The sequence below is a fragment of the Bacillus sp. FJAT-45350 genome (assembly GCF_002335805.1).
In the GTDB taxonomy this organism is placed as follows: Bacteria; Bacillota; Bacilli; order Bacillales; family NISU01; genus FJAT-45350.
On record NZ_NISU01000001.1, the window covers coordinates 2,966,639 to 3,197,324 of the forward strand.

Annotated in this window: 226 protein-coding genes, 22 tRNA genes, 7 rRNA genes and 4 pseudogenes (1 of these 259 only partly in view); 44 read left to right on the forward strand and 215 right to left on the reverse strand. The window is 37.0% G+C overall.

All coding sequences use genetic code 11. The features are described from left to right. The 10 genes from CD003_RS14920 to CD003_RS14960 form a co-directional block, all read right to left on the reverse strand. Positions 1-2,033: the 5' portion of a transglutaminase TgpA family protein gene (locus CD003_RS14920; RefSeq protein ID WP_096201847.1), read on the reverse strand. 118 nt of this gene lie to the left of the window's left edge; the window shows 2,033 of its 2,151 coding nt (coding positions 1-2,033); it begins with the start codon at positions 2,031-2,033; the stop codon falls past the left edge of the window. Between the two features lie 26 nt (positions 2,034-2,059). Then, entirely contained in the window at positions 2,060-3,265 is a 1,206-nt protein-coding gene (locus CD003_RS14925; protein WP_096201848.1) for a DUF58 domain-containing protein, read from the reverse strand. Continuing rightward, positions 3,262-4,221 carry an AAA family ATPase gene (locus CD003_RS14930; RefSeq protein WP_096201849.1) on the reverse strand — a complete coding sequence of 320 codons (960 nt, stop codon included), beginning with the start codon at positions 4,219-4,221 and terminating at the stop codon, positions 3,262-3,264. Before CD003_RS14930 ends, CD003_RS14925 begins: the two co-directional genes overlap by 4 nt. A gap of 287 nt (positions 4,222-4,508) precedes the next feature. Continuing rightward, positions 4,509-4,631 (reverse strand): hypothetical protein, encoded by a 123-nt coding sequence (locus tag CD003_RS22345; protein ID WP_257008325.1) that lies wholly within the window; start codon positions 4,629-4,631, stop codon positions 4,509-4,511. Between the two features lie 220 nt (positions 4,632-4,851). After that, positions 4,852-5,112, reverse strand: a complete 261-nt coding sequence (locus CD003_RS22350; RefSeq protein WP_257008326.1) for a hypothetical protein — start codon at positions 5,110-5,112, stop codon at positions 4,852-4,854. A gap of 129 nt (positions 5,113-5,241) precedes the next feature. Continuing rightward, positions 5,242-6,669, reverse strand: coding sequence for a LysM peptidoglycan-binding domain-containing protein (locus CD003_RS14935; RefSeq protein ID WP_257008327.1), 1,428 nt, complete (start codon positions 6,667-6,669; stop codon positions 5,242-5,244). 1,346 nt (positions 6,670-8,015) lie between these two features. Continuing rightward, on the reverse strand, positions 8,016-8,585 hold the full coding sequence (locus CD003_RS14945; protein ID WP_096201850.1) for an SF0329 family protein: 570 nt from the start codon (positions 8,583-8,585) through the stop codon (positions 8,016-8,018). A gap of 623 nt (positions 8,586-9,208) precedes the next feature. After that, on the reverse strand, positions 9,209-10,291 hold the full coding sequence (locus tag CD003_RS14950) for a hypothetical protein (protein WP_096201851.1): 1,083 nt from the start codon (positions 10,289-10,291) through the stop codon (positions 9,209-9,211). Then, entirely contained in the window at positions 10,275-11,663 is a 1,389-nt protein-coding gene (locus CD003_RS14955) for a hypothetical protein (protein WP_096201852.1), read from the reverse strand. The genes CD003_RS14950 and CD003_RS14955 overlap by 17 nt, the downstream gene beginning before the upstream one ends. Next, positions 11,656-12,126: a hypothetical protein gene (locus CD003_RS14960; RefSeq protein WP_096201853.1), complete on the reverse strand. Its 471-nt coding sequence runs from the start codon at positions 12,124-12,126 to the stop codon at positions 11,656-11,658. Before CD003_RS14960 ends, CD003_RS14955 begins: the two co-directional genes overlap by 8 nt. Positions 12,127-12,294: 168 nt before the next feature. On the opposite strand from CD003_RS14960, the gene CD003_RS14965 reads away from it, so the two are divergent. Together CD003_RS14965 and CD003_RS14970 are read left to right on the forward strand one after the other, a co-directional pair. Then, the gene (locus CD003_RS14965) at positions 12,295-13,878 is read left to right on the forward strand and encodes an McrB family protein (protein ID WP_096201854.1); all 1,584 of its coding nucleotides are present in this window, start codon (positions 12,295-12,297) and stop codon (positions 13,876-13,878) included. Continuing rightward, a complete protein-coding gene (locus CD003_RS14970; protein ID WP_096201855.1) occupies positions 13,875-15,119 on the forward strand; it encodes a 5-methylcytosine restriction system specificity protein McrC in 1,245 nt (414 codons plus the stop codon). Before CD003_RS14965 ends, CD003_RS14970 begins: the two co-directional genes overlap by 4 nt. Before the next feature lie 29 nt (positions 15,120-15,148). Here the strand turns inward: CD003_RS14970 and CD003_RS14975 are convergent, their stop codons facing one another. From CD003_RS14975 to CD003_RS14990, 4 genes and pseudogenes are all read right to left on the reverse strand, one after another. After that, positions 15,149-16,231 (reverse strand): DNA cytosine methyltransferase, encoded by a 1,083-nt coding sequence (locus tag CD003_RS14975; protein ID WP_218838253.1) that lies wholly within the window; start codon positions 16,229-16,231, stop codon positions 15,149-15,151. Positions 16,232-16,300: 69 nt separating this feature from the next. Continuing rightward, entirely contained in the window at positions 16,301-16,666 is a 366-nt protein-coding gene (locus CD003_RS14980) for a MazG nucleotide pyrophosphohydrolase domain-containing protein (RefSeq protein WP_096201857.1), read from the reverse strand. Positions 16,667-16,784: 118 nt separating this feature from the next. After that, positions 16,785-17,906, reverse strand: coding sequence for a site-specific integrase (locus tag CD003_RS14985; RefSeq protein WP_096201858.1), 1,122 nt, complete (start codon positions 17,904-17,906; stop codon positions 16,785-16,787). Between the two features lie 275 nt (positions 17,907-18,181). After that, positions 18,182-18,699: pseudogene (locus tag CD003_RS14990) on the reverse strand (JAB domain-containing protein). A gap of 197 nt (positions 18,700-18,896) precedes the next feature. Between CD003_RS14990 and CD003_RS14995 the strand changes: the two are divergent. From CD003_RS14995 to CD003_RS15015, 5 genes are all read left to right on the forward strand, one after another. After that, on the forward strand, positions 18,897-19,940 hold the full coding sequence (locus CD003_RS14995; protein WP_096201859.1) for a hypothetical protein: 1,044 nt from the start codon (positions 18,897-18,899) through the stop codon (positions 19,938-19,940). A gap of 937 nt (positions 19,941-20,877) precedes the next feature. Then, a complete protein-coding gene (locus CD003_RS15000; RefSeq protein ID WP_096201860.1) occupies positions 20,878-21,291 on the forward strand; it encodes a DUF2538 family protein in 414 nt (137 codons plus the stop codon). Beyond that, positions 21,288-21,779 carry a hypothetical protein gene (locus CD003_RS15005; RefSeq protein WP_096201861.1) on the forward strand — a complete coding sequence of 164 codons (492 nt, stop codon included), beginning with the start codon at positions 21,288-21,290 and terminating at the stop codon, positions 21,777-21,779. The genes CD003_RS15000 and CD003_RS15005 overlap by 4 nt, the downstream gene beginning before the upstream one ends. A 393-nt stretch (positions 21,780-22,172) precedes the next feature. Continuing rightward, positions 22,173-22,601: a recombinase family protein gene (locus tag CD003_RS15010; protein WP_096201862.1), complete on the forward strand. Its 429-nt coding sequence runs from the start codon at positions 22,173-22,175 to the stop codon at positions 22,599-22,601. Continuing rightward, a complete protein-coding gene (locus CD003_RS15015) occupies positions 22,579-23,745 on the forward strand; it encodes a recombinase family protein (protein WP_096201863.1) in 1,167 nt (388 codons plus the stop codon). Before CD003_RS15010 ends, CD003_RS15015 begins: the two co-directional genes overlap by 23 nt. A gap of 301 nt (positions 23,746-24,046) precedes the next feature. On the opposite strand, the gene CD003_RS22355 is transcribed toward CD003_RS15015, so the two are convergent. The 3 genes from CD003_RS22355 to CD003_RS21955 form a co-directional block, all read right to left on the reverse strand. Continuing rightward, positions 24,047-24,556 carry a winged helix-turn-helix transcriptional regulator gene (locus tag CD003_RS22355; protein WP_257008328.1) on the reverse strand — a complete coding sequence of 170 codons (510 nt, stop codon included), beginning with the start codon at positions 24,554-24,556 and terminating at the stop codon, positions 24,047-24,049. Beyond that, a complete protein-coding gene (locus CD003_RS22360; protein WP_257008329.1) occupies positions 24,504-25,010 on the reverse strand; it encodes an ATP-binding protein in 507 nt (168 codons plus the stop codon). Before CD003_RS22360 ends, CD003_RS22355 begins: the two co-directional genes overlap by 53 nt. 76 nt (positions 25,011-25,086) lie before the next feature. Further along, positions 25,087-25,254, reverse strand: coding sequence for a hypothetical protein (locus CD003_RS21955; RefSeq protein WP_179295364.1), 168 nt, complete (start codon positions 25,252-25,254; stop codon positions 25,087-25,089). Positions 25,255-25,433: 179 nt separating this feature from the next. Here CD003_RS21955 and CD003_RS15025 point away from each other — a divergent pair, with 179 nt between their 5' ends. Next, positions 25,434-25,724: a hypothetical protein gene (locus tag CD003_RS15025; protein WP_096201864.1), complete on the forward strand. Its 291-nt coding sequence runs from the start codon at positions 25,434-25,436 to the stop codon at positions 25,722-25,724. 894 nt (positions 25,725-26,618) lie between these two features. On the opposite strand, the gene CD003_RS15030 is transcribed toward CD003_RS15025, so the two are convergent. The 4 genes from CD003_RS15030 to CD003_RS15045 form a co-directional block, all read right to left on the reverse strand. Continuing rightward, positions 26,619-28,502, reverse strand: a complete 1,884-nt coding sequence (locus CD003_RS15030; RefSeq protein WP_096201865.1) for an ABC transporter permease — start codon at positions 28,500-28,502, stop codon at positions 26,619-26,621. Beyond that, positions 28,477-29,241 carry an ABC transporter ATP-binding protein gene (locus CD003_RS15035; protein ID WP_096201866.1) on the reverse strand — a complete coding sequence of 255 codons (765 nt, stop codon included), beginning with the start codon at positions 29,239-29,241 and terminating at the stop codon, positions 28,477-28,479. Before CD003_RS15035 ends, CD003_RS15030 begins: the two co-directional genes overlap by 26 nt. Before the next feature lie 81 nt (positions 29,242-29,322). After that, on the reverse strand, positions 29,323-30,324 hold the full coding sequence (locus tag CD003_RS15040; protein ID WP_096201867.1) for a sensor histidine kinase: 1,002 nt from the start codon (positions 30,322-30,324) through the stop codon (positions 29,323-29,325). Beyond that, positions 30,324-31,025, reverse strand: a complete 702-nt coding sequence (locus CD003_RS15045; protein ID WP_096201868.1) for a response regulator transcription factor — start codon at positions 31,023-31,025, stop codon at positions 30,324-30,326. Before CD003_RS15045 ends, CD003_RS15040 begins: the two co-directional genes overlap by 1 nt. 152 nt (positions 31,026-31,177) lie before the next feature. Here CD003_RS15045 and CD003_RS15050 point away from each other — a divergent pair, with 152 nt between their 5' ends. Continuing rightward, positions 31,178-31,390, forward strand: coding sequence for a tyrosine-type recombinase/integrase (locus CD003_RS15050; protein WP_096201869.1), 213 nt, complete (start codon positions 31,178-31,180; stop codon positions 31,388-31,390). A 235-nt stretch (positions 31,391-31,625) separates the two neighbouring features. Here the strand turns inward: CD003_RS15050 and CD003_RS15055 are convergent, their stop codons facing one another. From CD003_RS15055 to CD003_RS15070, 4 genes are all read right to left on the reverse strand, one after another. Further along, positions 31,626-34,136, reverse strand: coding sequence for an ATP-binding protein (locus CD003_RS15055; RefSeq protein ID WP_373558576.1), 2,511 nt, complete (start codon positions 34,134-34,136; stop codon positions 31,626-31,628). A gap of 142 nt (positions 34,137-34,278) precedes the next feature. Next, positions 34,279-34,965: a M23 family metallopeptidase gene (locus CD003_RS15060; RefSeq protein WP_096201870.1), complete on the reverse strand. Its 687-nt coding sequence runs from the start codon at positions 34,963-34,965 to the stop codon at positions 34,279-34,281. A gap of 12 nt (positions 34,966-34,977) precedes the next feature. Next, on the reverse strand, positions 34,978-35,331 hold the full coding sequence (locus CD003_RS15065) for a glycosyltransferase (RefSeq protein WP_096201871.1): 354 nt from the start codon (positions 35,329-35,331) through the stop codon (positions 34,978-34,980). A 217-nt stretch (positions 35,332-35,548) separates the two neighbouring features. Further along, a complete protein-coding gene (locus CD003_RS15070; RefSeq protein WP_096201872.1) occupies positions 35,549-35,857 on the reverse strand; it encodes a hypothetical protein in 309 nt (102 codons plus the stop codon). A 191-nt stretch (positions 35,858-36,048) separates the two neighbouring features. Here CD003_RS15070 and CD003_RS15075 point away from each other — a divergent pair, with 191 nt between their 5' ends. Further along, positions 36,049-36,282 (forward strand): helix-turn-helix transcriptional regulator, encoded by a 234-nt coding sequence (locus CD003_RS15075; RefSeq protein WP_096201873.1) that lies wholly within the window; start codon positions 36,049-36,051, stop codon positions 36,280-36,282. 633 nt (positions 36,283-36,915) lie between these two features. Continuing rightward, positions 36,916-38,052, forward strand: a complete 1,137-nt coding sequence (locus CD003_RS15080; protein ID WP_096201874.1) for a replication-relaxation family protein — start codon at positions 36,916-36,918, stop codon at positions 38,050-38,052. A gap of 15 nt (positions 38,053-38,067) precedes the next feature. Here the strand turns inward: CD003_RS15080 and CD003_RS15085 are convergent, their stop codons facing one another. Continuing rightward, positions 38,068-38,298: a hypothetical protein gene (locus tag CD003_RS15085; protein WP_096201875.1), complete on the reverse strand. Its 231-nt coding sequence runs from the start codon at positions 38,296-38,298 to the stop codon at positions 38,068-38,070. A gap of 115 nt (positions 38,299-38,413) precedes the next feature. Between CD003_RS15085 and CD003_RS15090 the strand changes: the two genes are divergently transcribed. The 3 genes from CD003_RS15090 (at position 38,414) to CD003_RS15100 (ending at position 40,367) form a co-directional block, all read left to right on the forward strand. Then, a complete protein-coding gene (locus CD003_RS15090) occupies positions 38,414-38,761 on the forward strand; it encodes a hypothetical protein (RefSeq protein WP_096201876.1) in 348 nt (115 codons plus the stop codon). Positions 38,762-38,856: 95 nt separating this feature from the next. Beyond that, positions 38,857-39,297 (forward strand): Panacea domain-containing protein, encoded by a 441-nt coding sequence (locus tag CD003_RS15095; protein WP_096201877.1) that lies wholly within the window; start codon positions 38,857-38,859, stop codon positions 39,295-39,297. Then, positions 39,294-40,367, forward strand: coding sequence for a hypothetical protein (locus tag CD003_RS15100; protein ID WP_096201878.1), 1,074 nt, complete (start codon positions 39,294-39,296; stop codon positions 40,365-40,367). Before CD003_RS15095 ends, CD003_RS15100 begins: the two co-directional genes overlap by 4 nt. Before the next feature lie 192 nt (positions 40,368-40,559). Here CD003_RS15100 and CD003_RS15105 read toward each other — a convergent pair whose 3' ends face one another. The 52 genes from CD003_RS15105 to CD003_RS15350 all read right to left on the reverse strand — a co-directional run bounded on the left by CD003_RS15105 (position 40,560) and on the right by CD003_RS15350 (position 75,373). Further along, positions 40,560-41,291, reverse strand: a complete 732-nt coding sequence (locus tag CD003_RS15105) for an N-acetylmuramoyl-L-alanine amidase (RefSeq protein WP_096201879.1) — start codon at positions 41,289-41,291, stop codon at positions 40,560-40,562. Next, positions 41,291-41,797, reverse strand: a complete 507-nt coding sequence (locus CD003_RS15110) for a phage holin family protein (RefSeq protein ID WP_096201880.1) — start codon at positions 41,795-41,797, stop codon at positions 41,291-41,293. Before CD003_RS15110 ends, CD003_RS15105 begins: the two co-directional genes overlap by 1 nt. A gap of 45 nt (positions 41,798-41,842) precedes the next feature. Further along, positions 41,843-42,838 (reverse strand): site-specific tyrosine recombinase/integron integrase, encoded by a 996-nt coding sequence (xerA, locus tag CD003_RS15115; protein ID WP_096201881.1) that lies wholly within the window; start codon positions 42,836-42,838, stop codon positions 41,843-41,845. 289 nt (positions 42,839-43,127) lie between these two features. Then, positions 43,128-44,216 (reverse strand): peptidase G2 autoproteolytic cleavage domain-containing protein, encoded by a 1,089-nt coding sequence (locus CD003_RS15120; RefSeq protein WP_096201882.1) that lies wholly within the window; start codon positions 44,214-44,216, stop codon positions 43,128-43,130. Next, a complete protein-coding gene (locus tag CD003_RS15125; protein ID WP_096201883.1) occupies positions 44,213-44,500 on the reverse strand; it encodes a hypothetical protein in 288 nt (95 codons plus the stop codon). The genes CD003_RS15120 and CD003_RS15125 overlap by 4 nt, the downstream gene beginning before the upstream one ends. Continuing rightward, positions 44,497-45,069, reverse strand: a complete 573-nt coding sequence (locus CD003_RS15130) for a putative phage tail protein (RefSeq protein WP_096201884.1) — start codon at positions 45,067-45,069, stop codon at positions 44,497-44,499. Before CD003_RS15130 ends, CD003_RS15125 begins: the two co-directional genes overlap by 4 nt. After that, the gene (locus CD003_RS15135; RefSeq protein WP_096201885.1) at positions 45,062-46,528 is read right to left on the reverse strand and encodes a baseplate J/gp47 family protein; all 1,467 of its coding nucleotides are present in this window, start codon (positions 46,526-46,528) and stop codon (positions 45,062-45,064) included. The genes CD003_RS15130 and CD003_RS15135 overlap by 8 nt, the downstream gene beginning before the upstream one ends. Continuing rightward, a complete protein-coding gene (locus tag CD003_RS15140; RefSeq protein ID WP_096201886.1) occupies positions 46,518-46,982 on the reverse strand; it encodes a DUF2634 domain-containing protein in 465 nt (154 codons plus the stop codon). The genes CD003_RS15135 and CD003_RS15140 overlap by 11 nt, the downstream gene beginning before the upstream one ends. Then, positions 46,982-47,239: a hypothetical protein gene (locus CD003_RS15145; RefSeq protein WP_096201887.1), complete on the reverse strand. Its 258-nt coding sequence runs from the start codon at positions 47,237-47,239 to the stop codon at positions 46,982-46,984. The genes CD003_RS15140 and CD003_RS15145 overlap by 1 nt, the downstream gene beginning before the upstream one ends. Further along, positions 47,239-48,231 (reverse strand): XkdQ/YqbQ family protein, encoded by a 993-nt coding sequence (locus CD003_RS15150; RefSeq protein ID WP_096201888.1) that lies wholly within the window; start codon positions 48,229-48,231, stop codon positions 47,239-47,241. The genes CD003_RS15145 and CD003_RS15150 overlap by 1 nt, the downstream gene beginning before the upstream one ends. A gap of 12 nt (positions 48,232-48,243) precedes the next feature. Further along, positions 48,244-48,867 carry a LysM peptidoglycan-binding domain-containing protein gene (locus CD003_RS15155; RefSeq protein WP_096201889.1) on the reverse strand — a complete coding sequence of 208 codons (624 nt, stop codon included), beginning with the start codon at positions 48,865-48,867 and terminating at the stop codon, positions 48,244-48,246. 11 nt (positions 48,868-48,878) lie between these two features. Further along, positions 48,879-51,848 (reverse strand): hypothetical protein, encoded by a 2,970-nt coding sequence (locus CD003_RS15160; RefSeq protein ID WP_096201890.1) that lies wholly within the window; start codon positions 51,846-51,848, stop codon positions 48,879-48,881. A gap of 6 nt (positions 51,849-51,854) precedes the next feature. Then, a complete protein-coding gene (locus CD003_RS21960; protein ID WP_096201891.1) occupies positions 51,855-52,049 on the reverse strand; it encodes a hypothetical protein in 195 nt (64 codons plus the stop codon). Beyond that, complete coding sequence (locus tag CD003_RS15170) at positions 52,049-52,525, reverse strand: phage tail assembly chaperone (RefSeq protein WP_096201892.1); 477 nt, start codon at positions 52,523-52,525, stop codon at positions 52,049-52,051. Before CD003_RS15170 ends, CD003_RS21960 begins: the two co-directional genes overlap by 1 nt. 28 nt (positions 52,526-52,553) lie before the next feature. Beyond that, a complete protein-coding gene (locus tag CD003_RS15175; protein ID WP_096201893.1) occupies positions 52,554-53,000 on the reverse strand; it encodes an endoglucanase in 447 nt (148 codons plus the stop codon). A 20-nt stretch (positions 53,001-53,020) separates the two neighbouring features. Further along, positions 53,021-54,370 (reverse strand): phage tail sheath subtilisin-like domain-containing protein, encoded by a 1,350-nt coding sequence (locus CD003_RS15180; RefSeq protein WP_096201894.1) that lies wholly within the window; start codon positions 54,368-54,370, stop codon positions 53,021-53,023. After that, a complete protein-coding gene (locus tag CD003_RS15185; protein ID WP_096201895.1) occupies positions 54,371-54,601 on the reverse strand; it encodes an oligoribonuclease in 231 nt (76 codons plus the stop codon). Next, positions 54,598-55,410: a hypothetical protein gene (locus CD003_RS15190; protein ID WP_096201896.1), complete on the reverse strand. Its 813-nt coding sequence runs from the start codon at positions 55,408-55,410 to the stop codon at positions 54,598-54,600. Before CD003_RS15190 ends, CD003_RS15185 begins: the two co-directional genes overlap by 4 nt. A 3-nt stretch (positions 55,411-55,413) precedes the next feature. Continuing rightward, on the reverse strand, positions 55,414-55,824 hold the full coding sequence (locus CD003_RS15195; RefSeq protein WP_096201897.1) for a hypothetical protein: 411 nt from the start codon (positions 55,822-55,824) through the stop codon (positions 55,414-55,416). Beyond that, on the reverse strand, positions 55,825-56,202 hold the full coding sequence (locus tag CD003_RS15200; RefSeq protein WP_096201898.1) for a hypothetical protein: 378 nt from the start codon (positions 56,200-56,202) through the stop codon (positions 55,825-55,827). Next, entirely contained in the window at positions 56,203-56,538 is a 336-nt protein-coding gene (locus CD003_RS15205) for a hypothetical protein (protein ID WP_096201899.1), read from the reverse strand. Between the two features lie 2 nt (positions 56,539-56,540). After that, positions 56,541-57,602 (reverse strand): hypothetical protein, encoded by a 1,062-nt coding sequence (locus CD003_RS15210; protein ID WP_096201900.1) that lies wholly within the window; start codon positions 57,600-57,602, stop codon positions 56,541-56,543. Between the two features lie 13 nt (positions 57,603-57,615). Continuing rightward, the gene (locus CD003_RS15215; RefSeq protein WP_096201901.1) at positions 57,616-58,023 is read right to left on the reverse strand and encodes a DUF2190 family protein; all 408 of its coding nucleotides are present in this window, start codon (positions 58,021-58,023) and stop codon (positions 57,616-57,618) included. A 15-nt stretch (positions 58,024-58,038) separates the two neighbouring features. Beyond that, positions 58,039-59,181, reverse strand: a complete 1,143-nt coding sequence (locus CD003_RS15220) for a hypothetical protein (protein WP_096201902.1) — start codon at positions 59,179-59,181, stop codon at positions 58,039-58,041. Between the two features lie 20 nt (positions 59,182-59,201). Beyond that, entirely contained in the window at positions 59,202-60,191 is a 990-nt protein-coding gene (locus CD003_RS15225) for a hypothetical protein (protein ID WP_096201903.1), read from the reverse strand. A gap of 5 nt (positions 60,192-60,196) precedes the next feature. Continuing rightward, the gene (locus CD003_RS15230) at positions 60,197-61,696 is read right to left on the reverse strand and encodes a phage portal protein (protein WP_096201904.1); all 1,500 of its coding nucleotides are present in this window, start codon (positions 61,694-61,696) and stop codon (positions 60,197-60,199) included. After that, positions 61,689-63,017 carry a PBSX family phage terminase large subunit gene (locus tag CD003_RS15235; RefSeq protein WP_096201905.1) on the reverse strand — a complete coding sequence of 443 codons (1,329 nt, stop codon included), beginning with the start codon at positions 63,015-63,017 and terminating at the stop codon, positions 61,689-61,691. The genes CD003_RS15230 and CD003_RS15235 overlap by 8 nt, the downstream gene beginning before the upstream one ends. Next, entirely contained in the window at positions 62,995-63,912 is a 918-nt protein-coding gene (locus CD003_RS15240) for a terminase small subunit (RefSeq protein WP_096201906.1), read from the reverse strand. The genes CD003_RS15235 and CD003_RS15240 overlap by 23 nt, the downstream gene beginning before the upstream one ends. Before the next feature lie 374 nt (positions 63,913-64,286). Further along, positions 64,287-65,660, reverse strand: a complete 1,374-nt coding sequence (locus CD003_RS15245; RefSeq protein WP_096201907.1) for a hypothetical protein — start codon at positions 65,658-65,660, stop codon at positions 64,287-64,289. Between the two features lie 67 nt (positions 65,661-65,727). After that, the gene (locus CD003_RS15250; protein ID WP_096201908.1) at positions 65,728-66,210 is read right to left on the reverse strand and encodes a sigma factor-like helix-turn-helix DNA-binding protein; all 483 of its coding nucleotides are present in this window, start codon (positions 66,208-66,210) and stop codon (positions 65,728-65,730) included. Positions 66,211-66,302: 92 nt separating this feature from the next. Further along, entirely contained in the window at positions 66,303-66,509 is a 207-nt protein-coding gene (locus tag CD003_RS15255) for a hypothetical protein (protein ID WP_096201909.1), read from the reverse strand. Between the two features lie 206 nt (positions 66,510-66,715). Next, entirely contained in the window at positions 66,716-66,946 is a 231-nt protein-coding gene (locus CD003_RS15260) for a hypothetical protein (protein WP_096201910.1), read from the reverse strand. 30 nt (positions 66,947-66,976) lie between these two features. Further along, entirely contained in the window at positions 66,977-67,354 is a 378-nt protein-coding gene (locus CD003_RS15265; protein WP_218838254.1) for a DUF3797 domain-containing protein, read from the reverse strand. A gap of 39 nt (positions 67,355-67,393) precedes the next feature. After that, complete coding sequence (locus CD003_RS21965) at positions 67,394-67,555, reverse strand: hypothetical protein (protein ID WP_179295568.1); 162 nt, start codon at positions 67,553-67,555, stop codon at positions 67,394-67,396. Between the two features lie 27 nt (positions 67,556-67,582). Continuing rightward, positions 67,583-67,939: a DUF1064 domain-containing protein gene (locus tag CD003_RS15270; protein WP_096201912.1), complete on the reverse strand. Its 357-nt coding sequence runs from the start codon at positions 67,937-67,939 to the stop codon at positions 67,583-67,585. A gap of 116 nt (positions 67,940-68,055) precedes the next feature. Then, on the reverse strand, positions 68,056-68,283 hold the full coding sequence (locus CD003_RS15275) for a DUF6011 domain-containing protein (protein ID WP_096201913.1): 228 nt from the start codon (positions 68,281-68,283) through the stop codon (positions 68,056-68,058). Between the two features lie 12 nt (positions 68,284-68,295). Then, positions 68,296-68,589, reverse strand: coding sequence for a hypothetical protein (locus CD003_RS15280; protein ID WP_096201914.1), 294 nt, complete (start codon positions 68,587-68,589; stop codon positions 68,296-68,298). Next, positions 68,586-68,771 (reverse strand): Fur-regulated basic protein FbpA, encoded by a 186-nt coding sequence (locus CD003_RS15285; RefSeq protein WP_096201915.1) that lies wholly within the window; start codon positions 68,769-68,771, stop codon positions 68,586-68,588. The genes CD003_RS15280 and CD003_RS15285 overlap by 4 nt, the downstream gene beginning before the upstream one ends. Before the next feature lie 110 nt (positions 68,772-68,881). Beyond that, a complete protein-coding gene (locus tag CD003_RS15290) occupies positions 68,882-69,205 on the reverse strand; it encodes a hypothetical protein (RefSeq protein WP_096201916.1) in 324 nt (107 codons plus the stop codon). Positions 69,206-69,235: 30 nt separating this feature from the next. Then, a complete protein-coding gene (locus CD003_RS15295) occupies positions 69,236-69,751 on the reverse strand; it encodes a replicative helicase loader/inhibitor (RefSeq protein WP_096201917.1) in 516 nt (171 codons plus the stop codon). Further along, complete coding sequence (locus CD003_RS15300; protein WP_096201918.1) at positions 69,748-70,683, reverse strand: DUF4373 domain-containing protein; 936 nt, start codon at positions 70,681-70,683, stop codon at positions 69,748-69,750. Before CD003_RS15300 ends, CD003_RS15295 begins: the two co-directional genes overlap by 4 nt. Positions 70,684-70,715: 32 nt before the next feature. Then, positions 70,716-70,910, reverse strand: coding sequence for a hypothetical protein (locus tag CD003_RS15305; protein WP_096201919.1), 195 nt, complete (start codon positions 70,908-70,910; stop codon positions 70,716-70,718). Beyond that, a complete protein-coding gene (locus tag CD003_RS15310; protein ID WP_096201920.1) occupies positions 70,907-71,815 on the reverse strand; it encodes a hypothetical protein in 909 nt (302 codons plus the stop codon). The genes CD003_RS15305 and CD003_RS15310 overlap by 4 nt, the downstream gene beginning before the upstream one ends. Next, positions 71,815-72,390 (reverse strand): host-nuclease inhibitor Gam family protein, encoded by a 576-nt coding sequence (locus CD003_RS15315; protein WP_096201921.1) that lies wholly within the window; start codon positions 72,388-72,390, stop codon positions 71,815-71,817. The genes CD003_RS15310 and CD003_RS15315 overlap by 1 nt, the downstream gene beginning before the upstream one ends. Positions 72,391-72,507: 117 nt before the next feature. Then, positions 72,508-72,711, reverse strand: a complete 204-nt coding sequence (locus CD003_RS15320) for a hypothetical protein (RefSeq protein WP_096201922.1) — start codon at positions 72,709-72,711, stop codon at positions 72,508-72,510. Positions 72,712-73,082: 371 nt separating this feature from the next. Next, a complete protein-coding gene (locus CD003_RS15325) occupies positions 73,083-73,487 on the reverse strand; it encodes a hypothetical protein (protein ID WP_096201923.1) in 405 nt (134 codons plus the stop codon). Next, positions 73,484-73,780 carry a hypothetical protein gene (locus CD003_RS15330; RefSeq protein WP_096201924.1) on the reverse strand — a complete coding sequence of 99 codons (297 nt, stop codon included), beginning with the start codon at positions 73,778-73,780 and terminating at the stop codon, positions 73,484-73,486. Before CD003_RS15330 ends, CD003_RS15325 begins: the two co-directional genes overlap by 4 nt. Beyond that, positions 73,750-74,034, reverse strand: a complete 285-nt coding sequence (locus CD003_RS15335; protein WP_257008331.1) for a helix-turn-helix domain-containing protein — start codon at positions 74,032-74,034, stop codon at positions 73,750-73,752. Before CD003_RS15335 ends, CD003_RS15330 begins: the two co-directional genes overlap by 31 nt. 101 nt (positions 74,035-74,135) lie before the next feature. Next, a complete protein-coding gene (locus CD003_RS15340) occupies positions 74,136-74,441 on the reverse strand; it encodes a hypothetical protein (protein ID WP_096201925.1) in 306 nt (101 codons plus the stop codon). A gap of 221 nt (positions 74,442-74,662) precedes the next feature. Next, entirely contained in the window at positions 74,663-74,929 is a 267-nt protein-coding gene (locus CD003_RS15345; RefSeq protein WP_096201927.1) for a helix-turn-helix transcriptional regulator, read from the reverse strand. Positions 74,930-74,948: 19 nt separating this feature from the next. Next, positions 74,949-75,104 (reverse strand): hypothetical protein, encoded by a 156-nt coding sequence (locus tag CD003_RS21970; protein ID WP_179295569.1) that lies wholly within the window; start codon positions 75,102-75,104, stop codon positions 74,949-74,951. 14 nt (positions 75,105-75,118) lie between these two features. Continuing rightward, positions 75,119-75,373, reverse strand: a complete 255-nt coding sequence (locus tag CD003_RS15350; RefSeq protein WP_096201928.1) for a transcriptional regulator — start codon at positions 75,371-75,373, stop codon at positions 75,119-75,121. 170 nt (positions 75,374-75,543) lie between these two features. Between CD003_RS15350 and CD003_RS15355 the strand changes: the two genes are divergently transcribed. From CD003_RS15355 to CD003_RS15375, 5 genes are all read left to right on the forward strand, one after another. Beyond that, positions 75,544-75,996, forward strand: a complete 453-nt coding sequence (locus tag CD003_RS15355; protein WP_096201929.1) for a hypothetical protein — start codon at positions 75,544-75,546, stop codon at positions 75,994-75,996. Between the two features lie 12 nt (positions 75,997-76,008). Beyond that, entirely contained in the window at positions 76,009-76,656 is a 648-nt protein-coding gene (locus tag CD003_RS15360) for an ImmA/IrrE family metallo-endopeptidase (protein WP_096201930.1), read from the forward strand. A gap of 135 nt (positions 76,657-76,791) precedes the next feature. Further along, entirely contained in the window at positions 76,792-77,496 is a 705-nt protein-coding gene (locus tag CD003_RS15365; protein ID WP_096201931.1) for a hypothetical protein, read from the forward strand. 69 nt (positions 77,497-77,565) lie between these two features. Further along, positions 77,566-78,378, forward strand: coding sequence for a hypothetical protein (locus CD003_RS15370; RefSeq protein ID WP_096201932.1), 813 nt, complete (start codon positions 77,566-77,568; stop codon positions 78,376-78,378). A gap of 91 nt (positions 78,379-78,469) precedes the next feature. Beyond that, entirely contained in the window at positions 78,470-79,681 is a 1,212-nt protein-coding gene (locus tag CD003_RS15375; protein WP_096201933.1) for a tyrosine-type recombinase/integrase, read from the forward strand. A gap of 79 nt (positions 79,682-79,760) precedes the next feature. On the opposite strand, the gene groL is transcribed toward CD003_RS15375, so the two are convergent. Next, positions 79,761-81,398 carry a chaperonin GroEL gene (gene groL / locus CD003_RS15380; RefSeq protein ID WP_096201934.1) on the reverse strand — a complete coding sequence of 546 codons (1,638 nt, stop codon included), beginning with the start codon at positions 81,396-81,398 and terminating at the stop codon, positions 79,761-79,763. A gap of 41 nt (positions 81,399-81,439) precedes the next feature. Continuing rightward, entirely contained in the window at positions 81,440-81,724 is a 285-nt protein-coding gene (gene groES / locus CD003_RS15385) for a co-chaperone GroES (protein ID WP_096201937.1), read from the reverse strand. Positions 81,725-82,190: 466 nt separating this feature from the next. On the opposite strand from groES, the gene CD003_RS15390 reads away from it, so the two are divergent. After that, complete coding sequence (locus CD003_RS15390; RefSeq protein ID WP_096201939.1) at positions 82,191-82,907, forward strand: CPBP family intramembrane glutamic endopeptidase; 717 nt, start codon at positions 82,191-82,193, stop codon at positions 82,905-82,907. Then, the gene (locus CD003_RS15395) at positions 82,904-83,104 is read left to right on the forward strand and encodes a YdiK family protein (protein WP_096201940.1); all 201 of its coding nucleotides are present in this window, start codon (positions 82,904-82,906) and stop codon (positions 83,102-83,104) included. The genes CD003_RS15390 and CD003_RS15395 overlap by 4 nt, the downstream gene beginning before the upstream one ends. Positions 83,105-83,177: 73 nt before the next feature. Here the strand turns inward: CD003_RS15395 and CD003_RS15400 are convergent, their stop codons facing one another. The 6 genes from CD003_RS15400 to CD003_RS15425 form a co-directional block, all read right to left on the reverse strand. After that, the gene (locus CD003_RS15400; protein WP_096201942.1) at positions 83,178-84,593 is read right to left on the reverse strand and encodes an MDR family MFS transporter; all 1,416 of its coding nucleotides are present in this window, start codon (positions 84,591-84,593) and stop codon (positions 83,178-83,180) included. Positions 84,594-84,767: 174 nt separating this feature from the next. Then, positions 84,768-85,283: a DoxX family protein gene (locus CD003_RS15405; RefSeq protein WP_096201943.1), complete on the reverse strand. Its 516-nt coding sequence runs from the start codon at positions 85,281-85,283 to the stop codon at positions 84,768-84,770. A 173-nt stretch (positions 85,284-85,456) separates the two neighbouring features. Next, a complete protein-coding gene (locus tag CD003_RS15410) occupies positions 85,457-86,746 on the reverse strand; it encodes an MFS transporter (protein ID WP_096201945.1) in 1,290 nt (429 codons plus the stop codon). A gap of 19 nt (positions 86,747-86,765) precedes the next feature. Next, complete coding sequence (locus CD003_RS15415; RefSeq protein ID WP_373558577.1) at positions 86,766-88,109, reverse strand: methyl-accepting chemotaxis protein; 1,344 nt, start codon at positions 88,107-88,109, stop codon at positions 86,766-86,768. Positions 88,110-88,507: 398 nt separating this feature from the next. After that, complete coding sequence (paaI, locus tag CD003_RS15420; protein WP_096201948.1) at positions 88,508-88,903, reverse strand: hydroxyphenylacetyl-CoA thioesterase PaaI; 396 nt, start codon at positions 88,901-88,903, stop codon at positions 88,508-88,510. 205 nt (positions 88,904-89,108) lie between these two features. Next, entirely contained in the window at positions 89,109-90,074 is a 966-nt protein-coding gene (locus tag CD003_RS15425; RefSeq protein WP_096201949.1) for an NAD(P)H-dependent flavin oxidoreductase, read from the reverse strand. Positions 90,075-90,138: 64 nt separating this feature from the next. On the opposite strand from CD003_RS15425, the gene CD003_RS15430 reads away from it, so the two are divergent. After that, a complete protein-coding gene (locus CD003_RS15430; protein WP_096201950.1) occupies positions 90,139-90,660 on the forward strand; it encodes a gamma carbonic anhydrase family protein in 522 nt (173 codons plus the stop codon). 75 nt (positions 90,661-90,735) lie between these two features. Here the strand turns inward: CD003_RS15430 and paaX are convergent, their stop codons facing one another. The 12 genes from paaX to paaA all read right to left on the reverse strand — a co-directional run bounded on the left by paaX (position 90,736) and on the right by paaA (position 101,263). Then, positions 90,736-91,605, reverse strand: coding sequence for a phenylacetic acid degradation operon negative regulatory protein PaaX (gene paaX, locus CD003_RS15435; RefSeq protein ID WP_096202368.1), 870 nt, complete (start codon positions 91,603-91,605; stop codon positions 90,736-90,738). A 252-nt stretch (positions 91,606-91,857) separates the two neighbouring features. After that, on the reverse strand, positions 91,858-92,634 hold the full coding sequence (locus CD003_RS15440; RefSeq protein WP_096201951.1) for an enoyl-CoA hydratase-related protein: 777 nt from the start codon (positions 92,632-92,634) through the stop codon (positions 91,858-91,860). Between the two features lie 141 nt (positions 92,635-92,775). Next, positions 92,776-93,978 carry an acetyl-CoA C-acyltransferase gene (locus CD003_RS15445; RefSeq protein ID WP_096201952.1) on the reverse strand — a complete coding sequence of 401 codons (1,203 nt, stop codon included), beginning with the start codon at positions 93,976-93,978 and terminating at the stop codon, positions 92,776-92,778. A gap of 28 nt (positions 93,979-94,006) precedes the next feature. Next, complete coding sequence (locus tag CD003_RS15450) at positions 94,007-94,858, reverse strand: 3-hydroxyacyl-CoA dehydrogenase (protein ID WP_096201954.1); 852 nt, start codon at positions 94,856-94,858, stop codon at positions 94,007-94,009. 134 nt (positions 94,859-94,992) lie between these two features. Next, entirely contained in the window at positions 94,993-96,516 is a 1,524-nt protein-coding gene (locus CD003_RS15455) for an aldehyde dehydrogenase family protein (RefSeq protein ID WP_096201955.1), read from the reverse strand. Between the two features lie 42 nt (positions 96,517-96,558). Beyond that, on the reverse strand, positions 96,559-97,332 hold the full coding sequence (locus tag CD003_RS15460; RefSeq protein WP_096201957.1) for an enoyl-CoA hydratase-related protein: 774 nt from the start codon (positions 97,330-97,332) through the stop codon (positions 96,559-96,561). A gap of 16 nt (positions 97,333-97,348) precedes the next feature. Then, positions 97,349-98,125, reverse strand: a complete 777-nt coding sequence (locus tag CD003_RS15465) for an enoyl-CoA hydratase-related protein (protein ID WP_096201958.1) — start codon at positions 98,123-98,125, stop codon at positions 97,349-97,351. Continuing rightward, the gene (locus CD003_RS15470) at positions 98,118-98,423 is read right to left on the reverse strand and encodes an EthD family reductase (RefSeq protein ID WP_096201959.1); all 306 of its coding nucleotides are present in this window, start codon (positions 98,421-98,423) and stop codon (positions 98,118-98,120) included. Before CD003_RS15470 ends, CD003_RS15465 begins: the two co-directional genes overlap by 8 nt. Before the next feature lie 97 nt (positions 98,424-98,520). After that, a complete protein-coding gene (paaD, locus tag CD003_RS15475) occupies positions 98,521-99,027 on the reverse strand; it encodes a 1,2-phenylacetyl-CoA epoxidase subunit PaaD (RefSeq protein ID WP_096201960.1) in 507 nt (168 codons plus the stop codon). A gap of 55 nt (positions 99,028-99,082) precedes the next feature. Then, positions 99,083-99,901 carry a 1,2-phenylacetyl-CoA epoxidase subunit PaaC gene (gene paaC, locus CD003_RS15480; RefSeq protein WP_096201961.1) on the reverse strand — a complete coding sequence of 273 codons (819 nt, stop codon included), beginning with the start codon at positions 99,899-99,901 and terminating at the stop codon, positions 99,083-99,085. Continuing rightward, positions 99,898-100,254, reverse strand: a complete 357-nt coding sequence (gene paaB / locus CD003_RS15485) for a 1,2-phenylacetyl-CoA epoxidase subunit PaaB (protein WP_096201962.1) — start codon at positions 100,252-100,254, stop codon at positions 99,898-99,900. Before paaB ends, paaC begins: the two co-directional genes overlap by 4 nt. Before the next feature lie 31 nt (positions 100,255-100,285). Then, complete coding sequence (paaA, locus tag CD003_RS15490) at positions 100,286-101,263, reverse strand: 1,2-phenylacetyl-CoA epoxidase subunit PaaA (protein ID WP_096201964.1); 978 nt, start codon at positions 101,261-101,263, stop codon at positions 100,286-100,288. A 573-nt stretch (positions 101,264-101,836) separates the two neighbouring features. Between paaA and paaK the strand changes: the two genes are divergently transcribed. Next, positions 101,837-103,171: a phenylacetate--CoA ligase PaaK gene (gene paaK, locus CD003_RS15495; protein ID WP_096201965.1), complete on the forward strand. Its 1,335-nt coding sequence runs from the start codon at positions 101,837-101,839 to the stop codon at positions 103,169-103,171. A gap of 182 nt (positions 103,172-103,353) precedes the next feature. Here the strand turns inward: paaK and tatC are convergent, their stop codons facing one another. The 3 genes from tatC to CD003_RS15510 all read right to left on the reverse strand — a co-directional run bounded on the left by tatC (position 103,354) and on the right by CD003_RS15510 (position 105,053). Beyond that, positions 103,354-104,151, reverse strand: coding sequence for a twin-arginine translocase subunit TatC (tatC, locus tag CD003_RS15500; protein ID WP_096201967.1), 798 nt, complete (start codon positions 104,149-104,151; stop codon positions 103,354-103,356). A gap of 17 nt (positions 104,152-104,168) precedes the next feature. Further along, positions 104,169-104,348, reverse strand: coding sequence for a twin-arginine translocase TatA/TatE family subunit (locus CD003_RS15505; RefSeq protein WP_096201968.1), 180 nt, complete (start codon positions 104,346-104,348; stop codon positions 104,169-104,171). A 69-nt stretch (positions 104,349-104,417) separates the two neighbouring features. Beyond that, the gene (locus tag CD003_RS15510) at positions 104,418-105,053 is read right to left on the reverse strand and encodes a redox-sensing transcriptional repressor Rex (protein WP_096201969.1); all 636 of its coding nucleotides are present in this window, start codon (positions 105,051-105,053) and stop codon (positions 104,418-104,420) included. A gap of 271 nt (positions 105,054-105,324) precedes the next feature. On the opposite strand from CD003_RS15510, the gene CD003_RS15515 reads away from it, so the two are divergent. Further along, the gene (locus CD003_RS15515; RefSeq protein ID WP_096201970.1) at positions 105,325-107,259 is read left to right on the forward strand and encodes an ABC-F family ATP-binding cassette domain-containing protein; all 1,935 of its coding nucleotides are present in this window, start codon (positions 105,325-105,327) and stop codon (positions 107,257-107,259) included. Between the two features lie 35 nt (positions 107,260-107,294). Here the strand turns inward: CD003_RS15515 and CD003_RS15520 are convergent, their stop codons facing one another. The 24 genes from CD003_RS15520 to CD003_RS15635 all read right to left on the reverse strand — a co-directional run bounded on the left by CD003_RS15520 (position 107,295) and on the right by CD003_RS15635 (position 123,375). Further along, positions 107,295-109,445, reverse strand: coding sequence for a hypothetical protein (locus tag CD003_RS15520; RefSeq protein ID WP_096201972.1), 2,151 nt, complete (start codon positions 109,443-109,445; stop codon positions 107,295-107,297). Between the two features lie 275 nt (positions 109,446-109,720). After that, positions 109,721-110,731 (reverse strand): tRNA (adenosine(37)-N6)-threonylcarbamoyltransferase complex transferase subunit TsaD, encoded by a 1,011-nt coding sequence (gene tsaD, locus CD003_RS15525; RefSeq protein ID WP_096201973.1) that lies wholly within the window; start codon positions 110,729-110,731, stop codon positions 109,721-109,723. Continuing rightward, a complete protein-coding gene (gene rimI / locus CD003_RS15530) occupies positions 110,700-111,179 on the reverse strand; it encodes a ribosomal protein S18-alanine N-acetyltransferase (protein ID WP_096201974.1) in 480 nt (159 codons plus the stop codon). The genes tsaD and rimI overlap by 32 nt, the downstream gene beginning before the upstream one ends. After that, complete coding sequence (gene tsaB, locus CD003_RS15535) at positions 111,172-111,885, reverse strand: tRNA (adenosine(37)-N6)-threonylcarbamoyltransferase complex dimerization subunit type 1 TsaB (RefSeq protein ID WP_096201975.1); 714 nt, start codon at positions 111,883-111,885, stop codon at positions 111,172-111,174. Before tsaB ends, rimI begins: the two co-directional genes overlap by 8 nt. Further along, complete coding sequence (gene tsaE, locus CD003_RS15540) at positions 111,882-112,337, reverse strand: tRNA (adenosine(37)-N6)-threonylcarbamoyltransferase complex ATPase subunit type 1 TsaE (protein ID WP_096201977.1); 456 nt, start codon at positions 112,335-112,337, stop codon at positions 111,882-111,884. Before tsaE ends, tsaB begins: the two co-directional genes overlap by 4 nt. 17 nt (positions 112,338-112,354) lie before the next feature. Continuing rightward, on the reverse strand, positions 112,355-113,341 hold the full coding sequence (gene thiL / locus CD003_RS15545) for a thiamine-phosphate kinase (protein WP_096201978.1): 987 nt from the start codon (positions 113,339-113,341) through the stop codon (positions 112,355-112,357). Positions 113,342-113,514: 173 nt separating this feature from the next. Further along, positions 113,515-113,591 (reverse strand) — tRNA-Met (locus CD003_RS15550). A 220-nt stretch (positions 113,592-113,811) separates the two neighbouring features. Then, positions 113,812-113,927, reverse strand: a 5S ribosomal RNA gene (gene rrf / locus CD003_RS15555). 98 nt (positions 113,928-114,025) lie between these two features. Continuing rightward, positions 114,026-115,165, reverse strand: coding sequence for a trans-sulfuration enzyme family protein (locus CD003_RS15560; RefSeq protein WP_096201980.1), 1,140 nt, complete (start codon positions 115,163-115,165; stop codon positions 114,026-114,028). A 158-nt stretch (positions 115,166-115,323) separates the two neighbouring features. Beyond that, the gene (locus tag CD003_RS15565) at positions 115,324-116,460 is read right to left on the reverse strand and encodes an MFS transporter (protein ID WP_096201981.1); all 1,137 of its coding nucleotides are present in this window, start codon (positions 116,458-116,460) and stop codon (positions 115,324-115,326) included. 64 nt (positions 116,461-116,524) lie between these two features. Continuing rightward, positions 116,525-116,640, reverse strand: a 5S ribosomal RNA gene (gene rrf, locus CD003_RS15570). A gap of 76 nt (positions 116,641-116,716) precedes the next feature. Continuing rightward, a 23S ribosomal RNA gene (locus tag CD003_RS15575) occupies positions 116,717-119,656 on the reverse strand. 350 nt (positions 119,657-120,006) lie between these two features. After that, positions 120,007-121,558, reverse strand: a 16S ribosomal RNA gene (locus CD003_RS15580). The 16S, 23S and 5S rRNA genes sit together here with 10 tRNA genes alongside, the layout of an rRNA operon. A gap of 202 nt (positions 121,559-121,760) precedes the next feature. Beyond that, positions 121,761-121,837 (reverse strand) — tRNA-Ile (locus CD003_RS15585). Between the two features lie 88 nt (positions 121,838-121,925). Further along, a tRNA-Gly gene (locus CD003_RS15590) sits at positions 121,926-121,999 on the reverse strand. 9 nt (positions 122,000-122,008) lie between these two features. Further along, positions 122,009-122,085: transfer RNA gene (locus tag CD003_RS15595), tRNA-Pro, on the reverse strand. A gap of 55 nt (positions 122,086-122,140) precedes the next feature. After that, positions 122,141-122,226 (reverse strand) — tRNA-Leu (locus tag CD003_RS15600). A 13-nt stretch (positions 122,227-122,239) separates the two neighbouring features. Then, positions 122,240-122,324 (reverse strand) — tRNA-Leu (locus tag CD003_RS15605). Positions 122,325-122,332: 8 nt separating this feature from the next. After that, a tRNA-Asp gene (locus CD003_RS15610) sits at positions 122,333-122,409 on the reverse strand. Between the two features lie 11 nt (positions 122,410-122,420). Then, positions 122,421-122,496 (reverse strand) — tRNA-Val (locus tag CD003_RS15615). Between the two features lie 3 nt (positions 122,497-122,499). After that, positions 122,500-122,574, reverse strand: a tRNA-Glu gene (locus CD003_RS15620). Positions 122,575-122,589: 15 nt separating this feature from the next. After that, a tRNA-Ser gene (locus tag CD003_RS15625) sits at positions 122,590-122,680 on the reverse strand. Positions 122,681-122,683: 3 nt separating this feature from the next. Then, positions 122,684-122,758: transfer RNA gene (locus CD003_RS15630), tRNA-Asn, on the reverse strand. 164 nt (positions 122,759-122,922) lie between these two features. After that, entirely contained in the window at positions 122,923-123,375 is a 453-nt protein-coding gene (locus CD003_RS15635; protein ID WP_096201982.1) for a SprT family protein, read from the reverse strand. A 142-nt stretch (positions 123,376-123,517) separates the two neighbouring features. On the opposite strand from CD003_RS15635, the gene cmpA reads away from it, so the two are divergent. Further along, positions 123,518-123,646 (forward strand): cortex morphogenetic protein CmpA, encoded by a 129-nt coding sequence (cmpA, locus tag CD003_RS15640; protein ID WP_096201984.1) that lies wholly within the window; start codon positions 123,518-123,520, stop codon positions 123,644-123,646. 143 nt (positions 123,647-123,789) lie between these two features. Here the strand turns inward: cmpA and CD003_RS15645 are convergent, their stop codons facing one another. From CD003_RS15645 to acpS, 15 genes are all read right to left on the reverse strand, one after another. Beyond that, positions 123,790-125,979, reverse strand: a complete 2,190-nt coding sequence (locus tag CD003_RS15645; RefSeq protein ID WP_096201985.1) for a Tex family protein — start codon at positions 125,977-125,979, stop codon at positions 123,790-123,792. Between the two features lie 258 nt (positions 125,980-126,237). Then, positions 126,238-126,837 carry a PP2C family serine/threonine-protein phosphatase gene (locus tag CD003_RS15650; RefSeq protein ID WP_096201986.1) on the reverse strand — a complete coding sequence of 200 codons (600 nt, stop codon included), beginning with the start codon at positions 126,835-126,837 and terminating at the stop codon, positions 126,238-126,240. Next, on the reverse strand, positions 126,838-127,620 hold the full coding sequence (sigB, locus tag CD003_RS15655; RefSeq protein WP_096201987.1) for an RNA polymerase sigma factor SigB: 783 nt from the start codon (positions 127,618-127,620) through the stop codon (positions 126,838-126,840). It abuts the gene before it with no gap. Next, positions 127,580-128,068, reverse strand: coding sequence for an anti-sigma B factor RsbW (rsbW, locus tag CD003_RS15660; RefSeq protein WP_096201988.1), 489 nt, complete (start codon positions 128,066-128,068; stop codon positions 127,580-127,582). Before rsbW ends, sigB begins: the two co-directional genes overlap by 41 nt. Beyond that, on the reverse strand, positions 128,065-128,397 hold the full coding sequence (locus tag CD003_RS15665; RefSeq protein WP_096201989.1) for an STAS domain-containing protein: 333 nt from the start codon (positions 128,395-128,397) through the stop codon (positions 128,065-128,067). The genes rsbW and CD003_RS15665 overlap by 4 nt, the downstream gene beginning before the upstream one ends. Before the next feature lie 69 nt (positions 128,398-128,466). Beyond that, positions 128,467-129,480, reverse strand: coding sequence for a PP2C family protein-serine/threonine phosphatase (locus CD003_RS15670; protein ID WP_096201990.1), 1,014 nt, complete (start codon positions 129,478-129,480; stop codon positions 128,467-128,469). A gap of 13 nt (positions 129,481-129,493) precedes the next feature. Next, complete coding sequence (locus CD003_RS15675; protein ID WP_096201991.1) at positions 129,494-129,907, reverse strand: anti-sigma regulatory factor; 414 nt, start codon at positions 129,905-129,907, stop codon at positions 129,494-129,496. A 2-nt stretch (positions 129,908-129,909) separates the two neighbouring features. Further along, positions 129,910-130,266, reverse strand: coding sequence for an STAS domain-containing protein (locus CD003_RS15680; RefSeq protein WP_096201993.1), 357 nt, complete (start codon positions 130,264-130,266; stop codon positions 129,910-129,912). A 20-nt stretch (positions 130,267-130,286) separates the two neighbouring features. After that, positions 130,287-131,105 (reverse strand): RsbT co-antagonist protein RsbRA, encoded by an 819-nt coding sequence (locus CD003_RS15685; protein ID WP_096201994.1) that lies wholly within the window; start codon positions 131,103-131,105, stop codon positions 130,287-130,289. 215 nt (positions 131,106-131,320) lie between these two features. Further along, positions 131,321-131,671: a type II toxin-antitoxin system PemK/MazF family toxin gene (locus CD003_RS15690; protein ID WP_096201995.1), complete on the reverse strand. Its 351-nt coding sequence runs from the start codon at positions 131,669-131,671 to the stop codon at positions 131,321-131,323. A 3-nt stretch (positions 131,672-131,674) separates the two neighbouring features. After that, positions 131,675-131,926: a CopG family ribbon-helix-helix protein gene (locus CD003_RS15695; RefSeq protein ID WP_179295595.1), complete on the reverse strand. Its 252-nt coding sequence runs from the start codon at positions 131,924-131,926 to the stop codon at positions 131,675-131,677. 310 nt (positions 131,927-132,236) lie between these two features. Then, positions 132,237-133,409 carry an alanine racemase gene (alr, locus tag CD003_RS15700; protein ID WP_096201997.1) on the reverse strand — a complete coding sequence of 391 codons (1,173 nt, stop codon included), beginning with the start codon at positions 133,407-133,409 and terminating at the stop codon, positions 132,237-132,239. Between the two features lie 310 nt (positions 133,410-133,719). Next, positions 133,720-134,733 (reverse strand): LolA family protein, encoded by a 1,014-nt coding sequence (locus CD003_RS15705; protein ID WP_096201998.1) that lies wholly within the window; start codon positions 134,731-134,733, stop codon positions 133,720-133,722. A gap of 69 nt (positions 134,734-134,802) precedes the next feature. Then, positions 134,803-136,338 carry an NAD(P)H-hydrate dehydratase gene (locus CD003_RS15710; protein WP_257008333.1) on the reverse strand — a complete coding sequence of 512 codons (1,536 nt, stop codon included), beginning with the start codon at positions 136,336-136,338 and terminating at the stop codon, positions 134,803-134,805. A gap of 54 nt (positions 136,339-136,392) precedes the next feature. Then, on the reverse strand, positions 136,393-136,752 hold the full coding sequence (gene acpS / locus CD003_RS15715) for a holo-ACP synthase (RefSeq protein ID WP_096202000.1): 360 nt from the start codon (positions 136,750-136,752) through the stop codon (positions 136,393-136,395). 229 nt (positions 136,753-136,981) lie between these two features. Between acpS and CD003_RS15720 the strand changes: the two genes are divergently transcribed. Continuing rightward, positions 136,982-137,737, forward strand: coding sequence for a rhomboid family intramembrane serine protease (locus tag CD003_RS15720; RefSeq protein WP_096202002.1), 756 nt, complete (start codon positions 136,982-136,984; stop codon positions 137,735-137,737). Positions 137,738-137,793: 56 nt separating this feature from the next. Here the strand turns inward: CD003_RS15720 and CD003_RS15725 are convergent, their stop codons facing one another. From CD003_RS15725 to CD003_RS15755, 7 genes are all read right to left on the reverse strand, one after another. Continuing rightward, complete coding sequence (locus CD003_RS15725) at positions 137,794-138,681, reverse strand: metal ABC transporter permease (protein WP_096202003.1); 888 nt, start codon at positions 138,679-138,681, stop codon at positions 137,794-137,796. After that, the gene (locus tag CD003_RS15730) at positions 138,681-139,439 is read right to left on the reverse strand and encodes a metal ABC transporter ATP-binding protein (protein WP_096202004.1); all 759 of its coding nucleotides are present in this window, start codon (positions 139,437-139,439) and stop codon (positions 138,681-138,683) included. The genes CD003_RS15725 and CD003_RS15730 overlap by 1 nt, the downstream gene beginning before the upstream one ends. A gap of 64 nt (positions 139,440-139,503) precedes the next feature. Then, positions 139,504-140,463: a metal ABC transporter substrate-binding protein gene (locus CD003_RS15735; protein ID WP_096202005.1), complete on the reverse strand. Its 960-nt coding sequence runs from the start codon at positions 140,461-140,463 to the stop codon at positions 139,504-139,506. Between the two features lie 381 nt (positions 140,464-140,844). Further along, complete coding sequence (locus CD003_RS15740; protein WP_096202007.1) at positions 140,845-141,525, reverse strand: hypothetical protein; 681 nt, start codon at positions 141,523-141,525, stop codon at positions 140,845-140,847. A 16-nt stretch (positions 141,526-141,541) separates the two neighbouring features. Then, positions 141,542-141,874: a DUF2325 domain-containing protein gene (locus CD003_RS15745; RefSeq protein WP_096202008.1), complete on the reverse strand. Its 333-nt coding sequence runs from the start codon at positions 141,872-141,874 to the stop codon at positions 141,542-141,544. Between the two features lie 283 nt (positions 141,875-142,157). Beyond that, entirely contained in the window at positions 142,158-143,606 is a 1,449-nt protein-coding gene (locus CD003_RS15750) for an IS1182 family transposase (protein WP_142302866.1), read from the reverse strand. Positions 143,607-143,754: 148 nt separating this feature from the next. After that, the gene (locus CD003_RS15755; protein ID WP_179295571.1) at positions 143,755-145,032 is read right to left on the reverse strand and encodes an ATP-binding protein; all 1,278 of its coding nucleotides are present in this window, start codon (positions 145,030-145,032) and stop codon (positions 143,755-143,757) included. A 645-nt stretch (positions 145,033-145,677) separates the two neighbouring features. On the opposite strand from CD003_RS15755, the gene CD003_RS15760 reads away from it, so the two are divergent. Further along, on the forward strand, positions 145,678-146,913 hold the full coding sequence (locus tag CD003_RS15760) for an IS110 family transposase (protein WP_096202010.1): 1,236 nt from the start codon (positions 145,678-145,680) through the stop codon (positions 146,911-146,913). Between the two features lie 73 nt (positions 146,914-146,986). Here CD003_RS15760 and CD003_RS15765 read toward each other — a convergent pair whose 3' ends face one another. The 9 genes from CD003_RS15765 to CD003_RS15805 form a co-directional block, all read right to left on the reverse strand. Continuing rightward, complete coding sequence (locus tag CD003_RS15765) at positions 146,987-147,319, reverse strand: hypothetical protein (protein ID WP_096202011.1); 333 nt, start codon at positions 147,317-147,319, stop codon at positions 146,987-146,989. A gap of 12 nt (positions 147,320-147,331) precedes the next feature. After that, positions 147,332-148,120, reverse strand: a complete 789-nt coding sequence (gene modA, locus CD003_RS15770; RefSeq protein WP_096202012.1) for a molybdate ABC transporter substrate-binding protein — start codon at positions 148,118-148,120, stop codon at positions 147,332-147,334. 193 nt (positions 148,121-148,313) lie between these two features. Beyond that, entirely contained in the window at positions 148,314-149,999 is a 1,686-nt protein-coding gene (locus CD003_RS15775) for an ABC transporter permease (RefSeq protein ID WP_096202013.1), read from the reverse strand. A gap of 34 nt (positions 150,000-150,033) precedes the next feature. After that, a complete protein-coding gene (locus CD003_RS15780) occupies positions 150,034-151,170 on the reverse strand; it encodes an extracellular solute-binding protein (RefSeq protein WP_096202014.1) in 1,137 nt (378 codons plus the stop codon). A 269-nt stretch (positions 151,171-151,439) separates the two neighbouring features. After that, positions 151,440-152,495: an ABC transporter ATP-binding protein gene (locus tag CD003_RS15785; RefSeq protein ID WP_096202016.1), complete on the reverse strand. Its 1,056-nt coding sequence runs from the start codon at positions 152,493-152,495 to the stop codon at positions 151,440-151,442. A gap of 134 nt (positions 152,496-152,629) precedes the next feature. Beyond that, a complete protein-coding gene (locus CD003_RS15790; RefSeq protein ID WP_096202017.1) occupies positions 152,630-153,787 on the reverse strand; it encodes a Ger(x)C family spore germination protein in 1,158 nt (385 codons plus the stop codon). After that, positions 153,777-154,877, reverse strand: a complete 1,101-nt coding sequence (locus CD003_RS15795) for a GerAB/ArcD/ProY family transporter (protein WP_096202019.1) — start codon at positions 154,875-154,877, stop codon at positions 153,777-153,779. Before CD003_RS15795 ends, CD003_RS15790 begins: the two co-directional genes overlap by 11 nt. After that, the gene (locus tag CD003_RS15800; RefSeq protein WP_142302879.1) at positions 154,874-156,397 is read right to left on the reverse strand and encodes a spore germination protein; all 1,524 of its coding nucleotides are present in this window, start codon (positions 156,395-156,397) and stop codon (positions 154,874-154,876) included. The genes CD003_RS15795 and CD003_RS15800 overlap by 4 nt, the downstream gene beginning before the upstream one ends. Positions 156,398-156,555: 158 nt before the next feature. Then, on the reverse strand, positions 156,556-156,816 hold the full coding sequence (locus CD003_RS15805; protein ID WP_096202369.1) for a metal-sensitive transcriptional regulator: 261 nt from the start codon (positions 156,814-156,816) through the stop codon (positions 156,556-156,558). Between the two features lie 271 nt (positions 156,817-157,087). Between CD003_RS15805 and CD003_RS15810 the strand changes: the two genes are divergently transcribed. Then, a complete protein-coding gene (locus tag CD003_RS15810; protein WP_096202021.1) occupies positions 157,088-157,684 on the forward strand; it encodes a YitT family protein in 597 nt (198 codons plus the stop codon). Between the two features lie 115 nt (positions 157,685-157,799). Here CD003_RS15810 and CD003_RS15815 read toward each other — a convergent pair whose 3' ends face one another. Together CD003_RS15815 and sigX are read right to left on the reverse strand one after the other, a co-directional pair. Next, complete coding sequence (locus CD003_RS15815; protein WP_096202022.1) at positions 157,800-158,963, reverse strand: GerMN domain-containing protein; 1,164 nt, start codon at positions 158,961-158,963, stop codon at positions 157,800-157,802. Then, positions 158,960-159,499 carry an RNA polymerase sigma factor SigX gene (gene sigX / locus CD003_RS15820; protein WP_096202024.1) on the reverse strand — a complete coding sequence of 180 codons (540 nt, stop codon included), beginning with the start codon at positions 159,497-159,499 and terminating at the stop codon, positions 158,960-158,962. Before sigX ends, CD003_RS15815 begins: the two co-directional genes overlap by 4 nt. Positions 159,500-159,850: 351 nt before the next feature. Between sigX and CD003_RS15825 the strand changes: the two genes are divergently transcribed. Beyond that, the gene (locus tag CD003_RS15825; protein ID WP_096202025.1) at positions 159,851-160,294 is read left to right on the forward strand and encodes a 3D domain-containing protein; all 444 of its coding nucleotides are present in this window, start codon (positions 159,851-159,853) and stop codon (positions 160,292-160,294) included. Positions 160,295-160,319: 25 nt separating this feature from the next. On the opposite strand, the gene CD003_RS15830 is transcribed toward CD003_RS15825, so the two are convergent. From CD003_RS15830 to CD003_RS15845, 4 genes are all read right to left on the reverse strand, one after another. Next, positions 160,320-160,526, reverse strand: a complete 207-nt coding sequence (locus CD003_RS15830) for a helix-turn-helix domain-containing protein (RefSeq protein ID WP_096202027.1) — start codon at positions 160,524-160,526, stop codon at positions 160,320-160,322. 312 nt (positions 160,527-160,838) lie between these two features. Then, the gene (locus CD003_RS15835; protein WP_096202028.1) at positions 160,839-162,089 is read right to left on the reverse strand and encodes a hemolysin family protein; all 1,251 of its coding nucleotides are present in this window, start codon (positions 162,087-162,089) and stop codon (positions 160,839-160,841) included. 233 nt (positions 162,090-162,322) lie between these two features. After that, positions 162,323-162,466, reverse strand: a complete 144-nt coding sequence (locus tag CD003_RS15840) for a BH0509 family protein (RefSeq protein WP_096202030.1) — start codon at positions 162,464-162,466, stop codon at positions 162,323-162,325. A 195-nt stretch (positions 162,467-162,661) separates the two neighbouring features. After that, a complete protein-coding gene (locus tag CD003_RS15845; protein WP_096202031.1) occupies positions 162,662-163,081 on the reverse strand; it encodes a universal stress protein in 420 nt (139 codons plus the stop codon). A gap of 931 nt (positions 163,082-164,012) precedes the next feature. On the opposite strand from CD003_RS15845, the gene CD003_RS15850 reads away from it, so the two are divergent. Beyond that, entirely contained in the window at positions 164,013-164,609 is a 597-nt protein-coding gene (locus CD003_RS15850) for a DedA family protein (RefSeq protein ID WP_096202032.1), read from the forward strand. Positions 164,610-164,650: 41 nt separating this feature from the next. Here CD003_RS15850 and CD003_RS15855 read toward each other — a convergent pair whose 3' ends face one another. From CD003_RS15855 to CD003_RS15865, 3 genes are all read right to left on the reverse strand, one after another. Further along, entirely contained in the window at positions 164,651-165,679 is a 1,029-nt protein-coding gene (locus CD003_RS15855; RefSeq protein WP_096202034.1) for a potassium channel family protein, read from the reverse strand. 156 nt (positions 165,680-165,835) lie between these two features. Further along, positions 165,836-166,255 (reverse strand): universal stress protein, encoded by a 420-nt coding sequence (locus tag CD003_RS15860; RefSeq protein WP_096202035.1) that lies wholly within the window; start codon positions 166,253-166,255, stop codon positions 165,836-165,838. Between the two features lie 246 nt (positions 166,256-166,501). Next, entirely contained in the window at positions 166,502-167,956 is a 1,455-nt protein-coding gene (locus tag CD003_RS15865; protein ID WP_096202036.1) for a SulP family inorganic anion transporter, read from the reverse strand. Positions 167,957-168,252: 296 nt separating this feature from the next. Between CD003_RS15865 and CD003_RS22365 the strand changes: the two genes are divergently transcribed. After that, positions 168,253-168,387 carry a hypothetical protein gene (locus CD003_RS22365; protein ID WP_257008334.1) on the forward strand — a complete coding sequence of 45 codons (135 nt, stop codon included), beginning with the start codon at positions 168,253-168,255 and terminating at the stop codon, positions 168,385-168,387. 42 nt (positions 168,388-168,429) lie between these two features. Here the strand turns inward: CD003_RS22365 and CD003_RS15870 are convergent, their stop codons facing one another. Further along, complete coding sequence (locus tag CD003_RS15870; protein ID WP_257008335.1) at positions 168,430-169,329, reverse strand: EamA family transporter; 900 nt, start codon at positions 169,327-169,329, stop codon at positions 168,430-168,432. 203 nt (positions 169,330-169,532) lie between these two features. Between CD003_RS15870 and CD003_RS15875 the strand changes: the two genes are divergently transcribed. Together CD003_RS15875 and CD003_RS15880 are read left to right on the forward strand one after the other, a co-directional pair. After that, on the forward strand, positions 169,533-170,150 hold the full coding sequence (locus CD003_RS15875) for a class I SAM-dependent methyltransferase (protein WP_096202037.1): 618 nt from the start codon (positions 169,533-169,535) through the stop codon (positions 170,148-170,150). A 255-nt stretch (positions 170,151-170,405) separates the two neighbouring features. Then, entirely contained in the window at positions 170,406-170,696 is a 291-nt protein-coding gene (locus CD003_RS15880) for an SAV0927 family protein (RefSeq protein WP_096202038.1), read from the forward strand. A gap of 233 nt (positions 170,697-170,929) precedes the next feature. Here CD003_RS15880 and CD003_RS15885 read toward each other — a convergent pair whose 3' ends face one another. Continuing rightward, complete coding sequence (locus CD003_RS15885) at positions 170,930-172,087, reverse strand: M14 family zinc carboxypeptidase (RefSeq protein ID WP_218838255.1); 1,158 nt, start codon at positions 172,085-172,087, stop codon at positions 170,930-170,932. A gap of 469 nt (positions 172,088-172,556) precedes the next feature. On the opposite strand from CD003_RS15885, the gene CD003_RS15890 reads away from it, so the two are divergent. The 4 genes from CD003_RS15890 (at position 172,557) to CD003_RS15905 (ending at position 176,552) form a co-directional block, all read left to right on the forward strand. Next, on the forward strand, positions 172,557-174,005 hold the full coding sequence (locus tag CD003_RS15890; protein WP_096202039.1) for a SulP family inorganic anion transporter: 1,449 nt from the start codon (positions 172,557-172,559) through the stop codon (positions 174,003-174,005). A gap of 15 nt (positions 174,006-174,020) precedes the next feature. Next, positions 174,021-174,434, forward strand: a complete 414-nt coding sequence (locus tag CD003_RS15895; protein WP_096202041.1) for a universal stress protein — start codon at positions 174,021-174,023, stop codon at positions 174,432-174,434. 301 nt (positions 174,435-174,735) lie between these two features. After that, positions 174,736-175,191: a DinB family protein gene (locus CD003_RS15900; protein ID WP_179295572.1), complete on the forward strand. Its 456-nt coding sequence runs from the start codon at positions 174,736-174,738 to the stop codon at positions 175,189-175,191. 161 nt (positions 175,192-175,352) lie between these two features. Further along, entirely contained in the window at positions 175,353-176,552 is a 1,200-nt protein-coding gene (locus tag CD003_RS15905; RefSeq protein WP_096202044.1) for an iron-containing alcohol dehydrogenase, read from the forward strand. Between the two features lie 11 nt (positions 176,553-176,563). On the opposite strand, the gene CD003_RS15910 is transcribed toward CD003_RS15905, so the two are convergent. The 3 genes from CD003_RS15910 to CD003_RS15920 all read right to left on the reverse strand — a co-directional run bounded on the left by CD003_RS15910 (position 176,564) and on the right by CD003_RS15920 (position 179,104). Continuing rightward, positions 176,564-176,770, reverse strand: a complete 207-nt coding sequence (locus CD003_RS15910; RefSeq protein WP_096202045.1) for a hypothetical protein — start codon at positions 176,768-176,770, stop codon at positions 176,564-176,566. A gap of 122 nt (positions 176,771-176,892) precedes the next feature. Continuing rightward, the gene (locus CD003_RS15915) at positions 176,893-178,011 is read right to left on the reverse strand and encodes a WG repeat-containing protein (RefSeq protein WP_096202047.1); all 1,119 of its coding nucleotides are present in this window, start codon (positions 178,009-178,011) and stop codon (positions 176,893-176,895) included. Between the two features lie 190 nt (positions 178,012-178,201). Beyond that, positions 178,202-179,104 (reverse strand): LysM peptidoglycan-binding domain-containing protein, encoded by a 903-nt coding sequence (locus CD003_RS15920; protein ID WP_096202048.1) that lies wholly within the window; start codon positions 179,102-179,104, stop codon positions 178,202-178,204. A gap of 355 nt (positions 179,105-179,459) precedes the next feature. Between CD003_RS15920 and CD003_RS15925 the strand changes: the two genes are divergently transcribed. Both CD003_RS15925 and CD003_RS15930 read left to right on the forward strand, forming a co-directional pair. Beyond that, on the forward strand, positions 179,460-180,443 hold the full coding sequence (locus CD003_RS15925) for an MBL fold metallo-hydrolase (RefSeq protein ID WP_096202050.1): 984 nt from the start codon (positions 179,460-179,462) through the stop codon (positions 180,441-180,443). A 24-nt stretch (positions 180,444-180,467) separates the two neighbouring features. Beyond that, positions 180,468-180,845 (forward strand): hotdog domain-containing protein, encoded by a 378-nt coding sequence (locus tag CD003_RS15930; RefSeq protein ID WP_096202051.1) that lies wholly within the window; start codon positions 180,468-180,470, stop codon positions 180,843-180,845. A gap of 816 nt (positions 180,846-181,661) precedes the next feature. Here the strand turns inward: CD003_RS15930 and CD003_RS15940 are convergent. The 6 genes and pseudogenes from CD003_RS15940 to CD003_RS15965 all read right to left on the reverse strand — a co-directional run bounded on the left by CD003_RS15940 (position 181,662) and on the right by CD003_RS15965 (position 190,225). Next, positions 181,662-182,592: pseudogene (locus tag CD003_RS15940) on the reverse strand (IS110 family transposase). Between the two features lie 336 nt (positions 182,593-182,928). Beyond that, positions 182,929-184,812, reverse strand: a complete 1,884-nt coding sequence (locus CD003_RS15945) for a TnsD family Tn7-like transposition protein (protein WP_179295573.1) — start codon at positions 184,810-184,812, stop codon at positions 182,929-182,931. Further along, positions 184,781-186,490 carry an ATP-binding protein gene (locus tag CD003_RS15950; RefSeq protein ID WP_096202054.1) on the reverse strand — a complete coding sequence of 570 codons (1,710 nt, stop codon included), beginning with the start codon at positions 186,488-186,490 and terminating at the stop codon, positions 184,781-184,783. Before CD003_RS15950 ends, CD003_RS15945 begins: the two co-directional genes overlap by 32 nt. After that, the gene (locus tag CD003_RS15955) at positions 186,468-188,639 is read right to left on the reverse strand and encodes a Mu transposase C-terminal domain-containing protein (RefSeq protein ID WP_096202055.1); all 2,172 of its coding nucleotides are present in this window, start codon (positions 188,637-188,639) and stop codon (positions 186,468-186,470) included. Before CD003_RS15955 ends, CD003_RS15950 begins: the two co-directional genes overlap by 23 nt. 15 nt (positions 188,640-188,654) lie before the next feature. Beyond that, on the reverse strand, positions 188,655-189,461 hold the full coding sequence (locus tag CD003_RS15960; protein ID WP_257008336.1) for a TnsA endonuclease N-terminal domain-containing protein: 807 nt from the start codon (positions 189,459-189,461) through the stop codon (positions 188,655-188,657). A gap of 290 nt (positions 189,462-189,751) precedes the next feature. Continuing rightward, positions 189,752-190,225 carry a hypothetical protein gene (locus CD003_RS15965; RefSeq protein ID WP_096202057.1) on the reverse strand — a complete coding sequence of 158 codons (474 nt, stop codon included), beginning with the start codon at positions 190,223-190,225 and terminating at the stop codon, positions 189,752-189,754. 215 nt (positions 190,226-190,440) lie between these two features. Here CD003_RS15965 and CD003_RS15970 point away from each other — a divergent pair, with 215 nt between their 5' ends. Further along, complete coding sequence (locus CD003_RS15970; RefSeq protein WP_096202059.1) at positions 190,441-193,014, forward strand: AAA family ATPase; 2,574 nt, start codon at positions 190,441-190,443, stop codon at positions 193,012-193,014. 169 nt (positions 193,015-193,183) lie between these two features. On the opposite strand, the gene CD003_RS15975 is transcribed toward CD003_RS15970, so the two are convergent. The 26 genes from CD003_RS15975 to CD003_RS16100 form a co-directional block, all read right to left on the reverse strand. Next, entirely contained in the window at positions 193,184-193,996 is an 813-nt protein-coding gene (locus CD003_RS15975) for a permease prefix domain 1-containing protein (protein WP_096202060.1), read from the reverse strand. After that, complete coding sequence (locus tag CD003_RS15980) at positions 193,980-194,333, reverse strand: PadR family transcriptional regulator (protein ID WP_096202061.1); 354 nt, start codon at positions 194,331-194,333, stop codon at positions 193,980-193,982. Before CD003_RS15980 ends, CD003_RS15975 begins: the two co-directional genes overlap by 17 nt. A 281-nt stretch (positions 194,334-194,614) precedes the next feature. Further along, positions 194,615-195,010, reverse strand: coding sequence for a DUF4030 domain-containing protein (locus tag CD003_RS15985; RefSeq protein WP_096202062.1), 396 nt, complete (start codon positions 195,008-195,010; stop codon positions 194,615-194,617). A gap of 131 nt (positions 195,011-195,141) precedes the next feature. Continuing rightward, a complete protein-coding gene (locus tag CD003_RS15990; RefSeq protein WP_096202063.1) occupies positions 195,142-196,602 on the reverse strand; it encodes an IS1182 family transposase in 1,461 nt (486 codons plus the stop codon). 307 nt (positions 196,603-196,909) lie between these two features. Next, the gene (locus CD003_RS15995) at positions 196,910-197,185 is read right to left on the reverse strand and encodes a hypothetical protein (RefSeq protein ID WP_071310846.1); all 276 of its coding nucleotides are present in this window, start codon (positions 197,183-197,185) and stop codon (positions 196,910-196,912) included. Between the two features lie 820 nt (positions 197,186-198,005). Next, complete coding sequence (glmS, locus tag CD003_RS16000; RefSeq protein ID WP_096202064.1) at positions 198,006-199,808, reverse strand: glutamine--fructose-6-phosphate transaminase (isomerizing); 1,803 nt, start codon at positions 199,806-199,808, stop codon at positions 198,006-198,008. 556 nt (positions 199,809-200,364) lie between these two features. Next, on the reverse strand, positions 200,365-201,714 hold the full coding sequence (glmM, locus tag CD003_RS16005) for a phosphoglucosamine mutase (RefSeq protein ID WP_096202065.1): 1,350 nt from the start codon (positions 201,712-201,714) through the stop codon (positions 200,365-200,367). 50 nt (positions 201,715-201,764) lie between these two features. Then, complete coding sequence (locus tag CD003_RS16010) at positions 201,765-203,006, reverse strand: CdaR family protein (RefSeq protein WP_096202066.1); 1,242 nt, start codon at positions 203,004-203,006, stop codon at positions 201,765-201,767. Next, positions 202,999-203,820, reverse strand: coding sequence for a diadenylate cyclase CdaA (gene cdaA / locus CD003_RS16015; protein ID WP_096202067.1), 822 nt, complete (start codon positions 203,818-203,820; stop codon positions 202,999-203,001). The genes CD003_RS16010 and cdaA overlap by 8 nt, the downstream gene beginning before the upstream one ends. A gap of 154 nt (positions 203,821-203,974) precedes the next feature. After that, on the reverse strand, positions 203,975-204,613 hold the full coding sequence (locus tag CD003_RS16020; RefSeq protein WP_096202373.1) for an anti-sigma factor family protein: 639 nt from the start codon (positions 204,611-204,613) through the stop codon (positions 203,975-203,977). An 18-nt stretch (positions 204,614-204,631) separates the two neighbouring features. Next, a complete protein-coding gene (gene sigW / locus CD003_RS16025) occupies positions 204,632-205,195 on the reverse strand; it encodes an RNA polymerase sigma factor SigW (protein WP_096202068.1) in 564 nt (187 codons plus the stop codon). Positions 205,196-205,463: 268 nt separating this feature from the next. After that, positions 205,464-205,539: transfer RNA gene (locus tag CD003_RS16030), tRNA-Ala, on the reverse strand. A gap of 9 nt (positions 205,540-205,548) precedes the next feature. Next, positions 205,549-205,622: transfer RNA gene (locus CD003_RS16035), tRNA-Gly, on the reverse strand. A gap of 63 nt (positions 205,623-205,685) precedes the next feature. Beyond that, positions 205,686-205,760: transfer RNA gene (locus tag CD003_RS16040), tRNA-Gly, on the reverse strand. Positions 205,761-205,770: 10 nt separating this feature from the next. After that, positions 205,771-205,846, reverse strand: a tRNA-Lys gene (locus tag CD003_RS16045). A 182-nt stretch (positions 205,847-206,028) separates the two neighbouring features. Next, a tRNA-Gln gene (locus CD003_RS16050) sits at positions 206,029-206,103 on the reverse strand. Between the two features lie 17 nt (positions 206,104-206,120). After that, positions 206,121-206,204 (reverse strand) — tRNA-Tyr (locus tag CD003_RS16055). A gap of 59 nt (positions 206,205-206,263) precedes the next feature. Further along, positions 206,264-206,339: transfer RNA gene (locus CD003_RS16060), tRNA-Thr, on the reverse strand. Between the two features lie 6 nt (positions 206,340-206,345). After that, positions 206,346-206,421: transfer RNA gene (locus CD003_RS16065), tRNA-Val, on the reverse strand. Positions 206,422-206,424: 3 nt separating this feature from the next. After that, a tRNA-Glu gene (locus CD003_RS16070) sits at positions 206,425-206,499 on the reverse strand. Between the two features lie 158 nt (positions 206,500-206,657). After that, positions 206,658-206,733, reverse strand: a tRNA-Thr gene (locus CD003_RS16075). Between the two features lies 1 nt (position 206,734). Beyond that, a tRNA-Asn gene (locus CD003_RS16080) sits at positions 206,735-206,809 on the reverse strand. Between the two features lie 48 nt (positions 206,810-206,857). Continuing rightward, positions 206,858-206,973: ribosomal RNA gene (gene rrf / locus CD003_RS16085) — 5S ribosomal RNA — on the reverse strand. Positions 206,974-207,126: 153 nt separating this feature from the next. Further along, positions 207,127-210,066, reverse strand: a 23S ribosomal RNA gene (locus tag CD003_RS16090). Positions 210,067-210,416: 350 nt separating this feature from the next. Next, positions 210,417-211,968: ribosomal RNA gene (locus CD003_RS16095) — 16S ribosomal RNA — on the reverse strand. Between the two features lie 288 nt (positions 211,969-212,256). Further along, positions 212,257-212,484, reverse strand: coding sequence for a hypothetical protein (locus tag CD003_RS16100; RefSeq protein WP_096202069.1), 228 nt, complete (start codon positions 212,482-212,484; stop codon positions 212,257-212,259). Positions 212,485-212,657: 173 nt separating this feature from the next. Here CD003_RS16100 and pdaB point away from each other — a divergent pair, with 173 nt between their 5' ends. Further along, positions 212,658-213,416 carry a polysaccharide deacetylase family sporulation protein PdaB gene (gene pdaB / locus CD003_RS16105; RefSeq protein ID WP_096202071.1) on the forward strand — a complete coding sequence of 253 codons (759 nt, stop codon included), beginning with the start codon at positions 212,658-212,660 and terminating at the stop codon, positions 213,414-213,416. Positions 213,417-213,476: 60 nt separating this feature from the next. On the opposite strand, the gene CD003_RS16110 is transcribed toward pdaB, so the two are convergent. Then, positions 213,477-214,082, reverse strand: a complete 606-nt coding sequence (locus tag CD003_RS16110; protein ID WP_096202072.1) for a KinB-signaling pathway activation protein — start codon at positions 214,080-214,082, stop codon at positions 213,477-213,479. A 145-nt stretch (positions 214,083-214,227) separates the two neighbouring features. Between CD003_RS16110 and gerD the strand changes: the two genes are divergently transcribed. Next, complete coding sequence (gene gerD, locus CD003_RS16115; RefSeq protein WP_096202073.1) at positions 214,228-214,872, forward strand: spore germination lipoprotein GerD; 645 nt, start codon at positions 214,228-214,230, stop codon at positions 214,870-214,872. Positions 214,873-214,927: 55 nt separating this feature from the next. Here gerD and CD003_RS16120 read toward each other — a convergent pair whose 3' ends face one another. From CD003_RS16120 to CD003_RS16165, 9 genes and pseudogenes are all read right to left on the reverse strand, one after another. Further along, a complete protein-coding gene (locus CD003_RS16120; RefSeq protein ID WP_096202075.1) occupies positions 214,928-215,977 on the reverse strand; it encodes an Mrp/NBP35 family ATP-binding protein in 1,050 nt (349 codons plus the stop codon). Positions 215,978-216,051: 74 nt separating this feature from the next. Further along, positions 216,052-216,771: an N-acetylmuramoyl-L-alanine amidase CwlD gene (gene cwlD, locus CD003_RS16125; RefSeq protein WP_096202076.1), complete on the reverse strand. Its 720-nt coding sequence runs from the start codon at positions 216,769-216,771 to the stop codon at positions 216,052-216,054. Positions 216,772-216,901: 130 nt separating this feature from the next. Next, complete coding sequence (locus tag CD003_RS16130; RefSeq protein ID WP_096202078.1) at positions 216,902-217,339, reverse strand: DUF2521 family protein; 438 nt, start codon at positions 217,337-217,339, stop codon at positions 216,902-216,904. A gap of 362 nt (positions 217,340-217,701) precedes the next feature. Then, positions 217,702-219,063, reverse strand: a complete 1,362-nt coding sequence (gene ltrA, locus CD003_RS16135; protein WP_373558544.1) for a group II intron reverse transcriptase/maturase — start codon at positions 219,061-219,063, stop codon at positions 217,702-217,704. A 465-nt stretch (positions 219,064-219,528) separates the two neighbouring features. Then, a pseudogene (gene rpsI / locus CD003_RS21535) lies at positions 219,529-219,594 on the reverse strand (30S ribosomal protein S9); the annotation flags it as partial. Positions 219,595-219,752: 158 nt separating this feature from the next. Further along, positions 219,753-220,775: a putative phage abortive infection protein gene (locus CD003_RS16145; protein ID WP_096202081.1), complete on the reverse strand. Its 1,023-nt coding sequence runs from the start codon at positions 220,773-220,775 to the stop codon at positions 219,753-219,755. A 329-nt stretch (positions 220,776-221,104) separates the two neighbouring features. Continuing rightward, positions 221,105-222,124, reverse strand: coding sequence for a hypothetical protein (locus CD003_RS16155; protein WP_096202084.1), 1,020 nt, complete (start codon positions 222,122-222,124; stop codon positions 221,105-221,107). 232 nt (positions 222,125-222,356) lie between these two features. Further along, positions 222,357-227,000, reverse strand: coding sequence for a DEAD/DEAH box helicase (locus CD003_RS16160; RefSeq protein ID WP_096202375.1), 4,644 nt, complete (start codon positions 226,998-227,000; stop codon positions 222,357-222,359). Positions 227,001-227,083: 83 nt separating this feature from the next. Then, complete coding sequence (locus CD003_RS16165) at positions 227,084-228,217, reverse strand: tyrosine-type recombinase/integrase (protein ID WP_306453963.1); 1,134 nt, start codon at positions 228,215-228,217, stop codon at positions 227,084-227,086. Between the two features lie 318 nt (positions 228,218-228,535). Here CD003_RS16165 and CD003_RS21975 point away from each other — a divergent pair, with 318 nt between their 5' ends. After that, a complete protein-coding gene (locus tag CD003_RS21975) occupies positions 228,536-228,676 on the forward strand; it encodes a hypothetical protein (RefSeq protein ID WP_179295574.1) in 141 nt (46 codons plus the stop codon). A gap of 114 nt (positions 228,677-228,790) precedes the next feature. Continuing rightward, on the forward strand, positions 228,791-229,225 hold the full coding sequence (locus CD003_RS16170) for a GNAT family N-acetyltransferase (RefSeq protein ID WP_096202085.1): 435 nt from the start codon (positions 228,791-228,793) through the stop codon (positions 229,223-229,225). A gap of 105 nt (positions 229,226-229,330) precedes the next feature. Here CD003_RS16170 and CD003_RS16175 read toward each other — a convergent pair whose 3' ends face one another. The 3 genes and pseudogenes from CD003_RS16175 to CD003_RS16185 all read right to left on the reverse strand — a co-directional run. Further along, positions 229,331-229,885, reverse strand: coding sequence for a hypothetical protein (locus CD003_RS16175; RefSeq protein WP_096202087.1), 555 nt, complete (start codon positions 229,883-229,885; stop codon positions 229,331-229,333). Next, positions 229,882-230,109 carry a hypothetical protein gene (locus CD003_RS16180; protein WP_096202088.1) on the reverse strand — a complete coding sequence of 76 codons (228 nt, stop codon included), beginning with the start codon at positions 230,107-230,109 and terminating at the stop codon, positions 229,882-229,884. Before CD003_RS16180 ends, CD003_RS16175 begins: the two co-directional genes overlap by 4 nt. A 130-nt stretch (positions 230,110-230,239) precedes the next feature. Beyond that, positions 230,240-230,635, reverse strand: a pseudogene (locus tag CD003_RS16185) (ATP-binding protein); the annotation flags it as partial. Positions 230,636-230,686: the final 51 nt, after the last annotated feature.

Genomic DNA, 230,686 nt, shown 5'->3' on the forward strand with positions numbered 1-230,686 from the left:
TCCGATGATGAAAACTTCTCATCTACTCGTCGTGCATACTCTCGTAACGTCTCTTGCTTTTCCTTCTTCACACCACGAAGACGAAGAAACCAAAGGAGACCTTCATAAGCATGTTGGAACGCTTCTTGCCCATTACTGCGTCCAAACCGTGTAAGGATATAACGTACAATCAATCGTTTTCTCTGCCATAGAAGCACACTTAGTAGAGCTATTACTGCAAAGGCACTCATAATCTTTGCACCTGAAGAGAACCAATTTACGAGCGCTATTCCTAAACCTTCATTTTCATTCCTATCCTCTTCAAACTGTGCCATCGCCTCTTCAGCTTCAGGCTGCTCTCTTTCTCCTCTTTCAAATTCTTCTCTTTCAGAATCAAACTCAGGAAGGTCAACGGAAAAGTCAAAGCTATGAGTAAACCCTCTCGTAGGCTCAAAAGGTACCCAACCAACTTCAGGGAAATATACCTCTACCCACGAATGGGCGTTTTCATTTGTTACTTCATATACATTTAAACCATCATCTAATCGCTGTATTCTGTCACCTTGAGTAAATCCTTTTACCCACCGAGTCGGAATCCCTTGTGTTCGAAGCAGTACTGCCATTGATGTAGAGAAATTATCACAATAACCACGTCTAGTTTCAAATAAAAATTGATCTACATAGTCTTCATCACCAGTTGGTACTGGAATATTTGTTGTTTCATATGTGTATCCAGACCTAGAGAAATATCTCTCGACCGCCTTTACCTTGTCATACCGATTAGATTCTGAACTAACAATTTCTTCAGCTAGATCAAAAACTCTTTCTGGTAATTCCTCAGGAAGCTGTAAGTAGTGTTCTTGGATTTCGAATGGATCTACTCCATCTAACTCCCTTAGCATCGTAATTGAGAACTCTGGATAATCGATTTCTAATTCATAGTTACTTAACATTCTTGAGCCACCAGAATAGAACGTGTTTCCTTTCCCAGTATGAAAATCAACTGCAACACGTGCTTCAGCTCCATAGGAATTAAGGTGTAAGAGCTCACCAGGATAAAATACGTGAGAAAATCCTCTCCCTTGTGCCATTTCAACAGATACTACTGCTCGCTCTAACGTAATATTCCCCTCATAATGGAAGCTTCTTTCCATATACTCTTCTGGGGTCGTTACTTCCCAACCCTTGCCTGTATAATGATTCTTGGATTCACCACGCCAATAATACCCTTTTTCAGCTACTGCATAAAACACAGGGGTGTCATCATTTATAAAACCTCCACCTAGCTGCTCATCATTGTTACCATAACCAATTCGTTGCGTTCGTGTCAGTGGAATGCTACCTTCAGAAGGAATGCCTAACGACGCTTTGACAAACGGAACAGGGTCATCCCATTGTGGCTCCATTTTAGGCGAAAGATAACCAATTGAACCTGCAACTAAAATGACTAGCAGTAACAGAGATGCAAATCGTATTGGTAGGTAGCTTGAATAGGTCGCTAACTTTTCCTTATCAATCATTCGATACATTGTCACCAAGCCCAACAGTAGAAAGCCTATGACAAATGTTCTAATAATCGCAAACGTCGCATCATATTCCGTAAATGTATCCATGACCGTAATATATATAATTGTAAACAATAAGAAAAATAGAATTCTCTTAGCCTGTACAGTCCAGAAATAGAGTAAATAACTCATCACAGCTAGAAGAATTAAAAAGAGTAAGCTTCTGAACATAAATGTTAAGCCCATCCAATACCCAATCGACATCATTTCTATGTTATAGACCAGGTCTGATATAAAGAAACCAAACCATTCTCTAGACATAAAGCTTTGCTCAAAGAAGAGAATATGAAGGCCGTATAAAGTAACAATGACCTTACCTATAAGCGAAAGCCACCAAGGAACCTGGAGAAATGTGATTAAAAAGAAAAAAGACGCAAAAAGCATAAATACGTGTATATATCCTGTATCTGTCACTTCAGGTAAGGGCATAAGCCACTCCATTAACAATAAATAGCTTAACCCGTAAAGAAATAGATTCCTCGCAGTCATTGTACTTGTTATCCCTCCCTTCTATTTCATATCATTGATTGATTGAATTCTTCGTTCGGAAACTGAAACACTCTTACTCTATTACGTCTTAGGCTGTCGAGCCTTTCGCGTTCTTCTGTTGATAGTTCACTTTCAGCTTGCGTCCAACAAACTCTCACATCCGATGATATACGAAGTGATTGAACTAGACTTACAAATTCTTCTGACAATGTTGTTGTAATCAGGACAATCATCTCACCTTGTGGTACTGCATTTCGATAGCGCTCTAACTCAAAGTAAGACTCATCTTCCATCTCTGCTAATGCTAGCTTTCGATACATACTATAATAGTTATCAAGCTGCTTCTCACACGGTATAACAGAGGGTGCTGAACGATAATCAACAAATCCTAAAGAAACAGACTTTGTATAAAAATAATTTACAAATGAAGCAGCAAGCTCAACCGCCCGTTCATAAGCATCTATATCCGGCACCCTAACAAAAGAATAGAGTCCTAGGAAAAAACGAGTCTCTTGAAATGTTTCAAATTCCTTTGTCATTAGTGACGAACTTCTTGCTGACTGCTTCCAATCTATACTAGAAAGTCTGTCACCGGGAACATATCTTCTAACACCAGCAATCGATAGCTCTTCATCCATAGACTGTGAAAGAGAGATACTCGTTCCTTCTCCTCCTTGACGTCTCGTACGGACCTTCCATTCACCAATATCTCGAAGACGAGGGTAAACAAGAATAGAGGAATGAACTTTTAACCTCGTGCTCTTTTGAAAGAAACCGAACAAATCTCCTAACGTTAATTCAACTTCATTAAATTCATGTTTCCCTCTAGGTAAATTACTTATTGGATATTGAAAGGACAACTCATTTTTGAAAGACAAAAAGAACAACGCACCTGAACCTATCGTATTTGAATCTAGTAACGAATTTGGCACAGTATCACGTATCCGTACATAAAAAAACGGATGTATTGAACGTTTCTTTATTGTGATCGTTACCTCTGTAGAATCAGCTGCATAGAGATCTTGCTTTGAGAACGTCCTTTCCACAACAATCCCTCGAAAGGAAAATAAAATTGCCACAATCGTTAACGCAGATACAACAAGAACACTATAAAATAAAAACCAACTAACAAATCCTCCCTGAAACATTGCATAGGCAAATAATGCACCATTAATTAAAAGTAAAAGAAAGGACTTAAATAAAGAAAGAAAAGGAGAAAGGACCCTCTTCATCTTGTCATAGCTTCTTTCCTTGTTGTTGGCACTGTTACTCGTTCAAGTAATTCAATGATTATCTGCTCAGCTGTCATCCGACTCATGCTAATATCTGTTTTTAATACAAGACGATGAGCTAATGTAAACGGCGCTAAATACTTCACATCATCCGGTATCACATATTCTCTTTCTTGAATAAACGCATACGCTTGAGCCGCCTTCATTAGCGCAATCGAACCACGAGGACTCACTCCTAAACGTACATACTCTTCTGCTCGAGTTGCTCTGACCAATTGAATAATGTAAGACTTTACTTTCTCATCAACATAAACACTCTTCACTTGCCTTTTCATTTCTAATAAGTCTTCAGGAGTTAATACTGACGAAAGCTCATCTATTGGATGACTATTTTCTATTCTGTTTAAAACTTCTAATTCTTCTTCCTCTGTCGGATAACCCATTTTTAATTTAAATAAAAATCGATCAAGCTGAGCTTCTGGAAGTGGATATGTTCCTGCATATTCAATCGGATTTTGAGTTGCCATGACAAAAAAGGGATTAGACAGCTTTTTCGTGTCCCCGTCTACGGTAACATTCCCTTCCTCTAACGCTTCCAGGAGAGCGGACTGAGTTTTTGGTGATGTTCGGTTGATTTCATCCGCAAGAACAACATTCGCCATAATTGGACCCGGCCTAAACTCAAATAACCCGGTTTTCTGATTATATATCGATACACCCGTTACATCGGACGGTAGTAAATCTGGTGTAAACTGAATACGTTTAAAGTCCGCTCCAAGTGTTTTTGCAATTGATTTGACCATGACTGTTTTCCCGACACCTGGTACATCCTCTAATAAAATATGACCACCTGCAAGCATCGCAACAAAGCTCAACTCGACCTCTTGGCGCTTACCAACAACAACTTTCTCAATATTATTTATCGCACCTTGCACTTTCGCACTCATATCCTCCATCTTAAAACCTCCATCTCCAAGGGATTCCCCTAACCACTATGCTAGTAAAATAAACTTTACGACGACTATATTACATTGATCATAACACGATTTTAGCCAACTTCTATCATCATTCATTTCCAATTTTACTAGAATTAAAGCTCCGGCGCCTCCTAAAAGCATAAAAAATCCAAGATTAAGAGAAAAAGGGATTATTGCCCCCCCTACTAAAATTCCATCATGTGTTTTAGATTCAATTAAAAAAGAAAGGGTGCAAGAAGAAAAGTTCTTCTTGCACCCTCAAATTATTACTCCCAATGCACCTCATAAGCTACATACATAACTCCTTCATACATGAAGAATGCTGGTGTAACAACTCCAACTTGTAGTGGTGGCAATTGTGGTCCATGCTCAGTTACTGTAACATCCACTTCAACTGCTTCAGTTAATTCAGCAAACTTTACCAGTATTGTTGATTCATCAATACCAGTTACATTCTCAATAGTAATGGAAAACCTCTATAAACACATACACTCCACTTAGCTTGATTAGTGACTGCAGATAGATGGTGTAGCGTTGTGTTGATTACCTTTTGACAAATACATTTACTCACGACTTTAAATTACGTAAGTTAACTAAGCATTTTACCCCCTACAACAAAAAAGTAAGAGTCGTGCTTATTTCAGATATATGGTTCTGGTCTGCCCATAAGATAAGGTAATTGTAAGTTGTTCCATCTATTTGAATAGTTGTAGGGTACTGAACGATTAAAGCAGCTTGACCACGCATTTCAAGAGGTTGGTCTTCAAAAGGAAAAATCAAACATGCTTCTTGTTTTTCAATTTGTGTGTTAAAGATGCGTGGTTCTGTACCGTATGGTAAGAGTTGGTGGAATGCTTCATTCTGGCACACAATATTAATTGTTTCATCTGAAAAAATCGCTGCAATCTGAAAGAAACCATCCGGACCTTCGTATCTTTCTTCAGTTACTCTTTGCCAATGTGAAGGATATTGAAACCTGACATTATAGGTCGTATTGGTTTAGGTCATTTTCAACGGAGAAACTACCATAGGTGACCATTGCAAAGTCGTAATCAATACTCCTTCAATTAATCGAATCGGAACAGGATGGTTTACATCCATTACCCGCATTTCGCTTGCTGCTCCCTCGTAGTTACACCCCGAAAGATAGGCAATTTTTTTGCCATCTGGTGACCATGTAACAGGAGTGGCAAAGCAATCCGAGATTGCCCTTGTTCGATCGTTTTCTCCATGCCTTCCCGTTGTTCTGATCAGTGAAAAATATCCGATGTCTTCATATGCAGTCGCACTATAAGCAATTGTCGATGAATCAGGAGACCATACTGGAAAATAGTTTTTTCCAAGCGGTCCTCCGCTCACTTCAAATACGTTACCAGTTGAAATTTCTACAGTAAAAATAATTGAGATACTTACACCAGGAGTTGTATACAATGCATACGATCCATTTGGAGAAAGTCGAACATGATTAAGTGCTCCCGCTATATTTTTGGTAATTTGCCGCTTACCTGTTCCATCCGTTCGAATCCGGAAAAGCTGACTGATTCCTGATGCATCTAGAGCTTGAAAAAGCAATTCAACACCGCTCTGACACCATTGGACATCGGTTGCACTCGGCTGGTTTATTCTCTCAACTTTATGTGTAATAACATTGTACAAAATAATGTCATCTTGCTTCGGATACACGATTTTTTTACTATTAGGTGACCAATGTAAATAAACTCCTAACCCATCTTCGAACTGATCAATACGGGAAACTGCACCTTCAGCTACTTGAACGACATAGAGAATACCATCTTTCCCAACAAAAGCGATTCTGCTACTGTCAGGTGACCAATAAGGAACCGAAAATGATTCCCCTAAGCCTGTTGTAAGTTGTACATTCACACTATTACTAGGATTATATAACCATATATCATAATCTCCCCCACGATTGGATGTATAGGCAATCAATCCTTGATCCCCAGTGGGAGCATAAGGAATGATAAGCCTCATCCCCGGAAATAAATCATAGGAAGGAAGCCTATTTACCTGCCTAATTAGCTCAAAATTGCTGTGTCCCCCTGTCATTACGTTAAAGCGTCTTCCAATTTGAAAAAGCGTGTCACCTGGTTGAACAACATAGTAAGGAACACCAGGCGGAACTTTTAACAGCTGCCCGACTTGGATCACATAAGGAGGAAGAAGCCTATTTGCTTCGAAAATAATAGCTAGAGGAACTCCGAAATATTGTGCAATTTTAAAAACCGTATCTCCAGGTCTTACACGTATAACATCAACACCAGGAGGAACAGAAAGCTGTTGCCCTACATAAATCATATAAGGGGGACCAAGGTTGTTTGCGGCAATAAGAGACTCAACTGAAAGCTCCCATCGCTTCGCAATCAGATACAGCGAATCACTGGGAAGGACTTTGTAAAAAAGTTGCATCACTTAACCCTCCATTAAATTAATTTATCTACTCAATACTAAATTTGATATAAAGTGAGACAGCTTTTTCGATGAAACCTATCACCTAAAGTATCCAGAAATGTGAAACTTCAATTTGTGGGGGGTTATTCATCCTGACTAATTGTTAGTTGAACCAATCGGGCTGTTAGCGTCCTTTATATCCCACCTAAACATCTTTGTTTTACTTCATGTTTTGAAGTGAGAGTCTTAACAGACGGTCGCGGCAATACCCGCCAGTTTATCCCCCCGACTTTACAACATATCCATGTCCCCCCTCCTCCTGCCTATATGCTATTCACCTAAGTTGTCAAAGATTCAACAAAGTAGTTTTCATTGTTAATTCAGAATGTATTTTTTCTTTCTTGTTTACCATTCCTGCTTTGTTACTTCATTAAGAAATTGTGCAATCCCTTTTGTTAATCCGTAGAGCCAAGATGAATACTTCTAGCCTTATTTCTTATTCATTAATCCCTTAAAGTTAAGGGAGGATAGAAGTTTCAGTTCTTTTGATAAATTAAAAGGTGTTAAAAAACAATAAATGGCGACTAGTTAGGGTTGAAAACTCTTAAAACTCTGGATTATTGGGGAGTTGCGTAGGATTATTGTCATCAGCATCCATCAAACAAATCTCATAGTTGAATGTTTGATGGATGCTATTTTCCTCTACTTCTAATACATTTACGGGTCGGTACTCATAAGATAATCAAATTACGAAGAATGTATATCTATATGTAACACAAGAAATGAAAAAAGAAGCTTCTCAAAAGTTCAGTGAACTTTTGAGAAGCCTCCGTTAAAATCCTCAATGTAAGCTGCCCGTAAGCTTTGAGTGTGTAATATCGTTAACGAGAGGTGCAAAAGGTGTGGTAAATCAACGCTTTGAATGTTTTTGGTTGTAACATCTTTAACGGGGATTTACCGTTTTTTATGGAATTGCGTTAGCAAAATGTTAGCATCTATTCACACAATCCTACTGTGATGCTTGTAGGTCACAAAGGTATTAAATGATGTAATCTTGTTAACCTAACTAAAACTACATCTTGAGTTCTACATTTACTTTTATAAAAAGCTCTAGAGTTCTTCATCCTGAGTTAAACACTGGTTTTCTCAAGTTTATTACTCTAATTGCTAGCTCAGTAAGCACAATAATAAATGTGTAAATTCTCTTGGGTTGGACACGAGGGAAGTCAATAAGTAATGAAAGGTTTTCAGGAGATGGGAAGGGTTCCATTCTTCTGATAATCAGCCCATGGAATAACTAAATTCTACACGGCGATATATTTTTTTTTACAATAAGTAATGTTCTTGTGTTAAGTTATTTATTATCATAACGTACTAAGTCGTAGTTCATAAAAATACTGCACAGCTGGATGCTTTAACTTCATCTCCTCATTCATGTTTAAAATTCGTTTTTTTCCAACCCGTCTATCCACCAAAGCTAGTATATTTAATAGGATATCATTGCTCTTTATGCTTTCCTCTATAGGAGTGGATAAGAACTTATTAGCTACAACGGTAAAGTTTGATTTACTTAATGATGACTGTGCTGACAAAATCTCCTTTGCATATTCTGATAATTTTCTACTCCTTGCAATAACTAGTAGACGATCCTCTGGTACTATCCCCTTGGTTCCTTTTCTCACCACTTCAATTTCCTCATTATTGATAGGGAGTTGAATACCTGAATCATTCTTAATTTCTAGCTCTGTCTGATACCATCTGATTAAGGTAGTTATATCACTCATATTGAGTACATTCTTTTTATCAACCGCAATATAACAAATTCCTGCTTTATCAGGTAAATAACGGTAGCTGGTTGCACGATATTCAACCCTTCCATATAACGCAGGACAAAGGAAACTCTCCAGATTTTGCTTCAATTTGCTCCAGACCATGTAATTCTCCTTAATTCATATTATAAATATTTATTGAGGCAGTCGTTCTAATATCCATAATACAATAACCAACACATCGAACATACTAAATAAAACCTACAGTCAACTAAGATAAGAAAATACTAACAACAAAAAACCACTCCCTTTAAAAACGAGGCCGCTGCCTCTTTTCAAAAGCGCGCTATGAGTGGTTTTCTCATAGCAAGCGTGCAACGTGCGGAGCCATTACCACTTCTCGAATCGTCTAGATTGGACTTTTTCAGTGGGCTCTTTAAAAACGAAGATGGTTTTTGCTATTGAAATAAACTATCCAGATGAATAGAGTGTAATATCGTTAACGAGAGGTGCAAGAATCGCGGTAAATCAACATTTTGGATATTCCTGTCTGTAATATCTTTAACGGCGATTTACCGTTTTTTATGGGAAACCGTTAGCAATTTAAAGTAAATACTACAGTGGTTCGAGCACTCCACATGTGTAGAGTGTGTAATATTGAAAAATCGTGACTGAAAAGGATGTAGTAGTGTTCACCGCTAATCCACATTCCTCCTTTTGAAGTTATTTATGGGATATATAAAATTAACACAAATTAAATTACGAACAAATTATAGTTGTTACGGTATTCACTTAACTTTAATTTTCCATTTAAAACTAAACATTCGTATCATTGGTACTATCACCCAAACAATGATACCAAACAATGAGATAATCATAATTATAGAAATAATGGTTTTTATTAATAAATTATCAATATTAAAAGCTAAAATAATTATATTAATAGGTGTAACAATTACAGTTAAAATTGTTAAAATTAACCTAAACATACTTTGAGTGTTCCTAAAAAAATTGGCTTCATTTAAAAAAATAAATCTTCTATATTCTAAGACCTTATTTTCTAATTTATTTTTCAGTATATTTATTTCCTTTTTTACATTTTCTGAATAATGAATTCTCCCTTCCTTTAATGAAATGATCTCAAGGTTACTATCGTATCTAATAATTAATAGTGAACAATCATCAATTGAAAAGCTTTCTACTTCAAAATTATCTATTCGTAAAAGTTTTTTTATTAATCTATTTTCTTCTAGAGTAATGTCACGACTATTAAATTTTTCTTTAATATAATTCTTTATGCTATTAAAAACCTGACTTACATCACCACTTTTTAAATCATTCAAAAATAAGAACTTTATTCTTTCATCAAATGTTAATTTATCAAACTCATTATTTAGATAAGAACAAAACATTAAAAAATTATTATTGTCATTTACTAAATCCAGCCAAAAAATATTAAACTCAAAAGTATATAACTTACAAAAATGGATTATATTACTTTCCTTTGTTTCAGGATGAGGATCAAAGTTAATTTCAAAATATATAGAGACTGTTTCACTTTCCTTTTTTATAAAATGAAGCAGCTTATCTTTTTCCTTAAATTCACAATAAAAACCAATCTGGTTAGACCGAAATAATTTGTTAAGTTCTTTCACAAATAAACTGATCCACGTATAAGTGTTTATTGTAAAAACATCTCCATTTATATGAACGATCCCATCTTCAATTAATTCATGTAAATACCTTGTTGAATCAGGATATGGTGTAGAACTCTCAAAATGATCTCTATTAAAAACTATTTTCCCGTTATTATTAACTTTATATATTTCTAAAATATCAGATAAAACCTTAAATTTATACGCTAATATCATTTGGAATCATTCCTGCACTTTTTATTAATCGATCGATCTGTTCAAGAAATTTTTCTAGCGAGTTTTTATTTTCCCCATACAAATGTAATAGCCTTTTTAATAAATCTATAATACTATCCTTATCATAATTACAAATTTTTGAAAGAGTTTCTATGACCGTTGGATCTAAATCAAAAGCAAGCTCTGACTCTATTTGACTTGCAAGTTTAATATTTCTTATTAAACAAAAGTAAAAAGAATTTTCTAGAACATCAACAAATACACCTGTTTCATCATTACAAACATCATTAAGACATTCCCTAAGATTTTTATAACATGTTTTTAGTAAATTTTCTGTTCCTGCAAATGTAGAAATTAAACTTCCATTTGCCTTTGTTATAAGATCTTTCTTAAAGTTAAAATTTAAATAATCATATTTCAATAAATCAGTTAGCTGATAAATAAAGTCATTGATATCCTGTGGTAATAATGTCTTAGCTCTTGAGATAAGTTTTCCATTAAAGCCATCTATCATTAAGACCTTGTTTTCCACTTCAGAAATTGTCACTTTAACATGAGAAATCTGATGTCTTTCATATAATTGTTTTAGTTCATTTTGTGCAATAGTATCCTTTATATCAGTTGGATTAAGAATGTCAACACCGACTTGGTACATTCCATCAATATTAAATTTCAATTTGGATGGTATCGAACCTTCTACCAATAATAGACTTCTTAATGATTGGTCTTTAAGTTTAGTTGGCTTTACTTCCCCTCTTGTGACAAGGATACACTCTAATACTTTTTTCACAAATAGTTCCTTTTGTGAATTTGTATGTGTGAAATTAGAGTAATTTGTTACTAATGCAATATTACATTCTAAAAAAATCCTAATTTCTGTATTTAAACTTATTTCATTTTTATTTCCTTTAAAAAAATCAGGTCTCTGACTTGAGAATTTGACATCAATTATTGGTTGTTTTTTTACTGTACTGAAAATGTTATAACTTATTTTAAGACCCTCTACCCCAAACTCATTAACATCTCTTCTTAACATTGACAATTTTTGATTTATTGTATCAGAGTTATTCATATCACCAATAAATTGGTATAGAATAGCATTAAAATCAAACATCGGCTTAGGTCTGGTTAAAAAGAGAGTTTTTATTTGATCATTAAACTCCTTTTTAATGTCTCCTTCCAGGTCTTCACTAAGCTTATAGAAAAAATTAGGGAATTCCTCATTATTTCGCGGTCTTGTATTTACTAAACGTTTTCCTAGAGCATATATATATAGTTGATTGTACATTTCTTCTGAAAGGTGATTCAGCATTTCCCATATAGTAAATACTCCATGTCTTGTAAAAAACATCTTCTGCTCTAATTTACTCATCAGTTAAATCATCCTCAATTAACATATGGTTTACGTATTCAGTTGCCCTCTGAATATTTGAAACCTTATTCTTAGAATAGAGTTTTTCAATTATATTTTGCAATTCATTTACTGTTATATTCATTGCATCTGAATTACTTAACAGATTACTAGTCGCTTCTTTGACAATATCTTGATTAATTCTTTTTCTTCCTTTATCCTTTAAAATTTCGACAATTTCGTATGAGAAAACCGCTGTTATTAATTTGTAATAATCTTGTATAGCTTTATAACCCTCTTCTGCAAAACTTATTTCAATTTCTTCTTCCCTACCAATATCTTTTATAAATGCTTTTACCCTTTTACCATATAGTAAATAATCTAAAGACTCGTTCCCCTCATAATCCTCCTCCTCGTTGTTACTACCACTTTCATCTCTAACATTTTCATTTACACCGTTGTTTTCTTCTTTTACTTCCTCCACTTAAAATCCACCTTTTTACTTAATTTATTTTATTGGTATTGTATCAAATATTTACATATTTTTCATTTTTATAGTGAAACTTCTTATTGTGAACTCATTGTTAATTCACTTCCAATAATTTATAATTACTAGTAAATATATCCTATTAAAGTAAAAGAGTGATAAAGAATGAGTTATTTTCTATCAACAAAAACCATCAAACATGCGTACAATGACCTTACTAATGTAGAAATTAAAAATCCAAGTGTATTATTTTCCTTTCTTATTCTAAAAGGGTGTAAATTTAATAGTTTGACTTTAGAACCGCTCGAAAACATTCCTAATTTAGGTGTAGATTTGACTAAAAGATTGAGTTGGCTTTTCGGACCAAAAGAAAAGCATACAGAAAAGTCAAATTTTATAAATCCATTTAGTATGACTGAGTGGGGAACGAACCCAAAGGAATCAATGGAAAAATGGGTTAGAACAAGATTAAAAAATAATATTATTGGTGGTGCTACTACTTGGAGAAATGTTATTCGGGAGGATTTAAAAGCTGCTCAAATAAAGTTTACATATGATTATTTGGATGAAGTTAAAACACTTACAGAGATTCATGAGAATAAAATTAACTTAATCGCACTAATAGTATGGTCAAACCGATTTACAGAGTTCGAAAGAAAAGTTACTTTTGGGGAACTTTCACAAGAATTCTTAAAAACCTTTAACATAAGTGAACAAGAATTTAGTGCCTTTTTCCACACAAATAACAATATTGAATTGGAATTTCAAGAGGATCCGCATGATGCTAAAGAAATTAGGGCTCTGATTGGTGAACCAGAATCACAAGAGGAATGGATTAACGTTCAATTAGTAACTGAAGAACAATCTATATATGCAAGGAGATTTGAAATGGAAAAAGCAAACACTAATCATACTTCAAATGAACAAATTGAAAAATTACTAAATCGCTACTATCAAGTAATCTTAAGTGGACCACCTGGTACTTCAAAGTCATTTATTAGTTCTGCACTTGGTGAGGAATTCAACTCAGTGACAAAAATTCAATTTCACCCTCAATATTCTTATCAACAGTTTGTCGGTGGTTATATCGTGGAAAAAAGTGAAGTTAATTACAAAAAAGGTATTTTATTAAATTTAATCGATGATATTAAATCCAAGCCAGAAGGTGAAAAACACCTTTTAATTATTGACGAAATAAATAGAGCAAACTTAAGTCAAGTCTTTGGAGAAGTAATCCAATGTTTAGACAGAGGCTATACAACACAAATACTTGTCGAAGGTGAAATGAGTGATATCTCGTTACCAAAAAATTTGTTTATTCTTGGAACAATGAACTCATCTGATAGAACAATAGGTTCAATTGATCATGCCCTAAGAAGAAGATTTATAAACGTATATTGCCCACCTAACCCCAAGGTATTACTTGATCTTTGTATCCCAGAAGAAGGAATAAATGTTCATGATTTATTAGAAAAAATAAATGATAATTTATTAAAAACACATAAAAATCGTGAATTAGTTATTGGTCATGCTTTATTTTTAGATGAAAATGTTAAAAAAGAGGATAATAAATATCATTGGGATTTGGAATCACTTGAACTTTTGTTCAATTTTAAAGTCCTCCCTATGGTTGAGGAATACTGTTACGGAAACTTTTCTCAAATTAAATCTGTACTTGGTGATGAACTCCCATCAAGATTAAGTGGTAGCGATTTCGAGAACGCAATCAAGGAATACACTTACAAATGAAAAAATTATCAATTAAAGAGAATACTTCGCTAACTCTTGAAGATAAGCATGTTGAGATTATCGATGAAATAATTACTAATAACCCTGAACTGCCAATTAAGCTTAATAACAACGTCTTATCATTTAATGACTATACTGTTGGTATTATAAAGATAGGCGATATTCTTATAGAAATAAATTCTAGAAATGATGCAATATCTATGAATTCAATATTCGAAATGTATTCTTTCATCAATTCAAATCATGTAGATCCATTAGATCAGACAATCGGTTTCGACATGGAGAATTCTTTTGAGCTTACATCAATTACAAATTATTTTCATAAATTATGTTACTCACTATTAGCACAAGGATTAACAGGTACCTTTAGTAAGAGAAAAGAATACTCAAATATAATTAAAGGAAATATTGTCTTTGAAGAGTACATTAGCCAAGAAGTTCCATATAAAGGGGTTAGTATTATCAGTGAGGAATATACAATAAATTCCACACAAAACCAAATAATAAAAGCTGCTTTACGTAAATTAAAAGAATCAGAGCAATCTGAGGATTTAGTCATTAAACTCAACCAATTATTAAGAGAATTTGAATTTGTCGATGACAGAGTATTTAATTATTATGAATTAGAAGATCTTGAAGCCACTTTTATAACTTTTTACTCTTCAAACAATTATTATCCCATGGTTTTAGAAACATCAATTAAAATTCTTAAGGATTTAAAGACATCTTACAGTAACGGAAAAATAGAATGGTACTCTTTCTTAGTAAATTCGAACGATACTTTTGAAAAATATGTCCGAAAATTGCTCAGCCTTGGACTTGAAGAAGAAATAACCAAGTGGAAAGACCCCAAAGTTTTTGCAGCCATCAATGCTAATCAAGAGATTGGATTAAAGAGTTACTCACCTGATGTTTTAATTGATTATAACGAAACTTACGGAGTAAGTAGGGCTGTACTTGATGTTAAGAATAAGTTTTTCGATCCAAGAAAACAAAACACAGCAGAATTAATTAGTTCTAGTGATCTTTACCAAATTATTTTTTATTGTAGGAAATTAAAAACGAATGTTGGTGGTGTCATTTACCCCACTAATGAAAATTATCCTCCTTGTAAAATAGACATAAATGACGAAGGTGACCCTTTAATTTTTCTTATTTCTATTAATATGACAGATAGTTTTGAGAACAGGTTTAATAAATTAAATAATGAAATTAAAGAATTTATTTTATTGAACACATAGGGGTGCTACAAAAGTAGCACCCCTATGATTTAAATTAATTGTAATTGTTCCTCCTTCGAGGCACGGATGTTCAGTTCATGATGATAAATCATTTTTTCTATTATTGCTTGTACAACTGGTACAGTTACCGCATTCCCTAATTGTTTCTTCGCCTGTGCATTAGAGACATTAAATTCAAACCATTCGGGGAATCCTTGCAATTTTTTACACTCTTCAACGGATAATTTCCTTTTCAGGTCCCATAGCTTTGGTTCTCTTGTTGCAATTATAGAAGGAGCAACACTATCTAGACTACTATAATACGCTTCTTGGATCTGCGTTTTTGCTTTGTCCCCAATATGAAACCTTAGTGTCTTATCAGGTTTGAGGAATGAATAAACACCATGTTTACCCTTCTTTGTATGTGGAGCATATTTGGAACTATCATGTTGAATTCTTTTTTCGTCAGACACTTTCATTTGCTCAAAATGATAATCAATACGATCACTTTCAAATTTAGTTAATTTTAATGAATCATCTTCATTATTAACATCAACTATATCCCTTAAAATTGTCCCACCCTTTAATCCCTGTGGAAATTCAAAGTGGATATTATTCTTAAAGCCCACACAAAACCATCTTTGTCGATATTGTGGTACGCCAAAATTATAACTATCTAAAATATCCCAATAAATTGTATAACCTAGTTGTTCTAAAGTATCTTCAATGGTTTTTAAGGTTTCTCCACTTTTATGTGATTTTAAGCCCTTAACATTTTCCAATAAAAACATTTTAGGTTTTTTCTCGTTAAGTATTCTTACAATATCGAAAAATAAGGTTCCTCGGATTTTGTCCTCAAATCCTTCTAACCTCCCTGAATAACTAAAAGGTTGACAGGGAAAGCCTCCAGCTAAGATATCAAAATCAGGTAAATCCTTAGCTTCAAACTTTGTAATATCTCCACTTGGCTTATCTCCAAAGTTGTGTTCATAAACCTGACATGCAAATTTATCAATTTCAGATGAGAATACACACTCTAATTTATTATTTTGTATATTTTCAAACGCTGCCCTGAAGCCACCTATTCCAGCAAATAAATCTATAAATTTATATTCACTACTTTGCTTATTCATATTAATCACCTTCATTAAAGTATTATATCTGCCGTGAAAATGAAAAATAATACGGAACGAAATATTTGCTTAAGTATCCTTATTTACTCTATTCTTCACTTCATCCATTTTAGCATAAAAGCTATCTTCTAAATCAATTTCAAAGTAATTCGCAAATTTAACCAAATAAGCAAAGCAATCTGCTATTTCTTTTCCGATATTTTCCTTATGTTTTTCTTTCGCCTTCATAAAAGCAATTTCTACACTCTCGTTCTCACTATTCTTTTTAACAATATTAAAAATTGCTCTAAATTCTTCAGCAACTTCACTAACTTCGGTGGTGAGTAACATATAATTATTTAATAAGGAGGCTTTTGCTTCGTCATAATTATTGTTCCTTATTTCCCAATTCATCTCTTTTTGATATTTCTTAAGAAATTCCTGCATCTCTTTCATAAAATTTACACCTCAAGTAATAATATCTATTATTTTACCATAAATCTTACTAATTATTTTTTTGTAAGATAGTTATTCTTACAAAAAATAGTTACTCTAAGATATTACTATTATAGTATTAAAAATGATAGTCAGCATAATAGCGAACAACATCAATCCTGCCATGCCCCAAATCAACTGAAGTAAGCCATAGGCATAGTTCTTTATGAGTTAATCGACGCTTAGTACGGATTTCAGATTTAACCTTAGCTCGTATATTTTTAATTGTAGTATTAAATTTTACCTTTAAATAAGGATCTAAATTGATTTTAGCGGCAACTTCCTGTTTTAATTGATGTTTGGTCATATTACAGTAATTGTCCATTTGATATTGTGCATAAGCTTTTCTAGCTGAATGTGAAGTATATTTTTTTCCACCTCGATCAACATTAGCATTTAAAGCTGCTTTTCTTATATTTTCTTCAACAAGCTTTTTTGAATGTCTAATAGATTTATCCTGCTGATAAGTATTTTTCACTTGAAAAACAGGTGCTCCCTCCTTCTTGCCCATTACCTGGTTTTCTAGCATACATATTGTATCTTTATGTTTAGTCGTTACAAATCGAACAAGCCCTCCTTTTCCTTTAATACGAACCAGTAGAGATCCATCATCCAAATATGTTAAATCTGATTTCTTTAATGATATCGCTTCCGTTATACGTGCTCCTAAATACCTCTGTGTTTGATGAATTTTTGAGATAACATCTGTGTTTGGTGAACGAAGTTTCAAAATTTCACTTTGTACCTTTGCATAGTCTGAATGCGATGCTTTTAAAGTTTTGGAATCTATACTCTTTCTAAATATCCCTGCTGCCGTTATCCTTTTTAAAATCTCTCTTTTATCACCTACTTTGACATTTCCCCTAAAAACACCCGTTACTTTGGATGCTTCATAAAAAGAATGAAGTGCATGAGCAAATCTACGCATTGTATAAGCTGAAACAGTCGGATCATTACATTTATATTCTTTAATTTGTTTATCTATAAAATCATACGCATACCTTGGTTTCGCCCGTGCTATATCGTAAACTCCATGTTCACGATATAAATAATTTGCATATGCTTGGACAACATTTCTATATGTTTCAACCGTACGGTCAGCCAGTTGTTTTTTTCTATGATGATTACCAAAAGTTAAACCCTGTTCTTTTACTTTGTCGAAAACTTTGTCTATTTTAGCTTTACTTTTATCTATACTCACTCTTACCACCTCCTAAAAACCGCGTTAAAAAGAAAGCTTTTTGCATATCCCTACTAGGGATGGTTCAGTCCGACTTTTCCTTTGAAAAAATCCGACTGAACCTCCCTGTCATTCTCACACCCAAAAATCTCCCATTCGTAAGACTTATTTTCTTCCTATTAAGCTTTAGCTTAATAGATTTAAATTTATTGCTTACTCATATTTCGACAGCCAGAATCCTAATTTCTGACCCTAACGCCCTTGCGTTAGAATTAATAATGGACTGCACTTTAGCTTTAGATCCGTGACAGTGGTCGGATCAGATGTGAAAATTGATAAATATAGCCTTTTTCCTTCATACTAAAATATTTGCCATCATCACCAACAATTACATGATCAAGCAATTCTATCCCTAATAGCTTTCCAGAGTCCTTAATTCTTTCGGTCACGTTAACATCTTCTTTAGATGCTATTGGATCGCCACTTGGATGATTATGCCCCAAGATAATGCTGGCACTGTTAGCCAAAATAGCCGCTTTAAAAACTTCCCTTGGACTACTATCGCGGAATTTAGACTACCGATAGAAACTGTATTAATAGCTGTTACTTTGTTCTTCGTATCCAAACAAATAAGTACAAAATGTTCCCTGTCTTCTTTTCCTATAAACTCCTCTAGAAGTCGTACTGCTGATGTTGGATCTGTTATTTTGTTCGTGTTATAAGGAAATGTCTTTTCTTTCAACATTTGAATCTTTACAACACTTAACCTTCTTTTTCTTACTGTCCTTTTTTCTTCAACTTGTGGTTGTTGCATATTTTGCAACCTCCTTCTCGTTTTTATTGTCGTATATGTTACTAGTTCGCACTAGTTTCGTTGTCGCAATGCTCGCACATATTTGCGACAGGTTTTAAATCCTTCAGATAATAACACCTATTTAAAAAATGTGTGAAAAAAATCCACTTTTTTTAAATTATGGTATAGGTTCCTTGTTATATCTGGAGGTGACTAATTTGAAACAAATGAAACAACAGCTCTTAAGAGCAAAAAATATTCCTGAATTCAAAATTGTAATTAAAGAAATCGATGAAGATGTAGTTTTAAATAAAGAATTTAAGGAGGGGAGTTTAAAACCTTACATAAAAACTGGAGTTAGATTACATGAAAATACAATTGAGTTACCCATTTGGGATGATGAAAATTTATTTAAAGAATTCATTCCTCCTTGGGGATTTCATAAATTTTGTGATTTTCAAAAGAGTGAATTCGGTTTAGGTCTCATTCACATTCAATTTCGATATGGGAAGAAAATTAGAAAAAAGAGTGATTACAGGTTTAGGGAAGAAAAGGATGTCGAAAAAATTGATTTTTATTTTTTATATGACTTTCATAAGGAACATTATTTGGAGGTGAAGCCTGAAAATAGCGAAGAATGGCAAAGGAGAGTATCAGAAATGGAAGTGATAGAAAATCAAACTTTTACATTTGTTTGGGATTATCTTGTTAATAAAAGATCTACCTTTATTGAGAACAATGAAAAATTTAAAAAGAGTAACAGAAAAACATACTTAGACATAAAAAATCATTTATTGCTACTGGAGGTATTTTTGGAGGATACTTGGTTATATTTTGATTTACTATTTATTGTTTATGGAGATTTAACACAAGAAGAACATTTTTATTTGGAACAAGCAATTAGACGGCAAAAAAAGCTTATAACGAACAGCATTGATTATATTCAGCAATTTAATGATGATCAATTATTTGACGCATATGATGACTATGCTAATAGAAAGGATAATAAATCAGCATTCGGTATTATTTCAGAGACCTTTTTTATGATTGATACCCTACTTAAAGCTAGAAAAGAGAAAATAGAAAGTGATGAATGGTTTGTTTATAACCCTACACAAGGTTTTTTACATATGGATAAGAAAAGTAAGAAACTCTATCCTAATTTTGCTGAAGTAGAAAGAAGACGCTCTCTTTATCAACAGGCAGCAAATTCTGAATCAGAAAAAACACTTCATATTGAAATATTTAATAGGCAAAAATAATCGGTTGACAATAATACAATTCCAATTACAATACTCTCGACGGATGACTAATAAAAACGAAGAAATAACCTCTTTTTAAAAGTTCGGGGCTAGTTTTAAGCTAGTCCCCTTGATAACCTCACCCTTCATCTATCGATAAAAAAGAAGTGACACCCGCTAATTATATATTGAAGGACACTAACGCCCTTCGGTTGTTGGCGACAAAAAACTGGTTGCAAAACTTTTTGCAACCAGTTTTTCGTCGAAAATTTTTTTGAAAACAATAAAAGGGTTTTCTAAAAAGAATAAAAATAATATTACACGCAATTAAATATCACTGGCAGAGAGCCTCAATTAGTTATGGCAGGCATGACTAATTGGAAAAAAGACGTATCAATTTGTGGCAGTTCCCCGTCTAACTACACCACGCCTAACCAGCGTGAGCGTCCGTTAGATGGGTGATCTATTTCTCAGATTTATACCGTCCCTGTGCTTTTTAGCAGTAGGTCGAAAGTGTACCTTGTGGTGAGGTGGTTGGTAAAGCAGGACCTGAGCGACTTGTCCCCAATGTTTAATTGGCAGTACAGCACTTTTGATGTGAGTGAATACGGTGGCTCCGTCACGCAATGTATTCTTAAGCTATTCCTACCCTTTTTAGGGGGTAGTCCGCTCGCTCCCCCAGTTTCAACCACCCGCAATGATAGCTGTTAACCCTAAAACCTTTAAACATCTCAAAAAAAGTTTTTGGTAATTTAATCTAGTAATCAGATTTATCTAAAAATAGAAACGCTGATTTATCAATAACCATAAAATTATTATTTTAATAATATATAAACATTATTAACCAATTTATGCTTGATATTATTATTTCAATAATTTTAAAAATTACGGAAACAACTTACAATAACAACTGTTGAGTCATGACCAACTAAATTCATTATATTTGGAGGTTCTGCTAGTGTACTTTACAAACCAAAGTCACCAAAACACCTTTAACAACCTATTGCTACAATTCCCAATTGCAATAAATGATGGGCAGTATCAAGTAGCTTGTTACGTAAGTTCTCTTCCAGAAATCTACAATAAAATTAGTGGAGTTGTTGGGACATCTACACCTTTTGATTGGTATTGGCAATACTTGAATGACCTTAAAGATATCCATTTATCTAGCGGTTATGATTTGATTGCTAAAGCTGGATTACACATTTTTAACGGTTTTAACGGCTTTAATAAGAATGACAAATTAATAAGTGATCCATTTTCTCTTTACGATGCAATCAATACATGGGGTGACGAATTATATAAGGTATTTCTTCAGTCTTTGGAGATTGGTTCAGGACGAATGTTATATCATGGGGAGGTTTTAAAATGAAACCTGAATTACCAGACATCAATATTATGCTATTAGAGACAAATGACCTTGCTTTTGATTTTGACAATGCCAGCTTGCCAAAGCCTGTTCTAAGAGATTGGGACGAAGTTTTAATTAGCTATGCTTATGTTTTGCAAGAGGAACAGAAACTCTACCAGATTATGATGTATTCTTTTGACCTATCAAAAGAAACACTAGATGTTTCAATACTTGATAATGAGTGCTTCGAATTGTTCTTAATGCTTTCTGAAAGTGAGGAAGAAGTCCTAATTCACCAAATGGTGTTAATTGGTCATCAAAAGATGCTGAAAGCAGCTGGTTGGAAAAACTCCAATTTAATAAAGAAAATGTCCAACCAAAAAAATGTTGATGCCATGACTTATTATAAAAGGTTAATTAAACAATCCCATGTTATACGCTCAATGCAACAATGTTTCGAAATTGATCTCTCTAAAGTTAATGTAAAAAAGCTACGACTAAATTATTAAGCTTTTTGCTTAATCCACTTACATTAACTTTACCTACTGTGTATAGCTAATAAATATATCTCTTTGGTAAATGTGCCGTTTACCAAAGAGATACTTTAGGTATGCTTATACTTCCATACACTTAAAGTATAGCATATCCCTTACTTTTTCTTATACCAGAGATTATTGAGATTTATAACTTCTCTTTAAACAACATGAACAACATGAACAACATCAAGATAGTGGGAGAAATTATGACTATTAAACGAGTATTCAGCACTGAAAACGATAAAAGTATAAATGATGTTTTCCAAGATGCAATACGAGAAAACATTGACGATCTAATAAAAAATTTGTACGATCCTAATAAGGTGAATACTGCTACATCTCGCGAAACTGAAAGGAAGATAAAAAATGAGATGTAGTTCTATGAATTTAATAGCAGGTCTAAGGTATGCTCCATACTGCCGAGTAAGTACCACTCAAGACAGTCAAAAAGACAGCCTTGATAATCAGGTTTCGTTCTTTATTAACTTTATAAAGGAAAATAACGGTGTTTTAGTTAATATTTATGCTGACCATGGTAAAACTGGCACTAGCCTTGTTAAAAGAGAAGAGATAAAAAAACTTAGGAAAGCTGCCGAACAAAAGCTATTTGATGTAGTCCCAATAAAATCAATTACTAGATGGGCTAGGGACACGGTTGATTCAATCACTTTGGTAAGGGATCTTAAAAGCTACAATGTTCGAGTAATATCAATCGAAGATGGATATGATTCATTCGACGATCCAGGGGAGATGAAATTAACTATACTATCCCATGCTAGCTCAGCAAGAAAGTGATAACATTTCAAGAAATGTTAGCTTTGGTATCAGAGAAAAAGCCCGAAATGGTATCTTTCATGGTACACCTCCCTACGGTTATAGTAAGGAAAAAGGAAAATTAATTCCAAAATATCCTGAAGCTCAAATCGTTAAAGATATTTATGACTTATACCTTAAGAAAGGTTGGGGCAGACAAAGGATAGCAAACCACTTAACAGAAAAACTAATTCCTACACCTCGTTCTGTATTAGAAGCAAAAAATGCAGGAAACACATGGCATGATTCAACAATTAAAATCATTCTTACAAATCAACATTATGTAGGAGATCTAGTTCAAGGTAAATCAAAAACAGACCCTTCTGATAAAGCATACAGTCAACGACATGGCTACAAAAAGCGAAAGGTCATGAATAAAGAAGAATATATTGTTGCTCCTGGAACACATACTGCTCTAATCAGCCGTGAAGAGTTTCAAGAAGTACAAGCAAGGATGCAAAAAAAGGCAAAGATCCGTTTTCGCGGAAGAGGAAATAAAACTTTATTTGCTAGATTAGCTTATTGTGCTGATTGCGGTGCAGGAATGAATTTTAAAAAAGATAGAAATGCCTATGTATGTGGAACCTATCAAAAAAGAGGTAATGCTGTTTGCCCTTCACATTGGATTAAGTTTAATGTCTTAAAAGAAAAGGTTTTATCTGATATTAAAGAGTTAGCGGAGAATTCCATTGATACACACTCTCTCCAATTCCTTATTCAAAAACATTCTGGGAATAAGGACGAAGACCTAAAAGGAAAACTAGCTGAAACTGAAAAAGCCTTCAAGCAACTTGAAAATGAAAAAATCCAGTTGGTACGAGCGTTAACACGAGAAACTATTGATGAAAATACATCTAAAATCCAACAACAAGTAATTGAAAGTGAACTTTACATTGTTAAAGAAAAGAAGTTTGAAATTGAAAAGTTGTTATTCCAACAAAAAGATGCTGAATCGAATTTGATATCTTTTCAAAATGAAGTTAAAAAATTTGTTCAGTTACAAATGTCTGACGAAGAAATGCTTCGCCAGACACTTCACAAGCTGATAAACAAAATTGTAGTAGCCAAAGATGGAAGCATCACCATCCATTACAACTTTAAAAAACCATTATCAATGGGGGCTTAATTGTCCCCATCTTTTAAGGTCATCAATAATACACACTCCACATGTGTTGAGTGCGGTATATCAATGTTCTGTTAAATTCTGTCTGTAACATCTTTAACGAGGTTGTACTATTTTTTACTTGATTGCGTTAGCAAAATGTTAGCAACGCTTATTGGTCAAAGAACTGTAAAAGATGTTAAGATTCTTTATGTAATTAATTTTTTGTCCTTATTTGTCCTTATTTTGTCCCTATTTTTCCTAATGGTACTTTGTTCATTAAGTAGTTAACTCCAATAATGTCCCCTTTTGTGTCCCTATTTTATTAAGGAGAATAAATATATTTGGTTCCAGCTCCCTTTCCAACAATCTTAACACTGTCTGGTTCCATTTCTTTTACCAAACGTTGTACTTGCTTTTGGTTCATCCCCGTTAATTGCCTTATTTCCTTATTAGTTAAACTTCGATCTGTTTTTAGTATAGATAATATGCGAATTTTGACTGCTTCCTTATCCAAAATTTGCTGACGTTCATATTGCAATTCACCTTTTAATAATTTATATGCACTTCGTGAAAGAGTAAAGTACCTCCCTTTACCACGTCCGATTGATTCTAATAAATTAAAATCATTTTGCATCTTACTAAGTAATTCACGTGCTTGCTCCATACTCCTTTGAGCAACTTCTGCTGCTATTGACGTATCAATTTCTTCATGTCTAATTAAATATTGCAATATAAGCAGATGGTCAACATCAATGTGATTTTTTTCTTGTGCCATATGATTAATTAAGTTTTTGAAATCCTTGTTTAATGGAGAAGATATAAAGGTAAGCAATGTTACTACCAACTTCTCTATATATCGGTGGTTCTTTCCCCTCAATCAATAGCGAACGGAATATCCTTGAAACACCCAGGTTTGAACGGTTGACTAATTTTAATCTATCTAACAAATCCATTAAGTGATTATTCCTCGCTACTGGAGGATGGTGGAGAATATTTTTAGGTGTAATACCACCAACAAACTCTCCTGGATTAGTTAGTATTAGCTTATCATTATATTGCTTCAACATAATAGTTCCATTCATTCGATAATCCCTATGACCAAACGCATTAAGCAAAGCTTCTCTTAAAGCAATTGTTGGATATGTACTAAACTCTGGATGCACAAGTCCAGATTCTACAGTAACCATTGGATTATCGACAGCTATATACCGTTCCAATTCATACAGTGCTACTGGTATAGCATGAGTTCCGTCATCTCGATGAGAATAATCAGTATCACTAATCATCTTTCTAAACGACCATTTGTATTGTGGAATATATTTTGAAATAGCTTCAGGCTTTCCAACAAGTAGTAGGGAGCCTTTAGTAAGAAAGTTTTCCTTTAACGCTCCGATAGACCTCATTAGATGCAAGACTATAAGATGTATGAGGACCTTGTGCTTTATAGAGATTCTTTTTTAATTGTATATTTTCTTTTTTTAGTCTATCAATCTCTTTTAAAGCAGACCTGAGCTGTTCTTGAATATCCATAAGGCTACTCCAATCGTTAATAACTTTAACTCTAGTTTAGCCAAGAAACCTTTTATTTAACAGTCTAATCCTTCATAATAATTTTACTAAGTATAGTTTATGCATAAGGCAGCAATAGAATAATTTTAGTAGCGAGAGTACTAAAAGAGTTGAAATTCTTATAAGGGAGAGTGTTTATTGTGGGTAAGGAAAAGAAGAAAAAGTGCATTGTTGAGGAAACAGAAGACTTCGGCATCTGTGTTTTATATTGTAAAGACTGTAATTATACATTTGAGATAGATTGGGAAACAATTTTTGCAATACAAGAATGTACTCATGGATATGTAGGATTTCATCTAGATGATGTAATGATTGAATGCCCTAAATGTCATAAGTTCATTTCAAATAGTACCAATGATGACCATCATCTTACAGATACAAAAAAACCAAAACGAAATATAACAATAGAAGATAATGAGTTGCCTTTTTAGAATGTTCATCTACAATAATTGGTATATAAATGGAGCCATATGATCACCATTAGCTTAAACTTTGTCACTTAGTTGGTCAAGATATCCAAGTAACATTATTAATTGGTCATTTGTATATCCCATTCTTAATCCCGCTGTTTCTTTTAATTAAATAGTAACATCAATACTTTATATCCTCGTTCACTTTACCTTTGGAAATACTTAGATGGACTGTAAAAATCTTAAAGGTCATACAACGAAAAAAGAAGCTTCCCACAAGTTGGATAAACTAATGAGAAGCCTCTTTTATATACCTAATGTTAGCATTTTGTTAGCAAATCACTACAAAACCCTTATATATCAAGGGTTTTAGCGGTCATCACATCATGCCGCCCCTAAGGTGAGAGTGTGTAATATCTTTAACATAAGGGAAGTAGGGTGCGTTATTTCAAGGTTCTTCTAAATTTTCACTGTAACATCTTTAACTTTATTTTATTGTTTTTCACTGGATTGCGTTAGCAAAATGTTACCAATTTTTAATACGGGTGAGTTGATGGAGAAACGGACGAAGTACGTTCCATGTTTTTGGGGTGAAGTGTAACGGGGACAATCGTTAGTTTTTCGTGTGGCATAGAAATGCACTACCTTTACTTGATACATGTATCGTACCAGGAGGTGCTTCGTGTTTATATACGTTATTTGAATGGGGGCTGACTGAGTACTCCTAAAATATATAAAGAGAGACACTTTTATAGAAGAAATAAAAAAAGCGCCTCACAAGTTCAATGAACTCATGAGGCGCCCCCAGTTGGACAATCTCCTCTACAACAGGCTCTAGCCTTATTGTTAAATGACTTATCAAGTTTATCTTTTACACACTCTCTTGCAATACAATTAACACTAAAGCTACGCTCCTTAAAAGACTACTTTTCTTACTTGATTCACATAAAAATATCGGACAAACAAGAAGTAAATCACTTGAATAAAAGCAAAGCTTCCTAACACTAAAGAAGATTCTACTGTTAAATTATAGCCAAAAAAACGGGATAAAGCGGTAAGTGCAACTGCACCATGAACTAATGCAACGACAATTGGTGAGAAGAACAGAATGGCAATTTGTCTATTCATTACTTTCTGCAGCTCAGATTGTGTTAAGCCAATTCTAGCAATAGCCTGGAATTTGCGCTTTTCTTCATCCAAATCCGTAAATAATCGAAAATAGAGAAAGCTACCGGCGGAAACAAAGAAAACAATCCCGATAAACAAACCAATAAATAAGATCGGTCCGTATGCTTTGTTAATTTCATAAAGTGTATAATCAATGATAGACGTCTTATACTGTAGATTGCCACCTAAGCTATTTAATTCTCTTCCTGCTTCAATTAATTGATCCGTTTGCCCTTCTTCTGCATTCCATACGATACTATGGTCTATTCTTACTGGTGAGCCAAGTTGCTCGAACGTCTTGTCATTAACAACATAATATCCATTCATTGCTGGTAATACATTTGATTCTACGACCTTAGTAGGCTGAAGTTCTTGTCCGTCTTTCAATTCCAGTAACGCATCACTAGCTCTAAGCCCCTCGTTCATCATGACACCACTCTGTTCGACCACGATGACCTCATCTTCCGCAAGATGTAACTCCTCGTCACCAATAAATGCAGCAAAACGATTGTACTCTGAAGCGCTTGCGACCATGACCGTTCGTTCTGCTATCTCAAAATAGGACATCTCAATCGATGCCATCTTGGCATCGATATTTTCCTTCTGCAAGATATCATTAATTCTGTTCGTATCATCCTCAATCATTGCTTCTGTGTCATCTAGATACGGGCTATACGTAATTGAATAGGGAAAATCTTTTGCTCCTTGCGTCAGGATCGATTGAAATCCATACAATGTACCAATTGCACTAAAAGCAACCGTTGAAATAATTGCAACCATAAAAAATGTCCTTGCGTTATCCTTCAATCGAAACGACAAGTCAGAAAACAAGAGCATATTTGTTTTACGCCAAAAGATCGACGGATTACTTTTTAAATGACGAATGATGTACACACTTAACTGGGTAAATAAGAGATACGTTCCAAGTGTTACAACTAAAATAACCGGGATCATCGCATAAACAACATGAACTCCCTCAACCATCGAAGCAATACTATATCCCGAGATCAGTAGTAGTGCTGCTAGTATCGACAGAATCATAGATGCTTTTGGTTCTCCTTTAGACTGTTTATCTCCTTTAATTAAATCAACCAGCTTATTCGTACGGAGAACAAACGAAACAAATAAGGATATACAGAAAAATAAAAATAGAAAGCTAATAAGCGTCAGAACAATCGCTAGTGTTGGAAAGTAAAAATCCAGTGTTTCACTAATAATTAACACGTTTTCAGCAATTAACAGAATCGCTTTTGTAAAAATTAAGCCAGCCACAATTCCACTGACTGTCGCATAAAACCCAATTAAGATATTTTCCAGGAATACCATTAGACGAATTTGTCTATTGGATGCACCTAGCATAATTAACAAACCAAACTCTTTTTTTCTTGACTGTAAAAAGGCGCTCATAGAGTAGAGGATAAAAAAGAAAGAAAACACATAAATGATCCCTCCAGCAACCCCCATTCCAAATAGTGCATTCTGATTAATTGAACCTTCCGAGAATGCCGGGTGGAATGCAAAAATGGCAAAAGTGAAAAATACCATCACCGTAAACATGCTACTCAGGAAGTAGGCAATATACAGTCGTTTATTGCGCAATACATTATTAAACGCGAACTGACGAAAAGTCATTGCCGTCGCCTCCCATCAAGGAAAGCATATCAATGATTTTATGGAAAAATGCTTTCCTACTCTCCCCACGATGAATTTCAGAGTGGAGCTTCCCATCTCGGATAAAAATGACTCGGTCCGAATAGCTTGCTGCCTGTGGGTCATGGGTTACCATTAGCAGGCTTGTTTTTTCCTGCTTATTAATGGCTTCAAGCATAGCCATTACATCCTTTGATGCTTTCGAGTCTAGGTTTCCAGTAGGTTCATCAGCTAACAGTAGTTTAGGTTGATGAATCATCGCCCTAGCAATGGCTACACGCTGAGCCTGACCTCCTGATATTTCGTACGTGCGTTTAGTCATAATTGAAGAAATACCGAGACTCTCCGCAATTTTAATTGCTTTATCCTTCATTTCTTTTACACCGATACCATCTAGTGTCAGTGGTAATACAATATTTTCTTCGACAGTCAATGTATGCAGTAGATTGAAATCTTGAAATATAAAACCTAGTTCCGTTCGACGGAATTTGGCTAACGCATTTTTCTTCAGCTTATGTGGATTTTCCCCTTCAATTTCAACTTGTCCGGTAGTCGGTGCGTCATTGGTGGATATTATATTTAATAGTGTTGTTTTTCCACTACCGGATGGACCCATAATGGTAACAAATTCACCTGTTTCTATTTCTAGACTAACATCAGTAAGCGCGCGGTAGGCCACTTTTCCTTCGTATATCTTACTTACATTGGTAATTTTAATCATAATCAATCTCCTCTGCTACGTTATAACAGAAGTATAGCCGAAGGGTTCAGTCTTAAACTATCGATTATGCTTTCACTACTCTTACATCGATGTAAGGTTTTGCGTCGTTGAAAAAATAATTCGGATCGCTGTCCCTTCACCGACCTCTGATTCAAGTTCTATCCCGTGCTCTAGCTTGTCAGCGACTTCTTTTACAAAGTAAAGCCCCATCCCTGTGGACTCCCGGTAATTCCGTCCATTTTCACCAGTATAAAATTTAGTGAAGATCCGCTTTTTGTCAACTGTAGGAATACCTATTCCAAAGTCCTTCACTTCAAGGATTGCTTCCCCTTCCCTTTCATATACAGATAAGAGAAGATGCTTTGCTTTTCCAGTAGAGTATTTCACAGCGTTTTGAACGAGCTGTGTTAATAGGAAGAAAAGCCACTTTTCATCAGTCACTACTGTTATACCTGACCTTTGTTCCTGTAATTGTGGATATACTTCATGACGTATGTAAAAACGTTTGTTTTCTTGATTCACTTCATGGATTAGCTTGGAAAGGAGGACTGGCTTAATCTGAAAGTCTTCTTTAATCGTACGAAGTCTCGCCATATAGAGTACCGTACTTAAGCCATCTTTCATCCGTTCTGTTTCCTCACGAACGCTCGATGATTCCGGTTCGTCTAACGTTTGTGCTGTTAATTCAATCACAGTAAGAGGTGTCTTCATATGATGAACCCAGCGATCCATAAATAATAAATGCTCATCCTGTCGACCCTCAGCTTTTTGGAGTTCATCCTGATACAAACGATACTGCTTAACAAGTAACCAATCTAGCGCTTCAGATATTGGCGCTTGTCCTGTCACCTCGAGGGATTCCTCCAATGTTTCGATCGGGTCTTGTAACCTTTGATAGAATTCTTTTCTACTAGAGTACCGATAGATGAGATATACGGTTAACAAGACGCAGGATAGAAAGATAGCGTAGAACATGACACCTGTGCCACGATAGCCATCTAGCCATAATAGAATAGGAACCATCACGCATTGAATGAGCTGAAGCACAATAAGACTAACATGCTCCCGGAGAAATAGTTTCATTATTTCTCTTCCTTCCATGTCATATTTAGACGATATCCCGCACCTCTAACCGTTTCCACCGCATTTTCGATACCTAACGCTAAAAACTTATTACGAACCCGAGCAACATTAACATTTAACGTATTTTCATCGACAATGGTTTGATCATCCCAAAGCCTCTCCAACAAATCCTGTCTACTCGCAACGCGAGGATGACGCTCGAGCAATGTTTCAACAATGTCAGTTTCTTTTTTTGTCAGTGCCGTCACATCATGTTTATATCGAAGTTCTAACCGCTCTGGATAAAAGCGCAGGTCCCCTTGAATATGCACTCTTTCTTCATGTTTGCTTGCATATTCCCCGTATGCACGGCGCATGTGACTTCGGATTTTAGCCATAACAATATCTGGATGAAATGGCTTCGTAATAAAATCATCCGCGCCATTTTCTAATGCCATGACTTGATCCATCTCACCCGTTCGAGCGGAAATGAATATGATCGGACAGATAGATTCTTTCCTAATTTGCCTACACCAATAATACCCATCATAACTAGGTAAATTGATATCTAGTAATAGTAGATGAGGCTGTATATCACGAAATATCTCCAATATCCTTTCAAAGTCTTTTATAACAGTGACTTCGTATCCATATTTTGTTATATAGGAAGATAAGAATCCTGCAATTTTTATATCATCTTCAACAAGCATGATATTCTCCATATTTGGTTTCTCCTAATCATGTTTAATGTAATTTTAATGTATCATATATACTTCCATAAATACCATTTTAATCTTCCAGGCTCAATCTCCCTTAATGACATCAAAATAGGGAAATTTGTTGCACGTAATAAACCACCTCATGCTTCGAGAGGTTGACTGCTTTAAATCATGAACTTTGTCCGCACTCCCTCCAACACACACAGACATCTATTTTAACCGAACTTGGCTTTGAGTTAATAGAAATTATGGATCTATTAGGTCATACCAAAGATGAAACAACTGTAAATGTGTATCTACATGTAACAAACGGAAAGAAAAAAGAGACCCCTAACAAGTTCAGTGAACTTATTAGGGGCCTCCGTTAAACAAATGTTAAACTTCAGTCTTGGTCTTCTTATAAACACTAGAGCCTCAAAGGGTTTGGGGCGTTTATTACATCATGCCGCCCATAATTTATTTGCTTTCTTCCTCTTTCATTACCTTTCGAAAACTTCATTTTTATTAACCTTTTAACCTTTATATAAATATTCACTTTCGTATGTTTTCGTTTCTTTATCTTCACTAGTGAGATTTACGTGAGATTTTATAAACCTCACACAATTAGTTGGCTTCCTCATATTGTTGTATCTCCTCCCACCTCCTGCCAAACATTTGAGCATGTCGCTTTGTTAAAAATGAATTATCATACCTTAGTTCATTTGATATTGGCGGAGACATATGAACCATAAAAGGAGCCAATGATTCTTTTGTATTTAGAATACAAATTGCATAATGCTTTGGTGTTTGGATTGCTTGCTCTAATGTGAACGTAGGCTCTAAGCGTTCCTTTACTCTTTCGAAGGTTTTTTTATGATCGTTTGCGAATAAGAATTGATTCACACCGCCAGCTGTTAAATTTTCCTGTAAATAATCAGGTAACTTGTTCCAGTGGTGAAAGGCAAAGATAGATCCTAACCGTTCCTTCCTCCCTTCTGTTGCTATTCTTCCCATTAACTGAGCCAAACCTCGAGTTTCTACTTGCTCTGGTTCATTAAAGACCATGAAGCAACCATGCTTTTCTTTGTCCGCATCACTCATTAAGAAACGTGTCATTAATACTTTGAGTGTTACCCAGTGAGCTAATACTTTACTAGCAGAACCAATTTTACGCTTTGGCATACGAATAATGATCACTTTTCCCTCTCTCATCCATTTTTCAAAATTAACTTCTTCTTTTGGGGGCTGCGCAAAAATATCATAAAGGTTATCGTCGCCAAAAAACATATTTAATCTATTTATAATTGGATCGGCTTTATTACTTAAATCTTCATTTGTTCCCCAGTTAATCAACTCGCTTGCCAACCGAAGGTTACCCTCTTTTTGTAACTGCTCGATACGTTCAAACCGATAGTCTTCATCCTCTATAATTCGTTTGATGTTCTGCAACGATCCACCAGAGGCTTTGCTTGCTTCCATTAAATATTTTTGAGAACGCGCTAAACCTTCCAACTCCATAAAGCCTATCATTTCAGTTGCGAACACTGACGCTCCTTTTCTTCCTATTTTATTTATTACCTCAGTCAGATCCATTGGTATTATGTGATCCTCGTTCGATAAGTCTAAGTCTATTATCTTTTCTGGCGGAAGTAAGTCTCTTATGCCATCAGCCATGCCTTTAGGACCTTCTTGGCATATCCAGTCAGGAATAACGAATGAAATGTTATGGTTCATCGACCCTTCATAAACAAAATTTTGTATCGTATTATCCTTACCGCTACCTTGTTTACCTATGAATGTGTAACCAGAGTAAAAGCTATCTTTATCTTTAGTAGGGATATATACCGGAATCTCTCGGTCTTTTAGCTCTGCGCCTCCAATTTTCAATCCACTAGACTTGGTGACAGCACTAGGTATGTCCGTTTCAACTCTTCTCTTACTGTTTAACGCTTCTTCATAACGACGTTGAATCTCTGCTGTCGGCATTTGCAACGCTAATTTGCTCATTTCCTCAGTTGATATTAGGTTAACATTAGCATCATACCTTGTTTTCTTAGTTAAATTTAAAGTGTTAAGTTCTCTAATCACTTCTACCCTACGTCCGTTAAAATTAATTTTCACACCGTGCAGTTCATTATTTTCTGCAAGTTCTCCAAATGATGAACTTAAAGTCTCACTTATTGTATCCCTAGTGAGTTTATCTGTGCTATGAGACGCAACCCTAATACGGCTCTTGAATACAGGTTGATTAAACTTTTCGTTTGTAGCTGTAGTAGTCTTTCTTGCATTAATTTCATCCTCAAGTGAATAAGGACTCTCCACCATTTTCTTTTTATCAAAATCTTTATCACTTTTAAAAAACACATTACTGATTGCTTGAAATGCATCAACCAACAAACTATTTATTTCGTTTACAATGCCACCTATCGCTGTTTTTCCCGTAGCTGCAAATTTACGTCCATTAAGCGTTGCGCGTTGTGGCACTTTCCCTTTACCCATCTTTTCAGCAGCCCAACTAGCATTCCTTACCCACTTTTGGCGATTCTCTGCTTCGTTACATACTGATAACCGGGCAATATCACCTTCAAACTGTAACTCGTCAAGAGTATTCATAATAGAAGAGATAGGGGTTTTCTGTTCTGTAGAATTTGTATTCATGCTAAATATGTCATGCTTTAAATAGCGCATCTCTTGAACAATAGTATTATCTTCTGGAACGAACAAATCACTAATAGTAGCTTCAGTTATTGTTACTGCCATTTTATTTTCAATTTTACGCTTCAACTTCTGCGCTTGGAACTCACTTGTCGAAATATAAAATTCTACTTTCCTTTCCCCTTTGTACATTTTAAAAACAACGTCAAACCAAAACACATCTTTCTCTCTGTAAGTTAACTTATACCCGTCCCTTTCCAAACGTGCTCCAGGCTTCTCATACATTTCATACATCTTGTAGATAGCTCTCCATAATCGCTTAGTGTTATTGCTAACGTTACTATGTGGTGTGACCCGATAAACGACCATTTTGTTTTTTTCAACCTCGAAAAAGTCTGACCACTTAATCGAATTTGTTTTTGTAAACAATCTTTTGAATTTATCGCTTAACTTATCTTTTGCTGGAACAACGTCAATAATTAAAGCTGGCTTATTCGCTCTACTCTGTACAGGATAATGATATGGTTTTTCTATAATCTCTGGACGTTGTTCTGATCTAACAGTTGGTAAATTATTTTGTTTAATAATGATGAAGTTTGGTTTTTCCAAGCTAAGCCCTCCTTTATACTCCAATTAGGATGCTAAGACCGATAATCCATGTAGCAAAATATATCGCTAATGGTTTAATCATTCCGCCCTTTCCTAACATCGAACCCAAGATAATACAAATACCCGTAAATACCGCTCCATACCCCAAGAAATCAGGTAAATAAAAAATAAACCAGTTCCAAGTATTAGCGGTAATAGTTGCTACTCCTTCTATTAATGGTTTTACTATTACTTCCAATTGCCAACCTATTACGCTATCAGCCAAGTCATTGTACTTCTCTAATATAATTGACCCTATGCTTGTTGTATCAATATTACCGCTAATAGCTGCTAACCCCTCCGCATAAGCAGTAGGGTCAATATATTCACCATCAGGCATTTGCAAACTAAAATGTAGATGAGGACCAGTACTATTACCTGTATTACCGCTAAGACCGATAATATCGAGTTCCTCCAATTTTTGTCCCTGCTCTACAGCTATCTCACTCATATGCCCATATACTGCCCTGGTACCATCATCGAGTCTTAAGACAACACCTTTTCCTGCACTTTGTGCTCCGTAATCGAATACTTTTTCAACGGTTGCATTAGCTATACTTCTTAATTTGGTTCCCTCAGGCATAGCTAAATCTATTCCGTTGTGTACACCTCTTCTAACCTCGCTCATCTCTCCAAATGCACTGCTTAATCTAAATTTCAAAGTCCTCCCTCCCTAAATTGCTTTTAGAAAATCACGAATATCAACAGCGTGGCGAGCTAATATATAACCACAACTAACCCCGATTAATATTTCAAGAGCTTTTGTTCTATGACCTAACCCCCATGCGGCACCACTAAAGATAATTACTAAAACGACTCCTGCATCGAACATATTCATAATAGCCCCATGCACATTCCCAAATGTTCCATCCACAACAGATGCTAGCGCCAATTTTGGTACTAAGAGAATGGAACCAACAACAGAAGAACTCAATATTTTCGCTTCAAGACTGATTGTCTTCGGGCTTTCTTTCCAACTTCCACTCATAAATTCGCTAATCGTTCCTATCGTTTGAATTTTACCCACGACGTGACGCCTCCTTTTATTTTTTGATAATTGATATACATAAAGTAAGCGCTAGATAGGTGACCAAATTAAATTTCTCTAAAATATTGCTTTCGTTCCTAAAATTACGGATAAATTCAATCTAATTGAGCAAACTACCTGTAATGAAGTTATTGGGAGGTGTAAAACATGCTTTTTACAACTGCGGTGATTGTCGGTTTTGCAATAGGAACAGGAGTTAATTTCTTGGTTGGTTGATAAATAATCGTGGCGCTACTTTAGACTTTTGACTATCGCGGCGCTTTTTTAATTCTTCAATCTTACTGGTCGGTTGAACCGGCTCTGTTTCTACAAAGAACGGATCCAATTTAGTTGTTCCCTCCGCTCCTTTACCTTTGTTTACACTCTGCTTCCTTTTAATTTCCTCATCAATAAGCTTTTTAACAAATGTACTAAATGCTTTTCTTCCCACAAGCTTTAGCCTCTCCTGGTCTTTAGGGTTATTTTTGTTAAATGAAACAGGTCGGACCCATTTATTTTCCGACATTACCACCACTCCTTTAAGTCGATTAGTAAATGGTATTAGCGGTATTTCTTGAATATGCACGTACAATTAAACAAATAGTTGATTTTATTTATATTTGGTTGTTTTATAAACCAAACACATTATTAAGTAAATAAATAGGACTGCTACTCCAAATATCGAATATATAAGTAAACGGAAAAAGGAGCGGTCTTATGAAAGTGGAGATAAGAAGTAATATTGGTTGGATTATTAAAAAGGCGGGGTATGAACAAAAAGAAATTGCAACACTAATGGGAGTTACACCACAATATATAAGCGCTTTTTCAACAGGAAAGAAATACCCACGAGTGGAGCAGATGGCGAAGTTAGTCTTGATACTCAGGAGACGGATAAAAGATATAACTTTGGAGGACCTGTATTCTTATGAAGAGGTTGAAGAAGAGTAATAGCGGTAATATCAAAATGCCATAAAAAAAGACCGAACGGAAAGTACCGAACGGTCTTTTTTAGTAGTCAACGCTTTTAGCAGCTCGCTACACAGCGCTTTGCTATAGCGTATGCGCACAGTTCCTAATTTATGCATGATTTAACTTGGAAAAATTATGGTGTAATGATATTCTAATAGGAGAACGCTAACAAAGCGTAAATCCAAAAATTTTTAAGAGTAAATTTATTAATTTTCTAAGCGACCAATTATTAGGCGAGCCCCATGCGGGACGAGTGGTTTTTATCTAAAAATTAGCAAACTGTACCTAGGTGTAGTCTGTCTAAAAATAGAAATGACTTCAGATTTTGGAGAGGTCTTATTAAAAAGCGAGCTGCTATATGTAGGTTGCTTTTTTTGCGTCCAATTTTAGCTAAGTATAGGAGCTATGTATACCAACCTAAGAGGAAAAAAGCTATACATAAGTGCTATACATAGTCGTTGTATAGCACTTATGTATAGGAACTATGTATATTTTTACACGTTGTAACCGTTGCCCTGTCGCTATTTTCACGTTTTTGATTCACTGGTGTTTGTAGACCGCAACTTAATAGCACCTCCCCCGACTTAATTTAATTTGAAAGGAAGATGTCATATGACTGACGTTTGGAATGGTCAATTAATTAGATTAAAGCAAGTTCAAATATTAATATTTTTGTATTATGTAAGAGGAGCAACTAACGACCAGATTCGTAGATACCTATACTCACACTGCACATCTAAAAGAGCCACTCAACTAGCTAATACCTCTAAATTTATTAGTGGATTAAAAAAGATGGGTTTTATTAATTCGGCATCTTGCCACCCCTATAACAAAGGTGAGATGAATTATTTAACGGCAAAGGCAATTGAATATTTGTTGGAGTCTGAAAAGATTATGGTAAGTGCTCCTGAATCTAATGATTCTCAGTTAGGATTCGATATAGATGGAGTACACGGTACTTTCGAATACAGCATGTTAAAACCACCACTTCAATTTATTGAACATCATATTATGACTGTAGACTTTTATTTGAAATACGTTCGTAATACGAGCTTTAGACATAACCTTTATTGTGTGAGGAGTTATAAATATGTAGATATAGAAGGTAATTATTCGAAGAATGGTAAGTTAAAGCCTGATGGAGAAATTTTGAATAACACCGGTTCTCTAATTGCTCTTGAAGTTGATACTGGTTCCGAGCGTTATAAAGACTTAGTAAAAAAATTTGAAAACTATAAAAGGTATTTTGATTACTGCGTTGAGAACGATATTAAAGTACCTTACATTGCTATTTTGTTCTATACAAAACGATTTGAAGATAATTTACCATTAGAAGAGGATAAACGTTATCAAACCATTTTAAAAGCTGCTGTTGAAGGATTAAAATACTACTGCCATGAGGTAGTTATAATGCTTAAATTCAAGGATAGTTATTTAAAGAATTTAATGCAGGAGAAAAAAGAATTGCTAAATAATCTAGGGATCTCCATTCCTTCAAAAACTAATCCTATTGAAGAAAAAATGCAACGGAAACAAGAAGAGGAAAAACGAAAGGAAGAAGAACGTCGTAGAGAAGAGGAGCGAATAAAGAAGGCTGCTGAAAAGAGGAAGATAGAAGAGGAACGTAAGCGTCAATTAGAAATCAAGAAAGAGAAAGAACGACAAATGCACCTTCAAGCAGAGAGACAACGTTTATTGGAGGAGGAAGAGAAAAAGAAAAAAGGACTTTTCGGTAAATTTTTCGGATAAGTAATAGCCCTAGCTTTATGAGCTGGGGCTATTACTCTTTAATACTCTCATAGTACGCGGTTTACTCTCGACCCAATCTAGGTATCCTTTTCTACGTAACTGCTCCATATGGCCATGAACTGTACTTGAAGAACGTAAACCAGCCAGCTCTCCTACTTCTCTTGTAGATGGGGCATAATTATGTTCTCTAATGAATTCTGTGATAACTAATAATATATCCGTTTGTCGTTTAGTTAATTTTTTCATGACCTTCACCCTTTACTCTTTTTTACAATTATAAACGAACATACATTCTAATTCAATGTTGAAAACGAACATATATTCTTATAAAATGGAAGGACGTTAATAAAGGAGTGGTAAGATGCCTTATCTTAGTGAAGAAGAAACTGAATTGGTACGTTCTTTCATTCTATTGCCATATGCGAAGAAGAATCTTGAAAAGGATTTGACAACAATTAGTGGTTCTAAGGCATTTAAAATTACATCGCCTTATGAATCGATTATTAATGACGCAATCAAAAAAATTAGCGTACAGCTGCAACAAGTAAAACGTGAAATGCATAAGAACGGAATCAAAGTTGTAGAGAAGGAACGTGAAGAGATGTTTGTTACATATAGTTGGTTTTGCCGAGGTTACCAGGGTGAAATGAAATATATTACACATAACATTAGGAATCAGGTTGAACAGATTATGTCGGAGTATCTATAGATCAGTTACTTTTTGTTCAGAACTATTATCAACTTACTCTATATTTATGTTAGAGAATATTAAATACTGTTATAATCTTCTTAGGGGGGATTGAAATGGCAAGTATGGAGGAACTATATAATCATATTATTGATATTGCAAATAAAAACAATCTTACTGTAACTAATTTACAAATACAAAAGGTAATGTTTTTTTCATTAGGTATGCATATTAGACTTAATAATGGAGTAGACGACCTAGCAGAAAGGACATATAATATACCTTTTGAAAAATGGCGATATGGACCTGTTGTTGAATCAATTTATTATCAACTAAACTACTTTAAGGACAAACCAATTAAACTAGATGGAACATACAGTCATGAATATAGTGAATGGGATAATATTATTGTGCAATTATTAAATATTAATGTCTTTGAATTGGTAAGGCTTTCTCATAAGTTTCCTTCATGGGCTAACTATGAGGATGACATTAACAACCGAAGGTTTGTTGAAAGTTACACTATCGATGAGATTGCAGAGGATTTTATGCAATGAGTGGAAGAATTACAGAGGAAAATTTTCTAAACAGTTTTGAAGAGTTAATTAAATATTTTTCTAATAGTCCAATCAAAAATACTAATAACCAATTCAACACAACTAAAGAATTTTTAAATCAATTTTCTGGAGACGTAATGTTAGTCAATATGGTTGAAACCTCAGCGACATCTGAAGCTATTATTCCTAATGAAAAAACGACTCAAAAATTTACGGACTTTGTTCGTTTAATTGAAAGAACAGAGTTTAATAATGGTTTAATTCCTTACGACAAAATTACTGAATGTGTATTTGTACACACACCACAAGAAATGCTTTATATATTTACAAGTGATTTACGGCAACATGGTGACAGTTATTTTTCTATTACCGCCGAGGTAGAGAGTGATAGTGATAGTGAAAGTGATTATGATAAGAATAAGAAAGCTTTTTACAAGATTATCAGGCACATAGATTTAGCTCTAATTCAAAAACATAATTTTGCGAACCTTAAGCTCAGGGATATGGATAAACTAAAAAAAGAGAATGATGAATTAAGTCGGCTGTATACAGCTCTTAAGAAGGAAGCTGAAACCCAATATAAAAACATGTTAACGCAATTTATTTCTATATTAGGTATATTTGCTGCAATATTAATGGGTGCGTTTGGAGCTATACAAGGTTTCACCAGTTTGTTTTCCAATGCAGATAAATTATCATTAGGAAAGATACTAATTATTAGTTCTATTGGGGCTTCATCGGTGATATTAATATTATTTCTTCTACTTAATGCTATTGCAAAATTAACAGACCGAAGCCTTTCTAGCTGTAATAAAAATAATGCCCCTATATTAGAAAAGCACCCGACTTTGGGAATATCCTATGGTATTTTGATACTCATTTCTTTAATCGGCGCAACTCTAGAACTTAGTAATGTACACCTTCAAGTTGCTTGGCAGGGATTATGGTGGCTATTACCTATATTTTGGTTAATTTATATGATAATCGCACTTTTTAATAGAGATGCACTTTTCTTCATCCATCAAAAAAAAGTGAAAAGGTATAATTTTATAGTGGACCGTATAGATTAGTCTTTTAAATAAACTCCTCACCTTTAAGGTGGGGAGTTTATTATTTTATGAATGATGTAGCATGTTATTGAATGAACCTTAATAATTCCCTGAATTTTCTCGTTGGTAGTTTGTCACTCTACACTAATTTACGCTTTGCTATCTCAACCGCTACAGCACCATATAATATTCAGACAAGCTATTAAAATATATTTATTGCTTCATGTTATATATAACTTGAGCCATTTGAGCTCTTGTCATTGGTTCATTTGGTGCAAAAGTACCGTCTGCCTTACCTCGCATTATTCCTTCCTTCTTCACGTGTTCAATTGCCTTTTCAGCCCAATGTCCTTTTGGCACGTCTGGGAACGGTCCTGGTTGATTCATAGAAGTTACCACCTTTCTTTTTAATCCATAGATTTTAATAATACCTTCCACATGACCTTGTGCGATTCTATCCAAAAAGTCAGAACGTTTTAGCAGTGTTGCGTCCCTAGCATTATCTATAAAACCATTTTCAGTTAGGATTGCTGGCATACGAGTTAATCTTAATACTGCAAAATTAGCAGACTTTTTTCCACGATTATTAAACTCTGGCACTTGCTTAGTAATCTCGGCATGCATAACATTTTGATGAGAGATAGATTGAGCCGAAGCACTGGTGTGACTGAAATCTTCATATCCATTGGCTTGACCATTGAAAGCATTTAAATGGGCTGATAGAAAATAATCAGCTCCCCAGCGATTAGCTATTGCTGCTCTTTCAGCTAATTCAACAAATATATCTGAAGAACGAGTAAGAAGTGTCTGTACACCTTCATACTTCTTTAATTTTTCGTCAATTCGTTTAATAATATCTAATGCAACTTCTTTCTCTTGTAACCCATGACCTATAGCACCTGAATCATTACCACCATGTCCAGCATCTAAACAAATTTTAACCATTACTCCTCACCCTTTTCATATAATAATTCATCTCTTTCTTGTTTACGTTTTAAAGCTCTCGCAGTTTTATGCTTTATCTCATTTTCAGCCCACTCTAGAACCATTTCAAATATACCTATAGGCAACCAACTTGCCCAACCTGAACGTACAGAATTTGCTACAGCACTTCTCCCAATGTGGATTAATAAGCCAAACGAAAATACACCGAAGAATATTCCCGGTGTACCTAGTAATCTATCAATCAAATTCCCTACAACTGGGACCATCAATATAAAAAGCGACCGTCCCACACCTTTTATTCCATATTCGCTTGCGTATGAACCATCTTTATCACTTGCACTAACGCCAGCAATCCAATCCATGATGAGCAAAAACGCAATCAAAAATGCAACGATGAACCTCGCCTCCCCTTCACCGTAAAGGAAATGAAACATAGGTACTACAATACCTCCGATTGAGGCGAACCAATAACTTTGAATACTATTAAGTGCAGTGCTTTTCGGCAATTTATTTGCCTCCCTTCCAAAATAAAAAGAGCCCCGAAGGACTCTCTATAGAACTAAGTATTTTTTGTGTTGCTCACGTTTCTTTTCATCTGATAGTACAGCATACCCCTGAGTTGTAGAAGGATCGCTGTGACCTAGTAAATGTTGCACTCCTACGATATCTGCACCATTATTAAGCATAAGGGTTGCAAATGTATGTCTCAGAACGTGCGGGCTTACTTTCTTTTTAACTTCTGATTGCTCAGCGATAATACTGATTTCACGTTGTATTGCCCGATTAGACAATCGCCTAAAGGGCTTTCTTAATGTAATAAATAGAGCTGGAATATCATCAGTTCTACTATTTAAGTATTTTTTAAGATGATGAAGCGCTTTAAAAGATAGAAATACTTCACGTTCCTTGCTACCTTTTCCAAAAACCTTAAAACTCATTGATTGAAAGTTAATATCCTCAATATTCAGTGCAGATACTTCGGATAAACGGCAACCTGTAGCGTATAGGACTTCAACAAACGCCCTCTGACGGACAGTCATGCAAGCCTCACGCAACATTTCAAGTTCTTCAACACTTAATGCTTTCGGAATTCTTTTTTCTTTTTTGGGAGGCTTTAGCTTCGCTGTAGGGTCTCGTTGTAAAAATTCTTCTGCCGTTAACCATCCGAAAAATGATTTTAGGACTGATAGTTTCTTAGAGATTGAGGTCATTTTTAGGTGATGGAACTCCGCTAAATGTCCTCTGATGTCTGCTGCTGATATCTCGTCAGTTCGCTTTTTGACTTTATCAGCAAAGATACGTAAGTCTCTTCCATAGCCGTCTAGTGTCGATTCGGCTGCCCCTTCTAATTTTTTAGAAGCAAGAAAAATTGATATTTTCTCGGTTAAATCAGGATGTACTTCATCGACTTGAGGTTTGGTCACATGGTATTTAGCTACAACCTGTGATAATCGACTTTTTACCTCTTCGACGTTAATTGGTACCAGCTCCGATATGTAGCCAGTCACTTCCGAAATCAACATTTCATTAGCGCTTTGCGTATTCATTTGTATCTCCTCCGATGGAAAGGAATATTACGCTTTATGGAGAACCTACAACAAAAAGAAGTAGGTACGCCCATCGGTGCGTTGACGGTTAGATGATCAGTCCAACCTACCTACTTCCAAGTTAACATAACATTTTACAACCCGCAAATCAATACACGAACATTTGTTTTAAACGGTCATTTAAGCATAAAAAAATACACCTCCTACATTAGTGGTGTTTGAATAAATATACCTTTTTAACTTTTGAGTACCGCTCACAAGTTACTGCACATAATCAGGCTATCTTACATTACTTTAATAAACAAAATCCGATTTTGTAACCTTTTTCACTGTCATATTCCTGAGTAATTTTCATTACACAAATATTTGTTGGTTCTATTGCCTTTTGACCAACACCGTTTGACCAGGCTTTTACATAATCACCTACCTCAACATTCTCTGCAAGTCTTACATAGACCTGCCCTAAGAGTCCTACTACTGTCCACTCATCAGGTCTATCTTTTCGAGATGTTTGCTCTAATTCAGGATTCCAATTGGGATTTTCTTTTGGCACTTCAATTAGAGGTCTATCCTTTTCGGTTTCACCTTCTTTTAATTCATAATCTGTATCTGGAACAGTTTCATAAACAAAAGCGCCCCATTCATCACGTTCCCAACGCTTATCCCATGAAAAAGGTGTATCACCTAAAATAACACCTGCGATTGCTGATGTGACACCAATTACTTGCTCCCCTTCATTTGCAGGTCTTACACCGTATCCATCTATAGTTTGTAATAACCCGTATTCCTGTTCTTCACCTGTCAAGTTAGGAAATAGCTCCGCAAAGTCAGTGAAAGAGTGACCACTCGAAATAGTTCCACTATGCTGAATATTTCCAGTAATGCTAAATAAGTGCCACTTTCTGTTTGATGTTAGTCTACTGCCACTTAGACTATATCCACCTGCTATCGAATATTGCTCACTGTTTACAGTTTGTCTACTTGCAGTAACATGTGAATTTAGAGCAGTTGCGTTAGATTCCCATGATGATGTGGACATAGATTGGTTTCCTGTAACTTCACAATCTAATGACGCAGCCGTTTGGCTTCTTGGTGCTGTGGCTCTGCTATCTTGACTAGCTGTAATTACCCTTGAGTTTGGTGTAGTAATCTTTGTTGTATCTGACGCATGTGACACCATTCCTTGTGTCTTGTAAATATCGCTATCTGATACATGTTTATTTCTAATGGTGTTTGTTGATGTTGGTTGCACTTCATCTTCCTTATGCGTAGTAACTTTTTTATGAGCATCTGCTATACCTTGTTCCCACCTGTTCATATCTTGCTCCGTAACAGGGTCTTCACCTTTCCAATCTAATTTGGGCTCAAATTGACTCACGTACTCTCACCCTCCCTTACTTCTATCTCAAATTTGAATTCTAATACTTCTTCGCTAGGTACATTTATATCTGATTGTTTTTTTTGAATACTTTTCCCTGCGTTGTCTCTTAACTCTAGTGATTCAATCCGAGTAACACCGGATATATTACCCGTCTTCAAAAAAAAGGCGGTATTCTCAACTTTTTTTGAAAGAATAGAAACCTCTTGTCCATTTAGTAGTACCTTTTCCGTCCTGTCAGAAATATCTTGAGCTACTTGTTGTAAATACATTGGATCAATCATAGTACCACATCCCTACTTGATTTAAGCACTGGCATTCCTACATAAAATTCATCTACAGTTACATATTTTTTTCGCGTTAGGACTACTCGATCACTAACCATAATCATTGACGAAGTGGAAGGAACCACTCTTAGTTCATTTGTAGAGGGAATGACATCTTTAGCTTCTTTTATCAGCTGTTCTAACGATAAAATGTGACCTAAGGGTAAAATTGCATATAGAATTTTTTCTTTTGTATCACGTTTTAAGCTTGCGGTTTTCTTTGAAAGAAATCTATTAAATATACCTTTTAATTGATGTGGATTTAAACCATGAGTACTTTTGGCTACAAGGATTCTCCTTCTACGAGTGGCATAGATATCGCCAGGAGATGGCTTTAAATCGTACTCTTCCTCCCACAATGGTAATCCCCAAGTTGCCGTCTCAACATTCAATTGATTAAAGATATCCTCAAAAACCACTTCTAGTACGTCTAACTTCTTACCTGTCCCCGCAAAGACCATTTCCATTAACTTATTTCTGTGAAAAGGAGAGATGAGAGAAAAGAGGTCTTCTTTTGCTTTACTCACTTAGTATCACCTCTATTTTAGGTATTTGTTGAGTATCAATAATGATGTTTTCAGATTCGCCATTAAGAAGCAGCTGTTCGTAATCAGTAACTCCACCGACGTTTGAGAGTATACCTCCAATAACTGTTCTAACAATTTTCGTTTCCTCATTTTTTATAAGTTCCGATAAGTAATCATCAAGACCTTTAGAAAATTCACTTATAGCTTTCTCAATTGAAATCCCACTCAGTTGAACTGTAGCAGTAATTATTAAAGAGCTAGTTTCTGCTCGTTCAATAAAAACACGATGATCCACAGGCGCTACACCATCATGTTCTTCATCATCAAAGACAGATTGAATATATTCCAATCTAAAATACACTTCTGTTTCTAAGAGAGGCTCTATTTTAACTTGATTATTTTCTTTGCTGTCAGCCACAAAGTAAAATACCATTTCTCTTTCTTGTACATCATTAACGTTCAATATATACGTTGCTTCTTCCTCTGAAAGTAAAGAGGACTTTAAAATTTTGTCTTCTGAGTCTGTAAAATAAATTTTAATAATGTCGCCCGTTGCATCCTCATCTTCAATACGGACACTAGCTTTTACAAACCAATATCCCTCTTCATTTATTGTAAGAGGAATTGAAATATCTGTATCCAACTTCACTTCCGGGTCATTAATGTTAATCTTATACCCTGGTGCAATATAGTCCTGAACTCTATTAAGTAACGATCTATCAGCGGGATTTCCTTCATTATCAACAATAGCAATTGAAACTGTACCTCTTCCATATTTACGTCTTTTGACTATTGCCCTTCCGACACCATCAACTTCGTTTGCCCACGAGCGATATTGAGCATCATTACCACTTGTCAAACGTTCTCTCGCACGTTGAAGATGACGTTCCAAATATGCCTCATCTGATTCTTCATTAACTCCACCAGTAGCAGCTTCAATATTGGTAAGTGAGGTTACACCAGTAATGGGAGTTACTAACACCTCAATAGTATTTGCTGGTACGTTGCCATTTGTTCCTATTTCCACTGCTTCTAACGGAACAAACGTCTCCTTTGTTTCACCTATAACAGTTGTTTCAGTAACGCGAAATTCAACTGCTTCACGATTTTCATCTTCTAATGTGGAGACTATATTTCCTACTGAAAACGTTGTTCCTTGTCTACCAGTAACAAACAATGAAACCGTAGAGCGCTCGCCTCTTCTTTTTTCCGTACCGCTTTCTAGTAATTTCATTTCTAAATAAGGACCGTACGAAGTCATAGCAAAAGCTCTAAGTAATATCTCATTGGCGGTTTGTTGTAACGCCTCTGACAACTTTACGGCAATAGGTGAGGCAATATTAAAAGCAAACTCCCCTTGTTCTTTCCCATAAGAATCAGGAAAGTAGCTTAAAATATCTTCTAATAAAGACTCATATGCCCATTCCTCTAAAAATGGAGGTAACTCTTTAAGAGGCAATCAAACCACCTCCATATCTAAGATTAAGAGGAACATTTCCGTAAATGGTTTCCACTATAAACTTAACAAGTACTTGATCACCCATAACTTCAAATTCGAAAGACCCCACCGAAGTGGTTCGTGAATCTATCATTAAAGCTTCCGTTACACGCCTCTCAATTTCACTTTTCTTAATATCATTATCTAATTCACTTCTCATTAAATCTTCTATTTCCACACCGAAATTTTCATCATAAGCTAAATACTTACCTTTCTCTGTACGAACACAAGCATATGCCCACTGAGCATATGCTTGTAAATCCGAAACCGTTACTATACGACCTGTGGGATCTGTTACAAATTCACCTGTTTCAAAGTCACGCCTTGGAACTTGTAATGATATATCATATATAGCTTCTTGGGATTCTAAAGCTTCATTCAATTCATCAGGTAACTCGAAAGCTGGATATAACATTAATTAAAACCTCCTATCACCATGTAGGAACCGCTGGGTGTGGGGATGCAAAATACTCTTTTCCCGGAAGTAATGAATACATGTTCAAGTACTTGGTATTCATGCTTAGGGATAGGCTCTGGAAAGCTGTCTAATAATAGAGAACCACTAGTTGTAATAGTGCCAAACTCGCTAATTAACTTTTGCTGGGATTGCTCTGTTCGTTCATTTATTTCACGTGCAAATAAGCTACCTATTTTGTTTGTCCATTCTCCCATCATTTCGCCACCTTTAACTGAACAGTCATTTGCAAGGTCCCAATATCCCTAGATACGCTAGAAACCATAAATTTCCCAAGTAATGTACCCACTTCAACTTCAATAACATCACCTTTTCTTAAAAAGGGAATGTCCGGACCGTAAATCGACCTTGTTATGTTTGGTTGTCCATTTTCCTGCAATATCTCAGCTGCTTTTTCTTGTGCTTCTTTTCTACCCTCTACACCAAACACAACATCTTGAATAACACCAAAGTTAATACGTCCGTCTTGTTCATAGACAATTTGTGAAGGGGTATTTTCTTTGGATGTACCATAGACCTTTACACGAGTAATAATATTTTCTATATTGTGTTCATCTTCGCTCTTTTCCGCATAATATCTATCTAGCTTATAAACAATAGTGTTACTACCCTCTCTAACTATGTTAAGTTGCCCTTTTTCATCTCGAACAAAAAAACGTGGAGAACCACGCTTTTTAGCTTCCTTTATTCGTTCGGAAAAAATTTTTCCTATTTTATCACCCTTATAAATTTTAAATTCTAATGCACGGTGGGGACCATCTATTCTACCAATGGGTATTCCCCACTTCCTTGCTAATTTACTAATTGTCTCAGCAACGGTTTCGCTACTAGAAATCTGTACTTGGTCCTTTGATTGTTGGAGAGGAAATAAAGCATCATAGCATATCGCAGTAAAAGACGATCCTTCTTCTGTTGTAAAACCATATCTATATATAGAGCCTCGCCATACTTCTTGCCAACTACCTCCAGTAGTCGCTTCTACAATCATTCTATGTGCTAAATAACATAACTGATTTAAGTACTTGTCCCCTACCAGGATATTCTTAACGGTTAGTATCAAACGAGCAGATAACTCATCCTCCATATCCTCATATTTTGCTTCAAGAATTACATCAGTAATGTTAAGTCTTCTACCATCAGGAGGGATTAATATAAACCGGTACTTTGTATGTTCGACTCTAAAGGACATCTAATCCACCCCCTACGGTATTTTAAGCACTTGTCCTGGAAAGATTCTGTCAGGGTTATCTATTTTATCTCTATTAGCTTGAAATATATCTCTGTACTTACTACCATCTTTATAATAATCTTGTGCAATTCTCCAAAGAGTGTCTCCACTTTTTACAGTATGAGTTCTCGGCTTACTATTTTGTGTAGGAGATGCTGCTGTAGATACTTTTCCGTCTGATCCTATGGATGTAATAACTAGTTGCCGATACTCACCTAAAGCTAATGTGTACCTATAATCGCCATAGCCTCCTTCAATTGGAGCATCAAATTTCTCGATATAAACAGGTAAATTTATTTTTGTGTCGGGAATTATCAATCGTAATGGTTTGTTTTCCTTATTCCATGTTCTGAACACCTCAACAACCTCTTGTGCATTCTTTTCAACAATCACTGGCAACTGTCTACTTGGTCCAGGTAACAACCCATATAATATTACTTTTTCTGGGTTACGTCCCCTAGGCATATCAAAAGCTCCACCGTAAATTGTTGTAAAGGACATAGTCCTAGCCCCAAAATGAAAATCAATCTTTTCAGGAGGGATAGGCAATGTAACAGCTGTAGTTGTATTTTGTAATAATAAAGTAACTTTTAACAACTCTATTCCTCCTAATTTGTTGTGTTTGCAAAGAATTCTCGTAAAGATTGATAGATTTCTTTTGATACAGGTTCAACAATTTGTTTTGCTAGTGACTCTAGGTCTTTTGCTTGGTTAATTCCACTTCCATCAACAGCAACACTCACAGTAACTGGCATAGAGCCAATCATTACTCCGCCAAAACCACTATTAGACCCCATGCTGCCCATAGAGCCTACTAAACCACCGTCTGCATAAGGTTTAACACCTAACTTTGACCCTACTTGTTCATATAAATCCATCGCACGGCTTCTTCTACTACTTGAAAGTGGGATAATCGCTTCTGGACCCGCTTCGCCGACAAGGCCTAAATGCGGACGGTTAATAAATCCTCCGTTTGCATAAGCTTTAGCAGATTCTCTTCCGCTTCCAAAGCCACTTGTTACGCGATTCCATATAGACGATCCCCAATTCTTGGCACTGCCTATGATTCCTTCTATATAACCAGGAATGCCGCCTATCCAAGTAACTACTGAATCATAAGCATTTTTTGCATTACCCGAAATTTCATTGTAGATATCTGTCCACCAAGCTCCTACTTGACCAGGTAAACCAGACCACCACTCATCTATACCAGTGACCGTATCACTTACATACTGTCCAACCTCACCTGGTACCTGTGACATCCATTCCATTGTATTGTCATACAGACCACCAAAATATTCAGTAGCCTTATCAGGAAGTTGGGAAAGTCTTTCTGAAGAATAACCAATCATGTAGCCTAGAACCTCAGGTACACTTTCTCCCATTTCATTCAGTTTCTCTAGAGCGCTATCCTTGGCATCAGTGAACCCAGTTACTACCGTATCTTTGAATCCTGATAGGTCAACATCTCCTATCCAGTCGTAAACGACCTCTCCTAATTTGCTTCCACCAAGACCACCAAGAGCACCACCAAGAGCACCACCAACAATACCACCTATGGCAGTTCCCACTCCCGGTACCACACTTCCGATTGCTGCACCACCAGCAGCACCTGCCATAAAGCCACCCCAACCACCAGCAGAACTAGCTATCATTGCACCACGGTCTTCTTCTTCTGCATTTGCAATATTCATAACATCCATTCCAATAGCTAAGGGTCTAGCAAGTCTACCAAGTGTGCCAAGCGCTCCACCAGCAACAATTCCACTAGCAGGAGGACCACCTTTATCTCTTCCAAATGGATTTAATCTCTGGTACCATGGGGTTCTTCTTGCAGAACGTGGTCCTGTTGGTTCATCATTAGATCCCCAACTTCCTAATGAACGCTGATACCAAGGTATTTGTTGTGATTGCCTATGTTCTTGCCTTCTTGAAGTATTACTTCTTCTTGTCGGAGTAGGTTCGACAGGCGCTCGTCGTCCATCTCTTACTCTAGTATCTCGTCGTTCTTGTTGCTGTTTCCTTCGGTTATCTTTTCTTGAAGTGTGACGATTCCATCCTGTTTTGCCTAAATCCCAACCACCTTTAAATAACTTTCCTAATGGTCCTAATAATTTAAAAGCCCCACCTAATAAAACACTTTGAAATAATATAGAGGCAATATTCCCTCCTGCACTTTTTTCTAAGCTTGGTAAAGTGTCAAGCCATACATCTCTTAAACCCCTAGCTATCTTACCGCCTTCAAGTTCACCTAGAAACCCTTCTACAAAAGATTTCCCTGCAATAACACCAGCATTTGCATAATCGCTACCATCATCAGCTACCCCTAATGCGCCCAGAATAACACCGTTTAGTGTATTCCCAATTTTAGAACCTGTGTTTCCCATGAAAGATGAAACAATGTCTTCACCGTCATCATTCCACCACTCTTTAAATACCTCATCTAATTTATTAAAGGTGAATTGAACTTTGCCGCCAAAATCTAACTCCATAAACTCTTCATTTTCTAAAAAGTTGTCTTGAACAAAACCGATTGACAACTCTATACCGTCAATAAGCCTTCCGCTGTGCTTGGCTGCGAAGTCTTCAACATCTTGCCCAAGCGAGGCAATAAGCTCCTTATTTTCACCCCGCCATTGTCTAAACCTTGTAAGCATTGGACCAAATGTTCTTTCCAAACCTTGTCCCCAACGATAGACAAATGTTTCATTGAAAAAAGAGCGCACACCTAAAAATAAGTTACTTAGGTTGGCACTCATCTTTTCCATTAGACCATTAAACCCTGAAAGCTCCTCTTCTACTAGTGGCCATATGTCAGTAATATCTTTACCACTATCCGCCAATTCTTCTAATCTAGCACGAGCGGAACCATCAATAGCACCCATTTCTTGTAGTCGAGAAGTCATCATTCCTATAGGATTACCTGAATCCATTGCATCATACAAACGCCCCATCCAAATGGCCACGTCAGTAAATTCATGTTGAGTACCAGCAGCAATATCCCCAACCATTTCGAGTCCTTTACCAGTGGAAAGAGCCCCTTTTGTAAATACCTCTAAAATTCGAGAAGACTCAAAGATTTCATCTCTAGTAAAAGGTGTGTTGCCGGCGAAAGTAACAAGCTCGTCCATTCTATTTTTTGCCGCTTCTGCACTTCCTAACATAACCTCAAATGCAGTAGTTATATTTTGCCTATCAGCAACCATCTTTAAAGGAATAATGACTCCACCCGCGACTCCACCTGCCATCCCTAACATTCCTAGTGTGGATGTAGCAGCGCGAGCAATCCCTCGAATAGGTCTAGTCGCTAAATCAACTGCTCTTACAGTGATGTTGTAACCTCTACTTACAACACGATTGGCATAATTACCCACTGAATTTATAGTCCTAGATGCTCTATCAACCGCTGATATGGTCATTTGCCATCGAGAGTTTTGTAATCTTTGCATTCTTCTTTCCGTACGTGTAGCAGTATTCTCAAACTCTGATACACGCCTTTGAGCTCGTCCTATACCGTCGGAATACTGGTCATTTACAGTGATGGGTATTTCTATACGATATACTTCCTCTTTAGACAACCCTCATCACCCCTTTTTAAAAAGACTTGCTAATGCAGCTGCTTGATTAGCTGGACCTTTCATCATTTCTTCTTTATGCTTCCATGCAGCTGCAAGTGCAAATGCTTTACGTCCTTCTGTTTCATTTAAAATTTCATCGGGCCACTTTCCGTTCGTCATAAAAATAATACGCAGAAGGTCAGTTACCCCTCCTGCGTCCATTAGTTTTTTACTTCTTCAGTATAATTGACAACTCCGACACCTGATAGTTCATCAATTAGTGTAATTAAAGCGTCTTTTTCTCCTGCTAATAACACTTTTTCAATAACCTCATGCCCTGTTAAGACGTTTAGTCGTTCCCACAACTTTTTGTTATCCCATATCTTTTTACGATCCTCTGGAATGGTTGCATGATAGATTGTCAGGTTATTCCCTTTTACTGTATCTACTTCTTCGACAAACTTACGGCCATTTTTCCCGTTACTATACTTAATTGATGCTTTCTTACATTTATCGTACACAGAATCGTCTATACCCATTACAGTAAAAGAGAAAAGTACTTTCCCTTTGCGAGAAATCTCTACTTTTCGTGTGTTCGATTTTTTCTGTTCATGAGCCTCTAATATACCAGCCAGAAGCTCATCTTCATTTTCTAGCAATTCTTCTCTTTCTTCCTGTGTAACCTCATTCTTACTCATAATTCATTCCTCCTACATTTATAATTGATTAAGAAGCTCTCCCGCGTAGCACACCAGTAAAGTTTAATACTGCATCAGGTTGCCCTTTTTTAAGCCCATTATTAATTTTCGCTAATAGAGTCGCATCTTTAATAACCGTTTCTGTAAACGTCAATGTAATTGTGTAGCTCATTGGTATAGACCACGTAATCTTTTCTCCCGCTGGATTATAATCACTATTTGTGACATTGATTTGTGCATGCCAAGTATTTACTTCTGCTAGGAAGTTACCATCTCCATCGTAAAGTTCCCCATCATAACCTCTCATGATATTTCGGGGGTCCAGCTCTCCGTTATCGACTTGTTCTTGAAGGTCTAAAGGCATATTCACTCTCCAAGACCATTGTCGATTAATGACTTCCCCCGGCTGAACATTGGCAATATCAATGGAACCGTCTGGTACACACTGTCTAAATATATAACGACCGTCTGACATATAAATCCCTCTCTTTCAAACTAGTATCTGAATCCAAAGTCTAAGTAGAAGCGTTCAATACTATCTAAATCTATTAAGTTATCGAACTTAAACCATGCACTATCTCCCTCTGGTGGATTTTTGGGGTCAATTATTAGCGCTCCACTTACACCCGGCATACGTTCTATGATTTCATTTACAATAGTAATTACATGTTGCCTTCCGTCTTCATCGTTATCAAAATCTCCTGCTCTTGGATCTAATGTAAGCACAACGCGGTCTATCAGTTCGAAGCGTGTACGAGTACGGCGGATTTTTTTCCATCCTTCATCTTCAATTTCTGCAAGGGATACTTTTGTATTTATACCATAATCAATTTGAGCAAGACCTTGCCTTGATACTGAGAATACTAACATCCCAGACTTAGTAGCCTCGTTGTATTGTGGTGATGTTAACTCTCCTACTACACCCACGCTTCCTTGAATTACATGACGTGTCATGCTTCGTGTATGAGGACCTGATATTGTTTCTCCCATCACACGCGCTATTGCTTCAGCTCCTTCAACTTCCCTTTCATCAGCAGTTAGGAATCCGTTTCCGACATAGACCATGGCAAAATCATTAAATGATTTTGCATTTTGTGCACGAGTTTCAAAATCAATATCTGACTTTTCGCCAACGAAACCAATAATACGGCTGCCTTCATTCAATCGACGATTTACATAAGCCTGTAAACTCATATGAACTTGCATATCTGTTGTATCTGTACAAATTCCATCAAAGAATTTTGTATCTAAGGTTGGAAATGTATCAGCGTAATCAGAAGCAGTCATAGTAGGGTCAGAACCATCTGTGAACTCCTTATTTAATACAATATCTACTTCTCCTGATGTAAATTCTCCGCTTGGTACTAATAAATAGTTACTTTGTTCGTTAATAGCATCGGCTAATGCTTGTTTTTCATTATCGCCTGAGAATGTTACTTTATCTATTTGCTTTTGTCCTTCAAATAAAAGTAGCTCTTTTTCTGTCCCATCTAATGACTCCCGAACAGTAACATTGAATTTACGTGACGTAGGATACTTGGTTTCGATTGTTACACCAGAAAGGTCAACTGTTGCTACCGTTCCACCATTACCTCCACGAACTGCATAAATGACTCTTGCACCACCAGTAAATATTTGTTTTATGATTTCATTATCTCCAAGCTTGGTCATAGTTTCGGGAGTAATGGTAGTAACATCATTTACTTTCCCCCAAGTAGCTCTTAAAACGCTTGCAGCTAAACCTACTGTCCCTGTCGCTAAACTTGTGCCACCAGCATTATGCCAAGTGACATATGTTCCTGGTCTCGGTTTTTGTTCGCCTAGTACAAATAATTGTCCAGCCATCTATTTCACCTTCTTCTTTTTGAAATTTTCAAGTGCTTCTTTTACTTCTACTTTTGTAAATTCAGTTTTCTCAAGACCATGTAATGCACCTGCTAACACTTCTACACCAACACCAAATGCACTAGGCGTAGCCAAAATTTCCTGTTTACTGTATGCTGGTTCCTGAGTTTTTTTTTCTTGCGAGTACTTACTTTCTTCTTTAGACTGTTCCTCCGACTTTTTGTTCGTCATGTTAACCCTCCTTCAAAGCCAAAATGATTTATTTTTTCTACAAATTCTTTTGTTTTTATGACACCGAAACGAACAGATAAAGTAATTTGACCAGCACGAAAAGGATCTGCCGAACTATCAGCAGAAACTCCTAAGAATTCTAATGTCGATTTGTCTTCTAGGGCTGTTCTTTTATCAATCGCTAATTGTTGCACAACATCTTTTATTAGCTGTGTCCTCTTGTATGTGTCAGCCATTATTAAATGACCATGGATTCTCACATTAAGCCATACTCCCCAATTCATAGGTTCGCTTGATGTGATACTCCCAAAACGCCAATAAAGCGCTGGATAAGCATCTGATGGTTGCCACCCTTCCGAATGTATCTGCAAGTCAGAAAAACGTCTTGTCGTCCAATTCTGTAAAGCTGAGATAGGGTCAGGGTCTGTTGTCTTGGCGTTTAACCATGCTAAAGAAAATACTTGAAACCGTAACCCTCTGGTAAGTACCTTTAAGGAGTCATCAATGGTATCTTCCCCATTGGTTCCTAGATATTCGATGTAGTGACTCTCACCATTTACTTCGAAAAAACGTTTATTCAATAATTTGATTGTTTTACGTGCTTCGATATCTAGTAACTGAAATGTTTCTTGTTTTACACAAGGCCATATTTCAATAATTGTTGTGAAATTCGCATAAGGATCACCTGCATCTTGAGCACCTTTTTGAACAACAAGATACGGTTTTTTTAATTGAGGACCAGCTGCAGCAGGTTCGTATACTCTTTCGAATCCTCCGTCTATTAAACGTTGCCTTATTTCAGTCCTCATAAATTACTTCCTCCAATACTCGCGCATATTACGTTTAATCGTGGGCCAATAGGAATCAGTAGTGGGTCGTATGATAGGACGTGCTCGCATCCCGGGATGAAGAATATTTACCTTACCAAAGACCGTTGCTCTGTATGGTCTATTAAAAGGTCCATGAATACCCGTACCATCCTCTAAAAAAGCACCATAATGCTTTCCGTGGGCTAGATATATAGATGCTCCAAAGGGTCTTAACTCTCCACCACCATGAAGGGCACCTCTTGCACCAGAACTTGCATTCCTGTCTTTCCAAGGCGCACTTTTCTTTGCCATACCCTCCATGTTTTTACCTAAGTTGTCAGCTAAGAGTACAAGTCCTGCTTTTTTTCGGTTGATGTTATCGAGAGTTTGTTGTCCTAATGAACCTCTTCTCATCTAACTCACCCTTTCTAACTCACACTGGTACCCTACAACCTCACCCATCATGAGCTGAGGAGTGACAGACCTAATTTGAAAGTGCATCCCCTTCCAATCGAATTTATATAATACATTTTTGTCAGATTGTAAGTTTGCTTGATAGTCAGCTAATAGACCGTAATGTGTTGCAGACTGTTTTTGTCCAATTTCTTTTGTTTCTAGTTGAACACGAGGTGTATCACTTTGATAAATACGAGCAATTAAACCGAATTCACTTTCAATAGTTTGAAAATAACCACCTGCATCAACCTTTTCTTCCATATGCACATGAATTTGAGCAGGGTTTTGTGAAATAGAAAAAGCGACGTGTTTACGCCGCATCTCTATCATATTCATTTACATCACCTCTGGTCGTTGCACTTTTAACATAAAACCAGATGATGAAACATCTACATCCCCACCAGCTAATTCTTTATAATGTGCTACCATTTTTAAGGCGTGGTCTAACCGATCTTTAAGAGGTGTTAAATCATACTTTTCTTGGCCGGTGCTATAAGACTCTATTTCACCTTGTAGTAATCCAGCACGAATAGTCCATACTTTAGAAGCAGTTGCATAAACTGACGAGGACTCTTCTAGAATCTCTCCTAATTCCTCATTATCAAATAAAGTTGCATCAACATCATTAACGTACTTCCTTAGTCGTTTGATGTGCTTCTCCTCATATTCCATTCTTATTCACCCGGCAGTGTGATTTCTTGGATATTTTCATCAACTGCCGCAAAGACTCCACGCCAGAAATCTCCAACTACTTGAGCCTCAACGAGACGTGTTAAATCACCAATTGTTGAGTTGATTTGTAACTCTTGTTTAATTAGTTCTTTAAAGCCACGCTTTGGTCTGATTAGGTAACATTTACCTTGAGCTACACCTGGGTATTGATAAGACTTCTTACCAACAGATGCTTCCCATCCGTCGTAATAAATTACATCTGTAATCCCATCTACACCACGATAAGGAGTAGCTTGAATTGTTAATGAAGCCATCCCCTCCTCGATTTGCTCACGGTCAGCTTCAGAAGCAAGAAGAACTGTTCCTGGGCGTTTAGCTGTACGCGTATCACTCAATGCTTTTCGTAACGTAGCTCGAGTTGATAAGGTCATGTGAGCACCATCCGAGTTATCGAGAGTCTTTCCTAACTCATTAACATATACGGCAGCGGTCTTATTCGCTGCTTTATATGAGTGCTTGATAATAGGCGCAAAGTGTAGGTGGTTTTTTAAAGCGTTATGTGCTTCACCGAATGCACGGTTAAGTAATTCAAGATTAAATGTCTGATTAAACATTTGAATTTCTTTCGTATACTCAAATCCGGCAGTATAACCTTTGATATATGCAATAGGTCCTTGCTCTGCTTGTAAGGATCCAAACTTTACTTCTTCACCCTCAATATGCTCAAAGAAAATGACAGAGCCATACTGCGCCCACTTTGCTTCAAACTCCTTTGGAAAGTTTGAGTCTTGAATTCTCTCATAAATTGGCTGGTAAAGAGTCGGTACTTGTTCTTTTCCTAACTCAACATCAAGCACTACTTTTCTCATAAACTCTTTACGAGTAGTAGAGTTAGTCATCATTTCACCAATCGGCTTTGCTAACTCGAGGGTTTCAAGACCACCATTTTCAATCTTCTTATCAACAAAGTCCATTTCTCCGTTAATCACAAAAGGGACCTGTTCACTAACCGTTTGTTTGCGACGTTCTTCTAATTTAGCTTCTCTGCTATGAATACGTGCCATCTATTACCCCTCCTTATACTTGTGGTCCAAGAATGAACCAAATCACATTATTTGAATCCTTACCTTGAGTTACACGACCTACACGACGATATTCATCTTCTCCACTGGAATCTGTTTCAGTAAATCTACTTGTTGATGCATTCCAGTAAATAGGAGCTCCTGGAGTGAATTCCTGAGTCGTACTTATTTGGCTTGTTTCATACTCTGCCTGCTCAATAGTAAGTACCACTTCAGCAGTTTCTCCTTCACCTGTCTTCACACTTTCAGTTGCAGCTCCAAAAAAGCCGCCTAACAAATAAAAGCGTTGAGCTTCAATTTCCGAGTTTTCCGGAACTGTTACTCTAACGCTTTTACCATCACTAATTTTTGCTCTAGTTACTTGGTACGTAGTACTTGGAAAAGGTTGTCCTTTGTATGGCATTGTTTATTCGCCTCCTTAAATTGTTGCACGGCGTGTACGAACTGCCGTTGCACTTTGATTTTGTTGTTGAACATTACCTACTCCAGCAGGAGGGTCAGTATGATATTTGCTAACCATATCCGCTACAACAGGGTCTTTCATAAAACTGTCCATCTCACCAGATAATTGCTCTTTGGTCATATCCGGCTGCAACTTTTCACGATGATATGACCATAAACGACCAATAGCGGTTTTTTCGTCACTCATATCTTTACGGACAGCATCAGATTTAACATTTTCAATCATCATTTCACCGACTACTTTTTCAAACTCAGCCGATTCAGCTACTTTAATTGCTTCCGCTGCTTTTTTAGCTGCTTCCACAACAGACATTTCACCGGATACTCCTAATGTCTCTTTCACTTGTTTTAACTCAGTTGCCACCGAATTAGTTTGTTGTAACCAAGAAGAATCAATCTCACCTGCTATTTGTTCCACACTTAATCCCATTTCACCCGCAATCATAGGCATTGTAATTTGTTTATTTGCCATCATTTTACCTAACTCTCTTAACAATTCATCTGGATTCATTTTCTTTACACCTCCGTTTTTTTCTGGACCTTCTCCATCTGTATCCCACATTTCACCTGACATAGCAACAATCGATGTTTTCATACCAGCACGGTCAAGCGGGGTCCAATCAATCGACATTCCATCATAATCCACTACCTGTGTTTCGCCATTAGCTTGTTGTAATTTTGGTCGTCCAAAGATAGATACTTGCTTAACACGACCACTACGGATCCAACGCTTTAAATCTTTTTGTGTAGCATCCACTACACCACGAAAAAATGCTATCTCTCCATCCATCTTCGCACCAATCCAGTGAGTTGCAGGGGGCAAAAACTGTGTACTCACTTCCTCAGCCTTTTGATGACCAAGAAATCCTGCTAATGTTGATGTATTGACTTTATCAACAATAGAACGAAGGGATTCAGGTGTGTAGTACCACCCCCTAGTAGATTTTGAAGCAGGAACAGAGACGACCACTTCTAACGGATCATCATCACCTTTTTTCAATTCATCAAGATTAACTCCTGGAGCAAGTTGAATATCTTCTACTGTTACTTGGTTATCCATTTCTCCGTATAGCATCATATATCTTGGCTTATGCTTCATCCTTTCCACCTCCTTTCAAATTAAGCTGCTAGATAAACATCTTGGTACCATTGCTCAAGCTCTCGATCACTTTGTGGATTCTGCTGCCATTTGAGTAGTCGGTCAACAAAATCCTCAGGACTTTCATGCACAGGAATTAAAGTACATAAACAATTTGGGTGTGGAGGATATAAAGGAACCTCATCAACACGATAAATACCCCTACCTAAACCGCTGTCCTTATTAGCGTGAACATCGCATATATCGTAAACAGGATGGGATGGAGATAACATCCACTGTATACCTCTAGCAGAAGGGCTTGTCCTAGCAGCTCCAAGTACTCCTTCACCAAATGCAGCCGTTGTTTCAGTTCTTGCTAACCTTAATGCTTCATAAGCTAAATCTTTTGGCGGTTTAATCCTTTCAAATAGTTGCGGAAAATTTTGAACGGATGTTGCTTGCCCCTCTCGAATATATTGTTGAAGCGCTTGAGCTGTCTTTATTGGACTTTCACCTGATACAACTGCTTCTCTCAATATATTCCTGATATGGTCGCCAGCGTTTTCTGTTGTTTTCCATATGCGGTCTGACAGGTACATCCCTTTGTGATTTCTTGCCCACATAGCCCTTACTGCATCTTGATTTACACGAACTATTGCTCTTTCGTATGGGGCGACGTCTAATCTAGCGCCCTTTAACCCCTGTATTGTGATTTTACGAGTCGTATGTGAACCCGCTTGAACTGATAATCTAAGAAACCTATCAGTTCTGTCGGTAAATTCCTCACCTAATAATCTCAGCTCTCTACTAAGCTGTTGCTCGACTCTTTCTAGATGGCGATAGGAAAGTGTAGAACTACCTCTCCTTTCAATTTCTTCAAGTGTTTTTGCAATATTATCAATCACTTTAAGGTATAGAGCTCTTAATTCAGGGTCTTGAGCAAGTCTTAACTCGATATATAACTTCCTAGCTTCCAAAACATAGTCTCTATATGGACCAGCAGCAGCTATAATTTTTTCTAATTCATCCATTCAAGTCACCTACTCAGCAACTCATCGATTTTATTTTTCTGTTCCTCTAGAAACTGCGAATCTTCTAACCTCATAAGCATAAGCTTTGTTTTCATTAGTTTATCTTTTTCGCTTCCGTTCCCATCCTCGTTTTCTTCATAACTACCCATGGTGTCAATGTATTGTGACAAGAAGTCTACTGCTGCTTCAATACTAATTAATCCCGCGTTTAATCCTTGGACTAGAGCTCTAACTACTGTTTCAATTTCATCAGCAAGCTCTTTAGAATCACGCGGATCCACTTCATCCCATTCCAATTCAGTAGCATAGGTTGAAAATCTCATATTTTCTCCATGAGATTTCATGGCAAGAACAATACGTGCCATACGTTGCCATGGTTCTGCAAACTGTTCCCTCTTTCGTTGTACCTTACGTACCAGAATAGGCATTTGCTCTTTTACCGAAGAAAAAGACGAAGGGGTGTGAACACCAAATGCAAATTCAGGCGTTTCAGAAGTGTCTACAATGCAATAAAAAAGCAACTGGAGTAACAGCTTAGCGTCACCAGTTGCACTTCTAACTTCTATAAATTCAACATCTTCTTCACTTCCAACAAAGATAAGTTCCCTACCCTCTAGGTTAATTGCCCCACCTTCTTTGGCAAACTTAACAGGGTCATTAACGCCGAAATTATTAAGGAGAAACGCTCTAACGTCTTTTACCTTTAATTTCATCTTTGGAGTGCTATGCATCTTAGAGCCTGTAATAGCGTGGTGCATAACATCATGATAAGCCTTTAAAAAGGGTTCGATTGACTCCATTTCACTCTTGCCGAACTTTTCATGCTCATCTGATTCATTTTTAAAGTGAACTATGGGTATAAAATCCCATGGTGTAATTATCTCACCTAATTGTAAATCCTCTGGGTATTCTCCTTCCGCTTCTACCTTTCTCAAACCAGCTCGTATCTTTTGAGTTAAGGTGTAGCGCTTCTTATTTTCACGCTCATCTTCCCACTCATGTTCCGATTGCAGAATATATTCTGTAGGATCACCTGTTATTGGGTCTAATACAATATCCTTTACCATGTCAGGCGGAAGAATGTTATAAACTATTCGCTCTTGGTCTTCTGGATATAGCGTTCTGTCTGCTGCTCTTTCCCTAGTTAACCAAACATAACAATCTCCGTCTCTTAGGGCATTCCTTTCACTCCTCAACATTCGTGAGCGGTTTCTCTCTACGAAGGATTGAAGTTCCTCCTCGACTAACTCGTCCTTACTACGAAAAGTAGGAACACCAATAAAAGAGGTGGCAGTGTTCACAACTGGTTTAACAAAGCCTGCGCCCAGCTTATATTCATCATTAGTATTGTCATATAAACTTCTAGCTAACTTATAGTCTACTTTACTTGAATCTAATGAGTAGGGATTTGACCACGTACCAACAATATTCCAACCTAAGAGGTTAGTAACGCGATTACGTAGCTTAGACATTTCTCCTACAAATGTTTTATACCACTTAGCCATATACTCTCACCCCCCTTAACAATGAAGCTGCATCTCCACTTACTTTTAATCCTGAATCTGATTCCAAAGTATAAATGCCATATCTCTCAGCATCCATAGCATGATCATTTTGCTTTACTGGTTTATCTTCCCCACGTTCAGCAGCTTTTTCATCCCAAACATATGAAAAACGCTCCCTAAGTAGGTTCTTACAATCTCTATGGGTATAATTTCTCCCCTCTGCTATTGTAGAGGCAACTGTCCGAATACCATCAAGTACATCGTTCTTTGCTTCAAGGACTCTTAGTATTCCGCCATCTCTTATTTCGGTAATAAAAGAAGCAGCTGATGGATCTATAATCACTTTATCAGTGTAACCCTGGCAGAACTCTACTAAATCTTTGTAATACTGACTATCAGTTTTTTGGCTTCCTGTTGCTCGACCATCATAATAGTATTCTTTCAAATTGTAGTAGATTCTCTGCCCTTCCTCACTATAAAGAATCCCTTGCAAAATAAATGCCGTAGGGTTCTTAGTACCGTAATCAATCGTTACCTGATATTCTTTAATTTGCTGTGGCCATTCGTCAATGACATGCTCATCCTCGAGGAACATGTCATATATAACGCCCTCCGCCATAACCCACAGACCTAGAATATACCTTTTGAAGAACACTCCTTTGTACAAGCGGTAGTACCTATCAATGGTTTCCTTCTCTAAAGAAAGATTGTCCTTCATGGTAAAATGTAAGTGTAATGCTCTCTTTTCCTTAAGGTTATCTAGCCATTCAAGCTTAAACCAATGAAATGGTCCAGAGGGGTTGCAGTTAAACCAATACTTTGAACCTGAAACTGAACACCGCGCAGTCGCTTGGTCTACAAAGGATTTAGGCATTAAAGCCACTTCATCAAAAAACATACCAGCTAATGTAATACCTTGAATTAAATCCTGACTACTTTCATCCTTACCACCAAATACATAAAAATAATTAATTCGACTTCCTTTACTAATTGTCAGGTAGTTATCTGCTCGATGGTCTTTTATCTTATAACCACGCGCTTTCAACATTCTTTTTAAAGGTGTGATAACATTACGTCTTAGCGCACCAATTGTTTTGCCTGACATACCTAAATTTTCTTCGTGAAAAGTGTCCATTCCCCAAAGGACATATGATAACGACATTACCACTGTCTTACCCGCACGAACACTGCCGTCACAAATAACTGCATCGTAATGATTGACAGGCGATCTAGGACGCCACCAAGTTAGGACTTGAATCTGCTTCTTGGAGAAAGGCTTGAATTTAAAAGGAGCAGGTTTACGTTTCTTGACAGTCGTCATCGTCCCACACCTCTTCTAGCTTGCCATCTAATGCTTCAATAAAACCATCATCTTCATACTCTTCATCGTCACCCATTACCTTAGCTTTATCCAATGCAAGCTTTTCTTTAGAAATTTCTAGCTTTTCATTCTCAATTTTACGTTTGAACTCATCTGGAAACAGGTCGAAATATTGAGCCAATTTATCGAGAGCTTTCATTTTATCTGCTAACTTAACAGATATACCATCTTTTCCTTGCTTAACCTCAGTAATGATTGTTCCATCAACTTCAACCGATTCCTTAAACTCAACATAACTTACTTCTTCTGTTAGCACATTCCCATCCTCATCCTTGACGGGTCCGTACATGCCTATAACTGGTTGCTCACGCTTCCCAAATGTAGCAAAGTCAGTTATATCAGCAAGGGCTATGTCAATGTACTTTTGGAGTATGAACTGAGCGTCCAACATTATACCCTTTGCTTGTTCTTCTTTTAGGCAGTCGATTTCGCCTCTTACCTTAGTATTCCTAAGTAAATTACTTCCGTTAACCATAGCAGTAGAATACGCACAATCATACGCTTTTCGATAAGCCTTAGTAGCGTTGAAATACTTAATGTAATACATACAAAAAAGCCTTTGCTTATCGGTAAGGTCATTACCTTGCAAAGACTCGTCAACTTCTATTGGTCTTGTCTCTTTTTTGGAGGGTGATTCACTTTTAGTAACGTTACCTTTTGATTTAGTAACGTTACCATTCAATTGCTGCTCCCATTTATCTTGATTCTTCCACTTTCTAATCTGCGAATCCGAACAACCTAATTCACTAGCGATGTCTTTTAATTTTTTTTTGCCATTGCTTTTTAGCCATATCTGTTTGGCTTCGTCTCTTCTTGGGTCTCGAGGTCTAGCCATGCTACATAATCACCCACCCCCATATTTTGGTTTGTGTTACTTCGGAGTAAAAATGATTAACAAACCTACTTTACCTATCATAAATTATCTTATATTACAGTAAAGGAGGCCTAAAATGAAAAAGATACCAAAAAAATACCCACTACACATTCATTTGTCACTTAGCACGTGTACAATATGTGTGGATATTTTTCAGGTGATTTTAATAACTGTTTCTCTTTATTGACCTGCTTCTCGCAGGTCTTTTTTTATATTCTATTCCTTTATAGGTTGTTCGTTTACAACTTTGTAAGAAAAGTTGTAAAACATGTAATTAGTTATTTTGATGTCACTGTATCTTTCTTACTAATAGGTGGCACTCGTACGACAAAAAATCATTTGATTACCTGTTCCATTTCATAAGCTGCTCTTTTTGCCTCTTTAAACATCTTGAATTCTTTTTTATCTAGAATTTTTATAGCGTCAGTAAGATTTATTGTAAAAAGACTGTCTATATCTTGGTACGCTAGGATTTTATTTTGGTCAACAAAGTCCCTTAGATCATATAAATAATACGAATCCGTCTTTCTATAATAAATAATTAGTTCACTTTCACTGTGCGATGTAAATACAATTTTTACTTCTTTTTTTCTTAACTTTTGTTTAAGTCTGTCAGTTAAAATCTCATAACTTACTGAATCATTGACTTTCGATTCAGTTAATAAATAGTTTCTATTTAGTTGTTCTATAGGCTCTTCTCCAAAGATCACCATTCCTACTTCTTGCATAAACTGCTGGTAACCTATGCTTAATTTCACCCTATGTAAAGGTTCTACCGTGAAAACCAACTTGTTTGTATCAAAGTCCATCCCCTTTATTATTGTTCGTTTTTTTTCTAATGCCTTATTTAATAATGGCATAATAAATTCAACAAAATTATTTTCCGTGATTCTAGGTGCCGACTTTGATGTTATGTTTCCATTGTCGTCCTCAATCATTCTCAAAGCTACAGAGTTCCTAGTACGTTTTAAATGGTTTATAATATCCCTAGTAGCTATAAATGGTTTATCCTTATGCCTCTTCACGTAACTTCTTAATTTTATCTCCAGTTCTTCTTTTCTCTTAAAGTTATTACAAATTTCTTCCGCGCAATCAATTTTGATTTTATTATCTATATATTGGTTATACAAATTGGTAGTATCTACTTTTAGTTGATTGTATGACTTTGTTATTTCTCTGGGTATATAAATATCTTGTTCTTCTATAAATTTATCCCACTTTACGATTTTATCATGTACATTTGGGATTAAATAGTTTAACTTTATTCTTCTATGCACTTTTGTAGCATTACGTTTTAATTCTGCAACTGATTCTGGAAGTTGGAAACCCTCCTTTACAAAATCTTCAATACAATCACTTCCAACGTTTAACCTTTTTCCATTTACTCTATTTTTTATATAAAAAATATATCTATTACCTGTACCACAAAGCGAGCATTTAATGTCTGTGTTCCCTAAGCCTTTATCCTCGACTACCTTTTGTTTATCTGCTTGCCACTCCTTGATAGCTTCTTTTATTACTGATTTTACGGCTGTCCTGAAAAAGATTTGTTGTTCTGTGGGTAAAGAATCGATTAATCCATTCGTGATTCTTTTATTTTTTGTTAGGAGTTCTCTATAGTCCTTATAAAGCTCATCTTTAAAAACCTCACTATTTAATAACAATACTCTCTCTCTTTTGTTTAAGAACTGTTTATTGGATACAGACATTTGCTCCCCCCTAAGTATTTATACTATTTATTATACATAGAAATTTTTGATAATTAAACAAGAAGCCTCATCCCACAAAAGAGAAGAGGCTACATGAAATTTGTTCTGCAATTTTCCTTTCTGCGCGCTCAACAGTTGTTTGAACTGTGCTCTTAGAAACAACTAACATGCTGGCAATCCGTTCATATGAAATCATCTGCCCCCTCGACATCACATACATCTCTTTTTCCCTAGTTGTCAGTACAGATAGGGCATCCTCTATTCGCATTTTGTCAAAATCCGTTATGACATCTTCTTTTTCTTCTTGTTCTACACTTCGATAAAAATTTTGCATCAACAAAGGATCAAGTGCCTTCTCCCTTTGATATGCAGCTAACCTTTCAACACCTCGCGTGTTCCCAGGCCGTCTCCCTGTTTTCATCCATTCTAATGAGTACTCTAAGTCACTCGCCATTGAAGATAAGTATGTTTTGTCCTCTTCAGAAGCATTCTGATATGCAGTTCTAATCTTTTTTAAAGATTGCTTATAACTCATAATTAAATCATCCAAAGAAACCGCCTCCATATATTTATCTCAATAGAAAAAAGAGCACCAACAGACACATATATATGTGTTACTGCTAGTGCCCTCGGTTGTTCCGACTAGGCTTGTGTAAGTTGTGTTGTTATCCTATAAGAGGGCTTACCCACTTTATAATTTTGACATGGTAATTCTAACGAACCGAAAGCTGGCAATGGGAGCATGAATACCTTCCCGCCTTGCACGATATATACTTTCCCATTATCTTTAGAATCTATTTCTGCCATCTTCTCTGCATTGGTGGGAATTTCTTTTGTTTCAACAATCACCTTAATCCCTCCCGGATATGGTATAATAATCTTGTCTATGTTATTAGCCGTCCGAGAGGGCGGCTTTTTTTATTTGTCTTTTAAATATTCTTCTCGAATCACTTGTTTTTGCCATTCAATTTGCTCCTGTTGCTCTTTCTCAGATGATGTTTGTTTCTGGTCCATTGTTTACACCACCTTGCTTCGTTAAATGTTCGTAATGTGCATTAACGATTTTTAACCTCTCGTTCCCCATCCCATTGTTTTTTAGGAAACTTTCCATGCCATTTACCCCAGCCAGTTTTACTTCCATCTTTCCATTCAACTGGAGCACACTCTGAGCAAAGCGCTTTCCCTACTAATGAATCATCTTTAAAATCACTTTGTTTCCTGCCCCAATAATGACCTAGAGTGGTATTTTCAACACAATTACACTTGTCACAAACGAATACGCCCATCCAATATCCCCCTTATACTCGGAATGTTCATTACCATATACTTGCTTCTTTTACTTCTTTAGCCCATTTTCGCCCTTCTTTTGTATTTAGCCATTGTTCAATTTTCTTACCTTGAGTAACACGGCTAACTCCTGCTTTTTCTTTTAATTCATTCAGAGGTAAATATTTATGTCTATTATCTATCTTTACCTCGTACACACCATCTGTTTTTCCTTTTCTTTTAGTAGTCATGTAAGCCATGCACTTAATTCTTTTATCTTCAATTACTTTCCACCCGCATTTACACGAACGTTCAAAAACGTTATCCTCGATAATTAATGCACCTTCGCCATTCCCTACTTTGTCACTACCACACTCAGGACAAGTATTATACTTTCTCATCAATTCCATTGAATCATTTATGTTCACTTCTTCCTCCCCTTTCATATGTTGCGCTTCATGTGTCGACTATGCATCAACTTCACAGTGTATTGCTTTAATATTCTCTAGTTGGTTTATAGGTAACGACTTGAGAAACTTTGTGTACGCCACATACTTGTGCTGTCCTTTAACGATTTTTTCTTTTCTCTTGCCAGAATCATAAACGATTTCCATTTTGTAAGTGTTCACTGCTATTGAACCTCCTTTATCAAAAGCCTACACCTCGATAATCTTTAATTCTGGAAACTTATACTCAAACAATTTCTTCTTGAGCAAGTACTCTTTGGTCTTCTTGCCTTTCACATCAACTATCTCCACACGCCCATCTGAATACGTTACTCTAAAATCAGCAACATATTTTATCGCTCGAATCGTTTTTCCGTTCTTCTTGTATGTAGGTTGTAATTCGAACGTGGGTTGTAACTCTATTGCAGTCACTTCCCCTGCCATTTTCCGTAGTTTTAGCTCAGCGTAATAATGAGCTTCCTTTTTGCTATCAAACCTATGCCCATCTAACACCACTTTTTTATTCCCGTATTTATTTTGTCTATAGAGCTGTTTTTGTCGCTGCATTAATCGTTGCTCTCTTTTAATCTTTTAAAATTAATCATCTTCTTATCCTTCCTGAGCACTATTACGGCTATAGAAAGAAACCAAACGCCATTGCAAAAATAACTAAACCAATTCAATTAACTCACTACCTTTTCCCAACGCTTTTCTACTTGTTTGCGATAAAGATCTTTGTATTGCTCAAACTCTGTTAGCACAGGACCGTTCTGTAACAAATAAATTAAACTAGGTTCCTCCTGCTCTTTCGCCCAACATATTTGCCCATAACCTCTAGAGATACTTTCCTTATCCCTAAGTTGTCTCCCGCACCTGCTACACCTCACAACTTCTGATTTTTCAGTACTCATTTTTACCCCCAATCAAAATAGCGATATTTGCTCAAACGACCCTTGAACAATCTCTTCGGATGGCGGTACTGTTTCAAACTCCTCACATGTTTTTATCTGACTCTCATCCAACTCTCGAATGTTATCAAAACAATTCGCCTTGTAGCATCCCCAAAATGCCCCCTGTTGCCCCGTTTTGATTTCATAGACATAAAAGTGTGTACCTCTGCCAGATATGTCTCTTAGTAGGTATTCTGTGCCTCTCACTATAGGATTCACTCCGCTAGTAACTAGGGATGTCCCAATATAGGTCTTTCCTTGATTCACTTGAGTGCACCCCCTTTATGTTTCTTGTTAACCCAACGCATCTCATTTTCTAGCTCTGATAAAGTAAGTTCATACAACTGCCGACCATCCGCTAATTTGGTATGTCCATTACTAATTAACTCTTGGATAATTCGGTCTTTTTCAGATTCAACCGCGTACCTCAAATGATTAACTTTCTCCATAATTCACTTCCACTCCATTACGTTGACTAACTTCCAACCTAGCAAAATTAAATAAAATGAACGTCGGTACCGCTTTACTTCTCTCCCGCCTTTTCGGTAAATGTACATTTTCATTCTTTACACTCCCAGTATTCAAAAAGAAGTTGCTGTATATTAACTTTAGGTTTCATAAACCCTTTTGCTCTTCTTACTCTGTCAAACAGGAGTAAGAATATCTCGTCCGGATCACAATCGAATTTCTCTGCTATCTCATAGATGTGGTCCCCTTTACCCCACATCTTTTCAAACGCTCTCACTTCCTTAATTGACCAATCTTGCTTCAAGTCCTCGTTCACAAAGTAGGTTTCGCCTGCGGAACGGGGCATGTGATTACGTTCCAATTCCCGTTCCACTCGGCGAATATCGTTGACCTGTTTATGAGTCAGTGCCTTCATCCAATCTCACCTTTTCAGCTGCATTCACCTTTAATTTTCTAACATTTTCATACCACTCGATAATCCTTCAATCACTTCACGCAACTGTGTCGGCAATGCGCTCATTTCTTTTTTGCGCTTACTTTGTGTCTCCCACGCCATACGAAATTGTGCTCTTAAAATATCTGGCTCCTCATTCAAGCAAAGTTCTCTCCAGGTAAACCTTTTTACCATCTCTGCTACATCAGGCGGTAACGACTCCATCGCTTTCGCTTCTTGGTAAAAACCATATCTACGAATAGCTTGTACAACTAATCCCCAAGCTTCAATGGCATCGAGTGTTCTTGGTGTGGTCAGTTGTGACGCAGCTTCTCTTATCTCTGCTAGCGTCGGGAAAAACTTCGATGTTGATAACACCTTGATAATTGCTTTCTCGGCGACGTTATACGGTATGTCAGAGAGAGATTTTTCCCACAAAACCGCCGTAGGCTTTAGGTCTCTTTCTTGCATACTAGGGAAATTTGCGGTAGCTAAAGCTAGTAGATTCATAATCTCTTTTCTGTTCATGTGGAACCCTCCTCTGCCCAATCTTGTAAACTTTGAAAAGCTCTAGGCTTTTTTTGTTTTTGCTGAAAAGATACTACTTTTTCTTTCTGGTCCTTAATTTCTAGAACTAGTCTGTCAAACTGGTCTCTTAATTTATTTATCGAAAGTATGTTTTTTCTCCAAAAGGTATGGTCTTGCACCCAATCTATTAAATACGTGATTTGGTCTTCTGTCCTTGTATCTCTTTCCATCATCAAACGAACATCGTCAGCCCATTTTTGTAAGTTAGGCTTTTTGTGCTCAGGGTTATTCTTTAGGATATTTTGATAGAGTCGATTGGCAAGTTGAAAGTGAACAGAGTCTTCGTCGTAAATTTTAGATTTGCGACATGATGTTTTAATATCTCTTTTACTTTCCTTTCCTTTACTTTCCTTTACTTTACTTTGTGTACTTTGGATATCAGAAACCTCATTTGCATCTTCATTTCCGATATCAGAAACTGTATTAGAACCACTATTGCCGTTATCAATACGTCGTCCGTTAAGGTCAACTAGCTCAATATTCTTTTTTTCTGGTAGGTCAACTAACAAATACTCCTGTACAATTTCTACGTTCACTCTTTTGTATACAGCGCTAATATAATGATTCTGTATCCTTTTAGAAGTAAGTACGCTGTATTTCTCGTACAACTCTTTGTTAAATATCCCCCACTTGATGCAGTCGTAAATTACAGTTGTTACTAAGTTTCTGTCAGAAGAAACTTTGTTGCTGAACAATATCTGTTGTTTTTCATCCCACTCATGGTAGTATCCATGAGAGTATATTTTTTGAAACATCTTAATCAAAATTGCAAATCCTTCTAATCCATGTTCGGCTTCTATTAACTCAACCTCATCACTCATTACTACGTCTAACGCAAAATAATCTAGCCCATTTTTTTGAGGTCTAGCCACACCACCTCGCCCCCTTTTAACTTTTCAGTAATTCAACTATCCTTATTTAATCGAGCACAAATTGCTTTCATACCTTTTATTTTTACTAGGCGATAGCCAGGGGCCACTCTGCTTACGTAGCCCTCGACATATCCCTTAAATAATTGACCTCGATTCTCGTATCCCTCAGTCATCCATACATAACAGTAAGGTATAGTAATCTCATATGGCGGTTTCGTCCGGCTCATTTGCCTTCATCCGAGTTGTTAAAAGGTAAATCATCATCAGAAATATCAATCGTTTTCCCTTCACCTTGGAATGGATCGCTTGTCTGAGCTTGTCCACCAATCATTGCTTTAAGTTCCTCTCCCTCCGTCTGGTTGAAGAGAGATATCATGTCACTAGCTTGTTGCTTTGTTAAATCATTCATGGAGTCAACATTATGCAGTTTCTTTGCTAATGCCTTTACTTGGTCGCTATCTAACCCTTTACGCTTACCTCCACCGTAAATGGCTTTGATTTGAGGATCTGTTACTGCACCTGCCATATTCCCTGAGCTTCCATTATTATTTGAATAGTTACTATTACGGTTATTGTTATACTGTCTTTGCCCCTGAGAAGGATTCTGTTGACCGTTTAAATCCATATCTTCAATATCTTGAGTAAATAACCCTGATGCCCCTGTAGCTTGAAGAGTGGCTCCTACAAGAGCTCTCTTGATAGCCATTTTTTGAAGGGTATTTACTAACATATAAGGGTCTTGATTCTTATAACGCTTTTCCTTACTGTTAGCGGACCCCTCACATTCTGACAAAACCACTTCTACACCATTTTCTAACGTTCTGTGCACGGTAGCTTTGTAATTAAAGTAGAAAAACCCGTTATCCCAGTCCTTCACTTGTTCAACAGCCGTAATGCGGTGCCCTAGACTATAAAATCTAAGTAAATTCTCTGCCCCCGGTTTTAATAACGAGGGCTTAGGTGTACCAGGTACGACACCGTAATCAACATCTTTTACTAGTACTTGTTTTGTAATCTCTTTTAAAGAGCGATATGCTTCTAATGCCTGTTCAGGAGTTACTTGTACTTTTGCAATGTAACTTTGTTGTTCAACCGGTTGTAATGAACTAATTTGCTGTTGTGGTAGACTCATTACTCCACCTCCACTTTAAATGAAATGGTTTCCGGCTTTACCTTCACTCCTGGTACCTCTTGACCGTTCTCATCCACGATAACTTTTACTCCATCACGTTCTATAATTTGTAGTTCTTTCTTAAAGTCGCCCCAATTGGCTTCTTCTTTGATGTATTCTGTTAACCCAGCAGATTTGATATGTTCAAGTAGCTTATGTTTGTCACTAGCTTCTGGTGCTTCTTTAGATGACCTTGCCTTTGACTTCCCGTATGGCGTAGCAATGGTTTTTTGTTTTGGATTCTCTTCTAGTTGCTTTTGGTGATACTCATGAATTAGAAATGTAAAAAAATCCATGCTACCTTGAATACCTTTTAACTCCGATTCCTCCCAAGCAGTTATACGCTCCATCTCTGCTTGTGCTAACTTTTGAATTTCTTTCTTCTGAGCTTCAATTGCTGATATCTTACGGAACGCCCAATTTAACTGATCTAAGCTTTCGATTTTAAATCGTTCCTTTATCTCGCTCGCTTGTTCCTGGTCAGTAAAATCGATTGCTTCAATCTCCTGCATTTCTGCTTGTTGAAGTGGGTTCATTATTAACTTCCTCCCTGTTTCCATTTGATATTTTTAGAGAAATCACATATACTTTTATTAACTAATTTTATTATGTGAATTTCTAAAACCTTATGTGCTGCTAACACATGAGGTTTTTTATTTGTCTTCACTTCGATAAATGACCATAATAGTTGATTCATATTCCAACACTCCCTCTTTCAAGTCCCCAGAAAACGAAGCGGATGCCAACTTAATATCTACTATTTCAAGGTCTCCATTTTCTGTTAGCCATTCATTTACTTCTTCCTGAGAGTAACAAAGCTGAATACGTATACATCCGGCTACTTCTTCATGTGTCATATTGTTTGTTCACCCCCTTAGCGAGTAGGTTCATAGGCTCCCGTTGAGCGCATTAGACTTCACTGGTAGTTTTGCATTGGCTGTTCTACCAAACAGCGCATCAACTTATTGTGGTGCTAGTAGTTTCACCGTTCAGGGCACGACTGCCAAAGGGATAGATAAGGTCGAGAATATTTGATAGGGGGATTCTCTAATTTGTCGTGCCCTCAACATCAAAACTACTTTTTTAATATCTTGTGCAGCTGCACCGTTCGAACCGTGACTATCTAGGAGGAGGGGTGTTTCAACTCCTTTTTGATAATTTGTCACGGTCCGAACGGCAGAGCTGAGTAAGCTCTTGCCTTAGGATGGATGGAGATGTTACAATACTTCTAGATAACGATTGCTCTTTTTTGAGCTTCAGCATCAACTGGTGAGACAGTTGGTGTATTTTTTTTGACTTTAGGTCCATATGTTTTTTGAAATGCTATCCTCTTCATATCAATTGAAATAGCTAAGTTATACATTATTTTTCTTTCTACTCTTTTGATTTGAGAACCATATTTTTTATGAAGTGTATAGCCTTTATGTCTAAGTGCTCTAGATATGTGTTTCATACCTTGTCCATCCAGTTCTACCTTTTCTCTATGTTTAAGCACTTTGATGTAATCAAGCTCTAACTGCCTTCTTTTACCTTCTTCGTTTAAGTAAAACAGCTCCCGTAAGTAAAATCTCATTGAATCAATAATCAGTTCTACTTCTGCTCTATTTAATCTTTTAAGTGGTTTTGCTTTCATAGCACTGTACTCCCCTCTATTACATAAGTTACGGTAAATCCATCTTTCGCAATCTCTTTTGCTTGCCTTTCTAACTGTCTAACCTTTCGTTCGTGGTGTACTCTCTTAGCCTCCAAATCTTTTAGTTCTCGTATTGCCTTATGTGCCTCAGATTCATATTGGTCAGCCCTGTAATACTCCTTATCGAGGGTACAAGCTAATGCTGTGGACCTCATATGGATAACATGTTTGTGTAACCTATTAGCTAAAGCTTTGTCTGAATTTAGAACGTAAAACTCATTACCATTTGCCATACTACAAACCCTCCTAAAATATGCATAAGTCCTTGTGCAACAGTTGCTACATCCACGTTACAAAAGAAGGCAATAATCATATCTTTAGCACATGTTGTCTCTGCCCATTGCTTGACAGTATATATATCCGGTATCTTCTGATTTCTTTCTAATTTACTAACTGTGCTCTGAGTTGTATTTAACTCGTAAGCAAGTTCCTCTTGGCTATACCCCGCCTTTTTCCTCATAGCTTTTAAAACGCCACCGAATTCCAATCTCCTCTCACCTCCTTTATGAAATATTCCAATTCGGAATATTACTCCAAAATCGAATAGAGGCAGTATTTCCTAATAGTTAAAATATAGATAAACACCCACTAACCAATGACCCTATAAGGATGTTTTAAACTTATTCCATCAGTGTTCTTATTAACCCATTCAAAGAACTTTTTCGTGGGTACCCTAGGATGACCTAACTCCCTAATAACGGGGAAGTCTGCTCGATTGAAAAGTTCATTACACTTGGTTGGCCCAATATCAACTAACTCCATGAATTGCTGACGAGTCATTAACGGTGGTAACTGCTTTTCTTGTAACTCATGAAGCAGAAGCGGAAAAAGCTGCTTTGTTATTTCACTAACAATCATCTTTACTTCGTCTTCGGTAAACGTTGTGATCGGCATCTTAGATTTCACCTCCTAAAATCATGTATTTAGTTCGCTCACCCTAACTATCATTATAAAAAAATGAGTTTTTCCAATTTTGATTTCGCCAGTTTTCTTGATTACTAAAAAGTGAGGTAGTTTAATATAATTCTTGTTTTTTCATTTCTTGAAGTTTCATGCAGTTATTCTTAATAACTGGTTATTGGAAATTTTTCAAACTATCCTTGTCAAGCGTTTTTTTATAAATCAGGGAATAGAATTTCAAAAGGAAGGTGAAATTCTTCCTCTAATGCTAGAGCTACTTCGAAACTTGGTTTGATTCGCCCGTTTTCTAAGGCTGAGATATACGCTGTAGAGAAGCCTACTAGTTTTCCTAGTTCGCTTTGCTTCAATTTCCTTTTTTTTCGCTCAAAGATTAATCGTTCACGTCTTGCACCTTTAACATTGGCAAATTCGTGACACGGAGTTTTTACTTTCTTTTTTCGCCTTTTCTTAAGTGCAGGCATCTTTGTTTTCACCTCCTAGTTAATCTAAACCCATTTTCTCTAGCCAATCGGTAAGTTCTTGTGCTGCTGACTCCTTGGTGTACGTCTCATCATTTAGCAACTGATAAGCTACATGTAGAACGAAATACCTTACTGTAGCTTCGAAAAGTTCGTTGTACATTTTCAAGTCATTCATGTTGTCAGCTCCTTTTAGGCTGGTGTTTTAGGTTTTTTGTTGTTTGCATGTAACGGTTTGTCTAAAAAAATATAATCATTAAAATTGATTTGGTGGTGGTTACAGTAAATCATAAACTTGCCTAAGAACTTCGGACCGGCATTACTATCTGTGTTCATTACTCTATGAAGTTGGGCTACATCAACACCTAACTGACGGGCAAATTCTCTATAGTTTCCTCCAGACATTTTTTTCATTAGCTTTCTAGTTTTTTCTTTATTTAGGTACAAGGTTATTCACTCCTTTCTGTTACATGCAATCAATGTTGTTTACAGTTAATACTTTATCACCTTCATTACATCCAGTCAACACTTTTTACTATTTTTTTCTTATCGGTGTTGATTGTGGTCAATGATACTGATTATACTTGGATTAATCAAAGCTTGGGGGAGTAATTACAATGAGTAAGTTTAACAAAGAATTATTTGCTGAGCTCCTAAAAAAAGCACAGGGTAAGCGCTCTTTAAACAATTACGCTAGACAATCCGGGGTTACTTCAGCACATATATCACGGTTGCTCAGATGTTTGTTAGATACTGCACCTAATCCATCTACAATTAAGAAACTAGCTAACGCTGCACAAAACGATATTTCTTATACAGATTTAATGGAAGCCGCTGGTTATATTGATGAAGTTCATGATACGAATTCTAGTCCAGTAATATCAGTTGCCGGGAAAAATTTGGACTTATCAGACGAAGAGTTGCAAATATTAAAGGAAATCAAGAAACACCCTATTATGTTTAACGACCTCTCTACTGACCCCGAAAAGAAAGTGAAGCAACTTATAAAAATATGGAAATTAGCAAAAGCAATGGAAGATGATACAGATGAAGAAGTATTAGATGACTAGGATGATGATGTGATGAAGATGAAAAATTTTATGCTTGAACATCCACTTTATGACAATGCATATAAATTAGCAAAGCAAGTACACTCTAACTTTAATTTCAACGCTCCTTATCAAATTGATATTGAATACATATGTAGTAGATACGGTATGAGTATTAAAGAACTTCCCCCGTCAGAAGTCTCCACAGGCTTATCTATAGCCTCTAAAAATAATCGAAAGGGAACAATTTTCATTAATAGAGAACTAGTTGGAAAACGCCGTAAGGAAATTCTCGCTGAAGAGTTTTGCCATATATACTCTCAGCATACTAATCAATTGTCAGCCGATAGTGGTTATATAGATAAGTTAGAAGAGTATGCAAGGCGTATGTCAGCTCATCTATTAATACCTGACTGCATGCTTTCAAATGTTGAAGTATATGAAGGTGGAGAGGATTATATCATTGTTTCCGAAATAGCCGACCACTTTGATGTTACTGAAGAATTTGCTCATTATAGGCTTACACTCGAGTTTCAACGCGGACTATTATTTAGCCTATCTCCAGAATTTACGCTATTGCCTATTAAACTACTTTATAAAGAGCGTATCGAAGAATTAGATGCTATGCCTATAAATCATGATAAGTATGAAGAACTTGAACATGTATTTATAAAGTATTAATTTCATAGATAAAGGTTTACAAATAACCACTACAGGCGACGCATTATAAAAAGTCGTTTTTATTTTAATTACATATGCAAAATTATCTATTTTTGTATATGTTTTATATAAAAATTAATATATTAGGGGGAAATTATGAAAAAATTTTTATTAGCATCTTTGCTTTCTGTTATTTTTGTTTCTGGTTGTGGCGATTCTGAGAATGTTACTACTGAAGAAAAGACAGATATTGAAACTACTGACATTTCTAATGAGGTTGAAGCAACAATAGCTGACGAGGTTGAAGTTGCAGAACCTGAAAATACTGGAGACAATACTGAGCCAATTGAAGTAACTAATGAAAAAGCTGAACAAACTAACGGCTCAAGCATTAGTTCTTCAGATTTAATAGACGAGATAAACTTCTTAGCCGATCATGAGAGTCAAGGTGGATTATCAATCACCTCTGAAGGTAAACAATTTATTCAAGATAATTTTAATTATTTTATAGATACCAATAATTTTAAAGAAGAGATTAAGAGTACTGCTAATATAGTTGATGTTAGAGAACTAAATAAGAATGCTAGGCCTTATTTATCTCAACTTCTTTCTTACAGTGGCTATGTTGTAGATATAAAAGAACACCACTATGAAGATGACGGTGTTACACTTACATATGCTTTAATTTCAGATGATAATCTAAATTACTACACATTGTACATGTTTGATTCAGCTGAGGGTATTTATGAAGAAGATTATGTTACTTTTTACGGTCTACCTTTTGGTGGATATTCATTCCCTAACATAAGTGGTGGGCATACTAACTCTCAATTTTTTCTAGCTTCAATAATTGAAAAATAAAAAAGCCCCTTCCTGGGGTTTTCTTTTTAATAATAAATTTAATAAACAAATACATTGGAGTTATTAATTTTGGATAATATCATTAGAGTTGCCATACCTGTAGTAATTGCTCTTATTTCATTAATTCTTTTCAAACCTAATGTCCTTACCTTCATTACTTCAACTAGAAGCGAACGTCTTTTATTAAATAAAGAGTTAAGACAACTATACTACTTTTTAGCGTTTATTAGTGTTTTTATAATTATGCCAGTAATTTTTGTTTATACACAGCATTTTAACCAATCTGGTATCTATGAATTTGCACTCAATAATACTCAGTTCTTAGCAGTATCAATTATTGTTGGGTTCCTTAGCTCACTAGGACTTTATCTCTCTCTAGACTTTTTTTTAGAAAACAAAAAAATCGTTTTATTCAAGGTTATTTTTTTAATAGTGCATATAATTTACTTGTCAATTCTCTGTTTCTTATTTGCTGGGGCACTTATTGAGGTTTTTCATTATACCGAACTTACAGAAGCGATTACAGATGGAGTGTTTTTATTGCTCTTTTATTTTGCTTCGTTACTTCCTCTTTTTGCTCTTTGCAAAAGGCTATTCCACCAAGATATACACGTTATTATTAAACTCTCAAATGGGCAAATCATAAAAAATGCATATTTATTACACCCTACATACGGAAACAGAATTGTCATAGGTGAGTACCCTATTCCAGATATGTGCGAACACTTAATGGTAATACCAAATAAGAAAATAGTACATATACAGTTTTTTATTTCAACTGAAATAAGACCAAAAAGTTTAGTAAAAAAAGAAAAATCTCCTATCATAATTACAAAGAGTAAACATTCAACAAGAAAAAGAATCATAAAAAATAACAAATAGCCTTTTATAGGCTTTTCTTTTTCCTTAACAAGCGAACTAACATTCTATTATATATGTATCACTAGACTAAAATTATGAAAGGGGCAAGTTTATGTATTGCAAGAAAGTAAAAACCAAAAGCGGTGAGTCGCGTTGGGAATGTGTTGCCGATGGTCCTCGTGACCCAGCTACCGGGAAACGAAAACAAATTACAAGACGTGCTAAAACACAAAAAGAAGCTAAGAAGCGCGTTGAAGATGCTCTTCGTTCTCTAGAAGATTACCAAATTGATGAGCAGTTAGGAAAAAAGATTCTCTTTGAAGAAGTTGCAAGAGTGTGGCTAGAAACGTACTCCTTAACAGGCGTGAAACGTAGTACCATTCGTATACGCGAGAAAGAAATTAAAATATTAAACCGTTACATCGCTAAAATACCAATCAGTTTAGTTACACCAGCTAAATATCAAAAACTTATCAACGAGATAGCTCCTCAGTATGCAAGAACGACTGTACAAGGCGTAAACACTACTGCTGTTATGATATTCAAGCATGCTATAAAAGATAAGCTAATTAAGGATAATCCTGCAAATGATGTTGTAATCCCTAAAAAGAGAAAGACAGTAGAAGAAATCGAAAATGATAGTATTGAAGAAAAGTACTTAGAGAGCTTTGAATTAGAAGAATTCTTACAAGCAGTTCGTGCGCATGGTCTTGACCTGGACCTTGAACGTTTTTACCTTCTCGCGTTCTCAGGAATGCGTTCCGGTGAATTATGCGCATTGAAATGGACCGACCTTAACTTTAACACAAATGAAATTAGAATTACTAAAACCCTTTATAACGAAAATAACAATATGAAGACATACGAGCTTACTCCACCAAAAACAGAAGGCTCTATTCGTACAATTGAAATTGAAAAAGAAATTATCGACCTACTCCACTCTCATTACAAAAGACAAACAAAGATGAATATGAAATACCGTCATGAGATTGAAGAATATCATGACAGCAACTTTATCTTTTGTCGGACAAATGGTTATCCTTTTATTCAAAAGACGATCATTCAAAGAATGCAACGTCTCCTAGAAAGGACCAGCATTGAAAAACATGCTACTCCTCATATCTTTCGTCATACACATATTAGTATGCTCACAGAGGCTGGAGTTGACCTTCCTACCATCATGGAACGAGTTGGACATGAGGATATTAAGACAACGATGAAGATTTACACACATGTAACAAATAAAATGAAAAAGGACGCTTCTGATAAAGTGAGAACTTTATACCAAAACGCCCTTTCAGATATAAATTTAAAAATTATGTGAGAAGTATGTGAGGTTTTTCTGAAAAACAACCTCACATCACTCACTAAACCTTGACACATCAGGGTTTATAGAGCATGAATTACATCATGCCGCCCATTCCACCCATGCCGCCCATGCCGCCCATATCAGGCATGCCGCCGCCGCCTTCTTCAGGCTTATCAGCGATTACAGCTTCTGTTGTTAAGAACATAGCAGATACGCTTGCTGCGTGTTGAAGAGCTGAACGAGTAACTTTAGTTGGGTCAACGATACCAGTTTCAACCATGTTTACCCACTCGCCAGTTGCCGCGTTGAATCCACGACCTACTTCTTCGCCTTTTAAGCGCTCAACAATAACTGATCCTTCAAGACCTGCATTGTGTGCGATTTGACGTACTGGCTCTTCAAGAGCGCGAAGAACGATGTTCACACCAGTAGCTTCGTCTCCGTCAGCTTGAACTGCTTGAACTGCTTTGATTACGTTAATTAGAGCAGTACCACCACCAGCTACGATACCTTCTTCAACTGCTGCACGAGTTGAGTTAAGAGCATCTTCAATACGTAGCTTACGTTCTTTCATTTCTGTTTCAGTTGCAGCACCAACTTTAAGAACTGCTACACCACCAGATAATTTTGCAAGACGTTCTTGTAATTTTTCTCTATCGAACTCAGAAGTTGTTTCTTCAACTTGAGCTTTGATTTGGTTAACGCGAGCTGCGATTTTATCAGACTCACCAACACCTTCAACGATTGTTGTGTTTTCTTTTGTAACAACAACTTTAGAAGCGCGTCCTAATTGAGTGATATCAGCTGACTTAAGGTCAAGACCTAAATCTTCAGTGATAACTTCACCACCAGTTAAGATAGCGATATCTTCTAACATTGCTTTACGACGGTCACCGAATCCAGGAGCTTTAACAGCAACTGCATTAAATGTACCACGAAGTTTGTTCACTACTAATGTTGCTAGTGCTTCACCTTCAACATCTTCAGCAATGATTAAGATCGGCTTACCTTGTTGTACTACTTGCTCAAGAACAGGTAATACTTCTTGGATGCTTCCGATTTTCTTGTCAGTGATAAGGATGTAAGGGTTATCTAGAACTGCTTCCATCTTATCAGAGTCAGTTACCATGTATGGAGATGCATATCCACGGTCGAATTGCATACCTTCTACAACTTCTAACTCAGTTGAGAATCCTTTTGATTCTTCGATAGTAATAACGCCATCGTTTCCAACGCGTTCCATCGCTTCAGCAATGATTCTACCTACTTCTTCGTCTGCAGAAGAAATTGAAGCAACCTGTGCGATTGACTCTTTACCTTCAATTGGCTTAGAAATGTTTGCTAACTCAGCAACAGCTGCTTTAGTTGCCTTTTCGATACCTTTGCGAATAACCATAGGGTTTGCACCAGAAGTAACGTTCTTTAAGCCTTCACGAATCATCGCTTGAGCTAGAACCGTTGCAGTAGTTGTTCCGTCCCCAGCAATATCATTAGTTTTGCTAGCAACTTCTGCTACTAATTTAGCACCCATGTTTTCGAATGCATCTTCTAATTCGATTTCTTTTGCAATTGTTACACCGTCATTAGTAATTAACGGAGAACCGAATTTCTTTTCTAATACAACATTACGTCCTTTTGGTCCTAATGTTACTTTAACTGCATCAGCTAACGCGTCTACACCACGTAGCATTGAACGACGAGCTTCTTCACTAAATTTAATATCTTTAGCCATAATATCTCAACCTCCTGGATTTATATATCGTTTACGTATAATTAACCGATGATTGCTAGTACATCAGTTTCGCGCAGAATTAAATATTCTTTACCTTCGAACTTGACTTCTGTTCCAGCATATTTCGAGAAGATTACAGTATCACCATCATTCACTTCAAGAGCTACACGCTCACCATTTTCTGTTACACGGCCAGTTCCAACTGCAACAACTTTACCTTCTTGAGGCTTTTCTTTCGCAGAATCAGGAAGAACAATCCCACTTGCTGTTTTTTCTTCAGTCTCAACTAACTCAATTACAATACGATCACCTAATGGTTTTAACATGGAAAACAACCTCCTTATATTGTGTTAATCAGCCATTTCCTGTTTATGTAAAAGTTATGTAAAGTAGGAAATGATGCTTCAGTTTCTTTGTTAGCACTCAACCGACTCGAGTGCTAACACAATTATTATAATAATCAACTCATTTTCTTTTTGCAAGTCTTTTGAAAGATTTTTTTCAAAAAAAATTACCTTCTATATAATAGCCAAGTAATGCTTGTCTCAAACTACTTTATTCACTTATGTCTTTTATATGATTAAGATATTTCCTTGTATTTATTAACATTCTCAGTAGCTAATCTACATATGGTCTTTCCTTCTGATTTTTTCACGACCTATGTTACAATATATAGATGGATAAAATCTTTACTAGTACATGTACAATCTTTTACATACACTAACACTAATACATAGAAAAAATAGCTCAACGAGACACTTCTACTATATTTATTAAAAAGGGGAATTTATTTTGACAAAACGATATTGGTGGATACTAGTTGTTTATATTCTCACACAATTTTCTGCATTGTTGGGCATACCTCTTCTACATTCCTTAGGTGTACCATTAGAACAGATTCCTGGTTTATGGCTAAGCATTAGTTTTACAATTGGACTTATTATTATTTTAATATTACTGAAGCCTGATATTGTAAATCGTCGTGAAAACCGTAGCAGAGTAAGTAGATCACAAGCAGCCTTCTGGGCAATTATCGGTATTTTTATGGCATTTACTGCACAGTACGTTGCAATTGCAATTGAAATGTACGTACTAGGGATTGAACCCGGGTCAGAGAACACTGAACAAATCGTCCAATATGCTAAAGCTACTCCGATGTTCATCTTTGTCCTTGCGGTAATTGGTCCAATTCTTGAAGAAATTGTGTTCCGTCTTATTATTTTTGGGGCACTCTATAAACGATATAATTTCTGGATTGCAGCTTCAATTAGTTCTTTAATATTTGCTGCTGTTCATTGGGATTTTACTCATATCATAATCTATGCTGCAGTCGGCTTTACATTTGCTTACCTATATGTAAAAACACAACGAATTATTGTACCTATCATTGCTCACGTAGCAGTAAATACATTTGTCGCTATGGTTAACGTTGTATTTGGGGAACGACTCGAAGAACTTCAAAAGCAACTTGAGCAAATACAAGGATTTATCGGAGGATTTCTACTATGAGAACATCACCTACCTTTATGGGTGTCACGTATATTTTGATTGGAATCATGTTCGTCTATTTAGCGATTCAAAATGTCCGAGTAGCTTCTTGGAACTTATGGACATTTCTGTTTATCGCACTTGCTGCCATTGATATTATGGTCGGGGTTCGCTTTTTCAGAATGCGAAAAGCAATTAACGAAAAGAAAAATAAGTAACGTAAAGAGGTTTCTCCCAACTTGTAGGAGAAACCTCTTTTTTTGACTTAATTTTATTTAATCAAACGTTTAATTAAGCTGTTTTTGTTGTTTCTACAGGCTCTTTCTCCTTTTTACCAAGTAAATATCCAGCAGGAACTGCGATTGCCGTTAAGATAGCTACAAGTAAAAATCCTTCATTAATCGCCTGTAGGTTGGCAGCTTCAACCGATAAATCAGTAGCAAACAATGTTGTTCTACGTACTTCATAATAAATAGAGATAAAGACTATTCCTAAAGCAGAGCTCATTTGCCTGAGGACATTGTTCATTGCAGCTCCTCTTGAAACAATCGACTCTGGAATCGCATTCATTCCTGCCGTAGTTGCCGGCATGCTACTTAATCCCATTCCCAATCCACGAAGCGCCATGATGATGAAAATAAAAACTAGTGACGTTTCCATTGTTAAAAAGCTTAAAGCAAAGGTACCTACTGCTGATACGAACAACCCAGTTGTAACAACCCATCTTGCTCCGTATTGATCTAAAATTCTTCCCCCAATGGTCATGGCAATCCCCATTAATAATGCAGAAGGAAGAAAGACTAAGCCTGTCATAATTGCATCATAGCCATACACATTTTGAACTAGGAAAGGAATAAGAAAAATCCCAGAAAAAAGCCCAATTGACGTTATCCCTGCAATTAACACACTATACGTATAAGCTGAAATACGGAAAATTGATAAATCTAATAACGGATATTTTTGTGTTTTTTCTATTTTAAAGAAGATAAATAAACTAATTAGTCCAAGAATAATGATAGTCAAATTAAGTGGCTTCACTAAATGTTCAAGCATCGAAACTCTAGCTAGGGCAAATAATATTAACCCAACACCTATCGTCACTGTAATAAAACCATACTTATCAAATCGTATGTCTTTATTTACTTCTGTCTCTTTTACATAAATAAAAGCAATCAATAAGCCCAGTAATCCGAAGGGAACATTACACCAAAATAAATAATACCAGCTACCCTTCTCTATTATAAAACCACCTAACGTAGGGCCAATTGTTGGCGCCATCATCGCAGCTACACCCCAAATTCCAGTAGCAAGCCCTCTCTCCTTACGTGGAAACGTTTGAAAAATAAGCGCCATCGATAAAGGCATCATAATACCTCCACCAAGCCCCTGTACTCCACGGAAAAAGATTAAAGAAGATAAATTCCACGAAAATGAACCTAATACAGACCCTAGCACAAAGAGAGATAACCCAAACAAGTACACACGTTTCTTGCCAAACTTATCCCCTAAGTAACCTGTAACTGGCATAATCATCCCCATTGTAACCATAAAAATGGTGATAACCCATCCAGTAGACACCGCATCAGAACCAAATACCTTCATCAATTGAGGAACAGCAGGATTCAACATACTATTATTTAAAATCATCGTAAATGAACCGATCAACACCGCTAAGACGACCATCCACTTATCTGGAACTCTTTTCATATCACCACACCATTTCATTTCGAACTTCGAAATATATTCTCTCTTTACTATATCATGTTTTTGGAAAAAGTCATGGCATTTACACTTTATTTTGTTTTCACCTCATTAAACAGGTAAAGGATGTAAAAAGGCAACAATACCTTTTTACACCCTTATTTTTTCTTTGATTAACCTTTAAGCAACTTTTACTTTAGAATGATAGCTTTTCTCTTTTTTACTAATAGATTGTCGTAAATATGGTAACACCCAACGGTCACCACCAAAGCGTCCTGCGTTCGCTCCAGCTGCTAAAATGAACATTGAGAATAGAATCATCCATGGGTTAGTAGAAACAGTTCCAGCAAACATAAAGGCAAAGTTCATCATCACTCCAAAGAATGCGGCTGCACTAGTAAATACACCTAAAATAAGTCCTAAACCAACAAGCACCTCGCCCCACGCTACCATAACGCTAAATAACTCTGCGTTCGGAAGAGCGAATCTCTCTAAGAACGCTACGTAAGTTGGATACACTAATTGTTCCCCTGACATAACAGGATTTGCAATTGAGCCATTCAGGTAACCACCAGCATTGAAGTCTCCCATGACTTTACCTAGTCCAGCAGATAACCACATCCAACCTATATATAATCGTAAGAACGTTAAAATCCCAGCTGCTATTTTATTAGTACGTAAGAATTGTCCAAACATTGTAATTCCTCCTTGTATAATTTTTGTTAGTTTTCTCAGTCGCGACAAGTGAGGTTTTTATGTGAATCACTTCACAAACTTATTGTAACTTAATACTCATTCTTTTTCTATAGCTTTAAACAGATGTCACAAGATGCACTTAACTATACTGATATAGTAAAAAAGAAGGACCACTACGATGTGATCCCTTCCCTTTCCACTTGTTCAACCTTGGACTTCTTATTCTGTTTTTGTTTTAAGTAAACATAAACACAACCTAAACATCCTAGATAGCATACAAATGCTGATAAATAAAAGGCAATTGTATAACTTTGAGTAGCATCAATAATATAGCCTGTCACAATAGGTGAAAGCCATTGACCTATTCCAAAAAAGATAGTAATAAATCCTATCGCAACTGTAGTTTTATCCGCCCTTGTAATTTCGCTCACAGTTGCTACAGTAACAGTTGGTACACCCCATAAAGTCAGAGCATAAATTACTGACTGAATATAAAGTATCGTTTGGTGAGTAGTAAGCGCAAACCCTATCAAGATACCCGCTTGTATGAAACAAACGATAAATAAAGTGGGCATTCTTCCTATTCTGTCTGAAAGCCCCCCAAGTAAGAATCCACTAACAATACTGACAAAACCAGCACTAGAAAAGAAAAAACCTGCTGTTTGCTTCTCTAATTGTACAGTATTGATTAAATAGTCAACGAAAAAAGTGGAGAAGATTAAATAACTGAATCCCCATGAAAAGAAAATCAAACCGATGACCCAAATCATATTACTTTTATAGACATTTACAATTTTATTTTCTTCTTCTACATTTATCGAACTTTTTCCGCTAAATTTAGGACCTTCCGTTTCACCAACTGGTTTCAACCCTATTTTCTTCGGATCATCCACTAATAAAAAGAAGTTGATTAATAGAATGATAATTGATAGTACTGCAAGCACTATCCAGCTTACACGCCATCCTTCAGAAGGAAACATCGTAATTAAAAAAGGAACTAAGAATCCACTAGCTACCATTCCAAAGCTCGAGCCAGAATTCGTAACACCCAATGCAGTTCCTCTATATTTAGCCGAAAACCATTTACCTACTAAGCCTAAAGAAGCAACATTAACCCCACCTGATCCAATACCAATTAGAAAACACGTAAGGTATGCTGTCCAGAAGTTAATGACAATACTACTAAGACCCATACCTAAAATTGTAATGGCAAGAGCAGTAAGGATAACTTTTTTCGCGGAGAAACGACTTACTAGATGACCAACAACTGTTGCACTTACTAAATAGCCTAAAAAAATAGCAGAGGCAATAATTCCTGCCTCGCTATAACTTATCGAAAGTCCTTCCCTCATAAAGGGAATAATCGCAGCAAAGGAGAATCGACCAAAACCTAAGCCTGCCAAAACGTTTAACACTGTGACTACTAGAATAATCCAGCCTCTATGAACCTTACTATTCTTCATTTATTAAAACCTCATTATGTCATTTTGTTAGCTTAAAACGACTCACAATTCGATTAAGAGAAGTTGCCTGTTCTGCTAGTTCAGCCGCTCCATTTGCTAAGCTTTCAATTCCTTGTACATGCTTATCCACACCATTGACCGTATCTTCTACTTTTAAAGTAAATACTTCCGCAATTTTAGCAACACCACTTACGGAACTTCCTAATTGCTCACCATTTTGTATAAGCTGATTCACAAAATTTTCATTTCCTGTTACAGATTCCTTTGTATTTTGTGAAGTAACCTTTAAATGGTTAATTGATTGACCTGCAAGCTGAATCGTATCTAGACCATTATGAATTAAAATGGTATTCTCTTTTACTTGCTCCGCTGATTCATTGATTTCATTTCTTACATTCTCAATTGTCGAAACAATTTCAGTTGCGAAATAATTTGTACTTTCCGCCAGCTTCCTAACCTCGTCAGCAACAACTGCAAAGCCTCGACCGGCATCTCCTGCCCTACTAGCCTCGATTGATGCATTTAAGGCAAGTAAATTTGTTTGTTCAGCTATTTCAGTAATAGAAGAAATCTTACTCATAACAACATTCGTATCCTCAGCAACTTTCATTATCTTATCAGATGCTTCTTCAATTACTTTTTCGACAACCTTCATTTTCTTTTCAAGTGATTGAATGGCCCCTTGTCCTTCGTCTGCTATTGTTGCTGCATTTTCAGATACATGAACAGAGCCTTGGATTTCTTTTTTCATATTACGTAACCCATTATTCATATTTTGAATCATCGCATCAGCTGATTGAAGCGCTGACATTTGATGCTCTGCTCCACCACTAAAAACTTGCATTGTTTCAGAGAAATCTTTGAATGTACCAGAGAGTACTTGAGTTTCCTTTGCCTGCTCTTTACTAACACTATTAAGAGAAGTTACCGAGCGATTTAATTCATCGATTATATTTTTCACACCTAATATAATCTTATTAATCTCAAACCCTATTTGATGAAATTCATTTCTCGAGTTGTTTTGAACTTCAACTGTTAAGTCACCAGCACAAACGGTCCTTGTAATGGAGTACCATTTGCGTAGTGCCTTTCGTACATTCGTATAAAAAACCAATGCAAGGAAACTTGTTAACACTACACCGAGAATAGCCATTGTTATTAGAAAAGCAGTATTAAGCTGGAGTACGAGCCCTGTAATTAATGCCCCAGCGATAGGAACTACCGTAATCGAGCCAACCAAAATAGCTAACGATGGTCGATGGCTAATTCTTCCCACCCTTACATTAAGTTGTTTTCCGTCCTTGTCCATTATGATAGGAACAGTTGCATCAATAATAACTTCGCCCGTATCACGAGAGTACATTTGTGCCAGGGGCTCTTTAGTATTTGCACAGTTTTGGCTAATTGGGTCTGTGAACGTGCCTCCCTCTCTGAGACGGTTCGTATGTATAACTCCTACGCACTCATCACTTATTATGCCAATATATTCATCCTGCTCTAATTCCTCATCGAGAATTGAACGAATATATTCCTCTCTTCCATTTAAATCATCAGTTGTTACTAATTCTTTCTGTAAACGTTTGGATACCCGTTCAGCTTTTTTTAGGATACGCTGAGCCAAGGCTGAATTAACAGTCTGAGTCAATTTTCATGCCTCCTTAATTACTTATGATTACCGAACTAAGGAAGCATGAATCGCCTCCTGTAAGCGCTTTAAATCATTAATATTAAAGTTCTATTATAAAACTATCAATCTATTATTTATACGAAATTCTCATTCTTGCGATAAACCATCCCCTCGGATAGTGAGACTAATGTACCTGCTTCGTCCTTCACTTCAATACGATACAATCCTAGACGGCTTGATTTATTATCTTCTGAAGCAACTGCTGTTAATTTGTCTCCTGATTTTGCTGGTGAAACAAAGTGTGTTGTCATTGTAATACCAACAGCTGTTTGTCCATGTGAATTACTCGCATAAGCAAAAGCAGCATCAGCTAAAGAAAAAATAGCTCCCCCATTTGCACTCCCATGGAAATTTAACATATCATCTGTCAATGTCATCTCCACTTCAGCATACCCCTCTGAAACTTTTGTAATTGACATTCCTAATAATTTTGCATATGTATCTTCTTTAAACTTTTCAAGTGCTTTCATATTGTTTCACCTCATAATTATTATTCTAGTTAGGAATTTCATATTCTTCTACCAATTAGGTGATATATTACTAAATTACGTAGTTATAGATAAGCAGAATATATCATAATTTGTATATTATAGTCAAATAATAGTAAGAATATTCTGGTTTCAAAACCTATGAAGGAGCCCCATAATAAAGCCTTTCTTTTATTTTATTATGGGGCTAATAATCTATCTTTCTTTGTAACTGATATGATGCTTTTCCGCTCATTTCTATTGCCTCATTAACCATACCTTCAAGAAGTTCCGTTACAGTTGGAATATCGTTAATTAAACCAGCAACCTGACCACTATTTAGATGACCTTGATCGGTTTTCCCTTCAATTGCACCTGTTAGATGACGCACTTCATCTGTATGCTCATTAAACTGCTCTAAAGTAATTCCCTTCTTCTCCATTTCAAGAAGTGTTTGAGCATAACTAGTATTTAATAAACGGCGTACACGGCCAACCGTCCTACCTACTATTACCGTGCTAGTATCGTCTGCATTCACAATTCCTTCTTTATAGTTTTCATGTGCTAACGACTCTTGTGTAACAATAAAGCGAGTTCCCATTTGAACACCAGACGCACCTAATGAAAGCATCGCTAATAATCCTTTCCCATCAGCAATTCCTCCAGCTGCTACAACAGGTACACTCACAGCATTAACTATTTGTGGGATAAGTGTTAACGTTGTCGTTTCAAAATTAGAGTTAATTCCAGCCGCTTCATATCCTTCAGCAACAATCACATCAGCTCCAGCAGCTTCGGCTTTCTTTGCTTGTTTTACAGAAGCTACAACACAAATGACTTTAATTCCATGTTCTTGAAACTTTTTAATATACGGTGTTGGGTTCCCTGCCGATAATGAAACAACAGGAACGCTTTGTTTAACAATTAGTTTCATAACATCCTCTGCATACGGTTGAACAGTTATAGCAATATTCACACAGAAAGGCTTATCCGTTTTTGCTTTGACTGCAGTAATGATTTCTTCAATCTCACCCGGAGTCATCGTTCCTGCCCCAATAGTACCTAAGCCACCAGCTTCTGAAACCGCTGCAGTTAACTCTGCATGACTGAAATTCCCCATTCCACCTTGAATAATGGGATATTTCAATGAAAGGCATTCGCATAATATATTCATAATTTCACCTCACGTAGAAATAGTGTTATACTTATTCTATCTTATAATATTAGGGAGGTCTAGTATGCTTTATCCATATGGCGAAAAAATTCCGAATGTTTCAAATAGTGTTTTTGTTGCTCCTGGTGCCCGTATTATCGGAGATGTAACGATAGGAGACGAATCAAGCATTTGGTTTAATGCGGTTTTACGCGGAGACGAAGCACCAATTAAAATAGGGAAACGCTGTAATATTCAAGATAACTCTACATGTCACCTTTACGAAGATCAGCCTCTCATTCTTGAGGATGAAGTGTCTGTTGGTCACAATGTAATCCTCCATGGCTGTACAATACGAAAGGGCGCTTTAATCGGTATGGGTGCTACTGTATTAGATGGTGCAGAGATTGGAGAATATGCATTTATCGGAGCAAACACACTTATTCCGCCTGGTAAAAAAATACCGCCACGTACAATGGTGATGGGCTCACCAGGAAAGGTAATTCGTGAACTTACAGATAAGGATTTTGAACTTATCCAACTAACAATCGATACGTATACTCAAAAAGGCAAAGAATTTTTAGAACAATTAGGTCGCCCAGAATAGGCTCCAATAAAAAATAACCTTTGGCCATGTGCCTTAGGTTATTTTTGTTATTTGTAATAGATTTTTTTAAGTCTATTAATTATCTTGATTGACCATCAGTGGATGACTAAAAATATCATAGTCTTTACTCTTTTCAGTAGAGTTATTGCCTTCTTTAAAGATTTCTTCAAAGAATTGATTCGCAGGCTCTGCAAGTGCTTTATAATAATCAGAGAATAGAGACGCTGCTGAGTCACCAAGCCACTTATTCGGTAATAGTTCAGCTGGTAAACCTGGGTCAACAAATAAAAACTTACGGTATTCATGAACAAGAATAGTTCTTTCTACAAAGCACTCCCCTGTTGACATGTCACCTTTTTCAATTTTATTTCTACTAATAATATACTTCTGACTATATTCTCTAATAAACTCTTCATAACGCTCATTAATTTCTTCAAGATCCCAGCACTTTGATACTAGATTCTGATTTTCCTCTGGACCCTCGTAATCTGCTATAAAAAAATTAACATATTGCTTGAGGTCATACTTTTCTATCATATCATATACTTGAATTTCTAATTGATTAGGAGATATCCAACAGCTATTAAACATTGAACCGAATCCACTCCAGACAAGCTCCTGACGAACTTCATCACGGATACTTCGTTTTTCCTCTGGAATTGTATACATTAAGATTCGCCACTTACCATCCCAAGAATGAGGATTTAGCTTAAAAATTCTAGTAGCAGCCTCTTCAATACGATTTTTGCCACGGTTAGTCAAAGAATAATAGCTCTTGTTCCCTTTTTTATTTGATTGTATCCAGCCCTGCTTGTTCATTCTAGAAATTGCTGCACGAACCGATTGGTCATTATGCCCGAACTCCTGTAATAAACGTATAAGACTACCAATCCATACTTCATTGCCATAATGACGTATATAATCACCGTACAAGGTAAAAATCATCGACCTCGTGTTAAGGGAATTTTCCAACTATATCACTCTCCTTTCACAAATACTTAGTTATTATACTATAATTTCAAAGATTCGAAAATCTCTAAAGTAGTTAGTAAACAAACAAAGGACTAATACTATAGAGAATTAGTCCTTTGTTTACTATGTGGTCAAACAACTAAGCTACTATATCAATTATATGCGTATTACCCTCATGACATGATATATTATAGCTCATTTTCAATTATTTGAAAACTGCTTTTGTTACTCACCTTTGAAGTTTGGTTTACGTTTCTCTGCGAATGCTTCCAACGCTTCTAAACGGTCTTTAGTTGGAATGATCATTTCATACGCTTTTGATTCAATTGCTAAACCAGTTTGTACGTCTACATCCATCCCATGACGAATTGCATGTTTTGCTTGTTGTAACGCTAGTGGTCCATTCTTAAGCATTTGGCTTGCAAACTCCTCACAAACAGCAAATAATTCGTCTGCTCCTGTTACACGGTTTAAAATCCCTAAATCTAACGCTTCTGCAGCAGGGACTTTTTTCGCAGTTAAAATTAATTCCATTGCTCTTGATTGCCCGATAAGTCTTGGTAATCTTTGTGTTCCACCTGCACCAGGAATAATAGCCCAACTAAGCTCTGTTAAGCCCATTTGTGCATCTTGTACAGCAATTCTAAAGTCACACGCTAATGCTAGTTCAAAACCGCCACCAAACGCGTATCCATTAATTGCAGCAATAGTAGGCTGTGGTAATGCTTCAATTGCAGAAAAAACGTCTCTAATTGCTTTTACATTTCTTCTTACTTCTTGCTCGTTTAAGTGTTTACGTTCTTTTAAGTCAGCTCCTGCACTAAACGATTTCTCTCCAGCTCCAGTAATAACGACAACACGCACATCTTTATTAATATGAATATCATCTACTACACTTTGTAGCTCTTGTAATGTTTCATAGTTAAAGCAGTTTAATGCTTCCGGACGGTTAATTGTTACATAGGCAAGATTATTTTTTATTTCATAGTTAATTGTAGCCATTTTAAATCTCCTCACTATAATGTATTAAAGCATAGGAAAGGATGATGAAAATTACAACCTCCATCATCCAATCTTTGTATATAACTAGTAAGACTGCACTTTTTAAAAGCTCTATTAATCAGTCTTTACGTAATAGAGTAATTACTCTACATTCTCTACAATTGTAGCGATACCTTGACCTACTCCAATACACATTGTAGCAAGACCATGTTTAACATTACGCTTTTTCATTTCATAGATTAATGTAGTAAGAATTCTAGCACCACTTGCTCCTAGCGGATGACCGAATGCAATCGCTCCACCATTAACATTCACAATATCAGTATCTAACTCAAGCTGATTGATACATTCTAATGATTGAGATGCAAATGCTTCATTTAATTCAATTAGACCGATATCTTCTTTCGTTAAGCCTGCACGTTGCATAGCTTTACGAGAAGCGTAGATAGGTCCGATACCCATAATACGTGGCTCTAAACCTGCTGTAGCTGAAACTGTATATTTTACTAGTGGTTTTAATCCTAGTTCTTTCGCTTTTTCAGCCGTCATTAATAAAAGTGCACAAGCTCCGTCATTTACACCTGAAGCATTACCAGCTGTTACTGTTCCACCTTCAAATAATGGACGTAATTTTGCTAGTTTTTCTAAAGATGCGTCATGACGAGGATGTTCGTCTGTATCAACAACTGTTACATTTCCTTTACGGTCTTTGATTGTAACAGGAACGATTTCTTCTTTAAATCGGTTTTCTTCCATCGCTTTTTTCGCACGCTGCTGACTCTCAAAAGCAAATTTATCTTGATCTTCTCTTGAGATATTGAATTGCTCTGCTACATTCTCAGCTGTTTTTGGCATCGTATCTGAGCCATACATTTCAGCTAATGCTGGATTCGTAAATCTCCAACCAATTGTTGTATCGAACATCTTCATGTCGCCACGAGGATAATCAATTTCAGGTTTCCCCATAACAAATGGAGCACGAGTCATGCTTTCTGTACCACCCGCAATAAAGATATCTCCTTCACCACAAGCAATTGCTCTTGCAGCATATGCTACTGCATCTAAACCAGAACCACATAAACGGTTAACCGTAGTACCACCAATTTCAACAGGTAAGCCAGCAAGTAATAGAGACATACGAGCTACGTTACGGTTGTCTTCCCCAGCTTGGTTCGCATTTCCGAAGACAACTTCTTCAATTTGTTCTGGAGGAAGATTAGGATTTCTTTCAACTAAGGCTTTAAGAACTACAGCTCCTAAATCATCTGGACGTACTGATTTAAAAGCACCTTTATATTTGGCAACTGGAGTTCTGACTGCATCAACAATTACAACTTCTCTCATGCTTTATCTCTCCCTTAATTCTTTTTACTTATTTAGTATAGTCGTAAACGCCACGACCTGATTTACGGCCTAATCTTCCTGCTTTAACATACTTTTCAAGAAGTGGGCAAGGTCTGAATTTTTCACCAAGTGTCGCATGTAAATATTTTAAGTTATTTAACCTAGCATCTAAACCAACTAAATCACCTAATTCAAATGGACCCATTGGGTAGTTTAGTCCTAACTTAATCGCTTTGTCGATTTCTTCTGGAGTACCTACACCCTCTTGAAGCATATAGAATGCCTCATTACCAACCATTGCACTAATACGGCTAGTAACGAAACCAGGGAACTCATTAACAACAACTGTTTCTTTACCCATATTTGTTGAAACTTCTTCAACAACTGCCACTGTTTCATCAGATGTTTCTAATCCTCTTACGATTTCAACTAAAGGCATTTTATGAACAGGGTTAAAGAAATGCATCGCAATTACTTTTTCAGGACGCTTTGTATATGAACCAATTTCAGTTGGACTCATTGTAGAAGTGTTTGTAGCGAAATAGCAGTTTTCAGAAGCATTAGCATCTAATGTTTCAAATACACTTTGCTTGATTTCTTTTTTCTCTGGAACAGCTTCAATTACTAGATCAGCTGTTTTCGCAGCTTCACCGATATCTGTCCTGTACGATAGGTTCGCTTTTCCTTTTGCAGCTTGCTCTTCCGTTAATTTATTACGCTCTACACCTTTATCAAAAATCTTTTCGATTTCTACTTGTGCACTTTTAATCGCTTGCTCATTAATATCAACTAATGTTACATCATAGCCTCCAGTAGCGGAAACATATGCAATCCCTCTTCCCATAACACCAGAACCTACAACCGTAATACGTTTAACCACAGCATTTCCTCCTATAACATTCCTTATTTATATCCTACCGACTATCAAAAAAGGTAAAAACAACCTATTTTATATTTATAACAGAAGGCGAGCACTCCCTTTTATTCAAAGAAGAATGCTCGCTATAATCGAGACTATACGCCAAATGGATTAATTGGACGGCTACCAAAGTACGAAAGAATACTCTTATCCTCTGTATATAAATCTAACGTTTCAATACAAAGCTCACGACCAAAACCTGATTGCTTATAGCCACCAAACGGTGTACCAGGGAATGCTGAGAACGGACAATTAATCATAACAATCCCAGCTTGAATTTGGTTAGCCACACGCTTAGCGCGCCCTTGGTCTGTAGTCCAGATTGCTGAACCTAAACCAAACTCTGAATCATTCGCATGTTGAATCGCTTCTTTTTCGTCACTAAACTTCTGAACAACGACAACTGGGCCAAAGATTTCTTCTCTAACTACCTTCATGTCTGGTGTTACATCTGTAATGACTGTTGGTGCATACCAATGTCCATTTTCAAATCCTTCAATCTTAAGCTCTTCTCCACCAGTTGCAATAGTTGCTCCGTCTTCAATAGCAGACTTTACGTAACCATCAATTACTTCAAGCTGCCCACGGCTAATGATCGAACCAACATGCGTTTTCGGATCAAGTGGATTACCTAGCGTTAATAGCTTCGTTTTCTCTATGAATTTTTCCATGAACTCATCATAGATGTCTTCATGAATATATAATCTAGAACGCGCTTCACAAGACTGTCCAGTATTATAGAATATTCCAAATAATGAACCTGCAACCGCACCATCAATATCAGCATCAGGGAATACTAGATTCGGAGATTTCCCTCCTAATTCTAATGTTACACGCTTAAGTGTTTTTGATGCTTTTGCCATAATATCTTTCCCAGTTGGTGTTGAACCAGTGAAAGCTACTTTATCAACACTTGGATGCTCAACTAAATGGTCACCAATTGTTGAACCAGGTCCTGGAACAATGTTAACAACACCTTCAGGAACTCCAGCCTCATGACAAATTTCAGTTAAAACAATTGCAGTTAATGGAGTTAAGCTTGCAGGCTTGATAATTACAGAACATCCTACTGCAATGGCAGGTGCAATTTTCCAAGCTGCCATCATCATTGGGTAGTTCCAAGGAATGATTTGTGCACAAACCCCAACAGGTTCTTTTTCTGTATAGTTAAAGAACGGTCCAGGTACATTATTAACTGTTCCACGATGACCTACAATTGCTCCTGCATAGAATTCAAAGTCTTCAATTGATTGAGTAACTTGTCCTTGAGCAGCAGTTAATGACTTACCACTGTTCAATACTTCTAACTCAACTAATTCATTAAAACGAGAACGCATAATTGAAGCAATTTTATTTAACACACGTGAACGTTTATTTACAGGGTAATGGCGCCACTTACCATTGTCAAAAGCGTTTCTTGCTGCTATTACAGCACGCTCCGCATCTTCCTTAGTTGCTTTTGCTACCTTTGCCAACGGCTCTCCAGTTGCAGGATTATACGTAGTGAACGTTTCTCCAGAAGAACTATCAACTCTTTCCCCATTAATGACTAGTTGATAAGACTCACGTTTCACTTCCATTGGTTCAAATTGATTTTTCTTCTGTGCAACTTTTGACATGATTACCACTCCTAATTATCGAATATATTATTCCAGTTTAGATTACTCTCCAGTAAACTCTGGTCTTCTTTTTTCAATAAAAGCTTGGACTCCTTCACGATGGTCCTTAGATAATCCTGCTGTTCTTTGTCCATAGGCTTCTTTTTCTAGCATTTCTGTCAACGTAGCAGTTGAACTTTCATATAGATACCTTTTGATTAATCCAATTGCCTTTGTAGGCATGTTCGCAAGTCTTTCCGCGAACTTTGTAATTTCGTTATCCCACTCTTCAACAGTGACCTTTTTCGTAATTAAACCTAAAGACAATGCTTCGTCAGCAGAAATTTTTTCGCCAAGGATTGCTAATTCTACTGCTTTGGCATGACCAACAATTCGCGGTAAGTAGTAAAGGCTACCAGAATCGGGAATTAACCCAATATGAATGAATGCTTCTATAAAACTAGCTTTTTCTGACGCGATGCGGAAGTCACACGCAAGGGCTAGGCTCATACCTGCTCCTGCAGCTACACCATTTACCGCAGCAATAATAGGCTTCTCAATCCCTGCAATCTTCTCGATTAATGGATTATAGCGTGTACGCAAAAATTCAGCATGGTCAGTACTTTCATCAACATCAACAAGGTCTTGTCCTGAACAAAATGCACGTCCAGCCCCAGTAATAACAATACATCGAACATTCGCATCTCTTTCAGCTTCACGAAGGACTTTAATCATTTCTTTATTCATCACTTCAGTAAAAGCATTTAGCTTATCCGGTCGATCCATTGTAATCCAACCTACTAAATTCTTAACCTCGTACTTTATTGTCTGATACATAGATTACCTCCTTCCTTTACTCCCCAGTAAAGTTCGGCTTTCTTTTTTCGATAAACGCTTTCATCCCCTCTTTTTGATCCTGAGAACCAAAAAGTAAGTAGAAATTTTTACGCTCTAGTTGTAAACCATCTACTAAAGGAGAATCGACAGCTTTATTAACAGCTTCTTTAATTAGCCTTAAAGATAGTGGAGCTTGATTAGAAAGACGTTTCGCAAACTTCATTGTTTCTTCAAACAAGACTTCTTTTCCTACTAATCTATTAACTACTCCATAATCATAAGCTTCTTTTGCTGGCATAGGAGCACCAAGCCAAAGCCATTCAAGTGCTTTCGCCTTACCCATTATCTTTGTTAGTCTTTGCGTACCGCCAGCACCTGGCATAACTCCAATGTTTACTTCTGGAAAGCCAAATTGTGCTGATTCTGCAGCAAACAAAATGTCACAATTCAAAGCTAGTTCAAATCCACCACCAAAGGCATAGCCATTTACTGCCCCAATAATTGGTTTCTTAATAAGAGCGATACGATCCCATACAGCAAACTGATCTAACTTCTCAAGAGAAATTGGAGTATCTTCTGCCATCTCATCAATATCAGCTCCAGCAGCAAATGCTCGATCATTACCTGTTACGATGATAATACGAACTTGTTCTTCCTGGTCAAACTGCTCAAGAGCTGCTACGATCTCATCAACCATCGGACGGTTTAAAGCATTTAAAACCTTAGGGCGGTTGAGTTGAAGAACACCAACCGCATCTTCCGTCCAGGTTTTGATAAACTCATAATTACTCATTGATTTCCTCACCAATTAGTAATGTAACAATATCACCAGCAAAGCTCATTACATCTTTACCAGATGCTTTTGCTTCGTCTGTTTTCATCGCTTCTTTAAAAGCGTCCATGTTATCGTAGTACATTTCACATTGTAGGTAGTAATCTGTTTTCCCCATTGGAGAACCAACGATTTTTGTTACTTCCATTTTTCTTAGACCAGGAATTTTTGCTGTAAGTGGAGCATGAACGTTAAAGTAATGATCATCGAACGCAGCCTTATCTGCAGGTTCTTTGTATAAAGCAATTAGTTTTAACATAGGAATAATTCCTCCGCTTCCATTAAGTATAGGTTATATTGATTTAAAAAAATCCGGGAACGAAAATTATTTCGTTCCCCTCTTTTTTTATCATATGTTATTGATGTGAAGCAACTGGTTTCATTGCCTCAAACGGATTTTTGCAAGATTTACAATACAAAATACTTCTACAGGCAGCCGGGCCAAAAATATTTTCCAATGTTGTGTAAGTTGACCCACAGTACGGACAGTCAACCTCCCACGGATCTCCTTCTTTGTGGTTAGCTGGAGGAGGAGCAACACCGTATTCTTTCAACTTCTCTCTACCTTCTTCTGAGATTCGGTCTGTTGACCAACTGTCATCAAAAACATACGTAACCTCTAAAGTTCCGGTAACATCAATTTGATTGTTTACAGCATTTTTTACATCACGAGAAATGATATCTAACGCAGGACAGCCAACAAATGTAGGTATTAGCTTAATATGAATATTATTATCTCCATCTAAGATAATGTCATATATCATCCCTAACTCTCCAATACTCACTGAAGGAATCTCTGGGTCCTTTACGTCATGTAGTGCTTTCTCTATTGCTTCTACTGATACTTTCATTTTCTCAGTCATGTTGTTCCCCCCACTTCTAAAATCCCACTAAAGAAGTTGCTTTTTCTTTACTGGCTTACCATGCAGCTGCACGGTCAATATTGTAAACTTCAGATAATGTGTCAATTGCAGTTTTTAACGCTTCTGTGTGTTCCCCTGCTCTTCCATCACCTTGTACTAGCTTAGGCTTTTCAGATGGCTTCTTCAAGTTAAGCTCATTGAAAACTTGCTCCATCTTGTCTAACCAACGTTGAGTTAGTAGCTCTTCGCCTTCGATTAATCCAAATTCAGCCATTGGAATTCCTTTAGAACCTAGAGTTAATACTCCACCAAAATCATTCCAAACTCTCTCAACTTGTTCTACCATTCTATCACGTGCAGAACTATCAACTAATTGTTTGAACCATACATCCCAGTGCATAACATGGTAGTATTGTTCTCCACTAATTGATCTAGCAGCTTGTGCTAATGGCTCATATGAAGAGTTTTTAAGAGAATCTAAACGGATTTTCTTAGCTACATCATAGAAGTAGTTTCTTACTACGGTGAAAGCCCAATCATATTCTGGCTCAACTAGGTAAGTCCCTGGTCCATTAACTTCTTCTAGTAAAATAGCATTCTTTCTTTCTTCAGGAGTACGTGCGTGTGCAAGAGCATTTGCATCTCCTTCACCCATTTGCTCAAGAAGCTCATAATATAGTGTAGCATGACCCATTGTATTTTGGTTAACAGATGAGTAGGCAACATCTTCCTCGATATGAGGGCAAAGACCTAACCATTCCGTTCCTCTAAAAGAAGTAAGGAAGTCATCATCAGCTAATTGGAATAATAGTTCTTTTAATGCTTCTTTATATTCTGGTTGTTGGTTTAACTCTTCAACTGTAGTTATTTTCATTTTTTATGACCTCCAGCCCATGAAAGGATTTCTTCCTCATCTAACATTCCTTGTTCTTTTTCACGCCATTTTTTTCTTAAATAACCATAACCTTTAGTCTCACGGAAATCTTTGTTATCAAGACGAGTAACGCTATTTCTTTCGTCCGAGCTTAATGTACGGATATCTGAACATTTCACTACCCATACATCATATACAGGTTCACGTCTCATGAAGTTCTCCTGCGCCATAACTAGTGCTACTTCTTGGTTTGGTGCTAACAGAGTGAATTGCTCTTGCATTGGTGCTGTTGCTGTTCTACGACTAAACACTTGATACTCATCATAAAATTTATCGATATTTTCTCTTGTCATTCCGATATACCCCCTGACTATTTTCTTTAAATTATACTGCTGAACCTTCAGTTGCTTTTTGTCCTAATGCTTCACGAACCCATGCGTTCTTATCATAAGAAATTTTTCTTAGTCGAATACGCTCTTGTGACATTGGTCCATTATTAGAAATGATTTTCTTGAACTCATTCCAATCTGGTTGTTGATAAGTCCAATCTTTTGTTTCTTCATCGAATTTAAGTGTTTCATCAGGAATTGTGATTCCTAGTGATAAGATTCTTGGAATATATTTAGTAAAGAAATACTGACGTAATTCTTCGTTTGTATTTTTACGGATAACATACTTAATCATTGTATCCTGCTTTGATGCACCAGTTGTAGCCGGGCTTGGTGGTCCAAAGAACATTAATAATGATGGCCACCAGCGATCGAACGCATCCTGTACCATTGCTTTTTGCTCTTCAGTTCCTTCAGCTAATTGCATGATAATAGCTTCACCATGTTGTGCATGGAATACTTCTTCAGCTGCGATACGCTTTAATGCACGTGCATATGGTGCGTATGAAGCATCTAACATGTTTGTTTGTGTAATAATAGCTGCTCCATCAACTAACCAACCAATTAGACCAGCATCTCCCCAAGTTTCCGTTTTCATGTGGAATACATTGTGGAATTTTAAATCTCCAGTAAATAAATCTTGCATTAAGTCTTCACGGTTTCTTCCAAGAGGTTTGATTAAGTCTTCAGCAACACGTAATAAAAGTTGTCCGTGACCCATCTCATCTTGTACTTTCGCCATAATCCCTAACTTACGACGTAATGTTGGTGCTTTAGGAGTCCACTCTTTCTCTGGAAGCGCTCCCATAATTTCACTCATGCCGTGCATTGAGATTAGTTTAATTAGTGCCATACGGTAATCTTCTGGCATCCAATCATCAGCCTCAACTTTTCCACCTGCTTGTATATGTGCCATAAAATCTTCGTATCTTTTTTGTTCAGTAGGATCATTATATTTAACTTCTACACTCATTATTTAAACTCTCCCTTCGTCTTTTGTATGACGTTGTTATAACGTAACTATAAATTATTGTCATACTAATGTCAACTTATTTCTAAAAATAAAAGTAATTTTCTAAAAATTTCTTTTTATAGCAGCTACCTTCTATTATATGAAAGAAATAGTCTCTATGGTGATTATTCTTGTATAAACGAATAAATCGATTATTAAACGGAACAGCTATTTTTCGTAATGAAAGCAGCAAATAAAATAATTCTTTTCCTATTATACATACACCTATAATTCTTATTGAAATACTAAATGATACTGTCCACTGCCTGTCCAATTTTCTATTATTCATTTTATGGTAAAAATGATTTAAATTACTATTATTGAGCGTATTTATAGCAAATTCAGCTCATTATATATTATATTATTAAAAAGAAGTACAATTTTCTGAATTTTGTATTGACTTTTTCATGGCACCGTTTTACCCTTGTCTATGTAACGTATTAAAATTCATACGTAAATAATTCGTCAGTTTATTAGAACATCTAACAATATAGTCAACTTTTACTATATTAAAATTAAATAGGGGGAATAAACATGAGTTTTTACAGCGAGATTGAATCTGCACCTCAGTCAGAAATACAGGAGGTACAAATAAAGCGTTTACAAGAAACAACACAACGCGTTTTTGATAATGTGCCTTTCTATCAACAGAAATTTGCAGAGCTAAACATAACTCCAGATGATATTAAAACTCTTGAAGACGTTCAAAAGTTACCATTTACTCAAAAACATCATTTACGTGAAAGCTATCCTTTCAAACTATTTGCAGTACCTACTACAGAATTAGTTAGAATTCACGGTTCATCTGGTACAAGTGGTAAACCAACAATTGTTGGATACACTCAAAACGATATTGACATGTGGGCTGAATGTGTAGCACGTGCAATCGTAGCTGCCGGTGGTAAGAAAGGTGATATTCTTCATAATGCATATGGTTACGGTTTATTTACAGGTGGTCTTGGAGTACATTACGGGTCTGAAAAACTAGGCTGTGCTACTGTTCCAATCTCAGGCGGAAACACAGATCGTCAAATTACGTTAATTCAAGATTTTGAACCAACTGTGATTACTGGTACACCTTCTTATGTACTTAATATTGCTGAAAAAATGGAAAGAATGGGTATTAACCCAGCTGAAACCAGCTTAAAATATGGTATCTTCGGAGCTGAACCTTGGTCAGAAGAAATGCGTGCAACTCTTGAAGAGAAACTTGGCATTAAAGCCGTTGATATTTACGGTTTAAGTGAAGTAATGGGACCTGGTGTTTCTATCGAGTGCCACGAAGCACAAGACGGACTTCACATTGCTGATGACCACTTCTTAGTTGAAGTTATCGACCCTGAAACTCTACAACCGGTACCTGAAGGTGAAGACGGAGAATTAGTATTCACTAGCTTAAGTAAAGAAGCACTACCAATTATCCGTTACCGTACTGGTGACATCGCTTCAATTACTAGAGAAAAATGTAAGTGCGGACGTACAACTACAAGAATGTCTCGCGTTAAGGGTCGTATTGACGACATGATTATTATCCGTGGCGTTAACGTATTCCCTTCTGAAATCGAGCGTTATTTATTACAAATTGATGAGCTAGTACCTCATTATCAAATTCACCTAGTGAAGTCTGGTACAATGGACGCTGTTCAACTTCACGCAGAAATGAAGGAAGAATTCTTTAACAATATCCCAGGTCAAGACATGGAGCACGAACTTGTCCTTAACCTAAAACGCAAAATCCAAAACTCTATGAAAAACAACTGCCTAGTTACTATGGACATCCATGTTGGTGCTCCTAACTCAATTCCTCGTTCAGAAGGAAAAGCAGTTCGTCTAGTAGATAAGAGAAAAGAAACAGCACCAGCTAAATAATAACGATGAAAAGCAATGTGTGGATCCACTTGAACTACTAGTTCAGTGTGTGAAGCCATTGCTTTTCTTTTTCTACTAGAAGCTATTTCTCTTCTACACTATATAACAAAACCACTGGTCGGTTATATGAAAAAAATCACAGTATCGGAATTATTCCAACACTGTGATTACTATGAATACTTCTATTTACTATCTGCATTATTTTGCTGCTCTCGTTCAATACGCTCTTGCTCTTCTAAATCCTTTTGTCGCTGCGCTTCCGCCTTCAACACTTTGTGATAGGTTATTTTCGATACCCATATACTTACCTCATATAATAGTAACAAAGGCACCGTTACCATTAAATGCGAGACTATCTCTGGAGGAGTAATAAAGCCAGCTATCACTAACAAAATAAAATAAGCAAATTTTCTAATTCTTGATAATAATTCTGGAGTAACAATCCCAAGCCGCGTTAAAAACATGATAATAACAGGAAGTTGAAATAGAAATCCAAATGGAATTGTTAATTGAAACAAGAATGAAAAGTACTCATTAATACCGTATTGCTCAGTGATATTTAACTGTTCAGCCAGTGTTCCCATAAACTGTATCAAAAAAGGGAAAATAATAAAATACGAAAAAGAAATCCCTAATAGAAACAATCCAAATGCTAATGGAATATAAGATAACGTTACCCTTCTCTCTGTATGGTGAAGTCCTGGACTAATAAAAGCCCAAAACTGATACAAAATAACAGGAGAAACAAGTAATATTGCACTAAAAAATGCAAAAGTCATATAGACCTTTAAAGGGTCTGTCAATTTAAAAGCATTCATCGGCAGATTCTGAGCTTCTGGTGCGCTCTGTAAATACGTAATCATTGGTCCTGCCAGAAAGAAACCACCTATCATCGCAAATACAAAAAAGACAAGCACGATGATTATTCTCTTTCTTAATTCACCAATATGATCATAAAGGGACATATCATTTTGCTTCATTTGACTACCCTTCCTAACTAATTCTTATCTTCATTATTTTTCTTTTTATCATCGTCGTCCATCATACCTTTAGTTGCCTTTTTAAATTCTCTTAAAGTATTCCCTGCTGCTCTTCCTAGCTCAGGTAACTTTTTTGGTCCAAATATAATTAGCGCTACAATTGCTATTAACAATAGGCTCCCAGGTCCTATGTTCATATAGCTCACCTCCTACTTTCTCTTTAGTAACATCTATTAAATACATACAGAACTTTTCCACGTTAGACTTTAGAGAGGGTAATGTTTCAAGAAATAACTCAATGCCTGTAATTCAACTGATAAATCAATATGATGAACTCTAACATTTGAAGGTACTGTTAATCGAGCTGGTGTAAAGTTAAGAATTCCTTTAATCCCTGCCTTCACTAGTCGGTCCGCAATTTTTTGTGCTGCAGCTACTGGCACAGTAAGAATTGCCACCGTTACCTCTTCATCTAAGCATTCTTCTAGATTATCGAGATTATATATTTTAACTCCGCCTATATCCTCACCGATTTTATCCTCAGACACATCAAAAGCCATCACAATTTGTGTGTTGTTATTTTTTGCAAAGTTATAATTTAAAAACGCCGTTCCTAAATTCCCTACACCAATGAGGGCTACTTTTGTAATTTCATCTTGATCAAGTGTCTTTCTAAAAAAAGATAGGAGATAATTAACATTATAGCCATACCCCTTCTTCCCTAGCGCTCCGAAATAAGAAAAGTCTCTTCGAATTGTAGCGGAATCTACTTTAACAGCTTCACTTAATTCTGATGACGATACACGTTGTTTCCCTGAGGCGTGCAGGTTTTCTAAAAAGCGATAATACAAGGGCAATCGTTTTGCCGTTGCTTGTGGTATCTTATTTTGCTCGATATTCATAAATCGCCTCCGCTATTAGCCATGTCCATTACCACCAATAAGTAGTGATAGGACAAACTCTATACCTATATTGTACAACATTTTATCATGTATGTAATCGTATTAACCTATTATTCATCAAGTTGTTGATTGTATGGGAATCGGTTACACTTAAGGTAGTAAAATATCATAATATTAGAGCATATTCAAAAATAATAGCAATGAGTTTGCTCATTGCTTAACGTTTGTTCAATTGAACAAACTCTATTCTTACATAAGAAAGGGTTATTATATGATTTTATTACAATGTGTAAACCTAACAAAATCATTTGGTGCTGAACCAATTTTATCAAATATCAAATTAGAAATACAGTCAAGGGAACGAGTTGCTCTTGTAGGTAGAAATGGTGCTGGTAAATCAACTCTATTAAAAATTATTTCTGGACAAACTTCATATGATTCAGGAGAAATTGTTACACCTAAAGGAATTAAGCAAGGTTATCTAGCACAGGATACAGGACTTGAATCGTCTCTCTCTATATGGGATGAGATGCTTACTGTGTTTGAACCACTAAAGAAAATGGAGAAGCAACTCAGACGATTAGAAGAACAAATGGCAAATCCGGATACCTTAGCTGATGAAACAGCATATAGCAAATTACTTAACGAGTATGACAAGCTACAGATTACCTTCAAAGACCAAGGTGGATATCAATACGAAGCAGATATCCGCAGCATATTATCTGGTTTAAACTTCGGCTCATTTGATTACTCTACAAAAGTTTCTACTCTAAGCGGAGGACAGAAAACTCGTTTAGCTTTAGGTAAGCTTTTACTGACAAAGCCCGAACTGTTAATACTTGATGAGCCAACCAACCATTTAGACATTGAAACGTTAACATGGCTTGAACAATATTTATCTAATTATGACGGGGCCGTACTTATTGTCTCACATGACCGCTATTTCCTTGATAAAATTGTCACGATTGTGTATGACCTATCAAGAACAAAGGCAACAAAATACCACGGTAACTACAGTGCTTATTTAGAAGAAAATGCAAAACGCTATGAAATGGAGCTAAAGCAATTCGAGAAACAGCAAGGTGAAGTCGCTAAGCTTGAAGATTTCATTCAGCGAAACATTGCAAGAGCCTCTACTACGAAACGTGCACAAAGTCGTAGAAAGCAATTAGAACGAATGGATTTACTAGATAGACCATCTGGAGACAGTAAATCAGCTTCCTTCTCCTTTCAAATCTCAAAACAAACAGGTAATGATGTATTGAAAGTTGACCATGCTTCTATTGGATACGATGGACAGCCTGTATGCTCGAACATCACCTTTGAAGTAAAAAAAGGCGAAAGTGTCGCGCTCATTGGTCCTAATGGTATCGGAAAATCAACTTTACTTAAGGCAATTACCAAGCAACATCCATTCTTAGATGGTGACGCTCGATTAGGTAGTAATGTCATGATAGGATACTACGACCAGGAACAAGCGAATCTAAATACAAGAAAAACAGTTTTACAAGAATTATGGGATGAATATCCACTAACTCCAGAAAAAGAGATTCGCACCGTTCTCGGCAATTTTCTCTTTAGTGGTGACGATGTGTTAAAGACAGTTTATGATTTAAGTGGTGGCGAAAAGGCTAGATTGGCACTAGCAAAGTTAATGATGCAAAAGGCAAACTTCCTTATATTTGATGAGCCAACAAACCATCTTGATATTGATAGTAAGGAAGTATTAGAATCAGCATTAATCGATTATCCTGGTACATTGCTTTTCGTCTCACATGACCGTTACTTTTTAAACAGAATTGCGACTCGAATTATCGAGCTCTCTTCCACTAGTATGACAAACTACCTTGGAGACTATGATTACTATGTTGAGAAGAAAGAAGAAACTAAGCAGTTAGCTGAGTTACAGAATGAAGGAGAAGCTGATCGCAATTCAACAGAAAAAGAAAAATCTGATAAAGTTGGGTTTCAACTTGATAAAGAAGCAAAACGTAAAGAACGACAACGGATACGACGAATTGAAGAAATTGAACAAAAGATCGAACAACTAGAGACAAGTATTAGTGAAAACGAAGAAATATTGTGTGACCCTGATGTGTTTCAGGATCACGAAAAAACCCTCTCAATCCAAGGGCAGATTGACGAGGCAACTAGTGAACTAGAGAATTTAATGGAAGAATGGGAAACACTACAACTTGAAGAATAGTCATTCCCATCCTCATACACAAAGCTGAAAGACATCTAAGTTTGATGACTTTCAGCTTTTTTTTCTATCATCCAATAGTAACTAGCAGCTACTATTAGAAACATTGAGGTCGCAGCAGCTACTACTCCTGAATCATTTAAAAGTAATAACGCTACAGACGCAACAATACTTCCTTGTAACACGTTCTTCTCTGCTGTCTTTGTTACGATTCTCTTTTGCATCCAAAGAACAAACCCCACTAATATATAGCTTGTCACAAAGAGCTGAGTCCAATTTGAATACTTGAATATCTTCCAGTTCATCGCTAGCTTTCTTTTTATTACATCAAAAGCATAATAGAAATCCCCAGAAAAAATTCGTTCAAATGCATATCCGATATGTGTCATCTTTCCAGTCACTTGCAACAGAAAAAGAAAACCAATCAAAGCTACTAGTGTTGTTCCTCCCAAAATCATGAGAAAAAAAAGCTTTTTGTTTGCAAACGTTCGATAAAGCATGAAGCCACCTGTGATACCAGCTGCTAACGTCGCCCCAGCATTTGTACCTAGCTGACTTGATCCTAAAAGAAGTAAAGTAACGAAAGTCCAAACAATAATTACTACGCGCTTTATCCATACATTCTTTTGCCTTAGTATCGGTAATAGCATGAGAATACCCGATACTATAAATACACCTGCATATTCGTTCCCGATACCATAATATCTTGCACCAATGATGGGATCATAGCCTAAGTAGGATCTCTGCATAAAATACGAGCCATTCATTAAATCAATTGTAATCAATAGAAATGTAAAAGCACCGAGATAGGTTAATGGAGTCTTTAAATACCTAACAAAAAGATAACCTGTTATTAGGGATGCAAGCGTCATAACCCAAAAGTAAGCGCCTACTTGTATGTACTTAAGAAGGTGAGGTGTTACAAGTAACCATATAGGAGAGCTTATCGCAGCTACCAATAAAATTCTTGCAACCCCTTTCCACCTTTCACTTGATTTGTTTCTCCAAATAAATAGGCTCGTACCGACTAATAAAATCACTAACAACGTAATATAACTAGGTAAGACAATCCCTCTAGTTCGAAAAATGGTGAAAATCCAATCCATCTGCTCAACAATTTCTGTTTGTGAATAAGTTGGAGAACTTTCATGAACAATAGGCTGTCCAATCATCTCAAGTGGTGTTGTTATTCCAAAATAAGATAGGATAAAAGGTGCTACATCCACATTACTCACAACAGAGCTCTGTCGTGTAGTATTTGAAGTGAGAAAAGTTCGCTCCCCCTCATATCGATTATCCCAAATCCAGATTGGTGCTAGCCTTTTCTTTTGTTGATAAGCCTGTTGATTCATCATCGGAGACAGAAATAATACTGTACGCGAAGAAGTAACTACTTCGGATAAAAAATTCTCTAAGTGTAAGAGACGCTCCTTATATTGTGTTTGGAATTGACCTTCTGTCATATTCTCCTTTTCCTGATAAAGACGGTGGAAGTCTCCCCACTCAAGAACAAAAAAAGACGAATCATTCTCTCCTTCAACAGCTAATAATGTATCAATAATGACCTGTTCATTCATTTCAACTCCCATTGGCGCATGAGTGTTATCCCTAACCCCTTCTTGTAATTGCCCCAATGTGTTTCCCTGTGTATCTATTGTAAAAAGTGAACCGTATCTTACTTTTTCTGTCGATAGATCACTATTCCCCATAACAAAAGGGGCAACACCATACTCTTTTAAGTGTTCTCCTACTAACCCAATTTCCGCTCCGTAAGTAGTGAGATGATTTTTTTCTCTTAACTTGTGAAAAAGAGGATGAATAATATCTGTCTGTGGATAATCCCCTGTCCATTGAAGATAAACTTCATCCACAAGTCGCTCATTAAAGTATTCACCCTTCATAAAGGCATTCCAGTCTTTAATTCCTGTACCTCTTGAACCGGAACTAAGTGAGACTACGCTATTTATGTAAGAATAGGCTCCATCCGGTCGTATATTCACACCTGCTAAAGAACCTTTATCCCAAATCTCTATCTCTTCCCCTTCATTTAATAGCCACTCTACTTCTTCAAAGGAGAATTCTGGTACTAAAATGAGAAGAAAGTGTTCCTTTTCTACTTCTGCATACACATTTTCCACAACTATATATGAGAAGAATAAGACTAATAGAAACAATAATCGCTTCTTCAATAGTAAACCTCTCCAGTTTTTATTAAAATTTTCTGACATATCCACAGTATCCACATAGATATCCACAGTCTATTTGCCTATTTTTACGCTAAAATAAAAGTTATCCCCTTTATCCACAGATTTGTCCACATTTATTTATAAACAAATAAAATAGCTTTATATCAGTCTTAATTTAAGTTATTCACATTATCCACAATAAGTGTGTGGAGTGTTCTCCACAACATAAAAAAAACCTTCTCTCATCTTTTCCGTGAGAGAAGGTTTTTAAACGCTGATTACGCTAATTCTAAGCCAGGCTGACCATTTAGACGATAATCAGCAAAGTCCTTTTTATTAAATTGAATGCTGGCAGCAGCTCCTATCATAGCTGCATTATCTGTGCATAACGATAGCGGAGGAATAACTAGATCAATGTCAGTATCTTTAAATGTTTCTTCTAACTTGTTTCGTAGCCCTTTGTTAGCAGCCACTCCCCCTGCTACTAGTAGTTGCTTCACACCGTATTCCTGTACTGCTTTTTCTGTCTTTGTAACAAGTACCTCGATTACACTCTCTTGAAAACTAGCTGCCAGGTCTTCTTGGTTTATTACGTTACCTTTTTGAGCAGCATTATGAAGAGTATTTATAACAGCCGATTTCAATCCACTAAAACTAAAATCATAGGAATCCTTTTCTAGCCATGCTCTCGGTAAATCTATAGTCGCTTTCCCTTCATGAGCCAAACGATCTATATGAGGACCTCCAGGGTACGGAAGCTTAAGAGTACGCGCCACTTTATCATATGCCTCCCCTACAGCATCGTCACGAGTTTCACCTATGACTTCATAATCTCCGTGCTCTTTCATAAATACTAGTTCTGTATGTCCCCCTGAAACAACAAGAGCTAATAAAGGAAACTGTAACTCCTTTACAAGTCGATTCGCGTAAATATGCCCCGCGATATGATGAACCCCAATAAGAGGCAGGTCATGTGCATAAGCAAGAGCTTTTGCTGCATTAACACCTATTAACAAAGCACCTACTAATCCCGGTCCATGTGTTACTGCTATTGCATCTAAATCTTCAAATGTGACTTCAGCCTTATTCATTGCTTCTTCAATGATATATGTAAATTGCTCCACGTGGTGTCTAGAAGCTATCTCCGGTACAACACCACCAAAGCGTTTATGGCTTTCGATTTGCGACGCTACGACATTAGATAAAATTTCTTTACCATCTTTAATTATCGCTACAGAAGTTTCATCACAACTCGTTTCAATAGCTAATATTTTCTCTACTTTCTTCATTTAATACCACCCACATCACTAACGCATCTTCAAAGTTATCCGTGTAATACTTTTTTCTGATTCCACCTGGTTTAAAGCCTAATTTTTCATATAGCTTCTGTGCAACCACGTTCGAAATCCGGACCTCAAGCGTCATTTTTTTTGAACCGTACACTTTTGCAAGCTCCATCGCATGTAATAATAATGCTTCACCAAGCTTTTTGCCTCGATACTTAGATAAAATCGCTATATTTGTAATGTGGGCTTCATCTATCACTATCCACACACCACAATAGCCGATAATTTCACCATCAGCTTCGATAACTAAATACTGCGCAAACTGATTATTTGTCATTTCATTATAAAAAGCCGTCCTACTCCAAGGTACAGTGAACGAATCTTCTTCGACAACTAAGACTTGGTCGATATCATCAACCGTCATTAGTCGAATTGATACTTCCTCAGTCATTGCTGCCCACCTTGCCCTCTTGTTCAGCAAGCCAGTTCGCTTCTGCCTCAGCTAACCTCAAATATTTTGGCACAAATTGGTGGACATCACCTGCTGGTTCACGTTCTAGTGCAAGCATTGCAATTTCAGAAGGGCGCGGGTTTCTTTGACTTCCTACACCAAACTTAGCTTGGTCACCAAGTACGTCTTGTATCGTCTGCTGATGAATTGATAGGTCATTTCCTAAGAATAATACTTGCTCTTCTTGTTCCTTTATTTGTTGAAGCCAATCCTCTAATAAAACCAATCTATCTTCCCACACTTGAGTCACTTGATTCCCTATGGAACGATATAATCCAGTAAAGACTTGTCCTCGTCTAGCATCAAAAATAGGTGAAACACTACCTTGAAAGTAACGACCATTTTGAGCGAGGGTTTCAAGACTTGAAACACCAACAATGGGAATATTTAACGACCACGCTAATGTTTTCGCTGTAGTCACCCCTATCCTGACTCCTGTGTAGGAGCCTGGCCCTTCAGCTACAACAATCCTTTCTAAATCCTTTGGCTTCATCCCTACTTCTCTCATTAATTCGTCAATAGCAGGCATTAATCGTAGGGAATGATTTTTCTTTATGTTAGTAATCATTTCCCCTAGCACATTTTCCCCATCAACGACAGCCACTCCCATAATGAGATTTGATGTATCAATAGCTAACGTCTTCATTTTTCTAACTCCTTACATAACATAATGTAACGAGAACCTACAGGCTCTATCGTTATAATTCGATTTTCCTCTCCTTGATGACTTATTTCTATCATTAGACGTTCCTTTGGTAACTGGTCTTGAATCATACTTGGCCACTCAATAACGGTTACTCCTTCTCCTTCAAAGTATTCATCAAACCCTAAATCCTCATCACTGTCCTCAAGACGGTACACGTCCATATGGTACAGAGGCATTCGTCCTTTGTATTCTTTTATAATTGTAAATGTTGGGCTATTGACTACTCTCTTTACACCTAGTCCTTTAGCTAGACCCTTTGTGAAGCTTGTCTTCCCTGCTCCAAGGTCACCTTCAAGAGTAATTACATCATTTGGTTCTAGTAACCCTGCTATTTTTGTTGCTAACGCCATTGTCTCCTCAGGAGAGTGACTTTCAATTTGTAGTTTTCCCATTTTTCCACCTATCCATATTAACGATTAAAATGATTATAACCTTTTTTCTCTAGCAATAATAACTTTTGATTATGTTTTAGTTTTACTTGAGCTTTTCCTTTTTGGACTTCACCAATTTTTGTAATTTTAAAATTTGCAGTTTCAATTTCGTTCTTTACTGATTTCCAATCACTTGAAGACATTGCCCCAATCAATTGAAAATCTTCTCCTCCAAACAACGCATATTCCATTCGTTGTTCGAGGCTATATGTAGATAGTTCCTTGCTATATGGAAGCTCATCTGAATCAATGACAATTGTTACATTACTTTCTTCAGCTATTTCGTTTGCCTCACTAGCGACACCATCACTGACATCATTAAGAGCTAACCGAATGTCACTTTTCGCTAAAATTCTCCCAATTTCAACTTGAGGTCTAGGCTTTTGATGAGCTTTAACCAGGTTTTTTTGTTCAGTAGTAAAATCACCACTTATTCCATTTTCTAAAAGGAGTTCTAATCCTGCACTAGAATCACCTACTGTCCCTGTTACAAATACGATATCTCCAGGTTTCGCCTCTTTACGTAGCAGTCTACGCTCTTTTTCCACCTGCCCTACTACCGTTACACTAATCACCAGGCTATCTTTTGTGGATACTGTATCTCCACCAATTAAATCTACCTTATGCTGATGAGCAAGCTCAGACATTCCTTGATATATTTCCTGTAATTCTTCCTCACTCCACCTTTTTGGAATCGCAATTGAAACGAGGTAATAGAGAGGTATTGCTCCCATTGCAGCTAAATCACTAATATTAACAGCAAGTGCTTTGTAGCCAATGTGAGTTGGCTCCATCGTATCTTTACGAAAATGGACACCTTCCACCATTGTATCCACACAAATGACTTGATCATAGTCTTCACTTGTATGGTAAACTGCTGCATCATCGCCTATCCCAACACGTAACCCTTTCTGGTACGTTCCTTTGGGCACTATGCTTTGTATAAAGGCAAATTCATCTTTCATCAAAACACCTACTTATCTCATCTCTTGTATCTATCATAGCGTATTTCTTTAAAAAAATAAAAAAACCTTAGGAAGTTTTCCTAAGGAGTATGTGTGTAATTTGGTTTTAGAAGCAGATTGATTCTGCGGTTACTCGTCACAAAACCTAATAGTAGATTACTCGAGAATTGTTTTGGTTGCGGGGGACGGATTTGAACCGTCGACCTTCGGGTTATGAGCCCGACGAGCTACCAGACTGCTCCACCCCGCGTTAGTATTATTGAAAAATAGATGACTCTTTGTAGGTTTAGTATGCCTCAACCTTTTCAAGATTATTCATTGAAGATTTTGCATCGAGACAACTCGAAGTTTTTTCAACGGTGCTTTGCTTGTTGCTCCACTCCGTGTTAAATTTTGATAATGTCTCTTCCTCAACTCTACAATACTTAGTATAGCCATTATGATAATGTTTATACATTAAAGATAAAAAAATATGGCAACGTCCTACTCTTGCAGGGGGAAGCCCCCAACTACCATCGGCGCTGAAGAACTTAACTTCCGTGTTCGGCATGAGAACGGGTGTGACCTCTTCGCTATCGCCACCATATTTCATTACTAATTAATAATAACATGAAAGGATAAATTATGCAAGTGATAGCCGCTTATAAATATGCGGCTATGCTACTTCTATGATCTTATACCATTTTATTTTGCTTCTTCAATTGACCGATTGATTTCATCAATAATATCCTTTTCATCCTCTAAGCCAATTGAAATTCTCACTAATTGCGCTGTAATGCCGAGTCGATTACGTATCTCATCTGGAACTGTTCGATGGGACGTACGTAATGGATAAGTGACTGTTGTCTCTACTCCAGCTAACGTTGGTACAATTTTTATCCAATTAAGTGCTTGATAAAATTTTTCGATATCAACATTTTCTCCAAGTTCAATTGATACCATCGCTCCATTGCCTTTTTCACTTACTTCAGAAGGATAGTACACTTTTTCTACATACTGATTTGATTGTAAAGCTTCTGCTACTGCCTTCGCATTACGGGATTGTCTATCCATTCTAACACTTAATGTTTTTAATCCTCTGCATGCTAGCCAAGCCTCAAAAGGGCTAAGATTTGCTCCTAGATTGACAACCTTTGTTTTTGCTTTAGCGACTAGCTCTTCTTTTCCTACTAGTACACCCGCAGTTACATCACTATGACCACCAATATATTTTGTTGCACTATGGATAACTAAATCAGCTCCAATAACAAACGGCTGTAACAGATAAGGTGTAGCAAACGTATTGTCAATCATTGAATAAATCCCATGTTCTTTAGCTAATTGAATTACTTCCTGTAAATTCTCCACTCGTAATAATGGATTTGTAATTGATTCTGTATAAATAAGTTTAGTGTTATCTTTGATTTCGTTACGAACAGTTTCTATCTCTTCAAATGATACAAAGCTTACTTCAATCGCAAAGCTAGGTAGTTCTACTGCAAATAACTGGTATGTACCACCGTATAAATCTTCTGAGGCGATGATATGCTCACCTGAGCTAACAATCCCTAGTACTCCTGCCAATATTGCAGACATACCTGAAGAAGTAGCAATTCCTGCTTCAGCTTCTTCCAGAAGTGCTACCCCATATCCTAAATCATCTGTATTAGGATTACTGAATCTTGTATATAAATATTCCTTTTCTCCACGGTAAAAGCTTTCCATATCATCTAAGTCATTAAAAGCAAAAGCTGATGTTTGGTAAATCGGTTTATTCTTACTTTTGTTTCGTCCATCTTCGTGTTTTTGAAAATGTACATTACGCGTATTAAATCCTAACTTCATATTATTTCCTCCAATTGCTGATTTCGTCCTCAACACCATTTATTTTATCTTAACAATTTTTCTGACAATTTGGAATAACTTTAATCTTAATATGGTATTCATTTAGACAAGGTCAGTAAAATAATGCTTATTTAATGAGGAGTTGATCTTTAAACAGATTAACTCCCTTTCCTATTTTTATTAACGAATATTGAAAGAACTAAGACAATAGTTGCAACAATAAATGCACTAATAAAAAACAATATAGATGGTGTAATGTCTACCGCTCCAGCTAGAAAGGAACCAGCTATAACGCCTAAGGAGAAGAATGCATAAAAGAAACCAAAAGATTTACCACGTTCTTCTTCCTTTGAATTTTCTATCACGGTGGCACTAGCTGAAGGAAATAAGAATGCAAACCCTACTCCATAAACCGCCATTGCTACAAAGGCAAGGGAAATATCAAAAGAAATAGATAACAATAATAAAGACGATACGATAATAAGAAGCCCTATCTTTAATAATGTAGATTTATTTTTCTTATCAAATAACCGGTTGGTCGGTAATACGAAAAAAAGTATAGCTACTAACCCAAAAGTACTTAGTAATAGCCCAGTTATATGAGTTTCTGCTCCAAGCTCTTGAACTTTTAAAGGCAGATTGTAAGTTAACATTCCTAAGGTTAACATTAAAGAAAAAATAGCGATATAAGCTTCTACTAACCTCTTGTTCCTAAAAATCGATGAAATACTTCCCTTTTTTTCAGACTTTTCATTTATCTTCTCTTCTTTTTCAATACCGATTATAGCTAATAAACCAAACAATAACATGAATGTAGCTACAATATAAAATAACCAGACAATATCAAACCTTGCACTAATAATACCTCCAAATGCCGGCCCAACAATAGCAGCAATCCCGACAGCGGCCCCGGAGAATGCCATTGTTTTTCCGGATGTCCGTTCTTTACCTTTAGCTCCTAATAGCGTAAAAGCTGCAGGCACAATTAATCCACCACCAAGCCCATGTAAAAAACGTACAAGTAAAAGTTCTGTTGGATTTGTTACAAATGTATACATGAAAAGAAACAAACTAACGGTAATCATGCCAATAACTAAAATCAACTTCCCGCCAATTCGATCAATCCATTTTCCTGCAAGCATGTTTCCGAGCATATTTGAAAATGAATACATACCAATGATTAATCCGACTATTAATGGACTTGCTCCTACACTTTGCGCAAAAGGAGCGATTATTGGCAACTGAGAAAAAGTATCTATAAAAGCTACAATTATAATAATATAAAGTATGAACAATGTATCTACTCCTATTTAATTGAATATACGAAAAAAGCACCCTCTTAAAGGATGCTTTACATTTACCTAGCAACGTCCTACTCTCGCAGGGGGAAGCCCCCAACTACCATCGGCGCTGAAGAGCTTAACTTCCGTGTTCGGCATGGGAACGGGTGTGGCCTCTTCGCCATCATCACTAGATTCTCTGAGAGTTGTTCTCTCAAAACTAGATAGTGTTATATATGCAGGTCGTCGAATTCATTTCAACCTTAGAAAATTGGATAAGCCCTCGACCGATTAGTATCTCTCAGCTCCACATGTCACCATGCTTCCACCCGAGACCTATCAACCTCATCATCTCTAAGGGGTCTTACTTACTTAACGTAATGGGAAATCTCATCTTGAGGGGGGCTTCATGCTTAGATGCTTTCAGCACTTATCCCGTCCACACGTAGCTACCCAGCTATGCTCCTGGCGGAACAACTGGTACACCAGCGGTGTGTCCATCCCGGTCCTCTCGTACTAAGGACAGCTCCTCTCAAATTTCCTACGCCCGCGACGGATAGGGACCGAACTGTCTCACGACGTTCTGAACCCAGCTCGCGTACCGCTTTAATGGGCGAACAGCCCAACCCTTGGGACCTACTTCAGCCCCAGGATGCGATGAGCCGACATCGAGGTGCCAAACCTCCCCGTCGATGTGGACTCTTGGGGGAGATAAGCCTGTTATCCCCAGGGTAGCTTTTATCCGTTGAGCGATGGCCCTTCCATGCGGAACCACCGGATCACTAAGCCCGACTTTCGTCCCTGCTCGACTTGTAGGTCTCGCAGTCAAGCTCCCTTATGCCTTTGCACTCTACGAATGATTTCCAACCATTCTGAGGGAACCTTTGGGCGCCTCCGTTACTGTTTAGGAGGCGACCGCCCCAGTCAAACTGCCCACCTGACACTGTCCCCGAACCGGATCACGGTCCTAGGTTAGAATTTCAATACAGTCAGGGTAGTATCCCACCGACGCCTCCACCGAAGCTTGCGCTCCGGTTTCCAAGGCTCCTACCTATCCTGTACAAACTGTACCAAAATCCAATATCAAGCTACAGTAAAGCTCCATGGGGTCTTTCCGTCCTGTCGCGGGTAACCTGCATCTTCACAGGTAATATAATTTCACCGGGTCTCTCGTTGAGACAGTATCCAAGTCGTTACACCATTCGTGCGGGTCGGAACTTACCCGACAAGGAATTTCGCTACCTTAGGACCGTTATAGTTACGGCCGCCGTTTACTGGGGCTTCAATTCAAAGCTTCTCCCGAAGGATAACCTCTCCTCTTAACCTTCCAGCACCGGGCAGGTGTCAGCCCCTATACTTCGCCTTGCGGCTTCGCAGAGACCTGTGTTTTTGCTAAACAGTCGCTTGGATCTTTTCACTGCGGCTCTCTCGGGCTTGCACCCTAACAGAGCACCCCTTCTCCCGAAGTTACGGGGTCATTTTGCCGAGTTCCTTAACGAGAGTTCTCCCGAGCGTCTTAGAATTCTCTTCTCGCCTACCTGTGTCGGTTTGCGGTACGGGCACCTCTCACCTCGCTAGAGGCTTTTCTTGGCAGTGGAGGATCAGGAACTTCGCTACTATTATTTCGCTCGCCATCACAGCTCAGCCTTTACGATAAGCGGATTTTCCTACTTACCAGCCTAACTGCTTGGACGCACATATCCATCAGTGCGCTTACCCTACCTTACTGCGTCCCCCCATTACTCAAACGGTGAGGAGGTGGTACAGGAATATCAACCTGTTGTCCATCGCCTACGCCTTTCGGCCTCGGCTTAGGTCCCGACTTACCCTGAGCGGACGAGCCTTCCTCAGGAAACCTTGGGCTTTCGACGGAGGGGATTCTCACCCCTCTTTTCGCTACTCATACCGGCATTCTCACTTCTAAGCGCTCCACCAGTCCTCTCGGTCTGACTTCGCAGCACTTAGAACGCTCCCCTACCACTGACACCTAAGGTGTCAATCCATAGCTTCGGTGATACGTTTAGCCCCGGTACATTTTCGGCGCAGAGTCACTCGACCAGTGAGCTATTACGCACTCTTTAAATGGTGGCTGCTTCTAAGCCAACATCCTGGTTGTCTGTGCAACTCCACATCCTTTTCCACTTAACGTATACTTTGGGACCTTAGCTGATGGTCTGGGCTGTTTCCCTCTTGACTACGGATCTTAGCACTCGCAGTCTGACTCCCGAGGATAAGTATTTGGCATTCGGAGTTTGACTGAATTCGGTAATCCTGTGGGGACCCCTAGTCCAATCAGTGCTCTACCTCCAATACTCTCACCTCGAGGCTAGCCCTAAAGCTATTTCGGGGAGAACCAGCTATCTCCGAGTTCGATTGGCATTTCACCCCTACCCACACCTCATCCCCGCATTTTTCAACATGCGTGGGTTCGGGCCTCCATTCAGTGTTACCTGAACTTCACCCTGGACATGGGTAGATCACACGGTTTCGGGTCTACGACGGCGTACTGTAATCGCCCTATTCAGACTCGCTTTCGCTACGGCTCCGCATTATCTGCTTAACCTTGCACGACATCGTAACTCGCCGGTTCATTCTACAAAAGGCACGCCATCACCCGTAAATGGGCTCTGACTACTTGTAGGCACACGGTTTCAGGATCTGTTTCACTCCCCTCCCGGGGTGCTTTTCACCTTTCCCTCACGGTACTGGTTCACTATCGGTCACTAGGGAGTATTTAGCCTTGGGAGATGGTCCTCCCAGATTCCGACGGGGTTTCACGTGTCCCGCCGTACTCAGGATCCACTCTGGAGGAAACGAAGTTTCGACTACAGGGCTGTTACCTTGTTTCGCGGACCTTTCCAGGTCGCTTCATCTACTTCGTTTCTTTCTTACTCCGTATAGAGTGTCCTACAACCCCAAGAGGCAAGCCTCTTGGTTTGGGCTATATTCCGTTTCGCTCGCCGCTACTCAGGAAATCGCATTTGCTTTCTCTTCCTCTGGGTACTTAGATGTTTCAGTTCCCCAGGTCTACCTCCACATACCCTATGTATTCAGGTATGGGTACCATCCCATTACGGATGGTGGGTTCCCCCATTCGGAAATCTCCGGATCAAAGCTTACTTACAGCTCCCCGAAGCATATCGGTGTTCGTCCCGTCCTTCATCGGCTCCTAGTGCCAAGGCATCCACCGTGCGCCCTTTCTAGCTTAACCATGACAAAACATAATTGCTAATTGCAAATTACGAATTGCTAATTAAAACCTTAAAGGTTCGTCAGCGTGTAATCGCTAAGGCGATTACACTTAAATGAATTCTTGACTTCTCAAGTAAAACTCAATCGATAAACGATCAAATTATACTAGTTGCATATATAAATCACTATCTAGTTTTCAAAGAACAAGGCTACTACATTGAGTAGCTTCTTTGCTGCCTTGCGACGAGTAATCGCAGGAGCAAATGTATTTGTTGAGAGATTTATTCTCTCAAAACTGAACGACAAAAGTCCGAAGCGTCGAACAACACATAATGTGAAGTCCGTCGACTAGAGTTAAATACTCCATAGAAAGGAGGTGATCCAGCCGCACCTTCCGATACGGCTACCTTGTTACGACTTCACCCCAATCATCTGTCCCACCTTAGGCGGCTGGCTCCAAAAGGTTACCCCACCGACTTCGGGTGTTACAAACTCTCGTGGTGTGACGGGCGGTGTGTACAAGGCCCGGGAACGTATTCACCGCGGCATGCTGATCCGCGATTACTAGCGATTCCGGCTTCATGTAGGCGAGTTGCAGCCTACAATCCGAACTGAGAATGGCTTTATGGGATTGGCTCAACCTCGCGGTTTCGCTGCCCTTTGTACCATCCATTGTAGCACGTGTGTAGCCCAGGTCATAAGGGGCATGATGATTTGACGTCATCCCCACCTTCCTCCGGTTTGTCACCGGCAGTCACCTTAGAGTGCCCAACTGAATGCTGGCAACTAAGATCAAGGGTTGCGCTCGTTGCGGGACTTAACCCAACATCTCACGACACGAGCTGACGACAACCATGCACCACCTGTCACTTTGTCCCCCGAAGGGGAAAGCCCTATCTCTAGGGTGGTCAAAGGATGTCAAGACCTGGTAAGGTTCTTCGCGTTGCTTCGAATTAAACCACATGCTCCACCGCTTGTGCGGGCCCCCGTCAATTCCTTTGAGTTTCAGCCTTGCGGCCGTACTCCCCAGGCGGAGTGCTTAATGTGTTAACTTCGGCACTAAGGGCATCGAAACCCCTAACACCTAGCACTCATCGTTTACGGCGTGGACTACCAGGGTATCTAATCCTGTTTGCTCCCCACGCTTTCGCGCCTCAGCGTCAGTTACAGACCAGAGAGTCGCCTTCGCCACTGGTGTTCCTCCACATATCTACGCATTTCACCGCTACACGTGGAATTCCACTCTCCTCTTCTGTACTCAAGTCTCCCAGTTTCCAATGACCCTCCACGGTTGAGCCGTGGGCTTTCACATCAGACTTAAAAGACCGCCTGCGCGCGCTTTACGCCCAATAATTCCGGACAACGCTTGCCACCTACGTATTACCGCGGCTGCTGGCACGTAGTTAGCCGTGGCTTTCTGGTTAGGTACCGTCAAGGTGCCGCCCTATTTGAACGGCACTTGTTCTTCCCTAACAACAGAGCTTTACGACCCGAAGGCCTTCATCGCTCACGCGGCGTTGCTCCGTCAGACTTTCGTCCATTGCGGAAGATTCCCTACTGCTGCCTCCCGTAGGAGTCTGGGCCGTGTCTCAGTCCCAGTGTGGCCGATCACCCTCTCAGGTCGGCTACGCATCGTCGCCTTGGTAAGCCACTACCTTACCAACTAGCTAATGCGCCGCAGGCCCATCTTGTAGTGTTAGCCGAGGCCAACTTTAAGATAACACGCATGCGCGAATTATCTAACATCCGGTATTAGCTCCGGTTTCCCGAAGTTATCCCAGTCTACAAGGCAGGTTGCCTACGTGTTACTCACCCGTCCGCCGCTAACGTCCGGGAGCAAGCTCCCTTCAGTCCGCTCGACTTGCATGTATTAGGCACGCCGCCAGCGTTCGTCCTGAGCCAGGATCAAACTCTCCGTAGAAAGTGTGATATAAGCTCACTGTCACAAACGTGACGTTTCGATTTTAAAAAATCGAGAAAATTAACGAGATGTGTTTACATCTCTTTTACGCTTGGCTTTTGTCTTGTTCAGTTTTCAAAGAACAAATAACTTGTCTTAAATGCAACTTCTTCATCTTATCAGTTCGAAAATACAAAGTCAACACTTATTTTAAATTATTTTATGGTGGGCCTAAGTGGACTCGAACCACCGACCTCACGCTTATCAGGCGTGCGCTCTAACCAGCTGAGCTATAGGCCCATAAACTATGCTCCTGCGATTACTCGTCACAAAACTGCATGTAGCTACTTCTTCAAGATTAACATGACATTATTAAAGTTAGTAGTTTTGGAGCGGGTGATGAGAATCGAACTCACAACATCAGCTTGGAAGGCTGAGGTTTTACCATTAAACTACACCCGCAAAATATGATGGTCGGGAAGACAGGATTTGAACCTGCGACCCCTTGGTCCCAAACCAAGTGCTCTGCCAAGCTGAGCTACTTCCCGATACTGTTTCAATTATAAAACAAAATAAAAATGCTAGCCTTAACCATAAATGGCTTGGTGCGGTCGAGAGGACTCGAACCTCCACGGGGATACCCCCACTAGCCCCTCAAGCTAGCGCGTCTGCCATTCCGCCACGACCGCATTCGGTTTAAAGTGGTGCGGGTGAAGGGACTTGAACCCCCACGTCATAAGACACTAGATCCTAAGTCTAGCGCGTCTGCCAATTCCGCCACACCCGCAAAGATGATGGCGGTCCGGACGGGACTCGAACCCGCGACCTCCTGCGTGACAGGCAGGCATTCTAACCAACTGAACTACCGGACCATTAGTATATATGGTGGAGGATGACGGGATCGAACCGCCGACCCCCTGCTTGTAAGGCAGGTGCTCTCCCAGCTGAGCTAATCCTCCATATGGTGACCCGTACGGGATTCGAACCCGTGTTACCGCCGTGAAAGGGCGGTGTCTTAACCGCTTGACCAACGGGCCATTACATAAAATAAATGGCGGAGAAGGAGGGATTTGAACCCTCGCGCCGCTTACACGACCTACACCCTTAGCAGGGGCGCCTCTTCAGCCACTTGAGTACTTCTCCATTTGGCTCCACAGGTAGGACTCGAACCTACGACCGATCGGTTAACAGCCGATTGCTCTACCACTGAGCTACTGTGGAATAATTAAACTTTATCTTATTCGACTTTGTTTATAATACAAGCTGTTGGTTATTATGTCAACAACTTTTTAATAGTTAAAGCTAGAAGTCATTATAGTTTTGTTGCAGTCACTATCAAAGCGACTTCTACAATATAGCATAACAAAATTTACGAGTCAACAAATTCAGTTAATTTTTTTCAACTTTCCTCGACAACGACCACATACATATTTTTTTGTATCCATCCGTCGCTTTCTTTCATACGTAAACTGACAGCTTGTACATTGATAATGATGAATCGTCGTTATCGTCCTTCTAGCTCCAGGAAGCATTTCACAATATCTCGAGCCACCAACTTTTTTTAGCAACTCTTTAAAGTCTCGGTCTTTATGTTTATAACCTTTATTTTGAATATGCAAGTGATAATGACATAGTTCATGTTTAACAATGCCTATTAATGCTTCTTCTCCAAAGACTTCAAGTTGCTTTGGATTAAATTCAATATCATGCGATTTAAGCAAGTAACGACCACCTGTTGTACGTAACCTCAGATTAAACCTAGCTTCGTGAAGAAAAGGACGACCAAACTCGTTTTTAGATATAGTTTCTACTAATTCTTGAAGCTCCTCTTGTTTCACCGCAAATTCCCCTTACATCCTAAGAATTTCTTTAACTACTACTACTACTAAACTCTATCTTTTTTTAGAAAATCATCAACTCTGACAACCCCTCCTACATATAATGATAATAGTACCATATCAAATAAGGAGATGGCTACGAATGCCTAATTGGCTAAAAATGCAATTAAAAAGAGCTTACATGCAAAAAGATAGGTATCAGATTCTTTTATTAAATCAGTGCTGGTTTTATTACCACACAAAATCTGAAAAGACCTGCCAATCAGAATGACAAGTCCCCTTATAACAAGAATAAGGCTGTTTAGTTACTCACCTTATAAATAAGGAGAGCAACTTATAACAGCCTTATTTATTCCAACAAAATAGTCGAATAAAAATTAAAATTAACACACATGAATCGATTCTATATGAAACTTATGCCATGACAGTTTGTTTTTCCGGCTGCAGCATTGTTAATGCGACTCTTTCTTTTTTTGCATCGATACTATCAACCCATACAGTTACTACATCCCCTACTGACACAACCTCCATTGGATGTTTTACGAAGCGGTTCGTCAACTTGGAAATATGAACTAATCCATCCTGCTTCACACCAATGTCGATAAAAGCACCAAAGTCAACAACATTACGAACTGTTCCTTGAAGTTCCATACCTACTTGTAAATCTTCTAGCTTTAAAACACCTTTTTTCAATAAAGGCTTTGTCAGCTCGTCCCTTGGATCACGACCCGGTCTTACTAGGGCATCAATAATATCTTTTAATGTAGGTTCCCCTACTTCCATTTTCTCTGAAAGCTCTTTAAGATTTGTTGTACTTAATTTTTGCTTTAATTCATCTGTCCCTAGCGTAGACAGATCAGCTCCAATCATCTCTAGAAGTTGCTTTGTCACTTTATAGCTTTCTGGATGAATTGCCGTTCCATCGAGTGGATTCTTTCCATCTTGGATTCTCAAGAATCCAATACATTGCTCATACGTTTTTGCACCCAAGCGAGGAATTTTCTTTAATTGCTCCCTTTTTCCAAACTTGCCTTCTTCTTCTCTCTTCTTAATGATATTATTCGCTACAGACTTTGATAAGCCAGCAACATATTGTAATAGAGAGCTTGAAGCAGTATTTACATTAACTCCAACTTGGTTAACTACTGTTTCGACAACAAACGTTAATGATTCATTTAGTCGTTTTTGAGTTACATCGTGCTGATACTGCCCTACACCTACTGATTTCGGGTCTATTTTTACAAGTTCAGCTAGAGGGTCTTGAAGCCTCCTTGCAATTGAAACAGCACTTCGCTCTTCTACTTGTAAATCAGGAAATTCCTCTCGCCCTAAATCAGAAGCAGAATAAACGCTAGCCCCAGCTTCATTTACAATTAGGTAATAGATATCTCTATCTAACTCCTTAATCGTGTCAGCAATGAACTGCTCCGTCTCCCTTGACGCTGTACCATTTCCTATCGCAATAACATTGACTTTATGTTCTTCAATTAGTTTGATTATTACTTTCTTCGCTTGCTCAACTTTATTATGAGGAGCCGTTGGATAGACTACATCAATTGCGAGTACTTTACCTATTTCATCAACTACCGTTAACTTACAACCTGTTCGAAAAGCAGGGTCCACCCCTAGAACAATTCTGTCTTTAATCGGTGGTTGAAGTAACAGATTACGAAGGTTTTCTGAAAAAATATGAATTGCTTGCTCTTCCGCATTCGTCGTCAACTCATTACGGATTTCCCTTTCAATAGAAGGCTCGATTAGTCGTTTATAACCGTCTTCAATCGCCGCTTCCACATACTCAACAGCAGATGAACCATGATGCTTAATATATGCTCTCATAATTAGTTGTAAACTACGCTCAGTTGGTGGAACAACCGCAACACGAAGAATCCCTTCTTTTTCGCCGCGGTTCATAGCAAGTACTCGGTGAGGAACCACTTTTTTTAATGGCTCTTCATACTCATAATACATTTCATAAACACCTTTTTCATCTTCTTCCTCTTTCTTAACTTTTGTTGTTATCTTCCCGTCCCTTTGTGTTAATTCACGTATTTTCTTACGAATGTCAGCATCGTCAGAAACCCACTCAGCAATAATATCTTTCGCTCCTTGTATCGCATCCTCAACAGAAGCTACTTCCTTTTCTTCATTTATGTATTTTTCAGCTTCCTTAACAGGATTCCCTTCTTTAGGAAGAGAAAAAATCCATTGTGCAAGAGGTTCCAATCCCTTTTCTTTTGCTACTGTTGCCTTTGTACGTCGTTTTTGTTTATAAGGACGGTATAGGTCCTCCACCTCTTGTAGCTTCAATGATTTATTAATTGCTGATTTTAATTCCTCTGTTAGCTTCCCTTGTTCATCTATTAGGCGCAAAACCTCTTCTTTACGTGAATGTAAATTTAAAGCATACTGCCACTTTTCTGTAATATCACGAATCTGCACTTCATCAATTCCACCTGTTAGCTCCTTTCGATAACGAGCAATAAACGGAACCGTGTTTCCATCCTCTATTAAATCAATTACATTATTAATAACTTTCGTTGAAAGCTGTAGCTCCTGGCTAATCTTTTCAATCATTTTATTTTGCATTTCATTTTTATCCATCAAACCGCTCCTTCATTAACGAATCCAATTACATTATTGCCATATACCCTTCGACATACCCACACAAAATCCCTTGTTAATGGAATAATTGCTAATGGCTAGTGGATAATTGTTAGTTGTTAATTTATGAAAATCCAAGAACAACTACCTGAAAAATTAATTTCTCGATTCTCTTTTACTCTTCTAAATTAATCATTATCAATTAACCATTGCTCATTAAAAAAAGGTAGTATAGAACTAAGTCCTACACTACCTTTTTTAAAGGGTTGCAAATAGAAATGTCACATCGTCATTACTTGTGTCTACATTATCAACAATTTGTTCGACTGCGTATTTTGGGTTATCGACGTAAGAATCAACAACAGGCTTTATTGAGGAGAAGTTAATCCCATCAGAGTACATTAGGATAACACTTCCTGAAATATACGGAAAGATTTCTTCCTTTACACGTACCTTCTTACCTGATAGAAAACCTCGTACCGGTACTGGACGTACAACTTTCCCACATGGTGGGTAAAGGATAAATGTGATATTCCCTACATTACTATACGAAACAGTCCTCTTCTCATAATCAACCTTTATTACTGTCAGGACTGCTCCACGACTTTGAAACAATGCCTTATTACATAGCACGACGATTTCTTTCACACTTAAATGGTGATTGTTTTCAATCGTTTCGATCGCTTTTGCAGAGGCACATTGTGCACCTTCACCACTCCCTAAACCATCAGCCATTGCACAGATAAAATACTGATCAGTTTCTAGAAAGAAATACGTATCTCCATTACAATCATTGCCCTTTTTCGCCTGTTGGTACGCTGCTACTTTAATTGTTTGGTTTTCTGTATACGTAATCATCTATAAACACTCCGATGGTTCTACTTTGATTGAATCTCGCAATTTATCTAATGCTCTTCTTTGCAATCTAGACACATGCATTTGAGAAATCCCTAGCTTTTCCCCCGCTTCCTTCTGACTCAGATTATCATAGTAAGTAAACTGTAAGATTTGCTTTTCCCTCTCTGTCAGCACAGCGAACGCCTTTTCTAAAAGGATTTGCTGGTCTGTCTGCTCGTATCCTTCTTCCTTTTTCCCAACTAAGTCAAGTAAGGTCACTTCTCCACCTTCTTGATCAGCCTCTAAGGAGCGATCAACAGATAAGGCCTTATAGCTCATCCCCATCTCCATCGTCTCAAGAACTTCTTCTTCCGTTACCCCTAAGTAATCAGCAATTTCAACAACCTGTGGTGACCGATGGTTTTCGCTTGTTAAATAGTCAACTGCCTTTTTTATTTGGGGGCCTAATTCCTTTACTCTTCTAGGTACGTGAACACTCCATGTTTTATCACGAAGGAAACGTTTAATTTCACCTACAACTGTAGGAATAGCATAAGACTCAAAGTTTTTCCCCATTTCTGCGTCAAATCTATGCATCGCAGCAATTAAACCGACCATTCCAGCTTGAGAGAGATCTTCACTCTCATATCCTCTTGAGAATTTTTTTGCCAACGAACGTACCAAGGGTTGATAATGTTTGACTAGTTGTGTCTGAATTTCTTCACTACCATCCTTTTGAAACTGAACGATCCAGTCATTCACTTTATCCTTGTCTTTGTACAATTGTTGAGGCTTCCTGCACATGCTGTTCCACCCCATCCCTTTGTAGGAACTTTGTCATTACTAAGACTACACCGGACTCATCATCAATCTCCACTTTGTCCATGAGTGTATTGATTAAAAAGAGGCCAAGCCCCCCTTCCTTCAACTCTCCTATTGGCTTAGAAGAGTCAAGAGGTCCTAGCTTTTTCTTGATATCATTTGAGTCAAAGCTCATGCCATTGTCAGCAATCATCATTTCAAGACGGTCGGGATACGCCTTAAAGGAAAGAGAGATCGACCCCTCTAGTTCATAAGCGTGGTCTACTACGTTCGTACAAGCTTCTGCAACAGCAATTTTAATGTCTTCTATATCATCGTAAGTATAACCAAGTCGATTTGCAATTCCAGAAACTGTCAAACGGACTACTCCAACATACTCTGGTTTAGCAGGAACCTTCATTTCAATGTAGTCACAGGCATGTTGTTTCATTGTGCACCCTCCCTCTCTATTTCATCTATATCCATTACTTCATCTAATCCAGTGATTGAGAATAACCGCTGAATCTTAGTAGATAAACAAGTAAGTTTAATTGAACTATTATGACTATGAGAAGACTTTAATGCACCAATAAACACACCCAAGCCTGTACTGTCAATGTATGAAACATCAGCTAAATTCACGATAACAACTACTTCATTCTGCTCTGTTAAAGGAAGTAACTCATCTCGTAGAACTGGTGCAGTGTATGCATCTATCTCACCTGTTAAGTATAAAATTTTATTATTATTTTTCTGCTCTAGCTTTATATCTAAGTTCATTGTAAGCCTCCTGTTTGAACAAGCATATAATGTTAGATACCCATTTCTATAAAATCAAAACATACTTTTTTACTCTACTCGGCGAATAACAATTAATGAAAAATCATCTCTTAGTTTGTACTCTTGCAACTTTGCTAATTCATGATAAACATTATCGACTATTTCTTGTGCTGATAAATGAATATTAGCACGGATGATTTCTACCACTTCATCCCGCTCAATGAAATCGCCTCCTTTGCGACACTCTGTCACACCATCAGAAAGTAGAATAATAGCATCTCCTGGTTCCACATCTTTGCAGTACTCCCTATACTTTGTCTTACGCTGTAGACCTAAAACAAGCCCTTTTGCATATAAATCGTTCATCGCACCCGTTTTTGCCTCATAATAAAATCCAGGTTCATGTCCAGCTCCAGAATAATAAAATTGATTCTCTTTAGGATCGTATGAACCATACATCATTGTAATGAACATACTATCATCGACATTTTGTTCAACAACTCGATTTAAACTTTCAAGAACAGCCCGTGGCATCATTCGCTGCTCAGGCAAACTATCCATCGCGTATTTAATCATCGACATACACAATGCTGCCGGAATTCCTTTACCGATAATATCAGCTATTGCAACCCCTAAACAATTATTATCATCCTTTATAAAATGATAATAATCTCCACTCATTTTATAGGCAGGAATATTAATAACACCTATATCTAAGCCTTGTATAATCGGTACAACAGTCGGTAATAACGTTTGCTGCATACTAGCAGCTACCTCCATCTGAGATTCAAGTTCTTTCTTTTCGTCTCTTAAGGTTAAATGTTCTTGATATGCAAGACCATAACCAATCATTACTTCTAGTAAAAATTCAAAGGAATCATGGACTTCTGGCGGCATATCAGGATAAACCTTTTCTAGAGTACTATAATGAATACTAACTATTTCTTCTGGTGAAATTTGACTTTCCAACAGCCTTCTTGTCATCTGTTGAGCTTCATACAACCCCTTCTCGCTTTTAACTGATAAGAAGGATTCAAGAATATGTCTATAATGAGTTTCTAATGACAACGTAATATCCTTCAATAATAGTCCTCCTTTAACGAGTCCATTTTGTTGTAATGATTGTTGTACCTTGTTCAGGGTTGGAATCTATAGAGAATTCATCCATCAAACGCTTAACACCAGGCAATCCAGCCCCTAAGCCACCAGAGGTAGTAAAGCCATCCTCCATTGCTTGACGTATGTCTTCAATTCCTGGACCTTCGTCTGTAGCCGTGATTTTAATTCCCTTTTGCACCTTATAGAGCCCAGTTTTCTCTACAGACTCAACACAGATCTTTCCTTTACCTGCGTATAAGTATATATTTCTTGCAATTTCAGAAATAGCAGTCGTTACCCTTGCTTGATCAACTGTACCAAAACCTAATTCCTTGGATAAATCGCGGCCTGCTTGCCTTGCAGCAACTATATCCCACTCACTACTTACTTCAACACAGGAATGGTCATTCATCGTCATCCCTCCAGTTCCTGCTTTAGTTTCTCAAGACCTTGTTCAAGATCAAGAGCTGTCGGAACATCATTTAAAACGATTCCCATATCAATCAAGGTTATCGCTACAGCTGGTTGAATTCCAGTTAATACTACTTTGGCTCCCATTAAATTTGACATATCAACAACATCACCTAATACTTTAGCAATATATGAATCTATCATATCAACTGATGTTAAATCTATGACAACACCATGTGAAGCTTCCTTATGAATTTTACTAAGTAAATCCTCTTGAAACTCTAAAGCAGTGTGATCATCAAGCTCAATTTGTACACTAATAAGCAAATACTGACCTAGTTTTAAAATGGGTATTCTCATAAATTTCACCCCCCACTTACTTATATTTCTGTAATCTTTTTATTTGTTAGTTCAAGTGCTGTTTCAATTCCCTTACGAAGCGAACTCTTTGTTGGAAATCTACTTAAATCAATTCCTAGATTTACAATTGTTTGTGCTATTTCCGGGCGTATACCAACAAGAATACACTGGGCACCAACAAGCCTTACCGCTTCCGAGGCTTGAATAATATGATTTGCAACCATCGTATCAACAACAGGGACTCCCGTTATATCTATTAATACAACTTGTGAACGATGTTTAATCACACCTTCTAATAAATTCTCCATGATTAATCGCGCTCTACCTGTATCTATCGTCCCAATTAACGGCATTACACTGATGTGCTCAAATACAGGAATTAGTGGTGCTGATAACTCTAGTAGTGAGAGCTTCTGCATTTCAAACGTCGACTCCCAAGAACCAGAATAGGTATGCACTAGCTGATTAATAAGACCATCAATCCAGTTTTCAACCTCATAGTAACTTTCAATTAGGGGGCGTTCACTTTTTTCCTTCTCAGACATTACCTCAAATATAACGCGACGAAACGTTTGAAGACCTTGAGTAAAGTAAACAAGGGGCCAACCCTTTTTAATGTACCGATCGGCATAATCAGTCAATTGTTCATTAGCCTTCTCTTGACCATACTCAACATTATTAATAATTATCTGCATAAATTCCTTCGTAGTAGATACATAGTCTGTATCCGAGATTTTTTGCATATGCTCTTCCCTACGTACGTCTTTTACTTCCTCTAACCACCTCTCCCTTAATGACTCCTTATGCTCATAGATAAAGTCTATAACCGATAATTCCATAGTTCCCCTCCATCGTACTAATTATTTTTATATGACAAGTTTCCAACAAAGATATACTATCATAGTGTAAAAGAAAATAAATCTCACGACCACTAACTAGCCCTATAGTGATAGTTGTACTTAGTTAAGGTATCTAATTAATAAAAAAAGTCGCTTCTATTTTTCACATAGGAGCAACTCTTTTTAAATTTCAATATTCGTTTCATCACAACTTATTAAAAGTCAATTAAACCTAAACTGATTTGCAGGGCATCATCAACACGACTCATCATATCATCATCCAAGTGTGTAATCTTATCAGTTAGCCGTTGCTTATCAATTGTACGGATTTGTTCTAACAAAATCACCGAATCTCTGTCAAAGCCATACCGCTTTGCATTGATTTCAACATGTGTCGGTAACTTTGCCTTTTGGATCTGAGCTGTAATCGCTGCGACGATGACGGTTGGGCTAAACCGATTCCCTATGTCATTTTGAATAATAAGAACAGGTCTAACTCCCCCTTGCTCTGAACCAACAACAGGAGATAGGTCAGCAAAGTAAACATCGCCACGTTTAACAATCAAACCTTACACCCCACTAACTAAGCGGTCCAAGGTATGCTCTGCTTCCTCCTCAGCAACGAAAGCTTCCGACGCAATGTTTAAATTAATTTTTGCCATCTCCATATAGCCTTGTCGCATTGTTTCGCGAATCTGACGCTTTTTCCGCTCTCGAAGGTACATTTTTGTTGCTTGAGAAATGAACTCGCTACGGTTGACATTCTCTTGCTTGATGATTCCATCCATTTCATTTACCAAATGCTGTGGTAAAGTAATCATGATTCGTTTTGTGTTCTGATTAGACACAAACAAACACCCCCAACGTACACCTATCGACCTTATTTACTTCACAGAAATATAATAGCACTACGCCTAGAGAATTGCAAAGGCGTTCTTGTAAAACACACTAACTATTATTCGCCAATTTTTTTATTTTACCTTCTAATTTCTCCAAAAAAAGCAATATTTTTATTGAAATATGTTAACTTCAGGGAATACTGCTCCTTCTTAAGCTGTTTAGACTTATTATTCTCCACCATTTCAGCTTATTTTTTGTTCACACGTTTTAGAACTAAAAGTTATTTCAACACTAATAAATTCGATTTCTAACAGACACTTCATGACCATTCTGGTAATACTTCCTTGGTACGCGATAACTAATCATACAGGGGATTTCATAATTAATTGTCCTTAAACGACTCGCTACATCGTCCATTCCTATCATTGAACCTCCGTCAGCTCCAATCAATGTTACTGTCGTTCCAACTTCAACCTGATACGGAAGCTTTACCATACATTGATCCATGCAGATACGTCCGATAAACGGTGCTTTCTTTCCATCAATTAATACATAACCACCACTAGTTGAATGATAACGATACCATCCATCTGCATAACCAATAGGAATTGTTCCAACCCATTCCCATTCTTTCGTCTCATACGTTTTGCCGTAACTTATTCCTTCACCTGGTGGAACCTGCTTCACTTGTACAAGCTTGCTTCTTAGTGAGAATGCTTCCTTTAGGTGCACTGGTAGCTCAGCTTTTATATCGATAGATGGGGTCAAACCGTACATAGATATCCCTAAGCGAAACATATTAAATGCCTTGTCTGGAAAGCGTAGACCTGTTGCACTATTTCCACAGTGAATAAATCGAACGCTAGCGCCCCAATCATTCAACCATGAAAGAACGTCTGTAAATCGTTCATATTGCTTATCAAAATAAGAAAGGTCAAGTTCATCAGCTGTTGCAAAGTGTGTAAATACACCTTCTAATATGAACTTTGAACTTTCTTTTATACACTTAATTACATCTTTTCCTTCTTCTTTAGTGGTTATACCAATTCTACCCATACCTGTATCAAACTTCACATGGACAAGTAGCGGTTTCTCCTCTTCACTTTCCTTATTTGCTTCAATTAGCCATTCTTTTTGAAAAACAGTTACCGTTATTTCATTCCGAATAGCTAAATCAATATCCTTAGGTCGTGTACGCCCAAGCACGAGAATCGGTACAGTTACTCCATCCTCTCTTAGTTGAAGTGCCTCATCTAAAAGCGCTACTCCAATATAAGAGGCTCCAGCCTTTACCGCTGCGTTTGCAGTAGCCGTTGCTCCATGTCCATATCCGTCTGCTTTCACTACAGCCATTACATGGATATCCCTCTGAAAATTGGCTTTGATTGAGCGAATATTCTCTTCTATATAATCAAGGTTTACTTCAACCCAAGTATCCCGATAATATCCTTCCACTATCTTCATCCACTTTCTACTACATTTTTATCGTCTTCCCTTGATTATGAAATTCGTATTGCGGAATGTCAATTAACAAATAATATAAAGACAGAAAACTCTAAAAAGGACCTCATTTAGAAAAAAAGCGGACCTGAAAAAGTCCAATCTAGACCATTCAAGAAGTGGTAATGGCTCTGCACGTTGCGCGCTTGCTATGAGAAGAGGCAACGGCTTCGCGCATTACTTAAACGCCGCTAAAAAAGTGAAAATTAAACTTTTTTAGCAACCTTTAGAAAAAAGGCTCAGAATTTTAATCTTCTGAGCCCAAAAATTAATGTTATTTTTCAGTTGTACCATATACTGAGCGTGCAATAGCCATCATTTCTTCTTTGTGTAAATCATTCGATGCTAAGTAGAAATCTACTCCTTCGTATGACCACATAATTTCATTCTCGTTCATAACTCCTACCGTAAATCCTAAATCAACTGGTTCACCATTACTTAACGTCATTGGTGTGCTAGCTGTTACAACACGACTCTTTTGTTGAATTAGAGTAAATGAGTTTTCACCTGTATAAGAAAGCACAACTCTCTTACCATCCTCTGTACTAATCTCCTTAGAGTCTGTTAAAGACGTTCCTTGAGGCTCATACATCGGGAAGTAAACTGTTAATGGCTCATCCATTTCTGGCTCAGCCATTGTCGGTACTTCCATTTTTGCTCCTGTCATATTTCTCTCCATGTCAAAGTCACCTTCGTTAAAGCTCGGGTTCATTTCAAACGAGTTGAAATTCACTTGAACAAGAACTTCAAAATCAGGGTTCATGATTTTAACTGAAGCTGGAGCTAAGTCCTTTTTATTTAACGTAATTTCTTGGCTACTTAAGTTTTTGTTTTGATAGTTTGTATTCGTTTGGAATACATAATGGTCCTCACTAGCTGAAAACTGACGCTCTGGGTCCATTAAGATATCTGTGATTAACGAATCGTATAAATAAACTTGGCTATTGTTATTTGGCCAGTCACTTTGGAAACGGAAACTCTTATTTAATGCTGGTGTTAAAACAAATACTCCGTCATCGTTTCTTAAAATGATTTGGCTTTGGTCTTTGTTTTCATTTTTCAATGCTACACGGAAATAGTTTTCCTTTTGATGCCAGATTTCTACCTCATAATCTTGAGGGTCTTTCCCTGTTTGTAGTGTCATTGTTGCATTCGCTTTGTACCCTGTCATCTCACCAAGTTTTTTATCTAAATCCTCAATAATGTCTTCCTGTGTTTTTTCGCCACAACCTACTAATAAAATTGTCAGAAGCAAGCCGACAAATAATGTCATTAACGCTTTTCGCATCGTGTCACCCCTTTGTCTCATTTCAACGACAAAGGAGGGAACCTTTCTTAAAGCAAGTGAATATCACCATTAACCATTCACTACTGTCCGTAGTGCCTTCGGAAGGAATTGGATTAAATCGGAAGAAAGTATATCAAACTCAGTTCCCTCTTTTTCCACTAGTAGTTCCGCTGTTTTTCCATGAAAGTATACAGCATTACTTAGTGCCTCTTGAATCGATGTGTGTTGCATGATAAATGCCAGAATCATTCCTGTTAACACATCACCAGAACCACCTTTTGCTGGTGCAGGAGTACCAGTCGTATTAATAAATTGCCTTTCATCAGGCGTAGTAACAATCGTATAGGGTCCTTTAAGAATGAGAAAAACACCATACTCTTTAGCGAATTGCTTAGAGAGTGAAAACCGATTTTCTTCTACATCCTTTACTTGGCAACCTAATAGTCGTGCCATCTCTCCTGTATGAGGAGTTAAAATAGTCTCCCCTTGACGAGATTTCAGCTGAGGTAATAAAGCGTGCAAATGGTACAGTCCATCTGCATCTATCACTAACGGACATTGAGTATTCTCCAGAAAATCGGCAATGACTGGCTCTAGAGAGGATTTTCTACCAATGCCTGGGCCGACTCCAACCCCATTATACTCACTCAAAGATAATAAAGAGGCGCAGTCATTGAGGTGAAAAGAGCCGTCTTTTGATGGACATATTGAAAAAGTCGCTTCTATTACATTACTTGCAACTATTGGATGAATTTCCTCAGGTATAGCAAGTGTAACAAGACCAGATCCTGCTCTATGACAAGACTTCGCTGCCAGAATAGCTGCACCTGTCATTTCTCTAGACCCTGCTAGAATCATAGCTTTTCCATAGGTCCCTTTATGAGAATTTTCCATTCGAACAGGAAGAGTCCTCTTCACGTCATTTTCTTTCCACAAAAAACAATTAGATTTGATTACTTCATGTGACTTATCTGGTATTCCAATATCGACAATATCAAGCTGACCATAATAATCAGCACTTGGATACGTATAAGCACCTATCTTTGGAAGGTGTAATGTAACGGTGTTCTCAGCTCTAACAGCATCTTCAAAGTTCATTCCCCCATCACTTGGTAAACCACTTGGGATATCTACCGAGATAATCTTAGCTGATAATCGGTTTATCATTGGGATGATTTCTTTGTACGGAGAACGAAGCGGTCCTTCTACCCCAGTTCCTAGTAAAGTATCTATGATGACTGTATAAGTGGGTAAACATGAGACAAGCGCTTTTTCACTATATTGCTGTAGTTGGAAACCTGAACGTTCAAATACATTCATATGATAGAGTGCTTCTCCCTTTATACGGTTTTTACTTGGAATTAACCAGACGTCCACAAAGTACCCTAATTCTAATAGCCCTCTAGCAATGACAAATCCATCTCCACCATTGTTCCCTGAACCAATTAAAACCGTAATCTTATCACCCATACTCAGCTTCGATGTAAGACTTGCTACAACAGCTCGACCAGCATTCTCCATTAATACTTCTCCTGCCAATCCAATCTCCTTCATGGTAAAACGGTCAATTTGGCGCATTTCTTCGCCAGATACCACTCGCATCATCGTTCCCTCCTACCGCACTACAACTATATGAGACAAACTAACACAATATGCAGACTAGCTTGACGAGCTTTCAATAATTACTTGTGCTACCGCATATTCTTTACTGTGAGAAATCGAGACATGAAGCCTTCCAGCAACACCTGCCACTAGTATCGGCTTCCTATTTTCATTATGTAAAATTTCAACATCATGCCAACTATATTTCTTTGAAATTCCAGTTCCCATTGCTTTGACAAAGGCTTCCTTCGCTGCAAAACGACCAGCAATATATTCAACCTGTCTACCTTTAGATAAAGCATGAAAAACATTCAATTCATTTACAGTTAAAATTTTTTCAACAAACCGAGGTTGTCTTGCGATTGTTTTTTCTATACGAGATAGTTCAACAATATCAATACCAATTCCTTCTATCATAACTTCTTTCCTTCCTCTCATATAAATATAAAGATTGTTTCTAATGAGCAACCGCACTACTATCTCTTAATGCTTCTATAGGGTTGATTTCATCCTAGAAAGTGACAAACCGTACGTGGCCATTGCTACTACTTTGGATTACGCTTATATTAAACCAATCACATTCTTGCTATCTAACATCTTACTTATGTTAAAATAGATAGGAAAAATGTACGAAAGGTGGCTAGCTATGTTTATTCGTAATGAAAACTTCTATACTTTTCGTCGGAACTACCCTGTAGTTACAACTCTTGTAGCCATTCATCTTATTATATTTCTTTGGATGAACATCTTACCCGGTTTAGGGGGCAACTGGATTTATCAAAACGGCGTAGGCTTCAACCCTGCTGTAGCCCAAGGGGAGTACTGGCGCTTATTGACTCCCGTATTTATGCATGTTGGAATTGGGCATGTTTTATTTAATTCATTCTCTCTTGTTCTTTTCGGTCCGGCTCTTGAAAGAATGATAGGGTCTGTGAAGTTTACGATTGTCTATTTATTATCTGGTATTATTGCCAATATTGCCACCTACTATTTAGGGGGGCTAACTTATCCACCACACCTAGGAGCATCAGGAGCAATCTTTGGTCTATTCGGAGTGTATCTCTATATGGTTCTTAATAAAAAAGAATTAATTGATCAAGGAAACTCACAAGTTGTTATGACTATTATGGTCATCGGTTTAGTTATGACCTTCGTAAATACAAACATTAACATATTTGCTCATCTATTTGGATTACTTGGCGGTGCTGCTCTTGCACCTATTTTCTTAATGAAGGCAAAGCCATATTCATATTACAGTCACGTTCACGACCCAGATGAAGTAACCTTTAATCCAAATCGTTGGAAAAGAAGAAGACGGATGAACCCTCAGACAACCCAAAAAATTATCTGGATTGGATTCGGGATTCTTGTTGCTGTCGGTTTAATCGTGAGATTTTTATAAATACGCAAAAAAGCTTTACCTTTAGAGATGTAAGGTAAAGCTTTTTTCTGTTCCTATCATCCTTGGCTACCTTCTTCATTCTTCTTAAGAAAGAACTTTTGCCTAATCCCTCGAACGACAATACCATACTTCGGAGAGAACAAGAATGCTAGAACAAATAAGATCGATGCGACAAGTACAATTGATGCACCTGTTGCTACATCGTAAATGAAGGAGTAATACACACCTACAATCGCAGAAATGACTCCAAAGACAGCTGAAAGAACAATCATCGTTGAAAGACGATTTGTTAATAGATACGCTGTTGAACCCGGGGTGATTAACATTGCCACAACTAAGATAATCCCAACTGATTTTAACGAAGCTACTGTTACTAATGCCAAAACAAACATTAGCAAATAGTGAATTAGTTTTGTTGGTAAGCCTATTGCCTGTGCCATAATTGGATCAAATGTACTAACTAATAATTGCTTATAGAATAGAGCAATTAATATTAGTACAAGTACACCAATGCCAATCGTTAACTGTAAATCAGCAGTTGAGACAGCTAATACGTTACCGAATAAAATATGCCATAGATCGACCCCAGTCCCTCTATTAAAGGTAATGAGGATAATACCTAGAGCAAATGCAGCTGTAAACATAATTCCAATCGATGAATCATGCTTTATTCGACTGTTTTGCGACACATAACCAATCGCTAAAGCAGTAATAATACCGGTAAACACCGCACCAATAAAATAACTCGTTCCAATCATATAAGCGATTACGACACCTGGAAGAACGGCGTGAGAAATTGCATCCCCCATAAGAGCCATTCCCCTTAAAATTATAAAACATCCGACAACGCCACAGATAATACCTACAAGAATACCTGCTAACATAGCATTTTGTAGATATTGATATCGACCAAGGGCGTCTAAGAAGAATGAAATGTTTTCCATTAGCCACCCACCACCATTGTTTCACCATCATTAGAGACAAATGTCACTTTTCCCTTATAGGCTTTTTCAAGGTTTTTCATATGAAAAACCTCATCAGTTTTTCCATAATCAATAAGCTCTTTGTTTATAATAATGAGACTATCAAAGTAATCCTTCACTTTATTTAAATCATGGTGTACAACAAGTAACGTTTTCCCTTGCTTTTTTAAGTCTTTTAATATGTTAATAATGATTTTTTCAGAGGTCATATCAATACCCGCAAATGGTTCATCTAAGAAGAATAAATCTGACTCTTGTGCTAGCGCTCTTGCTAAAAACACGCGCTGTTGCTGTCCTCCTGATAATTCACCTATTTGCCTTTTACTAAAGTCGAGCATTCCTACTTTCTCTAAACAATTACGTGCGATTTCACGGTCGTTGTTTCCAGGGCGTCTCCACCAAGATAAATGTGGGTACCTTCCCATAACAACAACGTCCTCTACCAAAACAGGAAAATCCATATCTATGTTACTACGCTGTGGTACATATGAAATTCTCTTTCTAGATTTTTTTATAGAATTACTAAAGATTTTCATTTCTCCACTTTTAGTAGGAATAATCCCCATAACTGACTTTATAAATGTCGATTTCCCTGCACCGTTTGGTCCAATAATTCCTATTAATTCTTGATTAGGTAATGATAAGGAGCTAATATCAAGTGCTTTTTCATCATAATAGTAAACTGCTAAATTGTTAATCTCCACACTATGATTTGTCATTTCTTTCTCCTTTCTCAAGAAGTGCAATAAAGGTGCCTATCAGGCACCTTTATATATCATATGCTTATCGGGCTAATCCTGCAACAAACACTTCTACATTACGCTTTGTCATTTCAATATACGTCTCAGCACCACTTCCCGCAGCACCTACCGCATCCGTATAGACTTCCCCTGCAATTGGAATTCCTGCTTCATTTGCTACAGTCTCCATATAGCGTTTGTCTACAGTTGACTCTACAAATACCGCATGAACGTTACGTTCTTCTACTAACTCTACAATACGTGATATTTGTTGAGGTGTACCCTCTTCACTTGAATTAATTTCCCATACACCTTCTGTTTCAAAACCATAGCTTTCTCCAAAGTACTTAAATGCATTTTCTGTTACAACAATGACACGTTGCTCTTCTGGAATTTGTTGTACTTGCTCTTCAATCCAAGCATCTAGTTCTTCTAATTCCGCAATATATGCATCTGCATTTTCACGGTATGTTGCTTCACCATCAGGATCTCTTTCTATTAGGTCACTTACAATGTTTTCTACATAGATTATTACATTCTTAGGACTTAACCAAGCATGAGGATCGTTCTCATCATCACCAACTAGCGGGATTGGTGTCACTCCATCAGAAACAGTTACGATATCGGTGTCTGAAACATTTGATACGACTCTCTCTAACCATTCCTCCAAATCTAAACCATTTACATAGAATACATCTGCGTCACTTAGCTTTTTAAAGTCACTAGGAATCGGCTCATATTCATGTGGTTCTTCTCCAATTGGTACTATATACTCAACTGTTCCACGGTCACCAACTACTTGTGAAATGATATCCCCTAAAACTGAAAAACTCGTAGTAATCTCTAGACCTTCATTACTTACCTCAGTAACCACTTCTTCATTGTTTGTGTTTGCATCTTCGTTAGTTGTTCCTTCATTTGATGTTTCCTCAGAACCGCACGCAGCCATTAGAAATCCTAAAACTGCCACTACACTAATCATTGTTAACATTCTTTTCAACATGTAATTTCTCCTCCATTCATTTAATTAAATAAAATAAGTAGATTCATTGACTGTTACCTCAATAATACCTCCTTATTTGTCCACTACTAATTCTTTTGCACTTAGGCAACTTTTAGGGCAAAAAAATAACTCTTTACTATTTATTCGTCTTTAATAAAAATTGTGCCTACTCATTCTTTAAAACTGCTAATTTTTTAAACTACTGGTAATAGTTTCTCTTGTAAAAATATTTTTAGACGAGCTAACTTTATTGCCCTTGTGCAACTTCTATTCTTTCATAGATAGTTTCATTTGTCTAGATATTTTTCAATTAAAAAATCGACAAAAATTCACAGAAAAAAGAGGCGTAGATATTACAATATCTTATCACCTCTTTTACAATTATTCATTTTCAAAACATGCATTTTGATTATTGCATGTAAAACAATTAGATAGCATACTACTACGTAATTCGCTCTCCCTTGGTGTATACGTATAGCGGATACCATTTTCTAACGAGATTACTTCAATTCTCTCTGGCACCTCTCCAAAAGCCAACTTTGAGAAATATGTAATAGTACTCCAATAGGAATCAAGCATGTCCTCTTTTACTTGAACTAAGTATTTCTTAACAACATAAGAATTTGGAGACCATGAAGCCACATCAATTGTTAAATTAAAAATACGATTAAGCTTCTTATGACAGGCAGTCACTTTCTCGAATAGAAACAAGGGTGGTGTAGACTCGCATTCTTGCATTAAAAACTGAATTAAGTGATCAATCACTTTGGCGACCGTTGTATAGTAATGTCCCACTGAATTAAACGAACCTTTATCAACATTACCCCAATAATGATTAAATAACTGTAACACTTTCAAAGAAGTACGTTCATGAACATTTAACATGAAAAAATCTGACACTACTTTATTAATAGCTTGTTGTGTAGTTAGAAGCCAGTTATATTGGTTGTCTTCATGATCTAGCTGATTATGATAATAGAAACGGTAAGGACAGGTAATGTAACTGCTAATTGACTCATAATGCAATGCATTTTCTGATAACTCCTGAAGTGAATTTAACAACTTCCGTCCTCCTTTCCTAACAATTCATGTTGTATTTACTACAGTTATTTCTAGAAGCACATTGATGCTGTTCACACTTTCCTATTGCCTGATAGATTGAACACCATGAACGCTTAGCGTAACAAATAGGAATCTCTTGTTCACTCGCTTTCTTTTTTAATACTGTCGATAAATTATGATTAATGTAATCCGTTAATACTAAAATTAAATCAATATGATTCGGAATTTCCTTCTTAACTTGCTGTACCTTTCTACCATTGATATGTATAATTTCCCGAAAACCGATCCCCTCTAATTTACTTGGGATTTTCCCTAAGTGATCCGCTCCAACAATAAGTAATGATGACATAACTCTTCCTCCTCGTATAAATCATCTCCCTAAAGTTGAAAATGATTATCATTTATAATTACATTTTAATTGATACTAATTATCAATGTCAATGATTCATTTTAAAATTTTCAATATTTCTTTGTCTAAAATAAGAAAAATCCCCACTATGAACGGAGGCCACTGAAAAACTTCCGTTTTTTGAGACGAAAGAATGAGAAATAAAAAAGAGACGAAATTATATCCATTAAATGGGTGTATTCGTCTCTTTTTTATTTTATGTAGAGCTAAATTTTTCATTTAGTTAACCTATTAACTTCAAAATCCTTTTCAAATTAACTGTAAATATCGACATAGCTCCTTGTAGTTCCATGCCAATAAGACCCGAAGATGATGCTACATCATACCCGTGTCGGTGTTTTAATTCACTGTTTTTTGCTTCAATTTTATATCTTTCTTTTGATTTTTCTTTAAAATAATCGCTTTCTTGAAAGGCTATTTGTTCTTTGTGTATATTCGATTTAATGCTCACAGAATAAGTCTTACTTTTAGCTCCATCTTTATAACATCCTTCTTTTATAGGACATACCTTACATTTTTCTACATTAAAGTAATATGTGTGTGTTTGATTTGTGGCTACACCTTTTTTTCCAGTTCGTGCTTTCCTAATAGCCATATGTCCAGCCTTACAAACATACATACTAGCATCTTTATTAAACTCAAATTCGTCTTCTTTTTTTCGGTTACCTTGTGTGACAACAGGGTTGAGTTTAGCTATTAACTTCATTTCGTTTGTTTTTGTATATTCAATATTCCCTTTTTCTGAATAGGCGGCATCACCAATCACAGTATCAACTTCCATACCAGCTTCCATACTTTTTTCAATTAAGGTTTCTAATTGCTTTCCGTCATTCTTTTCTCCAGTTGTAACAACAGCCGCAGTAATAATTCTTTCTTCGCTTAAGGCTATGTGTGTTTTGTAACCAAAGAATGAGGAGTCCACTGTTTTATGTCCTGTTTTTGCGTCTTCATCTTTGGATAATTGTAGATGTTCAATATCATCAGCCACAGTTTCTTTAAGCAGGTTTAATTTTTCTTTTACTTTGGGGAATTCACAAATAACCTCTTCTTTTTCAATGACTTTAATCAGCTTTTCACAGTATTCAATTTGATCTTCTAATACATCTGATGTTGTCTTGGTTGGAAATTTACTTTTCATTGTTTCATCTACTTGATAAATCGTCTTTCTTAGGTTTTTAGACCGATCAACCAGCACTTCTTTGGCTGATTTTTGATTGTAACGAGACTGGGTATGGGTAGCATCTACAATAATAGATTTGCTTTTTATAATTTCTTTTTCGATTGCGATCTCAACCGTTTTATTGATTAGCATGTCTAATAAATTTACATCCTTTAATCGCAGTTTTCGAAACTTCGTTAAGGAACTTGGCTCAATAACTGGATCTTCTGGCGCCATATCTAAAAAATATTTGAATGACATATCATATTTTGAGCGTTCGACAATATCAACATCGGATACGTTGTGGATACATTTTAATAATAAGTATTTGAACATGCGAATAGGATGGATCGCATTACGCCCATTATCAAGGCAATATTTATCTACTAATTCTTCATATACAAAAGAAAAATCGACTAAGTCATTTATTTTTCTCAAAACATTATCTTTCGGTACGACTATGTCATAAATCGCCATATAAGGACTTAAATTTACTTGTTGATGTTGAATCAATGTATCCACCCACTCGAATTTGATAATTTAATTATACAGTAAAAAAGATATAGCACTCTCAAATTTTGAGGTACTATATCTTTTTTTTATAATATAGAGACTTTTTCAGTGGCCTCCTATGAACGTAGGGACCTAATTAGTCATACTGCTAATACTTTTCTATTGTTTCTTTTAACACTTGCTTCTTAAGTGGTTTACTTACATAACCGTTAAATCCTAGAGATAGACATTGTTGCTTATCTGATTCAAGGGCATGTGCGGTACAGGCAATAATCGGTGTCTGCTCCCTACCTTCTTCTTTCTCCATTTCACGTATTTTTAATAGACTTTCAAACCCATCCATTATTGGCATTTGGATGTCCATGAACACAAGATCATATTTATTTTTCTTTACTAATTCAAAGGCTTCTAAACCATTTTCTGCGGTCGTTAATTGTATAGCTTCCTTTTTTAGAAACGCTTTTATTAGTGTAAGATTATCGACTGAATCATCAACAATGAGAACTTTCTTTTCTGAAATGTTAGCAGCTGCAGTTTCATTAAGAAGAAAAGATGTTTCGGTAACCTGCGTCTCTGTTGTTTTAGTACTCTCTGCAAGTCTTACTGGAATTGTAAAAGTAAAACAGCTACCTTTTCCTACCTCACTTTGTACAAATATGTCACCTTCCATTAACTTAACAAGTTCCTTTGAAATCGTTAAACCTAAACCTGTCCCACCATATTCTCGACTATTTGATGTATCGACCTGTTTAAAGGAATCAAAAATGTTTTCCAATTGGTCCTCAGGAATACCGACGCCTGTATCGATTACTGAGAAATGTAGAATAGTTCCGTTAACAGATACGTTAATATCAATGGATCCTTCATGTGTAAACTTGACAGCATTACCAATTAAGTTAATTAACACTTGGATTAAACGATTTTGATCTCCTACTATTTTTTTAGGAACATCGTTATCAATATGATGTGTAATGGTTACGTCTTTATTTTTAACAGTCAGTTTAAACATATCGACAGTTTCTTCAATTAGCTTATAAAGATCTAAAGGCTCTGTTAAGACCTTCGTTTCATTAGCTTCCATTTTGGAAAAGTCTAAGACATCATTTATTAACTTTAGTAAATGTTCTCCATTTCTCCTTAACATATGCAAGTATTTTTTCTCATCACTAGATTGGGGTAAATCAGATAATAACTCCTCCACTCCTAGTATCGCATTCATCGGTGTTCGAATTTCATGGCTCATACGTGCTAAAAATTGACTTTTTGCTTGATTAGCTTGTTCCGCCTCTTCTTTTGCATGCTTTAATTCAATTTCTGTTCTATTTCTTGAAACTAAAATAAAGTAAACATTACGCGTAATGAAAAAAGCAGTTACTAAACAAAAAATACTCATAATAGTTACAAAGACGATACGAAGTAAATTCAAGCGACTTGACACTTCGGAAATATTACTCTTTAAAGTTTCAATAGAGTTAGTAGAATCATAGAAAATAATATTACTTATTTCATTTGCTCGTGTTAGAAGTGCATTTAAATTCCCTCTTTCCATTGAAACTTGATAAACTGATCGTATTTCTTCGGGACAACAAAGTGATAATTCTATTGTGTTTAAATACTCTTCAAATGACCTAGTAATATCAAATATTAATGGTACTAGTTCTACTATCTCAAGAGCGTATTTTTGTTCATTATTAGAGTTGTATTCAATTTCTGCTACAAAAGAATTTCTTTCACGATAAACAAGGGGGCGACGTTCGCGGTACGTCCCACCATTTTGTAATATATCTAACGCTTCATCTATAAGTGACAGCTCTTCGTATTATAAGGTTAGCCAGATAAGAAAATATTTCTGGTTGACCTTATTTTATATGGTCTTATTATAACAGTAGCCAGGGTAGAACGTAACTGCTCGTGGGGCATTGACCCCGTCTGCTAAACAGTTCGCCCCCTACTTGTAGAAACATGATTGAGGCTGGTTGGGACCTAGATCTCGTATAACAAGCGAAGCTGTGATACTGCATGGAGGATTAGGGGTTACTGGCAAATCAATAGTTTAGGAGGGAGATTAAAAATGAATCCAGTCATAGGTCTGGATGTTTCAAAGGGAGAAAGTCAGGTTCAAGCATTTCTTGATAAGGGGAATCCATTTCGTAAGAGTTTTAAAATAAGTCATACCTTGGAGGGGCTTGCTTCTCTTAGAGAATTTCTTGAGGAAGTGAAAGAACAATCGGGTGTAAAACCACCAATTATTTTAGAGTCAACAGGGCATTATCAAACACCAGTGGTTCATTACTTAGAGGAACGTGGGTACTTGTTGATTATCATTAACCCACTGATTTCCTATAAGGCGAAAAGTTCGAGTTTAAGGAAGGTTAAGACCGATGCGGTTGATGCTTATCACCTCTGCGAGCTCTTTTACAAAGAAGAGTTAGAACCCTATAAAAAGCGTGGAGTTCAACTCTTAAACCTTCGTAATCTAACAAGACAACATGAAAATATTACAGGTACACTGATTCAAACTAAATTACAATTCCAAGCCATCCTTGACCAAGTATTCCCTGAGTATAGAGGGGTTTTTGGCGATTTATATTCAGTGGTGTCGCTCTTAACTTTATTAGAGTTCCCATCTTCTGAAGATATTCTAAACGTGAATGAAGAGATACTAACTGAAAAGATAAGTGAGCTTTGTAAGAGTCGTTCAATAAGATGGGCAAACGAAAAAGCGAATGAACTTATAGCTGCGGCTAAACGTAATCCATTCGAAAAGACTGTTTACCAAAGCCATATTTTAAGCCTTGGAATGTTCATCAATATTATTCTTCAATATAAAGAGCACCTATCAAAGTTAGAGTCAGAGATAGATGCCCTTGCCAAAGAAATTGAAGAATATAATATTATCAAATCTATCCCTGGTATCGGAGAAAAGATCGCGGCAACGATTATCTCTGAAATTGGTGAGATAGACCGATTTGATAATCCCAAGAAACTTGTAGCTTTCGCTGGTGTTGATCCTAGTGTATTCGAGTCTGGTAAGTTTACAGCTACCAGAAACCGAATTACGAAGCGAGGGTCAAGTAGGCTTCGACATGCCTTATATATGGCAGTCCGCTGTGCCATACGTGATTGTCGCAAAAAGAAGACGAGTGATGAAATCATTCCTCGTAATAAGAAATTACGTGCGTTTTATGATAAAAAGCGTGAGGAAGGAAAACCTTTTAAAGTAGCTGTTATTGCTTGTGTTAATAAGCTCTTACACTGGATTTACGCCCTATTAAATAGCAAGAGTGCTTTCCAAGATATAGCCTAAACTCTATATATAACTAAATAGAACAAAACCTTCCAATAAAATAATATAGGAAGGTTATTTGGTATGTCTATTTTTAGTATAGCATGTGGTTTTTAAGATTTTTATAGAAAAATATTGACAAACTATTAGCTGGTTTAGTAATACTATTTCGAACAACTCGAATATCTCTAACATCCTCTGCTGTACTAACCTTTTCCAGCCCTAATTGCAATTGTAGAATTTTTTCTTGAATAATTCGTCCTAATGTCATTCTCGCCTGTTCATTATACAAAGTATCTTCATATGCCTTTGAATATTTCTTTTCCCAATATATATTTGTTCCGATTAATAGAACTAACGAGAATATAAATGTTAACGTCAATATCATGACATAACGTAGGATAGGTTCTTTTAAAAGAGTTTTCATGAGTATCTCCTACTAGCTTTCTATTGTATTTGTTAAGCCTAACCCGTGTTTCTCTAAAATTTCCTGTCCTTCTTTTGAGTGGCTGAAATCAATAAACTTCTTGGCTAGTTCAGGATATTCTGTGAATGAAAGGCGAGTCATGATTAGTCTATTAGGACTTACTACGTCATGACTAATTGGCAAAACTGTCACATCATCATGAGAGTCATATGTATAGACAGAAGCATACCAATTTAAAACAACATCAGCTTCTTTTTTAACTAGTGTTTCGTTTAAATCCTTGCTATCTGGTGTAAGTCTTCTTGTATTATCTATTACTTCCTCAAAAATCCCGTACTCTTCAAGTATTACTTGGGTTTCCTGACCTATTGATGCACTTTCAGGGTTACCAAGAATTACATAATACTCTGGATTTGCTAGCACACGTAAATCGTTTGATATGTTCTTTGGGTTCCCTTTTTGGACCATTAGCGTTGCTATGTTATACCCTACATGCTGCTCATAATCGACTAAACCTAGTTCCCTCATTCTCGGAAGAAAATTCTCATTACCTGAAAAAAAGATATCTCCGTATTGATTATGCTCAATACTCTTCGCTAACGTCCCTGAGCCACCTTTGCTAATCATAATCGTACAGTCTTCCTGTTCACAAAACGTGTCAGCAAGTTCAGTTACAGCAGGTGCCATAATAATCCCTGTATAAAGTAATAGCTCCGGCTTTTTCTGTTCTTTGGACAAACAACCGGTTAAAGAAATTACTAGAAACATGAATAATATCAGTCGTGAAATATTTATTATCATATGTGCTCATCCTAATTAAATATAGTTTAAAATATTCATAATTTGCAATTACCTATATTTTAACAAATTATTCCTTAACAAAAGGTGACATTTTTCTTACTTTTCATTTTCTCCCTTTTTTACTTTTTAAAGATGAACCTGTCACCATGATAAAACCACCTCTAGAAATCTCCAAAGGTGGTTAAACAATCAATTAATATTTCTTTAGTAAATACCGTAACGGGATAATTGATACAAGAACAATTAGTAGTGCTGATGGTGCTGCTAAGTGATAGATGGCTTCTGATGCTTCAAAGTATACCCGAACAGCTAATGTATCAAAACCTGGCGGTCGTAACATAAGAGTCGCCGGTAACTCCTTAATGGAACTAACGAATACCAGTGCTCCACCAGCTAAAACACCAGGGAGAATCGTTGGTAAGATAACTTTAAACATGACCTTCCAAGGTGGGTATCCTAAGCTACGTGCTGCTTCATCTATACGTGGTGATACAAGGCTTAATGATGCCTCCCCTGCTTGCATTGCCTGTGGTAGGAACCTGACAACAAAGGCTAACGCAACCATGTAGAATGTATTATATAGAGCAGGGATATGGTTATTAAAAATAAAGACAAACCCTAAAGCAACGATTACCCCTGGTAGAGCATATCCTGCATAGCTTAATCTATCGATACTACTTGAAATCACTGAAGGGTATCTAGATTTCAGATAAATTATTGGCATTGCTAATATCATACATAACAATGCTGCAAACCCTGATACTTTTAAGCTATTCCATGCAAATCCGAAGAAGCGATCATCTAGTGCACCCATTCCGATACCGATAATGGACCAATAGATAAGAACAGCGATTGGAATTACCACTGATAAGATTAAGACTGCTATGACAAAGAACATCGCTAAAGGCTTCCATTTTCCTAGAGAAAGAATATCTGGTGCTCTATATGTATTAGATGTTTGATAATACTTATTCTTCTTTCTTGTACGTGCCTCAATCCATAATATAGCAACAGTCAATACAATTAAAACTAAGCTTAATACAGAAGCAGATGCAGTATCAAACCCTGCCCTTTGGAAGTAAATTGCTGCAGTGAAAGTAACATAACGTAGCATCGCAATTGCACCGAAGTCAGATAGAACATACAGTGAAATAAGGATAGCCCCCGCACCAATAGCTGGCCTTAAAAACGGTAAGTTTACCTTCCAAAAGATTTGTGATGTTGTCATCCCTTGGGAACGGGCCACTTCTTCAAAATTTCGATTCATCTTACGTAGGGATGCACTAGCAATCAAAAATACATAAGGATACGTAAACATCGTTAATACGAAGAAAACACCCCAAAATGAATAAATATTAAGTGGATAATTACCAAAGGTATCAACAAGCCATGGGATTTCTCGCCATACATCTCGAGCCCAACCACTCGGACCAAAAGCAATAATATAAGTTACCGCACCTACGTACGGTGGAATTACTAACGGAAGTGCTAATACCCATTGCCACATTTTTCTTCCCGGTAAATCTGTTCTTACAACAATCCAGGCCAGTGATACACCTAACGCTACTGCACAAGCCGTTACTGCAAAAGTTAGAGAGAAGGTGTTCCAAAGAAGTTGAGGAATTCTTCCATCTAGTAAACGCATCCATCTGTCGACTCCCGCAAAAAGAGAACGCCATACAACATAAATAATTGGAATCGACATAACTAGTGCTACTACAAGTCCAAATAATAGTAATACTGGACCTGGAGGATTCCCACTCCAAATGTCAAACCATTTTCTCCTAAAGAAACGGAGAATGGTTGGGGAGCTATTCTCCCCAACCTTGGCATTTTGATCGCTATTTAATTTATCATTATTTTTGCTATCATTATTCATGATGCCCTCTCCTAAATTACAAATTACCGTTCTATTATCTTAATTCAAGGTCTAAACCAGATACTTCAACAAGTTCTTTTGTCCCCTCAAAGAAGTTTCCAAGTTCTTTGATTGGCATTTCTTGAACCTTTAAGTCAGTAAAATTCACAACATGCGGTTCTACCTCAGGTGGGTAAACAGCACCGTATTCTGCATTAATTAATTGCTCTAATGATTCACCAACAAACGCTACTTGGTTCTCAGGTAATAACACCCACTCAAGGAATGCTAATGCGTTTGTTTCGTTTGGTGCACCATTAACAAGACCTACGCCAGCAGCGTTAGCAATTACACCCATTTGACCTTCTTCTTGGTCAAGGTAGATGAAACCAACGTTGTTATCACTTGGCTCTAATAGCTGTTGGTGGAAGTAATAGTTATTCACTAAACCGAACGCATGTTCACCAGCACCTACTGCACGACGGATATCACCATGTCCTTGATAAATACCAGCTGCATTATCTTTAATTGCAGTAATCCACTCGGCAGTTTTTTCATCGCCCCACTCATAGCGTAGTGCTGAAACGTTTCCTAACATACCACCGTTACCACCACGAGTTATAGCATATCCATTTTCTACTTCTGCCCATTTTGCATCAAATAAATCTTCAATGCTCTTTGGCATTTCTTCTTCAGTAATCATATCTTTGTTATAGATAAATCCACGTGAACGCGCTGAAATTGCGAAGTATGCATTATCATCTGCACGGAATTCTGAAGGAATTGAATCAATACCTTCTGGGTTAGTTCCTGTTAATAATCCCTCATTGTGTAAATAACCAAGTGCTCCAAGGTCATTTGAAATATAAATATCAGCTTGTACGTTTCCTGCTTCTTCTTGAATCTGAAGAGGATCTGCTCCGTGAAGAGCTACTACTTCAACACCAGTTTCCTCTTGGAATTTATCAAGAAGTGGTTGTACGAAATTTTCGTTACGTGCTGAGTATACTACAAGTTTACCATCTAATTCTACTACTTCTTCTTCTCCCGCGTCTTGCGTTTCCTCTGTTTCTGATTCTGCTTCATCTGGTTGCTCTTCTGTAGTCGCATCATTTGATTGACCGCAAGCTGCTGCAATCAATAAAGTAAATGAAATTAGACCAAACAACATAAATTTTAATGCTTTACTCATCGTGTGTTTCCCCCTAATTTATTAAAAATAATAATATCATATCAGTTAAAAAGAATGAAACTCATTCTCATCAACTTCACATTTCGAAGTATACTAGTATTGATAATCATTGTCAACAAAGTTTTTAAAATTCTTTTCAGAAATTTACAGAAATCGTTTTTTTCTATTCGAATTACATAGCCAGTCAATTATCGTTAGTCATAACATAGAAAAAAACACATAAAAAGCCAGCCCTCTTAGATATAGGACTGACTTGTATAGATAATTTGTTAATCAACTAATGCTACTAGCTCTGGCTTAATATCAAATGAAACAACCGAGCCAATTTCAATGTCTCGCTCTATAGGAGCGTATACGACCATAGGTTCCGCAGGTAGACCTTCTGAATTAAGTAGCACCTCTACCTCTTGATACTCTCCACTATAAGTAACACGTTGCACGGACCCAGCATAACGACCTTTTTCAACTAGTTGACAACCCTCTGGTCGGATTGAAATTTTAACATCTTCAAGTGTCTTCTCTGTTTGCTCAGGTAGGCAGACTTTACCTATATGTGTATCTACATGCTTTAAATCTGGACAAAGTTTTCCAGTAAGTAAATTTGTTTTGCCAACAAATTGTGCAACAAAACAGTTCGTTGGACAACGGTACATTACTCTAGGTGCTGCTATTTGCTGTATTACCCCTTGATTCATGACAACAACACGATCAGAAACAGCAAAGGCATCCTTCTGATCATGTGTAACGATAATCGCAGTTGTATTTGCACGTCGAAGAATTGTCGTTACATCATAACGCATTTTCTCTCTTAACCCAGCATCTAAATTACTAAATGGTTCATCCATCAATACAACATGCGGCTTTGGAGCTAATGCTCTTGCAAGGGCAACACGCTGTTGTTGACCACCAGACAACTCACTTGGAAAACGTTTTCCAAACTCCGCCAATCCAACAAGCTCAAGCACCTCTTCTGCACGTTGTTTCTTTGCTTTCGTTGACCATTTATTTAAACCGAACATTACATTTTTCTCAATCGTTAGGTGGGGAAACAAGGCATAATCTTGAAACACCATACCAATCCCTCGCTTTTCAGGAGGAACTGAACGACGGTCGTCATATACAATTTGCTCACCAATTCGAATTGAACCACTTGTTGGCTGTTCAAATCCTGCTAACATACGCAATGTTGTAGTTTTCCCGCAACCACTTGGACCAAGAAGAGTAATGATTTCCCCTTGCTCAATATCTAAATTAATATTATCAACTGCTGGTTGCAATGTATTATGAAATAATTTCGTTATATTAGATAAATGTATAAAACTCATAACAGACCTCCAAGGAATTTAATTTCCTTACACCAATCATGTGAGAATGATTTTCATTATGAGTAATTGTATCACAAGCGGCCCATTTCTTCAATATTTTTAATAGAAAGGATTTGAGTTTTCTGACATTTTACTTATCTACCAATTTTCTTCTTATGGTGATATCCTCTCTGACCCGTACTTTGAATTTCCACATCAACATCAATATCTATTATAGATTCTCTCCAACCTTCTTCATTCCAGTTAAGAGTGTCGAAGAATTCTGGAGTCATTGCCCAGACACGATGTCCTAGAAGCCATGGTTCTACGTTAATTTCTTTCATCTCTTCAATCGTATCTTGTAAATCTCTTTCAATTTTTTCGTTCAATTCTCTTTCAACTTTTTTGATAAAATTGGTTGAATCTCTTTGCTCGATATTTGTTATTTCCTCAATTGCCCCTGATCCACTTATTTCTATCTTATATTTTATTGGTTTAGTTTTTTCGTAACTAACTTTGCTGATAAGATCTATCCTACCTACTGAAACTGTTACCTTGTCACCTTGTTCCTCTATTACAATAGAATGATTCTTCCCTATAATTTCATCTTCCCGGAGCAACACATTAATAGAGGCCTTATCTTTTTTTAATTTAGCTACTAAATCATAGTCTTTAAAAATCGCCGCCCCCTCAATCGTAACCGTTTCACTTTCTAACCTTGCTAACGGTAATGAGGCGGCTCCTGAAATCATATTACTATTACGTAAAAACTCCAAAAGCATTATCTCATCAGCACGACCTATTCGTTGGCCAGCTCTAAAGAAACGATCTAAATAAAGAGCTGGTAGTCGGACTAAAGGTGACTCTGTTTTAATAAACTCTCCTGATTCTACACCTTCAATAATGACTACATAGAGTTGATTAGCCATTGCTGAATTTCTATCTAATAAATCTAAAACCTCTTTTAAATGATTGTTGGCAATGGCTTCTGAAACGGCAATAGCTTTTAAATGTCCGAAAAACAATACTGTTGGTGTCCGAGATTCTAGTTCAGTAATTGCTTCCCATAAACTATCTGCCTCACTAGAGAATGTTTCAAAGTCACGGCCAGATGGACCAACACCTGTACCACCGTCTCTTCCATGACCTAATACCGGCAATTGAATAGTCACTTTATACAAATTCTCTTCTCCTATATCAATTGCCATCCCTAAAATCATCGAACGTTGGTCAAGCTCTCTTGAATCAGGAACACAGCTTGAAAGAAATACTACTAGGATGCTAAGAAAAAGCAATACTCCTTTATGCTTCATAACTCTTATCACCACTCTTCTTTTTTAGCAATAAAAATATGAGCAAACTAATTGGGACGACGAGAGAAAAAACGATCGTATTAAAATTGTGAATTTTTACACTCCTATCTACATAAGTAGGCAACATCATAACCAAGAAGAACACGATGATATGTGTACCTATGTTTCCTAAATGACGATTCAACTTCGGAATCGTCTTATGATATATATAGGTTAAAAACCAAACATGAATCGTGTAGATTTTATAAAAGCCATATAACCAGAAACTTAAAAAGAATAAATCAAGACGCTCAAACATCGCTGACTCACTTTTAAATGATTGAATTAAAGCAATAAAAGGTGAAACTAAGTTTATCGTTTCTTCAAAACCAAAAGTTCCAATTGTTACTATGCTCAGTGATACATAGGTAATGACAACAAAAGTAAGACCAAAGCTCATTGATGTAAGAAGTCCTTGACGCTGTTTAACGTAAGCTACTAGGCCAAATAGTGGTAAAATCCCTCCGTACCTTGCCATATCTGATACTGCTCCCTTTAACATTACAGTTAAGTCTACAGAAACAATTGGAGGAATATATATCCACCTAAAAAAATCACTAAAACCTAGGAAAATAATGACTGTTAGAATTAAAAACTCAAAAACAAACGTTAAAACTACAAAACGACCGATCGTCTCTATACCGTAATAAACCCCAATCGCTGATACAACCATAAATGTACCAATGTATAACCACATCGGAGTATTGGGTAATAAGTATGTTTCTACTATTAGACCCATCCCGTTTACAAGGACCCCACCAGCATAATACAAGCTAATGACAAGATATATCGAGATAAACCAGTATACCCATCTCCATACACTACTTTTTAAAATACCAAAAAAGTCGTGGCTGTTATACTTTTTCATAAATGCACTTAATAATATAAACAGCAAAAAATATGGAAGCGCGGCAATAGGAAGTTTCAGCCATGAGCTTCGAACTTCTTCTCCAGATACAAATGGGAGAAAGCCCAGACCCATACTCATAGTTGTAGAAACAGTAAAAGCAAAAATGGTAAACCCTCTAATCCCTTTGTTCGAACTTTTCATTTTCGGCCTTCACCTACCCCCGAATTCTTCTTCTTAATCCGAACAATCATATTAATAAATTCCCTGAAGTTAAAGGGGGCCATTGGCGATAGAAACGGCTTATTCATGGAAGTTAATGCACACAGATGCATTGCTAGTACGCAAATCGCTAATGTTAGCCCATACATACCTAATAGGCTAGCAGCTAATAAAAACAGATATCGGATAACCCTCCATGATGAAGCAAGTTCCCATGATGGAGAAGTGAAAGCGGCTATTGCTGTAAAGGCTATAACAATAACCATCGTGCTACTTATAATCCCTGCTTCTACCGCTGATTGTCCAATAACTAACCCACCAACTATACCAATTGTAGGCCCAATGAAACTCGGCAGACGAATACTTGCTTCGACAAGAACATCAAGAGCAAACATCATTATAAATGCCTCAATTGCAGCAGGGAACGGAATATTGTTTCGAGACTCAGCCATTGTTAATGCCAGAGTGGTTGGAACCATCTCTGGATGAAAGGCCACTAATGCCACGTATAAAGCTGGAAACGTTGTTGCAATTATTAAACTAGATATTCGTAGCATTCTAATAAAGAAAACATGCCATGGAGAACCTTCATCGTTATCATCACTTCGTTCATAGAAAGACCACATAGTAGCCGGCAAAATCAAACTAAAGGTAGAATTGTTAATCGCGATGACAATTTTCCCTTGAGATAAAGCATAAGCAACTTGGTCGGGACGCTCTGATTTTTGAAACTGCGGAAACAATGAGTTTGGATGTTCAATTAGCGACCGTTCAAGTGCATAAGAGCTTATCAAAAAGTCGTTTTCATACTGCGGTATTTTCTTTAGTACTTCCTCAAGAACCTCATTGTCTACATACTCTTCTAAGTACATAACAGCCACCGCTGTATGTGTTAATGAACCGACATGGAACTGCTTCACCTTTAATCTAGGATCCACTATAATCCTACGAACAAGACCTACATTTGTACGACTGTCTTCAATAAAGCCTATTTTCGGTCCATAAACCTGTTGCTCCGTAGTCGGTTCAGATAATGACCTCTTTTCTAATTTTTCTAATGACAAAACAACCGGTTTCTGATCAGATATTTGACAAATAACATGGCCTTGTAGGCAAAGTTGGATTAAGTCAGGCCAGGAATCTACGGTTATATAGTTGACCTCATAGTTCAAAGAGCCTACATGTGTTAACTTTTCATGTGGATTTTTCTCTCCATGGTTTACAATTGGTCGAATGACAGCCTCTTCCATCCTGTCTGCATCAATTAGACCTGCAACATAGTAGAAAAATACCTTTTGACCTGATGGTAACTCCATTGAACGAACACTAAAATCATCACTGTTATCAAACACGCGTTCTAATATCACCTTTAATTCTTCTACAGAATTGGGCAGTATATTAAGCTCAGTAATCCCTATCTTGTATCTAAGAAAATCATTATAATCGTGCTTCGTAAAAGTACTTGTTTGGGCTTTCCTCTTCTTCATTAGCCTTCGTAACATTGTCTTCACGCCTTACTTCTAAAGTACTATTTGGTAACTTTAGTATGTAAAGTAATAAACAGGACTATTCTAAAATAAACTATTTTTTTCTTGTAAAGCACATAAAAAAAGCCATCCAATTGGACGGCTTTCATGTAAAAAATATATTTGTATATTTATTAACGACTCTTTACAAGTAGATTAACAGCTTCTTTAATTGTTTCCTCAGTATTTTCGCCACTCTCTATTTGTTTACGAATACATGTTTCTAGATTTGTACTAACGACAACCCCTATTGCTCGGTCTAATGCATTACGAATAGCTGCCATTTGACCAACAATATCCTGACAATCTTTTTCTTCTTCCATCATTTTCAATACACCACGAACCTGACCTTCTACACGCTTTAATCTATTTTTCACTTTATCATCATACTGCATATTCATTGAAATGCCTCCAGTCAAGTCTTTTATATCTTATTATACACTAAACCTACTTGTTTAGCATTGGTTTAAAGACTGCTTTTTCTAAATAAAGATAGTTGAATAATGTTTCATTAAAGTGTCTCCAAACTGCACTCTTTTTATACTCATACCGGTATAGTTAATATAGAAAGGAAAATCTCCTTTTTGCATTTACAATCTTGGTCATGAATAATCCAAGCGTTGCATAAGGATAAAACAAGCTATCATGAAATGAGGGTACACTGTAATGCTAAAAGCGATACACGCTCTATTCATCGGGTCTTTCATTATTAGTATTGGCATTAATAACTTCTTCCTCCCCTATCATATCTTAGACGGAGGAATTATTGGATTAGCCCTGCTCCTCCATTACCAATGGGGGTTCGGAGTTGGGTTGACCATCATTATAACGAGTATTCCAATTTACTTTTTCGCTTGGAAACGATATCGCTATTTCTTTTATAACAGCATAGCAGGCCTAGTTGTTTCAGCTCTTTTTATTGACATATTTGCTTTTATTAAATTAGATTTCTTACAATTTGGTCCACTCTCCTCTGCCATTATAGGTGGACTCCTATTAGGAATTGGTGTTGGGATTATGTTCAGAGTGGACATTAGTACAGGGGGATTAGACCTCTTTGCTCAGATGCTTGCTGATTCTTTTCGTGTAAATATAGGAATTATGGTATTCCTCGTTGATCTGCTAGTCGTTGCATCAGGCATTTTTGTCGTTACTCCAACAGAAATACTACTTTCTACAATTGCTGTAACAGCCACTGGATTTGCAACAATGCTTATGACCCTCGATAACTTTTCAACAGCATCTGGACATAACTTTACATAATTTCGACAAATCATTCCCCAGGAAAACATTATTCTATTTCCTAAGGAATAATTTGACGAATAAAAGAACAAGGCAGTCTATAGGAAATGACCTATGGCTGCCTTGTCCCCTCTATTTAATTATTTACTCCATTTACTTTAATCGAAGTATCAATAGGTTCATCCATATGATATGAACCAATAACGTTCAAATCTAGTCCTTCAAACATTACAGTCCTAATCCCATATGAATTTGCTGTAAGCAATATAGCATCTATCATTATCTGTCCATCAATCTGGTCTAAAGGATAATGTGAAGTTAAATTAATCGTTACTACGTCATCCTCACCTGCAACTTCTACAATATCAATGTAAGCAGGAATCGACGGTGCATACCCTAGTGAATAGTCACCATCCTTCATAAGTTCCAACGTCTCTTCAATAGAACCTACTTCACTTGTACCTCTCGCACGAGGTACTAGAAAGGGCATTCCATTATCGGAGTAATAGACATAGTACCCCCGCGGCTTACGATTGAGCTCTATCACTGAAATCTCCCCATAATTTCCAAGTTGAACCCCTGGTTGACCGTCCGTTGTAAATTCTGCCTTCCTATACCCGAGAGGCGCAAATGTTTCCTCAATTCCCTGTGTAAACATCTCGATATCTGCTGTACCTGTAGGAACGGCATCACTCCGTATGTCAACAATAATGGTCAATTCTTCGTCTGCTGATTGACTATAGGTAGCACCCATGAGAGGAGATGGATTTAACCCATAAATTTCTCCTGTGAATTCAGTAAGTAATAATTCAATTTCAGCAACTTCATCTAGTGAAGACTCTCTAATTACCGTTACTGGAACTACAAGTCGAGCATCTCGGTCTGTTAATACAAAGGGTATCCCTTGAGTTCCTTTTAACAGCTCACTTTCTCTGACAGCCCCTACATAAGTAGTTTCGTTCATGACGGCAGTAGTATTCTCATGATCTTCATCTGCCATTGTTATTGCAACATCTTGAGATCGATACTCCATAACTTCTGCTATATCTTCTGCCGGTAAGGCTTCCTCGCTATTTTGAATCATGGAAGGAAGGATGATAATAAGGAGAAGGATAGCAGCTGCACTTGCCAAGGTTGGCACCATCCAGCTCTTATTTCTTTTACGCTGTTCGCCTTCATCTATTCTTTTCTTAATATTTTGTAAGATAACTTCTTTAGATCGTTCATCTTTTAAAGTTGGCATTTGCTTTAATAATGCTTCTACCTTTTCTTCTTCCCTGTTATGTTGATTTAGTTTCACAGCTGTCCCTCCTTTACTTCTGGCAATCTTGGTTGTTGTAGTATGTCTTTCAAGGATTTTATCGCACGATGTTGAGTTGTCTTTACTTTACTCTCTGACCATCCGAGGATTTCAGCTGTTTCATAGATAGATAGAGCTTCAATATACCTAAGAACGATGACTTGTTGTTGGTCAACCGTACATTTCTGAAGCCCTTTATATATTTGTCGTATTTCGTCCCGTTTCGTTACAATTTCTTCTGGAAGTGGGGCATCATCCCTAATGTCTATTTCGTCAATCGAACCAACTAACCCAAACCATTTACGCTTTTTTCGATTTTGTTTTCGAATATAATCTATCGTTACGTGTCTTGCCACTGAATATATCCACGTCTTTTCACTACTTTTCCCTTCAAAATTTTCAAACGATTGCAGTACCTTTATATATACTTCTTGTACGAGCTCTTCTGCAGTTTCACGATGCCGTACCATATAGAAAATAAATTGAAATAACGATTGATGATATGTTTCAAACAATCGTTCAAACGCGTCCTCCAAAAGAACACCCCCTTGTGATAAAAAATGAATAACTCAAAAAAAGCTCAAAAAGAATGTACTTTTTGAGCATTAGGCCTTGAGCTTTACGAGATTAGGTGCGGACCTATATACCAATATAAAAATCCATATATCAATCCAAATACTAAAATTAAGATAAACAAAGCTCTGTTAGACAGCTTCTTTTTCAAGATATTCACCTTCCCTAGCTTAACTATCTTTCATTATACCACGCTAGAAGAATTTTTCTCATGTTCTACGAGAAAACTTTTCAACAGTTAGGTGTAAATGCCTTGTTTTGGGTAAAATATAAATGGATAATAAAAGTAGGACTCTAATCGTGAGGTGAAAAAGATGAAATTACTTGTTGTTGCTATATTATCTACTCTATTTTTTATTAGTGTATACTTTCACTACTATATTGACTTCACTCAGCTTACATTACTGAAGCAAGGAGAGAAAATAGAGTCAAAGACAACCACTAAAGAAGTGGAATTTGAAACCTACGAAGTCACAGCATACACAGCCGGAGCCGAAAGTACGGGTAAAACTCCAGCTCACCCAGCTTATGGTATTACCGCCTCTGGTACAACTGTTGCAGAAAATCGTACAATTGCATGCCCTCCCGAGATTGAATTTGGTACAAAAGTATTTATCCCTCACTTTAACGAGACATTCATATGTGAAGATCGAGGAGGTCTAATTAAAGGGAAAACACTAGATATTTATATGGAAGATGTGGAGGACGCGCTTCAATTTGGAAGAAGACAATTAGAAGTAAAAATTATTAATGAATAATAAAGAGAACTGAACAAGCCTTCAGTCATTCTAAATTATTATTTACTTGCCTTTTTGTACTTCCTTTCAACTTACCTGTTTGATACTCGACAACCCATCGATGAACTAAACCGACACTAAGTACATACCTTCTAGCTATTAAAGACTTATTTCCTGATTCCATTGCCTCTTTCACAATCTTTACTTTAAAATCCCTTGTATACCTTGATCTCTTTGTTCGCTCATCCCTCATCCCTCTACTCCTCAGCTCCTTAGTTTCATATAACTATATCACTTTTGTAAACGCTTACATATTGTTAATTATGAAAAAACAACCTTATTGTACAAAGGTCATTTTTTTAAAAACATCTTTTATGTTTCAACTATAGCCTAAAAAAGTTAATATGACTGAATTTTAAAAAAATATAGACAATTTGTCAAGTGTTTCTATATTTCAATTGTATTAAATAGTAGTCCAACCCAAGTTACATGTATCCTTACGTTTGTAAAGCGGTTTACTACTGTTTTCTTACACTATTAATGTATGTAAGAAAATATACCGCCTTTACAAAATTTCTACTTTCACCTTTAGAATACGCCTTTCCTCTGCTCCTGTTATCGTAATTTTCAAGTGTTCATATTCAAAAACTTCATTGACTGAAGGAACCTCTTGAAATTCTTCTACTAACCAGCCACCTACTGTGTGACTAGAGCTCTTAGGTAACTCCATGTCAATCACAGCTGAAAAATCATCTAATGGATAATCCCCGTTAAACTCATAAACATTTGGAGAAAGCTCGGACATTTCTTTTATCTTTTCATCATGTTCATCCCATATTTCCCCTACTAACTCTTCTAGAATATCTTCAAGAGTGATAATACCTGATGTTCCTCCAAACTCATCAATGACAACTGCCATATGTACTCTATTCTTTTGTAGCATTGGTAAAAGTGTTGCAATTCCAAGCGTTTCAATTACATACAATGGCTTTCTCATCAACTGAGCTATATCTACATCTTTATGTTTTATCAAATGAAAAAGAAAATCTCGTTCAGATAATACACCTATAATATTATCAACGGTTCCTTTATAGACAGGAACTCTGGAATACCGTTCTTTCATAAGGATCGGAGTTATTTCATCGACCGGCATATCGATATCGATCGCAATAACTTCTGTTCGCGGTGTTAGGATTTCAACTACTTTGATATCATTAAATTCAAGTGTGTTATGCAACAGCTCTTTTTCATGGAAGTCAATAACACCTTCTTCTTGACTAATACTAACCATCTCTTTTAATTCTTGCTCAGTAATAGATGGTGTAAATTCCTTCCTCGATATTTTATTCGTCATGAATTGCTTTAGCTTCACAAGTAGCCAAGTAACCGGTCGCAGTACCTTCATTAATAAAATTAAAATACTTGCTATTTTTAATGCAAAAGGTTCAGCATTTTCCTTTGCAAATGACTTTGGCAATACTTCTCCAAAAATAAGGATAAGTACTGTCATGACAACCGTACTTACAAGTAGGCCTGTACCAGTATTCCCTCCAAATAACGTCGTTGCAATTTGCGCAGATATCGTTGCAGCTGCTATATTTACAAGGTTGTTCCCAATTAAAATCGTAGAAAGAGCATAATCAAAGTTATCTGTTATATAATAAGCCTTCTTTCCACCTGTACGACCCTCATCTGCATAGTTTTTTAACCTTATTTTATTTGCACTAGAGTAGGCCGTTTCTGCTGAGGAAAAAAAAGCAGATAGAAATAGTAATACGCCTAATAATATTAGTAAGTTAAGTGGTATATCCAGCAATATAAACCGCTCCCAATGTTGATAAAATTGATTACTACATATTGTGCCCAAAAACTAATCTAAGATTAAAATGTCACTGAAAAAAGTCCACATTTTCCTTATTGACTGCTAGATCAAAAGAGAGAACCCTAGCTCAAGTAGGATTCTCTCTCTTCATTTCTTTGTCGTCTATATAGCTGTAAAGGGGCTAGTTTTGATTAGTGTGAGCTTAGTTTCAATGCCTTAACAACTAACTATTCTACTGTTTCGTGTTGGTCGTACACTCTTGTATAGATATACTCAATATCTGCATCCGTCATAAGCATCAATTTTCTTTCCCCAAAACCTTTTACCTTTGCAATAAAATCAATCATGTTTTCTCGTTCTTGTCTGCTCATTTTAAAAACCCCTTTACTTTTAATTTTAATATCACTGTGTAACTACAGTGTTTAATTTATTATTTGTATTATATAACAGGAGGTAATGGAGATCAATGGGCTTTTTTCTAATTTTTATTTTTTCTTTTGAAAACTTAAAAAATCCCACGCCATTTTCAATTTGAGAATAACGTGGGATATTTGCTGCTCTTCTTATTATTTAATTATCAAGACAGGACATTGCACTCTTTTTGCAAGCTTATGACTTACACTTCCAAGTACCATTTGTTGGAGTGTATTAAGACCACGACTACCGATAACAACTAAGTCAAAATCGTTGGAGTTTGCATATTTTACAATAGAAGGACCTGGCTCTCCTCGAAGGATTTTTATTTCATAATTTATACTTTCTTTTATTGCTATTTCTTCTATTTTCCTTAACTTTTCTTTACGTTTCCCTTCAATTCCAAGTGCATCCCAGTTCCGCAATACGTCTGACTTTGAGGTTTTACCATCAACAACATAGACAACAGTCACCTTTGCATCATCTGTCTTTTTTGCAATTTCTAACGCCTTTTCTGCTGCTCGTATTGAATGTCCAGAACCATCTGCTGCAACTAATATATTCGTAAACATACAATCCCCCCTTAGTCATTCTCATGTCTTACTACTATATTAATATGGGTATTTGGTTACTAGTGTGAATTTCTACTTATCACCATCAAAGGTTTCATATGTTCGATATTTGCTTTCTGTTTGCTCTCCTCTTTCAGCTCTCTCTGCTTTCTTTCCTCTGCTAAGTCTGACTGAATTATATCTGTACACAGCAGCCCTACATATGTGCTATATCACACACCTAGTCATCAATGGTTTAAATTTTTCGTTTTCTTTATGGTGTTAAAACTATTTTACCATTAAATTGACTTAATTTTCAGTATATTTTAAAATGAATTATAAAAAAGGATTACTTCACATGACACACTTGAAGTAACCCTCTTCTACGTTCGTCTATTCACCTTATTAAACACGAACAAATTAACACCCCTTTTATTAATGTAGATATCCACCCTCATTAGCTAGCTGCATCGCTAAAATAAAACCTCTTAATAAACGAAATTCGGATTTATTCATAGCCTGAATTTCACACCCATAACGATACCCTTCGTCCGATAAGTATTCATTTCTTATAAATACCTTGGGCTTCATAAATTTTTCACAGTATACTTTTCTGGTTTACTAACTGTTATGTTCATTAATTCGCCTTCACAGTAACAGACTTCACCCAAACTGAAATCTCTGTTCTCTTTTATTAACCTAGCATACTCCCTCTTACTTTCCTCCAATCCTCATTTGTCCTTTATTTACTACTATTTTACTCTAAATCGTGGTATTTTTTCCTTGTATTTATTACAAAACGTTGAATATTCTGTATTACTTTTTAAATTAGGACTGTCTCACTAAATAATCCTTTATTTCAGATATCTCGCTACTTATGTTATAGTGCAATTTACATCTGTATAAACTAAAGTATATAATTAACTAACACGCTAAAGGTTAGAGGGATAAAATGGAGTATTTAGAGTACCTAATTACAACATACGGTTATATAGGCATTGTATTTATGATGATGGGTGGAATTATTGGATTCCCTATTCCCGATGAAGTGTTACTTACATTAATCGGTTATTACTTATATAAAGGTAAACTTACATACTTTCTATCGTTCTCATCTGCATATGCCGGAGCAATACTTGGAATCTCGTTATCTTATTTTCTTGGTTCAAAACTAGGACTTCCATTCTTAGAAAAGTATGGTCCAAAGATTAATATCTCGCATAAACGGATATGGAACTCACAAGCCCTATTTCATACATACGGACCTTTTCTACTTTTTATTGGATTCTTTATTCCAGGGCTTCGTCATATTACTGGATACCTTTCAGGGATTGCTAAATATCCACTATGGAAATTTGCTTTATTTTCCTATACAGGTGCTCTTGTTTGGGTCTATTTATTTATTAGAATTGGACAGGAATTAGGGAACCACTTTATCATCGAAGATTATATTCAAAGATATAGTTATTATCTAGGAGGTATTCTTCTCCTTATTGTATTTGGCCTCATAATCCGCTACCTACTCTCGAGTAAGAAAAAAAGGCACTAATGAAAGGCTACTGAAAGCCTGACTAATTAGTGCCCTTTCTTTTACATATTCATTTTTATTTTCCTATAAGTGTCTTCATCGCAAATGACATATAGACGTGCTTCTTCAGGTATTGTTTCATCAAGCTTACGGACGATACCGAAATCCTTCCTATCTGAAATAAGATTAGCCCCTAATTCTTTAAAACCTTCATACGCATCATTGTATGTGCTCCATTCAGGCTTACGATTCACTTCCCACACATTGTCTCCATGCTCTCTGCTTAATAACTGCATAAACAATTTCGTAGAGCCTTTATGTAAGGCTGATTTCGCCATCAAATCAGAAAATGCTTCATTTGATAATACAAATTCATCGACCATTGCATGCTTAAAGTTAGGAATATGCTTCTCTCTTATAATTTCAACAATTGTATAAATATCATCGTTTAATTCTGCTGCCAAGCTCTCGATAGTAGATGCAATTAGTAATGATCTTCCATCAATGCTCATTGGATCGTGAATGGAATCGGGAGCAAAAATAAGAACTGAATCACTCTCGCAAATATTCGCCTTTAATAAGATGTCTCTCTCGGTCGCATCACCTTGTATATAATGTACCTCTTCCCTAATGAGAGGAGCTTTCGGAAGTAAATCAATAATAACTATTTTTGAATCTGGTTTTGCTAATAGTATTTCATTTATTGTTTTACTCGCTTTTTGTGACCAACCAATGACAATAAAGTGTTGTCTTCCTTTAAACTTCAACCTTCCCTCCTCCTTCATACGTTGATACAAGCTAATTGATTGAACCATCTTACCGATAATAACCCCTATCAAGCTAATACCAGCTATGTATAAAAATAATGCAAGTATTCTACCAGCAGTTGTTCCAGGAACAAAATCACCAAAACCTGTCGTCGTTACCGTCGTCATTACCCACCAGAAACCAATAAACGGTGTTTCAAATTCTTCCGGTTCTAAAAAATGAATCAAATAAGCGCTACCAATAATTAAAACCGACGTTCCTAGAAACAACGTAATATTTTTGACTTTCACCACTATTTTCATTAAGTCAAAAATAAATAGCATGATTCTCTCCTCCGGTCCTTTTTATTAACAATTCTTCAGATTATTATGTCCAATAACACTAAATCTTACTAACCTGATAAAACTGACAAACCAAAAAAGGTAGTTAGTGAGTCCACCCCACTAACTACCTTAAAATTCATAACTCAAAATTCATCATTACTTAACAAGCATTACTGGACATTGAACGCGTTTTGCTACTTTATGACTGACACTACCAAGAACCATTTCTTGAAGTTTATTTAAGCCACGACTTCCAATTACCACACAATCTACACCATTCGTATTTGCATACTCAACGATAGCCGGTCCTGGTTCACCATGTAGTACGGTAACCTTATATTCTACCTGTGCATCATGAAGTAATTCAAGGACCCCTTTAATCTTCTCTTTCCGTTGTTCAGCAATTTGATATGAATCTGTATTGTGTAATACATCTGATTTTGAAGTAGAGCCATCAACAACATAAATAACTTCAATAACTGCTTGGTCATTTCCCTTCACTAAAAAAATTGCTTTTTCTGCTGCTCTTTCTGAGTGCTTTGAACCATCAGCTGCAATAACGACTTTATTAAACATAGACTTTCCCCCCAATAAGAAATACTTTTACTACCCTGATTATAAACCTACTAAAAGAAAATGACACGTTGAAAGAGTGTACAACGTGTCATTCATTTGACTAATAGAACATGTTCAAAAAGTATTGACAATGGCTTCGCACGCTGTATGTCTTTCTAGGAGAAAGACTTTAATAAAACAGCGGCTTAACTCATTGCTCCAAGGTTGTTCAAAAAGCTAAAACTCGACCTCTTTGAACAACCTCTTTTAATGGCCTTTTGTTAATCCACCAATTTGGTTCATTAATTGAGAGCTTTCTTTATCAAGACCTGTAACGTGTACCTTTATATCATTTTGTTCAAACTTTGATTGTATTTTATCAATAGCACCTACAGCAGAATCATCCCAAAGATGAGCTCTAGATAAATCAATTTCTACTTCTTTTACTTCTTCTTTAAAATCAAATTCTGTTATAAAATCTGTTACAGATGCAAAGAATAATTGACCCTGTACATGGTATGTTTTCTTCGCATTTGTATTTTCCATAGTTGTTTTAACATGAACCTTTGAAATTTTTGCTGCAAAGAAGATTGCGCTTAAGATAATACCTGCAAATACACCTTTTGCAAGGTCATGAGTAACGACTACTGTCCCTACAGTTACAACCATTACAATTGAATCCGTTTTAGGCATCTTATGAAGTGTCTTCAAAGAACCCCAATCGAACGTACCGATAGCTACCATAATCATAACCCCAGCCAATGCTGCCATTGGAATCATGACAACGACATTTCCTAACGCAATGATTAAGAACATTAAAAACACACCGGCAACTAATGAAGAAAGACGCCCCCGTCCTCCAGACTTCACGTTGATAACAGACTGACCAATCATCGCACAACCTGCCATACCACCAAAGCAACCTGTTACGATGTTCGCAATTCCTTGTCCACGACTTTCTTTGTTTTTATCACTCTCTGTGTCAGTCATATCATCGACAATCGATGCTGTTAACAACGACTCAAGAATACCAACAAGCGCTAATGCAAACGAGTATGGGAAAATGATCATTAGTGTTTCAAACGTAAGTGGAATACTAGGTAACATAAACATTGGCAACGTTTGAGAAAGTGTACCCATGTCTCCTACTGTTCGAACTCCTGCATTCATGAAGATAGCAATTGCCGTTACAACAATAATCGCTACTAATGCAGACGGAACAGCCTTTGTAAATCTTGGAAGAATATAAATAATCGCTAATGTTAATGCTACTAATGCATACATTATCCATGCTTCACCAACAAAGTGTTGAAGTTGGGATGTAAAGATAAGGATTGCTAGGGCATTAACGAATCCTACCATTACAGAACGTGGGACAAACTTCATATAGCGTGCCAATTTAAACACACCAAATAAAATCTGAAGTACCCCCGTTAAAATCGTTGCTGCTAATAGATACTGTAATCCATGCTCAGCAACGAGGGTGATCATTAAGAGCGCCATCGCTCCTGTCGCTGCAGAAATCATTCCAGGGCGACCACCGACAAAGGCAATTACAACAGCAATACAAAATGAAGCATATAGCCCAACCATCGGGTCTACACCAGCGATGATTGAAAAGGCAATGGCTTCTGGAATTAATGCTAGGGCAACAACGATACCCGCTAGCACATCTCCCTTAACATTGCTGAACCATTCTTTTTTAATTTTTTCTAAATTCAAACCTGCACCTCTTTTCAATTTTTTTGTTCATTTGCAATGATTCCGTTCACTGAGACCGTTGAAACTTACAGCGACTTTCATCATTGCTTTGAGTAGCTGACTTTCGACTCTCACGAAAGTCGGGTCCGTTATTAACATTGTGCATTCTATCACAAATTAGAGTAATTAGGAATCCTTATGTAAGCGTATAACATAACATGTTTTCTTCTCTTTTCTCTCTATTTCGTACTTAAAATAGTTTTTTTTTAATACCTTCACATTTTGTACAAATTCTAAGATAACAGGAGGAACATTTCATGGAAAAGAAGTCAATAAATTCAGAAGCAATCGGTGTGAGGGAAGCTTTAAACGGATTATTGATTGGCGTTATAATGATGGTAGCTCTTTTCTTATTTATTCACTTTGTTTTAGGGTTTAAAGCCTTTTCATAAAATTAGAGGCCTCTAGTCATGACTAGAGGCCTCTAATTTGATTCAATTTATACTAACTTCTTTTCTAGTTACTGTCTCTCTCGTCCTACCTACTCTATTCCCGATTGCAATACCAATTAGAATGACAATGACACCACTCCACTGAATGAAAGTCACTGTTTCATTTAATATAAGCATTGACATAAATACAGCCATGGGTAGCTCTGAGGCACTTAGGATCGTACCAAGCCCACTTCCCACTTTTGGCATGCCGATACTAAATAAAATTGGTGGTAAAAATACTCCAAAAAACGCCAGTAATATTCCATAGCTTAACAATCCTTCTTGAAGGGCTCCATTAAATAAAAAGAAAGGAGGAAAAATAAATAGGACAATAATTGCACCACCTGTTGACATGTAGGCACTTTTCAAAATAGGATGTACCGTTCTTCCAACTCTTCCACTAAGATAAATAAATGCAGCAAATGAAATAGCAGCTAATAAGCCCCAGATTACTCCCTCAATAGGTACTACTGAACCACTATTGCTTTGAATGACTCCTGATGCTATTAGTGATCCACCAAGTAACAGTAAGACAGCTAGGAGCTTTCGTCTAGTTGGCTTTACTTTATCGAACAAAAATTCAAATAGTAATCCAATCCAGATAAATTGAAACAATAGAATAATCGCAAATGAAGCCTCTACATACTGCAATGATTGATAATATAACAAACCTGTTGTTCCAATCGTTGTTCCACTTACTATAAGAACAAGAATTTGTTTCAATGACAGCCTTTGCTTTTTACTAAATAAAGCTAGAATCCAAACCATGAGGAAACCAAATAAGAACTGACTCCCTGTTACTTCCCCTAACGAGAAGCCTTGACTATATGAAAGCTTAACGAATGTAGACAAAATCCCAAAACTACATCCACCTAGAAAAACGAGTAATCCATACTTCACAACAATTCCTCCAGCTACAGGATTTACAATTTTCATAATCAATTGTAACAAATATAAATTGTTTCACGAACTATATACCATTTTCCCCTTTTTATAAAGTAGTGATTTCTGATTCTATCATGTATGATTAATTAGAATTCCAATAATTGAGTACGATAATAATAAGCATTCATTTATAAAAAATAATTAAGTGGTGATACCTCTTGTTAAAAGATACTGGTGAGCGAATAATTCCTAAGTTAATGAAGCCTACAAACGGAATGTTGTTAGAGCATATTGCTAGATACTATTTTTCTATTCCTTATGCAAAAGGACGTGTTCTCGATATTGCATGTGGGACCGGCTATGGTAGTCAAATGATAGCAAAGGCTAGAAAAAAAGAAATAAGTGAACTTATTGGAGTTGATATTTGCAAAGAAACACTTAATTATGCAAAAGGTGAATATTATCATCCCCTGATAACTTTTACCTATGGTGACGTTTTAGATGAAAACTTACCTGAATCATTAGGAACATTTGATACAGTATTAAGCTTTGAAACCCTTGAACATATTTCAAATGATGAGCTCTTTATGCGAAATATGTATAACCTTTTAAACCCTGGAGGGACTTTAATTATTTCAACTCCATTTGGCCAAGGAAAAGGGGAGCCTTGTGGGCAGCCTTTTCATGTACACCAATTTACAGAAGATGAGTTCAAAGATTTATTTGACCAATTTTCAAATGTAGAGTTTTATTACCAACATGGAGTGATTTTCGAACCACAAAAAAGGAACATCCGCTACCCTTTCGGAATAGCTGTTTGTCAAAAATTATTATAGGAATATCAATAAGAGGATGGCTCATATCTACATCGGGACACCTCTTACTGTTTTTACATTATCCCTGATTTTACTCCTTCCACAAACTTTCGCAAATTACTATGAAAAAAGTATTATTTTCAAATATTTAGGTCATAACCTGTTATAGTTGCATAAGATATTATTAAGAAACACAAACTATCCTCTATCAACGTTTCTCACTTTAACGCTTCCCCAACCCGCTTTATTACAATAAAATATTGAAGGAGTGATTTTATGTTTGACGTTATTTATCACTTGGATGAAAACTCTAATGTGAAGCACGTTGGTTTTATTGCAGATGATGTTCGTTATGACTTTTCAATTATTTACACAAATCACTTCTTTGGCAAAACATTGATATCCTGTATTCAGTCAGGAAAAACTGCTCTCCTTGACAACTCTGAACTAGAGGATTTGGAATTTATACAGAAATCCTTTAAACTGAAAAATTCGCAGGAGGCCTCTGGCGTATCCTCATTCCTACAAACTCAAATTCCTAACCTATCTTCATATGAACAATACTAAACATACGATACTATATTGTATATCACGCAATGTAGTGGCATAGCTTATTTAGCGCTTTTGAATAATAAAAAATGGAGAAAGGTTAGTAAGCCTCTCTCCGTTTTTTGCTTGTTTCTTAAATTATTTATTGCTAGGTTTATCAGGTTATAAGTAAAGCTAAACCCAACTTTACCAAGAAAGACTAAGGCCAAAATATAATGTACTTTGAACGAATTCTGTAGACCTAACTTTCATTAATATCCTACTGGTACGATACCTGCATAATCAGTTTGGTATGCAGATATAGGCGGACTAGGAATCTCATTCCAACGATTTGGGTCTACATCATATACTTCGTTTGATGCCAATCCGTAAAGAAGTTCTTTAATTCCTAATGTGTTTTGACGAATATTGTGACCACGTGCACGTTGCCCAAGGTTTCCATCTCTTGTATTACCTGACGTTTCAAAGAAAATTGCTGGGTGACTATGCTCGTCAGAATTTAAATTTTCATAATTAAGTCCGAGCATCATCGCTGATACAACTCCACCCTTAATATCAATTTCACGATAACCCACTCTATCATTACCTGTTGTGTATCGGTCAATTGTGGTATGTCCATATTTATTCAATGCATCATACACATATACATTCATTTGACGTGTTACATCTTCATATAATCCATCTTTAATAGAAGGAAGAGTTGGACCACCTGGAGCTAAAGAAATACCAAGTGACATTGTAATTGCTTCGCCTGTATCATAACTAGTTTTTAATCCTTGATGATGAATGTCTAATGCATAATCTGGTTGAACATCTGACCAGTAGCTATACCAAGCCTTTGACTCTACAGCATTAAATTGATCCATTGCCCAATCTCTGTTTAAATCGATTGTAATAGGATTTCCATTGTTATTTCTTCTTGGCTCTCCAGTTTCTTGATCGATTAGCATTGTCGTTCTTGTATTCATTTCACTCCCATCTGGATTATACATAGGAATGATATACATCGTTAACTCCTCTAACATTGTTTTATAATCAGATGATTGATTGCTAATTAACATTTGTAGTAACTGAAGGGATGCTTCTGTACCATAGGGCTCATCACCATGAATTCGACTTTGAACCCAAACTTTTTTAGGGCCTTCTCCAATTTTGGCAACATAAAGTTCTCTTCCTTGTTCACTTTTACTATATTCATAATCTAAATCCGATAAAGTAAAGACCTCTAGTGCCCCGTTACTTCTTCTTTCTAGGCTCGTTAGATCTCGTATCATATCATCATACGTTAAAATACTTGAAAGATTTGTGTTTCCTTCTGTTGATGGGTGTTGTTGTTTTGCAAATACTGCAGATGAAACCGTCGTAATTGCCATACAGATAATCAAAAATGATATAAATGTCTTTTTCATCTTTTTCACAACCTCCTAAGTATATTGTTATTTGGTCTAACAAACTACAATGATTCACCCCCTAATATTTCGATATACTAAACATTATAAACACCCTACAAATTCTTCTAAATATTTCTAATGACTTAACTTTGGCTAGGACTATGTAGAATTAAAACTAGTTTTCAAACTAATTAACTATTAATATCACAGCTATTTTCTTTACGTACTATTGTTAATTACAAGTACCTAGTTGTTCTTTATTCGTACAAGCGCCTAAATTAAGGAATATTCAAAATAAACGGACATTACATTGTTTATAAACCCGGGACCTATTAGTTTACACAATGAACTAAATTGAGCACTTAGTCATATCACCCTTTTTTGATTAGAAAAAGATACCTTTTCCACCTTTTTACTTTCATAAAAAAAGGGAGTTATCCAGAACATAATAAAACAAACATAATGTTCTAAGGGTGGCTTGATATGTATGGACACAATAAAAGCTGAATGGTTTGGAAACATAAAGGGGGATGTATTAGCTGGTATTGTTGTTGCTCTTGCACTAATCCCCGAAGCAATTGCTTTCTCAATAATTGCAGGGGTGGACCCAATGGTAGGGTTATATGCATCCTTTACTATTCCAGTAATCATTGCATTTGTCGGGGGTAGACCAGGGATGATTTCCGCTGCTACTGGTGCAATGGCATTACTCATGATTGACCTTGTTGTACAGCACGGACTTGAATACTTATTAGCAGCGACTATCCTAACTGGTATTTTACAAATTATTTTCGGTATTTTAAAATTAGCTCGTTATATGAAGTTTATCCCTCGTTCTGTAATGGTTGGCTTCGTAAACGCATTAGCTATTCTAATTTTCATGGCACAAATTCCCCATTTGTTCGGACAGAATGTAGTGGTATTGGCTGTAGCGATAGTAACTCTTGCAATCATTTATCTTTTTCCTTACATCACAAAGGCAATACCTTCAACACTCATAGCGATAGTAGCCGTTACAGCTTTTACAATATATTCAGGGATGAATGTCTTTACAGTTGGTGATATGGGTGCACTAGCACAAACGCTACCAGTTTTTCTATTACCACAAGTGCCATTTTCCTATGAGACAATTGCTATCATTTTTCCTTATGCACTTGCCTTAACTGTTGTTGGGATTCTAGAGTCACTATTAACAGCTGCGATTGTTGATGATATGACGGATACTGACAGTAACAAAAATAGAGAAAGTAGAGGGCAAGGTATCGCTAACATTATTACTGGTTGCTTTGGAGGAATGGCAGGCTGTGCGATGATTGGACAATCAGTAATTAATGTGAAGTCAGGTGGTAGAGGAAGATTATCAACTTTTGTTGCAGGGGGTGTCCTCATCCTCCTCATCATTTTATTAGGAAATATTGTAGTGCAAATCCCTATGGCTGCTTTAGCTGGTGTCATGGTAATGGTCTCAATCAGTACCTTTGATTGGAATTCCTTACGAACTCTTTTCATTGTTCCCGCAACAGACGCTATCGTTATGGTTGTCACTGTGGTTGTCGTCGTTGTTACTCATGACCTATCTAAAGGGGTGTTTGCAGGGATTCTTTTGAGTGCGATCTTCTTTGTTTCAAAAATCTCAAAGGTAAGTATAGAAAGCAAGCTCGATGCCAATAAAGGAAAGAGAACGTATTTTATTAAAGGACAGCTATTCTTTGCCTCTGTCACAGATTCTGTTGCTGGATTTGACTTTAAAGAGGAGTTAAATGAAGTTGAGCTTAACCTAACGTATGCACATATATGGGATGACTCAGCTGTAGCTGCAATGGAAAAAATCATTAGCAAATTTGAAGAAAATGAAACGAAGGTTACAATAACCGGGCTTAATGAAGCAAGTACTTTATTAGTTGAAAAGCTACGCCATAAGTTAAATAGTCACTAGTGAGGTGAAGATGAGATGTTTACGAAAATTCTCTTAGCAACAGACGGGTCTGAGTATGCATTACGAGCTGCAAATAAGGCAATTGAGGTAGCAAAGTGTAATCCAGAAGCTACTATACATATCGCGCTCGTTGTCGATAGTTCAAAATCCGATGTTTTGCAAACATGGAACACAATAGGTGCCCAAGACAATCGAAATGAGAAAGTACGGCCTACTGTAGAAAAAGTAAAAGATGCAGGTGTTAACTATGAAGTAGAATTCTTACGCGGAGACCCTGGACCATCGATTGTAAAACATGCGAATGAAAATAATTTTGAAATCGTTGTACTAGGTAGTCGTGGGCGTAACCGCCTTCAAGAACTTGTCCTAGGAAGTGTTAGTCACAAGGTGGCCAAAAGAGCAAATTGTGCGGTATTAATTATTAAATAACCTTTTCCATAAAAAGAGCCAAACGGAATTTCAATCCATTTGGCTCTTTGTTATTTTACTATCATCACTGGACATTGAACACGTTTCGCCACTTTATGGCTTACGCTTTCAAAATAATGGTTTATAAACATCCTTGCCAAATTATATGAAAGGAAAACACAGAATAGACCGTTTTGTACAAACTTTTTTTACTTACTTATGCAAACACATAGTGATATTACCTAAAATAGGCAAAAAGCTTTTCTATCAAACCAACCTCGATTTATAATAAAGATATCACATTAGAAGGATGGTGTTCACTTTGTTAACTGCATTTACATTTGTTCGAAATGCGACACAGCACATGATGAAGAAAGTAAAGGAAGAACAGCTTGACGTTGTACCAGAAAATTATTCGAATTCTATTCGCTGGAATCTTGGTCATATCCTTTATATGGCAGATAACGTCCTTTCTCATCATGTGAAATATGAGCGTGTAGTACCTATTCAATATAAGGAACTATTTGATATGGGAACAAGCCCTTCCAACTGGACTGATGCACCTCCTACAAAAGAAGAACTACTTACTATATCCGAACGGCAGATGGAGGCAGTTCAAACTTTATGTAAAAATCAATCATCAGATACTATCATTGCTACACCTTATGAAATATTTGGGACAAAATTTGAAACAGTATCAGACATGGTTTCCTTCATTTTATTTCACGAAGGAATGCATTTTGAGAAGGTAAAGATGTTAATGAAGCAAACGAAGTAGTTCTAACAAGCAGTCAAGTAGGCTTATCCCTTCCTTGACTGCTTTATTTTTATTAAAGCTGGCATACCTATTTATGGTCTTTTTTTAGTTAGTACATTAATAGGATAGAAGTAACTAACGTAAGAAAAGAAGTGAATAGTTGATAAAGGCGAGGTGTCGATATGTACAAGTTATACTGTAGAATATACCAACTTACACTAAGAGTAACTGCACACTTTTTACCTTGGCGAAAACCAGAGTTAATAGAAGGGGAACATAGCTTGAACAAGCTACCAACCCTCGTAAAAAATAAAGGGATTGATAACGTCTTGATAGTGACAGACAAAGGGATTACTACTATCGGATTAATAGATGACATGCTTAAAGGATTAAAGCAAACGGGCATAGATTATGCTATATACGATCATACTGTTCCAAACCCAACAATAGACAACATTGAGGATGCACTAACTCTCTACAAGTCGAGAAAATGTAACGGGATTATAGCTTTGGGTGGTGGTTCCCCTATCGACTGTGCAAAGGGAGTTGGAGCACGCCTTGCTAGACCCGGTAAAAGCATCCATCAAATGAAGGGGCTTTTAAAGATTAGAAAACAGCTGCCTCTACTTTTTGCAGTACCAACAACATCCGGTACAGGAAGTGAAGCAACCGTTGCAGCTGTAATATCAAACAACGCGACACAGGAAAAGTATGCAATTAATGACCATGTACTCATTCCACATGCTGCTGTGCTTGATCCTACTCTTACCGTAAAGCTCCCCTCACATATTACCTCAACAACAGGGATGGATGCTTTGACACATGCAGTTGAAGCTTATATTGGTAGAAGTAACACAAAGGAAACAAGACAGTGCAGTAGAGAAACAGTAAAGTTAGTTTTTACAAATCTTTACGAGGCCTATTCTAATGGGACCAACATTGAAGCACGGAAAAATATGCAGAAGGCTTCCTACTTAGCAGGTATTGCATTCACTCGTGCCTATGTTGGCTATGTACATGCGATTGCCCATACACTTGGTGGATTCTATTCTATCCCTCATGGACTAGCAAATGCGGTTATTTTGCCTCATGTCCTACAATTCTATGGTAATTCTGTACACAAACCACTTGCAGAACTTGCTGAATTAGTGGAAGTCTGTGAACATACTGATCCACTTGAACAAAAGGCAAAAAAGTTTATTGATGCAATTAAGAAATTGAATAAGGAGATGAAAATCCCTACTACAATCAGTGGCATAGTTGATGACGATATCCCACTAATGGTTGAACGGGCTTTGCAAGAAGCGAACCCTCTTTATCCTGTGCCAAAAATTTTGTTAAGAAAAGATATGTATCTCCTTTATCAGAAGATTAAGGATTAACCATAAACTGACTATTCTACTTTGATAATTGTTGTTATAGACCTCCCACCATTAGGGAGTTCCCATATTACCTGACTCCCCTCCGTCATATCCTCATTCGGGTAGCCTTCTGGAAGTTCGTCCCACTGTGAAACATAGTTTGGTTTCGTTAGAACCTCCCACAATTTATTAGGAGTTGCCTCAATCTTTATTTCGTCTTTTACAACTAACAGTCCCATATAATACACTCCTTTCACTTTTGTCACATACGAATTATAACAAATACATTCATCTATTCAAAAAGTTAAAAATTGCTTAAATATATAAGAAGCTGTCTCCTTCTGATGGAGACAGCTTCTTACTACTCAATTGCAAACACGATCGTTCCTTCTCTGTTAATAAATGCTTCTTTGTCATTAATAAAAACCCTAGCTAGTCCACCTTCAAATGGGAGGGTAAATTCAAATTGAGGCTCAATAACGAGCTCCCCTTCTCTATTAATCGCCCCCCATTTCCCATCGACTTCTACCCAAGCTATACCTTCTGAAAATGAACTAGCCAAATCAAATTGAGGTGCAATAACTTGCAGTCCCTTTTGATTGATAAATCCCCATTTCTGATTAAGTTTTATTAAGGCTAACCCTTCAGAAAACGGCTGAGCACTTTCATATTGAGGTTCGATGATCATCTCTGCTTGCTTATTCATATACCCCCATTTTTCATTATCTCCTTTCATACAAGCCAAACCACCCGTAAAAGGACAAGCTAATATATCTCTATCAAATTCAAGGACGATATTCCCAGCATAATCAAAGTAATACTGCTTTTCATCATCAGCAAAAAAACCTAGACCGTCTGAAAACTTCATACTAGCCACATTGTACGTAGGAGGAACGATAACTTCTCCCTCTTTATTTACAAAACCCATTGTGTAATCTTCTGGACTTGAGTAGAAAACCTTAGCTACTCCCTCTGATAAATTATCAATGACTTGGAACACTCCTTCCATTTCAATGACCAATTCCCCTTTCGTGTTAATAAACCCTGTTAGTTGTTGTTCTCTAAAAATTGATACTGCTGCTAATCCATCCGAAAAGCTCTCAGCATGGTCGTAGATTGGCTCAATAGCAAAATTACCGTTTTCATTAATAAAACCTGTTTTTGCTACACCATCTATCCAACTAGACACTTTCCCTAGACCATCTGAAAAATCAAAAGCTTGATTATACTGAGGGGGAATATAAATGTCTCCTTCCTTATTTATGTATCCATCTAAATCAGTTTTAGGGTCTTTAAAGCTAAATAAATGAACATCTGCAATTTCAACGTCAGGTAATTCACTAACTGCTACATCATCTTCCTCAAATTCAATTTCGCCATCTGTTTGCTCGCTAGGTTGCTCAGTATCTGTACAGGCAAATAAAATACTACTAGTTAAAAGTAACAAGAGTAATTTTGACATATTCCTAGTATATTTCATGTTAATCCCCCTAGTAGTTGTAATAAAAGCAATGATAAAAACCGAAAGACTAGGTTCTAAGTGTCTTTCGGTTCTAGAGATTCTCTAATTAGAAAATAAGCTTTATTTTATCATAAAGCTTATTACATATTGGTGCTGCTCTGCAAATTAATAGAACTTGATAGGATAATATTACATATAGATTTTTATTCTAACTAGAAAAAACGAAATTTACTAGTGTTGGACGTGTGGATTTCAAAAAGACTATCTCTATTTCAGCACCTGTGAGCTCTTCATACCGTGAGGCTGTTCCAAAAGGGACCTGCATGACCGTGAATTCCCCTCCAATAACAAATTCTACAGAAAAGCTATCAACTGCTCCGACGACAGTAGCCTTTGTTTTGTATAAATCTTTTTGCTTAATTACTAATTCTTGTCCGATAATAACTAAATCCGATGTCATTTTATTTAATGCTTTTATTTCATCAATGGACATCTGAAACTGTCTTCCAATGCCCCATAGAGTATCTCCTGGTTCAACCTTATATCGTGTTTGTGTTATTCTTTCTTCAATAATTCCTCGTACTGCTATATCAGGACTACTTTTCTCTTCTGCTAGATTACCTTTTTGGCTAGTACTAGAAGCAGTGCCACCAATTGTCGGTACTAATATGCTCTGACCTACCTTAATTACATCACTGCTTAATTGATTCACATTTTTAATTTGCTTAACTGTGACATTATACTGCCTTGCTATGTATGAAAGGGTATCACCTGGCTTAACCTTATATATACTTGTTCCAGGTACTTTTAAACTTTGACCAGCTATAATGAACTCTGATTGTAACTCATTAACGCTTTTTAACTGTTCTACTGTTACATCATATTTATTCGCTAATTTATATAAGGTATCTCCCTTTTGAACAATATATTTATGGTTATTACATTCTGCCGAAGCCTTTTCAGCTCCTAAATTAAATAAAGCACTTGTAGCAACTGTCCCTGCTAATACGTAACCAGCTACTTTACTATTACGGGCTTTAGCCATTCTCCTTTTTCCCTCTAAAATACGTTCTTTTCTTGTCTTTGAAATCACTTGTACTACATTATTCACTTTTTTATCCCCCTAGTATACTCTTGGCACAAATCGTAGATTCATGTCGAAACTATGTAATATTACGAAAAAAAATGAAATTTTTATGGGGTTTATTTTAAAACAGGAGAAAAGACTCGACGTGTAAAAAACACTATAGGAATTTGGTTAGTCCTAAAAAGAGAAAACCTACAAAAAAGAACATAAGTTTCTATCATATTAAACGTGTAAATAGACTTATATGAACAACCTCTAGTAATAAACTCCAACGACAAACAACAATATTATTCTAATTGTTCAGAAAATAATATAAAATATTATTGAGTAACTGCTCAGTCATCATTATACTGTCATTGAATTGAAGGAGGAATAGCTTATGAAAAACTCCAATATTATTTTCTTTGAAAGAACATTCCCAAGTGCAAACATAGTTCTTATTAAGGATCGCCTACCTATTCTAATTGATACTGGTTTTGGGAGTGATACGAAAGAGACAGAGCAATTAATTAGAGACGCAGGTGTATCACCAGAGGAATTGCACCTTATTGTAAACACGCACTACCATAGCGATCACGTAGGTGGAAATTTTCATTTTCAAAAAAATTATGACATTCCAATTGCTGCTCATAAATGGGAAGCCGAATTAATTAATTCTTGCGATTCGGAAGCTTGTAGTGCAGATTGGCTAGATCAGCCTGTGGAACCTTACCTGGTCAATAAAAAGCTCTCAGATAACGTTGAGATTAACACAGGAAGTAGAACGTTAAAAGTCTTGCACACACCAGGACATACACTAGGGCATCTAGCTTTATACGAACCTGAAGAAAAGATATTAATTTGTGGGGATCTCTTTCACAAAGATGATATCGGTTGGTTAAATATCTTTCGAGAAGGTGTTTCTGCTATCCAACGATCGTTAGAAAGTTTAGAGCGGGTGTCCAAGCTTCAGATCAAGCGGGCATATTCAGGACATGGATCTCAAATCGAAAATCCTCTTGCTGCCATTGATGCAGGAAGGAAACGGTTTGAAAAGTGGCTCGGAATGCCAGAAAAAGTTTCATGGCATGGCTGTAAGAGGATCTTTTCATTCACATTAATGTTGAAAGACGGAATGGCAAAAGAAGAAATAGATAATTACCTATTAAGTTGTGGGTGGTTCCAAGATTATGCACGCTACTCTTTTCAGCTTCAACCTGAAGAATTTATTAAAGTTCTAATCGATGAAATGATTCGTTCCGGAGCAGCTAGCTGGCACAACAATCTTTTAACCGCAACCGCTCCATACAAAGCACCAAAAAAGAATTGGATAAATAAAAATATTAAGCCAAATAATTGGAGAACTCAAGACTCTTTCACGTAACAAATAGAAAAAGGAGAGGTTTATATGTCATTAAAGGTTGGCGATATCATTACGTTTGAACGGACTTTTACAATAAGGGATGTTGAATTATTTACAGAGGTTTCAGGTGATGAAGGAAATCATCATATCACTCCAGATGAACAGGGAAGGCTTGTAGTTCAAGGATTATTAACATCCACTCTACCAACAAAAGTAGGTGGGGATTATAACGTATTGGCTCGTAATATGAATTTTGAGTTTGTAAGACCTGTGTTTACGGGTGATACCATCATGTGCGAAGTTACAATTGAAAGGTACGAAAAGATTGAAAGAAATAGAACATCTATAATGGCAACATTTCTATGTAGAAATCAGAATGAAAAGGAAGTGCTTAAAGGTAATTTTTCAGGTGTAATACTTTAAACCTATGATGCTATCTTGCCTTTGAATTTCCTTTTACAAGTCATACTACTGCCTATTTACCTCTTAATTTTTGGTGGAACAACTGGAGTTATAGAACTAGGCTTTCTAGTAGAAAGTATTTTCATTATTTTATTCATACCTTTGTTCTTGGCTTTCCTTATAAAATGGCTCTTGAGGAATAAGCAACAATTAAGAGAAAGTTTCCCAGGCCAACCTTTGATAGCATTAGTATTAATTATTGGACTTTTATTGGAATTGCCTATTTTGGCTCTCATCACGCAGCTTTTATTATTTATGTCTAAAGGTAAAAATACATAAAAACAAAGAAGGCACACATTTAAAGACTCTTTTAAACAATAAAATCCTATTGTGGCGATACTTTCACCACAATAGGATTAATAATCTAATGACAGACTCATATTATTATCTGTGACAAAATTAATTATAACTTACAACAAAAAAAACTGTTCAGTTACAACAAAGTCGGGTACTGCTAAAGACTAAAACCCGCATTCTTACGTTTGAAATTTCATATTGTAAAAAAGAAAGTCGGGTACCGACTTTTTTTCTACTTTACAACAAAGTCGGGTACTGAGAATAAAATATGCCTTTGATTTTAAAAGGATATTGGATAATTATGTTATAATATATAGAAGATTGTGAAGATATACACTTAAGCTAAACCAGCTAATAGTTTGTCAACATTTTTCAATAAAAAATTTAAAACAAGCATGATATACTAAAAATGAACACGCCAAATAACCTTCCATGACACTCCTTTTGGAAGGTTTTGTTGTATTTTGTTAGATAGAGTTTTTACGCTATATCATGGAAAGTAGTCTTGTTTCTTAGTACGGCATAAATCCAATGTAAGAGTTTATGTACACAGGCAATAACGGCTACTCTATATTGCTTTCCTTTTCGTAATAACTTCGTATAGCATACATTATAGAAGTTATACGATGGCAATCTTAGATAGGTGCTCTTGATATTGAAGAACAATATCTATTAATACATTGAGATTGAAAACATGACTATCATACATATTCTTTTGAAACGGATTGCGTTTGGCTGCTTCTATTAGCTTTTCTGCCTTTTCTCCAGCCCATTTATCAGACCGTCTGGTACATAATGAAGCTATCTTTTCTGTTCACTCTCTTTCGCTAACACCTAATACGGACTCGGACGTAGGAAATGCAGATAAAGTTAATAGCGAAACTCTAGAGTATAAATCACCAAAGACACCTCTATACTCTGGAATTATTTGATCCAACAGAGTTTGCAATTGAACCTTAGTCTGAGCAGCTACTTCTGTAATACTCTCTTGTTGTCTTGTTAGGTTACGAAGGTTTAAGAGTTGTATGCCCCTTTTTTTATAAGGCTCTAATTCTTCTTTATAAAAGAGCTCACAAAGGTGATAAGCATCTATTGCATCAGTTTTTACTTTTCGTAAACGTGAACTTTGCGCTCTATGGGAAATTAGAGGGTTTACAATGATATAGACGTATTTTTTCTCCTCTAAAAATTGAATTACGGGAGAATGATAGTGACCAGTTGACTCTAAAATAACCGTAGGTTGTTGTCCTTTAGCCATTTTTTCTACTTCTTGTAGAAAGATTAATAATGTGCCTAAACCATCAAGATCATGAACAACGCTAAAGCTCTTACGATAAGGTTTCCCCTTATCTAAAAATGCCTGTACTTGACTTTCTCCTTTAGCTACATCCAGACCAACGACTGGATTCATATATAAATCTCCTCCTTAGAAAATACAAATTAGTCGGGAACTCCTAACGCTTCTTGTAATATCATAGGTTCGCTAGTTAAACGGGATCTTTTTGTCCCAACCAGCCTGAAACATGTTTATACAAGTAGGGGGGGAACAGTTTAGCTGACGGGATCGAATCCCACGGAAGCTGCGTTCTACCCCGACTACCGTTATAATAAGACCATATAGAAAAAGGTCAACCAGAAATATCTGGCTAACCTTATATTACGAACGGGAGCGTTAGTTAGATATCAATATGAAATAAAATGAGCCTGGAGGAGAACTCTAAGCTCATTTTTAATGTGAATTGAATTGTTATCTTTTAACCGTCTCATACTCTGAAACTCTTACTGAAATTAACCTTTTAACTTCGTTTGAAACGGTCGGTCGAAGTCCTGCTTTTCTGTAAATCTGCCATTCAATGATTGGATTTCCCTCTTCTTTTAATTTCTTGATTCTGAATTCAACCCTTCTCTTTTGGAATGCAACCGTATCTTCTGATACTTTACTTATATACTCCAATGTTTTAGGGAGCTTATCCGCTTTCTTCTGTAATAACGATAATTCGTTTATTTTTTTACCGATAGAAGTTACCGTAATCTTCGTTGGCTTTTCAGCATCAATATCCCAATTTCGGATAACTTTCTTCACTTTTTCCAATATTTCTTTATCTCGTTTGTCCCAATCGACACGTTGATTGGGAGTTGTTGTTCTCTTCTTTACAGGAGAGTATTCATTAAGCCATTCGCGATTGTTCCGATACAAATAGGCATATACTTCAGGAGCCATCTTCCTCAGTTCCGTTTTTGACTTTTCAGGGTATTCCTCCTGAAGTTTCAGCCATGTGTTTTTTCTTTCATTTAATTGTGCTTCATAATCTTCCAAAGCATCGTTTACGTTTATCCTTTTAACTTTCGGCAACTTCCATGGTACTTTTAATTCCAGCTCAGCAGCGTATTTTTTGACTGTCGCACGATCTGCCTGCAATTCTCTTGCTATTTCTGTAAGGTAATTCTCTTCGTTAACCAATTCAGTCAGTCTTTCTTTCCAAACATGACCATATTCTTTTATCGTACCGATACGATACTTGTTTTCTCTGTTTTGGTCAGGTCCTCTCCTCGAAAAAACAAAACCACAATCACAACTGAATGTTCCAACTGGTTTCCTTGTATCATAACAAGTGGTTAAAGTTAGATTTGTTATGACTGGCTTATGATGATTGGGACAAGCAACATTAAGACATAACCAAGGTCCCTTTCCAAATGGAAGATACTCCTTTTCACCAAATAAATGATTTAAATCAGTATCCAAAAACAACATTACTAAAAGATGGCGAATCGGATGAAAGGACTTGCGGTGTTTTTGAAAGATCATCGTTAACCAATCGGATTCTTCAAAAAATACTTGTGACTGCAATAATTCTAAACTGCGTTCGGAGAATGTTGCTCCAAAAATCTGGTATAACCTGTCCCTTTTTAAAGACCCGTTGATACTTGCATATCCCTTTTGTTTTAAAAGGGTCAGGTATTTTTCCCGAAGCGTATTATCAGTCTTTTGGAGATGGATATTATTTAGGAGAGATTCGGTTGCTTTGGCAACTTTTATGAGCAAATGCACCTCTTCTTTCTTTAGTCCATCAAGATTATTCTTTGTTCCTTCAACAGATGGAGTCGCGATGATATATTCATGTTGATTTTGTGCTTTTATTGAAGCATTTGTTTCTTCCAATGCCCTTTCGTGTTTAGGACACATAAAAACGCTAGGAGCTTGATGAACCCTACGCCAATACGTTTCACCATAAGTGTCCATATCCTCTTTGATGCAATCACGGCACACCCATAGGTGTGTTTTTAATTTGACATTGCTTGCTGAAAGACCAATACGGGTGTGTATTGTACTACCCTTATTATCCAACATGGACTGCTTTACTTGTTCCGCCTGCTTAGGAAGCAAAAAAGCTGCATAATAGGGGTACATCGTATGATCATTAATCAATTGTTCTGCATCCCAATATGAACCCGTTTGTCTTAGTAAAGCATTTATATTGGCTGGTAAGTCCCAAACGGACCGAACAGTCCGTTTTTCAAACAATTCTTCTGTTGTCATTTTGGGACTCGTATTTCCAGACCTTACATGATACCTTGCCAATACACTGTATAACAATTCATCAGGATACGGAGTGGGAAACCAATGCAGCATGTTCTTCATCCTCCCAGAATTCATCTAATGGTTGTTTAACAATATTTTTTTCGAGAAACCACTCGTGTACTGATTTTTTCTTCTGCCTTGCTTCTTGCATCAAACGACCTAAATAATTTACATCACTAGACATGGTTTTCTTTTTCTTGTTCTTGCTCACTACTTTCCTTTCATCCTTTTCAATAAGAAGTTTTACCACTTCTTTTATCACCATTGACTTTTCAATGTCTTCACCAAATTTTTCAAAGACATTTCTAATGGCGGTTTGTACTTCATTTGGGTCAAAATCCATGGACAAAAGTTGTAAGGTAACCTCTTCTAAAAGAGATTGCTCCTTTTTTTGACGTTTTTGATCTTGTATCTTCTTTTGAATACGAACCTTTTCATGCAAATCAATGGAGGCTTTATATTTTTCAATTTCTTCATCCATATCAATGGGACGAATATCCTCATATTTGGCAATTTCACTTGGGATTCCTGACCTTAATGCTTCTAACATTGGTCGAACCAACCTCAAGCTATCTCTTGCCACTTGTTTGATGATTTGTTTGGTTATCCTTTCTTCCCCTGTTGCAATCGCTCTTACCTGTGAGAGCATGAAGAGTTTGACGGCAATGTCGATAATCCCTTGGCTTTCATCATAAAGTAACTCACTAAATTCACTTGAAAGGGAGGTATAATTGGTTGTCCACTGATACTCCCACATACCTTCCACGAATAAATCCCACGAGTCATCTTGTGGCATCTGAGACCAAACCATATCTCCTTGCCCACTTCCGCGTCTTGCTTGCCGAAATTCGCTTTGCAAAATCGAAATGGCTTTATTGGTTCCGACCATCAAAACGGGAATCCCTATTGTGTTAACTAATGTGACGAAAAAGTTCAGCATTTTATCCGAACCCCCACTTTTACTAAGGCTAAGGTGCTGGACTTCATCGATAATGAGTAAACCAATTCCGTGAAGACTAGATAAATGAGCCATTCGTTGTAACATCAAGTCCGTTGTGTTTTTTTGTGCTCCAAATTTGTTTAAATAGTTGGACCCTAATAATCGATCAAGCTCTGAGAAAAAACTCATACATAACCCTTTCAGTGAACCATCAAATGGGCAATCTAGTTTCATCCAACTTATCTGAGTATAAATAAAGGGTTTTCCTTGGTACTCATGATGCTTGATGAGTTGAGGATAAAATGACAGCACTCTTTCGATTGCGGTCGATTTTCCAATACCAGAAAGACCGATAATCGTAAATCCAGCTGCTGTCCGTTTTGCTTCTGTTTGATAATCCTTTAAAAATCTTCCTTCTTTTATCGCTTGATAACTTTCATGGACCCTCATGACTTCTTCCTTTCTTATCGGACTTCTGTGGAGGTATCCTTGACGAATTGCTCTAGAAATTCGTTGTTCAAGATCCAGATGGTTTTCAAATGGCTGGAAGTATTGAAATAATCTCTGTACACAATGAAACCGATAACTAGCATTTAAGGTTCGTTCTTTTTCATCAAATCGAGGAAACACTGAAATTTGCTCAATCACATCGTCCTCTGTAAAAATTGGAGGAAGTGCTTCAATCAATGGATTTGATTCATAATCTTGAACAATCTGGTCGCTGTAAATAGCATTAACTATTACTTCACCATGCAAAATAGGTGTGTCACTCGCTGCTAGTTCTTGCATGCTTCAACTTCTCCTTTTGGTTTCGACGTAATAACTCCATCCTAGAAGTACCTTGTTTTGGAAGTGTTTCTTCGACTTTTCCTTCTGATACATTCTGTTGAGTGAACTGATTGGTATCTGCCAAAAGAAAGGCTTCCTCTTTCCGTTTTGCTTCTTTTTCCATCGAGCGATTTCCGCGAATGCCTTTTACCTTTTGGTTGTTGCTCATTTCTACTTTTTCCGCACCCAAAGATTTCTTCGCCTTTTGGACAATGTGTTCGATGTCGCTTGTTAAATCTGATTTCTGTTGGATTTCTTCATGGGCAAATTCTTGTTGTTTTAACAATTCGTAAGCAAAGTAATACTCTACTTCTTCGATTGTTTTACCACTGTATTTCTTATGATGAACTAGTAAGGTTGCAACTTCGTAACCCCTACCGTCTTCGCTAGGCAAATAAATGTGTGACATGTTCCGCGGATCATAGCAAATAGGGATTTTCCAGCTCTTTTGTCTTGCTTCCCCAAACCAATTTTCTTTTAAAGCGGTTTCGCTACTGAAACGCATTTTCTTAAACTCGATTCCTTTATAGGTTACTCTAGCATTTGCCGTTGGTAGAAGATGGAGTTTCACAATATCTTCAGAATAGGAGCGAAGTTTACCCGAACGATTCTTAATACCCCAATTCCATAATTCGCGGGGAATAAGTGAAACCTCATCTTGAATTATCATTTCATCTTGATTGTAGTTCTTCAGCCAATGATGATTATTATGGTGGAGTACACAATGGATGATGACACTCGTAAATTCCTCTAATGTTAAGGTTGCATCTAATCGATAATCCCGATCACCTCGCACCTTAACATCCACATCTACAAAGCCAGGAATAAATGGTTTGACTTTGGTATGAATGGTTTTAAAATGTTGCTCAACAATTCCTTTCCAATCCGCTCGATATGGAGGAGTATTTTCTACTTTCATATTAAAAGCAGAAATAAGCCGCTCAACATTGTAACCCTCTAATTCTCCTCGGTCTGCTAATAGTGTTTGAGGAAGGTAATGACAATTCCACTCTTCTTTTGTTATATCAATACCGTATTGCTTGCAATAGGAAACTTTATCACTAGCTGTGTTGGAAAGAGCCATCATTGCACCATACCATGAGGGTCCTTCCAGCCCTACATACAATCCAACGACCATACGGCTAAAAACATCGATTACTACATAAATGACAGGACGACCAATGATCCAGTTTCGATTAAAAGAACTAACAATATAAACATCTGCAATTGTTGCATCAATTTGATATTTTGTCCCTGGACCATAGAGTTCACCAACAGATGTTCCTAACACTGCCCGATCCTCTAATTCATATTTCCGATTACCTTTTCTTTTTCGAAGTTTTTCTTCGGATTTATAAGTCTTTTCATACCAAAATCGGAACTGCCTTAATGTCGGGAGATTATCCTGATCGAGGAGAATTGGTTTTTTCACACCATTTTCATAACGATAATCTGCAACAAAAAAGGTCTTCAGCATCAAGTCATAAGTCGTTGCCAGAGGATTCTTCCTTACGTTATGATAAAATCTCTTAACACTTACCTCAAAAATCCTTTTGATTTCATCATTTATGACAATGCCTTTACCAATTATTGACCCGAACTTCCTTGGTCGTCCCGTCTTGACAGTAAACTCTTTATCCTTTCCCTTTCCTCCAGAATTTTTATAGTCGGGTAGCAAAGCATTCTTCGTTTTTCCTCTTTGCCAAAATTGAGTCAAATATTTATACAGTAAACGCTTGGTCTTTCCTGTCCTTTCCATCGTCGCTTTTATAAGTGGACCTCTTTTTTCACTCTCATAAATTGCTGGTTCTTGTAGAACTAAATTTTCAATACATTTCCAGCGTTCATCTCTCAACAGTTTATTATGCTCAGAGAGTTGTTCTTCGGATTGATAGACAAAGCCATAAGGTTCTTTATCAACAATCGATATTAACTCCTCAGCGTGTAGTTGTTCCAGATCGGAGATTTTCCGTTTGATCGGTAATGCTTTTTCTATTACAATGTTGATGGTGTAACAAATTATGTTACCTTCATCAATCCAAACGATACGTTCCAAGTGTTTTTCGCCGTTCGCTTCTTCAATACTGATAATGTCATTTATAATAAACATTAATTTCCTACTTCCTTATTCTAAATTTTTAAACACATCTTCTATCCAAAGATGAGTGTGAATCTTTTGATTAATATCTATTACTTGGAGTTCTTGACGAGCAATTAAATGCTTTAGAATTTCTAAGCCCATTCCGTTTTCTAATTGAAATGTTTGATCAAACTCTGTCACCATTTCAATAATCGAGGTTTTATACTTTTTTATAAAAGATTTCATTTGATGGATATACGTTTGAAGGGCTGAACCCAACAATTCTTCTATTTCAAAATAGGAGTGATGGAGCCATTCAACATTATCAATCATGTTTCTTGGCAATTCTTTTTCCGTAATAATTCCCCAATCAATCCCACGATCTTCCCAATAAGAACGTTCAATCTCAAACTTTTCAATAGTCCGCTCATTTTCCAGTTCTTTTGATGGTTTTACCGTTCGAGCGACATGATTAGTAGCTGCTGAGTCTTTTATTGTAATAAAAAAATCAGTTGTCATCACAATAGGAACTTGGGATTTCGGATCGTTCGGATGCTTAATTCCTTTTTCATTGGCAATGAACCAAGTGTCTTCACGGCTTAGCGGAAACTGCTCTCGTACATCCACAACAGAGTTGTTCCATTCCAGCACATAGAAGTAATCCTTTTCCAATTTGGATAAGAATTGATGGATTCGGTTTGTTTTCCACCCTTTTCCTCTTGTAGCAAGTCCGCTTGATGGGAAATCTTGAATATTAATCCAAGGTTTATAATCCTCCCCTGTTCCTTGACCCCGACCTTCTTTTTCCATTTCAAGGATTTTCTTTTCCGTTAATTCTGTTTTCCTTTTCATGATTGTCACCCCTTTGCTGAGATTTCCATGTTCCTATCATAGACAGGAAGTGCTCACCTTACATGCTGTAAAATTTGCTAGTGCAGATTTTTACCAAAAGAATATTTTTAGAAAAAATTATTTAAAATAATATATTTTTGATTAATTTTTTACCTAGTCGCTTTTTAATTATTTGAAATAAATTTGTTTTCCAGTAATTTACAAATTACATTTTTCTATCATTATGAGCAAAAAATGTCGTTTATAAACAACAAAATTGCAAAAAAATGACCTGTTACTTTAATAACAGATCATTTTTTGTCGGATGCAATTTTTAAAAAGCCATTAAAATGATATAAATTCCGATGAAACTCATCTCTATTTTCATCTTTACAGTATTCGATCGAATTATAAAATAACGCCTTTATTTCAATTAATATTTGTTCGTCTTCTAAATGCCTGACAACTTCTGGTGAAAACGTTCGATCCTCAGTAACTTTCAAAAGTAATTGTCTCCATGTTTTTGGCATTTTTATTTTATTATTATGTAGTGCATTAATAGCCCCGTTTGTAGAAAGTTCATCAAAGGTTATTAAATACGATTCAAAATAATCAATTTTAGGATCTTTCCCAACAACAAATTCATCTACACGTTGCTTTAGTTCAGATGGTTTTACATTTTTACTGTACTTTCTCATTAAAACCGATCGCAGCTTTTTTAAATACTCTTCATATTCCGCCTGATCTAGTCCATTAATCGTATTACGAACATTATCGACATACATATTATTTCTCTCCCTTATTTCTCTCTTTTTTAAAGTAATATCCGATTATTCAGAATAAATACTCGTCTTTTCTATTTTTTATAAAAAGAATCTCGTATGCAACAGCATTCTTATATTGCAACTAAAGTTAATACTAATAACATTTTCTACAATTCTCAAAATAAGTTGTTCTCTTTTGTTGAATGGGTTAAGTTATTGTCATAGGGGGGAAATATATGGAATTTAATGATCATATTTGGGAATGGTCGCTAGGTCTTCCTAAATGGCAAAATGACTTAATCAGAAGGCTATATCAAAAATCTACGCTCGAAAGCAAAGACACAGATGAAGTAATAAATAATATCCTTCATGAGAATGGTTTTTCTGAGAGGATTTTAACCATTAGTCCTTTAGAGAAAAATAAAATCCCTAATAAAAGTCCGAAAGATGCCATTAAGATTATTGCATTAAAAAACTTCAATAATATTGCCGCCATTGAACCAGAGTATGGGCTTGAATTTTCACCAAATGGATTAACGGTTGTTTACGGTGAAAATTCCGCTGGCAAATCTAGTTATGCTAAGGTGTTAAAGCAGTCTTGCCGAGCTGTGGATGACAAAACAAAGATTCACCCGAATATCTATAAATCAAGCGGTTCAATAAGCACTGCCGACATTTATGTACAGCAAAATGGCACAGAAACCATTATTAATAGAGTGGTAAATACCGCACCTGAACAACAGTTAACATCCATCAGTATTTTCGACACTGATTGTGCGAGAGTTTATGCAGAATCCGAAAACGAGGTTGTATTTATTCCAACTGAATTTAAAATCTTCGATGATCTTGCTCAGCATCAAACTGGAATAAAACAAAGATTATTACAGTTAAAAGATGAACTTTTAGAAACACTGCCTTCATTCCATGAGTTAACCAGTCTTTCTAAGGTCAAATCATTTGTTGAATCTATTTCTTACAAAACGAAAGAAAAGGACATTCAGCAGAATTGTAATTTCACAGAAAAAGATCTGGAGCGGCTTAAACAGATGACAAAAGATTTAAAGGTCCTTATAGATTCAAATCCTGTTAAATTGATGCAGGAACTGCAAAGGAACATAAATGATATTACAAACTTAAAAAACAACCTCCAACAAATTCTTAACGAATTATCTTTTGAAAAAGTCAAAGAATTTGTCTCGGCACATCAACGATACCTTGGTTCGAAAGCAACGCTGGAAGTTTTAACTCGTGAAGCATTTGTAGAACAACCTTTAGCTGGTGTTGGTAGTGATCCTTGGAAAAAACTATGGCACACCGCCAAACAATATCATGAAATTGCTTATCCTGGGCAGTCATTTCCATACGTCGAGAATGAAGCAAAATGCTTATTATGCCAACAAGACTTAAAGGAAGAATCTCGAATTCGATTAACACGTTTTGAGGAATTTATGACTGACAGCATCAGTCAAGAGACAGCTCAGTTACACTCTCAAAGACAAGGTTTAATAGCTAAAATAAAATCTTTACCATTCACAAAAGTGGCAGAATCCTCTGTTCGTACTTTCTTTTATCATGATTCACCTGAATTGGATATGAAAGCGGAATTGTTTATCCAATCAGCAATAAAAATTAGTACATTATTACAAAATGCCGAGACAGATGTACACCTGTCCTTGGATGACATTCCAGAAATAGAACTTCCGCCTCTAAAAGAAATGGAACATTGGTTAGAGATAAAAAATAGTGAGTTGAAACATTTAAAAACAATAGCCCAACAAGACAACTCAGCAGAATTACTGTTGGAACAGAACGAGTTAGTTTCAAAAGAAAAAATCTTTAAAAGAATAGATGATGTATATCGTTTAGCAAAAGTTCGCCAAGAAGTTGATAAGATTGATAAAGCAATAAAATCGCTGGATACAACAAAATTGACAAAAAAATATAACGAATTATCCAGTTCATTGCTGACTGACAAGTTTAAGGACGAAATCGAAAAAGAACTAAAGCAGCTAAGAAGGGAACACATTCTATTCAAGCTAAATAGCAGAGGAGTAAAAGGTAAAACCACTATAAAACTCGCTTTGGATTCCAGTTCGAAAATAAACATTAACGAAATCCTAAGTGAAGGTGAACAAAAAGCATTATCAATAGCATTCTTCCTTGTGGAAATTTCTTCTATACCATCAAATGGAGGAATCATTCTTGATGACCCCGTTTCCTCTTTAGACCATAGCAGGAGAGAGTATGTAGCTCATCGATTGGTACAGGAAGCTAAAAAACGTCAAGTCATTATTTTTACACACGACATCGTGTTTCTACACACCTTGCAAAAACATGTTAATTTACAAAACGTAAACGCATCCTATTGTTCTATAAGGAGAAATGGTAATAGAGCAGGGATTGCAAAAACGGAAATGCCATGGATAACCCTTTCAACCAGTAAAAGAATCAAATACTTAAAAAATGAATTGCCAAAACTAAAAAAGTTACAAAGCCAGTTAGATCCTGATATGTATGTCCCGCAAGTTAAAACATGGTATATGCTTCTAAGGGAATCGTGGGAACGTGCCGTAGAAGAATTGTTGTTAAACGGTGTTGTTGAACGGTTTAATCCAAGTGTTCAAACACAAAAACTTAGTAAAATTAAATTTTCGGATGAGATTGTCCAACTCGTAACAGAGGGTATGACAAAAACATCCACTTATGTACATGATGAGTCTCATGCCATCGGTCGAATACTACCAAATAATGAGGAAATGCTTGAGGATCTTAATGTGTTGGAGCAGTTCACCAAATTGTTTAGAAAATAAATTGATATTTCACCAAATTAAAAAGGACCAATTCTGGTCCTTTTGTACTTTTTTTCTCTCTGATTTACAATTCCTCTTGTTCAACTCTTGGATAGTTTAAGTGTACAACTTCACAATCTTAAACTTTTCATCAGAAATTTGTAGCACCCGTTAGAGCTGAACAAAAAAATTATATACCTTCCCAACTTTCTTTATTTGAAACATGACGGAATACTAAATAACCAACAACATTAAATAAGACAAACACAAAACTCCACTTTAAATTTAATCTTCTTTCATGATAGGCATTTATCATTGCCCATATAGAAAATAAACTCCAATAAAGGAACCCTGATAAAAACAAACTTAGAACACTTAAAGTATGATAACTATTTCTTTTAGTTATCACATACCAATTATTCTTACCACTACCAGAGGGGAGTAACTCAACAAACATCTGTCTATTGTCTTCAATGCCATATTGGTAATCAGCCTCTTTATTACCAACGTAATCAAATAACTCCTCATTGGTTATATTACTTACATCATAAATAAGAATATCTGAAATATAATTTGTACCATGTACGACTGACGCTATTTCTTTTTTTATATCATCTGATACAATATCATTTTTGTCTAAGATAGAATGTATTTTTGTAGAAGCAAATGACTTATCGGTTAAACTTTGAGCTTCTTTTGATTGTAAGGTAGCAAAAATAATTGGAGCAATTGTGAGAAAAATTAATGCAACATAAAGTAGCCATTTGGCAAATACTTTATGTTTTTTCGATAATTGACCTACAATTGAGCGTATCTCATTTTCATCACCAAACCGTTCAATTGCCATAATTATTGCTTTTTCTTCTTCTACTCCCTCGAATTTCAATTCAAGAACTAGCTCCTGTAAATGAGTTTTCATCTCCATCTTTAATTCTTGGATTTCTTCCTCATTTCCATCAACATTGTGATAAACATAATCAACATATTCATCTATTTTTTTCATTTTTTCCTCCTACCACCAAAAAAGAGTCAATAATTTCTTTAACAAATAACCACTCCAACTGTTTATTCTTAAAACCCTCATGACCTAGTTTGGTTACTTCATAATATTTTCTTCTTCCACCTTGACCTTGCTCATCTCCCCAATAAGAAGAAATCCATTTATTTTTCTCAAGCCTTTTTAAAGATAGGTAGAGCGTACCTTCTTTCAACTCGAATTTTCCCTTGCTTCTTTCTCGAACCAACTTCGCTAATTCGTATCCATACATATCTTCATTTACTAAGATTGAAAGAATTAAGGTATCAATATGACCTTTTAAAACTTCCTTATTAACCTCCACAGTTGTCCTCCATTCAAAAAATTAATACTCTATGTTACAAGGTATTAACTTGTTTAAGTAAATATTCGAAGAAGAATCAAAAAAACTACTCATTAGCATAAACTTTTCCCTTGTTGTGGAAAAAAGTAAAAGCAATTTATTATAAATCCTATACAAAAAAACAACGTCCAGAGATAAAAAAACTCTCTGAACGTTGTTTTATTATTTCACTTATTCACTTAAGCACCCGTTAATTGAATAAGAAAAAGCGTTTCTAATGTGAAACGCAATTAGTCAGAGACTTAATTTAAAATTTCGCCATCTTTACTTTCTACATAAATCTTATACGAATCAATTGAGATAAAATCTAATTCCTCTGAATCTAAAACCTCCTCGACACTCTTTTGAATATCCTTTGCTATTTGTTTCGAGTGTGAGTCCTCGCTATCTAATGAGGTTTGAATTGTAAGTGACTCTTGATAATCAATTAGTATATCTCCAATCCCTTCGTAGTTACTATTTAGTGACTGCATAACATTCATCGTCAAAGTGGCTAACTCTTTATTTACTTCGCTCATATCTAATTCTTCATTTTGTGCTGAAGCAACTGGTTCTTCTGAATTATTAAATAATAAGCCCGAACCTACAATAATACCTACTAAAACTACAAAACCAATACCTACAAGACCTTTTTTCAAAACGAACACCCCCCTAGTTATGAGGCTGCTGAAAAACTTACGTTTTTAAATTAATAATTGTTTTTCAAACAAAAATAGATCACCTTCTGTTCGATTTTGAACAGGAAGTGATCTATTTCTTTCATAGTTAGTTACTTTTCTGCTTTAATCAACGTAAGAATTCGTTTGAGGTTGACTGCGAAAATGGCTGTGGCTCCTTGAATTTCCATGCCAAATAGACCCGCCGATGATGCTTCATCATACCCGTGTCTGTGTTTGAGTTCACTGTTCTTCGCCTCAATTTTATATCTTTCTTTCGCTAACGTTTTAAATTCTTCACTATTTTGAAACGCCTCTTGTTCGCGATGCTCGGTTGATTTGATTGTGACAGAATACGTCTTGCTTTTTGCACCTTCCTTATAACATCCATTACGAAATGGACATACTTTACATTTTTCAATATCAAACATATAAGTGTCTTTTTGATTATTATTAATGCCTTTCTTGCCTGTACGTGCCTTGCGTATAGCTAAATGTCCTGCTTTACATACATACATGCCAGCATCTTTATTGAACACAAATTCATCCTCTTTTTTTCTAGTACCATGTGTAATATTAGGATTTAATTTCGCAACTAATTGTAGTCCATTTTGATTAAAGTATTGAATATTTTCTTTTTCTGAGTACGCTGTATCACCAACGACTGTTTCTAGTTTCATGCCAGTTTCTTTACTTTTTTCGACTAATTCTTGTAGGAATTTCCCATCACTTTTTTCACCAGTAGTGATAATCGCAGCCGTAATAATGCGTTCATCGCTCATCGCAATATGTGTTTTAAAACCAAAAAAAGAAGAATCAGCTGTTTTATGTCCGACACGAGCATCGGGATCACTTGAAAAGCTAAGCTGTTCTGTATAATCTTCCACGACTTCTTTTAATACATTTAACTTTTCCTTCACAGCTGGAATCGCAGCAATTTGTGGTTCCTTTTCAACAATGGTAATGATTTCACTGCAATAATCTACTTCTTCTTTCACTTCGTTAGAAGTAGGTTTTGATGGGAATTTAGTTTTCATCGATTCATTGATTTGATACACGGCTTTTCTTACATTTTTTGATTTCTCTTGTAAAAATTCTTTGGGTGATTTTTGGTTATAACGTGCTTTTGTATGTGTGGCATCGACGATAATTGTTTTACTTTTAATGACTTCTTTTTCCAATGCAATCTCAACTGTCTTCCCAATAAGCATGTCTAATAAACTAGCATCTTGAAGACGAAGTTTACGAAATTTAGTTAACGAGCTTGGATTAATGACAGGATCTTCAGGTACCATATCTAAGAAGTATTTAAACGACATGTCATATTTTGATCGCTCTACTACATCAACATCAGATAAGTCAAAAATTGATTTTAATAATAAATACTTAAACATGCGAACAGGCGAAACGGCATTTCGACCATTATCAAGGCAATATTTATTTTTTAGTTCTTCTAAAATGAATGAAAAGTCAACGAGTTCATTGATTTGACGAAGAATATTGTCTTTTGGGATAACGATATCGTAAATTTCCATAAATGGACTAAGGTTGAGGGATGCTTGATTTGAAATCATTTGAATACCACCTATATATTAATATCCTTATTATAAAGCATAAAGGCAGTGGAAAGTTCTTAACTCGAACTTTCCACTGCCTAAGTTTAAAATTCCGACTTTTTCAGTGCCCTCCTAGTTATAGGTATGTCCTTCTTAATCTCGTTATTCAACATTACTGCTCTTTAGTTTAACATTACCTTCCAATAAGCGGGTATAAAAAAACGAGCTGCATCTCTTACAGCCCGTAATTTTACTAACGCCCCCGTTCGCCACAAGTTCATGTGACTGCTTGTTCAGCTAACGCACCCGTTAGTTTAATAAGAGGTTAGGCTTCATTCTTAAATGTTTTATAATATTCTTGTCCTAAGATTATTAACCCTAAGATAGTTAATAGAATTCCTACAACAAATGGAAAACCTAAAAATAAAGACTGTACAACTTCATTTCCATATTGCTTTGCTCCAAAAATTGCATGCCATAATTTCGACTTACCAGACCATGCTGTTATATTAGTTGCGTAAATAGAACCCGCTAAAATAATTGTTAAAGTAACTAATAAACCACCTAGCATTATAAATCCACCAATTACAATTCTTTTCATTATTTGCCCCCTTATTTTTATTGTCGTCTTACTTTTCTTTGTATCAGCTAATTTCACTAAACTGCCCGTTAGTTTAAGTGTAACTCTTCACAAGCCCTCTCTATATATTAACATAAAATTTCCATTTACCTTCAAAAAAAATGGCTCGCTTAGTTTAGCGAACTATCTTAGATATAATATATCCTTTAAATCAAAAACTTTTTCGGTTAAGTCTAACCGATGAGCAGGAGTTTCCATTGTTCCGTTCGATTTATAAGCGAAACAAAGGTTATAATACATTCGCAGGATTGTGATAGCCATTTGAGCATACCTCGAATTGAAGTTTGAATAAGGATATTCGTTGCCATTCCGCACCAGTTTAGCACAGATCTTAACAACACCGCATAAACTTATGCGGTGTTGTTAACTTGGATGCGTATTGATGTGCTAATTAGTATACTAAACCCGTTAAATCATTGATATAACAATAAAAAAGAGGACACCATTCATATGCGAATGATGTCCTCAATTAGGTTGTTATTTAATGTTTTCTCCTCATCAACCGAATCCGTTAGGCTTATGCCCACTCCTTTTTTAAATTAAAGTCAGTTCCCAACTTTTTTGTTCAATTCCCGACTTTTTTGTCTTTCAACAATACAAAAAAAGACACGATCCAATAAAAATCAGATCGTGTCTTACAGGATAACCTTTTTATCAAATACAATATCTCAGTACCTGACTTTGTTGTTCAGTACCCAACTTTGTTGTTCAGTACCCGACTTTGTTGTCCAGTACCCGACTTTGTTGTCATTCAACAAAAACTAAACTTCTTACCTAACCTCTATTCAACCGTAACACTTTTCGCTAGGTTACGTGGTTTATCAACGTCACATCCACGATGTAATGCTGCATAGTACGAGATTAGCTGTAGAGGGATAACTGAAACAAGCGGTGTGAAGTATTCATGAACCGCTGGAATTACAAGTACATCTCCTTCTTTCTCTAACCCTTCCATACTAATGATACAAGGATTAGCGCCACGTGCAGCTACTTCTTTCACATTTCCACGAATGCTTAAGTTTACATGCTCATGAGTAGCAAGTGCGATAACAGGCGTACCGTCTTCAATTAATGCAATTGTTCCATGCTTTAACTCTCCACCTGCAAAACCTTCTGCTTGAATATAAGAAATCTCTTTTAACTTAAGAGCCCCTTCTAAACAAACATAATAGTCTGCTGAACGGCCAATGAAGAAACAATTGCGTGTAACAGATAAGAAGTCGCGAGAGATTTTTTCAATTACTTCTTTTTGGTCACATAGCGTTTCAATTGCTGTTGCTACGATACTTAGCTCTTTAATTGGCTGGAATGAAATCGGTAATCCTTTTGCCTTTGCTGTATCAACAGCAAGTATCGTAAGCACAGCCATTTGAGCTGTATATGCTTTAGTTGAAGCAACTGCGATTTCTGGCCCTGCATACGTATGAAGGGTAAAATCAGATTCACGTGAAAGAGTTGAACCAGGTACATTCGTAATTGTTAACGATGGATAGCCTTTTTCTTTCACGTTCACAAGCACTCCACGACAATCAGCCGTTTCACCACTTTGTGAAATAAAAATAAAGAGTGGGTTTTCAGATAGTAGTGGCATATTGTATAAGAATTCACTCGCAATATGCACCTCTACTGGCTTTTCTGCAATCTTTTCAATTAATTGCTTTCCAACTAAACCAGCATGATAACTCGTTCCTGCTGCAATCACATAAATACGGTCTGCTGCTGTCATTGCATTACGAATGTCTTCATCTAGTTTAATTGCATCATTTTCATCTTTATATTTTGACATAATGTTACGAATAACAAGTGGCTGCTCATCAATTTCCTTTAACATATAATGTGGGTATGTGCCTTTTTCTATATCACTTGCATCAATTTCAGCAACAAATGAGTCACGTGTCACTTCAACACCAGCTAAGTTTTGGATTTTCACAGAATCTCGAGATACAATTACCATTTCTTGGTCCATAAGCTCAACAAACGTATCTGTAACCTGTAGCATTGCCATTGCGTCACTAGCAATTACATTAACACCGTCACTTAGACCAATTAATAGTGGGCTCTTATTTTTACCTACATATATTTTCTCTGGGTCTTTCTCATCAAGTAGCGCTAGTGCGTATGAGCCTTTTAATAGAGAAAGAGTTTGTCGAAAAGCCTTTTCAACCGTGACACCTTCATCAAGAAAACTCTCAACAAGCTGAACAATAACCTCTGTATCTGTATCACTTTCAAACTTAACATCTGGTAGATAGTCAGTCTTTAATTGCTCATAGTTCTCGATTACACCATTATGAACAATTGTAAAACGATGAGAGCTACTTTGATGTGGATGAGCATTAATCTTATTAGGAACTCCATGTGTTGCCCAACGTGTGTGACCTATTCCTGCCGTCCCTGCCACATTCTCGTCTACAACATTACGTAAATCAGCAATTCTTCCTTTTTCTTTAAAAAGGTGTACTTGTTCTCCGCTCACAACTGCAATCCCAGCTGAGTCATAACCACGATATTCAAGTCGTTCTAATCCACGTAACAAAATTTCTTTTGCATCGTCCGTTCCAATATATCCTACAATTCCGCACATATGTGCTAGCCTCCCTAGATTAGGGGGACAAGGGCTCCTTTGGGGCACTCTTGCCCCCACTCTTTTTAGATTTTAATGACACCATTGACTTTGACTTTGTGCAAAGAGTCACCTCTTTGTTTTTTCAAAGACTTTCGGTTGTGGTATTGCAACCGAGGGGCATCCGCCGAACTTCGATATTCCCCTTCCTCGTCAACTATTTCAACAAATAGTCCAGGCGCTTATAAATAACGTGCTACTGTCGCTCCTCCCTTTTTAAACTCAAAGTTAATCATACTACAATACGACAAAAGGGGTCAATATCCATAAAGAACCAGTTCCTAGTAGACTGTGACAAATTCTTGTAGTTCCACCTGTGAATACACTACTACCATTGAAATCAATCAAAGAATTAGTCTATTGCTTCACTGCTATTGTGCGGAGCTACCCATCATTGAGTAAGCTTTATTACTCAACACTAATGTCACTTAATACGAGGCAGTTTATCTGTTAAGCCTTATAAAATAAAAATATGCATAGAGGGCACCTGTTGTGCCTCTACGCATTAGCTCTTTTTTTATTCTTCTTTAAATCCAAGCTCTTCTTGCACTACGTCAGCAATCGACGTTACAAAGCGCTCACATAATTCTTCTGTCTCTGCTTCCACCATCACTCGTACAAGTGGTTCCGTTCCAGATGGACGTACAAGAACACGTCCGTTGCCATTCATTTCTTTTTCTACTGCCTCAATAGCCTCTACTACTTTATTGTTAGTTTGAACTGCTTCTTTATCTACAACTTTAATATTTACTAGCGTTTGCGGGAATTTCTCCATCTCTCCTGCAAGCTGAGACAATGGTTTTTTCGTAAGCTTCATAATATTAACTAACTGAAGCGCAGAAAGTAAACCGTCTCCTGTCGTAATGTGGTCTAAGAAAATGATATGACCAGATTGCTCACCACCAAGGTTGAAGCCACCTTTTCTCATTTCCTCCATAACATAACGGTCACCTACACCTGTTTGTCTTGTATCAACATCATTTGCCTCTAATGCTTTATAGAAGCCTAAGTTACTCATAACTGTAGTTACGACCGTATTATGCTTTAACCAGCCTTGCTCTTTCATAAACTTCGCACAGATGAACATAATTTGGTCACCATCAACGATGTGTCCATTCTCATCCACTGCAATTAATCTGTCCGCATCACCATCAAAAGCAAGACCTAAGTCCGCTTTCTTATCTAATACTAATTGTGCAAGTGCTTCTGGATGAGTAGAACCTACACCATCATTAATATTGACTCCATTTGGTGACGTACCCATTGTAGAAATATCTGCTTCTAAATCTGCAAATAAATGTGGAGCTAAGGAAGACGCTGCACCATGTGCACAGTCAAGGGCAATATGTAGCCCTGAGAAATCTTCGTGTACAGTCTGTTTTAAAAACTGTAAATATTTTTGTCCACCTTCGAAATAATCATTAACCTGGCCTAAATCAGCCCCTACTGGACGAGGTAATGTATCTTCCTCATCAAGTAATGTTTCTATTTCTTTTTCCTGTACATCAAGTAGCTTAAAGCCATCCGGACCAAAGAACTTAATTCCATTATCCTCTACTGGATTATGAGAAGCAGATATCATAACACCTGCTTGAGCACTTAACGCTTTTGTTAAGAAAGCCACACCTGGTGTTGAAATCACACCTAATCTCATAACTTCTGCTCCAACACTTAGAAGACCAGCAATTAATGCCCCCTCAAGCATTTCACCTGAAATACGTGTATCACGTCCAATGAGGACTTTAGGTTTTTCTGTGTCCTTTGTTAGGACATACCCACCGATACGTCCTAGTTTAAATGCTAGCTCAGGGGTTAACTGTGTATTAGCTATTCCCCTAACTCCATCTGTCCCAAAATACTTACCCATGTAAAAATCTCTCCTTCAATGAACATTGTTTATCCATGTTAATTTCAACTCTATTCGTTACTTTGTTCTTTTATTATGACAGTTGCTTTTTGTGATGAGGACTCAAACGATAAGTTCTGTGGTCCGATTACTTGAATCTCAATCTCATGCTCTCCAAGTGCTAGCTCGTTTACATCTATAAACGCTTGAATATTCTCTGGATTTACTTTTTCTAATAATGCAGTAGTACCTTTCAACGTAACATTTACTAGCTGATTAACTGGACTTTCAAAGATAAGCTCTAGCCCTTCTGATAAGCCATTAATATCAACAGGTACTTCTTCTATTAGAAGAGTTTCTTCCTTATTAAGCTCGACTGTTACATTGATTACCTGTGGGTCAACCCTTTCAACTCCCCTCGGTCTTGGGACAGCAAGCTGAAGTGTCTGACTTTCTGTAATCGTGCTTAAATCTATTTCAAGTCCCTCAATAATTGATATCTGTCCAATAACATCTCTTGGACCAAAAATTGTTACTTCTTTTGGCTCTAAAATCACCGATTCTACACTTAAGCCTTCTGGAGGTTCACCCTGCTTACTAACCTTGACTGGTACCTCTTTATAAGGACTCGTAATTGGAACACGTACATCGACTATCGCTGGTTCAATATCTAGATGAAGTTCGTTCCCCACTTGGTCATAAACCTTAACGGGAACCCCTTTTTCGATTGTCCTATCTGCACCTTGTACATCTACATATGCTTTTGCAATCGCTACTTGTTCGATAATTTCCTCGGCTGCTGTTATTTCTATAGTAACAGGAGTAACAATAGGCGTTCCTACTGTATATCCTTCAGCAACTTCATCACTGTTCACTAAATCAACGGTTACCGGTAGAGTCATTGTTTTCTTTTCTTGTAAAACGACTCTTACAAATTGAGGAACGACGGATACTGATAGTTCACGAGGGAAGCCTTTAGTATGAATGCTTACATGATGAACACCAGGACCCTTATCCTGTAAATCAACAAATACCTCATAATTTGGTCGCGCCACCTGGAACTGAATTAGTGCCCCCTGAGGGCCTGTTAAATTCACTTGAACCGACTCAGTCATCTCAGTGACAACATATTGGTCCTCATCAAAGTGAGCGACTAATGGAACATCTGTTAACGTATGTGAGCCTTTACTAACTCCCGGAAGTACACTTGGTTGATTTGTGAAATTATCAGCGTTTACCATCAAAAATAACATGAGGGCAATAAAAAACGAGATTAGCTTTACAAACCATGGACTAGTAAATAGCTTATCCATCCTTCTTCCCTCCCCACTGCCAACGTGCTGAAGAGGTTTGTACTTGAGTTATTAACTCTCTTTTCAACAATTCATGTAACTTCTCTTCATCTAAATCACGATGAAGCTCTCCATTTTTCGTAAGAGAGATATTTCCTGTTTCTTCTGATACAACTAGAGTAATACAATCAGTCACTTCACTAATTCCAAGTGCTGCACGGTGTCTCGTCCCTAACTCCTTTGATATAAAAGGATTCTCTGATAGCGGTAAGTAACAAGCTGCAGCCATTATCTTATTTTCTTTTATAATAACAGCACCATCATGTAATGGTGTATTTGGTATAAAGACATTGATAAGTAACTCTGATGTTAAATCTGAGTTCATTGAAATCCCTGTCTCTACGTAGTCATTCATTCCCGTTTCCCGTTCAATCGAGAGTAACGCACCGATACGACGCTTGGCCATATAGTTAGCAGCCTTTACAATCGCTTCAATTGATTTCGACGTTTCCTCTTCTTGTGGAATAGTAGAGCGAGAAAATAGGCGACCTCTCCCTAACTGTTCCAACGCCCTTCTCAGCTCCGGCTGAAAGATGATGATAATGGCAAGTAACCCGTAAGTTACGGTTTGATACATTAACCATTCAAGAGTACGCAAACCAAAAAAGCTACTTAAAAACCATATCCCAAGGATAACGGTAATTCCTTTTAATAACTGAACAGCTCTTGTGCCTCGTATAATCATTATTAATTTGTATATTACGTAGGTAACAAGTAATATATCTACTATCTGCCCCAAGTAATTGAGCAGTTGAAAATCTTCTCCCAAAAACATGGCACTTCCTCCAAACCTTTAGCATCAGGAACTACTTTTTTATATTTATAGCTTTATCATTATACCATATTTTAAAACCTATCGTATGCATCATACAGTCCGTCAATGAATACTAGAGCCTCTCTTTTTCCCACTGATGTACGAAACTTACTTACTAGTCTATATTCTCTTTTTCGTTACCTACCACGGTCGTTACATCAGAGAAGAAGCTCTTAATGTGATACCAAATCCATTCTAATACTTGGGTCACCTCATCTATTTCTCCAGATACAGAACCGGCAGAAGCTAGATACTTCTCGCTATTTACGAGAAGCACATTCCCACGAACTTCTCCATTTAACTCTAATGTTCCATTACGAACAACCAAATTTCCTTCAATTACTTCCCCTTCTGGAACAATGACTTTGCCACTCTCATGGTCAATTTGAATGTTTCCGTTTCCTGTCACACTTAGTTCCTCTGAGCTATTCCAAACAGAAATAATACTACTAGACATGAGTATTAGAAAAATAGAAGCAGCTACGGCAAGAGGATGGTTTCTCATCCATTGCTTCCAGGCCACTCTCTTCTTACGCTTTGGTAGTTGTTGCAAGACATTATTTGTAAAGTTAGCCGATGTCTCTATATGAGAGGCACTTTGAACAAAAGCTATTGCTTTTCTCGTTTCCTCATAATGTTTCTTACATGAAACATTTGTCTCTATATAATGTAAAAACTCAGCTTTTTCTTCATTAGTTGTTTCCCCATCTAAATACCGATGCATAAGCTCAATAAAACGTTTATTGTATTCCATGTTCATCACCCTTTCACCTTAGACATTGCCCATTCGCTTACGCAAGGTTTCCCGACCGCGATGAATTCTTGTCTTAACTGTCGATACTGGCAGATCTAAAATCTCGCTGATTTCTTTTAAAGACAAGTCTTCAATGTACTTTAGTATAATCGCAGAGCGATATTTAGGCGGTAAATGGTTGATTTCATCTTGTATCCACTCTTGCATCTCTACCTTAACCACTTGATCATCTGGAAGCTCTTCAGTAGATGCAATTTGTGATTGAACTGTCATCCCCTCTGTACCTTTAATCGGGTCCTCTAAATGAAAGTCTGGCTTCCTCTTTCTAAGACGATCAATTGCTAAGTTCGTTGCTATTCGAAAGAGCCAAGTAGAAAACTTTCTATTAGTATCATATCTATCAATATTTGTATATGCTCGTAAAAAAGCTTCTTGAGCTACATCTTGTGCTTCGTGCATATTCCCAAGCATTCGATAAGATAGTTGATACACTTTGTCCTTATACATCTCAACTAACTCACCAAAAGCTTCCGTATCGCCACTCTTCACTTCTTTAATTAATCTCTTAATTAGTTTCTCCATCTCGTTACCTCCGCTTATTTTGCGGTATTATTACTTCTACGTATAAAACCGTATTTGGTTTCTTTTTATTTACAATTTTATATTTATATTAACACGAATAATATACGAGAAGTTAACAAACTTAGTAGTAGGTGAAACTATATGTAAATACGAAATAATCTTTTAAGAGGTCAGTGACGAACACCAACAAATTGTGTTCAGTTGCAAACAACCATAAGTCCACAAAAAAACCTTAGATACAGTATCTAAGGTAAAAGTGTCTAATATATGGTGGAGCCTAGCGGGATCGAACCGCTGACCTCCTGCGTGCAAGGCAGGCGCTCTCCCAGCTGAGCTAAGGCCCCAACTTAAATTGGAGCGGGTGATGAGAATCGAACTCACGACATCAGCTTGGAAGGCTGAGGTTTTACCACTAAACTACACCCGCTAATAAAATAATTGTAACATATAAATCTATAAAATAAAAGCCTATTCCATTAAAATTAACTTATGGAGCGGAAGACGAGATTCGAACTCGCGACCCCCACCTTGGCAAGGTGGTGTTCTACCACTGAACTACTTCCGCAAAGATAAAATGGTGAGCCATGAAGGATTCGAACCTTCGACCCTCTGATTAAAAGTCAGATGCTCTACCAACTGAGCTAATGGCTCTTGCTGTTATATACTAAGTAATTCTTGTTGTAAACGGACGATGTTTGGCTTCATTGCCTTACCTAATCTCTTTCTCTTCTAGAAATGCTTCGAGGTGCATCCGTCGAGACAACTCGTAGTTGTTTCTGAGAAGTATGGCTCGTAACTCAGCTAATGCCTCTTGCTGTTATATAGTAAGTAAATGGCTGGGCTAGCTGGATTCGAACCAGCGCATGACGGAGTCAAAGTCCGTTGCCTTACCGCTTGGCTATAGCCCACTATGATATAAATCAAATGGTGGAGGGGGACGGATTCGAACCGCCGAACCCTAAGGAGCGGATTTACAGTCCGCCGCGTTTAGCCACTTCGCTACCCCTCCAGGTCTACTATGTATAGCTATAAGTAGCGAAATACTATCTGTAAACACAGCATAAAAAATGGTGCCGGCAAGAGGACTTGAACCCCCAACCTACTGATTACAAGTCAGTTGCTCTACCAGTTGAGCTACACCGGCGTATTATGGTGGAGGATGACGGGATCGAACCGCCGACCCCCTGCTTGTAAGGCAGGTGCTCTCCCAGCTGAGCTAATCCTCCATATGGTGACCCGTACGGGATTCGAACCCGTGTTACCGCCGTGAAAGGGCGGTGTCTTAACCGCTTGACCAACGGGCCAGTGTCAATAATGTCTCTCTGACAAAAAATATTATACTAAAAAATAAATTTGTGTGCAACTCTTTTTTTCTATAGTTTATTTTGAAATTCAATACTAAATCTCAAAATAAAAAACCCTCATTTATAAGAGAGAAATTAATTTGTCTTACCTGCAATTCTGGAGCTTCCAAGCGGACTCGAACCGCTGACCCCTTCCTTACCATGGAAGTGCTCTACCTACTGAGCTATGGAAGCATGGCTCCACAGGTAGGACTCGAACCTACGACCGATCGGTTAACAGCCGATTGCTCTACCACTGAGCTACTGTGGAATAAGAAAGAGTAACTTAAAGGAAGTTTATAATATTGTAAATAAAAAAACCTAGCAACGTCCTACTCTCGCAGGGGGAAGCCCCCAACTACCATCGGCGCTGAAGAGCTTAACTTCCGTGTTCGGCATGGGAACGGGTGTGGCCTCTTCGCCATCATCACTAAGTCAACCACTCTGTGATACTTCCTCGCAAGACTTGCGACGAGTAACCGCAGGAGCAGATTTCTTCGCTGAAATTGCTTTCAGCTGAGAGTTGTTCTCTCAAAACTAGATAGTGTTATATATGCAGGTCGTCGAATTCATTTCAACCTTAGAAAATTGGATAAGCCCTCGACCGATTAGTATCTCTCAGCTCCACATGTCACCATGCTTCCACCCGAGACCTATCAACCTCATCATCTCTAAGGGGTCTTACTTACTTAACGTAATGGGAAATCTCATCTTGAGGGGGGCTTCATGCTTAGATGCTTTCAGCACTTATCCCGTCCACACGTAGCTACCCAGCTATGCTCCTGGCGGAACAACTGGTACACCAGCGGTGTGTCCATCCCGGTCCTCTCGTACTAAGGACAGCTCCTCTCAAATTTCCTACGCCCGCGACGGATAGGGACCGAACTGTCTCACGACGTTCTGAACCCAGCTCGCGTACCGCTTTAATGGGCGAACAGCCCAACCCTTGGGACCTACTTCAGCCCCAGGATGCGATGAGCCGACATCGAGGTGCCAAACCTCCCCGTCGATGTGGACTCTTGGGGGAGATAAGCCTGTTATCCCCAGGGTAGCTTTTATCCGTTGAGCGATGGCCCTTCCATGCGGAACCACCGGATCACTAAGCCCGACTTTCGTCCCTGCTCGACTTGTAGGTCTCGCAGTCAAGCTCCCTTATGCCTTTGCACTCTACGAATGATTTCCAACCATTCTGAGGGAACCTTTGGGCGCCTCCGTTACTGTTTAGGAGGCGACCGCCCCAGTCAAACTGCCCACCTGACACTGTCCCCGAACCGGATCACGGTCCTAGGTTAGAATTTCAATACAGTCAGGGTAGTATCCCACCGACGCCTCCACCGAAGCTTGCGCTCCGGTTTCCAAGGCTCCTACCTATCCTGTACAAACTGTACCAAAATCCAATATCAAGCTACAGTAAAGCTCCATGGGGTCTTTCCGTCCTGTCGCGGGTAACCTGCATCTTCACAGGTAATATAATTTCACCGGGTCTCTCGTTGAGACAGTATCCAAGTCGTTACACCATTCGTGCGGGTCGGAACTTACCCGACAAGGAATTTCGCTACCTTAGGACCGTTATAGTTACGGCCGCCGTTTACTGGGGCTTCAATTCAAAGCTTCTCCCGAAGGATAACCTCTCCTCTTAACCTTCCAGCACCGGGCAGGTGTCAGCCCCTATACTTCGCCTTGCGGCTTCGCAGAGACCTGTGTTTTTGCTAAACAGTCGCTTGGATCTTTTCACTGCGGCTCTCTCGGGCTTGCACCCTAACAGAGCACCCCTTCTCCCGAAGTTACGGGGTCATTTTGCCGAGTTCCTTAACGAGAGTTCTCCCGAGCGTCTTAGAATTCTCTTCTCGCCTACCTGTGTCGGTTTGCGGTACGGGCACCTCTCACCTCGCTAGAGGCTTTTCTTGGCAGTGGAGGATCAGGAACTTCGCTACTATTATTTCGCTCGCCATCACAGCTCAGCCTTTACGATAAGCGGATTTTCCTACTTACCAGCCTAACTGCTTGGACGCACATATCCATCAGTGCGCTTACCCTACCTTACTGCGTCCCCCCATTACTCAAACGGTGAGGAGGTGGTACAGGAATATCAACCTGTTGTCCATCGCCTACGCCTTTCGGCCTCGGCTTAGGTCCCGACTTACCCTGAGCGGACGAGCCTTCCTCAGGAAACCTTGGGCTTTCGACGGAGGGGATTCTCACCCCTCTTTTCGCTACTCATACCGGCATTCTCACTTCTAAGCGCTCCACCAGTCCTCTCGGTCTGACTTCGCAGCACTTAGAACGCTCCCCTACCACTGACACCTAAGGTGTCAATCCATAGCTTCGGTGATACGTTTAGCCCCGGTACATTTTCGGCGCAGAGTCACTCGACCAGTGAGCTATTACGCACTCTTTAAATGGTGGCTGCTTCTAAGCCAACATCCTGGTTGTCTGTGCAACTCCACATCCTTTTCCACTTAACGTATACTTTGGGACCTTAGCTGATGGTCTGGGCTGTTTCCCTCTTGACTACGGATCTTAGCACTCGCAGTCTGACTCCCGAGGATAAGTATTTGGCATTCGGAGTTTGACTGAATTCGGTAATCCTGTGGGGACCCCTAGTCCAATCAGTGCTCTACCTCCAATACTCTCACCTCGAGGCTAGCCCTAAAGCTATTTCGGGGAGAACCAGCTATCTCCGAGTTCGATTGGCATTTCACCCCTACCCACACCTCATCCCCGCATTTTTCAACATGCGTGGGTTCGGGCCTCCATTCAGTGTTACCTGAACTTCACCCTGGACATGGGTAGATCACACGGTTTCGGGTCTACGACGGCGTACTGTAATCGCCCTATTCAGACTCGCTTTCGCTACGGCTCCGCATTATCTGCTTAACCTTGCACGACATCGTAACTCGCCGGTTCATTCTACAAAAGGCACGCCATCACCCGTAAATGGGCTCTGACTACTTGTAGGCACACGGTTTCAGGATCTGTTTCACTCCCCTCCCGGGGTGCTTTTCACCTTTCCCTCACGGTACTGGTTCACTATCGGTCACTAGGGAGTATTTAGCCTTGGGAGATGGTCCTCCCAGATTCCGACGGGGTTTCACGTGTCCCGCCGTACTCAGGATCCACTCTGGAGGAAACGAAGTTTCGACTACAGGGCTGTTACCTTGTTTCGCGGACCTTTCCAGGTCGCTTCATCTACTTCGTTTCTTTCTTACTCCGTATAGAGTGTCCTACAACCCCAAGAGGCAAGCCTCTTGGTTTGGGCTATATTCCGTTTCGCTCGCCGCTACTCAGGAAATCGCATTTGCTTTCTCTTCCTCTGGGTACTTAGATGTTTCAGTTCCCCAGGTCTACCTCCACATACCCTATGTATTCAGGTATGGGTACCATCCCATTACGGATGGTGGGTTCCCCCATTCGGAAATCTCCGGATCAAAGCTTACTTACAGCTCCCCGAAGCATATCGGTGTTCGTCCCGTCCTTCATCGGCTCCTAGTGCCAAGGCATCCACCGTGCGCCCTTTCTAGCTTAACCATGACAAAACATAATTGCTAATTGCAAATTACGAATTGCTAATTAAAACCTTAAAGGTTCGTCAGCGTGTAATCGCTAAGGCGATTACACTTAAATGAATTCTTGACTTCTCAAGTAAAACTCAATCGATAAACGATCAAATTATACTAGTTGCATATATAAATCACTATCTAGTTTTCAAAGAACAAGGCTACTACATTGAGTAGCTTCTTTGCTGCCTTGCGACGAGTAATCGCAGGAGCAAATGTATTTGTTGAGAGATTTATTCTCTCAAAACTGAACGACAAAAGTCCGAAGCGTCGAACAACACATAATGTGAAGTCCGTCGACTAGAGTTAAATACTCCATAGAAAGGAGGTGATCCAGCCGCACCTTCCGATACGGCTACCTTGTTACGACTTCACCCCAATCATCTGTCCCACCTTAGGCGGCTGGCTCCAAAAGGTTACCCCACCGACTTCGGGTGTTACAAACTCTCGTGGTGTGACGGGCGGTGTGTACAAGGCCCGGGAACGTATTCACCGCGGCATGCTGATCCGCGATTACTAGCGATTCCGGCTTCATGTAGGCGAGTTGCAGCCTACAATCCGAACTGAGAATGGCTTTATGGGATTGGCTCAACCTCGCGGTTTCGCTGCCCTTTGTACCATCCATTGTAGCACGTGTGTAGCCCAGGTCATAAGGGGCATGATGATTTGACGTCATCCCCACCTTCCTCCGGTTTGTCACCGGCAGTCACCTTAGAGTGCCCAACTGAATGCTGGCAACTAAGATCAAGGGTTGCGCTCGTTGCGGGACTTAACCCAACATCTCACGACACGAGCTGACGACAACCATGCACCACCTGTCACTTTGTCCCCCGAAGGGGAAAGCCCTATCTCTAGGGTGGTCAAAGGATGTCAAGACCTGGTAAGGTTCTTCGCGTTGCTTCGAATTAAACCACATGCTCCACCGCTTGTGCGGGCCCCCGTCAATTCCTTTGAGTTTCAGCCTTGCGGCCGTACTCCCCAGGCGGAGTGCTTAATGTGTTAACTTCGGCACTAAGGGCATCGAAACCCCTAACACCTAGCACTCATCGTTTACGGCGTGGACTACCAGGGTATCTAATCCTGTTTGCTCCCCACGCTTTCGCGCCTCAGCGTCAGTTACAGACCAGAGAGTCGCCTTCGCCACTGGTGTTCCTCCACATATCTACGCATTTCACCGCTACACGTGGAATTCCACTCTCCTCTTCTGTACTCAAGTCTCCCAGTTTCCAATGACCCTCCACGGTTGAGCCGTGGGCTTTCACATCAGACTTAAAAGACCGCCTGCGCGCGCTTTACGCCCAATAATTCCGGACAACGCTTGCCACCTACGTATTACCGCGGCTGCTGGCACGTAGTTAGCCGTGGCTTTCTGGTTAGGTACCGTCAAGGTGCCGCCCTATTTGAACGGCACTTGTTCTTCCCTAACAACAGAGCTTTACGACCCGAAGGCCTTCATCGCTCACGCGGCGTTGCTCCGTCAGACTTTCGTCCATTGCGGAAGATTCCCTACTGCTGCCTCCCGTAGGAGTCTGGGCCGTGTCTCAGTCCCAGTGTGGCCGATCACCCTCTCAGGTCGGCTACGCATCGTCGCCTTGGTAAGCCACTACCTTACCAACTAGCTAATGCGCCGCAGGCCCATCTTGTAGTGTTAGCCGAGGCCAACTTTAAGATAACACGCATGCGCGAATTATCTAACATCCGGTATTAGCTCCGGTTTCCCGAAGTTATCCCAGTCTACAAGGCAGGTTGCCTACGTGTTACTCACCCGTCCGCCGCTAACGTCCGGGAGCAAGCTCCCTTCAGTCCGCTCGACTTGCATGTATTAGGCACGCCGCCAGCGTTCGTCCTGAGCCAGGATCAAACTCTCCGTAGAAAGTGTGATATAAGCTCACTGTCACAAACGTGACGTTTCGATTTTAAAAAATCGAGAAAATTAACGAGATGTGTTTACATCTCTTTTACGCTTGGCTTTTGTCTTGTTCAGTTTTCAAAGAACAAATTAGTTAAGTGCACTGTCAATCAGCGACTTTTCATATAATACACTGCAACAACTTAATCGTCAACAAAAATCTTAAAATAATTTTGTGACGTTTTTTGTTGTTTTTTGCGGTACTAAACTAATATATCAGCTGTGTTTCTCTATGTCAACTATTTTAAAAAATTAATTCCACTTCTTTTTATCAGCAGTTCTAATATATTTTGTGCATTCTTTAGGTGAAGCAAATCGACGATAGATACCAAATATAATTTGATATTTTTCTTCCATAGCCTTTTTAACTACATCGTCAATTCTTGGGTCAGTTAAATCTAAAAGTAATTCTTCCATTTCTTTTTTTAAAATATACTCAATTTCTTGAATTTCTTTATGATTTAGTAACATTCCAATCATTCAGCCAAAGCACCCACCTGTCTACAATGTCTTATTTGAAATTATTCTTTGAGTTAGAAAATCTCTTTGAAACAATCCTCATTACCAAATTATTTTCTAATTTCCTAAATTTTATTCATATGTTGTCCAAATACTCATAGATTTATTATGAGAAATGGGACAGGGGGGTTACTATGAAATTCATTTGGGTTTGGAATGGAAAGAAACTTAAGCAAATGTCAATTATTATTATCGCTGCATTTTTCGCTGCCGGTCTTTTGTATGTCGAGAGAAGTGAACTAACTGTATTCTCAACACCTGATGGACCACAAGCATTTTATAAAGCTGACATTGACGAAAAGAAGCTAGGACTCACGTTTAATTTAAGCTGGGGTGATCAACAAGTTGGACCAATCCTTGATCAACTTAAAGAACGTGATGTGCAAGCTACATTCTTTTTATCAGCTGCTTGGGCAGAGAGGTATCCTGAAATTCTAGAAAGAATTATGGATGAAGGCCACCTTATTGGGAATCATGGATATCAATATGAAAGCTATCCATCATGGAAAGACGACAAGATAACGAAAGATATTCGAGAAAGTCACCAAATACTAAGTAGCATGATTGGCTCAAAGCCTACATTGCTCCGTCCTCCTAATGGACAATTCGACAAACGAGTACTAAAGATTGCCGACTCGTTTGACTATACGATTGTCCACTGGAGTATTAACTCCAATGACTGGCAAAACCCAGGAGTTGATGCCATTGTTAATAATGTCGTAAACAACGTTGAAGCTGGGGACTTGATATTAATGCATGCGTCTGATTCCGTTAAGCAAACAGACAAGGCTCTACCAATCATTATTGACCAACTTAAGAACAAAGGCTACTCATTTGTAACAGTCGATGAGTTGATTGCTAGCACTGATACTGAAAGTGAAGAAATCGATTAAGAAAATGCGTAGTTCGTCTTACTGTCTTATAAATATACTAACTTAGAAAAAAGGTCGTTCCTATTTGGAACGACCTTTTGGATCTTCTGCTGTTAAGCGGTGTAACATTAATATTTGCCAAGTATTCCCTACTAGTAATGGTGTTAAGTAAATCCATAACCATTTCGGGTCATTTACCGTTAAGGCTGGTACCCACTCAATAATTGTAACGACATAAATAAAGAATAATGCCGGAATAAAGGCAGTGCGATTTGTTTCTTTACTCTTAATATAAGCAACTATAAGGCCATACATCAATAATAATACAGGCATAAGCATGTAGTGAAAGATGGTCTCGTTTTCTGTAGCAAATGCAATATATCGAAAGTAAATCAAATCAAAAAACACGAATGCAATAAGTACAACCTGTACTCTATTCCAAAGTTTGACCGTCTTAAATAAACCTAAACCGAAACGGTGAATCGTTAAGTATGCAAAGAACCCCATCTGACTAATTAAACTGAAAGCAGCGCTGATTCCTAAAAGCCAAATAACCCCGACTAATAGATTCACGAGCCCTCCTTCAATTAATACAGACCAATCAATAATAAGACCTACTATAGCACCACTAATACTTCCTACTAAAAGTGTTGTAAAAAATAAATAAACAACTTTACGGCTATTCACTGTAGTGTATCCTCCATTTTTCTAACTTTGCTCTATTGATTTTACCAATGACGACATTAAATTACTAGTTTGGATATGTAGATGATGTATATTTTTTCGCGAAATATTTCATATTAATGACAAAATGGTCGAAAGGAGCGGTTTTATGAAATCCGCTGGTAAATTACTTATTTATGCCCTTATCCTTGTCTCAATCTTCGGTTGTGCTCCTGCAGAAAATGGAGGATCCACCCAACCTGATTATGAAAGCACAAAAAAAATGATGGTTGATATGCTTAAGACAGATGAAGCGAAGGAAGCAATTAAAGAAATTATGGAAGACGAAGAGGTCAAACAACACCTTGTAATGGAACAAGGGTTCGTCGGTCAAACAATACAGCAAACACTCGTCTCAACAGAGGGGAAAAAATTCTGGGTAGAAACAATGGAGGACCCTGAGTTTGCAAAGGCATTTGCTGAGAGCATGCAACAAGAAAATGAGAAATTATTAAAGGGCTTAATGAAAGATCCTGAATACCAACAAATGATGATGGACATTTTAAAGGACCCAGAAATGGAACAGGCTACACTTGATTTATTGAAAACAAAAGAATATCGTCAACAAATCATGAATGTTATGGTTGAGGCTTTTGAAAGTCCATACTTTGTAGCGAAAGTAAATGATTTACTAAAAACAGTCACAGTCAAAGCAATAGAACAAGCGGACATCCAGAAGGAAGAAGAAAGTGAAGGAGGAGAAGAAGAAGGACAAGATAGCGGTGGTAATGAAGGTGAGGAAGAAAGCACATAAATAGTAGTAAAGACAATAAAAAGCGGGCTCACATGAGCTCCGCTTTTTATTGTTATTATGCCTTTTCAATTACTCGTTTGGCAATATTCTCATATATCTGTCCTATTGGATGCTCTTCAGCATAAATTGACGGTGCAAAGTCATCTTCATTTATTTCTGGTTGTCCTAATGGAATTTGCCCTAGAAGCTCGGATTTTAATTCTTCCGCTAAGCGCTCTCCTCCACCTTGTCCAAATACAAATTCTCTCTCTCTTGTAACCTTGCTTTCAAAGTATGCCATATTTTCTACGATACCAAGAATTTGATGGTTTGTTTTAATCGCCATAGCACCTGCTCTCGCTGCAACAAACGCTGCTGTCGCATGAGGAGTCGTCACAAGGATTTCCTTTGAATGAGGTAGCATTGTGTGAACATCTAACGCTACATCTCCTGTACCTGGTGGCAAATCAAGAACAAGATAATCTAGATCTCCCCATTCCACATCAGTGAAAAATTGGTTTAACATCTTTCCAAGCATAGGACCTCTCCAAATAATTGGTGCATTGTCTTCAACAAAGAATCCCATCGATATAACTTTTACTCCAAAACGCTCTACCGGTATAATTCTTTCACCTTGAACTTTCGGTCTTTCTTCAATGCCCATCATATCCGGAACACTGAAGCCATAAATGTCGGCATCAACAATCCCAACTTTTTTCCCTAGCCTTGCAAGAGTTGTAGCTAAGTTTACAGAGACTGTTGATTTACCAACACCACCTTTACCACTTGTAACAGCAATAAATTTCGTTGTGTTTTCTGGTGAAAGAAGCGTTGTCTTCCCTTTAGGGGCCTCTTGCATTCCACCATGTTTCGATTGTTCCTCATCCGTTAGTTCTTCAAAGCGTAGACCTACTGACTCTGCGCCAGCTTCTTTCACAACATTTACGATTTGTTGCTGGACTTGCATTTGACCAGAAGTACCTGTTTTTGCTAGAGCAATCTTTAAGCTCACTAGCCCTTCTTTCACTTGCACTTCCCTTACCCCACCTATTTCAACAATGCTTTTATTTAGATCTGGATCTTTTACTCCATTTAGTGCTTCTAATACTGCTTCTTTTGTTACCACAAAGTACACCTTCCTTTACATCCGTTATAAGCATTAGTATAGCATTGTCATTCAATTAGATGTATCATTTTAACTTAGTTTGGCGTTGTTAGTTCATTTTCATTTGTGTAGTGGCGTAAGATTCCTTCGTAGATAGACGCTGCAACCTTTTGCTGATACTCCTTCGTCCCCAGTAATTCAGCTTCTTTTACATTAGATAGAAAACCAACCTCAACTAATACCCCAGGAATTTGTGCATTCTTAATCAAATAGACATTCCCAATTGGCTTCGCATATCGATTTGTATTTTCAAGATTACGCTTAATCTCCTCTTGAACGAATTTGGCCAAACGACCATTCTCCTCCATCGTTCGATTATAAAATGTTTGAGCACCACTCCACTTTGCCGACGGAATCGCATTTAAATGAACACTAACAAACATATCCGCATCTGAATCATTCACTAAGCTCACTCTTCGCTTTAGATCTTGCACCTTCCGTTCACGAACACGCTTTACACTATCATCGGCTAAATCCCTGTCCTCCTCTCGTGTCATAAGGACTAAGGCACCGGCTTCCTGTAAATAGTCCCTTAGCTGAAGGGAAATATCTAGAGTCACATCCTTCTCTAACAAACCTGCTTTTGAACTGGCTCCTCCGTCTATTCCTCCATGACCAGGATCTAAAACAATTACCTTACCAGACAGAGGCAACTGCCAACCTGCTGAATCATCACTAATAAATTGAAACTGGATAATAAATAATAGTCCTACAACACAAAGAGCAAAAGCTCCTCCTTTTACCCACTTTATCACGTCTTTTCCCCTCCTAATCCTATTCCCTTTATGTATATTGGGACAAGGAGAGAATTATGTGAAAAAGTAACCTAACTAGGAGTGAAAAGTAGAGCTGCAAGAAGGAAGCCTAAGAGGACTACCTTCTCTCTTAATGTAAGCGAAGCCGATAGCGCTCTTTTCCTTTGTAAAACCCTTTATCCCACCACTCTTCCACAAACATGTCTACTGCGATATAGAGTGAATCCATTGATAATTCATTTGGAGACATCCAGCCATTTAACAAATCGAATAATTGAAGTCTAATTTCGCGAACTTCTTCATCACATCTTTCTCTAACCATTTCCTTTGTTTCTCCAAAATAACCGTGTCTACTATATTCAGCTCCTACCAAGTAGGCATCAATCGCCATATCAATACACGGATCAATTAAAAACGGGTGGGTCAAGAATTGAAAAGGAAATAATGTTTCAAAATGTTCCTGAACATTTTTTCTTACTTCGGTTAAAGAAATTTCTCGAAGCACCTTTCTTTCAAAAGACCAACGCTTTTCTCTTTGCTTTTCTGAAAAAGTTGTAATCACTGCCATCTCGCTCACCTCAATTTCTTGTTTTTTTTAGTATCTATACAATAAGCTAAGCTCATGCAGTGGAATTACTGTACAATCTCACCAATGAAGAATTTGGATAGGAAATAAGTGTAGTCTGATTGCTTTTCGCTATTATCTTAATTAGACTTGTCCTAATACTCTGCGAACAATAAGTCCAACTCTATAATAAATACACTGTTGTAGGCATACATTAATTAGAAGTGGTCAATTTGTTTATTATCCAAATAAATGTATTTTATAGTTTCCTAAACCACATCGAGTAGGAGGATAATCATTATTTGATTATCCGACCTCTCACACCACCGTACGTACGGATCCGTATACGGCGGTTCAATTTCATACTAAGCATGTACTTTCTTATAGTGTTCAACACAGGAGATTAGTCCAAACTTGGCTAGTCTCTTGTTTGTAATTGTCGTAGTTAGTATCCACGAGTAGGCGGTGCGGACGGCACCTTTACTTGTATGGCTATATTTGTAGGCAGTGTATTTGTCCATTCCCAATTTAATTAAGTTCTTTCTGCGGTTCTTAGCTGTTTTCCATTTCTTCCAGATACACGTCCTTAACCGAACTCTTGTATGGCAATCTATATTACCTAACAGCTTTTTCATATAACCAATCTTGAAGTAGTTAACCCATCCCCGTATGACCTGATTGATTCGTTCAACCTGATACTTCGTATCGACACTCCAATTTTTCCGAGTTAGCTGTTTCAGTTTGAACTTGAAGTTTTCTACCGACTTCTGATGTGGTTTTGCTTTATACAAACCCGCTTGATAATCTTTAAAGAAACCAAAGCCAAGAAACTTCATGTTAGGGTCACTTGGTCTTGTCACTTTCGTTTTTGTGGCATTGACAATCAACCCTAGATTCTCTTCTATAAACTTTGTCACTGACCTCATCACACGCTTCGCTGACATCTCACTTTTAACCATAATGATACAATCATCTGCATATCTGACGAAGCGGAGACCTCGTTTTTCAAGTTCCAGGTCCAATTCGTTGAGCATGATATTGCTTAGTAATGGCGATAAGTTTCCTCCTTGAGGAGTTCCTATGACTGTTTCTTTATAATCTTCATCAATTTGTACGCCACTTACTAGGAATTTACGAATAAGTGAAATAACATCTCCATCATGTACCGTTCTTGATACTAGATTCATCAGTCTGTCGTGATTTACCGTGTCAAAGAAGCGTTCTAAGTCAATATCCACAATCCAATCATGACCTTCGTTTAGAAACTCTAGAGCTTGTAGGATAGCCATTTCCGCATATCGTTTTGGTCTAAATCCATAGCTATATTCACTAAATTTCTTATCAAACATAGGTGTGAGTACTTGAGCAATCGCTTGTTGAATCACTCTATCTTTAACTGTAGGGATACCTAACAGTCGTACACCACCATTTGGTTTAGGAATTTCGACCCTTAATACAGGGTGAGGTTGGTATTTTCTTTGACGAATTTGAGAGATGATTTCATCCTTATGTAGCGCCATATATCCCGCTAGTTCATCCACAGTCACACCATCGACACCGGCTGCTCCCTTATTTCTTTTCACCTGCTTAAATGCAAGATTAAGATTATCTCTATCCAGTATCTTGTCTAGTAGTTTTTCTTCATACATGCTTGTTACTTCCCTTCTGTCTCGTAAAGTCGGTATCCACTTTTCCGCATGATGCCAGTGGTCTATTTCCGCTTCCAATCGAGATTTCTATAACGATGAAATTGTTCAGCCCTTCGCTCCATCTAACTTTCATTAGATATCCTCACTACTACGACTTCTGCTGACTTCTCACTACCCAGTTTTGTATCACTACAAAATTTTGGTGTAGACCAGTGAGACCTCCCCAGTTAAGGTGCGAACTCTTTCCCTCCATCTATCTGCCATATATACACCGTGTGATTGTTAAAAGTAGCTATTGGATTTTGACTTCTTTTGCAGTCTTGTCCTCACACGTCGCCTCCTATATGATTTCTGTTCGTCAGACCGGAGATTTGCCTCGAGCTTCCTTCAGATTCCACGTCACCATGGACACCCTTGCTTTTGGCTATGTGCTTACCGCTACAAGGTCGCACTCGGGACTTTCACCCGTTAGAGTTCGCCCATGCTGGGCGAACAAAAAAAGACTCCCAATCGAAATTGATTGAGAGCCTTGAAACGTAGATATTAACGTTTTGAGAACTGAGGTGCACGACGTGCTGCTTTAAGACCGTATTTTTTACGTTCTTTGATTTATCTATTATATATGAAGAAACTAGGAATAAAATGATTTGCGAAAAGCCTTATTACATAGGGCTTTTTTGCATTTAATAAAAAATGGATAATATACCCTTATATATGTTTCGTGGTCAGAATGTGGTCAAAAAATATTTTTGCTTTTTTTAATGTAATCAATTATTGTCGTTAATTGCACTTTGTTCATTCGTATATGAGTCAAAATGTTTAGAGTCAGGAACCAAGTCTAAATTTATATTGTCTAAGAGATTATACTTCTTTATAAGAGGTAAGAACTTTTTACCATGTTTACTTATTCCATTATAAAGTAAAAGCACTAATTCGAATGATGAAAGCTGAGCTTTTAATATCCCAAGGTATTCTTTTTTCTCTTTATACAAAAGGTTTGCCTCGTCTACAAACTTTACTATTCTATACATGTTTCTAAAATAATGTCCAATATAAATTTGATTCTTATCAAAGAAAGCTTCATAAATTTCTTCAACTTTAGTATGAGGATTTTCCTTCAATCTGTAAGTTAAATTTTCATATGCTATCTGAAAATATTCTCGTCCATTATAATTAATTACAACTTCTGTAACTGTTTGATCATAACTCATCGAACTGAATTGGCTTTTTTTCTTTTTGTAAATAATAGAGTTAACTAGATCATTGTGAATAGCAATCATATTAAAAAATGTACTTTCAAACCTTTGTAAATTCATGGTCTCACTCTGTTCTTTAAAGACCATTCGAGTTTCCTTCAATTCTTTCCTTTGCAGCTCTAGCTCTACTCTCTGTAGCCCGAGCTCTTCTTTTTGCATACGATTTGCTGAGTAAAGTAATATTAAGGCTGCCATAGAAAGGAACGGAGCTGCTGTCTGCGCATATTCTGTTCCTTTGGTTCCATTTACAAATATCGGTAATAAAATACCAATAGCGACAAAGGAAAATGCCAGCAGTTCAGCTGAAGAGATTTTTCTATTCTCTTTTTTCCTTATTACTTTCTCCTTCCCCTTTTTTAATACTAAGAAGGTTAAAAAAACACCCATTAAAATCCCGATTAGTCCACTAATTATGATAAATGGAAAAGGATTTAAGTAATTAACCTTATCTATCTGCTTACTAATTATTGTTCCTATAATTTGTCGTTCAGAGCTTATCCAAAGAAAAATAAAGTTGCTTACTAAAGTAATCAAATGACTTACTCCTTAATTTCGCTTTACGTCTGGAAGTATCTCCTAACGTTGACCTAGTTTACAAATCCCTTTAACTGGATTATCATTTAAAATTAAAAGGAACAAGGAGGAAATTAAATGTCAAACATAATAAAACGAATAAACATTTTTGTAAATTATGTTTTAATATTGTCATTCCTCTACTTTATCTGTATAAAGGGTATTTTGTTCATACTAAATTCATTTCACGTATCGGTTTCACTTTCTGAAGCTATTTTTATAATAGTTACGTTAATTATTACTTTACTTATTATAGGGTTTAAATATATAAAGGTTTCAGTTTTTTAATTCTATTTGGAGTCTGAACCTTTTTTAGTGGTTTCTAGATTCAGTCCAGGAGCCTTCATTTTAATTTTTTTTGAAAGTTGTTGAACTTCTTCCGTATGCTGCTTTAATTCTGATTGGTTATTTTCCTTAACACCAAGGTTATTCCTTTTTAAAATATCAAACAAAGGCTCGTTGGTCATTTTAAAACCTAAAAACTTTACTTCTCCACCGAGTAAAACTTGTTTTATAAATAGAGAAATCAAAAAAAGTCGTAATGCAGCATTTTCAGAAGCCATTAACAGCCAATCCCCAATAGACTGAAGTCTAATTTTAGACTCAAAATGTAAGTTAACTTCATCTTTAAATAAAATTCTATTGGTTTCGTCAGGTATATTTACAAATTTCTGAAGTTCACTGTATGATAAGTCTTTATCTAATTTAACATTAAAAATTGAATGAAGTACATTACCCTTGATATACAAACTATTTAACGTTTTATCAATATATAATCCATAATCAGTAGCGTTAGAAATAGTATGGTGAGATTGCATCATTGAGAATAACTTTGGATCTAGTTGTTTTCGGTAAACTTTTTCAAGCCACATTACATTCCTACGTCTTCTATAAGGACAAGCACCCATATCTATTTCTGTTTCAGAAATATCAGCTAGGTATTCTTCACCTTCAATTACGCCAAAATGAATTGTTTCAGATTTTTCGCTTGGGATCATTATAATGTCACCTATTTTCATTTCTAACCGAAATCTCTTTAGTGTGCCATATATATGCCCTGCACTACTCTTTTCTGGATATAAACTCTCAATAATTTCAATTGCCTTCTCTTTATCGTCCAATGTGAAATTACTATCATCTTTAACTTTATCCCAGCCAATTGCAACATAATTTTCATTCGAAAACTCCTCAAACCATAATCCACTATCGGTTCGGACTAACCAGTATTTTCTATCGCTTGGTATTTTAGGTATTTCAAAATCTAACCCTATCTTTTCTGATAATTCATCAATTGTCTTTTTTAAATCCATTTACTAACTCCTCCAAAATATCTTGTCCAACTTAATTCGACAAAGAAGACAATATACCTCCTTTTTAGGTGGTGGTACCCAATTGTATATATTAAGGTAAAAGAATTAAGTATAAAAAAAGACCCCCAACAATTTGCTGAGAGCCTAATAGCGAACGTTTTAAAGGTGCACAACGAGCAGCTAATTAATGGACTACAAATAATTATTCAACATAATGTTAATATTTCTCAATTTATTCTCCTAATTCTAATGTTGGTAAGCTATTGATTAAATTAACCGTTTGAATAGATACATTAATAATACGAAGTAATAAATTAAAAATATACTTCTCATCATCCGAAATATCATTTGGATCATCTTTTATTCCTGATTTCTTATCTATCGTTACTTGATATTGCTCCATAATCCATTGAATTGCAGGCTTTCCATTAACAATATAATCATAAGCTTTTTCAGGGATATCTTTAATTGTAATATCTTTATTAAAAATAATAGTATCAATTACTCCCTTTTTAGGGTGTTTCATTTTTGTTACTTTGTATGAAGGGTTAACTTTCACTTCAATTGTTACCCCTTTAAATACTGGAACCGTTTCATAATTAACATGTAATTCAACGAGTTTTTTACCGACTTCAATAAACTTATTTCTGTTTTTTAAATTCGGTATCCGTGGGAAGCCTTTTACTAAATCACTTGCGTATTTAGTTCTGTATTCCATGGAATGGAGCACTCCATAAACTAAATAGAAAACTTCATCTAAATTCAATTTATGTTGTTTAAGTAATACTTCGGAAATATTAGGAACAATACCAAAAGAATCTTTTCCCGCATACATTGGAAATCCTTTACCGTTATGAATTAATTGGAAATTAGGAATCAGATCCGTAGCTATACAAGAAAAATCTTTTTTCGAACCTTGACCCTGTAGATATAGAACATTCCCCATATTTTTATAAATATGCTGGTATCTACTAGGCATTTCAATTATCCCTTTATCATAAAAAAGCCATTTCTTTGTATATGGTCGATGCATAAACAAGATCATATTATTATCGTTTAGCTCAATTTTCTGTCCCTTTTGAAATTTCTGCGTTAATCCTCTACTCCATTTAATAAAACTTTCAGATTTATTTACTTTCTCAATTCGTTCATTTGGATCCTTGACCTTTGCTAATCTTTTTAACTCGTCATTATAGTTTACAACCATACGATGAGCATTTTCTTTTACTCTTTCTTTTGAAAATCCTGCAACCCAAACATCCCTTGCAGGATTGACGCCAGTATACTGATCTAAGAATACTCCATTTTCTCTTTCAACATTATCGATAAACGGGATAAAAGATCCATATGATTCATCTCGTTGATCAATCCAGTCGTTATTCTTATCTGGAATAATCTTTGTCCATTTAATATTTGTAATCGAACCATATTCACTTATCACTTGTAATTTTTGTTCTCTGCTTAGATAATCACCAATATCATGATAAAAGATTTCATGATTCCCTGAACCATCTTTTACTAAAATGGTGATTGCATTAGGAGTACGGCTTCCATGCCCGAACACATTTCCGCCCTCCATTCGTCTTTGTTCTCCTTGAGTTCGCTTAGCGTCCCCACGAAGATTAAAAACATATAAATAATTGAATTCCTCAAGCCAGCATTTTCTTAGTCCGTCTGCACTTTGACTATCAATAAATCCTGCATTTGTAATAAAGGCTATAATACCTTTATCCCCAACTCTATCTGAAGCCCATCTAAACGCTTTAATATAGCTATCACTCAAACTCTTTTTCAATCTGGCTTTGGATTGTTTTGAATATGTGTTTTCAATTCTCTCTTCTAGAAGCAGATAATCGATATTTTGATTATTATTATTTACACTTGATTGCCCTACAGAATATGGTGGATTACCAATTATTGCAAAAATAGATTCATCTTGCTGCTTTTTTAATCGTTCATTATTTTCATCAAATAGCTCATCTATAAACGAATCCGTATGTTTTTCAGTGCTTTCGAAGGTATCTGTTAAAACGATACCTTCGAACGGCTTATAGCTTCCTTTCATAATTGAATGGAAAGTTTCTTCGATATTAATTGCAGCAATATAGTAGCTTAACAGTATAATCTCATTCGCATGGAGCTCTTGTGTGTACTTACGTAACAAATCTTCTTTTGAAATTAACCCACTCTGTAATAAGCGCACAATAAACGTACCTGTTCCAGTAAATGGGTCAAGGATATGAACACCCTCATCGCTTATTGACTTATCAAAGTGTTTCCTCAACACTTCATCTACAGAACGAATAATAAAATCTACAACTTCTACTGGAGTAAATACTATTCCTAAGCGCTCTGTGGTTTCCTTAAAACCTACTTTAAAAAACTTATCATACAGCTGGATGATGATTTCCTGCTTTGCTTTAAGATTATCAACACCATCTGCACGAACACGCACACTCTCATAGAATCCTTCTAAGCGCTTTTGTTCTTTCTCAAGCCCACTTTCATCCATAACTTTCAAGACAGCGTCCATAGCTCTTGAAACAGGGTTATTGTTTACAAAACTATAGGAACTAAATAATGCTTCAAATACAGGCCTAGTAATCAAATGTTGGGCTAACATTTCAATTGCTTGTTGGTCAGAAATAGCACCGTTAATATTATGACGTAGTCCTGAAACAAACTTTTGAAATGCTATATACGCATCACTGCTCGAATCTTCTAACATCACACGAATACGCATCATATGTTGCTGTGCAATGTCTGCAACATCCTTTGACCAGTCTTCCCAATAGCGAACATTACCAACTTTCTTTACGATTTTACCGTATATGGCATGTTCAAGTTCAGACCATTCCTCTTCAAACACAAGTGGTATTTGTTCATCTCCATGAGTTTGGGTCAAATATTCTTCTGGTGCTTCCCCAACTCCAACAACCTGAAGTTGATTTGGTTTGTTTTTGTTTAGTTCTAACTTATTAATTGTTGCATCAAAACGCTCGTCTAACGATCTTAAAGCATTTAAGACTTCCCAAACAACTCGATATTTTTCATTCTTATCTAATACTACATTTGGATCTACACCAGCTGCGATACCAATAGGTAAAATTACATATCCGTAATCTTTTCCGTCTGCTTTACGCATTACACGACCTACCGCTTGTGCAATATCAATTTTTGATTTGCGCGGTTTTAAAAACATTACTGCATCTAAATCAGGTACATCAACGCCCTCTGTTAAAAATCTAGCGTTAGATAAAATACGGCATGTATGTTCAGGTACATCAGATTTCAACCATGAAATCTTTTTGTTCTTTTCAAGTGCATTCATTGAACCATCTGCATGGTCAACCTCTACTTGAAAGACATTAGGATTTTTACCGCTTTCATTAATATAGGTTTCTACAACTTCTGGAAACATGTTAGCGATAAGCTTTGACTCTCTAATAGTTCCAGTAAATGCTATTGCACGTTTCATTGGTTCCCCAATTGTTTCATTTGAGTTACTCTTCCGCTTTACAAGACCATTCCAGCAACCAATTATTTTTGTTACATCATCAAATTCTAATTCATCGTTACGTGCCAACATTTGTTGGAATCTACGGGCAACGACTTCCTCATCTACAGCAAGAATCATTACTTTATAGTCAGTTAATATCCCTTTACGAATGGCATCACCAAACCCAATTCGATAAAGTTCTTCTCCATAAATTTCTGGATCATTCATATCAGCAATAACAACAGACATATCTTCTGCTTTTTGTCGAGCATCTTCCCCATAAACACGCGGAGTTGCCGTTTGATACAATCGTTTTGCCGTTTTTATATTGTCATTACTGTGAACCTTTGTGAAAGCACTTGCTTCCTTCCCGTTTTCAGTTGCACCAGTTGTACGATGGGCTTCATCACATATAACTAAATCGAACTCATTGAACCCACTCTTTTGAGCCTTAATAATAACATCAATAGACTGATATGTAGAAAAAACGGTTAAAAAATCACCCGCAGATTCGCTATTCTCAATTAGAATTTGATAATCTAATAATTTTTTATGGTCAGTTGTTGCAGGATATCCTAAATCAGCAGCTGCAATATCCTCTAATTCATTATCCCCTTTATCTTTTGTAACTTTTCTATCTGAGCAAACAGCGATTGAATCCATAGTGAACTTTGTATCTGCTGTCCACCCCCGTAAAGTTTGGGACAATAACTGAATACTCGGTACTAAATATAGTACCCTGAAAACACCTTTCTTCTCTTCTGCCATTTTTTCAGCAATAGCCATCGATGTATAGGTTTTTCCAGTACCAGGAGCCATAATCAACTTTCCACGATCTACATTTTTAAAGCCATTTATTACGGCTTCAATAGCAGGAATTTGATGTAAACGTGGAGTCTTTTTACTTTGAAGCTCTACTTTTTTTGGCTTGTTAAAAGTGTATGATGACCAATCAATTTTACTCTCTTGTAAGTCAGTTAATCCAATACGAACAATTGGTTTATTACGAAACTTCAATGCATCCTCAGCATTATTGCTCCATTTATCTGTTGACGTAACAATTATTCCCTCAGCATAATATTGTTTTCCTACCTCATTTAAAAACGAATCAATATGCTCTTTTCGAATAGTGGTATCTTGGGAGTAAAACTTACATTGGATTGCAACTAGTTCGCCAGTTTCACGTTTTCTAGCTACTAAATCTACACCAGTATCCTTCTTAGGAATATCATATTCATCAGGTACTTCACTTAACTTCCAAACACTATCAAACAAACGTGCATACATTGGTTCCTTTTCTATGTAAGCAGCAACTAACAACTCAAACAATGTCCCTCTATCACGCTGCTCATGTTTTTTTACATCTATCTCGTTCATCAATGCAACAAAACTTTTATGATTTTTCAGCTCCAAACCACTCACCTATCTTTCGTTATAAAAAATTTTCTATTTGCATTATATCAAACAAGACAATTTATTTTAGAACATATATTATTAAATACTTCAATTGTTTTTTTCTCATCTTCTTCACGTAGTTCCTTAACTAGATGTGCATATTCTTTTAATGTCGTTTCTATATCACTATGCCCTAAACGTTCACTAACATAATAAATTGATACCTTTTTATAAAGGAGTAAACTAGCATGAGTATGTCTTAAACCATGTATAGTAATTGGGTCTATGCCGATTTCATTAAGTAAATTTTTTAATTGTCGATTAGCATAGGTGTTGCTTATAACTTTGTATTTAGAATTCGGACTATAAAATACTAGATGGTGCTTATTCGTAGGTATTGTATTGAACACTTTTTGGAAATGAGCCATTGTTATAACATCGATTTTAATAGTTCGATTGGAGGTTTCATTTTTGGGAGTTCCAAATCCTTTAGGGTTTCGTTTCATGTATCCCCAAGTTTTATTAATTGCGATTGTATTATTTTCAAAGTCAAAATCATTCCTAGTTAGCCCTACCATTTCAGCAAAACGCATTCCTGATGTTAAGCCTAACAATAATAATGAATAGCTTATCCCAATATTAAGCCTTTTCAATATTTCTTTTAACAATAATTCACTTTCGTTATAGTTTAAGTGCTTCTCAATAGGCTTTTTTGCAGGCGTTGTCCAAGTTAATACAGCTTTCCTTGTAAAATCATTATGAATAATTTGTTCTTCGACCGCATCTTTTACACATGCTCGAATATGGGAGTTTAATTTTTCTACGGATTCTTTGGACTTCTTTGAACCATAGTTATTTAAAAAAAGCTGATAATCGTGTCTTCCTATTTTTTGCAAAGGTGTACTCCCGAAATGAGCTTTAATTGCCTTATAAGTGTATTGATAGTGTTGTTGTGTTGTAACACTTAAATGAGATTTATATAGTTTTACCCATTTCAGAAAATATTCATCAATAGGAATTTGCTTCAAAGGTACTTTCCCTTTGCCAAGTTGTACTACTATTTCGGCAGCTGCTATTTTAGCTTCCTTTTTTGTCCGATACCCCCCTTTTCTGATTGGCTTTGATTGTCCATTAACCCTTCGACTTACGGTATACTGATAAGTTTTACCCCTTTTTTGTACACTAGCCACCATTCTCATCCCCAATTATTTAATAATAACCTTTTAGTTAAGTCTATCTCACTTCTTTGCAATTCAGATTAGGAGGCGAGTGTAAACACCATTTCTTAAATTGCTTGTTAACACAATAAGGAGTAGTTACATGATTAATCTCTTACTTCAGTAAAATCAAGATTATCCAAATATACAAGACATTTGATACTAAATAGCATATTCTAACTTCTCATTAGAACTTACGTTTTTATTACTTATCGCTTACTTATTTAAAATTTTGTTATATACTTAATATATAGGTTTTAAATTCTATAAAATAATTATTAAAAAGGGGGTAGGTCTGGTATGAAAGATGAACAGGATATTGGGACACAGATACGTGATTTAGGGAATCAATTTAACATTAATGACGAGGAATTTTTTGAGGCACTGGAATATTTAATAGCTGAATATGAGGCAACATTTAAAGGTTTAGCAAAAAGGTAAATGTTATATTAGCCTGCACAAGATATTTGATTAATTTTGGAACCAATTAAACATCTATTGATGGATGCATCATTTTATATGAACCATCTGATATTTTATGAGGAGGTTAGAATTATGGAAAATGGAAATTTTGAAAGGCGACGATTGCCCATTCCTGTTGAAGATTTCCATGATTTAAAAGAATTACTTACTAACTTATGTGAGGACGAAATAACACTAGATGAATATCTGGGTAAAATTGAAATACGCGGATCTTCTAAGCGAATTTTTTTACTTTTTAAAACTGTTGCATACCCTGAAGATACTTTTATTATGTCAGTTTTAGAGCTAGAACCATCAAGGAAGGGCATAGGCAGTCAGATTTTAAAATGGATAACCGAATATACAAAAAAAAGATGTTTTAAAAGGTTAGTGTTTGAGAGTATCTATAGCCAAAGTAGTATAAATTTTGCAAGAAAACATGGTTTTACGCAAATAAAACTTCGACCTGAATTTGATTTTATTAACAAAATTAATAGAGATGGTGGTAGCTACCAATTAGAGCTATAACATTATTAAAGCGACCCGTTTTACGGATCGCCTAAACTGAAAACGTACACGTAAACGTACACGTAAATATTTTCAAACACTCTCCAATTAAAATCTTTCCTACTTTCACCCTTCAATTATTTGCTTATTCCAAGCGTTTACATAAACTCTGTTATACCAATTTTCCTTTGTATAATTATCAGAACAATTCCCAAATACTGTAGCTAATTGCTTGATACGTTTTACTCTCTCTGTATAATTGTCCTTCGTATACCAAGCATTAATTAACTCCTGAGAATCAATACCTAGATGTTCCTTTGAAAATTCTTCAAAAGCTTCAATAAAGCCTAATACTTTGGAATAAATCTTTCCATCATCCAATTCCGGTTTTTCATTTAACTGTTCTAATAAAAGTTGGATAGATATTATTTTTTCATATTCCAAAAATTGTAATAAAAATGCCGTTACAATCTCCTTTGAGAACTCAATACGTTTTGTAAATACAGGATCAGTTATTCTATAATCATATCGTGGACATGTTTCCACTAGACGTTCGATTTGCTGTTCGTCTTCTTCTGCAAATGATTTGATAAATAACTTGAACCGTTCATCTGGCTTTAGATTGGGGTAGGTTCGCTCGTTCATTTTTTTTATGGAGTTCATATATGATTTAACACTCATATTTTTTCACCTTCCATTCGTTCTACTACTTCTTTTAATTTTTCCATTTCTTCTTGTAGGTCAGACATCTCCATACTTTTAAGTACTGAATTAGAAAGCGTTGCAATTACTCTTGCTTTTTCTGTAGTCATATATGGCTCATCATTTAAGAGCTCATTTATAACACGTTGCAATAACCGTCTAACATCCTGTGGTTTTTTTAATCTGACACTTGTTTTAGCCACTTTTTTACACCACCTTATAAATGCTATAATGGTAGTAAATATGGATGTTTTTTTAATACAAAAAGTTATTCAATAACGTTCAAATCATTGATTTTCTGTATTTTTAAAACAAAGTCATTTCAGAGCTACACTATTTAATCCTGTAGTTTTTTCTAAAGTCATCTGTAACAATTTCTATAAATTTAGTATTATATTGTAAACGACTATACACTCGTTCTCCGATGGCAGTCGGTAAGTGTTTTTCGTTGAAGTTGCTGGTGTAGATCGTTGGCTTACCAATCCTACAGTTAACGATCTCAAACAGCTTATTCTTACTCCAATCAAATTCATCTTTACTCTTTGCTTCAGACCCTAAATCATCTAATACCAATAAATCGAACTTTCTAAGGTCATTAAATATATCTTCCTCCGTTTTACTAGAGCCTTTTGAATATGTTGCTTTTATTTTTGAAAGAAGCATTCCTGTTGTTAATTGTCCAACAATAAAGCCTCTTTCTCTAACCGTTATTGCAATAGCTGCTGCTAAATGTGTTTTGCCTTTATGGAAAGCTTTCTATAAAGGCAATTATCGAAAGTT

Bases quoted from the DNA above. Each gene is read 5' to 3' on its own strand.
- CD003_RS14925 (WP_096201848.1), bottom strand. From the start codon at position 3,265: ATGAAGAGGGTCCTTTCTCCTTTTCTTTCTTTATTTAAGTCCTTTCTT.
- CD003_RS14930 (WP_096201849.1), bottom strand. From the start codon at position 4,221: ATGGAGGATATGAGTGCGAAAGTGCAAGGTGCGATAAATAATATTGAG.
- CD003_RS14935 (WP_257008327.1), bottom strand. From the start codon at position 6,669: ATGCAACTTTTTTACAAAGTCCTTCCCAGTGATTCGCTGTATCTGATT.
- CD003_RS14945 (WP_096201850.1), bottom strand. From the start codon at position 8,585: ATGGTCTGGAGCAAATTGAAGCAAAATCTGGAGAGTTTCCTTTGTCCT.
- CD003_RS14950 (WP_096201851.1), bottom strand. From the start codon at position 10,291: ATGATATTAGCGTATAAATTTAAGGTTTTATCTGATATTTTAGAAATA.
- CD003_RS14955 (WP_096201852.1), bottom strand. From the start codon at position 11,663: ATGAGTAAATTAGAGCAGAAGATGTTTTTTACAAGACATGGAGTATTT.
- CD003_RS14965 (WP_096201854.1), top strand. From the start codon at position 12,295: ATGAGTTATTTTCTATCAACAAAAACCATCAAACATGCGTACAATGAC.
- CD003_RS14970 (WP_096201855.1), top strand. From the start codon at position 13,875: ATGAAAAAATTATCAATTAAAGAGAATACTTCGCTAACTCTTGAAGAT.
- CD003_RS14975 (WP_218838253.1), bottom strand. From the start codon at position 16,231: ATGAATAAGCAAAGTAGTGAATATAAATTTATAGATTTATTTGCTGGA.
- CD003_RS14980 (WP_096201857.1), bottom strand. From the start codon at position 16,666: ATGAAAGAGATGCAGGAATTTCTTAAGAAATATCAAAAAGAGATGAAT.
- CD003_RS15005 (WP_096201861.1), top strand. From the start codon at position 21,288: ATGAAACCTGAATTACCAGACATCAATATTATGCTATTAGAGACAAAT.
- CD003_RS15010 (WP_096201862.1), top strand. From the start codon at position 22,173: ATGAGATGTAGTTCTATGAATTTAATAGCAGGTCTAAGGTATGCTCCA.
- CD003_RS15015 (WP_096201863.1), top strand. From the start codon at position 22,579: ATGCTAGCTCAGCAAGAAAGTGATAACATTTCAAGAAATGTTAGCTTT.
- CD003_RS22360 (WP_257008329.1), bottom strand. From the start codon at position 25,010: ATGATTAGTGATACTGATTATTCTCATCGAGATGACGGAACTCATGCT.
- CD003_RS21955 (WP_179295364.1), bottom strand. From the start codon at position 25,254: ATGGATATTCAAGAACAGCTCAGGTCTGCTTTAAAAGAGATTGATAGA.
- CD003_RS15030 (WP_096201865.1), bottom strand. From the start codon at position 28,502: ATGACTTTTCGTCAGTTCGCGTTTAATAATGTATTGCGCAATAAACGA.
- CD003_RS15035 (WP_096201866.1), bottom strand. From the start codon at position 29,241: ATGATTAAAATTACCAATGTAAGTAAGATATACGAAGGAAAAGTGGCC.
- CD003_RS15040 (WP_096201867.1), bottom strand. From the start codon at position 30,324: ATGAAACTATTTCTCCGGGAGCATGTTAGTCTTATTGTGCTTCAGCTC.
- CD003_RS15045 (WP_096201868.1), bottom strand. From the start codon at position 31,025: ATGGAGAATATCATGCTTGTTGAAGATGATATAAAAATTGCAGGATTC.
- CD003_RS15070 (WP_096201872.1), bottom strand. From the start codon at position 35,857: ATGTCGGAAAATAAATGGGTCCGACCTGTTTCATTTAACAAAAATAAC.
- CD003_RS15075 (WP_096201873.1), top strand. From the start codon at position 36,049: ATGAAAGTGGAGATAAGAAGTAATATTGGTTGGATTATTAAAAAGGCG.
- CD003_RS15080 (WP_096201874.1), top strand. From the start codon at position 36,916: ATGACTGACGTTTGGAATGGTCAATTAATTAGATTAAAGCAAGTTCAA.
- CD003_RS15085 (WP_096201875.1), bottom strand. From the start codon at position 38,298: ATGAAAAAATTAACTAAACGACAAACGGATATATTATTAGTTATCACA.
- CD003_RS15090 (WP_096201876.1), top strand. From the start codon at position 38,414: ATGCCTTATCTTAGTGAAGAAGAAACTGAATTGGTACGTTCTTTCATT.
- CD003_RS15095 (WP_096201877.1), top strand. From the start codon at position 38,857: ATGGCAAGTATGGAGGAACTATATAATCATATTATTGATATTGCAAAT.
- CD003_RS15100 (WP_096201878.1), top strand. From the start codon at position 39,294: ATGAGTGGAAGAATTACAGAGGAAAATTTTCTAAACAGTTTTGAAGAG.
- CD003_RS15105 (WP_096201879.1), bottom strand. From the start codon at position 41,291: ATGGTTAAAATTTGTTTAGATGCTGGACATGGTGGTAATGATTCAGGT.
- xerA (WP_096201881.1), bottom strand. From the start codon at position 42,838: ATGAATACGCAAAGCGCTAATGAAATGTTGATTTCGGAAGTGACTGGC.
- CD003_RS15125 (WP_096201883.1), bottom strand. From the start codon at position 44,500: ATGATTGATCCAATGTATTTACAACAAGTAGCTCAAGATATTTCTGAC.
- CD003_RS15140 (WP_096201886.1), bottom strand. From the start codon at position 46,982: ATGTTATATCCAGCTTTCGAGTTACCTGATGAATTGAATGAAGCTTTA.
- CD003_RS15145 (WP_096201887.1), bottom strand. From the start codon at position 47,239: ATGGGAGAATGGACAAACAAAATAGGTAGCTTATTTGCACGTGAAATA.
- CD003_RS15150 (WP_096201888.1), bottom strand. From the start codon at position 48,231: ATGTCCTTTAGAGTCGAACATACAAAGTACCGGTTTATATTAATCCCT.
- CD003_RS21960 (WP_096201891.1), bottom strand. From the start codon at position 52,049: ATGGACGCAGGAGGGGTAACTGACCTTCTGCGTATTATTTTTATGACG.
- CD003_RS15170 (WP_096201892.1), bottom strand. From the start codon at position 52,525: ATGAGTAAGAATGAGGTTACACAGGAAGAAAGAGAAGAATTGCTAGAA.
- CD003_RS15175 (WP_096201893.1), bottom strand. From the start codon at position 53,000: ATGTCAGACGGTCGTTATATATTTAGACAGTGTGTACCAGACGGTTCC.
- CD003_RS15180 (WP_096201894.1), bottom strand. From the start codon at position 54,370: ATGGCTGGACAATTATTTGTACTAGGCGAACAAAAACCGAGACCAGGA.
- CD003_RS15185 (WP_096201895.1), bottom strand. From the start codon at position 54,601: ATGACGAACAAAAAGTCGGAGGAACAGTCTAAAGAAGAAAGTAAGTAC.
- CD003_RS15190 (WP_096201896.1), bottom strand. From the start codon at position 55,410: ATGAGGACTGAAATAAGGCAACGTTTAATAGACGGAGGATTCGAAAGA.
- CD003_RS15195 (WP_096201897.1), bottom strand. From the start codon at position 55,824: ATGAGAAGAGGTTCATTAGGACAACAAACTCTCGATAACATCAACCGA.
- CD003_RS15200 (WP_096201898.1), bottom strand. From the start codon at position 56,202: ATGAATATGATAGAGATGCGGCGTAAACACGTCGCTTTTTCTATTTCA.
- CD003_RS15205 (WP_096201899.1), bottom strand. From the start codon at position 56,538: ATGGAATATGAGGAGAAGCACATCAAACGACTAAGGAAGTACGTTAAT.
- CD003_RS15210 (WP_096201900.1), bottom strand. From the start codon at position 57,602: ATGGCACGTATTCATAGCAGAGAAGCTAAATTAGAAGAACGTCGCAAA.
- CD003_RS15215 (WP_096201901.1), bottom strand. From the start codon at position 58,023: ATGCCATACAAAGGACAACCTTTTCCAAGTACTACGTACCAAGTAACT.
- CD003_RS15220 (WP_096201902.1), bottom strand. From the start codon at position 59,181: ATGAAGCATAAGCCAAGATATATGATGCTATACGGAGAAATGGATAAC.
- CD003_RS15225 (WP_096201903.1), bottom strand. From the start codon at position 60,191: ATGGATGAATTAGAAAAAATTATAGCTGCTGCTGGTCCATATAGAGAC.
- CD003_RS15230 (WP_096201904.1), bottom strand. From the start codon at position 61,696: ATGGCTAAGTGGTATAAAACATTTGTAGGAGAAATGTCTAAGCTACGT.
- CD003_RS15235 (WP_096201905.1), bottom strand. From the start codon at position 63,017: ATGACGACTGTCAAGAAACGTAAACCTGCTCCTTTTAAATTCAAGCCT.
- CD003_RS15240 (WP_096201906.1), bottom strand. From the start codon at position 63,912: ATGGCTAGACCTCGAGACCCAAGAAGAGACGAAGCCAAACAGATATGG.
- CD003_RS15245 (WP_096201907.1), bottom strand. From the start codon at position 65,660: ATGTCTGTATCCAATAAACAGTTCTTAAACAAAAGAGAGAGAGTATTG.
- CD003_RS15260 (WP_096201910.1), bottom strand. From the start codon at position 66,946: ATGGGCGTATTCGTTTGTGACAAGTGTAATTGTGTTGAAAATACCACT.
- CD003_RS15270 (WP_096201912.1), bottom strand. From the start codon at position 67,939: ATGCAGCGACAAAAACAGCTCTATAGACAAAATAAATACGGGAATAAA.
- CD003_RS15275 (WP_096201913.1), bottom strand. From the start codon at position 68,283: ATGAGTACTGAAAAATCAGAAGTTGTGAGGTGTAGCAGGTGCGGGAGA.
- CD003_RS15285 (WP_096201915.1), bottom strand. From the start codon at position 68,771: ATGGAGAAAGTTAATCATTTGAGGTACGCGGTTGAATCTGAAAAAGAC.
- CD003_RS15290 (WP_096201916.1), bottom strand. From the start codon at position 69,205: ATGAAGGCACTGACTCATAAACAGGTCAACGATATTCGCCGAGTGGAA.
- CD003_RS15295 (WP_096201917.1), bottom strand. From the start codon at position 69,751: ATGAACAGAAAAGAGATTATGAATCTACTAGCTTTAGCTACCGCAAAT.
- CD003_RS15305 (WP_096201919.1), bottom strand. From the start codon at position 70,910: ATGAGCCGGACGAAACCGCCATATGAGATTACTATACCTTACTGTTAT.
- CD003_RS15310 (WP_096201920.1), bottom strand. From the start codon at position 71,815: ATGAGTCTACCACAACAGCAAATTAGTTCATTACAACCGGTTGAACAA.
- CD003_RS15315 (WP_096201921.1), bottom strand. From the start codon at position 72,390: ATGAACCCACTTCAACAAGCAGAAATGCAGGAGATTGAAGCAATCGAT.
- CD003_RS15320 (WP_096201922.1), bottom strand. From the start codon at position 72,711: ATGACACATGAAGAAGTAGCCGGATGTATACGTATTCAGCTTTGTTAC.
- CD003_RS15325 (WP_096201923.1), bottom strand. From the start codon at position 73,487: ATGAAAGCAAAACCACTTAAAAGATTAAATAGAGCAGAAGTAGAACTG.
- CD003_RS15330 (WP_096201924.1), bottom strand. From the start codon at position 73,780: ATGGCAAATGGTAATGAGTTTTACGTTCTAAATTCAGACAAAGCTTTA.
- CD003_RS15340 (WP_096201925.1), bottom strand. From the start codon at position 74,441: ATGCCGATCACAACGTTTACCGAAGACGAAGTAAAGATGATTGTTAGT.
- CD003_RS15345 (WP_096201927.1), bottom strand. From the start codon at position 74,929: ATGCCTGCACTTAAGAAAAGGCGAAAAAAGAAAGTAAAAACTCCGTGT.
- CD003_RS21970 (WP_179295569.1), bottom strand. From the start codon at position 75,104: ATGAATGACTTGAAAATGTACAACGAACTTTTCGAAGCTACAGTAAGG.
- CD003_RS15355 (WP_096201929.1), top strand. From the start codon at position 75,544: ATGAGTAAGTTTAACAAAGAATTATTTGCTGAGCTCCTAAAAAAAGCA.
- CD003_RS15360 (WP_096201930.1), top strand. From the start codon at position 76,009: ATGAAGATGAAAAATTTTATGCTTGAACATCCACTTTATGACAATGCA.
- CD003_RS15365 (WP_096201931.1), top strand. From the start codon at position 76,792: ATGAAAAAATTTTTATTAGCATCTTTGCTTTCTGTTATTTTTGTTTCT.
- CD003_RS15375 (WP_096201933.1), top strand. From the start codon at position 78,470: ATGTATTGCAAGAAAGTAAAAACCAAAAGCGGTGAGTCGCGTTGGGAA.
- groL (WP_096201934.1), bottom strand. From the start codon at position 81,398: ATGGCTAAAGATATTAAATTTAGTGAAGAAGCTCGTCGTTCAATGCTA.
- groES (WP_096201937.1), bottom strand. From the start codon at position 81,724: ATGTTAAAACCATTAGGTGATCGTATTGTAATTGAGTTAGTTGAGACT.
- CD003_RS15395 (WP_096201940.1), top strand. From the start codon at position 82,904: ATGAGAACATCACCTACCTTTATGGGTGTCACGTATATTTTGATTGGA.
- CD003_RS15400 (WP_096201942.1), bottom strand. From the start codon at position 84,593: ATGAAAAGAGTTCCAGATAAGTGGATGGTCGTCTTAGCGGTGTTGATC.
- CD003_RS15405 (WP_096201943.1), bottom strand. From the start codon at position 85,283: ATGTTTGGACAATTCTTACGTACTAATAAAATAGCAGCTGGGATTTTA.
- CD003_RS15410 (WP_096201945.1), bottom strand. From the start codon at position 86,746: ATGAAGAATAGTAAGGTTCATAGAGGCTGGATTATTCTAGTAGTCACA.
- CD003_RS15415 (WP_373558577.1), bottom strand. From the start codon at position 88,109: ATGTACTCTCGTGATACGGGCGAAGTTATTATTGATGCAACTGTTCCT.
- paaI (WP_096201948.1), bottom strand. From the start codon at position 88,903: ATGAAAGCACTTGAAAAGTTTAAAGAAGATACATATGCAAAATTATTA.
- CD003_RS15425 (WP_096201949.1), bottom strand. From the start codon at position 90,074: ATGAATATATTATGCGAATGCCTTTCATTGAAATATCCCATTATTCAA.
- CD003_RS15430 (WP_096201950.1), top strand. From the start codon at position 90,139: ATGCTTTATCCATATGGCGAAAAAATTCCGAATGTTTCAAATAGTGTT.
- paaX (WP_096202368.1), bottom strand. From the start codon at position 91,605: ATGATTTTTACCTTGTACGGTGATTATATACGTCATTATGGCAATGAA.
- CD003_RS15440 (WP_096201951.1), bottom strand. From the start codon at position 92,634: ATGGCTACAATTAACTATGAAATAAAAAATAATCTTGCCTATGTAACA.
- CD003_RS15445 (WP_096201952.1), bottom strand. From the start codon at position 93,978: ATGAGAGAAGTTGTAATTGTTGATGCAGTCAGAACTCCAGTTGCCAAA.
- CD003_RS15455 (WP_096201955.1), bottom strand. From the start codon at position 96,516: ATGTCAAAAGTTGCACAGAAGAAAAATCAATTTGAACCAATGGAAGTG.
- CD003_RS15460 (WP_096201957.1), bottom strand. From the start codon at position 97,332: ATGTATCAGACAATAAAGTACGAGGTTAAGAATTTAGTAGGTTGGATT.
- CD003_RS15465 (WP_096201958.1), bottom strand. From the start codon at position 98,125: ATGAGTAATTATGAGTTTATCAAAACCTGGACGGAAGATGCGGTTGGT.
- CD003_RS15470 (WP_096201959.1), bottom strand. From the start codon at position 98,423: ATGTTAAAACTAATTGCTTTATACAAAGAACCTGCAGATAAGGCTGCG.
- paaD (WP_096201960.1), bottom strand. From the start codon at position 99,027: ATGACTGAGAAAATGAAAGTATCAGTAGAAGCAATAGAGAAAGCACTA.
- paaC (WP_096201961.1), bottom strand. From the start codon at position 99,901: ATGAAAATAACTACAGTTGAAGAGTTAAACCAACAACCAGAATATAAA.
- paaB (WP_096201962.1), bottom strand. From the start codon at position 100,254: ATGACAAGAGAAAATATCGATAAATTTTATGATGAGTATCAAGTGTTT.
- paaA (WP_096201964.1), bottom strand. From the start codon at position 101,263: ATGAGTGTAGAAGTTAAATATAATGATCCTACTGAACAAAAAAGATAC.
- paaK (WP_096201965.1), top strand. From the start codon at position 101,837: ATGAGTTTTTACAGCGAGATTGAATCTGCACCTCAGTCAGAAATACAG.
- tatC (WP_096201967.1), bottom strand. From the start codon at position 104,151: ATGAAGCAAAATGATATGTCCCTTTATGATCATATTGGTGAATTAAGA.
- CD003_RS15505 (WP_096201968.1), bottom strand. From the start codon at position 104,348: ATGAACATAGGACCTGGGAGCCTATTGTTAATAGCAATTGTAGCGCTA.
- CD003_RS15510 (WP_096201969.1), bottom strand. From the start codon at position 105,053: ATGAATATCGAGCAAAATAAGATACCACAAGCAACGGCAAAACGATTG.
- CD003_RS15515 (WP_096201970.1), top strand. From the start codon at position 105,325: ATGATTTTATTACAATGTGTAAACCTAACAAAATCATTTGGTGCTGAA.
- tsaD (WP_096201973.1), bottom strand. From the start codon at position 110,731: ATGAAGAAAGTAGAGAAAATATTAGCTATTGAAACGAGTTGTGATGAA.
- rimI (WP_096201974.1), bottom strand. From the start codon at position 111,179: ATGACTGAGGAAGTATCAATTCGACTAATGACGGTTGATGATATCGAC.
- tsaB (WP_096201975.1), bottom strand. From the start codon at position 111,885: ATGAAGACGTTAGCTATTGATACATCAAATCTCATTATGGGAGTGGCT.
- tsaE (WP_096201977.1), bottom strand. From the start codon at position 112,337: ATGGGAAAACTACAAATTGAAAGTCACTCTCCTGAGGAGACAATGGCG.
- thiL (WP_096201978.1), bottom strand. From the start codon at position 113,341: ATGAAAGATGAATTTGCCTTTATACAAAGCATAGTGCCCAAAGGAACG.
- CD003_RS15560 (WP_096201980.1), bottom strand. From the start codon at position 115,165: ATGAAGTTAGGATTTAATACGCGTAATGTACATTTTCAAAAACACGAA.
- cmpA (WP_096201984.1), top strand. From the start codon at position 123,518: ATGCCTAATTGGCTAAAAATGCAATTAAAAAGAGCTTACATGCAAAAA.
- CD003_RS15645 (WP_096201985.1), bottom strand. From the start codon at position 125,979: ATGGATAAAAATGAAATGCAAAATAAAATGATTGAAAAGATTAGCCAG.
- CD003_RS15650 (WP_096201986.1), bottom strand. From the start codon at position 126,837: ATGATTACGTATACAGAAAACCAAACAATTAAAGTAGCAGCGTACCAA.
- sigB (WP_096201987.1), bottom strand. From the start codon at position 127,620: ATGTGCAGGAAGCCTCAACAATTGTACAAAGACAAGGATAAAGTGAAT.
- rsbW (WP_096201988.1), bottom strand. From the start codon at position 128,068: ATGAAACAACATGCCTGTGACTACATTGAAATGAAGGTTCCTGCTAAA.
- CD003_RS15665 (WP_096201989.1), bottom strand. From the start codon at position 128,397: ATGAACTTAGATATAAAGCTAGAGCAGAAAAATAATAATAAAATTTTA.
- CD003_RS15675 (WP_096201991.1), bottom strand. From the start codon at position 129,907: ATGAATGACCATTCCTGTGTTGAAGTAAGTAGTGAGTGGGATATAGTT.
- CD003_RS15680 (WP_096201993.1), bottom strand. From the start codon at position 130,266: ATGAGAATACCCATTTTAAAACTAGGTCAGTATTTGCTTATTAGTGTA.
- CD003_RS15685 (WP_096201994.1), bottom strand. From the start codon at position 131,105: ATGGAATTATCGGTTATAGACTTTATCTATGAGCATAAGGAGTCATTA.
- CD003_RS15695 (WP_179295595.1), bottom strand. From the start codon at position 131,926: ATGATTACTTTACCACAGCATTTGGTAAATGAAATGGATGGAATCATC.
- alr (WP_096201997.1), bottom strand. From the start codon at position 133,409: ATGAAGATAGTGGAAGGATATTATCGGGATACTTGGGTTGAAGTAAAC.
- CD003_RS15705 (WP_096201998.1), bottom strand. From the start codon at position 134,733: ATGCGAAAAGCGTTAATGACATTATTTGTCGGCTTGCTTCTGACAATT.
- CD003_RS15710 (WP_257008333.1), bottom strand. From the start codon at position 136,338: ATGATGCGAGTGGTATCTGGCGAAGAAATGCGCCAAATTGACCGTTTT.
- acpS (WP_096202000.1), bottom strand. From the start codon at position 136,752: ATGATAGAAGGAATTGGTATTGATATTGTTGAACTATCTCGTATAGAA.
- CD003_RS15720 (WP_096202002.1), top strand. From the start codon at position 136,982: ATGTTTATTCGTAATGAAAACTTCTATACTTTTCGTCGGAACTACCCT.
- CD003_RS15725 (WP_096202003.1), bottom strand. From the start codon at position 138,681: ATGGAAAACATTTCATTCTTCTTAGACGCCCTTGGTCGATATCAATAT.
- CD003_RS15730 (WP_096202004.1), bottom strand. From the start codon at position 139,439: ATGACAAATCATAGTGTGGAGATTAACAATTTAGCAGTTTACTATTAT.
- CD003_RS15735 (WP_096202005.1), bottom strand. From the start codon at position 140,463: ATGTTGAAAAGAATGTTAACAATGATTAGTGTAGTGGCAGTTTTAGGA.
- CD003_RS15745 (WP_096202008.1), bottom strand. From the start codon at position 141,874: ATGTCATCATTACTTATTGTTGGAGCGGATCACTTAGGGAAAATCCCA.
- CD003_RS15760 (WP_096202010.1), top strand. From the start codon at position 145,678: ATGAATCCAGTCATAGGTCTGGATGTTTCAAAGGGAGAAAGTCAGGTT.
- CD003_RS15765 (WP_096202011.1), bottom strand. From the start codon at position 147,319: ATGAAAACTCTTTTAAAAGAACCTATCCTACGTTATGTCATGATATTG.
- modA (WP_096202012.1), bottom strand. From the start codon at position 148,120: ATGATAATAAATATTTCACGACTGATATTATTCATGTTTCTAGTAATT.
- CD003_RS15775 (WP_096202013.1), bottom strand. From the start codon at position 149,999: ATGAATAATGATAGCAAAAATAATGATAAATTAAATAGCGATCAAAAT.
- CD003_RS15780 (WP_096202014.1), bottom strand. From the start codon at position 151,170: ATGAGTAAAGCATTAAAATTTATGTTGTTTGGTCTAATTTCATTTACT.
- CD003_RS15785 (WP_096202016.1), bottom strand. From the start codon at position 152,495: ATGAGTTTTATACATTTATCTAATATAACGAAATTATTTCATAATACA.
- CD003_RS15790 (WP_096202017.1), bottom strand. From the start codon at position 153,787: ATGAAGCATAAAGGAGTATTGCTTTTTCTTAGCATCCTAGTAGTATTT.
- CD003_RS15795 (WP_096202019.1), bottom strand. From the start codon at position 154,877: ATGAAAAGTTCGAACAAAGGGATTAGAGGGTTTACCATTTTTGCTTTT.
- CD003_RS15800 (WP_142302879.1), bottom strand. From the start codon at position 156,397: ATGTTACGAAGGCTAATGAAGAAGAGGAAAGCCCAAACAAGTACTTTT.
- CD003_RS15805 (WP_096202369.1), bottom strand. From the start codon at position 156,816: ATGCAGTATGATGATAAAGTGAAAAATAGATTAAAGCGTGTAGAAGGT.
- CD003_RS15810 (WP_096202021.1), top strand. From the start codon at position 157,088: ATGCTAAAAGCGATACACGCTCTATTCATCGGGTCTTTCATTATTAGT.
- CD003_RS15825 (WP_096202025.1), top strand. From the start codon at position 159,851: ATGAAATTACTTGTTGTTGCTATATTATCTACTCTATTTTTTATTAGT.
- CD003_RS15830 (WP_096202027.1), bottom strand. From the start codon at position 160,526: ATGAGGGATGAGCGAACAAAGAGATCAAGGTATACAAGGGATTTTAAA.
- CD003_RS15840 (WP_096202030.1), bottom strand. From the start codon at position 162,466: ATGAGCAGACAAGAACGAGAAAACATGATTGATTTTATTGCAAAGGTA.
- CD003_RS15845 (WP_096202031.1), bottom strand. From the start codon at position 163,081: ATGTTTACGAATATATTAGTTGCAGCAGATGGTTCTGGACATTCAATA.
- CD003_RS15850 (WP_096202032.1), top strand. From the start codon at position 164,013: ATGGAGTATTTAGAGTACCTAATTACAACATACGGTTATATAGGCATT.
- CD003_RS15855 (WP_096202034.1), bottom strand. From the start codon at position 165,679: ATGCTATTTATTTTTGACTTAATGAAAATAGTGGTGAAAGTCAAAAAT.
- CD003_RS15860 (WP_096202035.1), bottom strand. From the start codon at position 166,255: ATGTTTAATAAAGTCGTTATTGCAGCTGATGGTTCAAAGCACTCAGAA.
- CD003_RS22365 (WP_257008334.1), top strand. From the start codon at position 168,253: ATGGAAAAGAAGTCAATAAATTCAGAAGCAATCGGTGTGAGGGAAGCT.
- CD003_RS15880 (WP_096202038.1), top strand. From the start codon at position 170,406: ATGTTTGACGTTATTTATCACTTGGATGAAAACTCTAATGTGAAGCAC.
- CD003_RS15885 (WP_218838255.1), bottom strand. From the start codon at position 172,087: ATGAAAAAGACATTTATATCATTTTTGATTATCTGTATGGCAATTACG.
- CD003_RS15890 (WP_096202039.1), top strand. From the start codon at position 172,557: ATGGACACAATAAAAGCTGAATGGTTTGGAAACATAAAGGGGGATGTA.
- CD003_RS15895 (WP_096202041.1), top strand. From the start codon at position 174,021: ATGTTTACGAAAATTCTCTTAGCAACAGACGGGTCTGAGTATGCATTA.
- CD003_RS15905 (WP_096202044.1), top strand. From the start codon at position 175,353: ATGTACAAGTTATACTGTAGAATATACCAACTTACACTAAGAGTAACT.
- CD003_RS15910 (WP_096202045.1), bottom strand. From the start codon at position 176,770: ATGGGACTGTTAGTTGTAAAAGACGAAATAAAGATTGAGGCAACTCCT.
- CD003_RS15915 (WP_096202047.1), bottom strand. From the start codon at position 178,011: ATGAAATATACTAGGAATATGTCAAAATTACTCTTGTTACTTTTAACT.
- CD003_RS15925 (WP_096202050.1), top strand. From the start codon at position 179,460: ATGAAAAACTCCAATATTATTTTCTTTGAAAGAACATTCCCAAGTGCA.
- CD003_RS15930 (WP_096202051.1), top strand. From the start codon at position 180,468: ATGTCATTAAAGGTTGGCGATATCATTACGTTTGAACGGACTTTTACA.
- CD003_RS15945 (WP_179295573.1), bottom strand. From the start codon at position 184,812: ATGCTGCATTGGTTTCCCACTCCGTATCCTGATGAATTGTTATACAGT.
- CD003_RS15950 (WP_096202054.1), bottom strand. From the start codon at position 186,490: ATGCAAGAACTAGCAGCGAGTGACACACCTATTTTGCATGGTGAAGTA.
- CD003_RS15955 (WP_096202055.1), bottom strand. From the start codon at position 188,639: ATGTTTATTATAAATGACATTATCAGTATTGAAGAAGCGAACGGCGAA.
- CD003_RS15960 (WP_257008336.1), bottom strand. From the start codon at position 189,461: ATGAAAAGGAAAACAGAATTAACGGAAAAGAAAATCCTTGAAATGGAA.
- CD003_RS15965 (WP_096202057.1), bottom strand. From the start codon at position 190,225: ATGTATGTCGATAATGTTCGTAATACGATTAATGGACTAGATCAGGCG.
- CD003_RS15970 (WP_096202059.1), top strand. From the start codon at position 190,441: ATGGAATTTAATGATCATATTTGGGAATGGTCGCTAGGTCTTCCTAAA.
- CD003_RS15975 (WP_096202060.1), bottom strand. From the start codon at position 193,996: ATGAAAAAAATAGATGAATATGTTGATTATGTTTATCACAATGTTGAT.
- CD003_RS15990 (WP_096202063.1), bottom strand. From the start codon at position 196,602: ATGATTTCAAATCAAGCATCCCTCAACCTTAGTCCATTTATGGAAATT.
- CD003_RS15995 (WP_071310846.1), bottom strand. From the start codon at position 197,185: ATGAAAAGAATTGTAATTGGTGGATTTATAATGCTAGGTGGTTTATTA.
- glmS (WP_096202064.1), bottom strand. From the start codon at position 199,808: ATGTGCGGAATTGTAGGATATATTGGAACGGACGATGCAAAAGAAATT.
- glmM (WP_096202065.1), bottom strand. From the start codon at position 201,714: ATGGGTAAGTATTTTGGGACAGATGGAGTTAGGGGAATAGCTAATACA.
- CD003_RS16010 (WP_096202066.1), bottom strand. From the start codon at position 203,006: ATGGATAAGCTATTTACTAGTCCATGGTTTGTAAAGCTAATCTCGTTT.
- cdaA (WP_096202067.1), bottom strand. From the start codon at position 203,820: ATGTTTTTGGGAGAAGATTTTCAACTGCTCAATTACTTGGGGCAGATA.
- CD003_RS16020 (WP_096202373.1), bottom strand. From the start codon at position 204,613: ATGGAATACAATAAACGTTTTATTGAGCTTATGCATCGGTATTTAGAT.
- sigW (WP_096202068.1), bottom strand. From the start codon at position 205,195: ATGGAGAAACTAATTAAGAGATTAATTAAAGAAGTGAAGAGTGGCGAT.
- CD003_RS16100 (WP_096202069.1), bottom strand. From the start codon at position 212,484: ATGATTGGAATGTTACTAAATCATAAAGAAATTCAAGAAATTGAGTAT.
- pdaB (WP_096202071.1), top strand. From the start codon at position 212,658: ATGAAATTCATTTGGGTTTGGAATGGAAAGAAACTTAAGCAAATGTCA.
- gerD (WP_096202073.1), top strand. From the start codon at position 214,228: ATGAAATCCGCTGGTAAATTACTTATTTATGCCCTTATCCTTGTCTCA.
- CD003_RS16130 (WP_096202078.1), bottom strand. From the start codon at position 217,339: ATGGCAGTGATTACAACTTTTTCAGAAAAGCAAAGAGAAAAGCGTTGG.
- CD003_RS16155 (WP_096202084.1), bottom strand. From the start codon at position 222,124: ATGGATTTAAAAAAGACAATTGATGAATTATCAGAAAAGATAGGGTTA.
- CD003_RS16160 (WP_096202375.1), bottom strand. From the start codon at position 227,000: ATGAACGAGATAGATGTAAAAAAACATGAGCAGCGTGATAGAGGGACA.
- CD003_RS16165 (WP_306453963.1), bottom strand. From the start codon at position 228,217: ATGAGAATGGTGGCTAGTGTACAAAAAAGGGGTAAAACTTATCAGTAT.
- CD003_RS21975 (WP_179295574.1), top strand. From the start codon at position 228,536: ATGAAAGATGAACAGGATATTGGGACACAGATACGTGATTTAGGGAAT.
- CD003_RS16170 (WP_096202085.1), top strand. From the start codon at position 228,791: ATGGAAAATGGAAATTTTGAAAGGCGACGATTGCCCATTCCTGTTGAA.
- CD003_RS16175 (WP_096202087.1), bottom strand. From the start codon at position 229,885: ATGAGTGTTAAATCATATATGAACTCCATAAAAAAAATGAACGAGCGA.